The organism is Acetobacterium sp. MES1, from assembly GCF_002237635.1.
Lineage (GTDB): Bacteria > Bacillota > Clostridia > Eubacteriales > Eubacteriaceae > Acetobacterium > Acetobacterium wieringae.
In genome coordinates, this window is record NZ_MJUY01000025.1 from 1 (window position 1) to 230686 (window position 230686).

The 230686-nt window shown below is 44.6% G+C and carries 208 protein-coding genes, 2 tRNA genes, 1 other RNA gene, 2 pseudogenes and 3 riboswitches (1 of these 216 cut by a window edge); of the genes and pseudogenes, 66 read left to right on the top strand and 147 right to left on the bottom strand.

The genetic code is table 11. The features are described 5' to 3' along the window. The 3 genes from BI182_RS08425 to BI182_RS08435 form a co-directional block, all read right to left on the bottom strand. Positions 1-490: hypothetical protein (locus BI182_RS08425; RefSeq protein WP_286806831.1), on the bottom strand; the 490-nt coding region annotated here is incomplete at its 3' end. Positions 491-1512: 1022 nt separating this feature from the next. Continuing rightward, positions 1513-1589, bottom strand: a tRNA-Arg gene (locus BI182_RS08430). A 99-nt stretch (positions 1590-1688) separates the two neighbouring features. Then, positions 1689-2555, bottom strand: a complete 867-nt coding sequence (locus tag BI182_RS08435; protein ID WP_228883012.1) for a DUF2238 domain-containing protein — start codon at positions 2553-2555, stop codon at positions 1689-1691. Between the two features lie 123 nt (positions 2556-2678). Between BI182_RS08435 and BI182_RS08440 the strand changes: the two genes are divergently transcribed. From BI182_RS08440 to BI182_RS08465, 6 genes are read left to right on the top strand one after another with little or no spacing between them, the layout of a single operon-like run. Then, positions 2679-3431, top strand: a complete 753-nt coding sequence (locus BI182_RS08440; protein WP_286806834.1) for a hypothetical protein — start codon at positions 2679-2681, stop codon at positions 3429-3431. Next, positions 3424-3615 carry a hypothetical protein gene (locus tag BI182_RS08445; RefSeq protein WP_148636290.1) on the top strand — a complete coding sequence of 64 codons (192 nt, stop codon included), beginning with the start codon at positions 3424-3426 and terminating at the stop codon, positions 3613-3615. The genes BI182_RS08440 and BI182_RS08445 overlap by 8 nt, the downstream gene beginning before the upstream one ends. A 9-nt stretch (positions 3616-3624) precedes the next feature. Next, the gene (locus BI182_RS08450; protein ID WP_286806836.1) at positions 3625-4308 is read left to right on the top strand and encodes an Ig-like domain-containing domain; all 684 of its coding nucleotides are present in this window, start codon (positions 3625-3627) and stop codon (positions 4306-4308) included. Beyond that, positions 4309-5322 carry a FecCD family ABC transporter permease gene (locus BI182_RS08455; protein WP_286806839.1) on the top strand — a complete coding sequence of 338 codons (1014 nt, stop codon included), beginning with the start codon at positions 4309-4311 and terminating at the stop codon, positions 5320-5322. Between the two features lie 5 nt (positions 5323-5327). Then, positions 5328-6131: an ABC transporter ATP-binding protein gene (locus BI182_RS08460; RefSeq protein WP_207648663.1), complete on the top strand. Its 804-nt coding sequence runs from the start codon at positions 5328-5330 to the stop codon at positions 6129-6131. Between the two features lie 35 nt (positions 6132-6166). Next, complete coding sequence (locus BI182_RS08465; RefSeq protein WP_148636287.1) at positions 6167-7249, top strand: ABC transporter substrate-binding protein; 1083 nt, start codon at positions 6167-6169, stop codon at positions 7247-7249. A 62-nt stretch (positions 7250-7311) separates the two neighbouring features. Here BI182_RS08465 and BI182_RS08470 read toward each other — a convergent pair whose 3' ends face one another. Continuing rightward, positions 7312-8034 carry a gamma-glutamyl-gamma-aminobutyrate hydrolase family protein gene (locus BI182_RS08470; protein ID WP_286806847.1) on the bottom strand — a complete coding sequence of 241 codons (723 nt, stop codon included), beginning with the start codon at positions 8032-8034 and terminating at the stop codon, positions 7312-7314. Positions 8035-8248: 214 nt separating this feature from the next. On the opposite strand from BI182_RS08470, the gene BI182_RS08475 reads away from it, so the two are divergent. After that, on the top strand, positions 8249-8962 hold the full coding sequence (locus BI182_RS08475) for a hypothetical protein (RefSeq protein WP_286806849.1): 714 nt from the start codon (positions 8249-8251) through the stop codon (positions 8960-8962). 51 nt (positions 8963-9013) lie between these two features. On the opposite strand, the gene BI182_RS08480 is transcribed toward BI182_RS08475, so the two are convergent. Then, a complete protein-coding gene (locus tag BI182_RS08480; protein ID WP_070372739.1) occupies positions 9014-9631 on the bottom strand; it encodes an NUDIX hydrolase in 618 nt (205 codons plus the stop codon). A 165-nt stretch (positions 9632-9796) separates the two neighbouring features. On the opposite strand from BI182_RS08480, the gene BI182_RS08485 reads away from it, so the two are divergent. Continuing rightward, positions 9797-10183: a desulfoferrodoxin family protein gene (locus BI182_RS08485; RefSeq protein WP_070372740.1), complete on the top strand. Its 387-nt coding sequence runs from the start codon at positions 9797-9799 to the stop codon at positions 10181-10183. A 69-nt stretch (positions 10184-10252) separates the two neighbouring features. On the opposite strand, the gene BI182_RS08490 is transcribed toward BI182_RS08485, so the two are convergent. Beyond that, a complete protein-coding gene (locus tag BI182_RS08490) occupies positions 10253-10987 on the bottom strand; it encodes a glycoside hydrolase family 25 protein (RefSeq protein ID WP_286806854.1) in 735 nt (244 codons plus the stop codon). A gap of 233 nt (positions 10988-11220) precedes the next feature. Between BI182_RS08490 and larE the strand changes: the two genes are divergently transcribed. Beyond that, a complete protein-coding gene (gene larE / locus BI182_RS08495; RefSeq protein WP_263992535.1) occupies positions 11221-12036 on the top strand; it encodes an ATP-dependent sacrificial sulfur transferase LarE in 816 nt (271 codons plus the stop codon). Here larE and BI182_RS08500 read toward each other — a convergent pair. From BI182_RS08500 to BI182_RS08510, 3 genes are all read right to left on the bottom strand, one after another. Then, entirely contained in the window at positions 12033-13796 is a 1764-nt protein-coding gene (locus BI182_RS08500) for an ABC transporter ATP-binding protein (RefSeq protein ID WP_263993172.1), read from the bottom strand. The two genes, larE and BI182_RS08500, sit on opposite strands and share 4 nt — an antisense overlap. A gap of 108 nt (positions 13797-13904) precedes the next feature. Continuing rightward, entirely contained in the window at positions 13905-14846 is a 942-nt protein-coding gene (locus tag BI182_RS08505) for an SPFH domain-containing protein (RefSeq protein WP_263992536.1), read from the bottom strand. Between the two features lie 14 nt (positions 14847-14860). Then, positions 14861-15316, bottom strand: a complete 456-nt coding sequence (locus tag BI182_RS08510) for an NfeD family protein (protein WP_263992537.1) — start codon at positions 15314-15316, stop codon at positions 14861-14863. A 133-nt stretch (positions 15317-15449) separates the two neighbouring features. Next, positions 15450-15629, top strand: a riboswitch (cobalamin riboswitch). A 94-nt stretch (positions 15630-15723) separates the two neighbouring features. Between BI182_RS08510 and thiC the strand changes: the two genes are divergently transcribed. The 6 genes from thiC to BI182_RS08540 all read left to right on the top strand — a co-directional run bounded on the left by thiC (position 15724) and on the right by BI182_RS08540 (position 23479). Further along, on the top strand, positions 15724-17031 hold the full coding sequence (thiC, locus tag BI182_RS08515; protein ID WP_286806861.1) for a phosphomethylpyrimidine synthase ThiC: 1308 nt from the start codon (positions 15724-15726) through the stop codon (positions 17029-17031). After that, complete coding sequence (gene bzaB / locus BI182_RS08520) at positions 17028-18311, top strand: B12 lower ligand biosynthesis ThiC-like protein BzaB (protein WP_286806865.1); 1284 nt, start codon at positions 17028-17030, stop codon at positions 18309-18311. Before thiC ends, bzaB begins: the two co-directional genes overlap by 4 nt. A gap of 199 nt (positions 18312-18510) precedes the next feature. Further along, complete coding sequence (cobT, locus tag BI182_RS08525; protein WP_286806867.1) at positions 18511-19599, top strand: nicotinate-nucleotide--dimethylbenzimidazole phosphoribosyltransferase; 1089 nt, start codon at positions 18511-18513, stop codon at positions 19597-19599. Beyond that, positions 19580-20644 carry a class I SAM-dependent methyltransferase gene (locus tag BI182_RS08530; protein WP_286806870.1) on the top strand — a complete coding sequence of 355 codons (1065 nt, stop codon included), beginning with the start codon at positions 19580-19582 and terminating at the stop codon, positions 20642-20644. The genes cobT and BI182_RS08530 overlap by 20 nt, the downstream gene beginning before the upstream one ends. Before the next feature lie 25 nt (positions 20645-20669). Then, positions 20670-21998 carry a B12 lower ligand biosynthesis radical SAM protein BzaD gene (gene bzaD, locus BI182_RS08535; RefSeq protein WP_286806873.1) on the top strand — a complete coding sequence of 443 codons (1329 nt, stop codon included), beginning with the start codon at positions 20670-20672 and terminating at the stop codon, positions 21996-21998. Then, positions 21995-23479 (top strand): B12-binding domain-containing radical SAM protein, encoded by a 1485-nt coding sequence (locus BI182_RS08540; RefSeq protein ID WP_286806876.1) that lies wholly within the window; start codon positions 21995-21997, stop codon positions 23477-23479. Before bzaD ends, BI182_RS08540 begins: the two co-directional genes overlap by 4 nt. 62 nt (positions 23480-23541) lie before the next feature. Here the strand turns inward: BI182_RS08540 and BI182_RS08545 are convergent, their stop codons facing one another. The 25 genes and pseudogenes from BI182_RS08545 to mtpB form a co-directional block, all read right to left on the bottom strand. Continuing rightward, on the bottom strand, positions 23542-24798 hold the full coding sequence (locus BI182_RS08545; RefSeq protein WP_228882981.1) for an HlyC/CorC family transporter: 1257 nt from the start codon (positions 24796-24798) through the stop codon (positions 23542-23544). Positions 24799-25007: 209 nt separating this feature from the next. Continuing rightward, positions 25008-26189, bottom strand: coding sequence for a CdaR family transcriptional regulator (locus tag BI182_RS08550; RefSeq protein WP_286806879.1), 1182 nt, complete (start codon positions 26187-26189; stop codon positions 25008-25010). Further along, positions 26190-27359, bottom strand: coding sequence for a glycerate kinase (locus BI182_RS08555; protein ID WP_228882977.1), 1170 nt, complete (start codon positions 27357-27359; stop codon positions 26190-26192). 89 nt (positions 27360-27448) lie between these two features. Continuing rightward, positions 27449-28258, bottom strand: a complete 810-nt coding sequence (locus BI182_RS08560; RefSeq protein ID WP_286806884.1) for an alpha/beta fold hydrolase — start codon at positions 28256-28258, stop codon at positions 27449-27451. 369 nt (positions 28259-28627) lie between these two features. Further along, positions 28628-29779: a toxic anion resistance protein gene (locus BI182_RS08565; RefSeq protein ID WP_148636275.1), complete on the bottom strand. Its 1152-nt coding sequence runs from the start codon at positions 29777-29779 to the stop codon at positions 28628-28630. 82 nt (positions 29780-29861) lie between these two features. Further along, positions 29862-31142, bottom strand: coding sequence for a 5-bromo-4-chloroindolyl phosphate hydrolysis family protein (locus tag BI182_RS08570; RefSeq protein WP_187389143.1), 1281 nt, complete (start codon positions 31140-31142; stop codon positions 29862-29864). 172 nt (positions 31143-31314) lie between these two features. After that, positions 31315-32046 (bottom strand): energy-coupling factor ABC transporter ATP-binding protein, encoded by a 732-nt coding sequence (locus BI182_RS08575; RefSeq protein WP_070372756.1) that lies wholly within the window; start codon positions 32044-32046, stop codon positions 31315-31317. 12 nt (positions 32047-32058) lie between these two features. Further along, positions 32059-32856 carry a cobalt ECF transporter T component CbiQ gene (gene cbiQ, locus BI182_RS08580; RefSeq protein ID WP_286806891.1) on the bottom strand — a complete coding sequence of 266 codons (798 nt, stop codon included), beginning with the start codon at positions 32854-32856 and terminating at the stop codon, positions 32059-32061. 116 nt (positions 32857-32972) lie between these two features. Continuing rightward, positions 32973-33986 (bottom strand): energy-coupling factor ABC transporter permease, encoded by a 1014-nt coding sequence (locus BI182_RS08585; RefSeq protein WP_070372758.1) that lies wholly within the window; start codon positions 33984-33986, stop codon positions 32973-32975. 232 nt (positions 33987-34218) lie between these two features. Beyond that, on the bottom strand, positions 34219-35634 hold the full coding sequence (locus tag BI182_RS08590) for a D-alanyl-D-alanine carboxypeptidase family protein (protein ID WP_286806893.1): 1416 nt from the start codon (positions 35632-35634) through the stop codon (positions 34219-34221). A 22-nt stretch (positions 35635-35656) separates the two neighbouring features. Continuing rightward, on the bottom strand, positions 35657-38611 hold the full coding sequence (locus BI182_RS08595; protein WP_286806898.1) for an insulinase family protein: 2955 nt from the start codon (positions 38609-38611) through the stop codon (positions 35657-35659). A 25-nt stretch (positions 38612-38636) separates the two neighbouring features. Beyond that, the gene (locus tag BI182_RS08600) at positions 38637-39965 is read right to left on the bottom strand and encodes a replication-associated recombination protein A (RefSeq protein WP_286806909.1); all 1329 of its coding nucleotides are present in this window, start codon (positions 39963-39965) and stop codon (positions 38637-38639) included. Positions 39966-40024: 59 nt separating this feature from the next. After that, positions 40025-42088 (bottom strand): Eco57I restriction-modification methylase domain-containing protein, encoded by a 2064-nt coding sequence (locus tag BI182_RS08605; protein WP_286806914.1) that lies wholly within the window; start codon positions 42086-42088, stop codon positions 40025-40027. A gap of 165 nt (positions 42089-42253) precedes the next feature. Continuing rightward, entirely contained in the window at positions 42254-43627 is a 1374-nt protein-coding gene (locus tag BI182_RS08610) for an NADase-type glycan-binding domain-containing protein (RefSeq protein WP_286806916.1), read from the bottom strand. A 206-nt stretch (positions 43628-43833) separates the two neighbouring features. Beyond that, a tRNA-Leu gene (locus BI182_RS08615) sits at positions 43834-43918 on the bottom strand. An 86-nt stretch (positions 43919-44004) separates the two neighbouring features. Further along, positions 44005-44286 carry a DUF1294 domain-containing protein gene (locus BI182_RS08620; protein ID WP_286806918.1) on the bottom strand — a complete coding sequence of 94 codons (282 nt, stop codon included), beginning with the start codon at positions 44284-44286 and terminating at the stop codon, positions 44005-44007. 13 nt (positions 44287-44299) lie between these two features. Next, a complete protein-coding gene (locus BI182_RS08625; RefSeq protein ID WP_286806920.1) occupies positions 44300-44989 on the bottom strand; it encodes a GntR family transcriptional regulator in 690 nt (229 codons plus the stop codon). 14 nt (positions 44990-45003) lie between these two features. Then, on the bottom strand, positions 45004-45420 hold the full coding sequence (locus tag BI182_RS08630; protein ID WP_148636265.1) for a UTRA domain-containing protein: 417 nt from the start codon (positions 45418-45420) through the stop codon (positions 45004-45006). Positions 45421-45513: 93 nt separating this feature from the next. Continuing rightward, a pseudogene (locus BI182_RS17265) lies at positions 45514-45702 on the bottom strand (GntR family transcriptional regulator); the annotation flags it as partial. Beyond that, the gene (locus BI182_RS08635; protein ID WP_286806925.1) at positions 45698-46378 is read right to left on the bottom strand and encodes a cobalamin B12-binding domain-containing protein; all 681 of its coding nucleotides are present in this window, start codon (positions 46376-46378) and stop codon (positions 45698-45700) included. The pseudogene BI182_RS17265 and the gene BI182_RS08635, both read right to left, overlap by 5 nt. Then, positions 46362-47735, bottom strand: coding sequence for a trimethylamine methyltransferase family protein (locus tag BI182_RS08640; RefSeq protein ID WP_187389142.1), 1374 nt, complete (start codon positions 47733-47735; stop codon positions 46362-46364). Before BI182_RS08640 ends, BI182_RS08635 begins: the two co-directional genes overlap by 17 nt. A 92-nt stretch (positions 47736-47827) precedes the next feature. Beyond that, positions 47828-49288 carry a glycine betaine uptake BCCT transporter gene (locus BI182_RS08645; protein ID WP_286806928.1) on the bottom strand — a complete coding sequence of 487 codons (1461 nt, stop codon included), beginning with the start codon at positions 49286-49288 and terminating at the stop codon, positions 47828-47830. A 184-nt stretch (positions 49289-49472) separates the two neighbouring features. Then, positions 49473-50276, bottom strand: coding sequence for a methyltetrahydrofolate cobalamin methyltransferase (locus BI182_RS08650; RefSeq protein WP_286806933.1), 804 nt, complete (start codon positions 50274-50276; stop codon positions 49473-49475). A gap of 112 nt (positions 50277-50388) precedes the next feature. Continuing rightward, positions 50389-51021 carry a cobalamin B12-binding domain-containing protein gene (locus BI182_RS08655; protein ID WP_286806941.1) on the bottom strand — a complete coding sequence of 211 codons (633 nt, stop codon included), beginning with the start codon at positions 51019-51021 and terminating at the stop codon, positions 50389-50391. A gap of 87 nt (positions 51022-51108) precedes the next feature. Further along, complete coding sequence (gene mtpB, locus BI182_RS08660) at positions 51109-52566, bottom strand: proline betaine:corrinoid methyltransferase (RefSeq protein ID WP_070372772.1); 1458 nt, start codon at positions 52564-52566, stop codon at positions 51109-51111. Between the two features lie 291 nt (positions 52567-52857). Between mtpB and BI182_RS08665 the strand changes: the two genes are divergently transcribed. Then, positions 52858-54150: an MFS transporter gene (locus BI182_RS08665; protein WP_187389141.1), complete on the top strand. Its 1293-nt coding sequence runs from the start codon at positions 52858-52860 to the stop codon at positions 54148-54150. Between the two features lie 139 nt (positions 54151-54289). Here the strand turns inward: BI182_RS08665 and glyA are convergent, their stop codons facing one another. The 7 genes from glyA to BI182_RS08700 form a co-directional block, all read right to left on the bottom strand. Then, a complete protein-coding gene (gene glyA, locus BI182_RS08670) occupies positions 54290-55531 on the bottom strand; it encodes a serine hydroxymethyltransferase (protein WP_070372774.1) in 1242 nt (413 codons plus the stop codon). A 22-nt stretch (positions 55532-55553) separates the two neighbouring features. Continuing rightward, positions 55554-55742 carry a hypothetical protein gene (locus tag BI182_RS08675; protein ID WP_148636259.1) on the bottom strand — a complete coding sequence of 63 codons (189 nt, stop codon included), beginning with the start codon at positions 55740-55742 and terminating at the stop codon, positions 55554-55556. 222 nt (positions 55743-55964) lie between these two features. Then, on the bottom strand, positions 55965-56402 hold the full coding sequence (locus tag BI182_RS08680; protein WP_070372776.1) for an MOSC domain-containing protein: 438 nt from the start codon (positions 56400-56402) through the stop codon (positions 55965-55967). Positions 56403-56422: 20 nt separating this feature from the next. Next, complete coding sequence (moaC, locus tag BI182_RS08685; protein WP_139142412.1) at positions 56423-56920, bottom strand: cyclic pyranopterin monophosphate synthase MoaC; 498 nt, start codon at positions 56918-56920, stop codon at positions 56423-56425. 10 nt (positions 56921-56930) lie between these two features. Then, positions 56931-57890: a GTP 3',8-cyclase MoaA gene (gene moaA / locus BI182_RS08690; RefSeq protein ID WP_148636258.1), complete on the bottom strand. Its 960-nt coding sequence runs from the start codon at positions 57888-57890 to the stop codon at positions 56931-56933. A gap of 26 nt (positions 57891-57916) precedes the next feature. Continuing rightward, positions 57917-59857: a molybdopterin biosynthesis protein gene (locus tag BI182_RS08695; protein ID WP_286806976.1), complete on the bottom strand. Its 1941-nt coding sequence runs from the start codon at positions 59855-59857 to the stop codon at positions 57917-57919. 43 nt (positions 59858-59900) lie between these two features. Beyond that, on the bottom strand, positions 59901-61124 hold the full coding sequence (locus tag BI182_RS08700; protein ID WP_286806986.1) for a molybdopterin molybdotransferase MoeA: 1224 nt from the start codon (positions 61122-61124) through the stop codon (positions 59901-59903). A 157-nt stretch (positions 61125-61281) separates the two neighbouring features. Here BI182_RS08700 and BI182_RS08705 point away from each other — a divergent pair, with 157 nt between their 5' ends. Both BI182_RS08705 and BI182_RS08710 read left to right on the top strand, forming a co-directional pair. After that, positions 61282-61956, top strand: coding sequence for a HesA/MoeB/ThiF family protein (locus BI182_RS08705; RefSeq protein ID WP_286806990.1), 675 nt, complete (start codon positions 61282-61284; stop codon positions 61954-61956). Positions 61957-61965: 9 nt separating this feature from the next. Then, the gene (locus BI182_RS08710) at positions 61966-62469 is read left to right on the top strand and encodes a MogA/MoaB family molybdenum cofactor biosynthesis protein (protein ID WP_286806994.1); all 504 of its coding nucleotides are present in this window, start codon (positions 61966-61968) and stop codon (positions 62467-62469) included. Positions 62470-62525: 56 nt separating this feature from the next. Here BI182_RS08710 and BI182_RS08715 read toward each other — a convergent pair whose 3' ends face one another. Then, positions 62526-62747, bottom strand: coding sequence for a YdbC family protein (locus tag BI182_RS08715; RefSeq protein WP_070372782.1), 222 nt, complete (start codon positions 62745-62747; stop codon positions 62526-62528). A gap of 12 nt (positions 62748-62759) precedes the next feature. Beyond that, positions 62760-63008 (bottom strand): glutaredoxin domain-containing protein, encoded by a 249-nt coding sequence (locus tag BI182_RS08720; RefSeq protein ID WP_286806998.1) that lies wholly within the window; start codon positions 63006-63008, stop codon positions 62760-62762. 168 nt (positions 63009-63176) lie between these two features. On the opposite strand from BI182_RS08720, the gene upp reads away from it, so the two are divergent. Both upp and BI182_RS08730 read left to right on the top strand, forming a co-directional pair. Next, positions 63177-63806, top strand: coding sequence for a uracil phosphoribosyltransferase (upp, locus tag BI182_RS08725; RefSeq protein ID WP_070372784.1), 630 nt, complete (start codon positions 63177-63179; stop codon positions 63804-63806). Positions 63807-63888: 82 nt separating this feature from the next. Continuing rightward, the gene (locus BI182_RS08730) at positions 63889-65229 is read left to right on the top strand and encodes an APC family permease (protein ID WP_250933148.1); all 1341 of its coding nucleotides are present in this window, start codon (positions 63889-63891) and stop codon (positions 65227-65229) included. A gap of 165 nt (positions 65230-65394) precedes the next feature. On the opposite strand, the gene BI182_RS08735 is transcribed toward BI182_RS08730, so the two are convergent. Genes BI182_RS08735 through BI182_RS08745 form a run of 3 tightly spaced genes read right to left on the bottom strand, consistent with a single transcriptional unit; the run spans position 65395 to position 68501 of the window. Beyond that, on the bottom strand, positions 65395-66558 hold the full coding sequence (locus BI182_RS08735; protein ID WP_070372786.1) for a SpoIIE family protein phosphatase: 1164 nt from the start codon (positions 66556-66558) through the stop codon (positions 65395-65397). Further along, a complete protein-coding gene (locus BI182_RS08740) occupies positions 66558-68261 on the bottom strand; it encodes a [Fe-Fe] hydrogenase large subunit C-terminal domain-containing protein (RefSeq protein WP_148636252.1) in 1704 nt (567 codons plus the stop codon). The genes BI182_RS08735 and BI182_RS08740 overlap by 1 nt, the downstream gene beginning before the upstream one ends. Further along, on the bottom strand, positions 68262-68501 hold the full coding sequence (locus BI182_RS08745; protein ID WP_148636251.1) for a (2Fe-2S) ferredoxin domain-containing protein: 240 nt from the start codon (positions 68499-68501) through the stop codon (positions 68262-68264). Positions 68502-68829: 328 nt separating this feature from the next. Then, a riboswitch (molybdenum cofactor riboswitch) is annotated at positions 68830-68946 on the top strand. A gap of 104 nt (positions 68947-69050) precedes the next feature. On the opposite strand from BI182_RS08745, the gene BI182_RS08750 reads away from it, so the two are divergent. From BI182_RS08750 to BI182_RS08785, 8 genes are all read left to right on the top strand, one after another. Beyond that, on the top strand, positions 69051-69908 hold the full coding sequence (locus BI182_RS08750; RefSeq protein ID WP_228882935.1) for an ABC transporter substrate-binding protein: 858 nt from the start codon (positions 69051-69053) through the stop codon (positions 69906-69908). Between the two features lie 57 nt (positions 69909-69965). Beyond that, positions 69966-70673, top strand: a complete 708-nt coding sequence (locus tag BI182_RS08755; RefSeq protein WP_148636249.1) for an ABC transporter permease — start codon at positions 69966-69968, stop codon at positions 70671-70673. Beyond that, positions 70657-71373: an ABC transporter ATP-binding protein gene (locus BI182_RS08760; RefSeq protein WP_286807018.1), complete on the top strand. Its 717-nt coding sequence runs from the start codon at positions 70657-70659 to the stop codon at positions 71371-71373. The genes BI182_RS08755 and BI182_RS08760 overlap by 17 nt, the downstream gene beginning before the upstream one ends. Before the next feature lie 165 nt (positions 71374-71538). Continuing rightward, complete coding sequence (locus BI182_RS08765; RefSeq protein WP_148636247.1) at positions 71539-72606, top strand: HD-GYP domain-containing protein; 1068 nt, start codon at positions 71539-71541, stop codon at positions 72604-72606. 245 nt (positions 72607-72851) lie between these two features. Then, positions 72852-73916, top strand: a complete 1065-nt coding sequence (locus BI182_RS08770) for an ABC transporter ATP-binding protein (protein WP_353744760.1) — start codon at positions 72852-72854, stop codon at positions 73914-73916. Then, positions 73903-74748 (top strand): ABC transporter permease, encoded by an 846-nt coding sequence (locus BI182_RS08775; RefSeq protein ID WP_286807036.1) that lies wholly within the window; start codon positions 73903-73905, stop codon positions 74746-74748. Before BI182_RS08770 ends, BI182_RS08775 begins: the two co-directional genes overlap by 14 nt. Beyond that, complete coding sequence (locus tag BI182_RS08780; protein ID WP_070372795.1) at positions 74745-75524, top strand: ABC transporter permease; 780 nt, start codon at positions 74745-74747, stop codon at positions 75522-75524. Before BI182_RS08775 ends, BI182_RS08780 begins: the two co-directional genes overlap by 4 nt. A gap of 19 nt (positions 75525-75543) precedes the next feature. Next, entirely contained in the window at positions 75544-76584 is a 1041-nt protein-coding gene (locus BI182_RS08785) for an ABC transporter substrate-binding protein (RefSeq protein ID WP_286807040.1), read from the top strand. Positions 76585-76674: 90 nt separating this feature from the next. Here the strand turns inward: BI182_RS08785 and BI182_RS08790 are convergent, their stop codons facing one another. The 3 genes from BI182_RS08790 to BI182_RS08800 are packed head-to-tail and all read right to left on the bottom strand — an operon-like array spanning position 76675 to position 78707. Beyond that, complete coding sequence (locus BI182_RS08790; RefSeq protein ID WP_286807042.1) at positions 76675-77970, bottom strand: cation:proton antiporter; 1296 nt, start codon at positions 77968-77970, stop codon at positions 76675-76677. Between the two features lie 14 nt (positions 77971-77984). Then, the gene (locus BI182_RS08795) at positions 77985-78287 is read right to left on the bottom strand and encodes an SHOCT domain-containing protein (protein ID WP_286807047.1); all 303 of its coding nucleotides are present in this window, start codon (positions 78285-78287) and stop codon (positions 77985-77987) included. Then, positions 78288-78707 (bottom strand): DUF6325 family protein, encoded by a 420-nt coding sequence (locus tag BI182_RS08800; protein ID WP_070372799.1) that lies wholly within the window; start codon positions 78705-78707, stop codon positions 78288-78290. A 201-nt stretch (positions 78708-78908) separates the two neighbouring features. On the opposite strand from BI182_RS08800, the gene BI182_RS08805 reads away from it, so the two are divergent. Next, on the top strand, positions 78909-79454 hold the full coding sequence (locus BI182_RS08805; RefSeq protein ID WP_286807052.1) for an HdeD family acid-resistance protein: 546 nt from the start codon (positions 78909-78911) through the stop codon (positions 79452-79454). Between the two features lie 75 nt (positions 79455-79529). Here BI182_RS08805 and BI182_RS08810 read toward each other — a convergent pair whose 3' ends face one another. The 14 genes and pseudogenes from BI182_RS08810 to BI182_RS08880 form a co-directional block, all read right to left on the bottom strand. Further along, positions 79530-80762, bottom strand: coding sequence for a chloride channel protein (locus tag BI182_RS08810; RefSeq protein WP_286807055.1), 1233 nt, complete (start codon positions 80760-80762; stop codon positions 79530-79532). A gap of 138 nt (positions 80763-80900) precedes the next feature. Continuing rightward, complete coding sequence (locus BI182_RS08815; RefSeq protein WP_286807058.1) at positions 80901-81947, bottom strand: GGDEF domain-containing protein; 1047 nt, start codon at positions 81945-81947, stop codon at positions 80901-80903. A gap of 7 nt (positions 81948-81954) precedes the next feature. Continuing rightward, positions 81955-82632: an L-fuculose-phosphate aldolase gene (locus tag BI182_RS08820; RefSeq protein ID WP_070372802.1), complete on the bottom strand. Its 678-nt coding sequence runs from the start codon at positions 82630-82632 to the stop codon at positions 81955-81957. Between the two features lie 307 nt (positions 82633-82939). Continuing rightward, a pseudogene (locus tag BI182_RS08825) lies at positions 82940-85672 on the bottom strand (methyl-accepting chemotaxis protein). Positions 85673-86041: 369 nt separating this feature from the next. Next, complete coding sequence (ilvB, locus tag BI182_RS08835; RefSeq protein WP_148638687.1) at positions 86042-87703, bottom strand: biosynthetic-type acetolactate synthase large subunit; 1662 nt, start codon at positions 87701-87703, stop codon at positions 86042-86044. 140 nt (positions 87704-87843) lie between these two features. Next, the gene (gene ilvD, locus BI182_RS08840; protein WP_286807077.1) at positions 87844-89508 is read right to left on the bottom strand and encodes a dihydroxy-acid dehydratase; all 1665 of its coding nucleotides are present in this window, start codon (positions 89506-89508) and stop codon (positions 87844-87846) included. A gap of 188 nt (positions 89509-89696) precedes the next feature. Further along, complete coding sequence (gene leuB / locus BI182_RS08845) at positions 89697-90758, bottom strand: 3-isopropylmalate dehydrogenase (RefSeq protein ID WP_286807082.1); 1062 nt, start codon at positions 90756-90758, stop codon at positions 89697-89699. A 51-nt stretch (positions 90759-90809) separates the two neighbouring features. After that, entirely contained in the window at positions 90810-92393 is a 1584-nt protein-coding gene (gene cimA / locus BI182_RS08850) for a citramalate synthase (protein ID WP_228882892.1), read from the bottom strand. Positions 92394-92408: 15 nt separating this feature from the next. Further along, positions 92409-93953 (bottom strand): 2-isopropylmalate synthase, encoded by a 1545-nt coding sequence (locus BI182_RS08855; protein ID WP_228882889.1) that lies wholly within the window; start codon positions 93951-93953, stop codon positions 92409-92411. 203 nt (positions 93954-94156) lie between these two features. Then, positions 94157-95149 (bottom strand): ketol-acid reductoisomerase, encoded by a 993-nt coding sequence (gene ilvC, locus BI182_RS08860; RefSeq protein WP_070370560.1) that lies wholly within the window; start codon positions 95147-95149, stop codon positions 94157-94159. A gap of 530 nt (positions 95150-95679) precedes the next feature. Continuing rightward, positions 95680-96816, bottom strand: coding sequence for a DUF362 domain-containing protein (locus tag BI182_RS08865; RefSeq protein ID WP_148638692.1), 1137 nt, complete (start codon positions 96814-96816; stop codon positions 95680-95682). Then, positions 96809-97288, bottom strand: a complete 480-nt coding sequence (locus tag BI182_RS08870; RefSeq protein WP_286807095.1) for a nucleoside deaminase — start codon at positions 97286-97288, stop codon at positions 96809-96811. The genes BI182_RS08865 and BI182_RS08870 overlap by 8 nt, the downstream gene beginning before the upstream one ends. A gap of 70 nt (positions 97289-97358) precedes the next feature. Beyond that, complete coding sequence (locus BI182_RS08875) at positions 97359-99452, bottom strand: bifunctional metallophosphatase/5'-nucleotidase (protein ID WP_286807096.1); 2094 nt, start codon at positions 99450-99452, stop codon at positions 97359-97361. 156 nt (positions 99453-99608) lie between these two features. Next, positions 99609-100238, bottom strand: coding sequence for an ECF transporter S component (locus BI182_RS08880; protein WP_070370557.1), 630 nt, complete (start codon positions 100236-100238; stop codon positions 99609-99611). Between the two features lie 171 nt (positions 100239-100409). On the opposite strand from BI182_RS08880, the gene coaBC reads away from it, so the two are divergent. The 5 genes from coaBC to wecB are packed head-to-tail and all read left to right on the top strand — an operon-like array spanning position 100410 to position 105158. Beyond that, positions 100410-101609, top strand: a complete 1200-nt coding sequence (coaBC, locus tag BI182_RS08885; RefSeq protein WP_286807099.1) for a bifunctional phosphopantothenoylcysteine decarboxylase/phosphopantothenate--cysteine ligase CoaBC — start codon at positions 100410-100412, stop codon at positions 101607-101609. Next, the gene (locus BI182_RS08890; RefSeq protein WP_286807103.1) at positions 101609-102373 is read left to right on the top strand and encodes a threonine/serine exporter family protein; all 765 of its coding nucleotides are present in this window, start codon (positions 101609-101611) and stop codon (positions 102371-102373) included. Before coaBC ends, BI182_RS08890 begins: the two co-directional genes overlap by 1 nt. 2 nt (positions 102374-102375) lie before the next feature. Beyond that, positions 102376-102855, top strand: a complete 480-nt coding sequence (locus BI182_RS08895) for a threonine/serine exporter family protein (protein WP_286807107.1) — start codon at positions 102376-102378, stop codon at positions 102853-102855. Then, positions 102839-103996 carry a hypothetical protein gene (locus BI182_RS08900; protein ID WP_286807109.1) on the top strand — a complete coding sequence of 386 codons (1158 nt, stop codon included), beginning with the start codon at positions 102839-102841 and terminating at the stop codon, positions 103994-103996. The genes BI182_RS08895 and BI182_RS08900 overlap by 17 nt, the downstream gene beginning before the upstream one ends. A 40-nt stretch (positions 103997-104036) precedes the next feature. Then, a complete protein-coding gene (gene wecB, locus BI182_RS08905) occupies positions 104037-105158 on the top strand; it encodes a non-hydrolyzing UDP-N-acetylglucosamine 2-epimerase (protein ID WP_286807111.1) in 1122 nt (373 codons plus the stop codon). 59 nt (positions 105159-105217) lie between these two features. On the opposite strand, the gene BI182_RS08910 is transcribed toward wecB, so the two are convergent. The 7 genes from BI182_RS08910 to BI182_RS08940 all read right to left on the bottom strand — a co-directional run bounded on the left by BI182_RS08910 (position 105218) and on the right by BI182_RS08940 (position 114772). Then, positions 105218-106081, bottom strand: a complete 864-nt coding sequence (locus BI182_RS08910; RefSeq protein WP_250933190.1) for a GGDEF domain-containing protein — start codon at positions 106079-106081, stop codon at positions 105218-105220. After that, positions 106078-108189 (bottom strand): cellulose biosynthesis cyclic di-GMP-binding regulatory protein BcsB, encoded by a 2112-nt coding sequence (locus tag BI182_RS08915; protein ID WP_286807115.1) that lies wholly within the window; start codon positions 108187-108189, stop codon positions 106078-106080. The genes BI182_RS08910 and BI182_RS08915 overlap by 4 nt, the downstream gene beginning before the upstream one ends. A 212-nt stretch (positions 108190-108401) precedes the next feature. Then, complete coding sequence (locus tag BI182_RS08920) at positions 108402-109658, bottom strand: glycosyltransferase family 2 protein (protein WP_286807120.1); 1257 nt, start codon at positions 109656-109658, stop codon at positions 108402-108404. Next, on the bottom strand, positions 109655-111262 hold the full coding sequence (locus BI182_RS08925; RefSeq protein WP_286807123.1) for a DUF2334 domain-containing protein: 1608 nt from the start codon (positions 111260-111262) through the stop codon (positions 109655-109657). Before BI182_RS08925 ends, BI182_RS08920 begins: the two co-directional genes overlap by 4 nt. Continuing rightward, positions 111259-112857: a YfdI family membrane protein gene (locus tag BI182_RS08930; protein ID WP_228882865.1), complete on the bottom strand. Its 1599-nt coding sequence runs from the start codon at positions 112855-112857 to the stop codon at positions 111259-111261. Before BI182_RS08930 ends, BI182_RS08925 begins: the two co-directional genes overlap by 4 nt. 262 nt (positions 112858-113119) lie before the next feature. Further along, the gene (locus tag BI182_RS08935; RefSeq protein WP_286807131.1) at positions 113120-114040 is read right to left on the bottom strand and encodes a SufB/SufD family protein; all 921 of its coding nucleotides are present in this window, start codon (positions 114038-114040) and stop codon (positions 113120-113122) included. 3 nt (positions 114041-114043) lie between these two features. Then, positions 114044-114772: an ABC transporter ATP-binding protein gene (locus BI182_RS08940; RefSeq protein WP_070370546.1), complete on the bottom strand. Its 729-nt coding sequence runs from the start codon at positions 114770-114772 to the stop codon at positions 114044-114046. Between the two features lie 348 nt (positions 114773-115120). Here BI182_RS08940 and BI182_RS08945 point away from each other — a divergent pair, with 348 nt between their 5' ends. Continuing rightward, the gene (locus tag BI182_RS08945; protein WP_242871582.1) at positions 115121-116497 is read left to right on the top strand and encodes an FAD-dependent oxidoreductase; all 1377 of its coding nucleotides are present in this window, start codon (positions 115121-115123) and stop codon (positions 116495-116497) included. A gap of 35 nt (positions 116498-116532) precedes the next feature. Further along, a complete protein-coding gene (locus BI182_RS08950) occupies positions 116533-116760 on the top strand; it encodes a rhodanese-like domain-containing protein (RefSeq protein ID WP_243134867.1) in 228 nt (75 codons plus the stop codon). Positions 116761-116795: 35 nt separating this feature from the next. On the opposite strand, the gene galE is transcribed toward BI182_RS08950, so the two are convergent. The 19 genes from galE to BI182_RS09045 all read right to left on the bottom strand — a co-directional run bounded on the left by galE (position 116796) and on the right by BI182_RS09045 (position 136350). Continuing rightward, the gene (galE, locus tag BI182_RS08955) at positions 116796-117785 is read right to left on the bottom strand and encodes a UDP-glucose 4-epimerase GalE (protein ID WP_286807140.1); all 990 of its coding nucleotides are present in this window, start codon (positions 117783-117785) and stop codon (positions 116796-116798) included. A gap of 263 nt (positions 117786-118048) precedes the next feature. Beyond that, on the bottom strand, positions 118049-120694 hold the full coding sequence (gene ppdK, locus BI182_RS08960; protein ID WP_148638706.1) for a pyruvate, phosphate dikinase: 2646 nt from the start codon (positions 120692-120694) through the stop codon (positions 118049-118051). Between the two features lie 5 nt (positions 120695-120699). Beyond that, positions 120700-121503 (bottom strand): pyruvate, water dikinase regulatory protein, encoded by an 804-nt coding sequence (locus BI182_RS08965; RefSeq protein WP_243134864.1) that lies wholly within the window; start codon positions 121501-121503, stop codon positions 120700-120702. 9 nt (positions 121504-121512) lie between these two features. Further along, complete coding sequence (locus BI182_RS08970; RefSeq protein ID WP_084633531.1) at positions 121513-122154, bottom strand: helix-turn-helix transcriptional regulator; 642 nt, start codon at positions 122152-122154, stop codon at positions 121513-121515. Between the two features lie 119 nt (positions 122155-122273). Then, positions 122274-122852 (bottom strand): helix-hairpin-helix domain-containing protein, encoded by a 579-nt coding sequence (locus tag BI182_RS08975; RefSeq protein ID WP_286807146.1) that lies wholly within the window; start codon positions 122850-122852, stop codon positions 122274-122276. Position 122853: 1 nt separating this feature from the next. After that, a complete protein-coding gene (gene hisJ, locus BI182_RS08980) occupies positions 122854-123705 on the bottom strand; it encodes a histidinol-phosphatase HisJ (protein ID WP_286807149.1) in 852 nt (283 codons plus the stop codon). A gap of 98 nt (positions 123706-123803) precedes the next feature. Continuing rightward, entirely contained in the window at positions 123804-124562 is a 759-nt protein-coding gene (locus tag BI182_RS08985) for an amino acid ABC transporter ATP-binding protein (protein WP_070370539.1), read from the bottom strand. Positions 124563-124572: 10 nt separating this feature from the next. After that, entirely contained in the window at positions 124573-125235 is a 663-nt protein-coding gene (locus tag BI182_RS08990) for an amino acid ABC transporter permease (RefSeq protein WP_070370538.1), read from the bottom strand. Positions 125236-125530: 295 nt separating this feature from the next. Next, positions 125531-126361: a transporter substrate-binding domain-containing protein gene (locus tag BI182_RS08995; RefSeq protein WP_148638711.1), complete on the bottom strand. Its 831-nt coding sequence runs from the start codon at positions 126359-126361 to the stop codon at positions 125531-125533. A gap of 117 nt (positions 126362-126478) precedes the next feature. Continuing rightward, positions 126479-127645, bottom strand: coding sequence for a TraB/GumN family protein (locus BI182_RS09000; RefSeq protein ID WP_250933213.1), 1167 nt, complete (start codon positions 127643-127645; stop codon positions 126479-126481). A 99-nt stretch (positions 127646-127744) separates the two neighbouring features. Continuing rightward, positions 127745-128731 (bottom strand): lipoate--protein ligase, encoded by a 987-nt coding sequence (gene lplA, locus BI182_RS09005; protein ID WP_148638713.1) that lies wholly within the window; start codon positions 128729-128731, stop codon positions 127745-127747. 14 nt (positions 128732-128745) lie between these two features. Beyond that, positions 128746-129756 carry a LacI family DNA-binding transcriptional regulator gene (locus BI182_RS09010; protein WP_070370535.1) on the bottom strand — a complete coding sequence of 337 codons (1011 nt, stop codon included), beginning with the start codon at positions 129754-129756 and terminating at the stop codon, positions 128746-128748. An 85-nt stretch (positions 129757-129841) separates the two neighbouring features. Then, the gene (locus BI182_RS09015) at positions 129842-131098 is read right to left on the bottom strand and encodes a pyridoxal phosphate-dependent aminotransferase (RefSeq protein ID WP_070370534.1); all 1257 of its coding nucleotides are present in this window, start codon (positions 131096-131098) and stop codon (positions 129842-129844) included. A gap of 11 nt (positions 131099-131109) precedes the next feature. Next, positions 131110-131673: a Fe-S-containing hydro-lyase gene (locus tag BI182_RS09020; RefSeq protein ID WP_286807180.1), complete on the bottom strand. Its 564-nt coding sequence runs from the start codon at positions 131671-131673 to the stop codon at positions 131110-131112. A gap of 1 nt (position 131674) precedes the next feature. After that, the gene (locus BI182_RS09025; RefSeq protein ID WP_286807184.1) at positions 131675-132517 is read right to left on the bottom strand and encodes a fumarate hydratase; all 843 of its coding nucleotides are present in this window, start codon (positions 132515-132517) and stop codon (positions 131675-131677) included. A gap of 27 nt (positions 132518-132544) precedes the next feature. After that, complete coding sequence (locus tag BI182_RS09030; RefSeq protein ID WP_286807188.1) at positions 132545-133645, bottom strand: lysylphosphatidylglycerol synthase transmembrane domain-containing protein; 1101 nt, start codon at positions 133643-133645, stop codon at positions 132545-132547. Positions 133646-133747: 102 nt separating this feature from the next. Continuing rightward, complete coding sequence (gene trmL / locus BI182_RS09035; protein ID WP_070370530.1) at positions 133748-134212, bottom strand: tRNA (uridine(34)/cytosine(34)/5-carboxymethylaminomethyluridine(34)-2'-O)-methyltransferase TrmL; 465 nt, start codon at positions 134210-134212, stop codon at positions 133748-133750. 155 nt (positions 134213-134367) lie between these two features. Further along, a complete protein-coding gene (locus BI182_RS09040) occupies positions 134368-135663 on the bottom strand; it encodes a sensor histidine kinase (protein ID WP_070370529.1) in 1296 nt (431 codons plus the stop codon). A gap of 18 nt (positions 135664-135681) precedes the next feature. After that, the gene (locus BI182_RS09045) at positions 135682-136350 is read right to left on the bottom strand and encodes a response regulator transcription factor (RefSeq protein WP_014355748.1); all 669 of its coding nucleotides are present in this window, start codon (positions 136348-136350) and stop codon (positions 135682-135684) included. Between the two features lie 225 nt (positions 136351-136575). Here BI182_RS09045 and BI182_RS09050 point away from each other — a divergent pair, with 225 nt between their 5' ends. After that, on the top strand, positions 136576-137253 hold the full coding sequence (locus tag BI182_RS09050; RefSeq protein ID WP_286807199.1) for a response regulator transcription factor: 678 nt from the start codon (positions 136576-136578) through the stop codon (positions 137251-137253). After that, on the top strand, positions 137240-138718 hold the full coding sequence (locus tag BI182_RS09055) for a sensor histidine kinase (protein WP_070370527.1): 1479 nt from the start codon (positions 137240-137242) through the stop codon (positions 138716-138718). The genes BI182_RS09050 and BI182_RS09055 overlap by 14 nt, the downstream gene beginning before the upstream one ends. A 304-nt stretch (positions 138719-139022) precedes the next feature. Here BI182_RS09055 and BI182_RS09060 read toward each other — a convergent pair whose 3' ends face one another. The 4 genes from BI182_RS09060 to argC all read right to left on the bottom strand — a co-directional run bounded on the left by BI182_RS09060 (position 139023) and on the right by argC (position 143502). Continuing rightward, positions 139023-140195 carry an acetylornithine transaminase gene (locus BI182_RS09060; RefSeq protein WP_286807201.1) on the bottom strand — a complete coding sequence of 391 codons (1173 nt, stop codon included), beginning with the start codon at positions 140193-140195 and terminating at the stop codon, positions 139023-139025. A 10-nt stretch (positions 140196-140205) separates the two neighbouring features. Continuing rightward, on the bottom strand, positions 140206-141075 hold the full coding sequence (argB, locus tag BI182_RS09065) for an acetylglutamate kinase (protein WP_070370525.1): 870 nt from the start codon (positions 141073-141075) through the stop codon (positions 140206-140208). A gap of 17 nt (positions 141076-141092) precedes the next feature. Continuing rightward, on the bottom strand, positions 141093-142316 hold the full coding sequence (argJ, locus tag BI182_RS09070; RefSeq protein WP_286807207.1) for a bifunctional glutamate N-acetyltransferase/amino-acid acetyltransferase ArgJ: 1224 nt from the start codon (positions 142314-142316) through the stop codon (positions 141093-141095). Positions 142317-142461: 145 nt separating this feature from the next. After that, positions 142462-143502 carry an N-acetyl-gamma-glutamyl-phosphate reductase gene (gene argC, locus BI182_RS09075; RefSeq protein ID WP_286807208.1) on the bottom strand — a complete coding sequence of 347 codons (1041 nt, stop codon included), beginning with the start codon at positions 143500-143502 and terminating at the stop codon, positions 142462-142464. 380 nt (positions 143503-143882) lie between these two features. Here argC and BI182_RS09080 point away from each other — a divergent pair, with 380 nt between their 5' ends. The 4 genes from BI182_RS09080 to BI182_RS09095 all read left to right on the top strand — a co-directional run bounded on the left by BI182_RS09080 (position 143883) and on the right by BI182_RS09095 (position 149106). Continuing rightward, a complete protein-coding gene (locus BI182_RS09080) occupies positions 143883-145100 on the top strand; it encodes an argininosuccinate synthase (protein ID WP_070370522.1) in 1218 nt (405 codons plus the stop codon). 6 nt (positions 145101-145106) lie between these two features. After that, positions 145107-146486 (top strand): argininosuccinate lyase, encoded by a 1380-nt coding sequence (gene argH, locus BI182_RS09085; protein ID WP_286807211.1) that lies wholly within the window; start codon positions 145107-145109, stop codon positions 146484-146486. 150 nt (positions 146487-146636) lie between these two features. Next, positions 146637-147299 carry a TetR/AcrR family transcriptional regulator gene (locus BI182_RS09090; protein WP_250933239.1) on the top strand — a complete coding sequence of 221 codons (663 nt, stop codon included), beginning with the start codon at positions 146637-146639 and terminating at the stop codon, positions 147297-147299. A gap of 628 nt (positions 147300-147927) precedes the next feature. After that, positions 147928-149106 carry an MFS transporter gene (locus tag BI182_RS09095; RefSeq protein WP_286807218.1) on the top strand — a complete coding sequence of 393 codons (1179 nt, stop codon included), beginning with the start codon at positions 147928-147930 and terminating at the stop codon, positions 149104-149106. 73 nt (positions 149107-149179) lie between these two features. Here the strand turns inward: BI182_RS09095 and BI182_RS09100 are convergent, their stop codons facing one another. Then, the gene (locus tag BI182_RS09100; protein ID WP_148638728.1) at positions 149180-150028 is read right to left on the bottom strand and encodes a DMT family transporter; all 849 of its coding nucleotides are present in this window, start codon (positions 150026-150028) and stop codon (positions 149180-149182) included. Between the two features lie 122 nt (positions 150029-150150). Between BI182_RS09100 and BI182_RS09105 the strand changes: the two genes are divergently transcribed. Further along, positions 150151-151677, top strand: a complete 1527-nt coding sequence (locus BI182_RS09105; RefSeq protein ID WP_250933246.1) for a YifB family Mg chelatase-like AAA ATPase — start codon at positions 150151-150153, stop codon at positions 151675-151677. 89 nt (positions 151678-151766) lie between these two features. On the opposite strand, the gene lgt is transcribed toward BI182_RS09105, so the two are convergent. The 34 genes from lgt to BI182_RS09275 form a co-directional block, all read right to left on the bottom strand. Further along, positions 151767-152552 carry a prolipoprotein diacylglyceryl transferase gene (lgt, locus tag BI182_RS09110; RefSeq protein ID WP_070370516.1) on the bottom strand — a complete coding sequence of 262 codons (786 nt, stop codon included), beginning with the start codon at positions 152550-152552 and terminating at the stop codon, positions 151767-151769. 2 nt (positions 152553-152554) lie between these two features. Further along, a complete protein-coding gene (gene pduL / locus BI182_RS09115) occupies positions 152555-153124 on the bottom strand; it encodes a phosphate propanoyltransferase (RefSeq protein WP_070370515.1) in 570 nt (189 codons plus the stop codon). Between the two features lie 64 nt (positions 153125-153188). Beyond that, a complete protein-coding gene (gene recN / locus BI182_RS09120) occupies positions 153189-154928 on the bottom strand; it encodes a DNA repair protein RecN (RefSeq protein ID WP_286807231.1) in 1740 nt (579 codons plus the stop codon). Positions 154929-154938: 10 nt separating this feature from the next. Continuing rightward, entirely contained in the window at positions 154939-155388 is a 450-nt protein-coding gene (locus tag BI182_RS09125) for an arginine repressor (RefSeq protein ID WP_070370513.1), read from the bottom strand. A gap of 76 nt (positions 155389-155464) precedes the next feature. Continuing rightward, complete coding sequence (locus BI182_RS09130; RefSeq protein WP_084633528.1) at positions 155465-156337, bottom strand: NAD(+)/NADH kinase; 873 nt, start codon at positions 156335-156337, stop codon at positions 155465-155467. 13 nt (positions 156338-156350) lie between these two features. Beyond that, on the bottom strand, positions 156351-157178 hold the full coding sequence (locus BI182_RS09135; protein WP_070370512.1) for a TlyA family RNA methyltransferase: 828 nt from the start codon (positions 157176-157178) through the stop codon (positions 156351-156353). A gap of 90 nt (positions 157179-157268) precedes the next feature. Next, complete coding sequence (locus tag BI182_RS09140) at positions 157269-158165, bottom strand: polyprenyl synthetase family protein (RefSeq protein WP_070370511.1); 897 nt, start codon at positions 158163-158165, stop codon at positions 157269-157271. Beyond that, entirely contained in the window at positions 158162-158380 is a 219-nt protein-coding gene (gene xseB / locus BI182_RS09145; protein ID WP_070370510.1) for an exodeoxyribonuclease VII small subunit, read from the bottom strand. Before xseB ends, BI182_RS09140 begins: the two co-directional genes overlap by 4 nt. Then, entirely contained in the window at positions 158380-159588 is a 1209-nt protein-coding gene (xseA, locus tag BI182_RS09150; protein WP_070370509.1) for an exodeoxyribonuclease VII large subunit, read from the bottom strand. The genes xseB and xseA overlap by 1 nt, the downstream gene beginning before the upstream one ends. Beyond that, positions 159588-160559 carry a Kae1-like domain-containing protein gene (locus tag BI182_RS09155; protein WP_070370508.1) on the bottom strand — a complete coding sequence of 324 codons (972 nt, stop codon included), beginning with the start codon at positions 160557-160559 and terminating at the stop codon, positions 159588-159590. The genes xseA and BI182_RS09155 overlap by 1 nt, the downstream gene beginning before the upstream one ends. Next, positions 160546-160962 carry a transcription antitermination factor NusB gene (nusB, locus tag BI182_RS09160; protein WP_070370507.1) on the bottom strand — a complete coding sequence of 139 codons (417 nt, stop codon included), beginning with the start codon at positions 160960-160962 and terminating at the stop codon, positions 160546-160548. The genes BI182_RS09155 and nusB overlap by 14 nt, the downstream gene beginning before the upstream one ends. A 47-nt stretch (positions 160963-161009) precedes the next feature. Beyond that, positions 161010-161354 (bottom strand): Asp23/Gls24 family envelope stress response protein, encoded by a 345-nt coding sequence (locus BI182_RS09165; protein WP_084633527.1) that lies wholly within the window; start codon positions 161352-161354, stop codon positions 161010-161012. A gap of 18 nt (positions 161355-161372) precedes the next feature. After that, a complete protein-coding gene (locus BI182_RS09170) occupies positions 161373-161804 on the bottom strand; it encodes a CD1247 N-terminal domain-containing protein (RefSeq protein ID WP_070370506.1) in 432 nt (143 codons plus the stop codon). A gap of 1 nt (position 161805) precedes the next feature. Then, positions 161806-162363: an elongation factor P gene (efp, locus tag BI182_RS09175; protein ID WP_286807249.1), complete on the bottom strand. Its 558-nt coding sequence runs from the start codon at positions 162361-162363 to the stop codon at positions 161806-161808. 108 nt (positions 162364-162471) lie between these two features. After that, complete coding sequence (prmC, locus tag BI182_RS09180; protein ID WP_286807253.1) at positions 162472-163326, bottom strand: peptide chain release factor N(5)-glutamine methyltransferase; 855 nt, start codon at positions 163324-163326, stop codon at positions 162472-162474. 79 nt (positions 163327-163405) lie between these two features. Then, positions 163406-163621 (bottom strand): 50S ribosomal protein L31, encoded by a 216-nt coding sequence (gene rpmE, locus BI182_RS09185; RefSeq protein WP_070370503.1) that lies wholly within the window; start codon positions 163619-163621, stop codon positions 163406-163408. 83 nt (positions 163622-163704) lie between these two features. Further along, on the bottom strand, positions 163705-165453 hold the full coding sequence (gene rho / locus BI182_RS09190) for a transcription termination factor Rho (protein ID WP_286807261.1): 1749 nt from the start codon (positions 165451-165453) through the stop codon (positions 163705-163707). 360 nt (positions 165454-165813) lie between these two features. Beyond that, positions 165814-167163, bottom strand: a complete 1350-nt coding sequence (gene scfB, locus BI182_RS09195) for a thioether cross-link-forming SCIFF peptide maturase (RefSeq protein ID WP_070370595.1) — start codon at positions 167161-167163, stop codon at positions 165814-165816. 63 nt (positions 167164-167226) lie between these two features. Then, on the bottom strand, positions 167227-167373 hold the full coding sequence (scfA, locus tag BI182_RS09200; protein WP_083837856.1) for a six-cysteine ranthipeptide SCIFF: 147 nt from the start codon (positions 167371-167373) through the stop codon (positions 167227-167229). 88 nt (positions 167374-167461) lie between these two features. Continuing rightward, positions 167462-167842: a preprotein translocase subunit YajC gene (gene yajC, locus BI182_RS09205; protein ID WP_228882821.1), complete on the bottom strand. Its 381-nt coding sequence runs from the start codon at positions 167840-167842 to the stop codon at positions 167462-167464. 18 nt (positions 167843-167860) lie between these two features. Next, positions 167861-168982, bottom strand: a complete 1122-nt coding sequence (gene tgt / locus BI182_RS09210) for a tRNA guanosine(34) transglycosylase Tgt (RefSeq protein ID WP_070370501.1) — start codon at positions 168980-168982, stop codon at positions 167861-167863. 16 nt (positions 168983-168998) lie between these two features. After that, positions 168999-170024, bottom strand: coding sequence for a tRNA preQ1(34) S-adenosylmethionine ribosyltransferase-isomerase QueA (gene queA / locus BI182_RS09215; protein ID WP_070370500.1), 1026 nt, complete (start codon positions 170022-170024; stop codon positions 168999-169001). Beyond that, positions 170017-171081: a Holliday junction branch migration DNA helicase RuvB gene (ruvB, locus tag BI182_RS09220; RefSeq protein WP_070370499.1), complete on the bottom strand. Its 1065-nt coding sequence runs from the start codon at positions 171079-171081 to the stop codon at positions 170017-170019. The genes queA and ruvB overlap by 8 nt, the downstream gene beginning before the upstream one ends. A gap of 3 nt (positions 171082-171084) precedes the next feature. Further along, positions 171085-171687: a Holliday junction branch migration protein RuvA gene (gene ruvA, locus BI182_RS09225; RefSeq protein ID WP_070370498.1), complete on the bottom strand. Its 603-nt coding sequence runs from the start codon at positions 171685-171687 to the stop codon at positions 171085-171087. Between the two features lie 83 nt (positions 171688-171770). After that, a non-coding RNA gene (gene ssrS, locus BI182_RS09230) (6S RNA) lies at positions 171771-171952 on the bottom strand. A 91-nt stretch (positions 171953-172043) separates the two neighbouring features. Beyond that, on the bottom strand, positions 172044-173405 hold the full coding sequence (gene radA, locus BI182_RS09235; RefSeq protein WP_286807285.1) for a DNA repair protein RadA: 1362 nt from the start codon (positions 173403-173405) through the stop codon (positions 172044-172046). A gap of 16 nt (positions 173406-173421) precedes the next feature. Beyond that, the gene (locus BI182_RS09240; RefSeq protein ID WP_070370496.1) at positions 173422-173910 is read right to left on the bottom strand and encodes a VanZ family protein; all 489 of its coding nucleotides are present in this window, start codon (positions 173908-173910) and stop codon (positions 173422-173424) included. Between the two features lie 334 nt (positions 173911-174244). Next, the gene (locus BI182_RS09245) at positions 174245-174880 is read right to left on the bottom strand and encodes a YigZ family protein (RefSeq protein WP_286807290.1); all 636 of its coding nucleotides are present in this window, start codon (positions 174878-174880) and stop codon (positions 174245-174247) included. Positions 174881-174882: 2 nt separating this feature from the next. Then, positions 174883-176697 (bottom strand): GTPase HflX, encoded by a 1815-nt coding sequence (gene hflX / locus BI182_RS09250; protein WP_286807302.1) that lies wholly within the window; start codon positions 176695-176697, stop codon positions 174883-174885. Between the two features lie 83 nt (positions 176698-176780). Continuing rightward, on the bottom strand, positions 176781-177941 hold the full coding sequence (gene thiI / locus BI182_RS09255; protein ID WP_070370068.1) for a tRNA uracil 4-sulfurtransferase ThiI: 1161 nt from the start codon (positions 177939-177941) through the stop codon (positions 176781-176783). Positions 177942-177958: 17 nt separating this feature from the next. After that, positions 177959-179125 (bottom strand): cysteine desulfurase family protein, encoded by a 1167-nt coding sequence (locus BI182_RS09260; RefSeq protein WP_286807308.1) that lies wholly within the window; start codon positions 179123-179125, stop codon positions 177959-177961. A gap of 45 nt (positions 179126-179170) precedes the next feature. Continuing rightward, positions 179171-179704, bottom strand: a complete 534-nt coding sequence (gene dcd, locus BI182_RS09265) for a dCTP deaminase (RefSeq protein ID WP_070370070.1) — start codon at positions 179702-179704, stop codon at positions 179171-179173. Positions 179705-179842: 138 nt separating this feature from the next. After that, the gene (locus tag BI182_RS09270; protein ID WP_286807315.1) at positions 179843-182212 is read right to left on the bottom strand and encodes an endonuclease MutS2; all 2370 of its coding nucleotides are present in this window, start codon (positions 182210-182212) and stop codon (positions 179843-179845) included. 16 nt (positions 182213-182228) lie between these two features. Continuing rightward, entirely contained in the window at positions 182229-184718 is a 2490-nt protein-coding gene (locus BI182_RS09275) for a U32 family peptidase (protein WP_286807319.1), read from the bottom strand. A 234-nt stretch (positions 184719-184952) separates the two neighbouring features. Between BI182_RS09275 and BI182_RS09280 the strand changes: the two genes are divergently transcribed. Further along, entirely contained in the window at positions 184953-186227 is a 1275-nt protein-coding gene (locus tag BI182_RS09280; RefSeq protein ID WP_286807323.1) for a glycosyltransferase, read from the top strand. A gap of 86 nt (positions 186228-186313) precedes the next feature. Here BI182_RS09280 and BI182_RS09285 read toward each other — a convergent pair whose 3' ends face one another. The 5 genes from BI182_RS09285 to BI182_RS09305 form a co-directional block, all read right to left on the bottom strand. Further along, a complete protein-coding gene (locus BI182_RS09285) occupies positions 186314-186928 on the bottom strand; it encodes a DUF308 domain-containing protein (RefSeq protein ID WP_228882780.1) in 615 nt (204 codons plus the stop codon). 41 nt (positions 186929-186969) lie between these two features. Then, positions 186970-187404, bottom strand: coding sequence for a C-GCAxxG-C-C family protein (locus BI182_RS09290; protein WP_286807327.1), 435 nt, complete (start codon positions 187402-187404; stop codon positions 186970-186972). A 129-nt stretch (positions 187405-187533) separates the two neighbouring features. Then, a complete protein-coding gene (metK, locus tag BI182_RS09295) occupies positions 187534-188712 on the bottom strand; it encodes a methionine adenosyltransferase (RefSeq protein WP_228882777.1) in 1179 nt (392 codons plus the stop codon). A 94-nt stretch (positions 188713-188806) separates the two neighbouring features. Further along, positions 188807-188902: riboswitch (SAM riboswitch) on the bottom strand. Positions 188903-189025: 123 nt separating this feature from the next. Further along, entirely contained in the window at positions 189026-190207 is a 1182-nt protein-coding gene (locus BI182_RS09300) for an aminopeptidase P N-terminal domain-containing protein (RefSeq protein WP_286807337.1), read from the bottom strand. A gap of 15 nt (positions 190208-190222) precedes the next feature. Further along, positions 190223-190708 (bottom strand): COG2426 family protein, encoded by a 486-nt coding sequence (locus BI182_RS09305; RefSeq protein ID WP_070370078.1) that lies wholly within the window; start codon positions 190706-190708, stop codon positions 190223-190225. Positions 190709-190858: 150 nt separating this feature from the next. Here BI182_RS09305 and BI182_RS09310 point away from each other — a divergent pair, with 150 nt between their 5' ends. From BI182_RS09310 to BI182_RS09325, 4 genes are read left to right on the top strand one after another with little or no spacing between them, the layout of a single operon-like run. Continuing rightward, complete coding sequence (locus tag BI182_RS09310) at positions 190859-191569, top strand: tRNA 2-thiocytidine biosynthesis TtcA family protein (RefSeq protein WP_148638755.1); 711 nt, start codon at positions 190859-190861, stop codon at positions 191567-191569. A gap of 51 nt (positions 191570-191620) precedes the next feature. Then, complete coding sequence (locus tag BI182_RS09315; protein WP_070370080.1) at positions 191621-192307, top strand: response regulator; 687 nt, start codon at positions 191621-191623, stop codon at positions 192305-192307. Then, positions 192307-194115 carry a HAMP domain-containing sensor histidine kinase gene (locus BI182_RS09320; RefSeq protein ID WP_228882773.1) on the top strand — a complete coding sequence of 603 codons (1809 nt, stop codon included), beginning with the start codon at positions 192307-192309 and terminating at the stop codon, positions 194113-194115. Before BI182_RS09315 ends, BI182_RS09320 begins: the two co-directional genes overlap by 1 nt. Beyond that, positions 194096-195226 (top strand): TolB-like translocation protein, encoded by a 1131-nt coding sequence (locus BI182_RS09325; protein ID WP_286807350.1) that lies wholly within the window; start codon positions 194096-194098, stop codon positions 195224-195226. Before BI182_RS09320 ends, BI182_RS09325 begins: the two co-directional genes overlap by 20 nt. 71 nt (positions 195227-195297) lie before the next feature. On the opposite strand, the gene pyk is transcribed toward BI182_RS09325, so the two are convergent. The 3 genes from pyk to BI182_RS09340 form a co-directional block, all read right to left on the bottom strand. Further along, positions 195298-197040: a pyruvate kinase gene (pyk, locus tag BI182_RS09330; RefSeq protein WP_228882771.1), complete on the bottom strand. Its 1743-nt coding sequence runs from the start codon at positions 197038-197040 to the stop codon at positions 195298-195300. 175 nt (positions 197041-197215) lie between these two features. After that, the gene (locus BI182_RS09335) at positions 197216-198172 is read right to left on the bottom strand and encodes an ATP-dependent 6-phosphofructokinase (protein ID WP_070370084.1); all 957 of its coding nucleotides are present in this window, start codon (positions 198170-198172) and stop codon (positions 197216-197218) included. A 1-nt stretch (position 198173) separates the two neighbouring features. Further along, entirely contained in the window at positions 198174-201722 is a 3549-nt protein-coding gene (locus tag BI182_RS09340) for a DNA polymerase III subunit alpha (protein WP_286807358.1), read from the bottom strand. Between the two features lie 512 nt (positions 201723-202234). Between BI182_RS09340 and glpK the strand changes: the two genes are divergently transcribed. The 9 genes from glpK (at position 202235) to BI182_RS09385 (ending at position 211750) form a co-directional block, all read left to right on the top strand. Then, positions 202235-203725 (top strand): glycerol kinase GlpK, encoded by a 1491-nt coding sequence (gene glpK / locus BI182_RS09345; RefSeq protein ID WP_286807366.1) that lies wholly within the window; start codon positions 202235-202237, stop codon positions 203723-203725. Positions 203726-203865: 140 nt separating this feature from the next. Next, positions 203866-204477, top strand: coding sequence for a glycerol-3-phosphate responsive antiterminator (locus BI182_RS09350; protein WP_148638760.1), 612 nt, complete (start codon positions 203866-203868; stop codon positions 204475-204477). Between the two features lie 111 nt (positions 204478-204588). Beyond that, positions 204589-206061: an NAD(P)/FAD-dependent oxidoreductase gene (locus BI182_RS09355; protein ID WP_070370088.1), complete on the top strand. Its 1473-nt coding sequence runs from the start codon at positions 204589-204591 to the stop codon at positions 206059-206061. A gap of 2 nt (positions 206062-206063) precedes the next feature. After that, positions 206064-207329, top strand: a complete 1266-nt coding sequence (locus tag BI182_RS09360) for an NAD(P)/FAD-dependent oxidoreductase (protein WP_207648642.1) — start codon at positions 206064-206066, stop codon at positions 207327-207329. Further along, on the top strand, positions 207329-207691 hold the full coding sequence (locus tag BI182_RS09365) for a DUF1667 domain-containing protein (protein ID WP_148638761.1): 363 nt from the start codon (positions 207329-207331) through the stop codon (positions 207689-207691). Before BI182_RS09360 ends, BI182_RS09365 begins: the two co-directional genes overlap by 1 nt. A gap of 203 nt (positions 207692-207894) precedes the next feature. After that, positions 207895-208659 (top strand): GDSL-type esterase/lipase family protein, encoded by a 765-nt coding sequence (locus BI182_RS09370; protein ID WP_286807374.1) that lies wholly within the window; start codon positions 207895-207897, stop codon positions 208657-208659. Positions 208660-208671: 12 nt separating this feature from the next. Then, complete coding sequence (locus BI182_RS09375; RefSeq protein ID WP_070370092.1) at positions 208672-209142, top strand: DUF4358 domain-containing protein; 471 nt, start codon at positions 208672-208674, stop codon at positions 209140-209142. Between the two features lie 9 nt (positions 209143-209151). Next, positions 209152-210552, top strand: a complete 1401-nt coding sequence (locus tag BI182_RS09380) for an MBOAT family O-acyltransferase (protein WP_070370093.1) — start codon at positions 209152-209154, stop codon at positions 210550-210552. Between the two features lie 10 nt (positions 210553-210562). After that, positions 210563-211750: a DHHW family protein gene (locus tag BI182_RS09385; protein WP_286807378.1), complete on the top strand. Its 1188-nt coding sequence runs from the start codon at positions 210563-210565 to the stop codon at positions 211748-211750. 43 nt (positions 211751-211793) lie between these two features. On the opposite strand, the gene BI182_RS09390 is transcribed toward BI182_RS09385, so the two are convergent. From BI182_RS09390 to BI182_RS09410, 5 genes are all read right to left on the bottom strand, one after another. Beyond that, entirely contained in the window at positions 211794-212525 is a 732-nt protein-coding gene (locus BI182_RS09390; RefSeq protein WP_243134865.1) for a GntR family transcriptional regulator, read from the bottom strand. 117 nt (positions 212526-212642) lie between these two features. Beyond that, positions 212643-214184 carry an FGGY-family carbohydrate kinase gene (locus tag BI182_RS09395; protein ID WP_286807395.1) on the bottom strand — a complete coding sequence of 514 codons (1542 nt, stop codon included), beginning with the start codon at positions 214182-214184 and terminating at the stop codon, positions 212643-212645. Positions 214185-214298: 114 nt separating this feature from the next. Continuing rightward, on the bottom strand, positions 214299-215018 hold the full coding sequence (gene deoC / locus BI182_RS09400; protein WP_250933285.1) for a deoxyribose-phosphate aldolase: 720 nt from the start codon (positions 215016-215018) through the stop codon (positions 214299-214301). Positions 215019-215042: 24 nt separating this feature from the next. Beyond that, on the bottom strand, positions 215043-215717 hold the full coding sequence (locus BI182_RS09405) for an HAD family hydrolase (protein WP_070370097.1): 675 nt from the start codon (positions 215715-215717) through the stop codon (positions 215043-215045). A gap of 37 nt (positions 215718-215754) precedes the next feature. Further along, positions 215755-216696: a PHP domain-containing protein gene (locus BI182_RS09410; RefSeq protein WP_084633476.1), complete on the bottom strand. Its 942-nt coding sequence runs from the start codon at positions 216694-216696 to the stop codon at positions 215755-215757. Between the two features lie 477 nt (positions 216697-217173). Between BI182_RS09410 and BI182_RS09415 the strand changes: the two genes are divergently transcribed. The 3 genes from BI182_RS09415 (at position 217174) to BI182_RS09425 (ending at position 219654) form a co-directional block, all read left to right on the top strand. Then, on the top strand, positions 217174-217710 hold the full coding sequence (locus tag BI182_RS09415; RefSeq protein WP_286807404.1) for a transposase: 537 nt from the start codon (positions 217174-217176) through the stop codon (positions 217708-217710). A gap of 146 nt (positions 217711-217856) precedes the next feature. Then, on the top strand, positions 217857-218861 hold the full coding sequence (locus BI182_RS09420; RefSeq protein ID WP_286807406.1) for a helix-turn-helix domain-containing protein: 1005 nt from the start codon (positions 217857-217859) through the stop codon (positions 218859-218861). After that, complete coding sequence (locus tag BI182_RS09425) at positions 218854-219654, top strand: ExeA family protein (RefSeq protein WP_286807411.1); 801 nt, start codon at positions 218854-218856, stop codon at positions 219652-219654. The genes BI182_RS09420 and BI182_RS09425 overlap by 8 nt, the downstream gene beginning before the upstream one ends. A 328-nt stretch (positions 219655-219982) precedes the next feature. On the opposite strand, the gene BI182_RS09430 is transcribed toward BI182_RS09425, so the two are convergent. The 4 genes from BI182_RS09430 to BI182_RS09445 form a co-directional block, all read right to left on the bottom strand. Then, a complete protein-coding gene (locus tag BI182_RS09430) occupies positions 219983-220831 on the bottom strand; it encodes a class II fructose-bisphosphate aldolase (protein ID WP_286807415.1) in 849 nt (282 codons plus the stop codon). A gap of 120 nt (positions 220832-220951) precedes the next feature. Continuing rightward, positions 220952-222268, bottom strand: a complete 1317-nt coding sequence (locus BI182_RS09435) for a transaldolase family protein (protein ID WP_286807425.1) — start codon at positions 222266-222268, stop codon at positions 220952-220954. Between the two features lie 21 nt (positions 222269-222289). After that, positions 222290-223237 (bottom strand): transketolase family protein, encoded by a 948-nt coding sequence (locus BI182_RS09440; protein WP_286807430.1) that lies wholly within the window; start codon positions 223235-223237, stop codon positions 222290-222292. Continuing rightward, a complete protein-coding gene (locus BI182_RS09445; RefSeq protein ID WP_286807432.1) occupies positions 223234-224079 on the bottom strand; it encodes a transketolase in 846 nt (281 codons plus the stop codon). The genes BI182_RS09440 and BI182_RS09445 overlap by 4 nt, the downstream gene beginning before the upstream one ends. 334 nt (positions 224080-224413) lie before the next feature. Here BI182_RS09445 and BI182_RS09450 point away from each other — a divergent pair, with 334 nt between their 5' ends. The 4 genes from BI182_RS09450 (at position 224414) to BI182_RS09465 (ending at position 225782) form a co-directional block, all read left to right on the top strand. Further along, entirely contained in the window at positions 224414-224665 is a 252-nt protein-coding gene (locus BI182_RS09450; protein WP_070370111.1) for a hypothetical protein, read from the top strand. A gap of 102 nt (positions 224666-224767) precedes the next feature. Beyond that, positions 224768-225016 (top strand): CPF_0552 family protein, encoded by a 249-nt coding sequence (locus tag BI182_RS09455; protein WP_228882736.1) that lies wholly within the window; start codon positions 224768-224770, stop codon positions 225014-225016. 72 nt (positions 225017-225088) lie between these two features. Continuing rightward, complete coding sequence (locus BI182_RS09460; RefSeq protein ID WP_070370113.1) at positions 225089-225469, top strand: hypothetical protein; 381 nt, start codon at positions 225089-225091, stop codon at positions 225467-225469. Positions 225470-225554: 85 nt separating this feature from the next. Continuing rightward, complete coding sequence (locus BI182_RS09465) at positions 225555-225782, top strand: hypothetical protein (protein ID WP_286807439.1); 228 nt, start codon at positions 225555-225557, stop codon at positions 225780-225782. A 218-nt stretch (positions 225783-226000) separates the two neighbouring features. Here the strand turns inward: BI182_RS09465 and BI182_RS09470 are convergent, their stop codons facing one another. Next, a complete protein-coding gene (locus tag BI182_RS09470) occupies positions 226001-227308 on the bottom strand; it encodes an ATP-binding protein (protein ID WP_148637621.1) in 1308 nt (435 codons plus the stop codon). A 382-nt stretch (positions 227309-227690) separates the two neighbouring features. Next, positions 227691-228578, bottom strand: coding sequence for a LysR family transcriptional regulator (locus tag BI182_RS09475; protein ID WP_286807445.1), 888 nt, complete (start codon positions 228576-228578; stop codon positions 227691-227693). A 136-nt stretch (positions 228579-228714) separates the two neighbouring features. Here BI182_RS09475 and BI182_RS09480 point away from each other — a divergent pair, with 136 nt between their 5' ends. Continuing rightward, the gene (locus BI182_RS09480) at positions 228715-229920 is read left to right on the top strand and encodes an MFS transporter (RefSeq protein ID WP_286807455.1); all 1206 of its coding nucleotides are present in this window, start codon (positions 228715-228717) and stop codon (positions 229918-229920) included. Positions 229921-230440: 520 nt separating this feature from the next. Further along, positions 230441-230686, top strand: partial view of an ATP-binding protein gene (locus BI182_RS09485; RefSeq protein ID WP_286807457.1) — the start only. The gene runs 939 nt beyond the window's last position; the window shows 246 of its 1185 coding nt (coding positions 1-246); the start codon lies at positions 230441-230443; the stop codon falls past the right edge of the window.

A 230686-nucleotide genomic window follows, 5' to 3' on the forward strand; every position in this document is an offset into this window, starting at 1 on the left:
CAAAATCGATCTCTGCTTCACTGCTATCAGCTAAAATAACAGTGGATCGATCTGCTTCTATTAACTCAGTAATGACATAATAATCTTTTTTCCAGATATCTTTATTATAGAGTTCAATGATTTTGTTTTTCAATTCTTGATAATTATCGGTTAATGTAGTCCGACAATTGTTAAATGAAAAAAATACTTTAGATGAATCACCAAACGCAATTTTCAAACTTGCTTCAAACATATCTGGTACCGTGACGCTGGGAGCTAATGACACATTGAAATCAACACCTTTGCTAAAATCAATTTTATTATCAGATGTTTCTCCCTTTAATTTCTTTGCTGTGATGCCAAAATCTTTTACATTACCTTTTCGAGTGAATATCCCATCATCAACCGATCCAAAATCACCCAGTGATAGTGGATATCCCGGAGGAAATACCGGATAATAACCCCACTCATTTTTAACAACATTGGCATAACTTTCAAATACAGAATTCATTTGTAGTTCACCTCTCAAATTCTTGTTTTATCATCCTAAACCCGATTCGTGACTATATCCAAATGTCGAAACATATCATTTTCATCACTTTTCTTACTGATATACCTCCTTTGTGACTGTTATTCTTACTAATAACCCCTTTTTGACACGTCTAAACACAGCGATTCATTTTTCTTATCAATAACCTCCTTGATTGTTTTCTGTTTCCCGAGGAAACAGATTTACCATATCTACCCATGTTGAAAAGTTTGTGATTGCGATCAAAATACTTTTATTTTCTTTTTCAATCACTAAAAAAGGGCGTAGAAATCCTGAATGCAAAAAAGCATAAAGCTTGTCATTTCTACATCATTTATTAAAAAAGTCTGCTGGATAGGTTGTTTTTTCATGACCACTGGATTCTCATCATCCTTCGTCCAAACTACAAAGGTGATAAACACCTTAACGAATCCAAAATCTCTCCCGAAGTTTTCCCCGAACCGTGATTATTTTACTTGGGTTTACATTCTCATCCCCAATGACGACATTTTAATGCAGCAGCACATTAAAAAGCCGAATAGATTTATTATTTAGGCTCTACCACACCACGCTTCTGTTTTCGGTGCTCTAACGTTGTCCCCACCCTCATTATTTAGCTGTCTGATCCTTCTTAAATCAAATTTTAAGCACAACAAAAAGGGTGTGCAGCAATCACACGACTACTACACACCCCTTTGTTATTGAAAAGAAATATTCAGCTTGCGAAAAATTTCAATGATTCAACGCTCTTTAATACCGCCCTAGATACTGGAATGCGACAGGGCGAATTATTTGCTTTAACCTGGGCTTAACCATCCGGATCAATAAAAATCACAGCTGTGTAAAAGATATTATTTCTAAGAAAAACGAAAACAGCATCACTCATTGATGCGCTTTATAAAAAGGAGGAAAGAACAAGTGTCATCTCTATTGGTTAATTTTTGGTTAATTATGAAAAAATCCCATCCACAAGAAACTTGCGAATGGGATTAAAATGCGTTTTATGGCGTGCCCTGAGGGATTCGAACCCCCGACCTTCCGGTTCGTAGCCGAACGCTCTATCCAGCTGAGCCAAGGGCACGCATATCGTGACCTAGGATACTTCCGTTGGCCACGAAAGTTATTATAGCATATTCAAATCAAGAATAAAAGTCTTTTTTTATAAAATTGTATATTTTTTTCACGAATCGTGGTGATGCTTATTTTCGTAGTGTTCCCGTTCTTCTAAAATCTCCGCTTCAGTTTTTCGGCGAGGCATAAACCGCTTGGCAAACTTCCCTTTGCTGCGGTTTTTAATATAAAAATACCCGATGATTGAAAAGGTCATCGCTCCGATAAAATTGACAAACAAGTCGTTCATGGTATCATACAAGCCAATATCGATATAGCCTCCATAATGCCAAGGTATCCCATTGACAACCATGCTCTCGATCGGCATCACCACTGCCACATTCTTTCCTTCAGGATTAAAAAACACTGAACTGATCACCGTCAAGACCTTATCCTTCTGCATGTCAGTTTGAAAAAACAGATCCATTCCAAATTCAAAAAACTCCCAGACTACACCCACTGTCATCGAAAAACAAAAGGCTACCAGGGCCACAAAAGCCGGTGATAGCGAAAAAGTTACTTTTTCGTTACGGTTAAGGATGTCAATCATTGAAAAACCGATGGCTGCACAAAGAAAGCCGTTGATTGTGTGAAGCATATCGTCCCAGCGATCAAAGATCAAATAATACTCATTGATTTCCCCAAGAATCTCGGCCCCAAAAATAAATAACAGTACAATAATCTCCAAGGTTCCGGGCAGCACAATATTGAGTCGCTTGTTGAGAAAGTTGGGAATCATAAAGAGAATCAGCGTCAGTACACAAAGAAAGACATTGTTATAATTGCGATTGAAAATCTCAGCGATTAAGACCATAACCACCAAAATCCGCAGCGAAATATAAACAAAAGCCTTGATTTTATTTTCTCTGGCTTCTTCCCAAAAATCCTGGAGATGCTCAAGTAACCACGTTATTTTATCAATTTTCGTTTTTGTCATCGCATTTTCTTCCAGTTTCATAATGATTGTATTATTATACCATCATTATCAGGCGGTTTACAATTATAATCACTTCACTTATAATGACTATATTCAGCAAATTAAACCAAGGAGTTTTCCGCCATGAAATTTTACCTTTGTATTGACGACACCGACAACCTCGATTCCATCGGTACCGGAACCATCGCCGAGCAGATTCAGGAAAAAATTATCCGCCAGGGCTATGGGCCCTGTTCCCTGGTGACCCGACACCAGCTTTATATACATGAGGATATACCCTACACCTCCCATAACAGCTCGATGTGTTTTTACGGCGAAGCCCCAGATGACGCTCTAGCCACCATCATCGATCTGGCTGCCAAACATCTCGATACCGTTGCTGCAGTGGGTTCCGACCCTGGTCTATGCGTGCTAGCTTATGACGACAGCTGTCATTATGACGAATTGATGGAGTTTGGTATCCAGGCCAAGCAGACAATTCTGACTAAAGATGACGCAATGGCCTGTGCCCGTAACCACCAGCTCCATCTGTCCGAACACGGCGGTACCGGCCAGGGTATTATCGGCGCCCTGGCCGGAGTTGGATTGCGATTATTCGGCTGTGACGGAGAAATCAAAGGAGCTCTCAAAAATGCCGTAATCAACCAAAGCTACACAGTTGCGGATCTCAAAAACCTCCCCGAAGTCGAACAGGTTCTCGATCTGACCAGTAAGGAACCACTGGCCGATACGACCCTAATCCGCCTGGGCAATCGCTCCAAAACAGTACTTTACCGCCACCATTATGTACTTTTTGTCCGTCAGGACAAAAATAATCAGTACGTTACAATACCCAAAGCCGAAATCCGCCAACTGGGAGAGCACTTCTATGTCTGATCAACATCAACTTCCGATGGAAGCCTGGAAACAGGCACAAACCTTGGCAATAAACTGCCCTGAATTTAAGCCCGATGTGGAAGAAGAATGGTTGGCCGAGGAAACCATTTCCTGTTATAATTGCCGCTATCGGCGCTTTGTCGGAGCGGGAATCCGTTGTATGAAATCTTTATTTTATTTTTAGGAGGAAAACATGAAACCAAAAAACTTTACAAAAACAGTCCTATCCTTATTGTTAATCGGCCTGTTGGCCTTTGGATGCTGCGGCAGCGTTATGGCAGCTGGCGGTAATGGCTCCGGTGGTGGCAGTGGCGATGGTTCCGGTGGTGGCAGCGGGTCTGCAAGTGAAACCACCACGGCACCAGGCAGCGGCGACGGCACTGGCGGTGGTAGTACCGAACCGCTGACTATCGTCACTGTCACCCCGGCTGACAAATCCACCGAAATTGCTATTGATACACCGATCAAACTGGAATTCAGTAAAAACGTCGCCTATGCCACCGTCCGGGATGCCAACCTCAAAGCTGTCAGCCTCTGGGCCGGAGATCAGCCGGTGGCAGCCGAAATCACCATGGCCGATGACCAATTGGAACCGGATCTTAGAAACTTCATCAACATCGTTCCCAGCAAACCGCTTAAAGAGGGCACCGTTTATACTATCAAGGTTGACACCACCCTAAGTTCCAAAAGCGGCGATGTTCTGACAGCTCCCATCACTTTAACCTTTACCACCGCCGGAACAAACGAAGCTGCCAACCAAGCTACTTCTGAAACAGCAAATAGCGGTTCCGGTCTAAATACCACCGGGATCATCATTGGTCTGATGGCGATTGCAATTGTCGTGGGAATCGTCATCGTCCGACGTAAAAAAGCCTAAATGTCACCGCAAAAAAAAACACTTGTCACCATCATCCTGATTCTCCTACCACTGTTCTTTTTCTTTGGCACCCTTTGCATCGGCCGTTACTATGTATCTTTAAACGATGTCCTGACAACCCTGTGGCAGGGGCTCACCGGCACCCGTCGTGGTGTCAGCGCTGAAACTGCTACGGTGATTCTACAGATTCGTTTTCCTCGGGCCTTTCAGGGTGCCATGGTGGGGGCGGCTCTGGGCGCCAGCGGGGCCGCCTTTCAGAGCCTCTTTCGCAATCCTCTGGTTTCCAGTGGTATTCTCGGGGTTTCGGCCGGGGCTGGCTTCGGAGCTGCTTTGGCGATTGTGCTGTTCAACTCGATTTTTTTAACACCCTTGTTTGCCTTCGGCTTTGGAATTCTGGCGGTAATTCTCAGCTACTTTGCCGGGAAAATCGACAACACTTCCACTACCATCACCCTAGTACTGGGTGGCACCATTATTCAATCGATTTTTTCGGCGCTGATCTCACTGCTCAAATACCTGGCCGATACCGCTACCCAACTGCCAGCGATCACCTTCTGGTTGATGGGCAGTCTGGCCTCCACTAAAACTGCCGATGTCTTCCTGGCCCTCTTCCCAATGGCTCTGGGGATGGCTGGCATGCTGATCTTACGCTACCGCCTCAATGTCCTGTCAATGGGTGATCGTGAAGCTCGTACCCTGGGGATCAATGTGCCAGCCAATAAAGCTGCTATTATCGCCTTTGCCACCCTGGCCACCGCCGGAGCCGTCTGCGTCAGCGGCATCGTCGGCTGGATCGGGCTAATTATTCCCCATATAGGTCGGATGCTGGTGGGCAATGACAACAAGTGGCTTGTACCGGCTAGCATGTCGCTGGGAGCCTGTTTTGTTATTTTCTGCGACACTCTCTGCCGCAGCTTAACCGGCGGCGAAATCCCGCTGGGAATTGTCACCGCTCTGATTGGCGGTCCCTTTTTTATTTATCTGCTAAAAAAAACCAAAGGAAGGAGCTGGTAAGAATCGTGTTGCGTTTAAACAACCTGAGTTTTGGCTACACCCCCAAACGGCTGATTTTTGAGAATATCAGCTTTGTGGTTCAGCCCGGAGAAGTCTTCTGTGTGATCGGCCCTAATGGCTGTGGCAAAACCACTCTGATTGACAGTATCCTAGGGATCAATCAGCCGCAACAAGGAACCATTGAAGTCGGTGGCACCCGTCTTACCCAGTTGAAACCTCGGGAATTTGCCCAGAATATTGCTTATGTCCCCCAGAGTCACACCAAAACCTTTCCTTATACAGTGCTGGACATTGTGGTAATGGGCCGCACCGCCGCCACCCGAGGCTTTGGTGCACCGGACAGTAACCAGCGGCAACGAGCTCGAGAAAGCCTTGACCAAGTGGGTCTCAAAGGTTTTGAGGAACGGCTTTACACCGAACTCAGCGGCGGCGAACTGCAACTGGTGCTGATTGCCCGGGCCCTGACCCAGGACGCCCGCATCATGGTGCTGGACGAACCCACTGCTCACCTCGATTTTCGTCATGAGCTGATGGTAATGGAAATCATTACCTGGCTGGTCAAGGAACGGGGTCTAACTATTATCATGGCTACCCACTTTCTCAACCAGGCCTTTTATCTGGAAAATGCATCGGTCCCCACCCGGGTGGCGTTGATGAACGAGGGTAGAATCGAAGCCATTGGCCCCCCATCGACTGTGATTACCAGCGATAATCTCAAAGACGTCTTTAAAATCATTGCCACCACTGGTACCACCGATGAGGCCGGAATTCATCGGAAATTTATTGTGCCACTAAAAAATATCCGCTGACTGACTTAACTGATTTATCTAGAAAGGATCATTCCATGCTCAAAAGAAATTACTTTCTGTTTGGCACCCTGCTACTCGTCGGATTACTGCTAAGCACCCTGACCGGCTGCCAGATCCAGAACCAAGCCACAACGGTACCAACCAAAACAATTGTCGATTGTCTAAATCGGGAAGTAGAAATTCCGGCAGATCCCCAGCGGGTTGCCTGTCTCTACGCCTCCACCGCTCACATCATGACGATGCTGGGCCAGGAAGCTAAGATCGTCGGCATTCCCAACGGCATCAAGCGGGATGTACTGATGTCCTATAAACGGCCGGATATTGGTTCGGTATCGGTTCCCTTTAACGACGGTGCCATTAATATTGAAGAACTCCTGGCCACCAACACCGACCTGGTACTGCTGCGCAAAAGCACCGCCGAAAATGCCGGGGAAATCGAAAAACTCGATAAGGCCGGAATTCCCTGGGTTGTCATTGACTATGCCAGCCTGGATGATCTCCAAAAGGCCATCGCCGTAACCGGCACCGTTTTTAATCAGGAACAGCGGGCCACCGATTACAATGCCGCCCTCCAGCAAACTCTGACGCTGATTTCCGAGCGGGTCAGCAGTCTGCCGGAATCTGCCCGCCCCCGGGTTTACCATGCTGTCAACGAGGCCGCCCGAACCGACCTGGCTGGCGATCTCTGTAGCCAGATCACTGATGCCGCCGGGATTATCAATGTTTCAACTCAGGGCGGTAGTCTGATCACTGATGCCGAAAAAACGATGACTACTCTGGAACAGATCTACAGTTGGGATCCCGATGCTATCATTGCCAATGACATCATTGCCAGCAACTATATGCTAAGCGATCCCAAATGGTCGGGCTTAAGAGCCGTGGCCGAGCAACGAGTCACCACCCTGCCGGTCGGTGTCACCCGCTGGGGCCACCCTGGTTCGATGGAACCCCATATGGCTGCGTTATTTATCGCTATGACCTTTTATCCGGAGCTGTTTGCCGATGTCGATCTGACCCAGACCGTCAAAGACCACTATCAGCAATGGTTTGAACTTACGCTGACTGATGCCGATGTGGCCACGATCTTATCCGGTGAAGGGATGCGACTGGCAAAATAGCTAAGTCATGCCAATATCAAAAAAGGAATCCCGGCTGCATCAAAGCAGCTGGGATTCCTTTTTTAGTTTCGGCAGGCAGCAACAAAAGCCTGCAGTATTCTCAACGTATTTTCATCATCCCGCCATAAAAACTCAGGGTGCCATTGTACTGCCAGACCGAAAGCGAGACCCTCGATTTCCACCGCTTCCACCAGGCCATCCCTGCTAAACGCCGCGGCGGTCAGTTGGGGTGCTAAGCGGGCAATCGCCTGATGATGCATACTATTGACCCGGATCATTTCCATTCCTATGATTTCATACAGCCGGGATTTTTTATTGACCATAACCTCATGAACTGGAAATTCATAATTGTTTTGTTGAAAATGCTGAATCGGCAATTCCCGGTTGACCTGCTTATTGATATCCTGGTAGAGTGTTCCTCCTAATGCAACGTTAAATAATTGAAGTCCCCGACAGACCCCGAAAACCGGCTTATCCCGATCCATCACTGCCCGTAACAGTCGTAATTCCAAATGATCACGGGGTGGATAGATTTCATTGCAGTATTTTAGCAAAACTTCGCCATAGTGCTGCGGATCCACATCCTGGCCTCCGCTGAAAACAAAGCCATCCAATCGCTCGGCAATCGCTTCAATGTCCTCGTCGTGATTCAAAACTGACAAAATCACCGGGATTCCACCGGCGGCAATTATCCCCTCGGGATATCCCGGGTACATCCAGATGCTCTTTTTATTGCTGTCATATAAGGGTAAAATCCCAATTAAAGGTTTTTTTTGTGCACACATTTTCGTTTCCTCGTTTCTTACGCCTGGTTAAAGCTAGGGTAAAATGAAAATTATAACCCGTACCGATAACCTCAACCATTGATATTATTTTAAACGAAAAGCATCATAATCACAAGGAAAGTTTGATTCTTAGACATAATTGTGACCAAAGTGTGATTGCTATTGTACCAAAAGTGTTATAAAATATACTTAACTTTGAAACAGGAGCGACGGCATGTCAAAAAAAAGATTCTTATTTATCATACTAATTTCCCTGATTGTTTTACTCTTTGCCGGTTGTGACAAAGATGACGGTACCACCGCCTATCTCACCTTGATGACGGTTCCCACATCAGCAACCATCCCCAATGGACTGCATCTTGACTCGATTTTAAGCATCACTAATCCCATCCCGGATGATCCCAATGGCGCTACGACCACTGTTCAGTTTGGTGTTTTTGGTTATACCAATACCGCCGGAGAACCGGTTTACTATGTTTACGGCAAAAAAGAATCTATCTCTGACGACCAGTCTCATTTGCTGGAGCAAGGTTTTTATCAAATGGATTATCGGGTCGACGAACAAAACGTTTATCTGGCCTTGAAAAACGGCAGTTCTCCCCTGACCAAGGTTGACAAGGGTAACGGAATTCCCACCGTTTACGATGGTGAACTCCCCTTTGGATTCTATACCCCAGTGGAAGACAAGGATGGGTTTTACACCTTTGTCGATGCCAACGGAGTAACCCAATACCGGGTATATGCCACCTTCCTGAACAAGAACGGAAATTTTTTCCCGGCCTCGGAAGAAGGCCAAATGATTGCTGGTGCCTTGCCCATTAACAAGTCAGTGGAAGAAACCTTGCAATCCCAGGGACAAAGTGCTGTTTCCAAAATGATTACGACTCCAATTACCTGTACCAACATACCAACCACATATGTTGTATGAGCAAACCCACAAAAACAGCCACTCAGCAGTTTTTGTGGGTTTTATTGAGCTTTAGTCATACACCGGATGATATTCTGGATTTTGGTGGGCTTTAAAAAATAGGGTCAACTGTGCTTCGGTGGTTCGCCCCAGTGACAACGGTGGCAGCTGATCCATGGCAAAGAAACCACTCTCGATGGTTTCAGCGTTACATTTAAAGTCCCCCTCCAGTAATTCACACAGCATCAGGATCTTATAAATAGTATACGGACAGGTATCCTGGACCCATTTACTGCGATCCAGCAGCCCCACCAGTCGGGTTGGCTTAACCAGCACTCCAGCTTCTTCAAAGGCTTCTTTAATGACATTTTCCTGGGGTGTCCGGTTGACATCAGCCCACCCCCCCGGCAGAGACCAACGGCCATCAATCTTTTCCCGCACCAGCAGGATCTTATTGTCGACAATCACACCACCCCGAACATCGACCTTGGGCGTTAAATAGCCTTCTTCCCTGATATAGTAATCTTTAATCACCTCATGGGAAATCTCTGTATGTTTTTCGATGATTTCTCGGGACAGCTTTTCAATTTCACGATAGCGGACCAAATCATAGTCATTTTTGCAGTAGGTTAACCCCGACTGTGAGATTGATTGTAATTCTCTTGCCCATAAAAGCCATTGTTTTTCCATCTTTCTTCTCGAAGCAACGCTTCGCTCCTTTCAAAATTAACAATTTGTGTCTTCACTTTCTTGAATCTTATGTTATAATATAGATAAGAATTAATCTAATCTGTTTATTTCTTTATTTTTGGGGAATATAACAAAAGAGATTAACATTGACTTAGGAGGTCTATTATGTGTAAAGAACCAAAATTTTTCGTCTGTAAACATTGTGGGAATTTCGTAGGAATGATTCACGAATCAGGTGCTCAAATGATCTGCTGTGGCGATCCCATGACAGAAGTTGTTCCCAATACGACTGATGCCGCTCAGGAAAAACACGTTCCTGTCATCACCGTAAATGGCAATACCGTCACCGTTGATATTGGTAGTGTTCCCCATCCAATGACGCCTGAACACCATATCGCCTGGGTCTATCTTGAAACCACCGAAGGTGGCCAACGAAAATGTCTGGCCGAAACCGGGGCACCGAAAGCCGAATTTGCTCTAACCCCTGGGGATAAAGTCATTGCAGCCTATGAATATTGTAACCTTCATGGTTTATGGAAAGCAAGTTTATAATTAAACACATGCTGTGAAAAATAATCCAGTAACTATAAAAGCTGCCGTCTTGGCAGCTTTTTCAGATTGTCAGAAGAATTCTTCAATAAATTCAGCGTAAGTGCCGTTGTAAAGGTTCATATCAATAAACGTTTCATCACCATCATAGCCGTCCATCATACCCCGGTGACTATATTGCCAGAAGGTAAAGGTTTCACCGTTTGGCAACGTTTCAGGCCAGGCATTATCCAGATCGACGATCCAGATTTGATAATCTTTATAGTCGGTTCCAATATACATTTTAAAAATGCGCTGGGTGGTATAAATTATTGGTTTTACCCCATAATGATTTTCCAGTTCCTTTAGAAATTCATCAAGGATAACCTTAACCTGTTCCTTCGGTAAGGCATTGTCTTCATAAATTCCATACAATTCCAGATCGACGACCGGTGGGAGGTTCTGATCTGAAACCGGTACATTGGCAATAAAGTTCTGCGCTTGCGCTTTACCCGTCGTGTCATAATTTAAAAAGTGATATGCACCGACCTTAAGGGCTGTTTTCTGACTCGCTTCCCAGTTCGTTTTAAATTTCGTGTCCACATAATCATCACCCTCTGTAGCTTTGATGAAGGCGAAATCAATATTCTGATCAGCCAATAGTTCCCAATCAATATCGCCCTGGTAAGCAGACAGATCCACCCCTTTGACCAGATGATCCTCCCTTTTGGTCTGATTAAATGTATGGGTTACCCCATATATAATCAGCACAATGATAAACAAAACTCCAATTCCCACCCCCAGTGAGATAGCTTTTTTTACGGACATTCCATATTCCCCCTACTTTTTAATGTAAACCTGGTAATAGCAATTTGCTTCGCTGGCGGTTTGCGAAAGCCGACATCAAAGTAAATCTTTTTCAATGTTTATAAATTACGCAATTACTTATTTAATGTAAACATTATAACAAAATATTTACTGGCGGGGAACCCTCTTAAGGAGTTATAATATAGCCACCATCCCAATCAAAGAATTCAAATTGATACATACAAGGAGATGCCATGGAAATAAATACCATCCTAACCCCGGTTCTTGCCGAAAAACTGGTTGTTTTGAAAGATAATATCAAACGTTTCCCCAAAGTCAGTATTGCCTTTTCCGGCGGTGTCGACAGTACCCTGTTGCTGCAGGTAGCAGTTTCTGTGCTAGGAGATGCTGTATTGCCCATTACCGTTAACGGTGCGATGCTGCCCAAATCGGAATTTGCCGAAGCCCAAGCGCTGGCCAAAGCCATCGGAGCAATCCCCTTAGTGCTTGAAGCCGATGTCTTTGCATTGGAAAATTTTGTAAAAAACCCAACTGATCGCTGTTATCATTGCAAAAAATTTATTTTTACCCAGATCAAAGATGCTGCTCTGGCCAATGGCTACGAGGTAATTCTGGACGGCTCCAATCTTGATGATATGAAGGACTACCGACCCGGGATTAAAGCTCTCGGTGAGTTGGGGGTTTTTAGCCCATTAAAAGAGTCTGGACTAACCAAGCAGGATATTCGGGATCTCTCGGCCTATTACGGCTTACCAACAGCCACCAAACCGGCGATGGCCTGCCTGGCCACCCGGATTCCTACCAACACGCCGATTACTCCGGCCGCTCTGGCGGCTATAGAAGCCGGGGAGGATTTTCTCAAATCCCTGGGCTTAAGCCAATACCGGCTGCGACTGCTGGGCGATACCGCTAAAATCGAATGCGACCCTGACGATTTTACCACTATCATCGACAACCGCCTGGCCCTGATCGACACCCTGAAAAACCTCGGCATCAAATCCATCACCCTGGACCTGGCTGGCTACAACTGCGGCAATATGAACGGCTAAAACTCTTCGTTTAATTCATCCAGCTCCCGGTACATCTGGTAGAGATCGTAGTAGACCCCTTCTTCCCGGAGCAGTTCCTCATGAGAGCCTTTTTCGACAATCCCGTCTTCGGTAAGAACCAAGATCGAGTCGGCATTTTTGATGGTGGTCAGCCGATGAGCAATGGTAAAGGTGGTTCGACCCCGAGTCAGCTCTTTTAGGGATTCCTGAACAATCCGTTCGCTTTCATTATCCAGGGCCGAGGTCGCCTCATCAAGAATCAGAATCGGTGGATTTTTTAAAAATACCCGGGCAATACTGATTCGCTGCTTCTGACCGCCTGAAAGTTTGATCCCCCGTTCGCCGATATGGGTATCATAACCCTGAGGCAGCTTTTCAATAAATTCATGGGCCCCGGCGTGTTTGGCCGCCTGAATGACGCTGTCCCGGCCAGCATCATTCCGACCATAGCTGATGTTCTCATAGACCGTCCCCGAAAAAAGATAAACGTCCTGCTGAACAACCCCCACCTGGGTTCGCAGCGAATGGAGGGTCAAACCCTGAATATCCTGACCATCAATCAGAATCCGGCCGGAGCTCACATTGTAGAAGCGCGGAATCAGATGACACATGGTCGTTTTTCCGCTGCCGGACGGTCCGACTATGGCAATATTTTGCCCTGCCTTCACCTCAACATCGATATGAGACAGCACCGCATCACCACCATCGTTGTACTGAAAGCTGACATCTTCAAAACGGATATCACCAACCACATCGGTGAGTTCCACCTCATTCGCCTGATTTTCATATTCGGTCGGTTCATCAAGAATTTCGATAAAGCGCTCAAATCCGGTCATCCCCCGTTGAAACTGCTCGGCAAACTCGACAATCCGGCGGATCGAGGTAAGCAACGTCGTGACATACATCAGGTAGGCCACATAATCCCCGGGATTAATGGCGCCGTAAATCATAAAAATCCCTCCACAAACCATCACCAGCAGATACATCAGGCCGTCAAAGAGCCGGGTCGTAGTCTGAAATCCCGCAAAATAGCGATAAGTTTTCTTCTTTATTTCCAAAAACTGACTGTTTCCCGCTTCAAACTTCAGCTCTTCAATCGTTTCATTGGCAAAGGACTTAACCACCCGAATCCCCAGCAGATTGTCTTCCACTTGGGCATTGATCTCCCCGGTCTGCACCCGGGAGCGCTTCATCTCCCGGCGCATCCGCTTGCGGAAAAAAGTAGTGGTTAAAAACATCACCGGTAGGGCCATAAAAATAATTACTGTCAGCCAGAGATTGACGGAACTCAGAATCGCAAATGAAATCCCAATTTTTAGCGCGGCAATAAAAAACTCCTCCGGACAATGATGGGCAAATTCGGTGACGTCAAAAAGATCCGAGGTCATTCGGGACATCAGCTGGCCGATTTTCGTATCACTGTAAAACGAAAAAGATAACTTCTGCAGATGGGAAAAAAGATCCCGACGCATATCAGTTTCGATCCTTGCCCCCATCACATGACCGATATCGGCCATAAAATAATTGGCTACCGCATCGATGAGCCGCAACGCCAGATATAATAGTCCCAGTTTCAAGATAATCTCCACGGTCAGACTGGCCAGATCATTGATGGCGGTGTTGGTAATGAACCGAACAATTAACGGCAATACCAGATCGCAAACGGTCGTTAGGGTCGCGCAAAATAAATCCAACAACAGAATCCACTTGTATTTTTGATAATAGGGTATAAAACGTTTGATGAGTTGCGTATTTGTGATTTCCAAAAATATTCCTTCTTTCTTAATTGATGTATTTAAAAACTTAGGGCAATTGAGAAACGACTAGCCATTTCCCAATTGCCCATTCATGGTTGTTTATAAATTACTCTATTGACTGACTTTAGCCTGATCCTTCATAATTTCACTGAGGGATGTGGCCAGACCGGCCAAGCTCTGAATTTCAGATGGTATAATGATCTTGGTGGCTTTGCCATCAGCTACCTTTTCAAAGGTTGATAAGCTCTTCAGCGCAATCACCGACTGGATTGGATCAGCAGCGTTTAACATTTTAACCCCATTGGCAACAGCTTCCTGAACCGTGATAATCGCTTCGGCTTCCCCTTCTGCCCGTCTGATCTGGGCTTCCCGGTCTGCTTCAGCGCTTAAAATAGCGGCCGCTTTCAAACCTTCTGCCTGCAAAATTGCCGCAGATTTTTCACCTTCTGCCACCAGAATGGCGCTGGCTTTTTCCCCTTCGGCCTGAAGAATTTTTTCACGTCGTTCCCGCTCGGCCTTCATCTGCCGTTCCATCGCATTTTGGATCGCTTCTGGTGGCATAATATTTTTAAGCTCCACCCGATTGATTTTAATCCCCCAGGGATCGGTGGCTTCATCGAGAATCACCCGCATCTTGGTATTAATGACATCTCGGGAGGTGAGCGTTGCATCAAGCTCCATATCCCCGATGATATTACGAAGGGTCGTAGCCGTTAAGTTTTCAATCGCCTTCATGGGATTATCCACCCCATACATATAAAATTTGGGATCGGTTACCTGCAAATATATAACCGTGTCAATTTGCATTGTGACGTTATCTTTGGTGATAACCGGTTGTGGTGGAAAATCGGCTACCCGCTCTTTTAAACTGATTCGTTTGGAGATCCGGTCAATAATTGGTATCGCAATATGAAAACCGGTTTCCCAGGTAGAATGATAAGCTCCCAGCCGTTCGACTACATAGGCATTGGCCTGAGGAACAATCTTGGCATTGACAATAATCACAACAATAAAAATGATAAAGATGACACCTAAAATAATGAGCCCATACATGTTTTTTCCTCCTTTTATTTTGAAATAGTTTCTTTCTCAGCCGCCCGAACCATGGCCTTAACGCCTTCGATTCCCACAACAGTCACTTCAGCACCAATCGGAATAACAGCCTCACCATCGACATTCCGGGCTGACCAGGACTTCCCGTCTATTTTGACCGCCCCCTGACCTTTGAGGTTATTGATTTCTTCTTCAACAATGCCCCGGTTTTTAAGGATCCGATCGGCATTGGTCGCCATTTTTTTGGGATCCAGATGTTTCTTTAAAAACGGCTTTGTACCCAATAATAAACCAATGGAAACGACAAAAAAAACGATCATCTGCACCCAGAAAGCCGCGCCAAAATAGGCAGCAACTAAAGCCACCAAAGAGCCCACACAAAACCAGATTGAAACCAACGCCCCAGCTGTAACCAGTTCAGCTACCAGAAAAACGATAAACAAAATCAACCAGATAAAAACAAGATTCATCCTCTCACCTCCCTCATTCATTTGATTTATTATAACATAGTTTGATTCTTTTTTTATCTCAACTGTCCAAATCATTTTTTTAATTTTTTTCTTGCACATTTATTTTTTAGGTTGTATAATCAAAAACAAGTAAATCGAAAAGCGAGCATATGGTGCCTTAGCAATAAGGAGAATAGGGAATCAGGTGAGAGTCCTGAACGAACCCATCACTGTAAGGGCGGAGCAAACCACAAAGACCACTGTTTTTTAATGGGAAGGTGTGGCGTAGCGCTAAAACCCCAAGTCAGGAGACCTGCCTATGATCGATCCTGAATGAACGAAGGTAAAGTTCATGGCGGTTATTTTTTTTATAAATGCTGTGGGCTTTTTTTTTTTCTAAAATACCAACAATCATTCAGGAGGAAACAATGACAATTCTGGAAAAAGCACGGGCGGGTGAAATCACCGCCGAAATGATTTATGTGGCCGAAAAAGAAGGACTCGATCCCGAGCTGATTCGCCAGGGAGTGGCCGCTGGCGAAATCGTTATTCTTAAAAGCGCCCGCCCCAATATCAACCCGGTGGCAGTCGGTAAAGGACTGTTTACCAAGGTCTCAGCCAGCGTCGGGATGTATGAAGTTGACGACACCATCGCCAGTGAAATGGCTAAAATTGACCAGGCCGTTAAGGCCAAGGCCGATACCCTGATGGACTTAAGTGTCCGGGGCCCAATCGATGCAATGCGTGAAAAAGTCTTAGCTACAGTGGATCGGCCAGTCGGTACCCTGCCCCTGTATCAAACCTTGGCCATGGCTCAGGAAAAATATGGTACCGCTTTAGATATGACCGCCGACGACATGTTTGCGATGATGGAAAAACAGGCTGCTGATGGTGTCAGCTTTTTAGCCCTGCACTGCGGCACCACCATGGACGTGATCAACCGCGCCAAAGAAGAAGGCCGGATTGATCCCCTGGTAAGTTATGGAGGCTCCCATCTGATCGGCTGGATGATTCACAACCACTGTGAAAATCCTTTCTTTACCCAATATGACCGGGTCCTGGAAATCTGTAAAAAATATGATGTCGTCCTGAGTTTTGCCGACGGCATGCGTCCCGGCTGTATCGCTGATTCACTGGATGGCGCTCAGGTTCATGAATTGGTGATCCTCGGCGGCCTGGTTAAAAAGGCCCGGGCGGCTGGCGTTCAGGTGATGGTTAAAGGTCCTGGCCACGTGCCGCTGGATCAGATTCAAACGACTGTCCAATTACAAAAACAATTATGCGGTGGTGCACCCTACTTTGTCTTTGGTTGTCTGCCCACTGATTCCGGGGCCGGGATGGATCATGTCACTGGTGCCATTGGCGGAGCGATTGCCGCCTATTATGGCGCGGACTTTCTCTGCTATGTGACCCCGGCCGAACACATCGGTATGCCCAGTGCCGAAGATGTCTATCTGGGCGTGATGGCCAGCCGCATTGCCGCCCATGCCGGTGATGTCGGCAAAGGTCATCCGGCGGCGATTGCCTGGGATCTGGAAATGTCCCACGCCCGGCGGGAACTCAACTGGGGCCGACAGATGGAACTGGCCATCGATACCGAAACTGCCACAAAAGTCTGGAAAGATCGCAGCACCAACTTCGCCTCCGAGTGCAGCATGTGCGGCGACTTCTGTGCCATGAAAATTATCGGCAAGTATTTACGAGACGAAAACCAGGAAGTGAGGAACGAACGATGACCCAAATGTTAAAAGCCCGGGCGGGTAAAATTACCGAAGAAATGGAAATGGTGGCGATTAGCGAAGGCTTCACCCCGGAATTTATCCGGGCGGGAGTAGCCGCTGGCCGGATTGTCATTCCTAAAAATAAATTGCGCAACCGTTCTAAAATCTGCGGCATCGGCGGCGGACTGGACGTCAAAGTTAACGGTCTGATGGGCACCTCCGGTGACCGCGATGACATGGAAATGGAAGTCAAAAAGCTAAAAATCATTGAAGCCGCCGGTGCCCATGGCTTTATGGATTTAAGTATGGGTGCCGATATCGATACGATGCGGACCTTGAGTTTAAGTAATTCCAATATCGCCGCTGGCTGTGTGCCGGTGTATCAGGCGGCCAAAGAAGCGGCTGATAAACGGGGCTTGATGGTCAATATGACGGCCGATGATCTTTTTTCCGTGGTCGAAAAGCAGTGTCAAGCCGGTATGGATTTTATGGCTGTCCACTCGGCTCTAAATATGGATCTTCTCAAAATATTAAAGAAAACTGGCCGGGTGGCCGATATCTGCAGTCGGGGCGGCTCGCTGCTGACCGGCTGGATGTTCCATAATGATAAAGAAAACCCCCTCTATGAACAGTTTGACCGGTTGCTGGAAATTCTTAAAGCCACCGATACAGTTTTAAGCATCGGCGATGCCATCCGACCCGGCGCCAACGCCGACTCCCTCGATCAAGCCCACCTACGTGGCTTGATGGTTGCTGGCGAACTAACCAAACGGGCCCTGGCAGCTGGCGTTCAGGTGATGGTGGAAGGCCCCGGCCATGTGCCCCTAAACCATATACCCTCAGCCATGTTGCTGCAAAAACGACTTTGCTTTGAGGTGCCCTATTATATTTTGGGCTTCCTGGCCACCGATGTTGCTCCCGGTTATGATAATATATCCGGTGCCATCGGTGGGGCCTTTGCTGGTATGCATGGGGCCGACTTCCTTTGTTATCTGACTCCAGCCGAACATCTGGGTCTGCCCAATGAAGACGATGTCCGTATCGGTGTCGAAACCACCCGGATCGCTGCTAATGCCGCTAATGTCTTAAAGCGTGGCGGCGCGGCCTGGAACCGCGATCTGGCAATGTCCCGGTCCCGGGTTGCCCGCAATCAGGAAGAACAGGTCAAAAACGCCATTAACCAGGCCAATCTGATTGCTGCCCTGGCGGCCCAGACGCCCTCCCATGGCTGTGCCGTCTGCGGAGACAGTAAATGTCCGGCCGATGTGGCCGCGGAGTTTTTCGGACTGGCTTAAATTATTGATTAAATGATGCGGGCGAACACGGTTCGCCCCTACGAACTGCCAAATCACTACGTTTCTAAAATAGATGTTTCATTATTTTTTATCGGACTAAAAACAGCACCCGATCTAAATCATCAGACCGTAGGGGAGGTCCGTGACCTCCCGAAACGCTGTGCATTATAATTAATACCATAGAGAAGGGATAAGTACCATGATCGAAACCAAATATACCTTAAAACACGTCATCGATAACACCGAACCAGCCGATCCCAAGTGGCGGCAGGCGGCCCGGGATCATATTGAACAATTGGCCATTCCACCCTGGAGTCTCGGTCAGCTGCTGGTCGTCGCTGAACAACTGGCTGGCATCCAACGCACCATCCGCCCCAACGTCGATAAAAAAATGGTCATCACCATGGCCGGGGACCACGGCGTCGTGGCTGAAGGCGTTTCCGCCTTTCCCCAGGAAGTCACCCCTCAGATGGTAGAAAACTTTGTCAAAGGCGGCGCTGGCATTAATGTTCTGGCCAAAGCCGCCGGGGCTGAAGTGATTGTTGTCGATATGGGCGTCGCCGTGGATATGCCCGAGCTGGTTAAGCAAGGCGCCATCATCGACTGCAAAATCGCCCATGGCACCAGGAACTTTTACTGCGAACCGGCAATGACCCGGGAACAGGCCATTGCTGCTCTGGAAGCCGGAATCAACGTGGCTACTCAGGTCATTGAAGAGCAGGGGATTAACCTTTTGGCCACCGGCGATATGGGGATTGGCAACACCACACCCAGCGCTGCAATCCTGGCCGTCATGGCCGAGTATCCGGTTTCATCCGTCACCGGCCGGGGAACTGGAATTGATAACGCCGCTCTGATTAATAAGATCAAAGTAATCCGGGAATCGATTAACCGCCATCAACCCGACAAAACCGACCCCATCGATGTCCTCGCCAAGGTCGGCGGCTTCGAGATCGCCGGGATTGCCGGCGTAATTCTGGGCGCCGCCTTCAAACAGGTACCAGTCCTGGTGGACGGCTTTATTTCCACTGCCGGCGCGTTGATTGCCAAGGCCCTCTGTCCCCAGGCGCTGGATTACATGATCCCCTCCCATCAGAGTGAAGAACCGGGACATCAGCTGATGTGGCAGGCCCTTGGGCTCAGACCGCTGCTTAACCTTAATTTCCGCCTGGGAGAAGGCACCGGAGCAGCGGTCGCCATGCATCTGGTGGAATCTTCCGCCCGGGTGATTAGTGATGTCTTAACCTTTGCCGATGCCGGAGTAACCAATGGTCATGAAGGGCTATGATCCTAAAACCAACGGCGGTCAGTATCTGGAAGACCTGGCCACGGCCTACTGGGTTTCCGATTCCCTGTTCACGGCGCTGGAGATGGATCTTTTTGAGACCATCGATGACTTCGGAATCCGGGGTGCCAGTCTCGCTGAGCTCGCCTCAGCGCTGGGCGCCAACGAAAGCGCCCTGGAACGGTACCTGGCTCTTTTAATAAGCCTTGGCTTGCTGGGACAACACCAGAACATTTACTATAACCAATTGATAACCAAAGAATATCTACTAAAAGAGAGTCCGCTTTATCAGGGCGACTCAATCCTGTGGCGAAAAAACCTGCGCGATGACTGGAATACCCTCAAAGCCTCGCTGTCTGCTGGCGGCCGGGTTAATTTTTTACCGGAAGATATCAGCGAGACGGAATTGAACCGACGCCGGGCCAACTATATCCGGGCCATGGACAATGTCGCCAAGCTTAAAGCCCGTGACTGCACTGCCTTTTTTAGAGAACTTAGTGGTGCTATTCTCGATGTCGGGACCGGCTCCGGGGCCATGGCGCTGGCCTTTTTAAAAGCTTTCCCGGACACCAACGCAACCCTGTTAGATATCAAACAGATGCTGCCCCAGACCCAAAAAATTGTTGAGGTCACCACTTTCTCTGACCGGGTCTGCTATCATCCCGCCAATATTCTGGAGCCGGAATGGGGGCTAACTCAAAAATATCAGCTGATCATTCTTTCAAATATTGTTCATGCCTACGCTGAAGCGGAAAATGAACGGGTCTTAAAAACTGCAGCCAGCCATTTAAGCGATGACGGCATCATCCTGATCCATGATTTTTTTAATGAACATCACCCCGTCAAAGCTCATCTGAGCGATATCAATATGTTTTTAAACACCTACAATGGCAAGGTTTTTTCCGGAGCCTGGGTGACTATTGAACTGGAAAAGCACGATTTGGTCACCTCGCCGCTGATGCCCCTGACCACCGACACCGCCCTGATCTTTGCCGCCCGATCTCAGTCGGCACTGGATCGCCTTTGCTTTCAACAGGATACCAATTAACTGCTAATCAAACCAAGGAGAAATCATGAAAATACTTTTCATCCAGGCCCTTTCAATGGAGGGCATCGATATCGAGCGGGTTTATCCGATTGGAATCGTCGTTTTAGCCTCCCAGGTTGAACGCTGCACCGATCACACGCTAGCGCTTTTTGACATGAATATGGCCCTCGATCCCTATGGGGATCTGCGGCAGCAGCTGGATCTCGTACAGCCGGATGTGATCTGTCTTTCGCTGCGTAACATCGATCCTCTGGGTAATAAAACCTCATCGCTGATTCCCAGCTTTGCCGTAACTCTGGCGGTGATTAAACGCTACGCCCCAAAGACCAGAATCTTAGTTGGCGGTACTGGCTTTTCGTTGTTCCCGGATCGGCTGATGAACGAATATCCGGAAATAGATTTCGGCGTCACCGGCGAGGCCGAGAACATCATCGTCCCATTACTTAATAACCTTAACGATCCGCCCCGGCTACCAGGACTTTGCTATCGAGAAAAAGAAGCGGTGATCATTGTCCCACCAGTCGGCGATTATGATATGCGTGACTATATCATGCCTAACCGCGATCTGCTGGATCCCCGACCCTACCTCACTGTCAATAAATATGTCGAAAGCATCGGCGTGGAAACCAAACGGGGCTGCTGTTTTTGCTGCGGCTATTGTTCCTATCCGCTGCTGCAAGGAACAAAAATGCGCTGCCGCACCCCGGAAGCGGTGGTTGACGAAATTCAATTTCTTTATGAAACCTACGGTGTCACCCGAATTCACTTCACCGATTCGGTGGTTAATATTCCTGTTGATCATCTCGATTCGATCTGTGCCGAAATTATCCGGCGGGGTCTCCCGATCAACTGGAGCGGCTTTTTCCGGGAGAACCTGTTAACCGAGGAAAACGTTGCGCTCTATACCCAATCCGGCTGTGAATGTTTTTCACTGTCCCCCGATGGCCTCAGCCAGACTGCACTGGATGCGCTGGATAAAAATATGAAGGTCCAGGATATCCTCGACACCGCTCAGGTTCTGGCGGCCAGCGGCGTGGTTACCGTTTATCACTTTCTGGTCAATACGCCCGGGGATACCGCCGCCACCCAGCAAGAAGCCAAGGAACTTATTGATGCGATTTATAAAATCCATCACGCTTCCAAAACCCTGGGCACGATCGTCCTTAATAATATCCGGATTTTACCGGGCACCAGGGTCGAACAACAGGCGCTGGAGCATGGCGTGATCACCCCTGAAACCGATCTGCTCTACCCGACTTATTATAACCCGGCGCCCTACGACCGGGCTCGGTATGAACTGGAAATCTATCACACTAAAAAAAATATCTTTATGTGGCAGGAGGTCACCTCATGAACGTCATTCTACTCGAGCATCCCCGTTCCATCAGCGCTGATCGCTGTAACGATATCGCCAATGCCCCCCTGTCCGCCTGTCTTAACACCGGCTACATCGGTGGCATGCTGGCTGCCAACAACATTCCAATAACCATTGTGGACGCTTATCTGGAACAGCTGGATTATCCGGCCATTGAAGCACAAATTGCGGCCCAACCGCCGACGATTTTAGGGATTCATCTGGTGTATCACTGGAAGGACAATCAGACCCTGTATCAATTTATCGAACACGTCAAACAAAGCTACGGGATTGCCTATGTCTGTGTTTATGGATTTTACCCCACCTTTGCCTATGAGGAAATCTTGAACCGCTGCCCCGCCATTGATGCCGCTCTGTTGGGCGAGACCGAGCTGACTTTTTTAAAACTTGTTGAAGAATTTCCGACCGTCCCTGATGCGGGAATTGCCAAGCGCACTGATAACAGCATTGTCGCGACCCGCGGTGAGGTCGTTATGGATGTGGATTCATTGCCCTTTCCGCTGCGCAGCAAGGGTTCCTATTCGTTTGGTGAGGTCAATATCTCCGGTAGTCGCGGCTGTTACGGCGGCTGTACATTCTGTTACATCAACCCCTACTATGGTGATATTAAAAGGAAATGGCGGGGACGAAGCCCGGAAAATATCATTGCCGAAATTGATGCGGTGATGAAAGAAACGGATATCCGCTACTTCTACTTTATGGATCCCAACTTTTACGGCCCCGGTCATGCCGGTAAAGAGCGGGTCCTGAAACTGGCCCGTCTCTTAAAAGAACGCCAGATCCACTTTGGCATTGAAGCCCGAGCCGACGATATCGAAGAGGAAACCATCGAATCTTTGGTGGACGCCGGTCTTAAGCACATCCTCATCGGATTAGAAAGTGGTCGGGATGAAGCTCTTAAACGACTTAATAAGCTGACCACAGTGGCCGATAATGAAAACGCCCTGCGGATTCTCAGGAAATACGGGATCGAACCCAGCGTCGGTTTTATTATGTTTGAGCCTGATTCGACCCTGGAAGATCTGAAAGTCAATTACGACTTTTTAAAACGGAACGCTCTTTTAGATAAACTGGAAATTAGCGTCAATGTCCTCTATCATCACATGATTATTCTGCAGGGTAGCGCATCCTATAAAGCCCTGCAAGAGCAGGGGCGACTCAATATTTCACCGCACTCCACATATGAGGCAGATACCGATTATCAAAACCCCCAGGTCGCAATGCTGGCCGGGATGATGCGGGACATGACCAATCATATCTTTTCTTATATGAAGGATACCTGGGAATTGAGCGTTAAAAAAGACCCGGTGATCCTCGAAAAATACCGACTGGTCAATCAACTGCTGATCCAAACCTTTGACGATTATCTTTGCCTGCTGAAGCATCAACAAATCAGCACTGATCAGCGCAACACCTATGTGGACACCTTTATTGGTACGGTTGACGGTATTATGGCCTGACATGAAAATACGCCTGACAGCTTTTAGTCTGTCAGACGTATTTCTCTTATTTTTGTACAAGGTTATTTTTCTTCAGCATCAACAATCTCATGTTTGACTGCAACAATTTCGATCACATGCCGTTCGTCCGCCTGGGTGATGGTAAAGCCCAAATTTTCAAACTCAAAACTTTCACCAACCTCCGGAACCCGATCGAGAAATTCAACAATCCACCCCCCAACAGTAATCACATCAAAATCGTCATCCATATCAAACAGATCGAACATTTTTCCCAGATTGGCTTTACCTAGAATCCGGTACTCATGATCTGAAATTTTTACAAATTCATCAATGACCTCATCGTGTTCGTCCCAGATTTCCCCCACCAGTTCCTCAATGACATCTTCCAGGGTAACAATCCCGGCGGTTCCGCCGTATTCATCGGACACCACTGCAATATGGCATTTTTTCTGTTGAAGCAGGGTTAATAGCTTGGAAATCTTCATGTTTGGGGTAATAAAAACCACCGGATTGATAATTTCCTCCAAACTGCTTTTGCCATTGGCTACGTAATGGGTAAAGTCTTTATAACTGATAAAACCGATTATCTGATCAATGGTGCCCTGATAAACCGGCAACCGGGAGAAGCCGGTATCAAAAAAGATTTTGGCAATATCTTCCTTGGGGTTATCCATATCAATCGCTACGACATCGACCCGATGGGTCAGGATGTCATCCACATCCAGGTCATTAAATTCGATGGCACTACGGATCAGTTCCCCATCCTGGAGATCGATGCCACCATCATTTTCAGCTTCCTCGACAATTGTCAGCAGTTCTTCTTCAGTCATACTGCGTTCACTGCTGACCTTAAACAATCGATCCAGCATCCTCTTCCACTGCGAAAAAAGAAAATTGACCGGTGTTAAAAGAAACATCAGCAATCGGATAAAGGGGACTGAAAACATTGCAAATTTTTCCGGTGAATCTTTGGCCAGACTTTTGGGCGAAATTTCGCCGAAAATCAGCACCAGCACCGTCATCACTGCAGTAGAAATGGTTACGCCAGCATTGCCAAAATACTGAACAAACACCACTGTGGCAATCGAAGCCGAGGCGATATTAACGATGTTATTACCAATCAGAATCGTTGATAATAACGCATCATAGCGATCAGAAAGCGCCAGTACTTGTGCTGCGCGCTTATTACCATCCTTTGCCAGATTCTTAATGCGAATACGATTAAGGGAAGTAAATGCCGTTTCTGTCGCCGAAAAATATGCCGACATCAGCAACATCACCCCCAGAACAATTATAAAACCTATCACACTGTTATCCATTGACTAAGATTCCTCCCAGTAAACAGATCCATCAGCCATCACTATCAATGGTCTGGTCAATTGAGTTGTTGTTTTCGTTTTTGTTTTCGTTTTTGTTTTCGTTTTTGTCTCATATAACGGTACGTCGTCCAATTCTATTCCTCTTTCAAATATTATTTGTCACTATAATATCATATTTTTAGTTACAATTCCATAATATCTGCAAAATTTTACCTGATTGGCTGATCTTTAATTTTTTTTAATTTTTCATAATGATTAAGAATTATCATAAATAAAAGATTGTCATCACTGCCACATTTGATCGGAAATCCCAGACACTCCTCCATTTTCTTTTTTCTAAAAATAACCGTATTTTTATGGATAAACAAATCCCCAGCCACTAAATCAAAATGAAAGTGATGTTCAATTATTTTGCGCATGGTCAACATCGCTTCATCTGTACCTTTTCCGAAATATTTCTGTATTTTTTTTATATAAGGTTCCACCGCCAACGCGTAAGTTTCCTTGTCCAATTGATTATAGAGCCGCCAGAAATAGTGCTGATGTGAAAAATAAACATGCTGATCTCTTTTATAGACACCACTGCGATACATTCCATAGGCATCGGCATAAGATTTCACATAACCCTCAATCCCCAAGTAATAGCTCCCCACAAAACACTGCATATTTTTGGCATCTTCGCTACTGATTGAAGCATCCAAATATTTTTTGATGGTTTTTTCGATTTCCCATGGTTCGGTTTTTTTAAGGCATTTAAACACTAAAATAAAACCACCGGACATCACTGATGAGATGTCATTTTTTAGATGACTGTCTGACTGCTTAATCTGGTTAAGGATTTTTTCAAGCATACTTTCTTCCGAATTTTGATAATCCGCAGTAAAACTCAGAATGACCGCCACCCGATTGCTTTCCATATTATAACCGATGCGCTCGCCCCAATCCCTTATTTCTTCTTCACTGATGGTTCGCTGCTCGCTGATTAAGGTATTTAAAAATATTTCCTTGTCGTTACGGTGAGTATAGAAGCGGTTCATCGTTTCCTGCTGTTCAATGATCAGTTCGGCGGTCATTTTCACCAGTTTGCCAATGTTGCGTACTTCATCCGGATCGCCGGTTATTCCCACTACCCCGATGACATCACCAGCTTTATCCACAATCGGCATATTGATCCCTGGCTTTACACCCTGAAGTTTTTTGGCCTCCTCTTCGGTGACTTCACAAGTAACGGAATGACGGATGGCAAACATCGCAGTTTCGTGAAAGGTGCCCAGTCGCTCCGGTAAACCGCTCCCAATAATAATGGCATTCTTATTCATAACATTGATGTTATAACCCAAGGTGTTCATCACCTCATCGGCTATTTTTTGCGCTATTTTTTTATCCAGCATCTATCCACTCCTTTTTTTCTGACTTGAATTTTGTGGGATCATACAGATAATCGCCAGAAAACGAAAAAGGTCGCAAATGCGTTGCTCCAATAATTCAGCCGCATTTTCCATGTGCCATGCCAGCCCCCGATCATTGCTAAAGAGGGCAAAAGCCGCCACCACGCCACACTGATAGATGGTTTCATAGCCCACATCCAAGGCGCCGGAGATCACCACAACTGGGATATTCTGGTTTTTTCCGTGTTTTCCGACCCCAGAAATTACCTTGCCCATCACACTCTGCGCATCGGTTTTCCCTTCACCGGTAATAATCATATCTGCCCCGCAAATTGCAGAATCAAAACCAATTTCATCCAATACAATCTCGAGACCAGATTTTAGCTGCGCATTGAAGAAAGCCACCAAAGGTAAGGCCATCCCACCGGCCGCACCGATCCCTTTTAATTGGATCAGCTTCATCCCCGTTTTCATCTCCAGCAACTGACCAAAAGCTTCGAGTCCCCGATCCAGAAAAGTCACCATATCCGGGTTGGCACCTTTTTGGGGTCCATAAACTGCTGCTGCTCCCAGATGGCCGCAAAGGACATTTTCTACATCGCAGGCAACGGTAATCTCCACTCCCTTTAATAAGATCTCGGCCTTACTGGTATCGACTGTTTTCACCCGACATAAATTTTCACCAATTGGTTCTAGCCGTTCCATCTCCTGATCATAAAAACATACCCCCAGAGCATTGGCAACACCCAATCCGCCGTCGTTAGTGGCACTGCCCCCTAAACCCAGAATGATCTTGCGACAGCCCCGCTTAATGGCATCGGCAATCATTTCTCCGGTGCCATAGGTACTTGTTTTCAACGGATTACGCTCGTCATCAGTAAGTAGTGGCAAACCAGAAGCGGCCGACATTTCAATTACTGCCACCCCGCCGCGGAGAATCCCGTAGGCCGCGGTTATTTCTCTGGCTAAGGGGTCTTTTGCTTTTATTGTGATCCTTTCACCGGATTGGTGCCTGACCAGTACCTCCACCAGCCCCTCTCCCCCATCAGAAATGGGTATCTTCACAATCTCAGCGGTTGGCATAATTTTTAGAATCGCACCTTCGACAATGTCACAAACTGCAGTAGCTGATAAAGATCCTTTGAAGGAGTCCGGAGCAATCACGATTTTCATTTGGGTTCTCCTTTCAATTCGTTTTCTTGAGTCTTAAAAACAATAGCATGGGTAAAGCAACAACCCATGCTATTGTTGACACTATTTTTTTAGGCTTTGATAAAATTGGCAACGACTTGATTGAATTTTTCGGCTTCTTCCCAGAAAAGCATATGACCGGAATCTTCAAAAAACACCAGTTGTGCTTCGGGAATCTGCTCAGCAACATAGGCACTGCCCTGCCAGTCAAAGACTGCACTGTGTCGGGCTACACACACCAGAGTGGGGAGATTGATCAATGGCAACAAATCCCGCCAGTCTAAGTTGGTATGATCCCGCATAATCTCAATTCGCACCTTCGGTGGGCATTTTGATATTTCGTCGGCTATAAATTTTACTTCTTCTGGTGTCGGTTGATGGTAGAGACAGCCAAAAGCCAAGCCTTCTGCACTTTCGCGCGGTGCATATTCGATGGCACAGCAGGTTCGGATAAACATTTCCACATCATAACAACCATTCTGTCCCCAAACCCAATCTGGCCCGGTATACTGAAGTGGTGCCTGGTCAACACAAATCAGTTTGCTCACCCGATGGTTACCAAATAATTCCAGATAGCTCCACAGCACTGCAACCCCCATGGACCACCCCAACACGGTGACATCCTTTACATCGAGTTGATCCAGCAATTCCTTGACATCCATGGCATAGCGGGAGATCCGGTGACTGTGTAAGACCTTTTCCGATTCGCCATGTCCCCGGAAATCCAGCAGAATAACCTGAAAATCTTTGGCCAGAACATCGCTGTTCTTTTTAAAAAACTGGGTTGTACACGTCCATCCGGGAATCATCAGTAAGGGGCTTCCTGTACCCTTTACCTCATAATACAATGCAACATGATCATTGGTAAAAAAAGTTGCCATAGCTTTCCTCCTATAATTGATAAATACCTTGCCCGCTACGCCAGTTTGTTAAACCTTGTTGATTTACGCCATTTCAGAAAATATCGGCTCAACCAAGATCGAGCTACGAAGATTCCCGCTTGATGCGCTTAGCAAAATACTATTGATTATAATTATACCCAATCTCTAACAGTTATCAATGGTATTAAAGCCAACTAATTACCTATCCATTGGACAATTATACAATTATTAATTTTTTAATCGAATATAGTGTCATCTTCTTAAGCCTCTGGCCGATTAGCAATCAGTAAGCAATGATCAGCTGAATGATGCTTACTAAAAAAAACAACCAGTCTTTAGCACTGATTGTCTTTTTAATATATTTCTTATTTATTTTCTAATTTCCAGCATTTTAACTTTTAAATCATTTTCCAGTTTTTCCAGCTCAGCTTCCACTTCTTTTCGTTTCTGGCGTCCCTCAGTCTGGATACGTAACACCTCGTCAAAGGTTGAAATCAACGACTCGTTAGAAATACGCAGGGTTTCGATATCAACAATGCCCCGTTCCGATTCTTTGGCAGTGGCAATGGATTCCATCTTTAAAGTTTCCGCATTCTTTCTCAATAATTCATTGGTCATATTGGTGACTTCCCGCTGGGCTTTAGCTGCCTGGCCGGAATGGACCACCCCCAGGGCCAGCACCATCTGGCTTTTCCAGAGTGGAATGGTGTTCACAATGGACGATTGAATTTTTTCAGCCATCAGGGTATCATTATGCTGTACCAGTCGGATCTGCGGAGCCATTTGAATCGAGATCATCCGCGTCAGTTCCAGATCATGAATTTTTTTCTCAAAGCGGTTGCACATCGCTGACAAATCATTCACCGCCTGTGCATCTTCCGGCAGTCCGCTGATCTGAGACCGCTTAATCAGCTCCGGTAATTCTTTGGTTTCGACTTCCTGAAGTTTCTTTTTCCCGGCCAAAATATACATTGATAACTCTTTGAAATAGGTTTTGTTGACATCATAAAGCTTATCCAGCATCGCCACGTCTTTTAACAGTTGCACCTGATGTTTTTCGAGGGCTTCACAGATCCGGTTAACGTTACTTTCAGCGGAGGCATACCGGGTCTGCATGGAGCTGAGCTTATTGCTGCTTTTTTTGAAAAAGCCTAAAAAGCCTTTGTCTTCCTCCTCGATATCAAAGTTTCGTAATTCCATGACCATATCGCCGAGCATTTTGCCCACTTCACCCATGTCTTTGGTGCGGACATTATTCAGGGCCGTTTCGGAGAAATCAGCGATTTTTTTCTGGGCCCCAACCCCAAACTGCATCACTAGACTGGAATTGGTGAGGTCGATTTTACTGGCAAAATCGTCGACCATTTTTCGCTCTTCCGGGGTCAGTCGGCTTTCGTCAAATACTTCCCGTTCCCCCTTTAGTTCCTGATCGATATTGGTCGTTACGGCTTTTTCTTCCTCAAATGGGTCAAAGGTCAGGGTCGGGGTTACCTGGGAATAATCGTTCATACTATCTTCCATTGCAATACTCCTCGTTATAATTTTGGGTTAGTCATCTTTAATAGTTACTTTATCGAAACTCATCATTTCTTAACTGATGCGATTATTTTTTGAATTCTCTGTTTGTCAGCCCTTCCTGGGCCAGCATGGTGTTGAGTACCGAGATATCAGTAGAGACATCCATGGCGGTATCCTCATAAAAACTGTCGAGCAGGTTTTCAAAGGCATGACTGATGGTATCCAGGGTATCTTCGATTTCTTTTTTGGTGGCCTGAATATTGGCCCCTTGAATCGGTTCCGCATCCAGATCTCGATAAACCGAAACCAGCTTTAGGGTAGTTGGCAGATAATAGCCCATAAACTTGCGAATTTCCGGCAAACCATCGGGGTTTTCTTCTATAAATTCAAAAATCTTGGTGATCACTTTTTCCAACCGATCCAGTTTCTGAGAAATGATTTCGCCTTCAATGGCTATATTTGCCTCATTGATCTGCCGGATGGTATCCTGCCCCTCGGCAATTACCTCGTGAACCGCCTTCATTTCCGGATTTTCCGTTTCCAGTTTTCTTTTCTGATCCAGCGCTACCTGTTCCATGCGCGCTTTTTCTTCCTGAAGTTTTTTTCCTTCTTTAAGCTTTAAATGGTTCTGATAGGCTTCATCGCTGATCAGCAGATATTCTTCATTTTCATCAAATCGTCCCTGGGGAAACATTCCCAGACTGATCATTTTGCGCAGATCCTTGACCACATATTTCTTACTGCGACCAATCGGATCAGACAAATCACTGATCTTACAGAATTCGCGACCTCTGAGGCGGCTGGCATACTGGCGAAAGCGCTTCACCCGCCCCCGCAGGTTTGAGCCCTTGGCCGACATCAGCGCACTGACCGTAAAAATTGGCAACAAAATACCAGCACTGATTCCCAGAAGCGGCATACTGGTAAAGGTAAAGCCAAATACTGATGAAAATATCAGTAGCAATAACAGTGACACCCCAATGCCGATATTTCCAAAGACCATCAGTAACATGCCGGAAACCCGACCGTGCGGTGATTTTGAAATCAAATTATTGGGCTGTTTTTTAACCGGACTGTAGGCATTCTGAACAGCGTTTCTGGCAACCATTTCCGGTGGCTGCGGCTTGTTTATTTTTTCCCGGGTTCTTCTGCCATTAGCTGCCTGCCGTTTGGCTTTCTGATTATTTTCCCGCTGCTGACGTTGCTGCTCCTGCCAATACTCACCACTGCGTTTGACCTCATCCATGGCCCGGGCGACAGTTGCAGTAATGTTTTTATTCAGTTCTTTGAACTCCTCTGAATTCAAGGCATCCTGAACAATATCTTTAATATCATTACCAATATTCGAATAATCTTTTTTTGCCATCCTTGACCTCCCAAACATTGCATTAATTATATCGTATAAAATTTAAAAATTCAATTAAGAAACCATTTCCCGGTGCTATTCTTTAGTAAATTCGTAATCTTTTTGGTCCCTTGCTCTGAAATCTAAAAAAAGCCTGACGACATCAAGCTTTTACTTTCCCGGAATCATCCATTTATCGAATCCGGGGTTTTTGCATACACAGGGGCAGCTCCAGATGACATTGGGATAAGAGCGCCTCATCCAGCAAGATGTCTTTGACACGGCCATCGGCAAACACACTGCCATGGTGTAAGATAATCACCCGGTCACAAATATCCAGGGCCATATCCAGATCATGGGTGGCAATAATTTTTGTCATCTTCAGAGAGTCCAGGGTATTAATAACGTTTCGTCTGGCCTGGGGATCGAGAAACGAGGTCGGTTCGTCAAATAAAATCACCCGGGGATCCATAGCCAGCACAGAGGCAATGGCAATGACCCGTTTTTCACCGCCAGATAAGCGATGAGGCATCCGATCCCGGAGGTGGATGATGCCCAGTTGTTCCATGGCATTGACCACCCGCTCTTCGACCACATGCTCATCCAGTAATTCATTGCGTGGGCCAAAGGCAATGTCATCATAAACCTTGGTCATAAACAGTTGATCATCAGGATTTTGAAAAACCATCCCAACCCGGCGACGAATATCCTTCAGGGTCTTTTTTCCAACGGCGAGTTCATCAACCATTATTGATCCCTCTTTAATCTCGGAAACACCGACAATCAGTTTGAACAAGCTGGATTTACCAGCACCGTTGGCTCCCACCAAGGCGATGCTCTCACCCTCTTCAATTGTAAGATTAATATCCCGGATCGCCTGATGACCATCGGGATAGGCATAGTTTAATTTATCAATTTTCAGCATTGGAACTCCTCATTATAAAAAACTGCCGATAAACAGGCTCAAATCAAAAAATCGCATCAAACACAAAATCCCCGAAGCTAAAACCAGAAACAGCCAATCGCCCTTTTGAATCGGGCTGGGTTTGGCATACAGATAATTGCCATCGTAGCCTCGACATTTCATGGCAACATAGATGCTCTCGGCCCGATCAAAACTCTTTAGCAACAATTGCCCGACAAAGACACCCATGTCCTTCATTTTAATCCCCTTGGCAGCCGGAGCTCGTAAAATATAGGCCGTATACATGTTGGAAACTTGTTCCAGCAACACCGATATATAACGGTAGGTCAGCATGATCTGCTCCACAATAATTTTGGGCACCTTAATGGATAAGAGTTGATAGGATATTTTAGGTAGTGAGGTCGTGGCAATCAGGATCATCACCGCCATGACCGTAAAAATCGTTTTAACCATAATCGAAATAAAGGAGAGGACCCCGTAACTGATTGGCATCGGCCCAATCATCAGAGCCAGTTGCTGATTAAAAATGATGTTGGATAAACCTGCAAAAAAAGAAAAGGGCAGTGCTACTAAAAGCCGTTTCAGCAAGGGTTTATAGGGAATTTCAGCCAGTGCCATTAAAATCACCGGATAGAATGCAAAAACCATCAGTCCAGTAATATTATAGGGGTTAAATGAAATCACCAGCACCAGATAAAGCATCGTAATGATCAGTTTGACCATTGGATGGAGGCGATGAATGATGGTGTTGCCATCGGCCATTTCTTCAAGGGAACTGATTGTATTCATGGAATCGGTAATTGTTGACATTGGGACTACCTTTCACTTAAATATTAAATAACCTCTGTTACTAAACAGAGGTTATTAAGCAAACTATTGTTAATATTACCATATAAAGATTTTCATTTCAATTAGTATTAAAACAACTATACTGTTTTTTCTTTTCGGCGTTTGACAGCGTAAATCAGATAACCCGTTCCACCTGCCAGGATCAGGGTAATCCCAGCGCCAATTATGCCAGAAACACTGGTACCAGCGGCTGAGCCTTCACCATCCGTTGATTTAAATCCATAATCCGGCAAGAAAGCCGTGCTTTCCTGAATCCCAGCAGCACTGTCATAGGCATTGCCCGAGGCTTCCAGCTCGGCGGTACCCGCTACATTTTCCATTGACCATTCCAAACCATCCGGATTGGATGATGCCAACAGCGACAAACCGCCACCAACAACAACGGCAAACACCAGCAAAACGCCCAGTACTTTTTGAATTGACAAATTTTTGGGCAATTTTTTATTATCCATGGACGATTCCAGCAGTTCTGGTCTCATCTTGTAGATGAAGACTAAAATTCCGCCGGTAACAACCCCTTCAACCAGACCAATCGCCAGATGAATTGGAATCATCATCCCCATGAAGGTTGCCATCGGCAATTCAGTAATGCCAGAAGCCAGAGTCTGGATCACCACCGAAATAGCTCCCAGGGTTAAGGCTAAAATAACCGATACCACCGATGCCACCGATATCCGAGTTGGTGTCAGCCCTTTTTTTACGATCGGTTTAAAGACAAAGGGGTAAACCAGTAAACAGGCATAGAAACCAAGATTCCAGATATTTGCCCCCAAGGCCAACAGTCCTCCATCAGCAAAGAATAAAGCCTGAATAAGTAATACTGCCGTCAGGGTCAAAAAGGCCGGAAAAGGCCCCAATAAGGCTGCCAGCAAAATCCCCCCACCAATGTGTCCACTGGAACCAGTTCCCGGAATGGTGAAATTAATCATCTGTCCGGCAAAAATTACGGCCCCCATAACCCCCATTAACGGGATCTTCTTTTCATCTAAATCGTCTTTACATTTATACGCCGAATAGGCGATTGCTCCGGCGCTCGCCGCAAGCATGATTCCTCCGACTGCCGGAGAAACTAAAGCATCTGCCATGTGCATAATAAAACCTCCTCAAAATTTAACTTAACACAAAAAACACGAAGAACACCTCCCAAGTTTCAACTCTGGAAATACCTTCATGGCATCATTTTCGTATCTTAAAATTGATTCGTATTCTGCACTTCAATGCTTTAAATACTATCTAAATTATAAACCACTTGTCTATACATGTCAAGTAAAAATAGCTGGAGTCTGTTGTTTTACTGACAGACTCCATTATTTTTTTCATAGACTACCGTCTTCGCTTCGGTGACTGACCAGAAGATCTGCTCCCGGAAGAATTTTGTTTTCCCTTGATTTTGATTTTTTTATATTTAATATTGTTTTTGCGCATAAACTGAACAAACATAATTCGCATTATCGCCAGCAGCATCAAGATCACAATGATGGTTACATACCAGTAAAGGATCGGATAATCAGTCCAGTTACGGGCCTTCATATCATTCACCGCATATACCGGGGTAGCCTCTACAAAGGTTTCGCCATTATAAACCTGTAATTCCCCAATCTGTTCTCCCGCTTTCACATCGGCTTCGAGGTTTGCCAGGGTTTCGTCACCAATGACTTTGGTTTCATCCCATTTCACCTTGGACGTGTAGCTATCCTGATTGGCCTGAGGAACCGCCGTAATCAGCGGGTCGTTGGTCTTGTACTTTAGCTTATTGCCATCAAAGACATGATAATTAACCACCTGAACGACCCGTTCTTCATCTTCCGGATCGGACCATTCCAACAACTCATATTCTTTGACTACAGCATTAATGGTATCGCTGGCTTCTTTAAAAAGCACCGTCTCATCCGCATATAAAATAATGCCGATCATATTCTTATCATTGCCTTCACCCTCAAAAACCAGGCATTTATTTGCTTCTTCGGTGAAACCCGTTTTTCCGCTGGTGGCATAGCCATTAAAGACCGGATTCGTTCCCGAGAGATTATTAGCCACCCGATATTCCTCGGACAGTTCATTGAAGTTGGAATATAATAAAAGGTTGGAGTTATTCCACTTGTGCTTCGTCTTATTGGTCTGAACCTCATGAACCTTGGCCCGGGTAATCGCTTTAATGGTGGTCTCCTCAAAGGCCGCTTTAGCAAGGATCAGCATATCTGCCGGGGTGGTATAGTGATTGCTGCTATGGAGTCCATGGGGGTTAGTGAAATTGCTGCCGGTCATCCCCATATCCTTAGCTTTTTTATTCATCGCTGCCACAAAAGTTTCATAGGCTTTATCCGAACTGATCGAGCTGTCGCCAGCAATTTTTCGGCCAATGTTCACCGCAATGGTTTCCGCTGCATCGTTTCCTGACGGCAACAACAGGGCATAGAGCAATTCGTTGAGTGATAACACCTCTTCGGCTTCAAGACCAGCCGTGCTGCTGTCGGCATCCAGACTTGCAATTTCATCGCCCACCGTAAAGTTCTCATTGAGATCACCGTGTTCGATGGCTACCAGTGCCGTCATCAATTTGGTGGTACTGGCCGAATAGAATTTTTCATTCTGCTTTTGGGCAAAAAGAACATCACCGCTATTCACTTCATAAATGATCACACCTTCATCAGCACCATAGGCTGGCAAGCCCGCCGCCAACACTCCAGACGTGCCAAAGACCAGGCTAAGTATCAACAATAGTCCTATTTTTCTTTTCATTTCCCCTCTCCCCTCAGAGCAGCTATTTGATATAGCGGGTTACTTTGAACAATTCTTTTTCTTCATTGATGGCTTCTTCACTACCTAAAACACAAATGGCATTTTTAGCAAGCACTTCCGCAATCATGTCCCCATGACTTTTTAGTTGTGCCACGGTGGTTTCTAAAATTTCATCCCGCTCTTTTTGCAGATCTGCGGCAGTAACGCCACTAAAATAAAAATTATCCGCAATCTCGCCTTTCACCGAAGCGCTGAGCGGAACATCTTTGCTGCTGATCGTGCCGATGATGTACTTTTCCAGTTCACGCTGGGACAGCTCGAGATTATTTATATAATCAACCACCCCTTGATAGGCTTCAAAGGTTTTCTTGAGTTTAGGATCACGATAAGAACCAAAGTACAGGTCGCCACCACGACCAATACTCATAAAAGCACCATAGGCGCCACCCTGAACCCGAACCCGGTTCCAGAGATAGTCCATTGACAGTAACCCCTTTAAAACCAGTTGGGAACCGGCGTACTCGTAGCCTAAAGCACGAATATTATAACCCTGGGAAACGTATTGAATCTTTGCCGCCGTTAAGAAACCTTCATTTGCAATATCAGTTTCAAAAGCAAAGGCATTTTTAGCCGCTTTATTTGGCGCCAACCCCATGATGTAAGGACTCAAGGCAGTCACAGTCCGATCCCGGATTTCTTCGGTACCGGTAATACTGATAATTGGTTTTCTGTTGGTAAACACCAAGCTGGCGATGCGGGTGAGCTTTTCGGTTAAGACTTCAAACTGCTCATCAAAGTTGGCTTCCAGATCGGCAATAAAGCGATAAAACTCAATTCCACCAAATTCTTCGAACAGCCGGGCTGACTGAGAATAATAAGACTGCAGCCGTTGTACCCCGACGACATGGCCAGCGGTTAAAAACTGGGTCTCCTTATGGGTCTTAATTTCCCGGATCATATCGTGAATCAGGTTCTTTTCCGTAAAAAGTGTCTTAGTAATTACGTCGGTCATGATTTTGACTAAAGTCGGGATATTCTCCATCACCGCTTTTCCCTTAACGTAACAGTGGGAGGTGAAATCCCCAAAATGGTGGACGTCGTCATAGGACTCAATCCCAAAGGACAGGCCACCGGTGTGAATTTCAATTTCCTGACTCAATCGTCTAAAATCCATGCTTTCGGTACTGAGACTACCCAGCAGCTTGCACATCAACGATAAATATTTCAAATCTTCCTGCGGCAGATCACTGTAATCAAAATAGAGTTTTAAATAGGAAATTCCGCCAGTAAATCCAGGATGGAACAGCAGCCTGGTTTCCAGCGCCTCCTGAACTTCCAGGGGATAACTCCGACCCGTACGATTGATATCGGCCAGCGACAGTTTGGGAATTTTTTCGAGATCCTCCGGCTTATCCTCTTCATTTTGCTTTTCGATGAGAGTCTGGGTTTCATCAATCAGATCCTGGAGTTCTTCCGGGGTCAAAGCCGCTTTAAAAGATGCCAGTTTTTCCGCTAATGCCTGGTCGGCTTTTTCCTGCAAGGTATTGTCCGGCACAATCGTCACCAGGGTTTGATGGCTATTGTCGATCAACATCCGTTTAAGAAGTTTTTCAAAGTAGCCGTCTTTCCAACAGTCCTTGAATTTTTTAAAGGCGGCTTTGTATTTAAGGTAGGCAATCGGATCGTCACCATAGAGCCAGTCATCCATCATCTCAATCCCATAAATCAGACCTTTGGGATAAGAACCGTACTCGCCTTCGATATGGGAAAATTCATGGATATTAATGCCCGCTTCAACGCTACGGGGATCGAGGCCATCAGCAGCCAGCTTGTTGAGCACTGATTCCACCGTATTAACAAACAGATCCTTATGTTTCTCCTCTGTGTTTTTGAGGACAATTGAAAAATAGGGCTGTCTTAAGGAACTGCTGTAATGATAGCTGACATCTTCAGCAATTTTAAGATCCAGCAGAGCCTCTTTGAGCGGTGATGAATTATTATTTAATAAGATATGGGCAAGAATATCAAAAGCCAGGGCCTCCTCATAGGATAATTTATCACCCAGCACCACAGAAAGAGCCAGATAGTCTTTATTTTCCAGCGTTTCTTCCTTGGACACCCCGTAGGACGCCCGCATTTCCGTCCGCTGCGTGAGCATCGGCTGGGCCGCTATTTCACTGTCAACTGGCTGTTTATCAAAGGCACTGAGATATTCGTCATTTAAATATTTCAAGTGCGCCCGGACATCCCCATCGCCATAAAGATAAATATAGCTGTTTGAGGGATGATAGTATTTTTTATGGAAGCCCAGAAAATCCGCATAGGTCAGTTCCGGGATCACATCCGGATCCCCGCCGGATTCAAACCGGTAGCAGGACTGGGGATAAAGGGATTCAAAAATTTTATTTTGCAGCAATTCCTCGGGATTGGAGAAGGCACCCTTCATTTCATTATAGACCACCCCATTGTAGATGATCGGATCATCAGCATTTTCAATATGATAATGCCAGCCCTCCTGCAAGAAGGTGTAGGGATTTTGATAGATATTGGGATAAAAAACCGCATCCAGATATACATCCATCAGATTCATAAAATCTTTGGCATTGGTGCTGGCAATCGGGTACATTGTTTTATCCGGATAGGTCATCGCATTGAGGAAGGTGTTTAGCGATCCTTTGGCCAATTCCACAAAGGGTTCCTTGACCGGGTATTTTTTTGAACCGCATAATACCGAATGCTCAAGAATGTGGGGCACCCCGGTGCTGTTGGTGGATGGGGTGCGGAAGCTGATTGAAAAAACCTTATTGTCATCATCAGCCGATATATACACTAACTGGGCCCCGGTTTTTTGATGTACAAAGGTTCGGGCAAAGCCATCTATTTCATCCACAAATTCTTCTTTTTTCAAGATAAACCCATGAATATTTTCTTCCAGTTTAAACATTTTTTCTTGTTGTTCTTGCAATTCTTTTTTCAAATGTCTCTCCTTTTCTGTTCGTAATTTATTCGATTATTCCCTTTTTCTGAAGATATTCTTTCATTTTTTGTTCATGACCCATTTCAGTCGGTTGATAAAAATGCGTGCCGATCAAATCATCCGGTAAGTATTGCTGTTTAACATAGTGGCCGGGATAATTGTGGGGATACTGATACGTCATGCCTCGACCCAGATTTTTACTGCCAGAATAATGGGTATCCTGCAAGTGCGCCGGAACATTGCTGTTTGAAACATGCTTGACCGCCTCTATGGCAGCATCCACCGCCAGATAGGAGGCATTGCTTTTGGGTGCACAGGCCAGAAAAACCACTGCCTGGGCCAGATTAATTCGGGCTTCCGGCATCCCGATAAACTGGACCGCATCGGCGGCGGCCATCGCTACCGGTAAGGCCAGCGGTTCGGCATTGCCAATATCTTCAGACGCCGAAATGACAATCCGCCGGGCAATAAACTTGGGGTCTTCCCCGGCGGTAATCATTTTAGCCATCCAGTAAAGCGCCGCATCGGGATCGGAACCCCGGATACTCTTGATAAAGGCTGAAATGGTGTCATAATGGTTATCGCCATTTTTATCATATTGAACCGCCCGCTTTTGGATACACTCCTGGGCCGTTTCCAGATCGATATGAATAATCCCGTCGGCATTTTTATCCACCGTCAGAATCCCCAGCTCCAGGGCATTCAAGGCCCGACGGACATCACCGTTAGCGACCTCGGCAAAATGATCGAGGGCCTGCTGATCACAGTTTATTTTCATTACACCATAGCCCCGATCCCGATCAGTAATGGCCCGTTTGATCACCTGACGAATATCGTCTGGGGTCAGGTTGTAAAACTCAAAAATAGTCGAGCGGGACAGCAGTGGCGAGTTGATTTCAAAATAGGGGTTTTCGGTGGTGGCGCCAATCAGGGTTACTAACCCTTTTTCGACACTGGGTAACAGAGCATCCTGTTGCGCCTTATTAAAACGATGGATCTCGTCAATAAAGAGGATGGATTTTTTATTATAAACCCCCAGGTTATTCTTAGCCTTCTCCAGCACCTCAGTAATTTCTTTTTTTCCCGAGGTCACTGCATTGAGCTCGTAAAACGCCGCATTGGTGCGGTTGGCAATAATTTTTGCCAATGAGGTCTTGCCGGTACCCGGTGGCCCATAAAACACCACTGATGACAGTTTATCCGCTTCAATCAGCCGATACAAAAGCTTCCCCCGACCAATGATATGCTGCTGGCCAACAAATTCTGCCAGAGTTTGGGGCCGCATTCTTACCGCAAGGGGAGCATTATCGGTAATTTGGCCTTCATAATTCTGGTTAAAAAAACTTTCCTGCATAATGTCCTTTCACGATAGCACTTTATTCGGATTCTGCAAAGCCAATGATCGCTTCACAATCACCGGTTTGTTTCAATTGCTGCTATTTCGATCTGATTCAACTCAAAAAAAACATAAAACCACTGGTCTATTTCAGCAAGAATCTTGCCCAATCCCACATTGTCGCCACTTTTCTTTAATTCTAGGATTCTATCATAAGAATCTTTAAATACCTTAATTGTTTCATCTTTAATGTCCGGTATTCCCAACCGCAACAGGGTGTTGGGATAGTACTCATAAAGCTTATCACCCAGTTTTTTCCCGTAGGACTTAAAGTAGTAATTATAGAGCTTGCTGTTTAGCAGCAACACCAGAAATTCCTCGGTGATCTGATGATAAAGCCGTGGTTTGAGAATCAAACCATAAACATCAGCGCTGAAATAAGCGTGCGCTTCATCAATGGCAAAGCGGTTTTGAGTTGCCTTATAGGGAAAAACGATCTTTCGCCTCTCAAAATGATCCGGATCCCGTCCCCATTGCAGTTTATACCAGGCCAGTTTGCCGTTTTTGCATTCCCGGCGGTTTTTGAGTTTCTCCCGGTATGCTTCAAGATGTGCAACTAGCTCAGGGTGCTCGTCAATCGCACTGATCTGGTTGGTATAGAGGATTTGCTTTTGCGGTTTGGCGACTTCAAACGCTTTCACATCCTTATTCTTGATCCACGGTTTTAACCAACACGATTCAAAGCCCGGACGAACCGGATCTGTCGCTTCAAAGATAAAAGCCTTGTCGTTTCCAGTGATAATGCCTTGAAAACTGTGGACAACATTATCCAGGGTAAAGGGGGTTTTGGCCTCAATCTTCTCGATGATTCTCCGGGTCAGCGGTGAATAGAGCCGCCAGGAATCGTCATTCAGCTGAATCTGCGAAAGTTCAAAGGACTCATAAAAATCGCTTGGCTGATCGGTTTGAACGAGCGATTCGATCAGTTTGGAATAGCTTTCCGGTTTGTGGTTTTTAATAAAGAACCGTTTAACCTGAATCCTTTGAGCATCATCAATCCGATTCGTTTTAAGCAGTCGGATAATGGCCGGATCAACCCCAACCCCCTCAATCACCCGGAGTCCGTTGAAATCAACGATTTCCTGAATTGCAAATGCTTTTCGGATAAAGGCCCGTAACGGTTTTCCATACAAAGCTTCGATAAAATAGCGGGAGGTGATATGGATAAGCTGCCCCCCCGGTTTTAGCAGTTCCCAGCCCCGATAGATAAAGCAATAGGAAAGATCCCCCTTATCCCGATACACCTCACCGTAGCGGTTTTTTAACTGCTTCATATAATCCGTCTGGATTTCTTTATGACCAACATAAGGCGGGTTCCCGATGACTACATCGACCGACTGCACGGCAACTAATTCTTCGGTCAGAATATCGCCGCAAAAAATTCCCAGCGGCTTAACGTATTCTTTTCCTTTTAAGGTCAGGATCAGCCGGGTTACCAGACAGGCCATCGGATCCCGGTCAACTCCCAGCAGGCCGGTTTCCAGCAACTGGCGATGCTGCGTGGCTTGCTGCTCCGGAGTCAGGTCACCACTTCGAACCATAATCGCATCGTATATTGCACTAAGCAGGGATCCGCTTCCGCAAGCCGGATCGAGAACCCGAAAGTCCTGCTGTTGGTTACCCGGTGAAAATGCTTCAAGTACATCCGCCGCCATATACCTGGCGATGTTTTCCGGAGTATAAAAGACCCCATGGTTTTTCTTGTGATTAAGCAGCAAACTGGCTTCGTAAAGGTTGCCGATCAAGCCGGGATTTTCTCCCGCCAGTGCGGGGGATGACTGAATCAAATCAGAGACCCACGCCCATATCTCATCCCCAATAGGCTGAGGCTCTGTCTGCTCCTGCCCCCAGAATGGTGTCTCAAGGGGGCGGCCCTGCCAGATTGCCAGGACATAATCCAGCGTAAAATTCTTTTTGATGGCCTTCTGGTGGGCTTCAAAGTCAAGCTGCTGATTATCTGCCAGGTATTTTAAAACAATGCACTTTAATAAAAAAAGCACATTGGCACTACGCTCCTCAGCCAAATAGTTATATTTATGAATAAATCGTGTCAGCTTATCTGAAATCTCCTGAAACTTCATTAAAACCTCTTTCGTTAATTGATGTTAGCGTTACCTGGTTATTATACCATTATTTGCCTGAAAAAGATAAAGAAAAGGCTGAAATAAACGTTTCGCACAAAAAAAATCCAGAGAGTCTGATCTCCGGATTTTATTATGAAGTTATTTTCAAACTAATAGCTGATTCTAAAATAGTCTGATCTCGGTGATGGCCGTGTCATGCTCACCGTCCGCAGGTCCCGCCACCACTGAATCGATGACGAAAACCACCGAATCACCGGGATTAATGGTGACCGGGCTGATTGAGATCACCTGTTCATCCCGGATCCGTTCAAGAATCATGTTGGCCACTGGGCTGGTATTAACATACATCACCAGTCCCCGAACACTACCATTTTCAGCAAAGGATGTAGTAGTCTTGACGTAACCGTTTTTAATGGCCACTCCATGAATGGTCAGTGCGGAGGTTCCGTTATAGACACATTGAACATACTCACCAATCCCATCGCCAGACACCCCTTCAACCCAGGCTGTGTTATCACTGCCATCCATCACGTTGCCGACATAATAACTGATCCCAGCCATATCCGGTAGGGTCGAAGACGCATAGAGACTGAAATTCGCATAGTCCCAACCGCTGGCGGTGCCGCCTCCCGAGTCGGACCCTTCTGACTCAGATCCACCAGATGTGGTTGGAATATCATTGATAACGTATTTGCCTTCGATTATTTTGCTGGCAAAACCAGCCACATTGACTTCAATGGCTTTAATGGTTTTGTCGCCTTTTGTTAAGGTAATTGGCTCTGTGTATTCGACAGAACTGGCCGTCGGCTGAGATCCATCCGTCGTGTAAAAAACCTTGTCATTGGCATCAGCTTTAACGATCTCCAGTTTTTGCTCACCCTGATAGGTTCCCGGATTCAGATTGAAGGACGGCGCCTTAACCGTATAGCTACTTTTCTGATCGGCATATTTACTGTCCCCGGTAACTTCTGTGGCCCGATCCAGAAGGGCGAAAAGATCCGTTTCTGAGACTCCGGCCTGAATTTCCGAAGCAATGTAGGCGTCAAAGATCACTTTTAATTTTTCCGAGTTTTTTTCTTTTCGGATTGCTTCTTCGAAGAAGGTATTGGCCATTTTGTAATTGCCCGCCCCTGCGTAGGCTTTGGCTTTTCCTAACATTGCCTCGGCATTATTAGGGTCCAGCTTCAAGACACCATCAAAGGCCACCTGCGCTTCGGTATAATTTTCAGCGGCCAGCAAATCTTCGCCGTATTCGAGACCGCTGTTGATGGCATTGATTTTCTGAAAATTCAGAAATCCAAAAGCGCCTCCCGCAATCAACAAGACTCCGACTACTGCTGAAATTGCAATAATGATCCCCTTGTTCCTGCCTTGCTGCCCAGTTCTACTTTCTGAAATCAGACCTTCTGTTTTTTCCCGGTTCGTAACCTCCGCCGCCTGGGACTCCCACTTTTCAAGGCTTCTGATCGAATTTCCGCAGTTCTGACAAAACAGGCTTGACGCTTCGTTCTCGTGGCCACATTTTTCGCATTTCATCTTAATCTCACCCCTTCAAAACAGAATTGGCAGTTTTTTTAATCACTTATTTGTTTCTGACGCTTCCAACTTGATTACTGATTGAGCATACAAATTGTTTACCCATTTATAGTTCAATTAATCTCAGCGTAAAATTAATTCAAATCAACTTCTGATTTTGGGCATAAAAAAAACGACCATCTCATGCCGTTTTTGTAAATTCTAAATGGTGCGAGAGACGGGAGTCGAACCCGTACGCCTTGCGACACACGCCTCTGAAACGTGCTTGTCTGCCAGTTCCAACACTCTCGCATAAATCATTTTGAACACCACTATAGAATACACGCTTTTATACAAATTGTCAAGTCATATCCAAAACTTTTTTTGGCGTTTTTATTTTACAACGGCCAATTGAGTCCTTTAACATAGAATAACAGCACCAACCCGATCTGAAGCGCAATAATTATCGGAATTCCCCAGACAAACAAAGCGTGCCTGGTTTTATGGTGAAAAACCCGCATCCCCAGCAGTCCGCCAATAGAGCCGCCAATCACACATAAGCCCATCAGGGTTTTCTCCGGAATCCGCCAGACCGCTTTTTTTGAACGCCGTTTGTCCTGCCAAAACAGTCCAAAAGTAAGTAGATTAACAAGAATCAGATAGAGTATTATATAGTTCATTTCTTATTTTTCCTTATTCGTAAAATGATTTTCCATTCAACTCAATATTTTCACCTAACACATACAAGGTTCTTTTACCAATCGGATGATCGGTTATGGTTGAGAAAAATATATTTATGCAAAACATTGGCATGTTTTCATCAATTAACAGTCGGTTTGAGATGTATTTATTGGGATAATCCATGGTCACTTCAATGCTTTTTTTCACCTCGAAGCTATTAAAGATCCGATGCATGATGGCAATGTTTTTCTCGGCTTTTTTTTCAATCCCTGCAGTCAGATAACGACCAGTAAGAAACAGCGAATCGATGCTGTAGCCCACCGGCATTGCATCCGAAAAATACATCCGTCTGATTTCAAGCGTCTTTAATTCCCGTCGCTCGCCTTTTAATTTTGTCATCGAAATCAGGATATCTTCAGTCTGGATGTCTGTTATTTCTTCATTGATGTTTCCCTCCAGGGAAAAATTGACTAAAAAAAGATCCTTCTCTCGCTCTTTGACAAACGTCCCGACGCGTTCAATCGAGACCAGATAGCCCTTGTTTACCAGCGTGGCCAGGCTTTTTCGGACCGTCACCCCACTGGTATTATATTTTTCAGCCAGCTCCTGATTGGTCGGTAATTTTTCATTGGGTTTAAGTGAACCACTTCTGATCTCAGACAGAATATCGTTGACAATTCGTTCGTATATTTTTACTTTCATTTAAGTCCTTCAATCTATTCCTGATAAGACGTTCCACGGACGCAGCACCATTCACGCTTAATAAACAGCTGACGAAAACCCATGGGTTCATTATCGTCTAATATTTTTTGGGTAATTTGCATCACTGGCGTTTCATCCGGGATTTTTAGAATTTCTGCCACTTCCCGATCACAATTCATCGCCGTTACATTCATCCTGCCCTGCATTTGAAACAATTTGTTTTTCTGCGACAATATTTCACTGAAACTGGTATATTCAAAATTATCGTTCCAAACAGTAATTCCCGGAAAATAGGGAATGTACTGAATATCATAGGCAATCGGCTTTTCCTCATAAAGCAGTACCCAGCGGACATAAACAACCCGGGCGTTGGGGGCTACCCGCAGATGGTAAACCAAATCAATGGTCGGTTTGATAATTTCCGATCCCAACAGTTCGACCCGTTGGTAGGGTTTTTTTAAGAGCTGTTCGGTTTTTAATGAAATCAGGTATTTATCGTTACTTTTTTCAAGTACATAATTCCCTTTTCCCGGTATCGAATAAATATAGCCTTCATCAATTAACTTCGAAATGGCATTACGGATGGTGATGCGACTGACACCATATTCATCAGCCAGGGTATTTTCCGGCGGGATGGCGGAATTGATGGCATAAAAATTCTTCTGGATCTTGTATTTAATGCTATCGGCAATTTCTTCATATTTGTGATTAATGCGCTTCGCCCCCCTCCGTTATCCAAGTTTTGCATTGCTTGACCCCTTCATAGACATCATGAGCAAAGGCGTCCACTCCAGTGTATTCAATTGCCTGGCGATGGGTCGAGAGTCCCCCGACAATAATTTTAACCTGATCCCTGATTCCAGCAGCCACCAGAGCGTCATTCACGGCTTTGATATACCGGACCCCTTCGGCGAGAATTGAGCTGATGGCAATCACATCGGGCTTTAATTTGATGGTTTCTGCCAAAATTTTCTGGGCGGTAATGTTAATCCCCAGATCAATGACCTCAAAATTTGACATCAACGCAGCACTCTTAAAAATTGACTTGCCAATATCATGCAGATCCCGCTCGATGGTGCACAGTAGAATCCGACCAATCGGTTCACCCGATCCTTCGTTGATCAGCTTCAGACTCGGCAATTTTAACACTTCTTCAAAAATGATGCCCGCCATCATTAAATCGGTCACACCATACCGCCCCTCTTCAAAATAATGACCGATGTGATCCAGACCAAGCTGGATCGCTTCGACAATCTGGGCCTGGGATGCGCCCTCTCGAATCGCATAATTGACAAGTTTAAGCACTTTTTTTTCTTCAATTTTTTTCATGGCCTCGACAATACTCTCAAAAGTAGTTGTATTCATGGCATGATTAGTCGATATATTCATCTGGCAGGTAACCCCTTATTATTTTAATCTGTTCTTTAGTTTGTGCGGTAAATTGATAACTATCTAAACGCCTGATAATCTCATCGTCGGTCTCTTTTAGTACCGCTGCCTTTGTTTTCCCTTCCCCAAAACCATGGGGCCGATATTGCTTTCTGATTAATTTAAGGTTTCGTGAAGAGATGTAATTTCCGGTTGATCCCACCTTCAGGATTTCATCCATCATCGTTGTGACATCATTAATTTCCATTCCCTGGACAAAGTCTTTTAAACTTAAGAAAGCATATTCATCCAGAATATATTTATTATAATTAATTGTTTTTAAAGCATCTTCCATCCCAAAGCTATGCATCAGACAATCGACCTCTGCCAGCAGAGTTGAGAGCAGATTGATCCCGCTTTCAAAACCACTTTGATAATCGAGGTATTTTGAGTCGGTAAATGTACCGCCGGCCCGAAATGGAATTTTGTAATATTCTGCCATCCCCTTTGCCGCCAGTGTAAACAATGCCGTTGCAGGACTCCCAACTAATGTTTCGGCCTTGAACGGATCCACTCCAAATAGCGGCAAACCATAAATAATTGGCAGACCGGGGCTTTGAATCTGAGCAAAGACAATTCCAGCAATAATTCCGGCGTTGGCCAGCAGAAAATTACCGCCGGGAGTGGGCGGCGCTGTTAAACCGCTTAATCCACTGCCGCAGGCAATCATCAGTGGTTGATTTTCCAGACAATGAACGGTAATCACTTCCGTTGTTGAATGCCCCATAATCATCGGCGCCGATACATTGACATTACCAAGCACGACCGGTTTATGGTCAATGCCACGGTAGCGTTTAACCATTGCAATGCAAGCGCAGGACTCTTCCTGACTACCGACAATTGAAAGGCAAGGTTTATCAGAGTATTTTAAAAGCATCGCCATCCGATAGGCGCTTCGCAAGTCCAGAGGAATATCGAAAGGTTCAATGGTATAGGGACTCGCCATTTTAATTAGCTGATTCTGCTGATTGAGTTTGGTAAAATTCACATAATCCCTTCGGGTTCCCAAAGCAATCACTTCATTTCGTGACACATAGGTTCCACCATAAGCTGGCAGCGTGCAAATTTCACCCTTTCCGACTACCACACGGCCGCTATTTGAATAGACAGGAAAGGCAGAAGGAACCAATTTGAGACTTTCTTCAACCAGCGGCGCATCAAGAAAAACCTGTTTACCATCAACTCTGGCCCCGGCTTTTCTGAAAATCTCCTGTGCTTCATTCGAAAAAACAGTAATCCCCATGGTTTTTAAAAGTTTCAGTGACTGTTCATGGATAAGATCACATTCTTTTTTCGAAATGCTAAGCGTTAATTTCATGATCACTGCCCCCTGCAATCCCATCAATTTTGATACATTTTAAGATTATATCACAATAACCCCGGTTTGTTTACCGTTTCATCATGATAATTTCAGGTCTCATTCTTAAACGCCTTAAAAATTGAAACACACATCATAATCAGAATAAAAACAAAGGGCAGGGCCATAATAATCGCCACATTGCGGATTGCCACCAGACCGCCACTTAACAGCAGCACAATGGCCATCGATGAAAGCACGATCCCCCAGACAACCTTGATTTTACGATCTGGATTTAAATCACCGTTTCGCGAGAACATCGCCACCACAAAATTGGCCGAATCGGCTGATGTCACGAAGAATGTTACAATTAACAAGGTTGCCAAAAACGAAATCGCCTGGCCGAACGGTAAATGTGATAAGGTGACAAATAATCCAACCGCCACATCGCCGGTAATGGCCTCGGCAATACTTAGCTTATCGATGATTTCAAAATGCAGGGCAGTTCCGCCAAATACCGCAAACCAGAGACAGCAAAAAAGCGCCGGGATGATAATCACACCCATGATAAACTCTTTGACCGTTCGACCCTTTGAGATCCGGGCGATAAAAGTTCCCACAAACGGGCCCCAAGACATCCACCAGGCCCAATAAAAAATGGTCCAGTTACCCAGCCAGGGATCATCGCTAAATGGTGTTAAGGCCAGACTCATTGGCAGAATATTATGAAGATAGGCACTTAAACTGACAAAAAAAGTATCGATGATAAAAACCGTCGGACCGGTAAAAAGCACAAAAATCATGATTAACAGCGCAATCACGATGTTGGTGTTACTGAGTATTTTTATTCCTTTATCCAGTCCCGTTATCGAAGAAATCAAAAACAGCACTGTAATGATGACAATAATGATAATCTGGACGGTGATCGTATTGGGGATGCCAAAAAGTGTTTTGAGACCGCCATTGACCTGCAATGCCCCCAACCCCAATGACGTTGCCACACCGATCACGGTTAAGACCAGCGCCAGCACATCAATCAGCTTGCCAGCAATTCCTTTGGTCTTTTCACCCAGCAGCGGCTCAAGGGTCGAGCTGATCAGACACGGCTGTTTTTTCTTGAAGGTGACATAAGCCAAAGCCAGACCAACCATGGCGTATATCGCCCAAGGGTGAAAACCCCAATGCAAAAAGGCATACTGAAATGCCTTGCTGGCCGACTCACTGGAGGCCGCCTCAATCCCCAGCGGTGGCTGTAAGTAATGATAAACCGGTTCGGCCACGCCCCAAAATACCAGGCCAATGCCCATCCCGGCACTAAAAAGCATGGCAAACCAGGAAAAATTTGAATACTCCGGTCGGTCGTCTTCATCCCCCAACCGCAGTTTTCCGTATTTACTGAAAGCCAGCCCCAGACAAAAAATCAGAATCCCCAGCACCGAGACCAGATAGAACCACCCCAGATTATGAGTAATCACACCAAACAGGACATTTGTCACATTCAGTAATTCATCGGTAAAAACAAATCCAAAAAACAAAAAAACAACTAACAAAACAAGTGAAATATAAAGTACCATAGTGTCTTCCTCTTTCTTATTCATGCACCAGTAATGCCATCTATAAAGTATCAACCGATCAGGTACAATTTGCAACCAAAACTTTCTGTTGCGATTTACCACCCGCTTAAGCTAAAAACTTTCTCCATTGCAATGATCCGTGAGAAAGTTTTTAACCCGGGTTTAAAGAAACATGCTTAAAAAATTATTTGACTGGTCCGATTTGCCCTTGTCGGTAGGCTTTACTGTACTTACGACAGTGTTTATCCTGGCCGAGCAGGGCGTAGGTAGCAAAGATAGTACCCATCATATCACGGTTAAGCGGATCAATGACCGCCGAATCCATTCCGGCTTCCATGGCAAAGGCCATGCAGGTTTTGTTCAGCAGTGAACGCACCGGTAAACCAAATGACATATTGCTGATCGCTCCGGTTACATGAATAGTTGGATACAATGCTTTGATTTGGCGGATTTCCTCTGCGAAATTAAGCATCGAGTTGTTTTCAGTTGACAAAGCCATTACACAGGGGTCAATATAGATCCGATCGGGCGTAATCCCATATTTCGCCGCTTTTTCAACCATAATTTTGGTGATCGCTACCTTTGTTTCGACATCGCTGGGAATGCCCTTGTTATCACAAGTTAAACCAACCACCTGCCAGCTGTTTCCTTCCAGCAGCGGCAGTAACACCTCGCATTTATCGCCTTCTTCTGAAATCGAATTGATCAGGCCGGGCTTGTTGGCATATTTAAAAACTGCTTCGATCACCCGGGGGTTCGGGCTGTCAAGACACAGTGGCGTATCGGTTGCATTCTGAACAATATCCATCAGCCATTTCAATGTTTCAATTTCAAATTCCGGTGCGGTGCTGGCACAGACATCAATATAAGTCGCTCCCGCCTCGGTTTGTTTGACCGCCAGAGCGGCGATGTAATCAGCATCTTTTCTTTCGATCGCTGCTTTGACGGATGGAATCGTGCCGTTTATTTTTTCTCCAATTATTATCATCTTTTATCTCCTTGAAATACACATAGAAGACGGCTTTAGCACTGTCTTCTATGTGTTTGATTATACTATAATTTTAATTTGCCTGAACATTTTCGCTTAATTAAACTTGTTATTAAGCAACCCATTCCTGACAGATTTTAACACCTTCAGCGGCATTAGTTGTATATTGATCGGCCCCAACATACTGGCAGGCTTCTTTGGTAACCGGATTTCCACCAATAATGATTTTGGCATCAATACCAGCTGCTTTCACCATTTCCACGGTTTCCTTCATAGCATCGATAGCCAGGGTCAAAACACCGCTCATTCCGATGATGCAGCCCTGATTTTCTTTGGCGGTCTTAACAAACAGTTCCGGCGCAACATCGATTCCCAAATCAACCACTTCAAAACCCGCTGCTTCTGACATGCTTTTGAAAATATTCTTACCGATATCATGTAAATCACCATGAACCGTACCAAGTATAATGGTCCCGGCAACTGTATCAGCGCCACTGCCCAGCACTGGTTTTAACAGATTGATAGACTCGGTTAATAGTTCACCGGCAAAAATCAGATCGCCAACAAAATAGTCGCCCTTTTCAAACAGTTCACCAACAATTGCCATACCTGCCTGACAGGCGGCAATGGCTTCCTGGGCTTCTGGTTCTGACGGACTCGCTTTAACAAACTCGTTGAGTAAATCCATTACCAGTTCTTCTTCCAAATCTCCTACTGCTTGTGTTAATTCTTTTAAATCTAACATTTTTTTACCATTCCTTTTTTATTTTTTATTGACATGATGGTTGCAACCATCATGCCCTGGCCTGATTCTTTATCAATTATATTTGTTTTAGAATTTTTCGCTTTCCGGCAGATAACGGTTTAACAGTTCCTGTTGTTTTTTGGTCAGGTCTGGCGCCTGATAGCTTTCCAATCGTTCTTCGATAATTTTTGAAGCCCGCTGTCTGATATCGCCCACTTCTTCAAAAATAACGGCTGGATCACCAGCGGTTTTATTAAAAATCTGTGATAAGTGATGCTGATCGCGGTATTCTTTCGGGGTTCTTCCTGATAAATAATTACCCAGTGGGCCAGCCTTCTTGATTTCGTCAAAAACCTTACCGGCTTGTGTATCCGAGATTTTAATCCCTTTGTTTAGTCGCATCAAGATGCGATTGACCTCTTCATCGAGAACAAATTTTTCATAACTGCCGACGGCGTAGGATTGAAGAATCCCGGCATTATTCAGCGCAAAGTCTGATTTTCCCAGGTAAGTGGTCATCAATGTCGTCATTGATTCAACCCCAGCCTGATAATCGGGTTTGAGTGAATCCGAACCACTGACACCGGTTCTGACTGGCAGACCATAGTAACGTCCCAAGGCCAATGTTGCCATTTGAATCAGCTGTGCTTCTGGTGCCCCAATGGCAATGGCTGTTTTACGCATATCCGTTGGTGAAGACACGGTTCCGTAAATAACCCCGACTCCCGGGTTAATCAATTGCGTTAAGACGATCCCGGCCAGAATCGTTGCATTGTCCTGAATTACCGAACCCATCAGTGCCGCTGGAGCGGTCAGATTGGTCATCGAACAGGTGATAATGGTAACCGGCTGACCTTCTTCAACCAGACCCATGATGTTATCTAGCACCTCATATGAGTAGCCGAGCGGTGAGAGCGCACAACAATTGGTTAACAATACCGGTCGATCCCAGATATCATAGAATTCCTTGTACAGGTTGGCAATTTCTTTGGCTGCATCCTTCAAACTCTGTTTTTTGACATTTAAACTGTTGGCAACATTGCCATAAGTTGGTCGGTCTGAATATTTAAGACATAATGCCACCTGCGGGATATAGAAATTATCCTGAGACTTGTCTAAATCCGGGGTATCATAGGCAGAATTATTGACAAAATCGGTCACATCACTGGTATGCATCAGTTTTAAAAACTTAACCACATCCGGCAGTAATGCCGCTCTGTAGGTATCATCTTCAAACAAGAATTTTGAAGGACCGTAACAGCCCACTGTTTTTGGTTTGAAACGCTCACCAATGTGTGTTTCACCAGCACTGGTGGTCACCGCAAATGATTTCGGTGCTGTCGCCAGGGCTTTGTTTAAAAGTTCTTCACTTATTTTGACAATATTCCCTTCGACGGTTGCACCATGTTTCTTAAAGATCGCCAAGGCCTCTTCACTGGCAAAGGAAACACCGACTTCTTTTAAAACTTTTAAAGAATACTCGTGCAGCAGTTCCACATCGCTGGTGGAAACGTATTTTTCATAAAAGCGTCTGTTCATATACATTTGAAATAACCTCCGAATTTTTTTAATAAATACATGTATTTCGCAATTAAACTATAGCACGGCTCCCAAATTGTTGTCAATACTTATTTTGTAATCGAAACCAGACTTCCTGGTGATCTACATTATAAGGATTTAGCATAAATATTTCTGAACCACCTCAATCTTCTGGCATTTTATTAAGATATTTGGTTGTTTTCCTTTCTTAAAAATAATTGTTGACCGTTTACATTTATCGTGTTATACTCCATTGCATTAGACATGTATTTCGCAATTATGTTTCAGGAGGATGAAATGAAAAATTTTGGATTTAAGAATGCAATGGTATTTTTAATACTCAGTGCTACGGTTGCCCTTGCCTATCAATTACCCTTTTTACGCTTTACCTTTTACGATCAATTTGCTGCTGCCTATCAGCTTAGCAATACACAAATTGGTATTCTGGCCTCGGCACTGAATTTAACCTATACCTTCTGCTATCCGATCGGCGGTTGGATGGCTGATCGTTTCTCAATGCGCTCAATGATTTCCACCACCCTGGCGGCTTATGCTGTGCTAACTTTCGCCTTTGCGATGACCACTAACTTTACGGCGCTGCTGATTATTCATTTTCTTTACGGATTTTTCGGTATTGCCACCCTGTGGTCAGCCTATCTCAAGGGGATCAGAAATTTGGCTAACGAAGACAATCAGAGTAAAATGTTCGGTGGCAGTGAAGCCTTGCGGGGTGTTATTCAAACCCTGATGGGATTCGCCTTTCTGGCGATTGTCGGTTTGGCCGCTACCCCCGCTGCTGGCATGAAGGTTCTTTTTATATTTGGCGCCGCTGTTTGTGCTCTGTTTTTTGTTCTGGCTTTGTTCTTTCTTCCCAAAACAGATATCAAACACGAATCGCAGGCGGTCGTTAACGAAACGAAATACAGCGTTATCGATGTTCTAAAAAACAAAGGCGTCTGGATTACGATCCTGGTGATTATGTTTGCCTATCTTACCTGGGCCATTGGAAATGCCTACATGACGACCTATACGGTGCAGGTGCTTAACATCTCAACAACAACAGCCAGCGCGATTGGTATCGTCCGCAGTTACATCATTGTCTTGTTAGCCGGGGTAATCGGCGGCTTTTTCATGGATAAGTTCACTTACAAAGGCAAAGGCTTTATGATCGCTTTTGGCGCCATCGCCGCTGCTTTGGTTGCTCTGCTCTTCTCTGCCAAGGTAATTGCCATCAGCATTATTCTGACCCTGGTGATCGCATTCATCGCAAACATCATGAAATCCACCTACTGGTCGATCATGGATCAGGCTGGTATCCCCGTTGGAATGACCGGAATGGCTACAGGTATTATCTCATTTATCGCTTTTATCCCGGATGTCTTCTACGGCCTGATTTGCGGTAAGTGGTTGGATGATGCCAAAGCTGCCGGTGATATTGCCACTGGCTTCAACCAGATTTTTATCTTACTGATTATTTGTGCGATCCTCGGAATTGGCTCCTCGCTGTTGCTGGTAAAACGCACCAATGATTTAAAAAACATGGAATCTGCATCATCGGATTTAAAACCTGAAACGACACCCGTCTCCTAAAAAATCAGGCTCCAACTGGATATCATTCCGGTTGGAGCTTTTTCTTTTCCTAAAAAGTTTTCTGTCTTTTTAAATTATTTCGAATCAAAAAAAGCGCCTGACCAAACAATATTGGTCAGACGCTCTGCTATTAAAATTTTTAATCCATCAAGTCGGGATATAAGGGATATTTTTCAGTTAAAAAGGCGACCTTTTCCAGGGCCAGTTCCATGTCTTTTTTAATCAGTGCCGCTTCAATGGCATCGGCAACCACTTCCATGTCCGCTTCCACCAATCCCCGGGTGGTTACGGCAGGTGTTCCGACCCGGATGCCGCTGGTCACAAAAGGACTTTCCTTATCATAAGGAATGGCGTTTTTATTGGCAGTGATGTTGACTTTTCCCAAGGTTTCATCGGCCTCTTTCCCGGTCAGGCCGACCTTGCTGACGTCTAACAGCATCAGGTGATTGTCGGTGCCACCGGAAACGATTCGAAAGCCCCGTTTTTCCAGCGCCGCCGCCAATACTTTGGCATTCTTGACCACCTGTTCCTGATAGGCCTTAAACTCAGGTGTTGCGGCCTCTTTGAAAGCAATGGCCTTAGCGGCGATCATATGCTCCAGGGGACCGCCCTGGGTACCGGGAAAGACACCCTTATCGATCAGCTTGGCATATTCTTTTTTGCAGAGGATAATCCCCCCACGAGGACCCCGCAAGGTTTTATGGGTAGTGGTGGTAACAAAATCGGCATAAGGCACCGGACTTTGATGTTGTCCAGCCGCCACCAGACCGGCAATGTGAGCCATATCCACCATCAGATAACACCCAGCGGCCTTGGTCAGCTTTGAAATCCGTTCAAAGTCGATGGCGCGAGGGTATGAGCTGGCGCCAACTACTACCAATTTGGGCTGGTGTTCGTTGATCAGCTTCTCGATCTCATCATAATCGATGGTTTCGGTTTCCTGATTCACCCCATAAGAAATGAAATTGTAATATATTCCAGAAAGATTGGCCGGACTACCATGGGTTAAATGACCGCCCTGATCCAGGCGCATCCCCAGAACTGTATCACCCGGTTGCAGAACTCCCATGTAAACCGCGGTATTGGCCTGGGCTCCGGAATGAGGTTGGACGTTGGCGTGTTCGGCACCAAATAAGGCCTTGGCCCGATCAATAGCGATCTGTTCAATGGTATCCACATGAACACAGCCACCGTAGAAACGGTGTCCCGGCGTACCTTCGGCGTATTTATTGGTTAAATGACTCCCCATGGCTAACATCACTGCGTCTGACACAAAGTTCTCAGAGGCGATCAGCTCTAAATGACTTTGCTGTCGATGCAATTCCTTTTTCATGAGTTCATAAATCTCAGGATCAGCAACTTTTACTTTTTCAAAATACATAATTTCCTCCATAAAACTCTTTCTAATAGTCATTTCGCCGATTTGAAAGCCTTTCAAGGGAAGCCGCAATACTTTTTAAATAGATCGATATTTCTTCAATTTTCACTTTGAAATAAAATACAAACATGATGCCTGACATCAAAAAAAAGATCAGTAATATCGGGATGATACTCCAGGCCACACCGGCCATACTATTTATAAATTGATTCATATCGTCCTCCACTAGGCCGCTGTCTTTCTATGAAAGACAGTTGTACGGCAATAACATTTACTATTGTAACATTAAATTCTGATAATGCAATACACATTCCATCATTTTTTGTGATTTGTTTTATGGTTTGGAAAATAAGGACCGCTTAGCAATCGTGGCCAATCCCGAATGTCTTAACCATGATTCCAAAAGCTAACACTATATGTGCAGATGTTTTTCTGACTATTCTACCACTTCAATGGTATCCCCTGCTTTGATAACGCCACCTTCGAGGATAATGGTAAAGATACCTTCTCTTGGCATTACGCAATCGCCGACCTGTTGGGCGATTTCACATCCGGCATGGCATTCTTTGCCAATCTGGGTCACTTCCTGCAGGGTTTCGCCGATTCTTAGCTTTGTTCCCACCGGCAGTTCATAGACGCAGATGCCTTCAGTCGTAATGTTTTCAGCAAAATTACCGGCACATAGTCCCGCTGCGCCCATGGCGATCATCTTATCAATACTCTCCTGTCCCAACAAACTGACCTGACGATGCCATTTTCCGGCGTGGGCATCACCCTCCAGTCCAAAATCCTTTATAAAATTCCCGACCGAAATCGGTTTTTTCATGACACCTTTTGTTTCGCTAATATTAATTGCTATTACTTTTCCACTCATGTTTTTTCTCCTATTAAATTTTATTGATGGTTGGGATTTATAAACTCACCGGATTTGCCACCGGTTTTTTTAGCCAGATAAATCGCTTCAATGGTCATTTCTTTGTCGACTGCTTTGCACATGTCATAAATGGTCAGGGCAGCCACTGAAACCGCTGTTAGGGCTTCCATTTCCACCCCGGTCTGACCGGTATTTTTAACCACGGCTTCGATTAGAATCCGGGAATTTGCCTCATCAATTTGAAAATTAATGTCACTGCCGGAAATAAATATATTATGACACATCGGGATCAGATCAGCCGTTCGTTTAACACCCATAATTCCAGCAACCTGAGCCACTCCCAGAACATCGCCTTTTTTCATCTGGCCGTCGATGATTTTTTTAAGAGTCGCTTTTTTCATACTGATGGCTCCTCTGGCAACGGCCATTCGTTCAGAGCTTTTTTTCTCGCTGACATCCACCATTTTACTGCGGCCCGCCTCATTAAAATGAGTGAACTCGACGATCTCTTTATCCATTTCGTCCATATCATCCTCCAATTTCGTTCATATTTCTTAGTAACTGCTTTTCATGTTCATTAATATGATGCTTTTCCGGTTTTTTATTAATCGCCTGTAAGAGAATTTCTTTATAGGTCATTCCGGCTTGATGCAGCGCCACCAGGTCAATTTCGAAGTCTGAATGGAGGCAGGGTTTGATTTTACCATCGGTGGTCACCCTAATCCGGTTACATTCGCTGCAAAAATGCTTACTGATGGGATTAATCAGACCGACTCTCCCCTTGGCTCCAGGCAGCTGGTAATACTCTGCCGGTCCGGTTTTGTCCGGGATCAGTAGTGGTGTTAACGCTGGCACGCGCTTTAGCACCTCATCATTGGACAGGTATTTATTTTCTGCAAAACCGCTGGATTCACCCAGCGGCATCAGTTCAATAAACCGCACATAAACAGCTTCGTCCCGGGTATAATTGACAAAGCTTTCAATTTCATCATCATTAAACCCCTTGATCAGCACCGTGTTGATTTTAATGGGATGCATTCCCGCTGCCTTGGCGGCGGCAATCCCGGCAAAAACATCTTCCAGGTGCCCCCACCGGGTAATCTCATGAAATTTGACCGGATCAAAGGTGTCCAGACTGATATTCACCCGGTTTAAGCCTGCCGCTTTTAAATCTTTGGCGTATTTCGGCAAGAGAATCCCATTGGTGGTCATAGTGAGATCCTCAATCCCGGGAATCTCGCCAATTCTTCTGACCAAATCAACAATCCCATGGCGCACCAGCGGTTCTCCGCCAGTTAAGCGAATCTTATTAACCCCCAGGGACACCCCAGCTTTAATCAGATCCAGAATTTCTTCAAAGGACAAATTCTTCTGATGCGGATGTTTCTCAATTCCCTCCTCCGGCATGCAGTAAACACATCTTAAATTGCATAAATCGGTGATGGAAATACGCATGTAATTTATTTTTCTTCCATAATGATCCTTCATCTGTTTCCTGCTTTCTCCCCTGATGTCTAGGGTTTAACGATTTCTCCCGGCTGCTCCAGTTCATATCCCCCCAGCCGTTTTAGTGCTTCTTTAAATTGTTCTGATTTAAGTACCTTGATAAATATCTGCACCCGGGGATCGTCCAGATTTTCTTTTAAAATAACAAAATCATAGGCTTCATCACCAATCGGGATAAAATCCAGATCCATCATATTGGCGGCCGATAAAACCCCGATCCCGACATCGCAGGAACCGGACGCAACCGCCGAAGCCACCATCATATGGGTGTTCATTTCCCGGCTATAGCCCAAAATCTGATTGGCATCGAGCTGCTTTTGTTTTAATAAGTAATCCAACAATACCCGGGTACCTGAGCCCCGTTGCCGATTGACGAAACTGATATCTGGTCGGATCAGGTCGGTAATTCCCTGAATATTTTTGGGATTGCCTTTGGGTATAATCATCCCCTGGGTTCGTTTAACCCCTTTAATCAACACGACCCCCTCGTCAGCCAGATAACGCTTTAAATAGCAGAGATTATATATCCCGGTTTGTTCATCCAGCAAATGGATCGGGGCAATATGACACTCGCCTTTTTTGATTGCCATAATCCCACCCAGACTACCCACATGGGCCGAAGACAAGTTTACCAGTTCTTTGTTTTGATGAATGATATTGGCAACGATATCCATCAATACATCGTGACTGCCAATCGAAACCAGGGTATTTTCAATTTCTTCCCGGGGCCGCATCAGAATCAGCTCGACCTCTTCCCCGGCTTCATACCCTTCGACATTTTTGGGAATCTTCAAAATACCGTCAGCATTAACCAATGACATGGTCACCCCTGCGCCCCGATCCAGCGGCGTAGCCACAAAGCGCTGATTGACCCGACCACATTTCATCCGGACAAACTCCAGATACTTAAGCGATGACATCAGACGTTTTGAAAGCACTGCTTTGATGGTGACTCCCTCCGTCAGGATCTGATGGTTAAAGGCCAGAATTACCGGTTTAACAAAGCTTTCAAAGACAAAATAGGCAGAGACCGGATAGCCGGGAATCCCGATCACCGGTTTTCCCTGAATCATTCCCAAAACCACGGGTTTTCCCGGTTTAATGGCGACGCCGTGAACCACTACTTCACCCAGTTCTGCAATCAGCTTGCGGGTGTAGTCTTCGGTTCCGGCTGAGGAACCAGCGGAAATCAGCACCACATCATTTTCATCAACAGCTTTAATGATCGCCTTTTTGATCACCTCGTAGTCATCCTGTACTGTCGGGTAACGTCGGGCTTTGCCGCCATATTCTTTGACCAGCCCCGCAAACATATGGGTATTGGAATCAATTATTTTTCCTACCGCCATCGCTTCCCCGGCTTCCACCAGTTCGGTACCGGTGGGAATAATCCCCACCCGGGGTTTGTCCATCACTTCAATCTCCGTAATGCCGCCAGCTAGCAGGGCCCCCAGATCGATTGGGCGAACCCGGTGAAAAGCCGGGATAATCAACTCTCCGGCAACGATATCTTCACCAATTGGCCGGACATTCTGCCACAACGAAACCGGATTGTTGATGCTGACTTCATTATCACTTTTTATGATCACATCCTCAATCATCACCACCGCATTGTAGGGATCAGCAATTACATCTCCAGTATCGACAAAATTAAAATCGCTTCCTTTTATCAACGTCCGGGGATGACGTTCGTCCACGCCAATCATCGCCATGGCTTCCACGCAGATGCCATCCATGGCCGAGGCATTATAATAGGGCGATGAAATTTTCGCAAAAACAGGCTCTTTCGTCACCCAGCCCTGGGCTTCGATGACGGGTAGAACACGGCCTTTTTGATGCGCTTCGGCAAAGGATAATAAGGCCAGATACTTGGACACTGCCAGATTGAGATCTTCATTTTTTAAATATAAATTCCGTTCGTCTTTTTTTCCGGTATTTTCAGTATTCATTATTCCCTCCAGTTCAAATGTGAATAGTACGTCTGCGAGCTTTTTAAAACAGGGTTACCGAAACCTGATCGCCAATATTTTTTCCTTCTTCGTTTTCGGTAATTTCAATATAACCATCGGAATAGGATAACAGCGTAATCATACCCGATTTACCGTGAGTAGGCCGGACTTCGATGCCATTTTCAGTCTTTTTGATGGCCACGGTCTGGAAAGTTCGTCGGCCCGGGGCAGCATGAACATTTTCCGTCAGCACCCCCTGGACGGTCAGATCGTTTACACTATCCTGTCCATAATACAAGCGCATAAATTCCTGTAGTACGATCATCATCACCATAATAGCGGCGGCTGGCTGGCCCGGTAAACCGATTACCGGTTTTTGCGAAACGGTTCCCAAAATCGTCGGTTTTCCCGGTTTAACTGCCAGACCATGGAGCAGCACCTGTCCCAGCCCATCAATGACCTGAACGGTATAATCCTTTTCGCCCATCGAACTTCCACCAGAAAGGATCACCATCTCGCCGTTTTCGATGCCCTTTTGCACGGCTAAGCGAATCTCCTCACGGTCATCTCTGGCGTAGGCGGTTGAGATGACCTCGGCGCCCAAACGTGTTGCCACCGCTGCCAGCGCCGGGGTGTTAATGTCAATCACTTCCCCAGGTTTAGGTGTTTCACCAGGCCGAATGATTTCATCACCAGTGGAAATAATGCTGATCCGGGGACGCTTAAAAACCTCGATCTGCAAATAACCCAAAGCCGATAAAACGCCGATGTCCTGAGGTCTTAACTGATGGCCCCGGGAAAAAACCAGTTCCCCCTTTTTGATGTCATCACCAATTTGCATCATGTTTTCATTGGCACCGGCATTGGTGTAAATGGCCAGGTCTTTTTCTCCCAGTTTTTCAGTATACTCAATCATAATCATGGCTTCAGTACCGGCTGGTACCATCCCCCCAGTTGGAACATAGAAGGTTTCACCCTGGTTAAGGCGCTCGGCGGTTTCTTTGCCCATCTGGACTTCTCCGGCGATTCTTAAAAAGCCCGGTATGGCCTGGGACGCTCCTTGAACGTCGGTTAGTTTCACCGCATACCCATCAACCACGGACCGATCAAAGTGCGGAACATCGATAGTCGATACAAGATCAGCCGCCAGTATCCGCCCTAATCCATGGCTTAAATCAATGGTTTCATTCTCTAGCGCGATATCTATAAATGACTCATTGATAATTTTTTTCATCTCATCAATGGTTTTTACTTTTAATAACTCCATTTTTTTCTCCTTACCGACCATTTTTTTCATTCGGTGTCTGCTTTCTATTCTAACGGTTATTGTCAGAAAAAACAATATCAATTCAAGACTTTAATTTTTCGTTAAAAATTGTTATACTAAAATGAATAGTTTTTATTGGACTTAAGGAGGTGGCGCAATGTCACGTTATGAACGCAATTTTCCAGCTTTTTCCGAACAGGACTTTGAGCGCATTCAACGTGCCACAATTTGTATCGTCGGCTGTGGCGGTTTGGGGGGCTATATCATTGAGATGCTGGCCCGAGTCGGGATCGGTTCACTGATTTTGATTGATGGTGATGTCTTTGAAGATTCCAACCAGAACCGCCAGATTTTCTCAACCGAGAAAAATATTGGCACCCCCAAAGCTAAAGCGGCAGCAGCCCGGGTCAAGTTGATCAATAAAGAAGTGACGACCACCTATTATCACGATTTTCTCGACGAGGAAAACGGTTTTTCCTTGATTGGCGATGCCGATCTGGTGATGGATGCTCTGGATAATGTACCAGCCCGGCTGACCCTCCAGACCTTGTGTAAGGAAAAGAACATCCCCCTGATCCACGGTGCCATCGGCGGCTGGTTTGCCCAGATCACCACCGTTTTTCCGGAAGATGATACCCTGTCCCGACTCTATGACGGTGAAAAAGAATACGACTCCAAGGCTCTGGGCAACCCATCCTTTACTCCGGCTCTGGCAGCATCGCTACAGGTATCTGAAGCCTTGAAAGTCCTAACCGGCAAAGAAGAAATTTTGCGAAACAAACTGTTATATATCGATTTATTGGCCAATGACTTTTTTACATTTAATATTTAGGAGGAAAACATGTATCGAACTGGAATAATGACCTTAAGTGATCTGGGCTCGAAGGGCCAACGGGAAGACAAAAGCGGTCCGATGATTGAAACGATGCTGGCCGAAACCAAACTTTATGAGGTAGTCAAAACCATCATTCTTCCGGATGATCTGGACACCATTAAAGTTGCCCTGATAACCTGGGCCGATGAAGACCATCTGGATCTGATTCTGACTACCGGAGGCACCGGCTTTTCCGGACGGGACTGGACCCCGGAGGCCACCATTGCCGTCTGTGACCGGATGACTCCCGGCATCCCCGAAGCGATGCGTTATCACAGCCTGCAGATCACCCCCAAAGCAATGCTCAGCCGCAGTGCCGCCGGTATCCGCAAGCAAACCCTGATCATCAACCTCCCCGGCAGCCCCAAAGCCGTCAAAGAAAACCTTGAAGCCATTCTGCCAGCCCTGGATCACGGCCTGGAGATGCTCCAGAGCAGTGGCTCCGCCAATTGCGCCGAACCCATCAAGTAACCTAAAAAAAAGCGTATCTCCCCATCTGGTGAGATACGCTTTTTACTGTTTATTTCCTAAAGTTCCATACCGTTTAAGATATCACGCAATTGAACCAGCTCATCAGCAGTCAACGTGATGCCCTTACGCATTTTTTCGTGATCTGCATTCCAATCCCGGATATCATACTTGGGGTCCCGTTCATTCCAGCTAACCAAATTCAGCTCTTTCTGCCAACCACTGGGCAACTCGCTGAGAACACCGATTTCTTCTACAACTTTGAATGTTATTGCTGCCATCTTAACCTCACCTTATAATAATTCATCAAGTTTACCGCTAAACTCAATTTCTTTAAGCTCTGAAAAACCACCAACAAATGTCTCCCCTATAAAGACAAAAGGCACCGTATAATGATTGGTCTGATCCTGTAATTGGCGCCGGGTCTGCACATCATTGTAAATATCAATTTCGGTGTACTTCAAACCCTTATCATCCAGAAGTTGTTTGGCGGCTCGACAATAGGGACAGTGGGCCCAAGTATATAATTTAATTTCTTTCATTTTTCAGGTCACCTTCCTTTTTAAAAATTTCTATTCCTCTTGAATTTTATCATATTATTTCATTTTAACCCTTATTTCCCAAGTGTCAACAAATAATTCTTAAATAATTGTAGAATTATTCAGTCAATTATCGTATTATTAATCTATTAACAATAAAAGGAGATTATCATGCAAAATGTAACGATCGTGGATCATCCACTTGTCATGCACAAATTAACCCACCTGAGAAAGATGGAAACACCGTCCCGGGAGTTTCGGGAACTGGTGAAAGAACTATCCAGCCTGATGGCCTGGGAGGTTACCAAGAATTTTCCGCTTAAAGAAATCGAGATTGAAACACCCATCTGCAAAACAACCCAAAAAGTACTGGCCGAAAAAGATGTGGTCATTGTCCCTATTCTACGGGCAGGTTTGGGCATGGTGGAAGGTTTTACCAACATCATCCCCAAGGCCAAAATCGGTCACATTGGTCTGTACCGTGATCCCGAAACGCTCCAGGCGGTGGAATACTACAAGAAACTGCCTTCTGATATTGCCGAACGAGAAGCCATAATTGTCGACCCGATGCTGGCCACCGGGGTTTCGGTCATCCATACCATTCGCCTATTAAAAGAAGCCAACTGCCCCAATATCAAGGTGGTTCATATTCTGGCCTGCCCGGAAGGGATCAAAGCCGTCACCACCGCTTATCCTGATATCCCGATTTTTTGCGCTGCCATCGATGATCACTTAAACGACCACGCTTACATTGTACCTGGTTTAGGTGATGCCGGTGACCGCCTTTTCGGTACCAAGTAAATTTTAAAATCATTTTTCAGGCAATAAGAAATCACACCAAGGCTTTTACTAATTGTCAGGAATCCAAACCCTGGAGGTTACCATGCAACAGTCACGATACAACTTATTTACCGCCATCGCGCTGATTGTTGGCGTCGTTATCGGTTCTGGTATATTTTTTCGAAGCGATAATATTCTGGTCGCCACCGGCGGCAATGTGTTTTTAGGTATTCTGGTCTTCGTCATTGCAGCCATCAGCATTGTCTTTGGTTGTTTAACCATTGCTGAACTGGCAGCCCGAACCGATCGTCCCGGCGGCGTTCTTTCCTACGCCAAGGAATTTATCAGCCCCAGCATGGGTTCTGCCTATGGCTGGTTCCAGACCTTTATATATTTACCCACCATCACCGCTATTCTGGCCTGGGTTTCCGGCATTTATTTCTGCATTCTCTTTAATGTCGAACAGACTCTGGAAGTTCAGATTCTGGTGGGGATCTGCTGTTTTTTGGTGCTTTATGCCACCAATATTCTGTCAGCCAAAATTGGCGGTCATTTTCAAAGTGCCGCCATGGTCATCAAACTGATTCCGTTGGTTATCATCGGCTTTGCCGGTCTGATCTTTGGCGGTACCGCAGACCATTTCACCAGTACAGCCATCTCTGAAATCGGCTCTACCAGTTGGATTGCGGCTATTGCCCCGATTGCCTTTTCATTTGACGGCTGGATTATATCCACTTCAGTGGCCTATGAAATAAAAAACAGCAAACGAAATCTGCCCCTGGCCCTGGTCATCAGTCCGATGATTATTCTGGTGCTTTACATTATTTATTTTGTGGGCATTTCAAATCTGGTGGGGCCGACCGAAATAATGAACAGTGGCGATGCCCATCTGGACTATGCTGCCAATATGATTTTGGGTCCCAGTGGCGCCAAAATCCTGATGCTCTTTGTGTTCATCTCGGTACTGGGAACCCTCAATGGCTTGGTCATGGCAATGATCCGGATGCCTTATGCCTTGGGTCTGGATCAAATGATCCCTAAAGCCAAAGCAATGACGAAGATTTCGTCTCACTTTGATTTTCCGGTCAATTCAGCTTTTTTTGCCCTAATCATTGTTGGATTCTGGTTGATGGTTCATTATTTTGCTCAGAAATATAAGCTGTTTCCGAATTCCGATATTTCCGAAATCGCCGTTGTCGCCAGCTATCTGTTGTACCTGGGCCTCTACTATAAAGTTTTTTCACTGTGGCGAAAAAAAGAAATCAAAAGCCTGTTCCGGGGCCTGATCTGTCCTCTTCTGGCTGCCATTGGCTCGTTGATCATTTTCTCCGGAGGCATTCAGAATCCGTTGTTTGGCCTTTATTTTGCCATTTGCGCCATTGTTTTTGGGGCTGGATACAGCTATTACCATTTTGCCGTCTTAAAAAAACAACTAAAAAAATAATGTTTTTTTGATTATTTGTGTTAATTAAAAAAATTTGGGTAAATAAAGAATATAGCTTTTCTCCTCAAAGCATATTATATTAGAAGCGGAACACCCTCACCGGGGTGTTCCGCTTCTCTTTTTGATAAAATTTCGATTTTTTTATGCTGCCATGATTTGTCCTGATCAAACGTAGATGATATTCACTTCTTTATTGATGCTCCGCAGCATATCTATCAGTTTTTGGGTCACCCGCCATTTTGTCGTCAGTTCCTCCGGAAAATCCGGGTTCTGATGGGCCGGATTAATCGAATTCCCCATGATTAAATCAATGGTGGTACATTCGTTCATTAAAATATTTGCCAGCATCGATGCGCCGTTTTTTTCCTGAAATATTTCCCGACCACAACGATTATTCATATAATCTTCACAGATCCGCAAGGTTTCCTGAAGGGTCAATACCCCCTCTGTTACCAGATCGATCCCTTTAATGGTAGCGATCGGCGGCACCCGATCCGACATGGTCGAAAAATCAACCTTGACCTCTTCGCCGAATTCCCGGGCCACAATATTGGCAGCGGTTCCGCCACAGACAATCTTCTTGCCCCGGGCCCGCTCCAGCAGCCGTTTAATCTCGGCATCCTTCTCCTGATCCAGCGGTGGCCCCGAAAAAATGGTGATATATTTTCGTTCTTCCACCTTAATAACGGCCACCGTGGTATCATCTCCCGGTTCTTCGCCATAAAGGTTGTAGCAAGTATCCACCAGTGCCATCGAAATGTCCTTGGCCTTTTTGTTTTCATAGGAGCGTGCCAGAACGTAATCCGCCGCTTCTTCCCATTGCCAACCAAAGTTTAACAAATGGCCAATCCCGGCATGAATCACACCATCACTGAAAAAGGCCATAATATCGCCTTTTTCGATTTCCATTGAGGTTTCATAAACCGATTTTCCCTGGAATTCAATTTCTTTTCGTTCCAGTTCGATAATCTCCCCATCCCGGATAAACACCAGTGGCGGGTTATCAAATTCCAGAATATAAGCCATCCGGTTTCTAAATACCTGCACAATCGTAAAGGTCGAGTAAGCCATATGGCGAACGCTGCATTTGGGTAGGGTTGCTTCCAGGGTTTCGAGCACATCCATAATCCCCATTTTTTCTTCCAGCATGGTGGCCGCAATGGTAGAGGTCAGGGTTGCCAGAATATTGGCTTTGACGCCGCTGCCCATGCCATCAGCCAGCACCACTATGACACTTTCATCATTGATCCGAACTTCCACATTATCGCCGCAAAGCTCTTCATGAACCTTGTTGACACTATCGCTGGCAATATCCATAAATAACGCCATTAAACTTCAACCTCCCGACTGGTTACCACTTTCTGGAGCTTGGTCAGGGTCACCTTGGTTTCAGCCGTGGTTTCACCCAGTAAGCCAGCAATTTCGTGGGCAACCCGCATTTGTTTGTCGATAACCCGTTGGGCCATTTTCAGGGTTTCTTCCTGAATTTTTTGCATGTCCTGCTCCTGCTTTTCCTGGCGGGTGATGTCAATAAATATTCCCATATACAGCTCCTGCTCGGGAATATAGGTCAAGATTTCCATAAAGGTGCGGTTTTCTCTTTCGTAGTGACCTTTGCCGGTATAGGTATTGCCCCGGTCATGATTGAGTTTTCTAAAGGGATTGTAATCCAGAGCGTCGACAAAATTGTAACGCATCACATCTTCCTTTTTCATATTAAAGAGGCGTTCCGCCGCAGCATTGAACTCGATAATCCGAAATTTTTTATCCAGCACCGCAATGGCGTTGGGGGTGGTGGTGATAATCAAATTCGAAATGGCTTCGGTCTTACTGGTGATCAGTGGCAGACACATATCCAATTCCGCCATATTCCAATAAACCGCCCGGGCCTTATCCCGACAGGTTTCATAACCACAGGTTCCGCAATTCAGTTCGTCCCGTTCCGTAAATTTGGACATCTGGTTGAGGATTTTTTCCAGCTCTTCGGTCGGTACCTCGCCCAGATGATGAACGGGCCGTTTATGAAATGAACGCCTGGTATCAACCGCTGGAATATCGGTGGAGGGTTCCTTTTTACTGTTTAAATCAATATAGGTCTGCAGCATCTCCACCTTTTCATATTTAGACAGCGGACTGTGAATATTACCCGGGCCATTGACACAGCCCTCCTCACAGGCGTTCATTTCGATCCAGTATTTTTTATCCAGCTGGTGAATCTCATCGAGAAACTCCATACAGTCCTTGACTCCATCAATACGCAAAATTTTCCGGCTGCCATCAAGGTTTTCGACACTGTTTTTAGCCAATCCGCCAGTAATCGGATAAAGCCGTCCGGTGTTGGTACCAATGGCATTAAATTCTTCCATCGGCATTTTATTGGGGATGATGTTTTCTTTTTTAATCCAGCTGTCAATTTCATCAAAGGTTAAAACCCCATCAATGATGCCCCGGACATCCTTGTCGTGTACCTCCATTTTCTTAGCCAGGCAGGAGCCAGCATAGACAATTTTGGCATTGGGGTATTTTTCACGAAGAATCTTGCCATGGGCAATCATCGGCGAGACTTGACGACTCAGCGATGAGAGATACTGAGGATAGTAAATCTCAATAAGGTTTTTGATCGCCGCACAGGATGACGAAATAATAAATTTCTTATCACTGCGATACTCATCGGCATAGGCTTTAGCCACCACCTCAGCGCCAATCGAGGTCTCCTCGATAATCGTGAAGCCCAGCTCCCGAAGAATTCCCAGATACTGGCGGGGATGATCCAGATAATAAGCCGTCGGAAATACCGCCGACAGACTTAGTACCACCTGCTCGGTTTTTAGCCATTGCTTGATGGTATCGACATCACTATGAATTTCCTTGGCGTTATGGGGACAGGTAGCAATACAGACCCCACAGCCAATACACATGGACTGAATAATCTGGGCATGTTTGTCCTTAAGCTTGATGGCTTTTACCGGGCACTTGCGAATACATTTATAACAATTACGGCATTTATTTTTTGAAAAATTGATAATACTCAATTATTTTCCCCCCATAATTTTCTCGAAGACTTCTTCCACATTGTCAACAGACACAGCATAGATGATCTCATCACATTCCACAGCCACACCCTCGGTGCATTTTCCCATACAAAACGATCCCACCAGTTCAACCTCATCCCCCAGCCCCCGCTGATCAATGATCTGGTTCATCGCTTTCACCACCTTATACGATCCATTTACATGACAGGCACTGCCAACACATACTCTTATTGTCTTCATCACATTTTCCTTTATCAAAATTTCTAGCTCAATCTGATTGATTCATGGTATCATCAGATTTTTTGTCTGTCAACGGCTGGGCAAAAATGTCATGGTAAAAGACATTTTACAAAATGAGATCAAAATAAGGATAAAAAAACGTACAGTTTTTGATCAATTTTTCGCTACACGCAGCACTTTTGTGCGCTTTTTTTAAGGGTCATTCCCGTTGCTGTGAATAAATGATCGGTTCCTGGGTATTTACTAACGCAAAGACACAATTCCACTGCAGGCTTGACTCAAACTATCTGATTTGATATAATAAAATCAATTAAATACGGTTTCATAGTGAAAACAAACAATCCGAATTGATGAACCTACGGTTTTCTATGGTTTATCAATCGTTAGAGTCTCGTTAGAAATGACGATGCTTTCCAGTGTGTAGAGGATGGTTAACGCAGAATTTTCGATTGTTTTTTGAGCAATCGATTATTTTTTTTGGATTCACTTCTCTTTATTGTCGTCTTTAGAGTATCTGCTCTTTTGATAAAATATTTTAGGAGGAAAAAAATGAAAAAGAAATTGTCACTATTGGTTATTGTTTTGTTTGTTTGCACCATTGCCCTCAGTACGCTGGGCTGTACTCCGGCAAAAAAAGACTTAGAGCCCGGCTCCAATGGAGAAATCATTCTGGCCACCACCACCAGCACCCAGGACAGCGGTTTGCTGGAAGAAATTCTGCCCGATTTTGAGGCCCAAACCGGAATTGCCGTCAAGGTTGTCGCCGTGGGCACCGGTAAAGCCATGGAAATGGGGAAAGCTGGTGAGGCTGATGTCCTTTTAGTACATGCCATCACCCAGGAGGAACAATTTATCAAAGACGGTTATGGGGTTGAACGTTTTGCCGTTATGCATAATGACTTTGTGGTGCTGGGACCAAAAGAAGACCCGGCCAAGGTCAAAACGACAGCTGCTGATAATGCAGTTAAAGCCTTTACCGCCATTGCCGCCGTGCCCGCAACCTTTGTCTCCCGGGATGATAAATCCGGCACCAATACCAAAGAACTGGAAATCTGGAAAGCTGCCAATATTACTCCAGCTGGTGACTGGTACATAAAAACCGGCACCGGGATGGGCGAAACCCTGACCGTCACCAATGAAAAACTGGGCTACACTCTGGCAGACCGGGCCACTTACGCCAACATGAAAGACACCATGGCTAATCTGGAAATCGTCTGCGAAGGTGATGAAATGCTTAATAACCCATATGGGGTTATTGCCGTCTCGCCAAGTATTAATGACCAGATCAATGCCGAAGGTGCCCAGGCGTTTGTGGATTGGATCGTATCTCCTGAAACTCAGGAACTGATCGCATCCTATAAAGTCAATGGCGATCAACTATTTGTTCCGGACGCTGTTAAAAAATAACAATCAATTGAGATCCTGGGAGATGTCATCTTCCAGGATCTCATTATGGAGAAATCAATGGACTACATACTCAATGGTTTTGTTGAAGCCTTTCGGCTGATTTTTTCCTTTGACCCTGAAATCATTCAAATTGTTCTCTTATCGCTTTTCGTCTCTTTTTCATCGACCCTTTACGGAACCTTGATTGGGGTGCCCCTTGGCATCATTCTGGGAATCAATAATTTTCGAGGCAAAAAAGTGGTATCCCGGTTGCTGTATACCTTTATGTCGTTTCCACCGGTTATCATCGGTTTGTTTACCGCCCTCTTTTTGGCCCGTTCGGGACCCTTCGGCCAGTTTCAGCTGATGTACACCCCTACCGCCATGATCATTGCCCAAACCATTCTGGTGACGCCGGTTATTATGGGCATCGTCTTTAACCATGCCAGCACCAGCGGCTACGAGGTGGTGCAAACCGGTAAAACATTGGGAGCCCAGGGACTTAATATCCTGATATTGCTGGTTCTGGAGCTAAAAGGGGTCATTATGATTGCCCTGGTAACCGGTTTTGGTCGGGCCATTTCGGAAGTTGGTGCCGTTATGATTGTTGGCGGCAATATCCGGGGCTTCACCCGGGTGATGACCACCTTTATCGCCATGAATAACAACATGGGCCAATACAGTGTTTCCATTGCCATGGGTCTGATTCTGATGACCATCTCGTTTATCACCAATTCTGTTTTATATCACTTTATCATGGGAGATCAGAATGAATATCAAGACTAGCCATATTGTTAAGACCTATAAACAAAAAAAAGTGCTTCATCTGGATGGCCAATATGGTGAGCTGTTTTTTGAGTCCGGCCAAATTCATGGTATTATTGGCCCCAACGGTTCCGGAAAAACGACCCTGATGAAAATAATGGCTGGCCTGATCACCCCCTCCTCTGGTACGGTGCGCTATAATGATCATCCCTTATGTCAGGATATTTTTTCCCAAATGACCTACTCCACCCATACCCCTACGCTTTTTTCGCGATCCGTCTATGAAAATATTGCCTACCCGTTAAAAATCCGCAACTATGAAAAAGACCGGCTCCATCAGACCGTGTCGCAATTGCTGGAAGAATTTGATATCAGTGAAATCAAAAATCAGAATGCCCGCCGCCTTTCCGGTGGCGAATCCCAAAAAACCGCATTGGCCCGGGCCCTGTCTTTTTCACCGCAGGTACTTTTTTTAGACGAACCGACTGCCAATATCGATCCCAAAAGCATCCAGCTCATTGAAGCCGCCCTTAAAAAACGAAATCGAGACCAGGGCCTGACCATTATCATCATCACCCATAATCTCAGCCAGGCCTTCCGGATCTGTACCCATTTGACTTTTCTCGATCAGGGCGCCTGTCTGTTTTCCGACACCCCGGAAAAAATCATGGCTTCCACCCACCCAACCATCGATGAATTTATCTCATTCAATCGATTTTAAGGTTTTATTTTCATAACTAAAGGCATATTAAACTTAAATTTCTTTTTATTCCTGTTTTTTATCTGAGCTGACGTGAAATTTTGATTGCAAAAACAGGGATCTTATAGTTATAATTATTATCTAAGTCCTGACTTTATACCAGGCCATTATATTGGGAGGAAAGCCATGAGATATGTACCAACATTTTGCCTGCGTGAAGGAATGATGTTAGGAAATAATCTTTGGGGTGAACGGGGTGAGCTGATACTTGCCAAAGATACGGTTCTGACTGAAGATTATATCGAACGAATAAAAAAACTGAATTATAATGGCATCTATGTTGAAGACGATCTGACCAAAGACATTCAAATCATCAATATCATCAATGACCGGGTTCGCGCTGAAACCGTAAAATGTGTAAAAGACGTCTTTATTACCACCGAAAGTAAAGGTTCTTTGAAAAAGAATACCTTTAATGATATGCAAAAGCAGATTGAGTCCATTGTTGATGAGATTCTTCAAAACAGCCACATGGTTATCAACATGGTGGATTTGAAGGTTTTTGATGACTATACTTATTTCCATTCAGTGAATGTCGCTGTCCTTTCCATCGTTCTGGGAACCGCCCTGGGCTTACGCCGGGAACAATTATGCGATCTGGGTATCGGTGCAATTCTGCACGATATCGGCAAGGTTTTTGTCAAGAAAGATATTCTCTGTAAAGCCGGGGTACTTTCTGATGACGAATCCTGTGAAATGCAAAACCATTCCACCCTGGGTTATGATTATATCAAAAAAGTATCAAATATCAATTTGTCCGCCCGAATCGGGATTCTCGACCACCATGAAAAATTCGGTGGCGGTGGCTATCCCAATGACTTAAAAGAAGAGAAAATTTCGCTCTTTGGAAGGATCATCGCCATTGCCGATGTCTATGATGCCATGACCTCCGACCGCCCCTACCGTAAGGCCATCATTCCCTCGGAAGTCATCGAATACATTATGGGTGCCTCCCATACCCTTTTCGATCCGGATCTGGTTGATGTCTTTATCCGCAAGATTGCCCCCTATCCCATTGGCACCTGTGTGGAACTGAGTAACCGGTTGACTGGAATTATCATTGAGAATTATGAGAACTTTTCGATGCGACCCAAGGTTCGGATCTTTAAGAAAGACGGCGAAGATGTGACCCCTTTCGAACTCGATCTCAGTAACCGGGCCTTCCTGAATATTACCATTACCAGCATTCTATAGCTGTACCCAAACTGCACAACACCAACAGAGTCATGTTTCTGGCAACGGAGCATGACTCTGTTTTTTTCATTTAAAAATCCCGGTTGCCAATTCTAATTTCATTGCTATCCGCTTGATTACATGTTAGAATAAATTATTGTAATAGTGCTTATCCATAAGCAATGAATCGCTTAATCAACCCTGGGGAAAGCCTGGGGATTTTTTTGCTTAAATAGATGGTTTCGATACCACGGAGGATTTATGAATTGAAAAAAAATACCGAAAAGATTATACAAGTTAATAACCTGGTTAAACACTATGGGGATAAAACCATCATTGATGAAATTAATTTTTCCATCCGCCCCAATGAATTTCTGACCATCCTCGGCCCCAGCGGCTGTGGTAAAACCACCCTGCTGCGAATGATTGGGGGATTTGAAACCCCGGACTCTGGAGACATTCTTTTTGAGGGACGAACCCTGCTCACTATCCCGGCCAATAAACGGCCGATTAATACGGTTTTTCAGAAATATGCCCTGTTCCCCCATTTAAATGTCTATGACAACGTTGCCTTTGGACTAAAAATTCAAAAGAAATCCAAAGACGAAATCGATCGGCTGGTTCAAGAAATGCTGCGAATGGTTAATCTTCAGGGCCATGAACAACGGGATGTCAATTCCCTAAGTGGTGGTGAGCAACAACGGGTCGCCATTGCCCGGGCGCTGGTCAATCATCCCCAGGTGCTGCTGCTGGACGAGCCCCTGGGAGCCCTGGATCTCAAGCTGCGCAAAAATATGCAACTGGAGCTGAAAAATCTTCAGAAAAAAACCGGGATCACCTTTATTTACGTCACCCACGATCAGGAAGAAGCAATGACCATGTCCGATACCATCATCATTATGAACCGCGGCCGGATTCAGCAGATCGGCTCACCGGTGGACATATACAATGAACCCCGAAACGCCTTCGCCGCTGATTTTATTGGCGAAAGCAATATTCTCGAGGCAGTAATGCTTAAAGACTGTCTGGTTAAACTTCAGGAAGTGGCCATTCCCTGTGTCGATAAAGGCTTTGAGGAAAATGAAGCCGTGCTCACCGTCATCCGTCCGGAAGATATCGAAATTCTCCCCCCTGGCGTTGGCTTTCTTGATGGTTTCATTGAAACGGTGACCTTTTTGGGGATGCACTATGAAATTGTCATGACCTGTCAGGGCATCAACTGGCTGATTCACACCACCCGGGAATTTTTCGCCGGAGACCCAATTAGCATCCAGGTTGACCCCAATAATATTCACATCATGAAAAAGGACAACGACCATGAAATCATTTAAGGAATACATCGCCTATCCCTATGGTCTGTGGATGCTGATTTTTATTGCGGTTCCGCTGTTGGTGGTGATCTGGTTCAGCTTTTTATCCAACCCGGATTTTAAGGCCGGGATCTACACCTTTACTTTGGAAAACTATCAGCAGTTTATGGATCCAGTGTATCTGGAACTATTATACCGCTCGTTTTTATATGCCGTCATTGCTACCCTGATCTGTTTTCTGATTGCCTATCCTCTGGGTAACCTGATCGTTTCCCTACCCGGCCATCGCCAAAATATGATGATTGTGTTGATGATCATTCCCATGTGGGTCAATTTTTTGTTGCGTACCTACGCCTGGATGGTCCTGCTTAGCGGCAGCGGTTTGATCTCCCGATTTTTCGGGCTGCTGGGCTTCCGGGATGTCAGTCTGCTGTACACCCAATCAGCGGTGATTCTAGGCATGGTTTATAACTTTTTTCCCTACATGCTGTTACCCATTTACACGTCCTTAAAAAAAATCGACCCGGATTTATTGCGGGCCGCCACCGATCTGGGGGCTAACCATTTCCAGATGTTTCTAAAAATCAAGGTACCGCTCAGTCTGCCCGGAATTGTTTCCGGCTGTATGATGGTCTTTATGCCAGCAGTCAGCACCTTTGTCATTTCAAACCTTTTGGGCGGCGGCAAATACATGCTGATTGGTAATCTCATTGAACAGCAGTTTTTAACCCTGAACAACTGGAACTTCGGCTCAGCAATATCAATGGTTCTGATGACGATAATCTTTCTGGTTCTCGGTATTGCCCGTTTAATTACCGGGAAAGAACTTGACACTGGAGGGCAGCTGCTATGAGAAAGTTCTTTAAAAACCTGGCCTTTGGTCTGATCCTGCTGTTTTTATACGCCCCGATTCTGGTATTGATTATTTATTCCTTCAATGATTCAAAAATCATGGGGCCCTGGGCTGGCTTTACCCTGAAATGGTATGTGATGCTTTTTCAGGATCGCTACATCCTCCAGGCCTTATATTATACCCTGATCATTGCCGTAGTAGCCACCACTGTTTCCACCCTTGTGGGAACAGTCTCAGCTCTGGGCATTTATCGGATGCGTTCTAAACTGAAACGCCCCTACCTGTTGCTCAATAACATTCCGGTGCTGGTACCGGATATTGTCATGGGGATCACCCTGATGTCGCTGTTTATTTTTATTGGCATGAAAATGGGCCTTACCACCATCATTATTGCCCACATCACCTTTTGTATTCCCTATGTGATCCTGGCGGTGCTGCCCCGGTTTAACCGGCTGCCGGAAAATATTTTCGAGGCCGCCCTGGATCTCGGTGCAACGCCTCGACAGGCTTTCTGGAAGGTACTGTTCCCGGAAATTCTACCCGGTGTGACCTCCGGCGCCCTGATTGCCTTTACCCTATCCATTGATGATTTTGTAATCAGTTTTTTTACGGCTGGCAACGGGGTCAGTAACCTGTCCATCACCATCTACTCCATGGCCAAGGCTGGCATCAACCCCAAAATCAATGCCTTGTCAACCATTATGTTCGGATGTATCATGGTCTTGTTAGTCCTAATCAACATCCGCAGTGAAAAAGGGATTAAAAATATTCAATAAAGCTTATGAGGAGAAAAGAATGAAAAAAATCGTATTAATTTTTGTCTTACTGTGTCTGCCCTTTCTAGCTGGTGGCTGCGGGTCTGATGATCGGGCTGAGCTGACGGTTTATAACTGGGGTGACTATATGGATCCGGAGGTGATCGCTCAGTTTGAAGAAGAATACAATTGCCGGGTCAATTATGAAACCTTTACCTCCAATGAAGACATGTACGTCAAGGTCAAAAACTCATCCGACACCTACGATGTCCTGGTGCCTTCTGATTATATGATTGAACGGTTGATCCAGGAAGAAATGCTCCGACCGATCACAAAAGACAATATCCCTAATCTGGCCAATATCGATGCTTCGGCCCAGAATCTGGCCTTTGACCCCGGCAATCAATACTCAGTACCTTATTTTTACGGGGTTCTGGGAATTGTTTATAACACGGCGCAAGTCACCGACCCGGTGGACAGCTGGAATCTGCTCTGGAACGACAAGTACGCTTCAAAAATATTAATGTATGACAGCATCCGCGACAGTATGGGCGTCTCTCTCAAACGTCTGGGTTTCTCCATGAATGAAACCAGTGAAGCCAATATCAATGCCGCCCGGGATGCCCTGATCGCCCAGAAGCCCCTGGTGATGGCCTATGTCACCGATAACGTTAAGAGTCTGATGGCCAGCGGTGATGCGGCCATGGCAGTGGTTTACTCCGGCGATGCGGCGATTATCATGAATGAGACCGACAGTCTTGATTTTGCAGTTCCCAAGGAAGGTTCCAATGCCTTTTATGATAATTTTGTTATTCCCAAAAATGCCAAAAACCCGGAATTAGCCGAACAATTCATCAATTTTATGCTGACTCCGGAAATTGCCGCCAAAAATATTGAATATGTCGGTTACTCCTCACCCAACGCTCCGGCCCTGGCCCTACTGGATGCCAGCTGGTCTGAAAATGCCGGTTTTAACATCAGCAACGAAGATCTGGCCCGCAGCGAAATCTTTAAAGATCTCCCCAATGATGTGATGGAGATTTACAACCGGGCCTGGACCGAGATAAACGTATCCAAATAATATAAAACAAAAGAACAACCTTTCCGGAGATTATTTTTCCGGAAAAGTTGTTCTTTTTTCTTTTCTTGTGTTATTACGTTTTCACCCTTATTATTTCAATCGCTCATATGCCTTACCCACGGTGAGTCCCTGAAATACCGTGGTAAACAGCACAATGGCATAGGTGGCAATCAGAAAAATGCTGTAGGTATCCGTCGCCAGCGAAGTCCCCGTGCCCATGACCAGTGCCAGACAAAGCCCTCCTTTTAAGCCAGCCCAGGTGAAAAATACCGTAAAACTGAATTTTGACATTTTTAATGGTAGATTTTTTACAAAGACCACATTTCCGAATACACCAGCGGTTCGGGCGATGGTATTGATTAATATTGAACCAATCAGAATGATCAAAATTGCAATATTGGAGAATCCTTCGAGATTGCGGATATCCACAAACAAAAGCCCTACCAGTAAAAACAGAACCCCATTTAACAGGTTATCAATCACTCCCCAGAAATCATAAAACAGGTCATGGATTTCCTGGATTTCCTGATCCATCCCCCGTTTTTGCAAGCGGGCAATTCCGGTAGCATAAAAGAGGCCGCAGATGACGGCCGCGATCGGCCCGGAAAAACCGAGATATTCGCAGATCAAATAGGCCGACATGACTGTTAAAATACTGGTAAAGATTTTAATATATCGGTTTTTGGTCTGTTTAAAGACCACTGACAACAACAGTGCAACGACCAGTCCAACCGCCACCGCCCCTAAAATATCGGCAAACAGCCCCCAGACAAAGCTGACCAGGGTCAGTTCGGTGCCGGTTTGTTCTAGAATGCTCATCAGCGTGGCAAAAATTGCCACCGCTACTCCATCGTTAAACAGTGACTCGCCTTCAATAATCAAAGACAATCGGTGGGGCAGGCCCACCTTGCTGAGAATGCTCATGGCTGAAATGGGGTCCGATGGAGACACAATCGATCCCAGAATCAAGGCCTCAAGAAAACTCATGTTTAACTGGAACAAATAGGCCAGTCCGTAAAATAAACTGCCGTAAACCAGAATCGACACCATTGTTCCGATAATTGCCATCCTGCCGATTAAAAACTTATCCTCGTTAAAGTCATTGAATTTAATCCGGGAAGCGCCGCTGAAAAGCATAAAACATAGAACCCCGTGAATCAGAAAATCATTGAAATTGAACTGCTTAACCAGATCCAGCAATTCTTCCGGCAATGTCAAGGCATGCAGCTGTTGAAGCAGGATCAGGATCAGACAAAAACCGAATCCAAAAACGACCAATCCAATTTCATAGGGCAGTTTGATTGTTTTTTCATTGATAAAGCTAAAGACCACCACCAAAAAAAGCACCACCGTAAATAGAATCAGCAGTTCATTAAAATTATACATCGATCTGGTTTCCGTTAAACGCCTAAAATTTGTCGCTTCTTGGCCTCAAACTCCTGTTGCGTTAAGATCCCCTGATCACGAAGCTGACCCAGCTTGGCTAATTGGGCCAGTTGTTCGTCAAAATCCACTTCCTGCTGATAGCTTTGTTGTTGTGAAACCTGCTGCTGTTGATAGGCTTGTTGCTGTTGCTGAGCATAAGCCTGCTGATCTTTTTGGGCAAACCGCTGGGCCTGGCGACGACTGACATTATTTGATACGGCTGTGGCAGTTCCAGCCACAACAGCGGTTCTGGCTACTCCTCTTAATAATCCGGCCATTTAGTTTTCCTCCTCTTCATCCAATTCAGCGGCGGCATCCGGATGGATTCGCCCTTCTGAAACCAGTTTACCGTTGGCATTAATCAGGGCCCGTTTAAGATCCTTTGCCCATAATTGTTCAATGATCAATAATCCGGCGGCGTTGTTGGGTGCCAGTACCTCACCAACTTCTTCGGTATCTTCCATGGAAATCAACCCCGCTTTTTCCCGGTGCAGAGCAGCAATGGATTGGGCCAGTTCACCATCCAGATTATTCAGTTCCAACGACACCACATTGCCGTTCTCATCTTTGAGAATCACCGCCAGATCAAGCACGTTGATTATTTTCTTGCTGACCGCATCGGTTAGGGCACTCAGCACCTCTCCTTTAAACTGGTTCCCTTCAAACTCCAAAACAATGTAATCAATTGGACCACGCATCTGTTTCTCCCTTCTGTATATCGTGATGATATACGACCCATGTTTAGATTTTGAATTCTTGTGTACTATTCGTTGTTTATTTACCCAAAATATTTTTAATTCAACAATTTAAAATATTTGTTTAGACATTTAAAATTGGGGAATCAATAAAAGAGAACTTATATCAGTTCACAGAAATTATTCTTACTAGGAGGTTTGAAAATGGAAAATGTTGTCGGTAATGTAACGAAAGGCCACAAAGGTCTGGGGATCGCCGCTTCAATTATTATGGTTCTGCTGGGGATTGGGGTCTTTGTTGCACCGCAATTCTTTGTCAACATGATGATCTGGATCTTTGTTATCGGTTTAATGATTTATGGTGTTTTTATGATTTATGACTATGCCAAAAGTGAAATTAAAAATGGCTGGAGCCTGACTTCCGGAATCATGGCCGTCATTCTTGGTTTTCTGCTTATCTTTGCACCAGCTTTGGCCCGGGCTGAGACTTTCGGATTTATGCTGGCCTTTATGACCTTATTCACCGGCATTAATCAGATCACCGCATCTTCGGTAATGAAAAAGCAGGGCGGTTCTGGTACCGGCTGGCTACTGGCAGCTGGGATCATCAACACCATCCTGGGTTTCTTCTTCCTCTTTAATCCCTACGTTATGCTGTTTGCATTCTCAATCATTGCCGGGATGTATTTAATCGTCGGTGGAATTGCCCTGTTCGCCTCCACCATGTCAAGCCATCCTGCAGAGCAATAAGTATTGTATCCAAAACTGTTACTTTTTTTGTATACGCTTTAAAAAAAGATCTGAGCTCAGCGCCCAGATCTTTTTTTATTCTGTTTGATCAAGTCCCAAAAATCCCGGAACCGGAATGGCGCTACCAATCACTGCGCCAATCACCAGTGGAATAATCGCACTCAGGGGAAACATAATCAGCAATAATAAAATTACCGCCAATGGTTTTCGAAGGATTGCTCCGGTGAGACCAGAAGCAACCACAGCCACACAAAAAATGGGATCGATGGGTAGTAAAATCGCAAACGCATAGCCAATTGCTGCCCCGGAAAAAATTACTGGGAAAATATGGCCACCCCGCCAGCCCAGTTCCAGGCAGATATTGGTGATCAGCAGTTTGACAATGGCAGTTACAAAGAGTAGCCCGACACCAATGCTTTCCCAGCCCGTCATCAGTCCCGTCATTTGGTGTTCTCCGGAAAACATGGTGTAGGGTAAAAATATCCCCACCCCGCCGAGAATCACACCGGCTACCACCGCTTTCACCACCACCTTGTCTTTAAGCGGATGAATGGCTTTTTTGACAATGCTCTTAAAGATGAAATAAAGCATCCCCAACAGACTCCCTGCCAGAGCCAGGGGAATCACCAGTGTCCATTCATTGGTTCCCAGGGTTTTTATCTCCGGAAAATTTCCCAGACCCGGTCCGCCACCGATTGCATGGGACAATAACCGATATGCCCCCAGCCCACCAAGAATTCCCACAAAATACAATAAGATCTTGGTATTTTTGGGTATTTTTTTTACACTGCCGTCATCCTCAATCTGATTGACAAACCCAAATAAGGGTGAATTAAAAATGACGCCAATGGTGGCTGCCATCCCAATTTCGGCGATTTTATCCACTTCTGCCAGGGCAAATTTGAGTTTGTCGGAAAACCAGAAACATAAGCCTACGATAACCCCGGAAAGCCCGGCTTCCGGCCCCAGACTGCCACCGAAAACCAACGGCAACAGTGCCGCCATCCCAACAATATGGAGATTATTATAGGGAACCTTTTCTCCGCTTTTTACCTCCGCCATGATTTCCGAAAGTTCTCTGGGATAGGGGCCAAAGCGTTTTTCCCATAAGCCGACCAGCACCCCTCCCAGCGCACAAACCACCAGCGGATAAACAGTTAAATTTATATTTTCCGGGATAACATGCCAGATAATTTCAATGCCGTGATTTAATAAAAAGAGAATCAGCCAGGTGATCCCCCCAATGATCCCGCCTAAAAAACCAACAACCAGAATCATCACCAGGTTCTTTTTCATCTCAAGCCACACGTTTCACCTCCAGATGCGTTCCCGTCACGAAGCGCCCGCTTGTTACCAGTCGCCAATGACACGATTAGAGTCATTATACCCTAAATTTACCCAAACTCGCAATCGCATCCATCAGTTTTAAAATTAGTACCACCACGGCTACAGCTGTTCGGTGCTGAATTGTACTCGATTTTTGCCAAATTCTTTGGCCTTGTACATGGCACTATCCGAATAGTTCAGCAGTTCTGCCGTGGTGATTCCATCCCGGGGGCAAAGTGCTATCCCGAAGCTGGCACTGATATTTAATTCCATGTTTTCAATTTCAAAGGTCTCCAGCAGTGCAGAGCGAATTTTTTCCACATATTCTAAAATTTCTCTTTCAGTGAGATCACGTTGAATAATCAGCGTAAATTCATCGCCCCCCAGACGTCCCAGCATATCCTCCTGATAAATAATCTTCTTCATTTTATCGGCAATGGCTTTTAGTAGCAAGTCCCCAATATAATGGCCTTTATAATCGTTAATTTTTTTAAAATTATCCAGATCGATAAACACCACTGCAAACTGTGCCGCTTCTTCCTGATGGCGGTCAACCAGAGCATCCAGCTTACCAATAATCATCTCACGGTTAGGCAGTCCGGTTAAGACATCGGTAAAGGCCAGATAATTGAGCCGCACCTCCCGCTGTTTCATTTTGCGGTTCAGTTCCTTCAACTTAACATTCTGTTGTAAGAATTCTTTTTCCGAACTGGCCAATTCATCATATAGGGCGCTGAGTTCCTTCTTCTGTTCGGTTATTTCACTTAACTTGGTATTAAAACTATGCTCATAAAAAGAAATAATACTGATTGTAATAATGGTACACAGCGGCACCACCACCCCCGGGAGTGCCTCCAGATTACTCTGACCGATAACCACCCCGAAAAGCACCAGCAATGACGCCAAAATATTTATTGCCACCGCAATCTGATAGCCTTTATCCCGTACCGCAACCACCAGATAGACCGACACGATCACTTGAATTTGTGCAATAACCCCAGCAATATTGCTTAAAGCTGAAAGCCGCACCTGGAGAAAAATAACAGTTATGAAAAGGATTACGCAAATCGCAATTTTAAACCCCGAAACCATTTTATTTTCTGTCGCCGTTTTTTTCTTTTCCAGGTAATTTTTTTTCAGACGTGTCAAATTCTTGCTTTTTTCCATCGATTCCTCACTCATCTTTTTCATCTGGTTCATCACGGGACATTTTCTGACCGTAGAAACTACCAAACTTGACGACCATCCTTGCCATTTCATCCTCATCCAGAATCACCGGGGTGCCAATGGCCCGGGCTTTTACATAAACCTCGGCGCAATGCTCAATTTGTTCGGCAATGTTAAAGGCATTGAGAATATCTTTGCTGCCCGTCAATAAACCATGGTTGGCCATTAACACCGCAAAGCGATCCTGCATCGCCTCAAAAGTTTTTTCTGCCAGTTCCCGGGTGCCAAAGGAGGCATAATCGGCGCAGCGCACATCCAAGCCTGAATAGGCCACCAGATAACTGGATGCCGGTAGCGGCTGGCGCAGGGTTGCCAGGACGGTGGAATAAACCGAATGCGTGTGAACCACTGCTGCAATATCATCCCGCCTGACATAAAAAATCCGGTGCAGTTCATATTCACTGGAGGGCTTTCGCTTGCCATCAACAATATTCCCATCGAGATCCATCACCACCACATCTCCTTCAGTGGTTTCAAAATAATCGATGCCACTGGGGCTGACTGCCATCAGGCCCCTTTCCCGACTTAAAATACTGATGTTGCCACCGGTTCCTTTGGTTAATCCGGCCGTAATCATCTTGCGGCAATACTTCACCACATCTTGCCGTTCTTTTTGTAATAGCACCTTATCACCTTCTTACTTGGCTATCGTTTACTTAGGCTGTAAAACAACAGAATCGTTTTTTTATGCACTATTTTTATATTTTAACACAGCGAATTTGGCTAGACAACCTGTAGCGCATGATGTGTCAAAATTTTTACCACCGGCAACAACTATCATCCTATTTATCAGCTCAATCTATTAAAAATGCCCTGCCGATCAATCCTGTTTGACTGCATCGGCAAGGCTTTGTTGTTAGCTGTTCCTGGTTTTTCTAATAATTCCCTCTGTTTCTTATCAATATCAGGCTGATCACCAATTATTCTGTCTTTTAATATTTGTCGTTGTCATCCAGCACAATTTGGGGTTCAAAGGAAAGATCTGCTTCGATTTTGACCGCCTTTTTTTCCTCCAATCGAGTTTGTATTTTTTGCGTCTGGCCAATACGTTTTAATTCAAAGGCGCCAACCATTTGTTTGAGCATTTCAGCCTGACCTGATAATTCTTCACTGGCTGCAGCACTTTCTTCAGCCGTGGCCGAATTTGTTTGCACCACCTGGGAAACCTGTTCAATGCCCTTGGTAATCTGCGCTATTTCCGATGCCTGATCATTGGATGCCTGGGCAATGTTACCTACAAGACTGGTTACCTGCTCAATTTCATTCAGTATTTCTTTGAGACTTTCAGCTGTTTCATCGGCAATCCGGGTGCCTACTTCCACTTTGTCGATGGAGCCTTCAATCAGACCCGTGGTTTCTTTTGCAGCCTCCGCACTTCTGGCCGCCAGCGTTCTAACTTCTTCTGCCACTACTGCAAAGCCTTTGCCATGCTGTCCTGCCCGGGCTGCTTCCACAGCAGCATTCAAGGCCAGAATATTTGTCTGGAAAGCAATGTCATCAATGACCTTGATGATTTTTGAAATATTATTGGAGGAATCACTGATTTCATCCATGGCGGTAACCATTTTTTCCATCTGATCATTTCCCACTTCGGCATTTTTTCGGACTCTTACGGCCAATTCATTGGCCTGATTGGCATTCATGGCATTTCGCTTAGTTTCTCCGGCGACTTCTTCAATCGATGCCGCTAATTCCTGGATCGCGCTGGCCTGTTCCGTGGTTCCCTGCGACAGATTCTGACCACCATCCGAAATCTGTCTGGCCCCCATTTCCACCTGTCCAGCGGCATCATTGATCTCCTGCATGGTCTGGCTGAGTTTGTCATTAATCGCATTGAGGGAGATCTTGATCGGCAGGAAATCGCCCAGATACTCGCTTGTAATTTCCTGATTTAAGCTACCCTGTCCCATGGCTTCCAGAGTTTCTGAAATTTCGTCGACATAGCGTTTTAAGAAGACGATCGTATTGTTTAAAGCATTCTTGATCTTGGCATGGTCGCCTTTGTATTCACCAGCCATTGTAATTTTCAGATTTCCGGTGGATAACAAATCCAGAATCTCTGCTGCTTCAGTCAGTGGCTGTATGATGGCATCCAATGTCTGATTAAAGCCATCGATGACCTTGGCAAATTCACCCTGGAATTTAGAGGCATCACCCCGATTTGCCAAATCACCTTCAACGGCAATACTGGCCATGCCTTCCGTTTCCTGAACCAGGTTTAAAATGTTTTTAATCATCGCAATCAGGCTGGGGTTTAGCGTATCATTTTCGCTTCGCTTGCCGATCTGCATCAATGTTTCCAGATCACTCATATCTCCGGCCGCAATATGCGTAGCAACATTAACCACCCGAATCAGACGCTCATGCACCGCATTGATGGCTTTTGCAATATCGGCGTAAATTCCCAGATACTGACCGGTCATTTCTTCGGAATAATCATTAACGCTCATCTTTTCAAGAATCCGTTTACCTTCCGATAATGCACTTAAACCCTCAATACAGGTGTTTAAATTGTTTTTTATGATATTAAAATCACCATTGTAGTTATCCGTAATTTTTGGCGGAATAATTCCCCGACTGATCTGCTCCACATAGTCAGCAGCGACATTCAGCGGCCCGACCACCGCATCCAGCGTCGCATTTACGCCTTCAACGATTTCTCTATATCCACCGGTAAAAGCCGATGTATCGCCTCTGGTGTTCAGTCTTCCTTCCACAGCAGCAGCCGACAGCCTATTTGCTTCTTCAATCAGCGCCCGAATGGTTTTAATAATCTGTTTAAGTGCCGGTGCCAATTCATCCTAGTCATCCCGAGGTACAATGTTGGCACTGACATCCCCAGCTGATACATCGTTTAATGTACCGACAATCACTGTTTGAATGCTATCTGAAAAAGTATCCAATGCATCTGCCATTTCGCCGACTTCATCTTTTCGATCCATCTTAAGTCGGATCATAAAATGGCCCTGATTCATCTCTTTTAGACCTTCAGAAACCTTTTGGATGGGTTTTCCGATAATCTTACTTAAAAATATTCCCAGCGCAATGGCAACGATCATCCCTAAAATTGTGATAACCGACATAAGGGTAACTGCCGCAGTGGTGTCGCCCGTATTTTCACTGATTTGGGCTTCTCCGGAATCAACCTTCATTTTGATAAGCTCACCCATTTCTGTGGTCGCAGCTTCAAAAGATGCTGTCAGTGATCCCGTTTCATCAAGCATTGCCAAGGCTTCTGCATCTTTGTTTTCTGCTGCCAGACCGGCTGCCGTATCAATCTGTTTTTCAGCTTCGGCAATGGTTTCTTTTAGCTTGGCAAACTCGACCCGCACTTCTTCTTTTACAATGGTCTATTCAAATTGATCCATTGATGAGCTGATCACTTCTTTATCAGCTGCAATCTCTTCAGCATCTTTTTTAATTTCAGCTGGGTCGGATTCTAAAACCATATCCACTAATTGATATCTCATTTTTTCCAGACTTGAAAGTAAGTTTCCAGTACTCATATGCGCAGTGGTCACATTATTGTAGGAATCAATGTAGGATGCATTAATTTTATTTAGATTAAGCACACCTATTAATCCGACAATCCCTGCCACCAGCGCCACCAATATAAAACTGCTTACCAGTTTCCGGGTGATCTTCATATCATAAATCCATTTCATTTTGCTTCGCTCCTTTGTTGAAGTATTAATAAATATTTGCTGATGCATTCGTGGGTTTTAATTTTAGTCAGTGTTAATTTTTTCGTAGTTGAAACAGATTTTCGCTCCTTTCAAAATAAACTCATTTTTTTGCTTCACTGCACCGCCGTGTCAGTTAATAAAAAACACTATACTTATTATTCAATCATTATTATTCAATCATTATTATACAATTTTTATTATTGAAATACTATTGCAATTTAATAATAACTAATATTTATTATCTGTATTGATTTCTTATTCGCAACTACAAAAAGAAGAAACTTTGCTTAAGAGTCGCTACTCCATCGGCAAAGTTTCTTCTTTTGTTTTTTATTGTTTGCAAGTAATCTATTCGTAATAAATCTCGTCAATGGCACAACCGGCCGGGACAATCGGGTAAACCCCTTCTTCGTTGGAGATCTTGACGTGGACCAGTAAGGGGCCCGGTTGATCTTTGATTGCTTCCAGTGTCTGATTCAGTTCGTCCATGTTGGTGACTTTGTAGCCGGGAATCCCACTGGCAGCGGCCAGCATGATGTAGTCGGTACATTGAACGATGTCGGTTTGGGCATAGCGTTTGTCGCTAAAGAGCTTCTGCCATTGCCGGACCATCCCTAATGATTCGTTGTCAAACAGGAAGATTTTTAAGGGAATCTTATACTTGCTGACGGTGATCAGCTCCTGACAGTTCATCCGGAAACTGCCGTCACCAGCCACCAGCAGTACATCGGCATCGGGATTGGCCAGTTTAACGCCGATGGATGCCCCCAGGCCATAGCCCATGGTGCCTAAACCGCCGGAGGTAATAAACTGAGCCGGACGCTTGACGTTCCAGTATTGGCCCACCCACATCTGATGCTGGCCCACCTCGGTGACCACAAAGGCTTCCGGGTAGGCGGCGTTGATGGTGTTAAGAATATTCTTGGGGTGGTAATCCCCTTTTTCGGCACAGGGGATAACCCATTCTTTAATTCTTTTATACCACTCCGGATAGGTCTTTTCTTCAATGTCTTTGGTCAATAGTGGCAGCACATCTTTGATATTGCCCTGAATCTGAATTTCGGCCGGAATATTTTTGGCAAACTCAGTGGGATCCACATCGATGTGGATGATCGTTTTATTGCGGACAAAGGCATCGCAGTTACCAGTGACCCGATCGCTGAAACGGGCGCCGATGGCGATCAGCAGATCGGAATTGATGACCGCCAGATTGGTTTCCTGAAAGCCGTGCATCCCCACCATACCCATCGACAGCTCGTGATCCCGGGGAATGCCCCCCAGGCCCATCAGCGAGTTGGCCACCGGAATGCCGGATTTTTCGGCAAAGGCCAGCAGTTCGACCTGGGCCTTGGATTTAAGCACCCCGCCACCGGCATAGATCATTGGTCGCTGGGCCTTGTTAATGGCGGTTACCGCTTCTAAGATTTTTGATTCCTTGATGTCCGGATAGATCTGGCGCAGCTTGGGGATAAACATTTTCTGGTATTCGGTTTTAGCCAGGAAGATGTCCTTGGGAATATCGATTACAACCGGGCCGGGCCGTCCCGATTGGGCGATGACAAAGGCCTCCCGGATGGTGTCGGCCAGGTCTTCTACCTTGGTAACCAGATAATTATGCTTGGTAATCTGCATGGTCACGCTGGTGATGTCAATTTCCTGGAAGGAATCCTTGCCCAGCAAAGGCGAAGCCACCTGCCCGGTGATGACAACCAGGGGCACCGAGTCCAGATAGGCATTGGCAATTCCGGTGATGGCATTGGTTGCGCCGGGGCCGGAGGTGGTAATGGCGACCCCCACCGTATCACTGGTTCGGGCATAGCCGTCGGCGGCATGAACCCCATTTTGTTCATGACAGGGGCCAATTTCGGTAATATCATGGTCGAGTCGGTAGAAGGCATCAAATAATGGAATGACCACCCCGCCGGGGAATGAAAAGACATGTTTGATGCCCTGTTCTTCCAGACAGCGGACGGTGATTTCCGACCCTAATAATAATTCTTTGTTATTCAAATCTTCACTTCCTTTCTGTTTTGGTTGAGATTGGTTAGCTTATCAGGTCGTTTGCGGGCGATCACGGATGACCAAGGGGTCAGACCCTCGCCCCTACGAACCAGAATTCAGGTTTGTTTATTATCAGTTTTTGTATTTTTTTATTTTTCAAAGACGGCGCCGGTGGAGGCGGAGGTTACCAGTCGGGCGTAGCGGGACAGATAGCCCGTTTTGATCTTGGGCTCCAGCGGTACCCAGGCGGCTTTACGCTGAGCCAGAACGGCATCGTCGACCTTAACGGCCAGAGAACGATTGACAATATCAATGGCAATGATGTCGCCTTCTTCAATTAAACCGATGGTGCCACCCGCCGCCGCTTCCGGCGAGACATGACCGATGCAGGCGCCCCGGGTGGCACCCGAGAAACGACCATCAGTGATTAAAGCGACATCCTTATCCAGTCCCATCCCGGCAATGGCCGAGGTTGGGAACAGCATTTCCCGCATTCCCGGGCCGCCTTTGGGGCCTTCATAACGGATCACCACCACGTCACCAGCCACAATTTTGCCGGCCTTGATGGCAGCAGTCGCTTCTTCTTCGGAGTTAAACACCCGGGCTGGGCCTTCGTGTTTTAACATTTCCGGAGCCACGGCCCCCTGTTTGACCACGCCACCGTCGGGGGCCAGGTTGCCAAAGAGCACCGCCAGTCCACCGGTGGGGCTGTAAGGCTTGGTCAGTGGACGGATGACTTCCGGGTTTTTATTGTAGACACCGGTCAGGTTTTCAGCAATGGTATTGCCGGTCACCGTCATTAAACTGGTATCGATCAGATCGGCATCGGCCAGCGTTTTCATAACCGCCTGAATCCCACCGGCAAAGTATAGATCTTCCAGATGGTGATTTCCGGCCGGGGCCAGTTTGCACAGGTGGGGGGTTTTGGCGGAAATCTCGTTGACTTCCTGCAGGTCGATACAGACCCCGGCTTCATTGGCAATGGCTGGTAAATGCAAGATACTATTGGTGGAACAGCCCAGGGCCATATCACAGGCCAGAGCATTTCTGAAGTTGGCATCGGTCATGATGTCCCGAGGTTTGATATCCCGTTTCCACATTTCCATGACCTGAATCCCGGCTTTTTTGGCCAGTCGCACCCGTTCCGCAAATACCGCGGGAATGGTGCCGTTGCCAGGCAGACCCATGCCCAACACCTCGGTCAGGCAGTTCATGCTGTTGGCGGTAAACATTCCGGAGCAGGAGCCGCAACCCGGGCAAACCGAATCTTCAAACGATTTAAGCTCAGTTTCATCAATTTTGCCAGCATTAAAAGCGCCCACCGCTTCGAAGGCGGTATTTAAATCGGTGTCTTTCTGACCCACCGCTTTACCGGTGAGCATTGGCCCACCACTGACAAACACGGCGGGAATATTGAGCCGGGCGGCCGCCATCAGCATACCAGGAACCACCTTATCGCAGTTGGGAATCAAAACCAGCGCATCAAGGGAATGAGCGGTGGCCATGATTTCAATGGAATCAGCAATCAGTTCCCGGGACGCCAGCGAATATTTCATTCCGACATGACCCATGGCGATGCCGTCGCAAACACCGATAGCCGGGAATTCAATGGGGGTTCCCCCGGCCATGCGAACACCTTCCTTGACGGCTTTGGTGATGGTATTTAAATGGATATGGCCGGGAATAATTTCATTAAAGGAATTGACCACCCCGATTAAAGGTTGCTCCAGTTCTTCGTCAATATAACCCATAGCTTTGAATAAAGAACGTTGTGGCGTTGTTTCGACGCCTTTTTTTACACGATCACTTTTCATTTGATATCCTTTCTGTTGTGGTTTTGATATTTTCTAATAACTCGAATTGAGGGTGCGGGCGATCACGGATGACCAAGGGGTCAGACCCTCGCCCCTACAAAATAAATATTTTTTGATTTGAATTACCGGGGCGGCAGGCGGTTGACAACCGCCACTACAAACCGAAATTTATGTTCGTTCAGAAATTTCTAAAGGTTTTCGATTATTTTCTGGCCCATTTCAACGGTGCCAACCAGGGTCATGCCTTCACTGAAGATATCACCGGTGCGGTAGCCCTGAGCCAGGGTTTTTTGAACGGCGGCTTCAATGGCATCGGCTTCCGCCGTCAGATCCAGAGAATAGCGCAGCATCATCGCTACCGAGACGATGGTGGCAATCGGATTTGCTTTATTCTGGTTGGCAATATCGGGAGCCGAGCCATGAATCGGTTCAAACATACCAAACTTGCCTTCAGCCATGCTGGCAGATGGCAGCATCCCGATGGACCCGGTGATCATGCTGGCTTCGTCGGATAAAATATCACCAAACAGGTTACCGGTCACAATCACGTCAAACTGTTTGGGGTTAATGACCAGCTGCATGGCGGCGTTATCCACATACAAATGGTTCAGTTCGACCTCCGGGTAGTCTTTGGCCACTTCTTCAACACAACTGCGCCAGAAGCGGGAAACTTCCAGAACGTTGGCTTTATCGACATTGGTCACTTTTTTCCCACGCTTCATAGCAATTTCAAAGGCTTTTTTGGCAATCCGCAGCACTTCTGGCCGACTGTATTTCATAATATCCCAGGCTGCTTCATCACCGTCCCGGCCTTTTTCACCGAAATAGACATCACCGGTCAACTCCCGAACCACCATAATATCCAGGCCGTCACCGATAATTTCCGGTTTCAGCGGACAAGCCGCCTTTAATTCTTCATAAAGAATGGCTGGTCGCAGATTGGCATACAGGCCCAGACTTTTTCGCAGACCCAGCAGACCAGCTTCCGGTCGTTTATCACCCGGCAGATTGTCCCATTTTGGCCCACCCAGGGCACCCAACAGCACGGCGTCACTGGCCAGACAAATGTCCACGGTTTCCTGGGGTAATGGGTTGTCACAAGCATCGATGGCGGCTCCGCCAGCTAATACTTCGGTATAATTAAAGGTATGGTTGAATTTTTCAGCAATTTTATCTAAAACTTTGATGCTGGCTCCGACAATTTCAGGTCCGATTCCGTCTCCGGGAATCACGGCTATTTTATAATTCATTTGTTCTCCTCGTTTTGCAAAATAATTTTGTAATTTAGATGATCGTTTAATTTATTTATTTTCCCGTTCTTCATCGCTAAGTAGCTTATATTCAATGGAATCAATCAGGGCAATGAGGCTGGCTTCGATGATATCGGTGGACACCCCGACATTGGTCCAGATGTCGATGCCATCAGAGCTTTCAATCAGCACCCGAACCTTGGAGGCCGTAGCCGATTTGGAATCAATGACTCGGACCTTAAAGTCGGTCAGGCGCACCTCGCTGATTTTGGGGTAAAAGACTTCCAGCGCTTTTCTCAGCGCCTTATCCAGGGCATTAACCGGGCCATCCCCCTCGGCAGCATTGATCTCTGATTGACCGTCGACGTTGATTTTAACCACGGCGGAGGAACTAAGAGCTTCTTTGGTATGAGTTTGTTCACCAATGGTTTTGAAATCTTCCAGGGTGAAAAATGGCTTGTGCAGACCCAGCTCTTTGCGGATCAGCAGTTTGACGCTGCTTTCGGCCCCTTCAAACTGATAGCCCTGGTATTCCAGCTCTTTGATGCGATCCATCACCCGGGTGGTTTCGTCGGACTTCTTGGTCAGGCTGGGGTCAACCTCGTTGATCAGCTGGATAATGGTGCTACGGCCAGAAACTTCGGACATCAGAATCCGCCGTTCGTTGCCGACTGCTTCTGGCGAAACATGTTCAAAGGAGGCCGGATTTTTCATAACAGCGTCGATGTGCATGCCACCCTTGTGGGCAAAGGCTGACTTTCCGACAAAGGGCTCCCGACCAGTAAGGGCGTAATTGGAAATTTCGGCGATCCGGATGGCCGAGGAGGTCAATTTTTGCAGTTCCGCATCAGCCAGACAATGGAAACCCATTTTTAACTGCAGATTCGGAATAATGGTGGCCAAATTGGCATTGCCGCAGCGTTCACCATAGCCCAGGAAGGTTCCCTGAACCTGACGGGCGCCAGCATGAACGGCCATCAATGAATTGGCCACCGCCAGCCCACTGTCGTTATGGCAATGAATGCCTAAGGGAATCCGCATTTTCTGGCGGACAGTGGTGACGATTTCCTGAATTTCATAAGGCAGGGTGCCGCCGTTAGTATCACAAAGAGCCAAACAATCAGCTCCCCCTTCCTGAGCGGCCAGCAGGGCTTCGATGGCATAAGCCGGATCATTTTTATAACCGTCAAAGAAGTGCTCGGCATCAAACGTCACATCTTTTCCCTGAGCCTTTAAATAGGCCATGGTTTCTTCGATCATTTTGAGGTTTTCAGCCAGGGTGGTTTTGATGATGTCGGTGATGTGGAAGGTCCAACTTTTTCCAAAGATGGCTACCCCCGGGGTTTCAGTTTCCAAAATGGCTTTTAAGTTGGCATCATCTTCAACGGCAATGCCGCCCCGCCGGGTGCTGCCAAAGGCCACCAGTTTGGCATGATTAAGGTGGATCCCCTTGATGCGATTGAAAAACTCAATATCTTTAGGATTGGAGCCAGGATTTCCGGCTTCAATGTAATCAATCCCCATTTTGTCCAGGGTTTCGACGACCCGGATTTTATCTTCCACCGAAAAGGAAATTCCTTCGGCCTGGGCTCCATCTCGCAGCGTTGAATCAAAGACTAATATTTTTTCTGACATGCCAATTCCCCCTTATCACAGTTTTGAACCGAATTCTTCCTGACCTTGACTCTCTTTGATATAAAGCATCTGGTTCACGGCGTCAACATAAGCTTTCAGACTGGCATCGATAATGTCGGTGCTGAGCCCCCGGCCATGGTAGACATGAGTGCCATCGGATATTTTGACCTGGGCTTCACCTTGGGCATCGGTTCCGTCAGTAACCGCCGTCACCCCATAATCAATCAGGGTCAATTCACAGTCAACCAATTCGCTAATGGCTTTAAATCCGGCACTGATTGGCCCATCCGCCAGGGACACACCTTCAATCAGATCACCATTTTTGCGCAAGCGGATGGTGGCGGCAGTGGAAATGGTGTTCCCTGTGCTGATGACAAAACGGTCCAGCGAATAAACCTCGGGTATTGCCAATTGTTTTTGTTCCACCAGGGCCAAAATATCCTTGTCGGAAATGACTTTTTTCTTGTCGGCCAGAACCTTAAACTGATTGAATAAATCCAGGATCTCCTCTTCGCTGAGGCTATAACCCAGTGAGGTCAGCTTATCCACAAAGGCATGCTTGCCAGAATGTTTGCCCAGCACCATTTTGTTTTCTTTTAAACCGATCGATTCCGGTGTCATAATTTCATAGGTTTCTTTATTGGCCATCATCCCGTGCTGGTGAATGCCGGATTCATGAGCAAAAGCATTTTCGCCGACAATCGCTTTATTGGGCTGAACCCGAACCCCAGTTAACTTGGATAACAAGCGACTGGACCGGTAGATCTGGGTGGTGTCAATATTTGTATCGACCTGGTAAACATCATAACGGGTTTTGAGGGCCATGACAATTTCTTCCAAGGCGGCATTACCAGCCCGTTCGCCGATGCCATTAACGGTACATTCCACCTGACCGGCGCCAGCCTGAATGGCCGCCAGCGAATTGGCGACCCCCAGCCCCAAATCGTCATGGACATGAACAGAAATGGTAGCCTTATCAATGTTGGGAACGTTGTTGCGAATGCCTTCGATAAATTTAAAATATTCACCGGGAGTCGTATAACCCACCGTATCCGGGACATTGACAATGGTAACCCCCTGATTGATAACCCCTTCCAGCACCCGGTATAAGAATTCCGGCCGGGTTCGGGAGGCATCTTCAGCCGAGAACTCCACCTCACCACACAGGTTACGGGCAAATTTGGCCATGGCAATGGCCTTTTCCAGCACCGCTTCCGGGGACATCCGCAGCTTGTATTCCATGTGGATATCCGAGGTTGCCAAAAAGTAATGAATCCGGGGATTCACTGCGCCTTTTAAGGCTTCATAGGCGGTACTGATATCTTTTTCGGTACTGCGGGCCAGGCTGGCCACCGTGGCATTTTTAATCTCATTGGCAACCAGTTGAACCGACTCAAAATCACCAGGAGATGCAATGGCAAACCCGGCTTCAATGACGTCAATTCTCAGGCGTTCGAGCTGTTTCGCCATCTCTAATTTTTCTTTCAGGTTCATACTGCAACCCGGTGACTGTTCCCCATCTCGAAGGGTGGTATCAAATATTTTTACTATTCTGCTCATTGCATCTCCTCCTAATTATTTTGTTTTTTTGTTATAAAAAAAGGCAGAAGGACTTCTGCCTTTGAGGTTGTCGATAAACTACCGTACCGACCAATTGTTAATCTGTTGTTCGCTACGGAATCGGACAGGCTACGCCGTGTCCGCTCCGATGCGTACAACATGATGTAACAATTGTCGGTACTGGGTTATCCTTTTTGTGTCTGTTATTTTTTAATCCAGGACATCATGGTTCGTAATTCTGCGCCAACTTTTTCTACCTGAGTTTCTGTTTCAATTCGTCTTACAGCGTTGAAGTATGGGCGGTTGGCCTGGTTTTCAAGGATCCAGTTACGGGCAAAGGTACCATCCTGAATGTCATTAAGAACACCCTTCATGGCTTTTTTAGTTTCTTCAGTGATAATTTTGCTGCCCGTGATGTAATCACCATATTCAGCGGTATCACTGATGGAATAACGCATGTAGCCCAGTCCGCCCTGAACAACTAAATCGATGATCAGTTTCATTTCATGAACACATTCAAAATAGGCGCTTTCTGGTTGGTATCCAGCTTCAACTAAAGTTTCAAAACCAGCTTTCATTAAAGCAGTAACCCCGCCGCAAAGAACAGCTTGTTCACCGAAAAGATCCGTTTCAGTTTCTTCTTTGAAGGTTGTTTCAAGGATACCAGCCCGACCACCGCCGATTCCGGAAGCATAAGCCAGACCCAGATCATGGGTATTGCCGGATGGATCCTGGTAAACAGCAATCAGACAGGGAACCCCACGGCCTTCCTGATATTGACTTCTGACGGTATGTCCTGGTCCTTTGGGAGCAATCATAAAGACATTCACATCCGCTGGGGGAATAATTTGACCATAGTGAATATTGAAACCATGAGCAAATACCAGACTGTTGCCTGCTTCGAGGTTTGGTAAAATACTTTCTTTATAGATGGCAGCCTGTTTTTCATCAGGAAGCAGAATCATGATAATGTCTGCGGCCTTGGTGGCATCAGCGGCAGTCATAACTTTTAAACCGGCTTCTTCAGCAATCGCCCAGGATTTGCTGCCTTCATACAGACCAACAATGACATTGACCCCTGATTCTTTCAGGTTCAGGGCATGAGCATGACCCTGACTTCCGTATCCAATAATTGCAACTGTTTTTCCATCGAGTAACCCCAGATTACAATCCGCATCGTAAAATAATTTTGCCATTTTTTAAATTTCCTCCTTGAAATGCTTTAATAATTTAATTTTCTAATTATATAAATTCACTTGATGTGACCATTATATACTCACGTTAGTTGTGTAAACTAAAAAAATCCGCCTCTGTATAACAACAGAGGCGGATATAAGTATCCACGGTACCACTCTAAATTTAAAATAGCTTTACAACTATTTCCTCTTCTGGTCTGAACGCAAGGCGAACCTAACCATAGTCATTTAACGTTGACATCCCGGACGGGATCACGGCCTTCCCTACTAATTGGGTAAATGTTCAGGTTGGCAGCTCGCAAGTGAGTATTACATACCATTGTACTATTGGAATCACACCATCCTCCAACTCTCTTCAATACAATCCTTGGTATCTTTCTCTTGGTCATAGCAGTTGTTTTATTTGATTATTATTTTACTTACTTTAAGTATTTGAATCATTATATCGATTTATTCTGCCTTTGTCAATCACAAAATATCTGTTAAATCATGATATCGGTTTCTAGTTTGAACCATTGTAAAGCCAACTCTTAAACCTCGGTGATTTCATATTCCTTATTGCCCAGCCCCAGCTTGACAGCGTGATCGACACAGACCTTCCAGTTGGTATCCGGATGAACCAGGGTGAATACATCCATATTGGACAGATCATGCCCTTCATGTTCAACAATTCGTTCTTCGGCGCAGCTGCCCCGGAGAATCCGGGCGTTATTGCAGGCATCCGCACAGGCCATATCCAAAGCCACCGGATCGAGGGAGGCAAAAATGCCGACATCCTGGATAATCGGCAGATCGTTCTCAACGTGGCAATCGCAGTTGGGTGACACGTCAATAACAAAACTGATGTGGAATTGCGGGCGCCCATCCACCACCGCCTTGGTATATTCAGCAATTTTTTTATTGAGGACATCATTGCTTTCATCATATTTGGGCGAAATGGCATCAAAGGGACAGACCCCAATACAGCGGCCGCAGCCAACGCAGAGCTCATCCTTGATCCGGGCTTTGCCATCCTCGACCCGATAGGAAATGGCCCCAAAGGCACAGATTTTGCCACACATCTTGCAACTGCGACATTTCTTTTCTTTAACAAAAGGTTTGCTGTTGGAATGCATTTCCATCTTACCCCGCCTGGAACCGCAGCCCATTCCGATGTTCTTCAGGACCCCGCCGAAGCCGGTGTTTTCATGGCCTTTGAAATGGGTCATTGAGATAAAGACATCGGCGTCCATAATCGCCCGGCCGATTTTGGCACTGGTAACACATTCGCCGCCAGCAAGCGGCACCTCAATATCATCGGTGCCCTTTAAACCATCGCCAATGATTACATGACATCCGGTAACAAAGGGATTATAGCCATTTTCATAAGCAGCATCCATGTGCTCCAGAGCGTCTTTTCGCCGGCCGACGTAAAGGGTGTTGCAGTCGGTGAGAAATGGCTTGCCACCTTTTTCCCTAATCATGTCAACAATTACTTTGGAATAATTGGGACGCAGATAAGCCAGATTTCCCGGTTCACCGAGATGGATCTTTATGGCCGCAAATTTGTTTTCAAAATCAATCTCGGTCATGCCAGCAGCAGTGACCAGTTTTTCCAGCTTTTTTAAAATATTATTAGAACCCGTTGTCCGTAAGGTCGTAAAATACACCTTTGATTTGCTACTCATCTTCATTTCTCCTTTGTTTGAAAAAATCTTTCAGTATTTCTTCACATTCTTGTTCACAGATACCCGGGTAGATTGCCATCTGTTTGGGGAGCATCGGGTGTTGGCCCAGCCGGGCCGTCGATTCGACCCCGCCAAATTTCTTTTCGGCAGCACCATAAACCAGCACCGGAATCCGGGCTTGAATAATGGCCCCCATACACATCACACAGGGTTCGGCGGTAACATAGAGCTGACAGTCGTCCAGCCGCCAGCGCCCCAGTTTTTCGGCCCCGGACCGGATCACCAGCATTTCGGCGTGGGCAGTTGGGTCGGCCAGACTTTCTTTCCGGTTATGGGCCCGGGCCAGGATCCTGCCATCGCAAACCAGCACTGCCCCGATTGGAACCTCGCCTTTTTCGGCCCCGATCCTGGCGGTCTCGATGGCCAGGGCCATCAGCTCCTGAAGGCTGTATTTTTTGTCGATCGATGGCACCTCCCTTCATTGAACATCAAAGCAATTCGGCAATTTACACCGAAAAACTCGATTGCTTTGATGTCTGTTTTCATAAACAATTTTGTAACGTGTGGGCGAACAGACCACAGCCTGTAGGCCGAACAGTGTGAAAATTCTTTGATGTAAACAGGCAGCAAAGCTCCGCACACCTGCCTAAAACAAGTCCCCAGCCCCATTGTCCATAGCCGGTACGGGGATTATTGGCCGACTGCTTTTGGCCCGGTTGCACTGACTGCGGATTGAGTACCGGTTGCGGGGCGGCTCCGGCGGTTACATTAGGTGTGTTAATAGCTGCCATAAAACGGTCGTTACCAGCGTTCTGCAGATAGTTGATAAAGGCTTCGTCACAGGCTGAATACTCATTGATGATGGCTGCCGCCTGTAAGCCCGGGTAGTCTTTGCTGGTGGCCAGATAATTATTGCAGGCAAGGGTGTAGGTGCGATTGGGGTCCAAATCCACTCCACCGACCTTGGCCGAATACACCCGTTGGCCCGCTGGTTTCGTTAAATCATAGGCGGCGGTGATGCCACTCCATTGAAGATAGCTGCCGCTGTTGCCGGGCCAGGAATTGTCATTTTTGTCTTTGGCAATCTGGTTGTTAACACCGATTTCGATGCTGGTTTCCAGCATTTTTTTGATGTCGGCGCCGGTCACCTGTTTGGTCACCAGATAATTACCAAAGGGCAGGACGTCGATCACCTGTCCCTTGTTGATCTCCCCGGCCGGAATCTGAGCCCGGATTCCCCCGGCGTTTTCCACCGCAATTTCGGCGCCGGTAACAAAACGATAACTGTCGGATAGAGCTCGACCCAGGTTTAGCTCGCCCAACCGGACATCCTGCCAGATATTCTCAGTGGCACCGCCCAGTTTAACCGGGGTATTGCCAACCACCTGTTTTTTGATGGGATCTTCCCGAGCTTCAATCGCTGCTGTTAAGGCTGTTACCGTTGGGTCAGCGGGAATCAACTCATCGGTTGCCTGAGCAACGGTCGTCAGGTTTTCGGTTTTACTCACAACCGTATAGGTAACTTCCGTCGCATCAAGTTGAATCTCTGGCGTCGGCGACTCGATACGTTCTTCATCTGAAACTTGGATTCCTTCGACGTCGGTTTCATCACTCTCACTTGCTTCCCATCCAGCTTCCGCTGGGATTTCTTCTGACACTTCCAGTTCAGGTAGTTCTGCCGTGATTTCGTCATCCGCTGCGGTTTCGCTGGCTGCTACTGTTTCGGTTGGTGCTACTTCCCAATTCTCCGCTTCCGGAACTTCGATCCGGCCCGCCAGCGCCACTGCTTTTTTCAGTGTCAATTCAACCTCACCCACGGCACTGGAGTAGCAGCCAGTCTGAACAATCAGGGTGCCGTTGACTTCGCGGTTTTCGACATCATGGGTATGACCATCAACAATCACATCGATTCCCGGGGCGCCCTCGGCGATGGCATCACTGCGCATTAAGGTGCCATTATCCGAATCACCGATATGGGTCAGGGCAACAATCACATCGCAGTTCTGGGCTTCCAGCGCCGCCACCGATTGCTGAGCGGCGACCAGCACCGATTCCCGGGTACCAAAGGTCAACCCCGCCACATTGGCCGGGGCCGTATCGGAGTAAATATCCGGGCTGATCAATCCAAAGACACCAATTCGGATGACTTCACCATCCACAACAATGTCTTTAATTAGATAATCGTCACTAAAAAAGGGCTTGCCGGATTCGCTATAGGTCACATTGTTGCCTAAAATTTTAGTATTGGCCATGGTGCCCAGCTCCAGTAACCGGGCGCTGCCATAATTAAAATCGTGATTGCCGGGTGCAATGGCATCAAAACCCACCGCTGCCATCAGTTCGGCAATCGAACCGCCGGTTTCGATGGTGGCAAAGGACTGGCCATGAAAAATATCCCCGGCATCCACCACCAGATCGGGCTTTTCCTGATTGATGATGGTTTTAAGCTTGGCATAACCGATGGTGTTGTTTTTAACACTGTAACTATAACGGGAATGGGTGTCATTAGTATGAATGATCTTAAGGGTGATGGTCTGATCGTCGTTGACGGTGGCGGCAAAGGCGGTGGTGCCAAAACAGCCAGTAACCATCATTAACACCAATACCCAACCAAGAACTTTGTTAATCTTCTTCATCACAACTCCTTTTTGGCTTTCTGGTATTTTATACCCATTATATATTTTTTCTACGGGATCGCAAAGTAATAAAACCGATTTACTAAATAAAAAAACTGCTCCGGGGAGTAAACCCAAAACAGTTTTTTTGCAAATTTAAAATTTATGTACCAAGACTTATTGCAGCGCCGGTTTTCCGGTATACCGCAACAACGCCTTACAAATGGCGACTGTGAGTATTCCCGCTACAATCGCTTCCGGCAAACCATTGATGGCGATAACCGAAAGGATGACACCGTATAAGGTGGACACGGCCACATTTTTGGCTTCAGCATAGCTCTGTCCGAAAAACAGATAAATAAAATTCATCACCAGCAGGGTGTTGGTCAGCGATCCGGCCACCCCGGCAAAGCCCAGCGCCAAGACATCGTTGTTTTTTATCTTTTTCATGCCTGTGTAGACATAATGAGGAACCACACCAACTAAAATTCTGGGAACAAAACAGATCACCAGACTCCAGAAGTTACCGGAATAGGTTCCCAGCGAATAAAACGGCGTGAACACAAAGGATGTCACCGTCGGGTTAAAGGTATTATTGATCAGGCTGGTCAGTCCAAAAACAAATCCCAGAAAAGCACCATAAAACGGCCCCAGCATAATGCTGCCAATAATGACGGGAATATGAATGATGGTCGCCCGGGTGAATCCCAGCGGGATATAGCCAAGAAATGGGGTAACTGCCAACAAAACGATAATCGCCACAAAAAAGGATAATTTGACCAAATCCTTGGTCTTGATATTTTTCATTTTTACCTCCTGCTATCGTTCCAGTCAAGCCGGATACAATGCATCTATATTTTAACGTCTTTTTTATTTATTTTCAATAAAAATTTACTTTGATCCTGGATTTACTTCTGGCCCCCGGGTTTGGTATAATGATTATGAAAATTAATGAAAACAGTTGGAAAAGGAAAGCCGATGAAAAATCTATTAAAAAATAAAACCGTTGTTCTGGGTATTACCGGAAGCATCGCCGCTTATAAAATGGCCAGTGTGGCCAGCAGTCTGGCTAAAATGGGCTGCGATGTTCAAGTCATCATGACCAAAAACGCCCAGGAATTTATCGCCCCCCTGGTCTTTGAAAGCTTAACCGGCAATAAGTGTATTGTGGACACCTTTGACCGCAATATCCGTTATGATGTGGCCCATATCAGTCTGGCCAAACGGGCCGATCTTTTTATGGTGGCACCCGCTTCAGCCAATGTCATTGGAAAAATCAATGCCGGGATTGCTGACGATATGCTCACCACCACCATCATGGCTTGTCACTGTCCCAAGCTGATTGCCCCAGCTATGAATACCGCCATGTACGAAAACCCGATTGTTCAAAATAATCTGAACAGTCTTAAAAAACTGGGTTATCAGATCATCGATCCGGCGGTCGGGATGCTGGCCTGTAAAGATGTCGGCGCTGGCAAACTCCCCGATGAAGAACTACTGATCAACCACATTCTCCGGGAAATTGCCTTTTTTCATGATCTCAAAGGCAAAAACATCTTAATCACGGCCGGTCCCACCTGTGAAGCCATCGATCCGGTTCGTTACATCACCAATCATTCCAGCGGAAAAATGGGTTATGCCCTGGCCCAAGCGGCGATGCTGCGAGGTGCCAATGTGACCCTGATCACCGGCAAAACCGCCATCACACCTCCGGCCTTTGTCAATGTTGTTCCGGTTGTTTCCGCCAGTGACATGTGTTCCCAGGTGATGGATCATTTTGAAACCACCGATATTGTCATTAAGGCTGCTGCCGTTGCTGATTTCAAACCCAGCGACGTGGCCACGGAAAAGATCAAAAAACGCGATGGAAAGGCAGTCATTCATCTGACGCCGACGATTGATATTTTAAAAACTATTGGTGAAAAGAAACGTCCCGACCAATTTATCTGCGGTTTTTCGATGGAAACTGAAAATATGATTGAAAATACCAAGGAAAAGCTTTATTTCAAAAATGTGAATATGATGGTGGCCAATAATTTAAAGGAAAAAGGTGCCGGGTTTAATACCACCACCAACCGGGTGACGATTATCACCCTGGAAAAAACCGAAGCCCTGCCACTTTTGTCCAAGGATGCGGTTGCCCACCGGATTCTTGATGCCATCCAGGACGAACTGTAATGACCATTACCCAGCTCAGTCATGTGGCCATGGAAATGGGGGTGATCCTTCTTTCCAATGGTGCTGAAACCTACCGGGTGGAGGAATCGATGCATCGGATCAGTATTGCCCTGGGCGCCAAAGAAGCAGAAATTTTTGTTGTGCCCACCACCATCATACTCTCGGTTACCCTGGAGGGGGAGGTTCCCCTGACCCGAACCCGACGAATTCACACCCGTAAAATTGATTTGACCAAGGTCTCTGAAATTAATCATTTATCCCGTCAGATCTGCTATGAACCCACCAACTACAAAGACCTGATCGCAGAAATCCGGCGTATCGATACCATCCCTTCTTATCCTTATTATCTTCATGTCCTGGCTTTCGCCTTTATTTCCCAGATGTTCACGCTCTTTTTTGGCGGCAGCCTGGTCGATAGCGGAATCGGATTTTTGATTGGTATTGGCATTAAACTGCAAATGGACATTATGGGACGCTTTGAAGCCAATGTTTTTTTTACCAATATTGTTGGCGGGCTCATTGCCTCCACGGTTGCGGTTACCGCCACCGGACTGGGTCTGACCACCAATATGAACACCATTATTATCGGTTCGATTATGACCCTGGTACCCGGGCTGGCGATCACCAATTCGATCCGGGACATTATTGCCGGGGACTATCTCTCCGGACTGACCAAAGGCATTGAAGCACTGCTGATCGGCGCCGCCATTGCCGCCGGGGTCGCCGTTCCACTAAGTCTGTTGCGACCATTCTGGGGAGGTTGAAAATGAATTATATCACACCCTGTCTATATGCCTTTGGAGCCTCCCTGGCCTTTGCCATCGTCTTTAATATTCCCCGCAACAAGCTGCTGCTTTCGGCTCTGGGAGGGCTGCTGGGCCAACTGGTTTACGTGGTTTTTCAGCTCTTCATCAGCAATGATGTCATTCTCTATCTGCTGGCCACCATTGCCATCTCCCTTTATGCTGAGGTGCTGGCCCGGTTGACCAAATCGCCGACCACCATTTATCTGGCTGTGGCCCTGATTCCGCTGGTTCCCGGCGGTGGTATTTACTATACGATGCTCTATTTTATCAACGGCGAAATGGATCTTGGCATCACCACCGGGGTCCACACCCTGCTGATTTCGGGTGCCCTGGCCGTGGGGATCATTATGATTTCTTCGACGGTCAACCTGGTTCGAAAGGTGATGCTGCGCGGTTCTTCAAAAATAGGAAAGAAGCGAAAACATGGCAAAAACGCTTAGACGATCGTTTATCTTTGTTGTCCTGACCGGCTTGATTGTTTTGCTTTGGGGAAATTTTCTGCCCCACACCGAGGATAATACTAAATTGGCTAATTACACCACCCTTGTTTCGGAACCGCTGATTCCAGTCGACCCCCTCTCCCGGGAAGCGCTTAATTGTCGGGCCTTTATCGGCGATCACCTGACCTCACCATATGGGGGTATTTACACCAATTATCAGAGCACTGCCCGAACCGGGGATTTATCTGCCGGTCATGAAGTACTATCTGAATCGATGGGACTATTATTGGAATATGCCCGCTTAACTGGCGATCAAAAACTATTTAACGACACCGCCAACTATATTAAAAATTATCTGATGGTTGATGATATCTTATTGTGGCGGATCGTTGAAAACAGTGATCCGATCACCGACGTCTCAGCCACCATTGATGATCTGCGGATTTACCAAACCCTGGCCCTGGCCAAAAACCAATGGCCTCATAATGATGCTGCCGCAGAAATTTTAAAAACTCTGGAAAATCAATTGCCCTCAAAGGGATTTCAGTCCGGCTACCTGGTTAATTATTACAGCAATACCAGCCCCACCCAGGATAAAACCGTGGAGGTGGCCTATATCAACCTCGCAGCCATCCAGACCCTGGCGACTGCCAAGCCTGAAATGGCCTCGACAGTCACCACCAACCAAGAGATTCTACTGGGTAGCTTTATTGGCGAAAGCTTGCCACTTTACCATAAAAGCTATGATCCCTCTAAAAGAATATATACCGATGCTGATGGAAAAATAAACATTCTGGATAGCCTGATGGTGATGCTAAATCTGGCTCATGTCGGGATTTATTCGCAGCAGTCCATCGACTGGCTGGAAGAGCACACCGCTAGCGGAACCCTTTATTCCTATTATGATCCCCAAACCGGGGCCGCACTGGATACTCAGGAGTCATCAGCCGCCTACGGCCTGGCTGCTCAGATCGGGGCTGCCCTGGGGAATGAATTTTTAACCGGCAACGCCCTGACCCAGCTTAAAAAGCATCAGAACAGCGATCCCCTCAGTCTCTTATACGGCGGTTTCGGCTACAACAATAACGCCTATTCCTACGACAACCTCCAGGCTCTGCTGGGTCTGATTTATAACAAGTAATCGCTTCGACGATATGACAAACATGATGAGAGGGAGTAAAATGAAAAAAATTAAAGTCATGCTTCTTTTTGGAACCCGACCGGAGGCTATCAAAATGGCGCCACTGGTGATTGCTTTAAAAAAAGATCCCCGTTTTCAGACCCTGGTCACCCTGACAGCCCAGCACCGGGAAATGCTGGATCAGGTGCTGGCGCTTTTTGCGATCACCGCCGATTATGATTTGAATCTGATGAAGCCCGGTCAAACCCTTTGTTATCTCACGGCCAGTATTCTCGATGAACTGAAACCAATTCTTGAGACTGAATCCCCGGATATGATTCTGGTTCATGGCGATACTACCACGGCCTTTGCTTCAGCCCTGTCGGCTTTTTATGAACAAATCCCGATTGGCCATGTCGAAGCTGGTTTGCGAACCAAAAACAAGTACTCCCCCTACCCGGAGGAAATGAACCGCACCCTGATCAGTCAGCTGGGGGATCTGCATTTTTCGCCGACCCCCGGCAATCGGGATAATCTGATTCGGGAAGACATCCCCGAACGTCAGATCGTCATTACCGGGAATACGGTCATTGATGCCTTATTAATGACGGTAACGGACAACTACCAGTTTGCCAACCCGATCCTTAACGCCATTGACTATGACACACGCCGAGTCATCTTATTGACTTCCCATCGCCGGGAAAATATTGGTGCCCCGATGGTAGAGATTTTTTCTGCCATCCGGGAACTGGTGCTGGCTAATCCGGATGTGGAAGTGGTCTTTCCGATGCACCCCAATCCACAAATTGCCAAAACCGCCCTGCCACTATTGGCTGATCTTGACCGGGTTCATATTCTTACCCCGCTGGACTATGAGGAAATGTCCAACCTGATGGGCCGGGCCTACCTGGTGCTCACCGATTCCGGCGGCATTCAGGAGGAAGCTCCGGCTCTGGGAAAACCAGTGGTGGTACTGCGTAAGGAAACCGAACGCCCGGAAGCCGTCGCCGCCGGAACCGTTGTCATGGGCGGGGTCGAGAAAGCCAATATCATCCGGATCACCCAGCATCTGCTGGATGACCCTCTGGCCTACCAGACCATGGCCCAGGCTGTCAACCCCTATGGCGACGGCAAGGCCGCCTTGCGCATCTGTCAGGCCATTGCGGCTTATTTTAATAAATAATAAAAAGACCAGCTATTGTGACGCAATAACTGGTCTTTTGCAATCTCCGGGTTTTCCCCTTAGCCGACATCGTATTCCATTTCTTTTCGGGCCTTTTCAATAAATTCCAGCGGCGAAACCATCTCGCCATTCTTACAATTGTCACAATGAAAAACCCCGATTTTTAAATCAATTTCCACCTCGTAGGGGGCTGTAATGGTATAAAACTCTTCGGTTTTCATATGATCTCTGATCCGCTTTTCAACAATTTTGGTTCCGGCGGTATCGGTAATCAAAAACAGACCAAAGGTGATATCCTCTTTTTCAATCAGGTACAGGGTATCCTCCGCCCGGAGACTGCGATGCATAACCTCAGTCATCTGGCGGATGAACAACGGCAGCCGTTCTTCACCCAGAATTCGTTTGATCTCTTTATAGTGCCGAAATTTGATCATCATCAGGGATAACTCGATCTGTCCCCGCTTTGACATCCCAATAAAAATTTTGGCATCGCTGACCAGGGTCCGAAAGTTTCGCAGGCCGGTGTCCGGATCCACCGTCGATAAGCTGACATTTTCATCTTCAAGTTCATTAACCCGATTCTGTAGCGCCTGATTTCTGCTGGTCATCAAGCTGACGACATAGGTATACAGGGGCAACAGCACAATCCAGAAATAGGAGGAGGCGGTCAGCGGTTCACCGTTTACCAGCACCAGAAAAATCGTATAGGAGATATAGAAAAAGATCACCACGCCGTTGGTCACCAGACCCAGGGTGATATTGCTGAAATAAGTAATTAAGATCACCAGAAAGGTCACATTCAACATTACCAGGTTTTGAACATAATGGTCAGCATCCTGGGCGGTAAAGGTAATGGTGACGAAGGTCAGTACCAGAAAAAATACAATCCCCAGATCAGATAATACATGATCCCGATTTTTCATTTTCGCCAACCTCCCTTCTTAAGCTCAATGCCGTTCTTCCTTACCACCATAATCAGACCTGCTGCCAGCAGAATGATCACCATGATGCTGACCAGCAGAAAAATCTGAGCTTCCTGGTTTACCGAAATTTGCTGTACCACCGCAATAGTGGGATTTTTCGGCGCTTTAAAGCGATAACTCTGGACATTGCCATTGGTATCGGCTAACGCAGCATCCCCCGATAATCGCCCCAGGTTTTTCATTTCGCCCAGATTATTGCCAATCGCCACCAGACCGGTCTGATTCGGGGCCGCCACCATCAGGCTGGCACGACCGGGTTTGCTGTATAGTGAAGTCAGCAACTGCGCTGACCCCAGGGTTTTACCGTAAGTCGGATCGATGACCAGTTTTTCATTGGAAAGGAAAGTGGTACCATCTTCGCCAAATTGAAAGTACAGCTTGTCATTGTTACTCTTGATAAAACTATTATTCTGGTAGGTTCCCACCGCAATAATATTAGAATAGAGTGCTGTTTCATTCATTTCGTCAGGGTAAAGAACGGTGAGCTCCCCGGTATTTCCCCTGGTATAGCGTCCCATCACCCGGAACATTTTGGCCAGCAGGTTGGCGGTTTCACCATCCAGCTGATCCGGCACCACCAAACTGACCGCATTATAACTGTAATCAGTCACAAAGGGGTCTGGATAGTTTTCAAAAATCAGATCCTGACTGGTCACGGAGTTAATTTTTAACATTGTGTTTGGCGTGAGGTAGGCCCAGGGCATGTCCCCCTGCCGCAAGCTGCACCACAGATCTTTTATTTCCAGATCAAAGGTTACCTTGACCTGGAAGGAACTACCAATATCAATGTCGATGGGAATCGGGATGGTGGCCTCATCGCCGCCCGCCTTACTCTGAGAGAGTTTTCTGCTGCCGACGGGAACATCATTGATAGATACCGTCATCAGCGACCGGTCAAAGTCGAGATTTTCTGAATAGCGGTAATTCAGGTAAAATTCACTGGCATTGGTCAGGCTTCGGTTGGCCGGGTAATTGATGGTAAACTCCTTGACCTGATGAAAGGCTCCATTGTAATAGCTTCCTTCTGAACCGGCAAAACTGATATAGGTTTCCGCTTCATAGACTTCGGTTTTAATATCTTCGGTTTTTCCCAGCAATTTTACCGGCGCCTGCAACTGGTTCATCAAGGCCGGGTTTCCCAACATCCTACCGGCATTGATCAGGGCCACGTCGTTTTTGGCAGTAATGATCAGGGTATTAATTCCTGACCCTTCATTAAGCAAAACCAGCACAGCATTCTCATCATCGATACCGTTCTGGTCAGCCTGGTTCCGGTAGTTTTCCGGTAACTGGTCATACCGGGCAATGATGATACGGTTCCGGGAAAGATTCCCTGCAGGATCACTAAATGTTAAAATCGGAAAATACCCGTCACTATAAATCGTCTGGTTGGAGATCCCGGAAATTCCCAACAAAGCTGCGTTGAGCTCTGCCGGACTGTCTGAATCCGAAATGATAAAGGCCGATTCTCCATAGCGCAAAGCATCCACCTCAAAAAAACGATTATAGAAGGAGGCAATACTGGTGGTAAAAGCGTTTTTATCAAATCGTACCGAAACGGTTGATTCCTTGAATATATCCAACCAGTTAGCTTCGCTGACATCATCCACACAGGGCAGGGCATTCTGGGTTCGCATATAGCCATCAATCCGGATATTATTGTAACCTTGCTGGAGCAACTCCAGCGGTACATAAATATCAATGCCATGCCGGTTGCCGGAATTATCAGCCGGCCGTAATGAATAAAAATATGTCCCATTAATGGCCACCGTCAGACTGGATAGCTGGGTGTCTGCCAATTGGGTGGCCCGGTATTCCAGATGCAAAAGGACGGTTTCCACGTCCCAGTCTTTGGCAATCCAGAAGGTTTGTTCGGCGGTCGAAAACAAACCCTTCATCGATTGATCCGAAAAACTGGTGACAAAGGTCTGGGGTTCGGTCCGTAGATCAGACTGGGGCACCCCACCATAGTTGGCCGCACTGGCCGGCTCAATCAATAGCCCCAACAGCAAAACCAGCAAAACTATTGTAATCGTCGATCGTTTCATTTTCTCCTCCTTTATGTCATGAATTTAGGCATTTGCGAAACTAAAAACATCGAACAAGAATTGCTTTGGGTGCAGTTTCCACAAACAATTTTGTAACGTGTAGACAAACAGCACAAGAAAATGTTGTTCGCCCTAGTGTAAAAATTGTTTCGTGCGAAACTGGATCCAAAGCTCATGCTACCTTCGCAATCACTTATCCATTGATTATTATTTCAGCCCTGGAAGCGCTCGGTTTTATACCATTTGCTGTCCTGCTTTTTAATCCGGTCTTTAAAATACTGATAGACCCCATACACCGTTACGATGATCCACATCTGACAATAGGTAAAATACATCAGGGCGATGATAAAGAAATTGGCGACACTCATCTCGCCTTTCTCCGTTGTCAGGGCAATAAATACCCCCAAAACAAACATCACGAAAGCGGTAAACCAGAGCAGGTTGCTGAATCCCTGGATGGAAGTGGAAACCAACCCGGCCATATTCATAAAAAAGATAATATCCGACACCACCAGCGCCGTTAAAAGCAAAAAGTAAGTGGATAGGAAATAAAAAATATCAAAGCGGATTTTTCTGGCCTCTTTATCAACCAGATAACCAATATTTTTTATCAGCACATAAACATTGCCCTTGACCCAACGGGTTCGCTGTCTAAACCAGACCCCCAGGGTTTGGGGTTCCTGTTCCCAGGTCACCGCCTTGGGCTGGAACTTGATTTTATATCCCATTAAATAGATCCGGAAGCTGATTTCGGTGTCTTCTGCCACCGCCTTTTCGTCCCATCCACCGATCGCCTCAATGATGGTTCGGCGCAGAATGAAATTGGTTCCGGGAATCGTGCACAGCTTCATCAGCTGCCACCGCCCGGCCTGGGCCATCCACTGAAAAGAGAGGGTTTCAATATTGATAAAGCGGGTCAGCAGATTGACCTCCTTATTCCGGGTGCGGAATTTTCCAATCACCGCCCCCAGCGAATCATCGGCCTTAAGTTCAGCGGCAAGATATCTCAGAGCCTTGTGTTCCGGAGTATTGTCGGCATCATAAATGGCGATAAAATCGCCTTTAGCCTGCTGATAACCGATATTCAGGGCATTGGATTTGCCCTTGCCACCGGTAATATTATCGGTATTGATGACAACCAGATTGCGACCGGGGTTATCGTCCTGGATTTCTTTGAGCAGCTCAGCACTGTTATCGGATGAGTTATCATTGATCACAATAATCTCGTAGCGATCCTCGGGATAATCAAAGGCCAACAGTGCTGCCACCGTTTTGACGATCACCACCCCTTCATTATGGGCTGGTACCATAATCGAAACAAAGGGGTACTCCCCGGATATTTCTGGCGGTTTCTGCTGTTCCACCTTGAGATAGTAAACATATCCGGCCACAATCAGGACAATGTTGACAAACAGGAGACTCCAGATTAAAAAGATATTGATCACCATTATATAATCAAATACGTTCATGGGGTGTTGCCCTCCTTTTTATCATTTTGATTAACTGGCTGCTTGTTTTGCTCCTGATCCACCACTTTTCGGAATTTGCTGAGATAGACCCAACGGCTGAAAACCACAATGATGATAAAAACCACAATAATTATTCCCACCACTGTCAGTAAAAAGGCGTTGCCTGCGGTAAAAATTTTTTCCAGGCTGTATTCCGGGGGTTTCTGGTATGCGTAATCATCACTGATGGGTTCCTCGTCATATACCAGCGAAACCGGAAGGCCATTGACCCAAATCCCTGCCGGGCCACTAAGGACGGTATTCTGTCCGATGGTCCACTGATTGTCCAGCTGCTGATAGTTCGTCAGAGAAAGCCATTTTTGATTGATGGTATTCAGCTGTGCAGTCAGCACGTCCTTATTTTCCGGTAGCGCCATGACAATGGTGGTATTGATGGGGTAGTTGCCAAAATTACGATTCTGACTACTGCTATTTATTACGGTTTCAAGTGTCACTGCCATACTGGCTGAATTCAGGGCCCAGCTTGCTTTTGGCCCCGGCGCAGCGATGCTGGTATCCGACATAATTATCCCTGATGAAAATAAATTGAGGGGATTAACCGCATCGACTGCATCAAAAAACAAACTTTCGTCAGTTACCAGTCCCAAGGGATACACCCCATTTTCCACCATCTTCGCAATAACCGTATACATTTTTTCCGATAGCACCGTGCTGCTATCGGACACCGTCGCCGGACTGGGGCGGTGAATCAGGATGGTTCCATTTCTTGACTGTACATAGCGGAGCACCTGATAAAATCGGGCCATCGCCGGATAATCGATATTATCATCTAACGGTGCCACCCCCAGCGTAAATGGGATGCCATTGGCGTAAAAAGCATCAGCTGTTTCAATCACCATGTTCAGATCCGAAAAAGGATAGATATCCGGAATCAACAGGGTCATATGGACTGAGTTAATTCGTCCAAACCAGTCTTTGAGTACTTCTCCCAATCCCAGGGTAAACCCCGGCTGGCCGATAAAGGTCGGAACATAGGTCAGCTGGCCGCTGGTTTTGGCAAACGGATAGCTTGCTGTTCCAACTCCGATGGTGACTTCGCCAGAATCCGGTGTGGCATCAATCACCTGCAACTCATCGATCCAGATACTGTTGATGGCCAAGCCATTGAGGTTCACCGAAACGGTTCGGCCCAGCTGACGATTGACGGGAAAACCCGCCAGCCCGGGAACCAATTCCGGTGCTGCAAAACCAATATAAACCATTGCTCCGGAATAGTTCTGACAATCCGCAATAAGGGCCGGATTATTGATGGTGTTTTGGGTATTTTTCAGGACAATCACTTTTTGATAAGCCAACAGCCGCCCGCCAGGGTAATCGTCCATCGACACGATTTCGGCCGTTTGCGACAGCGAACTCAGCAGGGTTTCCACCTCACTGAGATTATTGCGATAAACCGTGTCCACCGCCAACTGATCATAAATCAACAGCACATCCTGGGGACTGTTGACGATAGCTTCCTGGTTGACAACTTCAGTGGCTGCGATCAGTGACATCGGCAAAATTATTAAAAATACGATGATAAAGCTCATAATGCGCCGTTTCATAATCGATATCCCCGCTGTTCCCGCTGTTTTTGCTTATTCTTGTTGCGATTTAAAAACGCCTGTTTTCGGGCCTCCCAATCCACCTTACGTAATTGTTTTTCAATCCAATGAATGAACTTACCCAAAATAATAAATGAAATCAGATCAAAGGTCAGCGAAAATATGAATAAATGCCCCAGTGTATCGGCATCTCCCGAAGTGATAATCGCCACATATAATTCCCAGAGTCCGATAAACAGCCAGGTCATCAGGCCGACAAAGCGCAGGGTATTGCGCTCATTTTTTTCAATGATGCCTTTCCTAAAAAAGCGGACATAGACACCAATAATCACCCCCATCCAGATGATAATAAAACCGAAATTTCCTGGTAGGTAATTGGCTTTAAGAAAACTCCAGAGGGTAAAAAAACTGGTTTGGGCACCGGGGGCATAACCCTGGGTTATTTCATAATTTCCCAGCCAGGCTGGCCGGATATTAAAACTGCTGTCCACCGAACGATTAAGCATTTCATACAATTGACCGGGATTGGCCAGATAATAAATGGCCACGCCAGTAGGGTTTACCTTACTAAAAAAGGCACTCTCCATTTCCTGGCTGTCCATGGTTTCCGGAGCGATCGCCTGATAATATGAGGTGCCGGTGAGCACTGCATATTGGGGATTGATTGAAAATTCTTTCAGGGCCTGCTCCGGGTTTTCAGCCGTCATCAATACCCCCCGGGTCATACTGTGGTAGGCACTAAGATTTGTCAGTCCATTGGGCATTACAAAAAAAGCTGTCAGTGAACACAGCATCAAAAGGCTGCCACCAACAACACAGATGCGGATATAATATTTATCGGCACTGACATATTTAAGACTGATCCCCAGAATTCCCAGAAACAATCCCAGTAGAGCATATTGCTGATTCAAGAGACAAAGCAGCAATCCACTTAAAAAAAAGCAGCCGATTAAGAGATAATCATTCAGCTTTTCCTGGCCCATCAGAATCAGCGACGTTCCCAGAATCATCACCAGAAAAAAACTGAGGGCCTGGGGGTAAAATGAATTAATCCAGGCGGTGTAGGCAGTATCGCCAAAGATGATTACTCCCAACCCAACAATGACATAGGACCACCTGGCCCGTTTGCCATAAGTGACCGTTTCAAATAAAAAATACATTGCGATCAAATAAAAAATCGCGATCACAGCACCGTAAAAACGCATATCGAACAGCCCATCCCAGGTATAAGCCCGATCCAGATTTCTGGCGGCATTGAGAAAAGGTGTCTGTGAAGTAATCTGGCCATTGTCAGAATCGTTGTAATATTCCATGATGCCCCAATTTTTTTGAAAATAAGCCATCGCTTCTTTCGGGGTCAGTTTTCCCAAATTATAAAGGTCACTGCCTGTTATAATCGCCGCAGTGCTACCATCATCGCCCATTCCAATAACCGGCGGCAAAAATAAAACCACGAAAAGCAACCCACATAAAACAAGCACTCCCAGGGTCGAGGGCTTAGTAAAATACTTAAAAAGCCCTACCCGAATCTTTGGCGTGTTTTGCTTTAGTGGCTCTTCTAAATGAAGGGTATTGACGTCTGGCTCTTTCTTCATGCTACATTTCCCCTTAATCATTAAGCATGCCATTCTTGGCAGGTAGTCCGATCCATGTATCCAGTAAAACCTGGTTTAGCGATAATTTATCGCCAGATTAATTGTGTCATTCTTTTTAGATCACTTTTTTATCCCATCAGATGTAATTCAATAATTACATGATTTATTACCCGATTGCTGCATTGTTATTCAGATTTTTGCTGATCAGCTAAAAAGAGAACCTCTGATGCCATCAATCAGAGGTTCTGCCAGTTTGGTTAAACTAATTTAAAAAACCGTCAATAATTTTCGCTTCTGCTTCCCCTTCGGTTAGGCCTAAAGTCATCAGCTTAATCATCTGATCACCAGCAATTTTGCCAATAGCAGCCTCATGAATCAGAGTGGCATCCAGACTATTGGCGGTAATTTCCGGAATCGCACTGACGACCCCATGATCCATAATAATTGCATCACATTCAGAGTGACCCACACAGCGGGTGTTGCCATTAATTTTGGAAATAAAGGTCTGTCGGGAATAATCCCGGGCGACGGAACGGGAAATCAGATTAACACTAGAATCTTCACCATCCATATCCACTTCAAACTTGGACTCAGCAAATTGCTCGCCATGGGTCATCAGTTTTTCTTTGATTACCAGTTTGGCCCCATCTTTAAGTTTGGCGGTGGTAAAGCGGCGGGTGGAATCAACCCCTTTGATCTGGGTTGTTTCCATTTCCATGTAACTGCCTTCTTCCTGAATCACCTCAGTGACCGGATCAATAACCCGTTTTCCTGTACCGGTTCCTTCGCCAATGTGTTTTTCAACATAGCGAACTTTCGAATTTTTTCCCAGAAAGAACCGATGAATCCCGTTATGCTCCGAGCCATCACAGCTATCCCCAGTGCTGACGCCGCAGCCGGCAATAATGGTGATATCAGCATTTTCGCCAATAAAGAAATCATTATAAACCAGGTCATGAACCCCGCTACAGGATACCAGGGCCGGGATAAAGACGTTTTCGGATTTGGTGTCGGGCTTGACAATAATATCGATACCGGATTTATCTTCTTTGCTGACAATCTCTATGTTTTCGCTGGACTGCCTAGCCACACTTTTGCTGTTTTCCCGGATATTATAAGCACCTTTGGGCATTTCATCCAAGCCGCTGACTTCTTTTAATAATTTTTTTGCGATGTCGTTCATTCTTTATGCCTCCAATATATCATGACAATTTAAACAGTTTTTGGGATCTTCACAATGCAAAAGCTCCGGCAACACACTTTCTTTCGCACCGCGCTTGACAATGGCACCGTCAACCATGGCGATGATTTCATCGGCTACATCTAAAATACGCTCCTGATGGGAGATGATGACAATCGAGTTTTCCTGACTCTGATGCATTTTTAGAAAAATATCTATAAGGTGATTAAAACTCCATAAATCGATACCAGCTTCTGGCTCATCAAAAATTGACAATTTGGTATTGCGGGCAATGATGGTGGCAATTTCAATTCGTTTGATTTCCCCACCGGATAAGCCATCATTGAGCTCCCGATGGATATAATCCTTGGCGCAGAGACCAACCTCTGACAGATAATGGCTGGCATCCATTACCGATAGCTCCTCACCCTTAGCAATGTTGATCAAATCATGAACGGTGATCCCTTTAAAACGCACCGGCTGTTGAAAACCAAAGCTGATCCCTCTTTGGGCCCGTTCTGTGATCGACAAATCGGTTATATCTTCACCGTAAAAAGTAATTTTACCTTTGGTGGGCTTTAATACGCCAGAAATAATTCGAGCCAGCGTTGATTTGCCCCCACCATTTGGTCCAGTGATGGCGATAAACTTACCTTTTTCGATGGTTAAATTAACATCCCTTAAAATTTCTTTTTCATTTTCAACTTCAAATGAAATGTTTTCGAGTTTTAACATGATTTCTCCTCATCTGTTCTTTTCAAAGTTTTATTACTGTTTCCATTATACCAAATTTTTCCCGGATTGTAATCCCGGCCACTTAGGATAATTCCATTTTCTCAGCTTTACTATTTTATCACTTTTCTCATTTCTTGAAACTGATTTCATGGGGTAAATTTTTACTGTCGCCAGGGTAGCTATAATTTACCCATACCTATGGTTTTGTTACTGTTATTTGTCTCTGGAAGCCTCAAATGGTCATTGCTTTTGCATCATTGTTTGATTATAATGAAGATACTACGATTTTTAAACAGGGATTTTTATTACTATTTGGTGAGACACTGATTTAAACTAAAGGAGATAACCATGAAAATAATAGTCATTGGCGCAGTTGCCGGAGGCACCTCGGCGGCAGCCAAAGCCCGACGAAATGATGATTCGGCCGAAATAGTTATCTATGAAAAAGATCAGGACATATCCTATTCCGGATGTGGACTTCCTTATTTTATTGGCGGTAAAGTCGCATCAATCATGGAATTGACCCCTCGAACACCCGAATTTTTTAAGACCAAATACAATATTGATGTCCATATCCACCATGAGGTCTTAAAAATTAATATTTGCGATAAAAATGTTATTATTAAAAACCTGGAAACGGGAGCCATTTTCGAAGATCGCTACGATAAATTGATAATCAGTACCGGCGCCCAGGCTTTTGTCCCTCCGATTAAAGGAATTGAACTGGAAAATGTTTTTTTCCTCCGCAATGTCCAAGATGCCCTGAAAATCAAAACCTTTATGAACAACCATAAGCCCCAAACAGCGGTGGTAGTGGGTACCGGCTTTATTGGTTTTGAGGTGATGGAAAATCTGTTGGCCTGCGGCATTCAGGTAACCCTGGTGGAACGGGCCGGTAAATTGACTCCTAACCTTGACGCGGATATGTCTCAATATCTGGAAAAGCTGCTCAAACAAAAAGCCATTCCCATCCTGAAAAATGCCAATGTGGTTGAAGCCACCGCTCAGGGCGTGGTTCTGGAAGATGGCAGCCTTGTTCCTGGTGAGATGATTATTGTCGCCACCGGAGTTAAGCCCAATGTTAGCCTGGCCCGGGAAGCTGGCTTATTGCTGGGTGTCACCGGAGCCCTACGGGTTGATGAACGGATGATGACCATTGATACTGATATTTATGCCTGTGGCGACTGTATCGAGACCTGGTCATCGGTCACCAAAAAACCTCACTACCGGCCCCTGGGTTCAACTGCCAATAAAACCGGACGGATCTGCGGCGATAATATCACTGGCGGCAATGTGATTTATCCGGGTAACTTAAGCACCGGCATTTTTAAGGTCTTTGATATCAGCATCGGCAGCACCGGCTTATCCGAAGCAGAAGCCCTTAAGGAAGGTTATGATATCGAAATTGTCCATAATATCAAGCCCGACAAACCAGGTTATTATGGTGGTCGGGAAATGCTGATCAAGGCTATCGCTGATCGGGCCACCCAAAAACTCTTAGGCGTACAGATCATCGGCTACGAAGGAGTTGACAAACGCCTGGATGTTTTTGTCACCCTGATTACCTATGGGGCCACCGTGGCTGAATTCTTTGATCTGGATCTCGGCTATGCGCCACCATTTTCCACCACCAAGGATCCGATCCATTATACCGGGATGATTCTGGATAATGCCCTGAACAATGGACGAAAACTGATCACCCCCGCCGACTTAAAAAAAAACTGAATAATGGGGAAACTTATCAAATCGTTGATACTCGAATAACTGAACACTATACTACCGATCATCTGCCAAAAGCGCAGAACATTCCCCATCAGGATCTGCGCCGCAAACTGACGCTGTTTAATCAGAACCGTCCAGTGATCACTTATTGTAATAAGGGTGTCACCGGTAATGCAACCCAGAACATCTTACTTAACCACGGCTTTAAAAATGTATTTAATCTTTCTGGAGGTTTTCAGTTTTATGATGCCACCAATGAAGAGTGATCAATCTTTAAGCATGCTGATTTTTTAACAGCGCTTTATTCGCCATAGCCCTGGGGATGGTTTTGATGCCATTTCCAGGCTGTTTTTATAATCGTGTCCAAATCAGAATGCGCCGGTTTCCAGCCCAACTCCTGGTGGGCTTTTTCTGATGAGGCAATCAGCTCAACTGGATCGCCGGCTCGTCTGTCTGCAATCTCCACTGCAAAGGCTTCTCCGGTGATGGCCCTGGTTCTGGCAATCACTTCTTTGACGGAAAACCCTTTACCATCACCTAAATTATAAATATTACTTTCGCCACCAGCCAGTAGTTTTTCCATCCCTAAAATATGAGCGGCAGCGATATCCATAACATGAATATAATCCCGGATGCAGCTACCATCAGGGGTGGGATAGTCTTCTCCGAAAATGCTGATTTTATCCCGCTGGCCCAGGGCTGTTTTTAAAATCAGCGGCAGCAAATGGGTTTCGGGGTTGTGATCTTCCCCAATCTCCCCGCTGGGATGAGCACCAGCGGCATTAAAATAACGGAAGGTCATCGATTTTAAGCCATGGGCCTGATCCAACCACGGCAGCATTTTTTCGACTGCCAGTTTTGTCTCACCATAGGTATTGGTGGGCTTTTTAGTGCTGTTCTCGGTAATCGGGCTCTGCTCCGGTTCACCATACACAGCCGCAGTTGATGAAAAAACAAACCGTTTGACCTCCTGTTCGACCATGGTTTCCAGCAGACAGAGGGTGCCATAGACATTATTGTGATAATATTTGAGCGGCTCTACCATCGACTCACCCACCAGCGAGTTGGCACAAAAATGCATCACGCAGTCAATCGGATGAGCCTGAAAGACCTGCCCAAGAAAGACCCGATCCCGGATATCGCCTTCTTCAATTACTGCCTCTTTCGGTACCGCTCCCAGATGCCCGGTTGAGAAGTTATCCAGTACCACTACCTGATACCCCTGCTCCACCAGCACCCTGACCACATGTGATCCAATATACCCGGCTCCCCCACAAACTAAAATTTTCATCGTGTTCCTCTATTTCTATTATTTATTGTTGTATTTGTTGATATCTCTTTATTATAGAACTTTTTCTAAAAAAAAGAAACCCCGAAGGGTTTCTGGGACTGTCAAACAAGATAACCTAGTACCGACAATTGTTACATCATGTTGTACGCATCGGAGCGGACACGGCAGAGCCTGTCCGATTCCGTAGCGAACAACAGATTAACAATTGGTCGGTACGGTAGTTTTTCGACAACCTCAGAAACCCCGGAGGGTTTCATAATCGTTTATTTGTCAGTAAAGGCACTTTTATTGTTGCTTAATGCTGCCTGAGCTGCGGCCAGGCGGGCAATTGGCACCCTAAATGGTGAGCAGGAAACATAGCTCAGTCCAACACTGTGGAAGAAGAAAATCGATTTGGGATCGCCGCCATGTTCACCACAAACACCGATTTTCAAGTCAGGCTTGGTTTTACGGCCCAGGGTGACACCCATTTCCACCAGTTTACCAACACCTTCGACGTCAATGCTCTGGAAGGGGTCATTAGGCAGAATCCCTTTGTCTTTATAATCGGTAATAAACTTACCGGCATCATCCCGGGAGAAACCATAGGTCATTTGAGTCAGGTCATTGGTTCCAAATGAGAAGAATTCAGCTGTTTCAGCAATCTGATCAGCAATCAGGGTAGCCCGGGGAATTTCCATCATCGTTCCCACCAGGTATTCGATATCTGATTTTTTTTCGGTTTTAATGAGTTCCGCTGTGTTTCTGACTACCTTTTCCAGGTAGGTTAACTCTTCGTTAATACCAATTAAAGGAATCATGATTTCCGGGATTACATTAAAGCCATCTTTTTCTTTGACTTCAATGGCCGCTTCCATTATCGCCCGGGTTTGCATTTCAGCAATTTCCGGATAGGTAATCGCCAGACGACACCCACGGTGACCGAGCATCGGGTTGAATTCTTCCAAACCCTGAATGATGGTGATCATATCTTCCACGTCAAAGCCCATATCGGCAGCCAAAGCTTCGACGTCTTTGGTTTCTTTGGGTAGGAATTCGTGCAGTGGTGGGTCAAGCAGACGCACGGTCACCGGTCGACCTTCCATGGCTTTGTAGATGCCAATAAAATCTTCTTTTTGCATTGGCAGAATTTCCGCCAGGGCTTTTTCCCGCTGTTCTTTTGATTCGGAGAGAATCATTCGTCGGACGCTAGGTAGCCGATGTTCATCAAAGAACATGTGCTCCGTACGACAGAGGCCAATACCTTCGGCACCAAAACGAACCGCAACAGAGGCATCCTTGGGGGTGTCGGCATTGGTTCGAACTTTCAGGGTTCGGAATTCATCCGACCAGGCCATGATCTGGCCAAAATGTCCTGACAACTCAGGGGTAACGGTTTTGATGCCACCCTTGTAAACACTACCGGTGCTTCCGTTTAATGAGATGTAATCTCCTTCTTTGAAAATCTGATTGCCAACAGTGAATTGTTTGGCGGCTTCATCCACCTTGATGGATTCGCATCCAGCTACACAGCATTTTCCCATCCCCCGGGCAACAACTGCCGCATGAGAGGTCATGCCACCACGAGCGGTTAAAATCCCGTTGGCAGCATACATGCCTTCAATATCTTCTGGGGATGTTTCCTTTCTGACCAGCAGTGTTTCTTCGCCATTGGCAACGGCAGTACAAACCGCTTCGGCCGTAAAATAAATTTTACCGGTGGCGGCACCTGGTGAAGCCGGCAGACCTGTAGCCAGCAATTCGGCTGCTGATAGTGCGGCTGCTTCAAAGGTTGGGTGCAACAGCTGATCCAGGGCAATCGGATCCAGTCGCAAAATGGCTTCTTCTTTGGTGATCAGCCCTTCTTCGACCATTTCCACTGCGGCACATATAGCAGCCGCAGCCGTTCGCTTACCGGTTCGGGTTTGCAGCATAAAGAGTTTGCTTTTTTCAATGGTAAACTCAATATCCTGCATATCTTTATAATGTTTCTCCAATAATTCGGCGGTTTCATGGAATTGTTTGAAAACCTCCGGCATAATATCCTGCAACTCATTAATATCTTTAGGAGTTCGGATTCCTGCCACCACGTCTTCTCCCTGGGCGTTAATCAGGAATTCACCAAATAGTTTTTTCTGTCCGGTTGCAGGATTTCGGGTAAAGGCGACGCCAGTCCCGCAATCATTGCCCATGTTTCCATATACCATCGACTGAACATTAACAGCGGTGCCAATGTCGTGGGGAATATCATTCATGTTTCGGTAGCTGATGGCCCGATTGTTATTCCATGATCTGAATACCGCTTCGATCGCCATTAATAATTGTTCTTTGGGATCTAACGGGAAATCTTCACCAGTTTCATCTTTAACAATTTTTTTATAAGCAACAACGATTTCTTTAAGATCATCAGCAGTCAATTCGGTATCGTCTTTATAACCATTTTTTTCTTTGGCGGCTTCCAGTACGTGGTCAAATTTCTCTTTACCGATTTCCTGGACCACATCACCAAACATTTGAATAAAGCGGCGGTAGCTGTCAAAGGCAAACCGTTCGTTATCCGTTGCTTTGGCAATACCGGCCACGGTTTCGTCATTAAGGCCGAGATTTAAGATGGTATCCATCATACCTGGCATTGAAAACTTGGCACCTGAACGAACGGAAACCAACAGTGGATTATCTGCATTACCAAATTCTTTTTCACATTCTTTTTCCAGAATACTCATGTATTCATTGATCTGACCGACAATTTCGTCAGAAAGTTTTTTGTCCTGATTATAATATTCAGTGCAGGCCTCGGTGGTTACGGTAAAGCCCCCGGGAACTGGTAAACCGATGTTTGTCATTTCTGCAAGGTTAGCACCCTTCCCCCCCAGCAGTTCCTTCATGTTTGCATTACCTTCTTTAAACAAATAAACCCATTTTTTTGACATTTCCTCTACCTCCTGATTATATTTGCAAGTATGATCGCTGCAATTTCTTCAATTGCTTTTGATGTGACGTCAATGACTGTACACTCCAATTTATCGAAAAGCTGTTGTGCTTTCTCTAACTCCAACATTACTCTTTCGTAACTTCCATAATTTGATGTTCCGGTGAGCCCCATGGCCCTGATTCTTTCTGAGCGGATACTGACCAGATGGTTAGGATCCAGAATCAGCCCAAATATTTTATGTTTTGGTATTTCAAATAATTCTTTTGGCGGTTCAACTTCTGGCATTAGCGGAATATTGGCTACCTTGTAATTATTGTTGGCCAAATAAATACTGATTGGTGTCTTAGAAGTTCTTGAAACGCCAATCAAAATAATATCCGCCTGATCCAGACCGGAGGTGTTTTTTCCATCATCATATTTCACCGCAAATTCAATGGCCTCGATTTTTTTCATATAGTGGGCATCCAGCTCCAGGCTGGATTTGAGGTTCCTGACCGGTTCTTCTCCGGTGATGCTTCTCAGCGTCTCCATCAGCGAGCCCATCACATCGTAGATGGGTACCCCCTTTATTTGGGACTCGGTTTCCATATGATGCTTTAATTCGATTGAAGCAAAGCGATACACCACCAACCCATTTTCCTGTTTTGCCAAATCCAACAGGTAGTCAATACTCAGCTTATCATCCACAAAGGGATGAAACCGCACTTCCCGGATGGAGTTTTCAAATACGCTTGTACCTGCTTTTACCAGCAGCTCACCAATTTCGGTAGGCGTATCGGAAACAACGAATATTACTATGCTTTTCAAGATTCAACCTCATTCTTCAACACTTTTCCCCATGTTTACCACATAGCGGGTAATATTTGTTCGTGACACCTTACCAATCAGCACCAACCGCTGTACACCCTTTTCGTCAATTTCTTTGGTGACAATGGGCAGCGATTCCACCTCATAAAACATCGTTTTATAAGCGGCATCATAAACAGATTCCGTTGGTTCCAGATAAATAATATTGGGCATTCGGGTCATGATCATCGGGATGGGCAGCGATTCTACCTCTTTTCTCCCAATCATGGCTTTAATAAAATCCTTACGGGAGACAATCCCGGAAAGGTACTTTCCGTCAACCACATATAAGGTTCCGGCATTTTTTGTAAACATCGTAATAATGCCATCATAGATCGATGAGGTTTCCTCAACCACTGTTGGCTCGGTTTGAATGTCCATGACGTTAATGGTTTTGATGTAGCTTCCCAGGATGTGAAGCAATGATCGCCCCGTATAATAATAGCCGACTTTTCGTTTTGCTTCTAAAATACCCATCATCGTCAGTATTTTAAGATCCGGCCGAATCGTCGCCCGGTTGATATTAAGCAGCTCCGAAATCTCATTGCTTTTAACGGGTTGCTTTTCTTTGACAATCTCGATTATTTCTTTCTGTCGATTTGATAATTCCATTTCCAACCCCTTTAACTGTTTTATTAAGTATAACACATATCTTTATATTGTAAACATATAAAATAATTATTTGATCTTTGTTGATAATTTTTTATCATTATGTTTGTATGTAACCTTTTTCATATCACAATTGATTCGGATAAGCCGTCGTAAACTTTATCACCAATTCGAGTGACATTCTTTAGTTCTTCCAATTGCTTGAATCCACCATTTTTTTCCCGGTAATCAATGATCCCTTGGGCAATCACATCACCGACGCCAGGCAAGCTCTTTAATTCTTCCAGACTGGCAGTATTAATGTTTACTTTATCATTCTCGCTGGACACCGCTGTTGCTGATACCTCGCCCATAGCAGGAATGTGAATCTTCTCTTCATCCTGAATTTTTCTGGCCAGATTCAGCGAATCCACATCAGCCGTCTCTGTTAAACCACCCACCAGCTCAATGGCCTCAATCAACCGGGCTTCGGGTTTTAAAGAAACAACACCCGGCTGTTTCACTGCCCCGGTAATATGAACCATCATTTGCCCCTGATCTGACTGGCTGTTTTCATCTGCGCCATTTTCGAGTACTGTGGCATCGGAAATGCTAATTGCTGCGTCACTACTTTCTTTAAAATGATACCAACCCCAAAAAACGCCCAAAAAAACAAGCACGATGAGAATGTACAGGATTTTATTGCGTTCAAGCTTATCCATACTACACTCCCAGAGGCTGTGCTTCCCATCGGCCTTTTTTCAGTACCCAATATTCACGATAGCCACATTCTGCTAAATATTTTTCTACCTGGTTATATTCATAGACAATTCCCTCAACTGAATGGCTATCGCCACCGACTGTGATTGGAATATTTCGTTTTTTCATCTCCGGTATCATCCAATCAGAAGGGTAACGTCCCACCCCGGGTGTCCGCATATTTGCACCGGTGTTAATTTCCATCCGGGTCGATGTTTCTGCGATACCATCCAGACACACGCATACTGTTTCCTGATACCAGTCCTCATTTTCATCAAAAAAATAATTATTCTGATTATATTTCTTGATTAAATCAATATGTCCCAGAATCTCCGGTTCAAATGTTTTTGCCATGATCTCGATACTTTGGTAGTAATCCTTAATAAATTTCCGGGTGTCACCCCGATAGTATTTTTTTAGGCCTTTTTCAAAGTCCTGCGGGGATTCATCAATATAGGATACCGCATCGCCAGTGGTTATTCCCATGGCATGAATCGACATAATCGTATAATCCAGCTGGGGCCTAACCACTTTAGCCAGATCACTGATATCCTGACGATCGATAAAGAAATCAATTTCCATACCACAGTAAAGTTCAATTTGTGATGCATACCTTGTTTTCAGATCGTTAATATCATTAAGATAAACTTCGACATTTTCTTCCTTCATTGTCCAGTCATTTGCAAAAGGTAAGGGGAAATGGCTGGACAGACCCATACTTATAAGTCCTGCCGCTATTCCGGCCTTCACCATTTCTTCAAGGGTATTTTTACCATCGCAATAATCTGAATGAACATGATAATTTGCTAGTAACATTTTGATCCCTCCAAAAGTTTGCATGTGATGATTGTATCATGACATGTAGTGTAAAGCAAATAAAAAAAAATTGTCGAATCGACAATTTTTTAATTTGTTTATAGAATTTTATTAAGAAAGCTTTTTGTTCGCTCTTCTTTAGGATTAAGCAGTACTTCTTCCGGGGTGCCTTCTTCGCAGATGACCCCTCCATCCATGAAAATAACCCGATCGGCTACTTCCCGGGCGAAACCAATTTCATGGGTAACAATCAGCATTGTCATCCCTTTTTCAGCCAATTGCCGCATGGTTGCCAGAACTTCGCCAACCAGTTCAGGATCCAGCGCTGAGGTTGGTTCGTCAAACATCATAATTTTGGGATCCATGGCCAAAGCTCTGGCAATAGCAACCCGCTGTTGTTGACCACCGGATAAACGGGATGGGTACTCATCTTTCTTTTCAAAGAGACCAACCATACTTAATAAATCCAGGGCTCTGGTTTCAGCTACTTTTTTATCCTCTTTCTTGACAATCAGAGGAGCAATAGTCACATTGTCCAGTACCGTCAAATGAGGAAAGAGATTGAAATTTTGAAAAACCATGCCCAAATCGGTGCACAAGGACTGCACGGTGACCGGATCAATCTTCATCAGGTCTTTATTGTTGGCCCGTTTATCGGACAATACATCTTCAATGTAAATTTCTCCGTCAGAGATCCGTTCCAGATGATTAAGACACCGTAACATGGTACTTTTTCCTGAACCGCTGGCACCGATTATACAGACGACTTCGCCCTGCGAAACCTCGAGATTAACACCCTTGAGCACTTCCAAATCTCCAAAAGACTTTCGTACGTTCACTAATTTTACCATACTCATATTTTTTTCCCTATCTTTCGTAAATTCCCAGTTTCTTTTCCATCATATCAAATACAACCTGAATAATCGTTGTTAAGAACAGATAGATGGCGGCGGCATAAATGTAATAAATCCACGATCCGGTCGCACTCGCCATTGTTTTGGTGGTTCTCAGCAAATCAAATAATGCAATGGTCGATACCAGTGACGTATCTTTTAACAGCATAATCAGCTCGTTACCCAAAGGAGCAACCAGCCGTTTATAGGTTTGGGGGATAATAATTTTTGTCATCGCCTGGCGATAACTCATTCCCAGGGCTTTAGCCGCTTCCATTTGCCCTCCATCGATGGACTCAATGGCCGCCCGGATAATTTCGGCCAGATAGGCTGTGGCATTTAAGGAGAACGCCACAAATGCTGCAATCATTGGATTGACTTCAAATGTGATACCCGTTGCATCCAGATAGATTATCGGGATGGCATAATAAATAATGAATAATTGGAGCAATAAAGGGGTTCCTCTAAAAAACCAGATATAAAACCAGGATAGGCCATTGGCTACCTTATTTTTTGAGAGTCGCCCAAGAGCTACAATTACGCCGAAAATCGCACCAAAAACGATTGCTACTAGTGCAATCTCAATTGTTACAATGGTTCCGTTTAAAATTGCCCATAATTGGATTTCAGTTAACACGTTGATCTTCCCTTCGTCATAAAAAATTTGAACAGCGCTCCATGTCAGACTGCAGACAAAGCCTTTTTCATCTCGGATGACGCTTCTAATACCGCATCACAGAAAAAGACATTAACTCCTTAATTACTTTGTCTACAACCCTCACGAAAATTTGCTCAGGTGTATATTGACACATACAGACTGGCCAAGTTTGAGACATTTACCAGTACGCTGCTGTCTATAAACATATGAACAGGACTTGTCACAGCAACTGTACCAAGTCCTATTCCATTTATTTATTCAATTATTGATAATCCTATTCAATGACTACTAGTTCAGTGTCAATATCTTTTGTCATATCTTGACCAAACCACTTCATTGAAATTTCTGACAATTTGCCACTTTCCTGCAAAGCTTTAATGGCTTCATTATACTTTTCGGTTGTCGCCGTGTCCGCTAAACGGGAAGTAATCCCAATCGGCTCATTGGTTAAAACATCAGAGCTGACAACATAGAGATCAGGATTCTGAGCTACATAGTACATGGCGACCCCGACATCAGTGATGACGTTATCGATTTGTTTACCTTGAAGGGCTGCAAATGCATCCAGCATTCCATCAAATTTTTTAATTTCAACATTGACGCCTTCTTCAACCTTTAATTTTTCGGCTGCGATATCAGCTGTGGTTTCAATCTGAGCACCCAAAGTTTTTCCTTCAAGTTCTTTGAATGTTTTAACCGGGGTTGCATCTTTTCGTGAAACAATTACAATCCCGTTGGCAACGTAAGGATCAGACATACTGAAACCTTCAAGACGTTCAGGTGTTATACTGGTGCTGGAAATGATAGCATCGTATTGCTTTGCATTTAAACCGTTGAAAATACCATCCCAGGCTACTGTCTGGAATTCCGCTTTGACCCCTAATTCTTCAGCTAAAGCGTTGGCAAAGTCAATATCAAAGCCAACCAGTTCGTTTTGATCATCTCTGAATTCCATTGGCAGGTAGGTATCATCCACACCGATACTTAACACGCCATCGGCTAATGCATCTTCTGATGTTTTTGATCCTCCGGAAGAACAACCAGTCAGCATCAATGCTGATAACAATAAAACAACCAGTGATAAACCTAATAATTTTCTTTTCATCGTTTCTCCTTTCTAAATTCCTAATGGTGTTAATTATATATTATTTTGTAAACATTAACAAGTTTTTTTGAAAGCTGATGCATATTTAAACGTCCTGCAGGAAGCATTATTCACTTCTCAGGAAAAGGTATTAATAAAAATCCCAATAATGTTAAGCCCACCCAGCCAGGTGCCAATACTGCTTCCCAGATTGGCAAATACCACGACCATCAGCACCTTAGTCACCTTATTGCGCCAGAGGCCTTTGATACTACCCAAGTCTTTAGGCAAGGATTCAAAATCTTCCACTTTGGGCTTACGGAAATGCGCTTCGGTCATGCCAGCAAACCATCCTGCTGCCAGTAATGGATGCAGGGTCGTAATTGGAGCCGCTACAAAAGCTGTCAATACCGATAGAATATGCCCACCTGCCAGCAGGGTGCCCAACGCTGCCAGCAGACCAGTCCAGAGAATCCAGTTTTTAGCTTGCTCCCATCCCGAGCTGGGACTGGCAATAAAGGTTACCACAATCAGCGCCAGCAAAATAATCGGGATCATCCAACCAATCACCTTGCCAACATTGGATTTCGGTGGGATCACCTCCAGCTCGGCAATATTCTGGTCTTTAAAAATTTCTTCTTTGATCCCCGGCACGTGAGCCGCTCCCAGCACGGCCACAACCTTATGTCCCGGAGCATGCTTGATTTTATAGGCTAAATACTGATCCCGCTCGTCGACCAGATATTTTTTGACGCCTTTAAAAGCCGAACCCATTTCTGACAGTGCGGCCGTCAACATATCATCGGATTTCAGGTTTTCGAGATCTTCTTCAGTAATTTCTTCATCATCCACCACACTGAGAATAATCGAGAACAGCACCTTGACCTTCTCCCATAAACTGCAGCCCCGCCAGATTCGGTTAAAAGTAATCTGGATGCTGCGATCAGCCAGTACCAGCTCCGCTCCGTACTCTTTAGCACAAGCAATTCCTTCCATCATTTCCTGGCCGGATTCAATTCCGAATTGTTCGGCCAGCTTACGCTGGTAGTTGGACAACAGAATATTGACAAACATAAAACCCGCCCGTTTGCTTTTGATGATCTGAACCAAGTCCGTATTGGACCATTTGTCTTTCTGGTTAATGGCCTCGTAGCGCTGCTGATCCAGTTCAATGCAGATGGAATCCGGCTGTTCGTTTTTTATGGTTTCCCGAACCTCATCGACGCTGTTTTTGGAAACATGAGCCGTCCCAATCAAAATCAATTCTTTGCCATGATAACTAAGCCGTGTAATATTTGATTCCAATGAACTTCCTTTCTTCAGGCTCAATAGAAAAAACTGGTCAACGCAGTATGATTTAACTCAATCACGCTGACCAGCTATTCTGATGCCTAATTGCTGCATTTAATATAGTATTAAGTCAAGTAAAGTTTTTACATCCAATCCATTAATATAATCAGACAGCGCGATGTCTTTGAGAACCTTTGACAGCGCTTCCTCGGTTGGTTTTACCCCAATCAGCAGCGTTTCCAGTTCCTGAATGTCCCCATTGCCAAAATAATCGCCATAAAAGTGAAGCTCTTTGATTTCACCCTTTTCAACCTGAAGCAAAACTGTAATCAGACCAAAGTCGCATTTTCTTTCTTTTCGCAAATTATATCGAGGCGATTTTCCATAATTCCAATCCCATGTTGCATATTTTTCTGTTTTCAACTGTTCAATCGCCTGGATTTCTTCCTCTAAAAGGGTGATCATTTCCAAATTGTCATTTTCAAACATCGCTTTTAGCAACGCTGCTTTAAAATCTTCCAGGGTATAGTCTTCATCCAGGTAGTCGACAATGTTGGTGACCCGACTTTTAACTGATTTGATCCCCTTGGATTCAATTTTATCCTGCTTTACTTTCAAAGCACTCTGAATGGTAGCCAGATTTGAATTGAATAGGATCGTACCGTGGTGGAGAATCCGCCCCCGTTTAGCATATTGGGAGTTGCCGGAAAATTTCTTTCCATCGATGGCAAGATCATTCCGGCTGTTGAATTCTGCATTGACCCCCAGCGTTTTAAGCGCTTCCACCAGAGGGCGGGTAAAGGTCTGAAAGTCAAACTGTTCCTGACCCGCTTCATTAACAATAAAGGTGAAGTTGAGATTTCCTAAATCATGGTAAACTGCCCCACCACCAGAAAGGCGACGAACAACCTTGATATCATTTTCTTTGATATATTCCTGATTAATTTCCTCAATGGTGTTCTGGTGTTTTCCGACAATTACGGCATTATCGTTCTGCCACAACAGAAAATAACTCTCGTCTTTATCCATTTGATTAAAGACATATTCTTCAAAGGCCAGATTCTTTTGTGGGTCGGTTTCTTTCCAATCAATGTATTTCATAAAAGCTCCGGCTATTATTTAATCTCAGTAACCGAACCACGAATATGAACCTCATGCGGTACATAAACATTTTTAACGGTCCGATCGCCATCTTTTTCGCACAGCTTGATCAGCATCCGCATGGCAATCGCGCCGATATCGTACATCGGCTGAGCTACTGTGGTAATCTGCGGTCTGGTCCATTCCGCAATCCAGAAATTGTTAAAGCCACAGATGCTGATGTCTTCAGGAATTTTCTTGCCCATTTCTTCAGCACAGCGAATCGCCCCCAGTGCCGTCTGGTCATTAAAACAGAAAACGCAGGTGAAATCGATCCCGGAATTAATGGCTTCCTGCATCATCGTGTAACCACCGGAGAGACTCAGTTTTTCTCTTAAGATGCGGCTGTCATCAAATTCGATGTTATTTTCTTCAAAGGCTTTAATAAAACCTTTTTTTCGTTCCTGATAAATATAGCCTTCTTCCAACTCATCAAAGAACAACATGAATTTTTTGTGGCCCATTTTTATCAGCTCAGTCGCCAACTCATAGGCTGCTGTTTCATTATTAATCAAAACGCCACTGAGCACGCCACTGTCATCAGGAATACAACCTAAAACAACTTCGCTGGGCGCATCAATCAACTCAGCCTGCATTTCGTCACTGAGATCTTTACCCACATAGATAATTCCATCGCATTGTTTTTCAACCAGCACGTTCAGCGATTTTTTTTCTTTTTCAGGATCAAAGTCGGTATTACTTAAAATGATATTATAATGATAGATGCCACAAACATCTTCGGCGCCCCGGACGATTTCGGTATAATAAGGATTAGTAATATCCGGGATCATGATTCCCATGGTATTGGTTTTCTGAATTTTCAGACTTCTGGCAATGGCATTGGGTTTGTATCCGGTTTTTTTGATGGCTTCCAATACCCGTTCCTTGGTTTCTTCGTTTACTAACGGAATATTATTAACAACTCGGGATACTGTTGCAACGGAAACATTTGCCTCTCTGGCAACATCAACGATTTTTACTCTCATCTCTTTTCCTTTCAAAATTCACAACAACAGATGCCTGCGAAGCACTTATTTGCTTCGCAGCCACCTATATTATTAATGCCAATAGTTAACGGCCTTCCACCTCTTTGATGGCATCCAGAATCAGCTGAGGTGATCGGCGACATTTTTCTTCTGAAACGGCGCAGGGTGCAAAACGGAGACCTTTTCCCAATGCCACAACAAAGGTGTTATTTTCCATTAAACGACTGCTGACTTCCTGGGGTTTATCACAGGGGATACTGATAAAAAAGCCATCGCAATAGGTAACCATTTTCAGGCCGATTTTATTGGCTTCCTCCACGAAAGCAGCGGCCCGACGTCTTAAAATGCTTTTATAGAAGCTCTGCTCAGCCATGGCCTGATTATATAATTCGTCATTGCCGAAGATTTTGGTGATGGTTTCCATCGCTCCCCGGGTGCCGTTTGACCAGTTACCGCGGTTGGAATAGGTGCAGGCATTGGCAAATTCATCGGCAATTTCTGCGGTGGGCGCCACACAGAGAATGGCGCCGTTTCGCAGTCCATACATGGTATAACCCTTGGAACAACTAAAGGCATAAAGGGTCAAAACATTATGCGGCATCCCCGTCAGCATTTTCATAAACTGACGAGCCTCATCCCCTTCGCCAGCAAAATCGATATAGGCCAGATCCACCAGCAGGATAATTTTAGATGTCGGCTGGGCGGTGGCGGTTTCGGTGACAAAGGTCTTGATCGCTTGCCATTCCTCCAGGGAAATGGTATAGCCAGTGGGATTATGGGCTGGGGTATTAAGAACCGTTAATACCCGCTGCTGTTTTTCCAGCAGCTTCAGGATGCTTTTTTTCCAGCCTTCTAAATTGAATCCACCCGCTTCATTATAAAGTGGGAAGGTTGTGACTTTGCGATGATTTTCATCGGCAATGGTCGCATAAGCGGCCCAATACCAGTCTGTCAGTAAGATTGTATCTCCCAGTTCGGTATAATTACAGAACGAATGGCGGACTGCTCCGGTTCCCCCCGGGGTTGCCACCGCCCGAATATAACCTTCTGGTTTACAGTTTTTAAAACAGGCTTCCGTGATCTTTTCTAAAAAATCCGGTTGCCCGGCTAACCCAGAATAATCGGCAATCAGGTGATTCGGCAGGCCTTTTAAGGTGTCATACACTGACTTGAATGTTACCAATTCGCCATCATCGTCCATCAGTGCTCCGATGGTTGAATTAATAACGGCTTCCGGTCCCAATTCTTTGGTACGGTTTGCCGCTTCTCCGGCGATTCGAAAGATCGGATCAGTACCACCTGCTCTTAATGATGTTTCAATAACCATTTGTGCTTTTTTCATGTTTCCTCCCACTAAATCCATAGCTTATTTGCGAATTTTTTTCTTTCAGTTTCGTATAAATTGGTTCCTTTGGTGTCAATCACGACAATCGCCGGAAAATCTTTAACTTCAATTTTTCGAATTGCTTCCGTTCCCAGATCCTCATAGGCAATGATTTCGACTGATTTGATGCAATCCTGCAATAAGGCCCCGGCACCGCCGACACAGGCAAAATAAACGGCATCATTACTTACCATACTATTGATGACCCGTTCACTTCGATTTCCTTTGCCGATCATACCAGCCAATCCACGATCCAGCAGTTCCGGGGTATACGTATCCATCCGACCACTGGTGGTTGGTCCGGCTGAGCCAATGATCTCTCCGGGTTTCGCAGGACAGGGCCCGACATAATATATAATTTCATCAGTAAAATCCATCGGCAAAGGCAAACCTTTTTCCAGCGCTTCAGTCATCCGCTTGTGAGCTGCATCCCGGGCTGTATATATGATCCCGGAAATCCGCACATGGTCACCGGCTTTTAGTTTTTTTCGATCCTTTTTAGTTAAAGGTGTTCTGATCTCTACAACAGCCATTTTATAATTCCCTTTCCACATGTCGATTAACGTAACAGGTGATATTAACCGCCACCGGCAGACCGGCGATATGGGTCGGAAAGACTTCCACGTTAACCCCAAGTACCGTGTTGATTCCCCCAAGTCCCATTGGGCCAATTCCCAAAGCGTTGCTGGCTTCAAGCAGATATTCTTCCAGCGCTTCGATATGTTCCAGTGGATTGTGTTCACCCAAGGGTCGGCTCAAGGCTTCTTTGGCCATGATCGCCGCTTTTTCCATGGTACCACCAACGCCCACCCCAACCACAATTGGTGCACAGGCATTAGGACCGCCAGTCTCCACGGTCTGGAGCACAAATTCTTTAACCCCGGCCATCCCATCTGCCGGTTTAAGCATCTTCAGAGCACTGGTGTTTTCGCTGCCAAAGCCCTTGGGTAAAATCTTTATTTTTAAGCCATCACCAGGTACGACCTGATAATGGATCACCGCCGGGGTATTATTGCCGGTATTGGTTCGGATAAACGGGTCGGCAACCACGGATTTTCGCAGATAGCCTTCTTCATAACCTTTGGCGACGCCAGCCTGGAGGGCTTCTTCAAGACTACCACCCTCGATGATCAGATCCTGACCGAACGTGACAAACATTACCACCATGCCAGTGTCCTGGCAAATGGGGATATTTTTATTTTTTGCAACTTCAAAATTACTGAGCATGGTTTCCAGAATCTCTCTGCCATTTTCAGATTCTTCTGATTGCCTAGCCCGACGCAGCCCCTCTATCATATCATCTGATAAAAATGTATTGGCTTCAATACACATTTCAGCTACATGATCGATAATCTGCAAAACTCCAATTTTTCTCACTGAAATCTCCTTGTTGTTTAATATTTTCTATAGATTATCAACTTGATCATCACACTCTTCTTCAATTTGCTTTGCCTTCTCTTTGCCAACTCTGATGGAATGAATCGAAAGATAGATCCCACCAAAGAGAATAACGAAATAAAAAGTAATCAGACGCCAGAGAATCATCGCGACTGCAGTATTGCCGGGTCCGTAAATGGGCCCAAACAATAATAAAAAACCTGCTTCTGCCCCGCCAGCGGCTCCTGGGGTCGGCACAAAGGCCACTGCCACATAAAGAATCGCTTGCAGGGAAATAATCGTCAGCGCATTAGTTTCATTCAAACCCAATGACCGATACACCCAATAGTTGACTGAATAGAAAACCAGGATCTGCACGATTGAAACAACAAATAGTTTTAAGGTCTGCAGTTTATGGCTTTTTAAGGCATCAATGGCGATCTGGTATTCCTTAATAAAGTGATTGACTTTTTCAAAATATTTTTCGGCATTTTTTATGATGTGAAGCGTCAGTAAAAGACGCACACAGCCAAGCATAATCGCTTTGGCAGCATTGGCATTAAAGGCCAGAATAAAGATCAGTACCACTCCGGCGATGTTTACGATTAAGCCTATGGCAATCAGCCATTTGGCAGCATCCAGGCTCTGGTGCAAGGCTGTAATGCTAAAAATAGTGGCAATGATGGCCAAAAAGGTAACCGTTACCTGATACAGTGCGTATTTTTGCACCAACACCGCTGTTCCGGAACCGATTCCATAATTTTTTTTTGACATTTCATAGAGCTGCAGGGGTTGACCCCCGGTGGCACTGGGGGTAATTAAATTATAATACTGACCAACCATGGTCACAGTCCAGGCAAAATGAAAGCTCTCATCGGGATTATCCCGCCGCATCAATTTTAGCAGCATATAAGCTTCCAAGATCCAATAGATGAAAACACAACCAATCCCCAAAATGAGACAATAAACATTGGCTTGTTTAATTGTTCTTAAAAAGGTTTCCGGATCAACTTGTGTTAAGATAACAATTGCTGTTGCACTGATTAGAAAAACAAAGAACAAATAGTTCGAGTATTTTTTCCAAAACTTTGATTTCCAGAATTTTTCTTTTCTTCCTGTTTGATCCATTGTGTACCATCCTGATCTCGATTGAATTAATTATAACATACTGTTATGGTAAAGTAATGTAATTTTCAGCTATTTTCATGAAATTTTCATGAAAATAGCATCCTAAATCAAACCCACAAAGCCATGCTGTCGTAACGCCTCATATAAAACGATATTGACTGCATTTGACAAGTTCAGTGATCGGGCCTTTTCATGATTTCTCATCGGGATACGAAAGCGATTATCGGGATGGGCTTCATGAATTTCGGTGGGAATCCCGGCAGTTTCCTTTCCGAACATCAAAAAAGCATTTTGATCATACTCAATTTGATGGTAAAACTTAGTGGCTTTAGTGGTCAGAATATACAGTTTGGCATCAGGATTCTTTTCCTGAAACTGATCAAAGGAGTCATAGACGCTGACATTGACAAGCTCCCAATAATCCAGGCCGGCCCGCTTTAAATGTTTTTCGTCCAATGAAAAACCCAGGGGTTTGATCAGATGCAGATTGGTCTCTGTCAATGCACAGGTTCTGGCAATATTTCCGGTATTTTGGGGGATTTCTGGTTGATAAAGTAAAATATTCATATTCTTCCTTCTCATTATAAGTTATTTGTTGATTTTATTATAATCGAAAAAAGTCCAATTTCTTTCTTTTTTTTAAGTTCATCCTGGAAGACCGGGATGATCTTAATACCAACAAAGAAATTGAACTTCTGTTACAGGTTGTTTTTTCAAATCATTTATTGCAGAGTATCCCCTTTAATATTGTTTTTCTTTGAATCCGGCTTTTGATTACTTTTTGGCAAAACAATTGAAAAGGTACTTCCTTTGTTGGGGATGGAGTCAATTTTTATTTTGCCATTATGTTTTTTGACAATATAATCAGCGATATTCAAACCCAGCCCAACACCACCGGTTTCACGGTTTCGGGCATCGTCAACCCGATAAAAACGGCTGAAGACTTTAGCCTTCTCTTCGTCCGTAAGCCCAATTCCAGTATCCTTAACCTCAATCACCAGGTGGCGCTTTCCCTGAACCAGACATAATTGAACCTTTCCACCGACTGGTGTGTATTTAATGGCATTATCCACTAAAATCCGGACCGCCTGTTTGAGTCGTTCTTCATCGCCCCGGTATTGGATCCCAGGCGAAATATTCTCACTGAGTTCAATTTCCTTTTCGTTGGCCAGTTCGGTCATCAGCTCAACCATTTGCTGACACATCGAGGATATGTCAAATACTTCCTTGTCGATAGCCAGGCGCTGATTTTCAGCCTGGGCCAACAGCAATAACTCAGAAATGAGTTTGGCCATCGTTTCCCCTTCACTGGCAATATTGTTTAACCACTTCATGTTGTCCTTGATCTGTTCATCCTCTTTGAGTTTCAGCACCTCAACATTGGTTTGAATAACCGTCAGCGGGGTTCGCAGTTCATGAGATGCATTGGCAATAAATTTCTTCTGATCCTCAAAGGTGTCTTTAATCGGCTGCAGGGATTTGCCAGCTAAAAAATAAGATATCGGAATCAACACCGCAATCGATCCTAAGCCAATTAAAAACAAAAATGAAATGACATAGGCAATAATCGATCGCTCCGTCGAAATTTGCTGAAAAACCTGAAGCACATAGTCGTTGGAATTATTGGAGTAAGGCAAGGTATAAACCCGATACTCAACATTGTCTGAGATTAGCAGATTGAACTGCGGAGCATCCTTTTTTTCAATCGCCAACTCGTACCCCAGCATAATCAGATTACGGTCTTCGACCTTCATCGATTTTACAACATGGCTGCTGTCCCACATAATAAATTGATAACCAAATTTATCATGAACCGAATCCCCGGAATTGATCGGTTGAGCGGTTGTTTGTCCATTGTTTGAAATGATTTCCTTGGCCACCGTAGTCAAATACATTTCTCCGGAAAGCGTAAGACTCCAGTTTACTAAAAAACCCAGCAGAAAGATAAACATGAACATGAAGATAACCAGAATCAAGGTATTAAACATGGTGATCTTGCGTTTGATTTCTTTAAACATGGGACTTAACTCTCCAACCTATTTTTTCCCAAGCGTGTATCCTACCCCTCGGATGGTATCAATTTTAACCTGAGTATCGACAATTTTTTTTCGCAGATTATGAACATAAATTTCAATATTATTTTCATTGACCTCTTTATCAAAGCCCCACACCCGATCCAGAATTTGTTCCCGGGTAAACACCTGATTGGGGCGCTTTAACAACATTTCCAGAATCTTCGCTTCCTTAACTGACAGCTTGAATTCTTTGCTTTCAGTTTGCAGAATATTCTTTTTGGTATTAAAGCTGACATCTTCAAAAACAATCGTCTCGCCCTTGATCCCGTGATCAGGACGACGGCCCAGGGCCCGAATCCGGGCAAACAGTTCTTTGGCAGAAAATGGTTTGATCAGATAATCATCAGCACCCAAATCCAGACCTTTGACCTTGTCATCAATAGTCCCTTTGGCCGTCAGCATCAAAACCGGGGTGTTAATGCCCTGGTCGCGGATCTGCTGCAAAATTTCAATGCCGCTTTTGATCGGCAACATAATATCTAAAACAATGACATCATAAATAGGGTTTAGAGCAAATAACAGACCTTCCTCCCCATCGTTGGCAATGTCACAATCGATGTTTTGTATTTTACATAATTCCTGGAGTGCATCGGTTATTTTTTTTTCGTCTTCTACAAATAATATACGCATAAAGCGACTCCTTCCACCTTTTGAATTTTGATTATAAGTTAACAGATTAATTATAGAGCCAAAATCTTAAAGCTATATAAAACAAGGAAAATATGATATTATTCTAAGATAATCGAAACCAACCGTACCGACCTGACACTTATCGATGATCACTCTATCTGACTCCAGGGTCATTGTCGGTACTACTTTTATCTTTTTATTTATCGATTGGTTATGGAGGTTCCCATGAAAGAGATACTGATTATTGAAGATGATAAGAAAATATCCCGGATCATTGAACTGCAGCTTAAGCATGCCGGTTTTGAGACGGTTAAGGCGTTTACTGGCCGGGAAGGGATCGAAGCCTATCATCAACATCCCGGCTTTGATCTGGTTTTACTTGACATTATGCTACCGGAGGTCTCTGGTTATGATGTCCTTAAATATATCAAGAGCCAAAATCATCACCTGCCAATTATTTTGTTGACCGCCAAAGACGATACCAATGATGTGGTAACCGGTTTTGACCTTGGCGCCGATGATTATGTGACAAAACCCTTTAATTTTGACGAGCTGTTGGCCCGAGTTAAAGCCAATATTCGAAAAAATGCTCCTGAATCCGCACCAAATAGCCATTTGATTTTTAAAGATATTGAGATCGATCTGGATGCTTTCAGCGTTAAGCGCCAATCCCAGGAAATCAGTTTATCCCGAACCGAATTTGACCTGTTTTATTATCTCGTCCTGAACCACGATCTGGTTCAGTCCCGGGAACAGATCCTCACCAAGGTCTGGGGCTTTGATTATGACGGTGGTGATAATATTGTTGATGTTTATATTAAATATCTGCGGGACAAAATCGACCGGGATTTTGATGAAAAACTGATCCAGACCGTTCGGGGGCGGGGCTATGTGGTTCGATAAGCTAAATATTCCCGGTCGTAAAAAGCCGTTAAAAATATATCATCGCATTGTGTTCTTTTTTATTCTGGCTTTGACGGCTGTATTAACGCTTTCGTTTTTGATGGTTTTCTTTTTCTCCCAGCAACTTATTTTAAACGAAAGCAAAGCGACGATGATCCGCTTTAATAATTACGTCATCAATACCCTGGACGAGAACATGCCCGCCCTACTCAGCTTACCAGCTGACCAACGACTGGAATTCATTTCAGAAAAACTTTATCCCTATGTCAAGGATAATTCGCTCATTGCCTATCAACTCAAGGATAACCAAGGCAATATCTATCAATCATCCGAAATCCTGACTGATCTGCTGGTTGCTGAAAACCTCGATAAGTATAATTTTCATTTATTCGAGTTCAGCTTTAATGACGACAACGATCAAACCATTACCGTAAACTCGTTGCGCTACAACCAGATCGAATACTATTATCTGGGGTCCTACTATGTGCTGGAAGACGGCGACATTATCTATCTCCAGATTATCAAAAACCTCAATGATAGTTATGTATTCATGACTACCCTGTTTATTCTGATGATCGCCATCAGCATTCTCGGACTGATTGCCATAATTCTAATCGGCATTTATGGTACCAAGCAAACCCTGAAACCGCTGATTGAAATCTCCGAAACCGCTAAAAATATCACCGAAAACAATTTAAATGTGCGGATCGAAGAAACCGGCAACAAGGATGAGCTGGATCAGCTGATCATGTCTTTAAACCAGATGATCAAAAAACTGGAATCCGCTTTTAATAACCAGAAGCGTTTTGTTTCGGATGCCTCCCATGAACTGCGGATTCCTCTAACGGTGATTCAGGGCTATATTGATATTTTATCCGATTGGGGCAAAAATGATCCGCAACTCCGGGATGAATCAATTGAAGCGATTCGGGATGAAATTCAGGGGATGAATAAGATGGTCGAAGATTTATTATTGATTACGCGAATTGAAAACAATTATTTTGATGAAGATTTTATTATTCTGGATATTTCGACGCTTTTGGAAAAGATTTTTTATCAGTGTCAGATGATTGATCCCGATCACCAATACATCATGGAATCCTGTGACCACGCCTTTGTCCGGGGTAATGAAGGCCTGCTGATCCAGGCGATTCGCGGTCTGCTGGATAATAGCCGCAAGTACACTCCGACTGGTGGAACCATCACCCTGAGCTGTCGCGTCCATAGTAAAACCACTAATGAAATCATTGTCAGCGATACCGGTTGTGGAATCCCCGCCGCCGAGCTTGACAAAATCAAGGAACGTTTTTACCGCATCAGCAGTGACCGTTCCCGGGCCACTGGCGGTTCGGGCCTGGGATTATCGATCATTGACAGCATCGTCAGCATTCATCGCGGCAAACTGATCATCACCAGCGAAATCAATCAGGGCACCAAAGCGACTATCTTGCTAAAAAAACAGTAAAAAAACGGGGCGGATTGCCCCGTTTGAGGTTGTCGATAAACTACCGTACCGACCAATTGTTAATCTGTTGTTCGCTGCACCATGCGAAATCCGCTACGCTCCTTTCGCATTGGTCGCGGGCAGTCGCCAACTATAAGCAAGCTTATGATTGGCTCGTTGCCTGCGCGCAGAATCGGACAGGCGATGCCGTGTCCGCTCCGATGCGTAGGGTCTGACCCCTAGGTCACAACATGATGTAACAATTGTCGGTACTAGGTTATCTTTTTTGACAGTCTGAAACGGGGCGGATCGCCCCGTTTTATTTCTATAAACATTCAGCAAAAATCTGCACCGCCTGATCAATTTCGGCTTTGGCAACCACCAGCGGTGGCACAAAACGAATGGCATTGCTGCCAGCAGTAATCAACAACAAGCCTTTTTCCATCGCTTTGGCAACGATGGCCCCCAAATCGGCATCAATCTGAACCCCCACAATTAGTCCCATACCACGCACCTCTTTAATAGCCGGATGCTCTTTTTTTAAGGCTTCTAGTTGGGCTTTAAGATAATCCCCTTTTTCCGTGACCGCTTCAAAAAATCCCGGTGCGGTCAGGGTTTCAATCACATATTTGGCGGTGGCCGTTACAAAAGGATTGCCCCCAAAAGTGGATGCATGGGTTCCCGGGGTAAAGACTTCGGCCACATGGTCTTTGGCAATGATGCCACCAATGGGAACCCCGCCCCCTAAGCCTTTTGCCATCGTCACCACATCCGGTACAACACCATATTGCTGGTAAGCAAACAATTTTCCTGAACGACCAATCCCCGTTTGCACCTCGTCAAAAATCAGCACGATGTTTTGTTCATCACAGATCTTTCGAACCTCTTTTAAATAGTCCGGATCGGCGGGATAGATTCCCCCTTCGCCCTGAATCGGTTCTAAAATAATCCCACAGGTTTTGGGGCTGATCAGCGCCTTTAGTGCCTCGATATCATTATAAGGCACATGATAAATCTCCGGCATCAAAGGCTCCAGATTTTGCTGGTATTTGGGTTGACCCGTGGCAGTGATGGCCGCATAGGTTCGGCCATGAAAAGACTGATTCATGGCAATGATTTCCACCGCTTCCTCATCTTTTTTAAGTTTACCATAAACCCGACACAGTTTTAAAGCCGCTTCACAGGCTTCTGCCCCGCTGTTACAATAGAAAACCTTATCCAGGCCACTGGCCTTGGTCAGCATTTCGGCCAGTTCAATACCCGGTTCGGACCAGTAAAGATTGGAAATATGAACCAGTTTTTCCATCTGCGCCTGCATTGCTGCCAGCAGACCCGGATGGGAATGACCCAAGGCATCAACTGCGATCCCAGCTACAAAGTCCAGATACTCTTTGCCATTATTATCGGTTAAAATACAACCCTGCCCCTTATCAAAAACCAATGGAAAACGCTTATAGGTTTCCATGATCACATTGCTTCCTCGTGTTATTAAATCCATATTGTCCTCCTTATATAATAGAACGACGAATCATCGTCCCGACTCCAGCGGCTGTGAACAATTCCAGTAGCATTGAATGTTCCACCTTCCCATCTAAAATATGTACCGAATTGACCCCCTGATTCAGAGCATCGACACTGTTTTCCACCTTGGGAATCATCCCGCCGGAAATAATCCCCTCTTCAATCAGTTTGGGCACATTTTCAGCAAACAACCGTCTGATAATCGAATCCGGATTGTCCGGATCCATATAGACCCCATCGGTATCGGTTAGATAAATCAGCTTTTCAGCTTTAACTGCTTTGGCAATGGCATACGCTACATGATCAGCATTGATGTTGTAGCTCTGGCCGGTTTTATCCGTGCCAATCGGCGCAATCACCGGCAGATAATCGTCTTTTAACAGAGTATTCAAGAGCCGGTTATCAACCCGGATAATGTCCCCAACAAAACCGATGTCCAGATTATTAACAAATTTCTTCTTCACCTTGATCATCCCGCCATCTTTTCCTGAAAGGCCGACAGCATTCATTTCACGGTTCTGAAGCAGCTGGACAATTTCCTTGTTGATTTTTCCGGATAAGACCATTTCGGCAATTTCGACCACCTTTTCATTGGTAATCCGCAACCCTTCGACAAATTCGGTCTGGATTTCCAAGTCACTCAGCATTCCGGAAATATCTTTGCCGCCGCCATGAACAATGATCAAACGGATGCCCACCAGACGCATCAGCGAAATATCATCCATCACCGACTGCTTTCTGGCCTCATCATACATAAAACTGCCACCATATTTAATGACCATGGTTTTCTTTTTAAACTGTTGGATATAGGGCAAAGCTTCGATCAGAATCTTGGCCTTTTCAATATATTTTTCCATTATTTACTCTTTTCTATTTAACTTCGGTAATCGCCATTGATTTTGACATAATCGTAGGACAAATCACATCCCCAGGCCACAGCTTTTTCATCGCCTTCTTCCATTTCAACCACAATATAAATATCTGTTTCGGACAGCACTTTCTTCGCTTCATCTTCATCAAAGGCAATCGGGGCACCATCGTTTAAGAGGGTAATCATCCCAGCCTGACTGGAAAAAACCAGGGAAACCTTCAAGGGATCAAATTCAGCCCCGGAATAGCCCAAGGCACAGAGCACCCGACCCCAATTGGCATCTTCCCCAAATAAGGCGGTTTTGACCAGACTGGACGTGATTACCGATTTAGCCAGCTTGCGGGCATCATCTTTGGTTTTTGTCCCACGAACTTCCACTTCCACAAACTTGGAAGCGCCTTCGCCATCGCGAATGATTTTTTTTGCCAGGGTTTTATGTACATATATAAAAGCTTCTCTAAAGATCTCATAATCCGGGGTATTTTCCTGCAAGGGCAGATTTCCAGCCATCCCGTTGGCAATCACCGCTACCATGTCATTGGTACTGGTGTCGCCATCCACAGAGATCATATTGTAAGTATCAACAGTGGTTTCTTTTAGCAACTGATCAAGCAGGGCTGGTTCAATATTTGCATCAGTCGTCACAAAGGACAGCATCGTCGCCATATTGGGATGAATCATCCCGGAGCCCTTGGCCATGCCGCCGATCTTTACGGACTTACCGCCGATTTCCACCTCGACGGCAATGGTCTTTTTTACTGTATCAGTGGTCAAAATCGTATTTGCAGCAATGTCGCCGTCTGCTGGGCTGTTTCCCAATTTTGCTCCCAGGAGTTCAATCCCAGACAGAATTTTTTCCACCGGTAAAATCACCCCAATCACCCCAGTTGAAGCAATCAGCACATCCTCCGGTTGCACCCCTAAAACCGCTGCCGCTTTGTTGGCTGTAGCTGCTACAGCTTCCTCGCCTTTTTGTCCTGTGCAGGCATTGGCGTTGCCACTGTTGACCACCACTGCCTGCTTGTAGGGATTATTCATGGCTTTGTTACACCAGAGAATCGGCGCAGCCTTGACAACATTGGTAGTTGTCATGATGCTGGTTGCCCCGGGTACCTCTGAAAAAATCATTGCCAGATCATTTTTTTCATTCTTTTTAATGCCGCAATTGATTCCCCCGGTTTTAAAACCCAGAGGTGTTGTCACTCCACCTGTCTTTATTAGTTTCATGTCTTTACTCCTTGTATTTTAATGAATCGTCTCTGATCCGTCAGGTTTTCACCAAACTGTCATACCGACCAACTGCTAATCTGTTGTCGGTGCGGACTCTATATTCTTATATCACACCATTATTAACTGATTTGTCAATGCTTATTTAAATGGGAAAATCGGCAATAAAGTCGATACCGGTTTTTTCAGCCAGTCCAAAACAGATATTCATATTTTGTACCGCCTGCCCGGCGGCTCCTTTAATCAGATTATCAATGGCTCCTACGACAATGACGTGGTTGGTTCTAGGATCGATGGACAACCCGATATCACAAAAATTAGTTCCTTTCACCCAGCGGGTTTCCGGCATCCGATTTTCCAGAATTCTGACAAAATATTCGTCGTTGTAGAATTCACGGTAAATCGCCTTGATCGCTTCCAGACTCAGGTCAGCGGTTAATTTAGCATAGGATAAGGCCAGAATGCCCCGATTCATTGGAACCAGATGGGGGGTGAACAGAATATTAAAATCCTGACCATTTAATAGCCGCAATTCCTGCTCAATTTCCGGCGTATGTCGATGGGTACCGATTTTATAAGCCTTGATGGTTTCATTGCACTCGGAGTACATCAAATCGGTGACTGTTCCCCGGCCAGCTCCAGTTACCCCTGATTTGGCATCAACGATAATGCTGCCCGTATCAATCAGATTATTTTTGATTAATGGCGCCAGGCTTAAAATGCTGCAGGTTGTATAACAGCCGGGATTTGAAATAAGCTGGGCCTTTTTTATCTCTTCCCGATGCAATTCACATAATCCATAAACCGCATCATTCAGTAATGAATGGTTAAAATGCTCGGTTTGGTACCAATCCTCATATACATCGATATCTTTAATCCGGAAATCAGCCCCCAGATCGATGACCTTTGTTTTTGTGAGTACCTCTGCCGTAACGGTTTTGGATGCAATTCCATGGGGTAACGCCAAAAATACCACATCCGACTTCTCTGCCAATTCTTTGATGTCGGTTGCTTCACAAACGAGATCGGTAATACCTTGAAAGTTTCCATAGATATCACTGAATTTTTGTCCGGAAAAGCTTCTGGTTCCGATTGTCACCACTTCTACTTCAGGATGCCGCATTAAAATACGGATCAGTTCCTGTCCGGCATAACCAGTTCCTCCGATAACAGATGCTTTAATCATTTTATTTTACTTCCTTTCTTAAATGTCTTTGTTTAAGAATAGTAAGAGTTTAGGCAAACCGGGTCACACAATCCCACAAAAAATCGAGATGCGGTTTATCTACAATCTTAGTATTCTATTTTTATACTATCCAAGTAAACTCTTTAAATATTTATTTTACCAAAATATGTGAAGTCTGTCTGTTAGTTTCTTAAATATATAATATATTATTTTTGTATTATACTAGTTTTTATATGCATAATCAAGCGTTTTTATGTATATTTATAAATTTATGCGAATTATTTTCTTTTTATACTTGCTTTTCTCTTGAAATGATTGTATAATCATTCATGTGATTAAGTTGATTATACCAACGAGATAATTATCAGGAGGATATAAAATTGAAGAAAAAAGTAATTCTTGCCTATTCCGGGGGATTGGATACCACAACCATTATCCCATGGCTTAAAAATACCTATGACTATGATGTTATTGCTGTGTGTGTCGATGTGGGACAGGGTACTGAACTTGACGGTCTCGAGGAAAGAGCTCTGGCTTCAGGTGCCAGCAAATTATATATTGAAGACGTAACCGACGAATTCGTCGAAGATTATGTGTGGCCCGCGCTTCAAGCTGATGCCATTTATGAGAAAAAATACTTGTTGGGTACCTCCCTGGCCCGTCCTTTGATTGCCAAGGTGCTGGTAAAATATGCTGAACTGGAAGGCGCTGAAGCCATCTGTCACGGTGCCACCGGCAAGGGAAATGACCAGGTTCGTTTTGAATTGACCATTGGTGCTTTAGCACCACAGTTAAAAATCATTGCCCCCTGGCGAATTTGGGATATCAAGTCCCGGGAAGATGCCATGGACTATTGTGTCATGCATGATATCAAGGTACCGATGTCGATCAGCAACAGCTACAGCCGGGATAAAAATATTCTGCATATGAGCCATGAAGGTCTGGAACTGGAAGATCCCTCCCTGGAACCACAGTATAAAAAATTACTGCAAATGACCACCCCATTGGAAGAAGCGCCGGATGAAGCTGAAATTGTCAGTCTTGACTTTGAACAGGGAATTCCCGTCCGACTAAACGGTGTAGAAATGACGGGCCGGGAACTGCTTGAACAACTCAATATTATTGGTGGCCGTCACAGCATTGGTGTCGTTGATCTCATTGAAAACCGGGTGGTAGGGATGAAATCCCGGGGAATTTATGAAACTCCCGGCGGTTCAATCCTTTACAAAGCCCATGAAGAATTGGAACATATGTGTCTTGATCGTCAAACCTTTGGCTTTAAACAACAGGCAGCCGTTAAATTTGCTGAACTGGCCTACAACGGCGAGTGGTTTACACCGCTGCGGGAAGCTTTAACAGCCTTTGTCGATGAAACCCAAAAAACGGTTACCGGAAATGTTCGTTTAAAGTTATATAAGGGCAATATTATTCTCATTGGCGTGACCTCACCTTACTCACTCTACAATGCCGAAATTGCCAGCTTTACTACTGGTGATCTTTATGATCATAAGGACGCTGAAGGATTTATCCATTTATTTGGCTTACCGCTTAAGGTTCGTGCTTTAATGCGACTCAGCCGCGAAGAAAAAGGGGAATAGAATATAATGAAAAAAATGTGGGGAGGTCGGTTTTCTAAAAAAACCGACCTTTTAACTGATGATTTCAACTCGTCCATATCCTTTGATCAACGCCTGTACAAACAGGACATCACTGGAAGTATTGCCCATGCCCGAATGCTTGGAAAACAAAATATTATTGATCCCAACGAGGCTGAACTGATCATCAAAACGTTAGAAACCATTCTTATCGATATCGAAGCCGGAAACGTTGAGTTTTCGGTATCAATGGAAGATATTCATATGAATGTCGAAGCCATTTTGACTGAACGAATTGGTGACGTCGGCAAAAAACTCCATACCGGCCGAAGCCGCAACGATCAGGTGGCGACCGATATGCGCCTCTATGTCAAGGAGATTGCCGATGACTGCAAGTCTCTAATTCGCAACCTGATTCTGACCCTGCTCGATCTGGCTGATGACCATACCAACACTATCATGCCCGGCTATACGCATCTGCAACGGGCCCAACCCATTACTTTTGCCCATCATCTGATGGCTTATGTGGAAATGTTCAAGCGGGATATGATCCGAATGACCCAGGTTAAAGCGATGGCAGATACCTTACCGCTGGGTTCCGGTGCTTTGGCAACCACTACCTATCCACTGGATCGATCTGCAGTTGCCGCAGAATTGGACTTTGCCTTTGTTTCCCTGAACAGTCTGGATGGCGTTTCGGATCGGGATTTCTGTCTTGATTTCCTTGAAGCAGCCTCCGTCTTAATGATGCACCTCAGCCGTTTTTCGGAAGAGATCATCCTCTGGTGCAGCAGCGAGTTTAATTTCATCACCCTCGATGATGCCTTCAGTACTGGCAGTAGCATCATGCCTCAGAAAAAAAATCCGGACATCGCTGAACTGGTGCGGGGTAAAACTGGCCGGGTATATGGCAACCTGATGGGCCTGCTGACCACCATGAAGGGGATTCCCCTGGCCTATAATAAGGACATGCAGGAGGATAAGGAACCAGTATTCGATACCTATGATACCATTAAGATCTGTCTGATCACTTTTGCCAAAATGATCAAAACCCTGACCGTTAATAAGGAAACGATGAAAAAGGCAGCCGCCGGCGGATTTTCCAACGCCACCGATGCCGCTGATTGGCTCGTTAAGCACGGGATCGCCTTTCGTGATGCCCACGAAATCATTGGCAAATTAGTTTTTTTTGCGCTGGAACAGCAAAAAAGCCTCGATGAACTAACCCTGGAAGAATACCAGAGTGTCTCACCGGTTTTTGATGAATCCATTTTTTCTGCCATCGATCTGAATGTCTGTGTCAACCAACGAAATATTATTGGCGGACCAGCCGAAGAGCAGGTTCGCAAAGCCATCGCATTGAACCACCAATGGTTAGTTCAGAATTAAACGCTAAATGCCCTGTCTTAACAACGCAATTAAATCAAGAAAGTTTTTTTAGCTTCCTTTGTCTTGTTTTTCACAAAGAAATATGGTATGCTTTAGCTATATCTTACGCATTTTTACACAGAATTAAAATATAGAAATAGAGAGTATAAAATGGGAAAATACAAGGTTGGTAAAGAAACCAAGGAAAAGATTTATGAGGCATCTAAAGCCTTATTTTATGAATATGGCTATACCAGTACCACCTGCCTGAAGATTGCCAAAGAATCCGGGGCGAATGTTGGTCTGATCAATTATTATTATGGTTCAAAAGGCGGCCTTGGAATTGAATTATATAACGAACTCATGTCGACTATCAAAGCGAAGGTTACCGAAAATCTTTACAAATTAGGGCTCGAAACAACCCTTTTACTTCAAACCGCCGTTGAGTGGCGGGTATTGAACAACAATATGCGATTCAATAAAAATTTCAGTCGATTTTACTACGATTTACTGGGAGAAAATGTTCTTTACAAGGAACAAAGTGTGGTCACCGATTTTTACCGCAATCTGGCTGAAAGCTGCGACCTTCACTACAGCGACTTTGAGATTGCCTTTATTGCGTTCGCCAGCGCCGGTGCTACACAAGGTATTAATCTTGCTTATGATGCCGGGCTTATTGATTGTTCTTCTCAAGATTTCATTAACTCCAGTATTCATCTATTGCTGAACAATATGGGTCTTGATCCCAATCTTATCAAACAGATAATTAGCGAATCCTACGAAATCGAAAAAATGTTTACCGTGCGAATCGAAAAAAATTTTAACATTGTCTGATCGTATCATTTTTTCTGGCTTCTCCGGTATCCTTACAGCGTCATGCTTAACATGGCGCTGTTTTTTTATACTCTTTCTCCCGCTTTTTTTAACTTCAATTAATATTTGAACTACATAACGTCAACACACTATTTTAACGCTCCACTCATCACTGTAAAATTTTTATAATTCATGTTTTAAACGTTTATAAATGTGTAAAATTCTATATATTTTCGTAATTATTCACTTTTAATGTAAATAATGCTGGACATTCCCGATTTTGCATGCTATTATCATCATACGCTTAAACGTAACTAATATTGTACTTGTATAACTTATTGATCACTGAACCACTATCTTAGCTATATCGAACTATTTTTCGGTTCAGTGATTGAAAATAGTGCTTTTGGGGGTGATTCGCACACCAATTTAAGAAGGAGGATTTAAAAAACGCATGTTATAACCCCCTTGCTATTATCCGTTGTGAACCAAGCCAAACAGCAAACGTTTAAATGACATTTGAATCCTAACTAATCATGTTATTTTTCGCGGCTGACTGGCTACATACCCATCTCGAAAATCGGGGCTGGGTAAACTTTAAACATCCTGGTCTGATTCCAGGGAGATATCTTTTAGAAGAGGTGAAATTATGAAAAATAATACGTTCCTAAAAATTGCAGTATTATCGGTTTTCTTTGTCCAAATGGGGGTTGGTACCATCACACCGGCTATCGCCAGTATCGCTGCGGCCTTCCCGGATGTTCCATTTACATCCCTGTTGCTTGTTTCTACTCTGGCGGTATTAATGTCCGTTCCGGCCACCCTGATCTCTGGTCGTCTTGCTGGTGGTGTTGTCAAATACAAAACGCTGTTAATCATTGGTATGATTCTCTTTATCGGTGGTGGTATAGCCCCCTATTTTATGACCGCCTCCAGCTTTACAGCGATTCTGATCGTTCGTGCCATCTTCGGTATTGGACTCGGGATTGTTACGCCTTTGGGAGCCGCACTGATTATCGCTTTCTTTGATGGTGAGGTACGGGCTCAAATGATGGGCCTTAGCGGTGTCGTTGGTAACGTAGGAGGAATCCTTTTCCAATTACTCGGTGGTTTTGCGGCGACAATTTCCTGGGAATATGCGTTTTTAGTTCACGGATTAGGGATTATAACCTTAGTGATTATTCTGTTCCTGCCTGAGCCAGCAAAAGCTCCCGTTCAAGCAGTTGGCGAAGCAAAGCCCAAATTACCCGGGGCCGTGTTTGCTTTTGCCGGTTTAATTTTCTTCTTGATGGTTCTGATTTACCCGATGCTGGTTAACATGTCTTCAATTATCGCTGCCGGTGGTATGGGAACTGCTGGAGATGCTGCTCTTGTCTTGACAATGTTCACAGTCGGCGGAATGCTGGGAGGTTTAATTTTTGCGAAAGTCTTCGGGATTTTCAAAAGCAATACCATGCCAGTAGGCGTTGCTTTAATAGCTGTCGCCATGGTCAGTATTGGTCTAGGAAATTCCATTGCCTTTATGTACATTGGTACAACGATTGCCGGTATTGGTTTAAGTTTTATCATGCCAAGCATCTTCATGAATTTGGGCGCAGCCGTCCATCCCAGCCAGATGCCCACCGCCTCGGGAATTGTCATGGCATCCATGAATGTCGGTGGATTCTGTTCAGCTTATTTCTTCGCTCTTTTAGCCGGAGTTATGGGCGTTGACATGATGGTTAATATTAAATTTCCTTTCTATGTTTCAATGATCACTTTTGCAGCCATTGCGATCGCTCTTCTCTTTATTAAACCCAAGCCGCAAAGTGCAGCTCAACCGGAATAATCAATCTGAATTTCAACCTAAAAAACCACAACTGCAAAATGCGTTGTGGTTTTTTAATCTTTGATATTTTGAGTTACTCATTAATCTCGCTTAGATGCGTCTTAGGGGGTACCATTGTCAGACCAATCCCCATCAGAATGATCGCAAAACCGATTAACGAAAGAAATGATGGCGTTTCTCCCACAAAAAAGAACACAAAAATCGGATTGAGTATGGGTTCGGCCAATGATAGAATCGAGGCTTTCAGTGGTGAAATCAGGCGCACCCCCCCTGATAAAAAGAGATAAGCAATACCAATCTGAAAAACACCCAGAAAAATCAAGCCCAACCAACCATAAACTGAGATGCCGGTGAAGTCCAGCTGACTGGACATGGTTAACAGAATGATCAAACTCAACCATAGGTTGTTTAACCCCACAATTGAAGCATCCGATATGGGATAGTCTTTGTCCAGTAAATACTGAACTGCCGCATAGGCAATCCCATTGGTTAAAGCCAGCAGATCACCCCAGGGGTTTCCACCATCAGCCGCACTTAGTATTAGAATGATCCCCAGTAAGATAAACAGTCGTGGAATCAAATCACGCTTTGTTATTTTTTTCCCTTTGACCACGTAAAACAAGTAAAGCCATAGTGGTGCCGTACATTGAAGAATAATGGCATTAGCTGCCGTTGTAATCTTTGTTGTTAGTACAAACATCATGCATAAATAACAGTAGGAGACCACCAAACCAACATAATATTTCGAAAATTTGATTTTCTTCCATTGAATCATGGGCAAAAAAATAAGACCCGCTATGATTGCCCGTCCAAATGTAATCGTAAAAGCATTCGCATTGATCAGCTTGATAAACAACCCACCGGTGCTGAATAACATCATGGCAATGAGCACATATAAGGTTCCCTTTGTCGTTTTTTCCATGGGCACCTCCTTTTTATTTTTCAACTTGTTTTATCATAATACCATAACCATCTAATTATTTCTCTATATTTTTACGTTTATTTCCGGTATAATGTCCATAATAAGTTGGAGGTAAACTTTGTATGTTATCACAGATAAAAAGTAGCGGATTACTGGGTGTTAATGGCGTTATTGTCACAGTCGAAATTGATATTTCCCGGGGTCTGCCCGCATATTCACTGGTCGGTCTACCGGATGCAGGCATCAAAGAATCCAAGGATCGGGTTTTTTCGGCCATCAAAAACAATGGTTTCAAATATCCGATGGAACGAATCACCGTTAACCTCGCTCCAGCCGATCTGAAAAAAGAAGGTCCAGCCTTTGATCTGGCCATTGCTCTGGGCATCCTGACTGCTTCAGAGCAACTGACTTGGGATCATCCCGAGAGCTTTTTGGTTATCGGAGAATTATCCCTCAGCGGCGAAATTAGAAGCGTTAATGGGGTGCTACCGATGGTATTGGCGGCTAAAGAAGCTGGCATTGCCAACATTCTGGTGCCATTTGATAACCGTCATGAAGCAGCGGTGGTTCAGAATGTGAACGTTTATCCCGTAAAAGATTTTCACGAAGCAGTTTCCTTTTTAAAACAGGAACTCGTCATCGACCCCTTTATGATCAATCGCAAGACGCTCCTGAATGTGGAAAACAGCTGTCATAGCATCGATTTTTCTGACATCCGGGGTCAGGATCTGGCCAAACGGGGGTTAGAAATTGCCGCCGCCGGGGCTCACAACTGTCTGATGAGCGGACCTCCAGGGTCGGGAAAAACCATGTTGGCTAAAGGTTTTCCTTCCATCCTGCCGGATCTCACCTTGGACGAAGCGCTTGAGATCACCAAGATTCACAGCATTTCCGGACTCCTGAAAAATAATGCCATCATCAGTCAACGTCCTTTTCGCTCTCCCCACCATACCATTTCTAAAGTTTCACTGGTTGGTGGTGGCCGAATCCCCAAGCCTGGTGAGGTTTCACTGGCCCACCTGGGGGTGCTTTTTCTCGATGAGCTGCCAGAATTCCAAAAATCGGCTCTGGAGGTGTTGCGTCAGCCGATTGAAGATCAGGAGGTGACGATTTCCCGGGTCAACGCCTCGCTGACTTTTCCGGCCAGTTTTACCCTGATCACTTCAATGAACCCCTGTCCCTGCGGTTATCTCACAGACCCAGCCCATGAATGTATTTGCACGCCCCAGCAGATTAAAAACTATCAAGGCAAAATATCCGGACCATTGCTGGATCGACTGGATATTTTTGTGGAGATTCCCAGCACCACCTACGATGAGCTTCAGACCAAACCCAAGGGTGAAAGTTCTTCTGTTATCAAAAAACGGGTCGATGCTGCCCGTGAACGACAAAATCAACGCTATCAGAATTTGGATATTTTTTATAATGCCCAGCTTACGCCAAAACTTATGGAGATTTACTGTAAACTTGGCCCAGCTGAAGAAAACCTGATGAAAAATGTCTATACCAAGATGAAACTCAGTGCCCGTGGCTACCATCGGATTTTAAAGTTAGCCCGTACCATTGCCGACTTAGATGGATCCAAAACCATTCAAGTCAACCATTTATCCGAAGCGATTCAGTATCGGGGGATGAACCGATTGTCCTGATGTCGGCAATCGATGTTGCGTCTCGCTGTGCAAAAAAGACAAAAGACTATCCGTTTATCGCTGATAGTCTTTTTATCTTAGTACTAAAATTATTTTTTTCTAATCATCGAATTCACAAAGCGATCTTCATTTTTGCGCAAATACCAAAGCCCGCCGATGCCTATTGCCACCAATGCCAAACTGATCAGTTGAGCAGTTCTCAGCCCCATAAACATCAAGCTGTCGGTTCTCAGGCCTTCAATGAAAAAACGCCCGATGGAATACAGGCCAAGATAGACAAAAAGTAATTCGCCGTCGACCTTTTTAATTTTGTCTTCATAGAAAAAGATAAAACCAAAAACCAGCAGATTCCAGACCGATTCATACAGAAAAGTCGGGTGCACCCTGATGATTCCCAGAGCAGCATCATTGACCGTAATGGCCCAGGGCAAATCGGTTTGCGAACCATAGGCTTCCTGATTGAAATAATTCCCCCAGCGCCCAATCGCCTGACCTAAGGGCAGCGCCGGTATCAAAACATCGGCCAGCGCAAAAAAACTGATCTTTTTAACCCGACACAAGATAATAGCCACAATGATGCCAGCAATAATGCCGCCATGAATAGCCAACCCACCATGCCAGGTCGCAATGATTTCTTCCGGATGGGCCAGATAATAGTCATAACTGAAGATGACATAATAAAGCCGGGCTCCGATGATCACCGCTGGGGTCATATACAAAAAGAAATCCATAATGATCTCAGGATCAAGCCCATATTTGGGTGCCCGTTTTATCCCGATGAACAATCCGATCAGTAATGCCGAGGCAATTAAAACCCCATACCACCTGACATCAAAGCCAAATGCAGTAAATGCGATTGGGTTTGGTGCAATCATAATTAAAGAATTGTTGCCAATTGACCGTTTTTAGCTCCGGCAGCATTTCCTTCTTCAACATCAAGATGCATGTCTAATTTAAATTCTGGGTGAACCCGTACCAGGACATTGTCAAAAATCAAACCTCGAGGTCCATCTAATTTTACCGAAACAATATCTTTGTCTTTCAAGCCAAATGCTGCGCCTTCTTCTGGACTCATATGAATGTGTCGGGCTGCAACGATGGCACCTTTAGCAATTTCGACTTCGCCAGCTGGTCCGACAATTTTAACGCCAGGCGTATCTGCAATATCGCCGGAATTACGAAGTGGTGCTTGAATACCTAAACAGAAACCATCGCCAACAGAAACTTCCAATTGGGTTTCTGGTCGAACGGGTCCCAAAATACGAATTCCTTTTAAAGTTCCTTTTGGTCCAACCACATCTACTTTTTCTTCGGCGGCATATTGACCTGGTTGTGATAAATCTTTCATTGGTGTTAATTGGTAGCCTTTACCAAATAATACCTCTAAATCTGCCTGTGATACATGAATGTGTTTGTTAGACAACCCGATGGGTACTTTTCTTTCCAATTTATATCTCCTTAAATAAATATATTTTTAACAATCTTTATTCTATCTAATAACCAATCAAATGTTAAGATAATATTTTGTCTTCTTTACTTTTTTTCGTTTTTTTTATTTTTTGGCTTAATTCCAGCATTTCCTGGGCATGTTCCCAGGTTTTTCGGGTTACTTCTGCGCCACCCAGCATTCGGGAAAGCTCCTCTTTTTTACCCTTTTCATCCAAGGGTAAAAATCGTACCTCTACCCCCTCATTCTGCGCAAGCTTTTGCACCATAAAATGCTGGTCGGACATCGCCGCAATCTGGGGCAGATGGGTAATGCAAATAATCTGTCGGCCTCTGGGTGGCGTAACACTGAGGGCCTGAATTTTTTCGGCTACCACCTGGGCAGTTCGACCACTGATCCCGGTATCAATTTCGTCAAACACCATCGTTTCAATGGCATCCAGATTTCCGAAAATACTTTTTAAACTCAGCATAATTCGGGATATTTCCCCTCCTGAGGCCACCTTCCCGAGTGGTTTGGGTGCCTGACCCGGGTTGACAGATATTAAAAACTCCACCAGATCCTGACCATGGACACTGACCCGCTCCGGATCATGTTCCACTGAAATCTCAACCTGAGTCTTTTCCATAGCTAACTCCGCCAACTCATTCTCAAGGGCCTTTTTCAGCGCACTGGCTGTTTTTAAACGCAATTGATAGAGATTATTACTGATCTTATTATAATTATCTTGAAGACCGCTTAATTCCTGATAATATTTCTGCAGATTTTCATCCCGATTCAACAGGTTTTTTAAACGAATGCTGCTCTCTCTGGCGTAGCAAAGAATTTCGGTAATATCATGACCATACTTCCGCTTCAACTTGGCAATGATGCTTAGTCGGGTTTCAATCTCATCCAAATCACCCAAGCTGTACTCCATATCTTCGAGATATGAACGGATTTCAAACGAAAGATTTTCTGTTTCACTTAAAATGCCATTAACCGTCTCCAGACGTTCCTCAAAACTTGTGTCTATTTTGGCAATTTCAGTCATACTTGCCGCCAGTAGACTAAGGGCATCAAGAATCGGGGGCTGCTCGGCGTTTTCTCCTCTTAGCAATTCATAGGCTCTGCTGGTGTGTGTAAAAAGACGTTCCCGGTTTTCCAGAATCCGTTTTTCCCCTTCCAGTTCTTCATCTTCACCAACAACAAGAGCCGCCGCTTCAATTTCATTGATTTCAAACTGCAAGGCTTCTTTTTCTCGCTCCAACTCACGTTCATTTGTTTCCAATTCTGCAATCAACTCGTGAATCCGTTTAATCTCGCCTGCCGCAGCAGCTATCTGATCCCGATATTTTCGGCTTTTTTCGCCGCCGAAGGCATCCAGTAGCTGGCGATGATTCTCCCTTTTGAACAAGGATTGATGTTCATGCTGGCCGTGGATATCAATGAGCTCATCACCGATTGCTTTTAATTGGGTGACGGTGATAATCAGACCATTGGCGCGGCAAATATTACGACCCCGATCATCGATTTCACGGATTAAAATCAACTGACCATCCTCCATGGGGATACCATATGCTTCGCATTTTTGAATCAGAGCTGGCTGGTCACTGACATCAAAAAGTCCCTGTACCGTCATCTTGCCCTTGCCCTGACGGATGTTGGTCTTATTACCGCGGTTACCCAGAACCAATGTCAAAGCGTCAATGACAATGGATTTTCCGGCTCCGGTTTCTCCGGTGATCACATTGAGACCTGGATGAAAATCCACCACCAGATGATCAATCAGCGCATAGTCGTTAACAACAAGATTTCTCAGCATCAGTCCCTCCCTATTTCATCAACTTTTTAAATTTACCGACAATTTCTCCAACCATATCCCGATTGCGAACCAACACAAAAATGGTATCATCTCCGGCAATGGTTCCAACAATCTCACTCCAATCCATTGAGTCAATGGCCAGAGCCGCTGCCTGGGCCATGGCTGGCAGGGTTCTCAGGACAATGGTGTTTTCCACATAGTCAATCGTAAGCACCGACTCCTTAAAAACTGCCGTAACCCGTTCATTATAAATAGTACCAATGTCCTTTAATGGGGCATAGTGCTGAATACCATCGTGACTGCTCACTTTGATCAGCTTCAATTCTTTAATATCCCGGGAGATGGTGGCCTGGGTTACCGGAAACCCGGCATCTTTCAATGCCTGGGCCAACTCTTCCTGAGTTTCGATGAGATTATTTTCAATGATTTCAATAATTTTTAATTGTCTCGATACTTTCATGTCTTTCCCTTCTTTCTCCAAAGTTTGTCAAGATCGCCACCTGTTGTCGTGTTAGTTATTTTTGCCTTTTGATTTTTTAATACTCACTGGAAAGCTTGATTCGTAGCCGGTCATAACTGCTCATCTGGTTGAGCCGAATCAACCGGGTGCAATAGGTGGCCTTTTTGACCTTAACCGCATCTTGTGGTGAAATCGAAACGGTGGTCTGTCCATCAAAGGTAACCATAATGTCTTTTTCACGATCTCCGAATTCCAGTTTGATGACCTCATCCTCCGGCAAAATATAAGATCGGTCATGAAGTCGATGGGGACAGATCGGGTTAAGAATCATCACTCTCGCCTGGGGTGACACCACTGGCCCTCCAGCAGCCAAAGAATAACCGGTGGATCCGGTGGGAGTGGCGATAATCAACCCATCAGCCCGAAATTTGTCAATAGTTGAGCCGTTAGCCCGGGCTTCAATATCCATCATTCGAAAGCCCCGACTCTTAACTAGAACATCGTTTAATGCCATATAAAAGCAGGCGCTTTCATTTTCTTTTTTGATGCTGCAACTTAACATCATCCGTTCTTCGATGTAATAATCTCCAGAAGTTAAATTCTTAAGCGCCTCTTCATAATTACCCGCCTCGCCTTCGGTAAGAAAACCCAATTTACCCAGATTAATGCCAAAAATTGGTATCGAATAAAAACAAACTTTCCGTGCTACAAATAAAAGCGTGCCATCCCCGCCCAGCACCAGAATACAATCCGGCTTTCGGTAAAAAAGGTTTTTAGGATAATAAATAACACATTCATGGGGATATTTTATCTGGCCTTCCAGTAGGGCTATTTTAAAGCCGTGCTGGATTAGATAACCGATGCATTTTTCTGCCAAAGCAGGGCTGTCCGGCTTATCCATGTTGAGATAAATACCGATTTCCTTAAAGTTTTTAAATTCAGCTTCCAATCGTACTCACATCCTATTCGTCCTGGGGTTCTTTCTTTTTTTTGCAACTTTCATGGGCGATGGTTACCACTTGATGAATCAGTGATGCCCAGTTTCCCTCAATCTCGGGTTCGGTATTTTCAACAAAAACTAAAAACTCAATATTGCCTTTAGGCCCCTGTATCGGAGAAAAGTCCAGACCTTTGATCAAAAATCCCTGCTTTTCGATGGCAGTCATCACTTCAAGCAAAATCGATTCATGCACCTTTTTATCCCGGATAACACCGTTTTTACCAATTCTTTCCCGTCCTGCTTCGAATTGCGGCTTAATCAACCAGATCCCCCGAGCTCCAGGTTTCATAAACAATTTGATCGCCGGAATCAATTTGGTTATTGAAATAAATGAGACATCCATCACGGTACCATCGACCAGTTCTGAAATATTCTCGGTTGTCAAATAGCGAAAATTGGTTCGTTCCATGGAAACAACCCGGGAATCGGTGCGCAACTTCCAGTCCAGCTGTCCATAACCGACATCGACTGCGTACACCTTTGTAGCACCATTTTGTAGCAAGCAATCGGTAAAACCTCCGGTGGATGAGCCAATATCGATAAAGGCTTTTCCTGCCACCTCCAGATCAAAGACTGCCAGTCCCTTTTCCAGTTTTAAACCGCCCCGACTGACATAAGGCAGATCGCTACCCTTGACCTGAATCATCGCCTCAGTGTCCACCAGATCGCCAGCCTTGTCCCTGACCTGGTCATTGACCTGAACTAACCCGGCCATAATGGCTTTTTTAGCCCGCTCCCGGGTATCAAAATAATTCAGGCTCACCAATAATTTATCTAAACGTTCTTTCAATTTTTCCTCTTTTCATGGGTCTTTTTCCTTTTTCCAATTATCTTTTAACCAACTTAAACATCTTTTGGAGTGATTCTAAAAACTTGGATTTCATTTTCGGCGATGGCAGATATAGCTGGCTAATTCCTGAAGAAAAACAGTCCGTTCGCCAATTGGTCTAAGCAGTTCGATGGCTTCCGCTTCCAACTCGTCAACCCTGATTTTTGAAGCCTCCAACCCGTAGAGTGACACAAAGGTGGATTTATGATTTTTCTCGTCACTACCGATGGGTTTGCCCAGATCGGCCTCATTACCTTCAATATCCAGAATGTCATCAACAATCTGAAAAGCCAACCCAATTCGGTGACTATAGCTGATCAGTCGTCCCTGGGTGGCTGGTTCAGCTTCGGCGATAATACAGCCACTTTGGACACAGGCTTCCAGCAAGGCCGCCGTCTTGTGCAAATGGATATAGTCCATTTCATCGAGCCCGATAACCTTGTCTTCACTGAGGATATCGGCCACCTGACCGCCAATCATTCCCAGAATACCGGAAGCCCCCATGATACATTTCATGGCACAAAGATAATTTGTCAACGCTCTTCCCGTAAGTCCCTGGGTGCCCTGTAGCATGATTTCAACTGCATAATTCAACAGCCCGTCTCCAGCCAGAATGGCCATGGCATCGCCATACACCTTATGATTAGTCGGCTTGCCCCGTCTCAGATCATCATTGTCCATGGCTGGCAAATCATCATGGATCAACGAATAGGTATGGATCATCTCAATCCCCATGGCCAGCGGCTTGATTACCTCTACATCCCCTTCAAGAGCCTGGCAGGTTTCCATCATTAACATCGGACGCAGTCTTTTTCCTCCGGCAAACAGGCTATATTTCATGGCTTCGATAATTACTTCTGGTGTATCCAGATTCTGTTGAAAAACTTTTCCAAGCTCCTCATTGATTCTTGCTACCCGATCCCTTAGCTGAATTTTGAACCCACTCATACCTCCAAACTCCCCTCGAATTCTTTTTCTTCGCCATCAATCATGATGGTTATTTTTCCTTCCAGGGTGTCCAAATCTGCGTTACACTCATTAATGAGCTTCATTCCTTCTTCAAAAAGCTTCATGGATGCTTCGATTTCCAGCTCATCACCTTCCAATAATTCGGCAATGGCCTCCAAACGATTCATTTTTGTTTTCAGTTTTTTAACTGCCATTATCTAGTCTCCTTCGTGGATTGAATCCTTGCTTTGGCCTGACCGTCCACAAAGTGGAGCGTCACCGGCTGATCAACCTGTAAACCGGCGACCGAAACAACGGACTTGTCATAGTTATCCGTCACCCGAACATAGCCTTTTTTAAGTACATTTACCGGACTCATGGCTTCAATCCGGGTTTTAATATTGATTAATTGCTGTCGCTCACTTTTAAGTTGCCCCATTAACGCCCGAACCAACCGTTCGTTAATGATATCCAAAAAAAGACGTCTCTCTTCGATGCGTTCCTGCGGTCGATAACGCAATAGCTCTTTTCTGATCTGCAACAACAGTCGGCGGTTTCTGTCGATAGTCGCTGCCATGCTCTGACTCAGCCTTTTTTTTTGAGCAACCAGGTTCTGAATCATACTCAGAGTTTCTTCCGCTACCAATTCTGCTGCTCCAGAAGGGGTCGGTGCTCGTAAATCAGCCACAAAATCGGCAATCGTATAGTCAATTTCATGCCCCACCGCCGAAACAATCGGTAACTCCGATTCAAAAATAGCTTTGGCCAGACGTTCATCATTAAATGCCCAGAGGTCTTCGATGGAACCGCCACCCCGGCCGATAATAATCACGTCCACAGACCGGGCCGTATTGAAGGCTTGAATCCCTTTAATTATCGTTCCGGCCGCTTCGTCACCCTGAACCAGACTGGGATAAATGACAATATCCATCAGCGGATTTCGGCGTTTAATAATTGAAATTATATCTTTGATGGCCGCCCCTGTCGGTGACGTCACCAGACCTACCCGGCTGATTATTTCTGGCAGCTTTTTTTTATGATCCCGATCAAAATAACCTTTGGATGCCAGTTCATCTTTTAATACCAGGTATGCCTGGAACAAGTCCCCCAATCCCTGGGGTTCCATGGAACGTACCGTAATCTGGTATTGACCACTGGGCAGATACACGCCCAGACTCCCCCGAAGCGTGACCTTCAGACCTTCTTTGGGCAGAAATTTAAGACCCGTAACGACATTTTTAAACATCACGCAATCAATTTTACTACCTGCATCCTTTAGTGAAAAATACAAATGTCCCGAAGCCGCCCGCTTGACATTGGAAAGTTCACCCTGGATTATCAGATTTTTTAGCAGACTATTGGACTCCAAAAGCGTTTTAACATATTGATTAACCTCAGACACGCTGAGAATTTTTGCCTTCATCACTGACTGTACCTCGCATGTTTATAATAATCCATACCCATCAGAGCATTGCCAGCGGCGTTATCCCGGGAATATTCCCCAGGCGAAAAATAAAGCTTCAGTCCGGTCGCTTGCAGTTCGTTAATCACTATTTTTTTGATAATCTGATTGGACATCACACCACCAGAAAAAAGTACCGACTGAAACGGATATTTTTTTGCCAAACCGCCAATGGCTTTAGAGAGCGTTTTGGCAATGGCTTTAAGCACCAGATAAGCGACTACCGGCGGTTCCACACCAGTCTCCAAAAGGCGGCGGGCCTGATTTTCCTGTCCGGAAAAGTGAAAATCCAGATCCTTCATGGTTGAAGAAATAAAAACATTACTGTTAAAGGATGCCGGATTCACCTGGTTTGCCAGTACTTCCAGCGCCTTACCTGCCGGAAAATCACATCCCATCAGAACCCCAACCCGATCAACCAATTGCCCGGCATTGAGATCCCGGGTCGTTGCAATAATGTCGCACTTATAACCAATCGTCTTTTTTTCAACCAGCAATATTTCCGATGTGCCACCAGAAAAATGAACCGCACAAAAGATCGCTTCCAAATCTGGGGATCCGCTCCCATAAATGGCCGCCCGAATATGATTCTCCTGATGGCTCACCGCCAGCCGTTCTATCCCCAATACCCCGGCCAGCGAACACGCAAGTGATTCTCCCGAACGGAAAACTGGCATATAGGAATCAGACAGTGGTCGGGGACGCTCAGAATAACAGATAATCTCGATTTCCCGGCCCCGGGGCAACTCCTGAAGGAGTATCGGCAAATGGTGGACATGCTGAAAAAGGGCATCCGATTGACGAAGCCCTCTTTCTCCTGACTTCACTTCCAATAGGATGCCCTTGTTATAAATCATGTTTTCATTTTCGTCTACCAAGGCAACCGAAGTTGTATAATTACTGGTATCGATACCAAGGCTAAGGGCACTCATTGAGTTCATCCTTAACGATTTTATTCAAGATACCATTAACGTAATTTTTTCCATCCTCATCTCCAAATTTTTTTGTGAGCTCTATTGCCTCGTTAATGACAACTTCAAATGGTACTTTTTCGTCCATATATTTCAGCTCACAAATGGCCAGACGCAGAATTGATTTTTCCACCTTTGGAATGCGATCAATTTTCCAGGTGCTTTTGAGATAGTCATCGAGAATATCATCGATTTCTGGAAGATGAGTTTCGGTCGTATCGATCAGAGTCTTTCCATAAGTCAGATCGAGCTCATTATCCTCTAAAAAATATGCAATACTTTCAGTGAAATCTCCTGGTTCCGGATGAAAATCTAATTGAAATACCCCTTTTAACGCATATTCCCGTTCTTTTTTTCGACTCATGCGCTTCTCCTTCTGATTCTAATATTCTAAAAAAGGGGCTTTCGCCCCTAGATGCCTGAACCTTCTATTCGGACATTAATTGCAGCTACCTGAAAACCGGCCATGGATTCCACGGCAACCTTTACTTTTTTTTGAATTGCTTTAGAAACCTTGATAATGTCGACACCTGGTTCGGTAATCACGTAAACCCAAATCAGCAAACCCTCCGGATCCCTGGCTATTTTGACCCCTTTAATTGTTGAGGCAAGATAGAGTTTATCCATGATTTCATCGGTGATTCTTAATGAAATACGTGCTACACCATTAACGCCAGTAGCCGCCAAGCTGACAATCGAAGCGATCATTTCGTCATTGATATTCGGTGCCTGATTGTTTTTCATTTCTAGTTTCATCTTAGTTACCTATGTTCTTTAGATTTCCTGATGACAGTCGCAACCATCCTCGCCACAGCATGAAATTTCTTCATTCAGGATAAATGGGGCGCCACAGTCCGGGCACGCTACGGTGTTATTTTCAAACGACTCAAATTCGGTAATATAAACATTGCCACACTCGGGACAAATGATCTCGTAATATTCCTCTTCGTCAAATTCGTAATCATCATCGTCACCGAAGTCTTCATCGAGAATGAATTCTTCCAGCTCGGAAAGATCATCATCAACCATTTCCACATATTCTTCTAATTCTTCCTGAGCTTCGGTAATGCCATCCAGGGCATCAACAATATCTTCGAGAATATCCAATACCTGAACCAGAACCTTGCCTTCGTTAGAAGCCTGATCTAACTCCAGACCGTCAACCAGTCCTTTGGTATAAGCGACTTTTTCATTAATATATTTCATTTTATACCCTTTCCATATAATCACCCGTCCGGGTGTCAATACGAATCTTATCACCTTGTTCCACGAAAAGCGGTACGGTGATAATTGCTCCAGTCTCAACCGTTGCTGGTTTATTGGCGCCAGTTGCGGTGTCGCCCTTAAAGCCAGGATCGGTTTTGACAACTTCCAATTCGACAAAATTGGGGGCTGCTACCGAAAATGCCACGCCTTTTAACGACTTTACTGTCGCAATATCGTTTTCTTTCAAATATTTTAGAGCTTCCTCAACTTGATTAAAGTTTAATGGGATCTGCTCATAGGATTCCAGATCCATGAAATAATAGAGACCACCATCTTCATATAAATATTCCATCTCACGGGTTTCAACCTGTGCTTTCGGATAGCGTTCGGTCGGGCTGAATGATTTTTCAACCACTGCTCCTGTAATAACATTTCGAATCTTTGTTCGAACAAAGGCGGCGCCTTTACCTGGTTTAACGTGTTGGAATTCAATGATTGTAAATGTATTCCCATCCATTTCAAACGTTACACCTTTTTTAAAATCTCCTGCTGATACCATGTTAACCTCCGATATGCATATGTTAATTTTTACTTTTTAAATTTAGTACTATTATTCTATCACAATTTTTATGAACCGTCATCCCAATTTATTATTATCGCTTCATTATCAAATGGATAATTTTCCAGTCAGACACCGGATCCGGCCGCTGAGATCCATTATGGTTTGAATCTCCCGATATCCATTATTTTTTAGTAAATCAGTTACATCATCAGCCTGATGATCCCCTATTTCCAGTGCCAGAAGACCATCTTTTTCTAAAAACAAATGGGCCTCACCAATGATCCGCCGATAAAAATCCAAGCCGGATTCGCCGCCATCCAAGGCCATATGAGGTTCATAGTCAAGAATGCCCCGTTCCAGGTGATTCATCTCTGTCCGACTGATGTAGGGCGGATTCGAAACAATTATCTGAAAGGTTTCTCCGTGCGGGATTGCCGCAAAGAGATCCCCATGATACAAGGTCAGCTCCCCATCTGCCAATTGATCGGCATTCGTCTTTGCCACTGCCAGTGCCGCCGCCGAAAAATCACTAAGACTGACGTCGGCCTGTTTAAAATGTCTTTTGATCGAAATGCCAATCGCCCCACTGCCTGTACACAGATCCAGAATTTTAGCACCCTTTGGATAGTTTAGTTGTAAATATTCAAGCAGGTACTCCACCATCGGTTCGGTGTCGGGTCTGGGAATTAAAACATCCCGATTGACGAAAAATTCCATACCCATAAATTCCTTTTTTTCCTGGATATAGGCGACCGGTTCCAATTGACTACGTCTTTTTATTACATCACGATAAGTTGCTTCTCGTTTTAAATCCACCGCTTCGTGTGAGTGGGTATAAAAATAAACCCGATCCGTGTCCAGAATTCTGCTCAGTAGAATTTCTGCCTCAAAACCGGGATGCTCGATTCCAGCCTGAGCCAGCGCCTGCCGTCCAAAATCCAAAATCTCTCTGATGGTCATTTTTCTACCTCAACATAAAACAAAAAAACCGTGCATAACTGAACAAGAAAAAAGCCGGTTACAAGAACCGACTTCTTTTTTATTCTGCTGACTCGTTTTTAATGCCGTATTTTTTATTAAATCGATCAACACGTCCGCCAGCATCAACTAGTTTTTGTTTTCCAGTGAAAAATGGGTGACAAACTGAACAGATTTCCACTTTTAATTCTGGTTTGATAGAACCTGTTTCAAATGTATTTCCACACGCACACTTAACTATTGATTTGCCGTAATTTGGATGAATGCCTTCTTTCATCGAATCCACCTCGTTTCTTATTTATTTAATTGCTTATTGTTATTTTATCAACCGTGATATTATATCAGACTTTTCTTAAAAGATCAAATATTTTGTGCCTTATATTTATCAATAATTTTTTTCATAAATGCTTCATTGTCTTTGGTGCGTTCCAGAATCGAAATAATCTTATCGGTGAGATCATAAACCGTAGTGCCCTTGTAAAGCTTGCGAATATCGAAGCTGACTTTCAGTTCTTCGTTGGATAAGAGTTTCTCCTCCCGACGGGTACCAGACCGGTTCAGGTTGATGGCCGGGTAGATCCTTCGCTCCGCCAGTTCCCGCTCTAAATGTAATTCCATATTGCCAGTCCCTTTAAATTCTTCAAAGATGATATCATCCATCCGGCTGCCGGTATCCACCAGGGCGGTGGCCAGAATCGTCAGACTGCCCCCTTCTTCCACATTCCGGGCCGAACCAAAAAACTTTTTGGGAAAGAATAAGGCTTCCGGATCGAGCCCCCCCGACAAGGTTCTCCCGGATGGCGACACCACCAGATTGTTTCCCCGGGTTAACCGGGTTAAACTGTCAACCAGGATCACCACGTCTTTGCCCTGTTCAACCAGGCGTTTGCCCCGTTCCAAAACGATTTCGGCCACCTTGATGTGATTTTCCGGGGGCTGATCAAAGGTCGAATAGACAATATCGGCATCGATCGATCGTTTCATATCGGTGACTTCTTCCGGCCGTTCATCAACTAACAGAATAATCAGCTCGATTTCTGGATGATTGGTGGTGATGCCATTGGCAATTTCCTTTAAAAGAATCGTCTTGCCCGCCTTTGGCGGGGCCACAATTAGTCCCCGCTGACCTTTACCCATCGGCGAAAAGAGATCAATCATCCGGGTTGACACAACATCCTGGGTGGTTTCCAGGGTGATCCGCTGTTCCGGAAAAATTGGTGTCAGTCGTTCAAATCGAGGCCGATTGGCAATTTTTTCGGGAATAGCGCCGTTGACCGTTTCGACATAAAGCAACGCATCAAACTTTTCATTCTCACTGGACATCTTAATCTTACCGACAACTTTATCGCCAGTCCGCAGATTAAATCGTCGGATCTGATTGGCTGGAACATATATATCATGGTCGCCAGATAGATAATGGTTGGTTCGCAGAAATCCAAAACCATCGGGGTTGACATCCAGTATTCCTTCCTGAGAATTTTTAAAGCGATCCCGATCTTTTTTGTCATCAACATAAAGCATACTGTTGATTTTCTGGATAATATCTGCCGTTTTGGTGCCGTTGACCTTTTCCAGAAACAGCATCGCTGAATATTTTTCGCCAGTTTTGGGTGGCCGTACCTTGCCGCTTAAGACGTCCCCGGTTTCCAGTTTGAATTTCTGGATTTGCGAACCGGAAATATAGACGAATTCCTCATTGGATTTCATCTCTTTGTTTTTAACAAAACCAAAACCTTCCGGTAGAATTTCCAGATTCCCTTCCACTACCACCACATTATCCATGGAATCTTTAATCTTATAATAGGGTGATCGGGTGCCGTTTGACCCATTCGTGATCCGCGAATGGGTTTGGGCCAGCTGTTTTTCTGGATTATTTTTTTCAGCTGCTTTTTTTTCCGATATTTCGTTAGTGTCTGTCAATACTTCTTTTTCCTTTATCTCATGCTGATGATGTTGATGCGCCAATTGCTCTGCCGAGGACTCCAATTTTTCTTCAATGGCCTCGATCAGTTCAATTTTTTTAAGGCGGCTGGTTTTTTCGATACCCAGACTTTCCGCCTGTTTACGCAATTCAACAACCGTTAAATCGTCCAGTGATTTCTTTTCCAATATGTGCCTCCATGGGTTGTAGATGGTTTTAGAATGAATGTTATGATTTTTCTCGATTTTGCTGTGCTGATATGATGCTTCAAGTCGCAGAATAATCTGAAGGTTTGTTTAATGTAGATACCTTAATCTACCACAAATATCCATTCTTGTCAAAAAATCCAGGTGACACATTACTATTTGGTGTTTTCTAACTGGCCTAGTACCGACAATTGTTACATCATGTTGTGACCTAGGGGTCAGACCCTACGCATCGGAGCGGACACGGCATCGCCTGTCCGATTCCGCAGCGAACAACAGATTAACAAGGGTCTGACCCCTTGGTCATTGATCGGTACGGTAGTCCAAGCAAACCTTAACCGCTTATTCCTGTTCGCCTTCAATAATTGAAATCATAATGGCATTTTCCACCCGCCGCCGCTCAATTTCGCAGCTGACGAAATGAGGTTTCATAATCGTACCGTTAAAGTTATAGGCATTGGCATGACAGCCCCCACCGCAAAAATATTTGGCCCAGCAGCTTTGACAGTCTTCTTTTTCCAGCAGGTTGCCAGCATCGAAGATTTTTTTGATCTCGCCATTGGTGATGCCATTACTCACATCCCCCATCTTAAATGCTTCATTGCCGACAAACTGATGACAGGGATAAATGTCCCCCTCCGGCGTTACGGCCACATAATCCTTACCGGCCCCACATCCGGACAGCCGTTTGTAAACGCAGGGGCCATGATCGAGATCCACATTAAAATGGAAAAAGTTATAGTGCAGTCCTGCTTCATGACGCGTGAGGTAAGACAAGGCCAGCGCATCATATTCTGCCATGATAGTGGGGAGATCGGACTCGGTCAGGGCGTAATCGTGAGTTGCCTCGGCCACCACCGGTTCCACCGAAATGCTTTTAAAACCCTTTGCCGCCAAAAACTCAACATCCTTGGCAAAATCAAGATTATGATGTGTATAGGTGCCCCGGACATAATGATCTTTATCACCCCGCATTTTAGCCATCGCTTTGATGTTGTCGATAATCACATCAAAAGAGCCCTGATCATTGACCGTTTGCCGCATCTGATCATTGACTTCTTTACGACCATCCAGACTAAGCACGATATTATCCATCGTTTCGTTTAGATATTCCCGGGTTTCGGCATTTAACAGCACCCCATTTGTGGTCATTGTGAATTTGAACTGCTTATCGTTTTTAGCGGCCATCTCTTTGCCATATACCACTAATTGCTTAACCACATCCAGATTCATCAGCGGTTCACCACCGAAGAAATCAACTTCCAGGTTTTTTCGGTTTTTGGACTGAGCGATGATAAAATCGATGGCTTTTTTGCCAACTTCCAGCGGCATCAGCAGTTTTTCACCATCAAAGTCACCTTGCGCAGCAAAGCAATAAGCGCATTTCAGATTACAGTCATGGGCGACATGCAGGCATAGCGCCTTGATCAAATCTTCATTGGCATAGTTCTCCCGTTGATAGTTCATTTCCCGGAACAATAGCCCGGCCGCTTTGACACCATCCAATTCATCCAGACATTCATTGAGTTCGGTCACTGAATATTTTTCTTGAAAGCTGGCAATGATTTCGGCTCTGGTTTTACCTTCATAGTGATCCAGCACTTCAAAGGTCAGTTCGTCAACCGTCAGTACTGTGCTGGTATCCACGTCCAAAACAATATTGAGACCATTCTTTTTATATTTATGTATCATTTTTTCTCCCATCATGAAAAAAGGGACTATCTCTTACGAGACAGCCCCTTTCAGGCTTGTTTATTATTTTTCAGTCGTTTGTTTGCATTTTTGATTTCCTACGGTGCAGGATGTTTTACAGGCAGATTGACAGGAAGTTTGACATTCCCCGCATCCTCTGTTCTTCACGTCAGTGAGTTTACCTTCTTTAATGATTTTAATGTGCTTCAAATTATTCACTCCCTTCAAAAATAATTTTTCCCGACAATTACCGGCAGACCCGCTAAAATCCGGGTCGCCGAGTGCTGGTCCGTTCTCTTTATTTTTTGTCTTCGTCGATTTCTTCAAATTCAGCATCGACAACGATTTCTTCATTATCCAGATCTTCCAATTCTTCAAAATTGTCATCTTCTGTTGCAACAACAGCGTCCCCAACATTGACAATTCGGGCAATGGCCGATTTGGTAATCAACGCCTTATGATAATCTGGCAATAACTCGATGGTAACATTTTCTTCACCAATCGCATAGACGATTCCATAAAATCCGCCAATTGTAATAATCTCGTCCCCTGGTTTCATACTGGATCGCATTTCTTTAATCTCTTTTTGCTGTTTTTGCTGTGGTCGTAAAACAAAGAAATAAAAAAACACCAGTACTAAAATCAGCGGGAGAATTAATGTAAAATCAATTCCAAACATTCACATTCTCCTTCATCTTTATTCAGTTATACCGAATTTCTCAAAGAAAGCTTCCTTATAGGCTAATAAATTGTCATCCATTATGGCCTGTCGAATTTTCTTCATCGTTACAAGTGTAAAGTATAAATTATGATATGTCAATAACCTGGCCCCTAAAATTTCATTGGTTTTAATGAGATGACGGATGTAGGCCCGGGTGTAGTTTCGGCAAACGAAACAATCACATTCAGGATCAACCGGTGTAAAATCTTCCTTATAAGTAGCATTCCGAACCACCACCTTACCATGACTGGTAAAAGCGGTGCCGTTTCTGGCAATCCGACTCTGGAGCACACAATCAAACATGTCAATGCCCCGAATCGTGCCTTCAAACAGCGCATCCAGGGAACCAACCCCCATTAAATAGCGGGGTTTATCTTTGGGTAAAAGCGGGGTGGTGGCATCCAGCATCTTATACATCACATCTTTGGGTTCCCCCACACTGAGTCCGCCAATGGAATAACCCGGAAAGCCGATGTCAGTGAGCTGTTCTACACTTTGCGCCCGCAGATCAGCAAACATCCCCCCCTGAACAATCCCAAACAAAGCCTGATCCTCGGGGCGTTTGTGGGCCTCTTTACAGCGCCGCGCCCAGCGGGTGGTCATTTCCATGGATTTCTTGGTATACTCATAATCGGCACCAGCCGGGGCACACTCGTCAAAACACATGATGATATCGGCCCCGATGGAATTTTGCATATCAATGGCCTTTTCCGGGGTCATAAAATGTCGGGAGCCATCCAGGTGTGAAATAAATTCAACGCCATCTTCGGTGATCTTTCTTAAGTCATTTAAAGAAAATACCTGAAAGCCGCCGCTGTCAGTGAGCACCGGCCGGTTCCAGTTCATAAACTTATGGATCCCGCCAGCCTTATCCATAATCTCCTGGCCGGGTCTCAAATAAAGATGGTAGGTATTGCCCAGAATTATATTGGCATCCATCTCTACTAAATCTTCGGATGATAGGGACTTCACCGTCGCCTGGGTTCCCACTGGCATAAAAATCGGGGTATTGATAACCCCCCGCTTGGTATGGATCTTTCCCAGTCTGGCTCCGGTGTCCTTACACTCCTTAATCAATTCATAACGAAATTCGCTCATTCTTTTCTCCTATTTTTCACTCAATAAACAAGGCGTCCCCAAAGCTGAAAAAACGATATTTCCAGTCAATGGCTGTTTGGTAGGCTTTCATAATCGCTTCCCGGTTATAAAAGGCTGAGACCAGCATCAGCAGGGTCGATTCTGGCAGATGAAAATTCGTGATCAAAGCATCCACCACCTCCCATTCATAGCCCGGGTAAATAAAAATATCCGTTACCCCGGTGTAAGGAGTAACCACCCCATCATGTAGCTTGGCATTACTTTCCAGGGTCCGCACCGAGGTGGTCCCCACAGCGATAACCCGGCCACCCCGTTCTCTGGTTCGTTTAACAGCCCTGGCTGTTTCTTCCGGCACCTCATAATATTCTTCATGCATATGATGTTCTTCAATCACATCACATTTAACTGGACGAAAGGTGCCAATGCCCACATGGAGGGTCACCTCGGCAATTTCCACCCCCATGGCTTCAATTTTCGAAAGCAGATCCGGGGTGAAATGAAGCCCAGCGGTAGGAGCTGCCGACGAGCCTTCCCGCTTGGCATAAACGGTCTGATAGCGGTTATTGTCTGTCAAGGTTTCATGAATATAGGGCGGCACCGGCATTAGGCCGATCTCGTCAATGATTTCCTCAAACACACCGGAATATTCAAAACTGATTATTCGGAGTCCCCCCTGGGTGGTTCCCGTGATTTCACCCTTTAGCTCGGGACCAAAAACAATCCGGGCCCCAACCCGGGCCCGTTTTCCTGGCTTGACCATGATTTCCCAGTCTTTCTGGGACAGATGCCGCAGCAACAGGATCTCCACCTTTCCACCGGTATCTTCCCTGGTCCCGAATAACCGTCCCGGTAATACCTTGGTGTTATTCATCACCAGCAAATCTCCAGGTCGTAAATAATTAGTAATCTCAAAAAATTTATGATCTTCAATGGTATTCTTCTCCCGGTTAATCACCATCAGCCGGGAGTTGTCCCTTTTTTCCAGGGGACACTGGGCAATCAGTTCATCCGGGAGATCATAATAAAAGTCCGTTTTATTCATCAATACCTTCCTCATTGTCATAGAAATTTATTTTTAGCTGCTGCGGACTTTGTGCCTCATTCACATAGTCCTCCAGTCCCAAATGGGCATAACCACGGCTGGTGATCATCCGACCACGAGGTGTTTTTGAAAGAAAACCCAGTTGAATCAGATAGGGTTCATACACCTCTTCGATGGTGTTTTTTTCTTCACCGATGGCAGCAGCAAGGGTGTCAATCCCGACCGGTCCACCGTCAAATTTTTCCACGATGGTTTTTAACATAATCCGGTCGATCTCATCCAGCCCGACATCATCCACTTCAAAAAGATCCAGGGCTTCCCGGGTGGTCTTGAGGTCGATAATACCCCGGCCTTCGATTTCACAATAATCCCGAACCCGTTTTAACAAGCGGTTGGCAATACGCGGTGTTCCCCGGGAGCGGATGGCCAGTTCGATCGCCCCTTCGTCATCCATTTCGATGCCGATAATGCCGGAAGAACGGCGGATAATGGTGGCCAGTTCCTCCGGATTATACAATTCCAGTCGCTGAATCACTCCAAAACGATCCCGTAATGGTGAGGTTAACAGGCCTACCCGGGTGGTGGCACCAATCAGAGTAAAGGGTGGCAGCTCCAGCCGGATCGAACGGGCACCCGGGCCTTTGCCGATGATGATATCCAGAGCATAGTCTTCCATGGCTGGATAAAGCACCTCTTCGACCGAGCGCTGCAGCCGGTGGATTTCATCAATAAAGAGGATATCGCCCTCTTTTAAACTGGTCAGAATGGCTGCCAGATCGCCAGCCTTTTCAATTGCTGGGCCAGAGGTGGTTTTGATTCCGACCCCCATTTCCCGGGCGATGATATTGGCCAGGGTGGTTTTTCCCAGCCCCGGTGGTCCATAAAGAAGCACATGATCCAGGCTTTCTTTCCGCTTCTGAGCAGCTTTGATAAAAATACCCATCTGTTTTTTTACTTTTTCCTGCCCGATATACTCATCCAGACCCTGGGGTCGCAAATTTTTTTCTATTTCAACATCCAATTCCGTAAAATCAGAGGTGATGATTCGTTCTTTCATGTGTTATCGTCCCTTCAATGGATTAGCCGAGCGAAGCGCCCCGGTGATCAGCGCTTCAATGCTACTCTCGGGGGTAAATGCCCGGGCTACCATTTCGGAAGCTTCTGAAATACTATAACCCAATCCCACCAGTCCGTTAATCGCCTGGGTAACCGTATCATCTTTAGCCTGTAAGGAAACAGACTTCAGATCTCCGACTGAAACATCCTTATAGCGATCCTTCAGCTCCAGGATAATCCGACTGGCCGTTTTTATGCCAATTCCCGGGGCCTTGGCAATGCTTTTGGGATCATCGTTGACAATATGGCCAATCAGCTCGTTGCGGCTAAACTGCGACAAAAGTCCCATAGCTGCTTTGGGTCCGATCCCGGAAATCCCGATCATGGTTCTAAAAATCTCCCGTTCATCGGTGGTGGCAAACCCATACAGCGAAACTTCGTCTTCTTTGATCACCTGATGAAGGTGCAGCTTGACCTCCGAATGCAGACTCGGCAGCTCATTTAATGTATTGGTCGACACCTTTACCTTATATCCCATGCGGTTTTGATCAATGACCACATAATCCATGGCTTGTTCTTCCAAGCTCCCGATCATATATTCGTACATAAGCCCTCCTTCAAAATTCAAACATGCTTTACCCATTGTACCAAAACAAAAAAATATTACAACACAAAAAAAGCACCCTTAGGTGCTATCCCAACGTGTCGTACTCCATTTTTGACGCCCTAGCGAAAGCTAGGTGGGTGTCTTGTCTCTAGTTTCTGTTTTCCACTGATATAATGAGGCCTAACATCTGCCAGCGAACAATCAGACTCCCTGAGTATTGATGTAGGTTCAAAAATAAAGTAAAAAACGAACACTTTGGGATAACTTAATTATACACGGTTTTCTACGGAAATCAAAGGATAAATTTTTGCCGCAAACCAGCAGTCAAATTCACTTATTTCAACCCACCGGATGGTCTACAGTAAAATGTCCAGGGCCGAACGAATACTATCTACCGGGAGAATCGTCATTCCGGCAATTTTCAAGCCTTTCTGGTTGCCTTTGGGGATAATGCAACGCTTAAAGCCCAGTTTTTTTCCTTCGATCAGGCGTTTTTCGATGTGCTGGATGTTACGGACTTCACCCGTTAATCCCACCTCGCCCAGAATCATCAAATCGCCGGGGATCTGAAAATCCCGGAGGCTGGAGTAAAGTACAGCAATTACTCCCAGATCGAGTGCGGGTTCATCCACCTTGATGCCACCCACCACATTGATGTACGCATCCACCGACTGCATCTGAATTCCCAGCCGCTTCTCCATAATTGCCAGCAATAATACCATCCGGTTATAATCCATGCCAGTGGCCATTCGTCGGGGATTTCCAAAGCCAGTGGGCGAAACCAGCCCCTGCAGCTCAATCAGCAACGGCCGGGACCCCTCAATACAGGGCACCACCACCGATCCACAGGTATTTTCGGGACGGCTGTCGAGCATCATCTCCGATGGATTGGCTACCGACTGCAAGCCATTTTCAGTCATTTCAAAAATCCCGATTTCATTGGTGGAGCCAAAACGATTTTTGACACCCCTTAGAATCCGATAAGCGTGATATTTTTCGCCCTCAAAATAAAGCACCGTATCAACCATATGCTCCAGCACCCGGGGACCGGCAATGGCCCCATCTTTGGTGACATGCCCCACCAACACCATTGCGATATTATCTTTTTTGGCCAATTGCATCAGTGCGCCGGTGTTTTCACGGATCTGGCTGACACTGCCTGGAGCTGAGCTGATGTCCGGGCTGTACATGGTCTGAATCGAATCGATAATGACAATATCCGGCCGCTCTTCCAGAATAATCGTCAGCAGATAGGGAATATTAATCTCCGATAAGAAAGAAATCTTTTCAGATTTTACCTGCATTCGCTCTGCCCGCATTTTTAATTGCTGTTCCGACTCTTCGCCGGAAATATATAAAATCTTATAGCCCTGATTTCCCAGGGCTTCAGTGGTCTGCAGAAGCAACGTCGATTTCCCGATCCCCGGGTCACCGCCCAGCAAAATCATCCCCCCGGGGACAATCCCACCACCCAGAACCCGGTCAAACTCTTCATTGCAGGTCGGGTAGCGGGTGTCCCCAGTATAGGTAATCTCCGCCAGGGACTTCGGTTTAGAATAAACACCCCGTTCCCGGATGTTTTCCTTGCTTCCCTGCTTAGAAAAATCCAACTCTTCCACCATGCTATTCCACTGCCCACACTCCGGACATTTACCCATCCATTTGGGCGATTCATAACCACAGCTCTGACAGACAAAAATACTTTTTTTCTTTGCCATCTTTTCCCCTTATTCACTACTCAATCCATTTATAAACCAGATAACCGATCAAACCGCCAATCAGATTTAAAATAATATCATCGACATCCGCCCGACGACTGGCTAAAAACAAGTATTGGATCAGCTCGATAGCACAGGTGGTTCCCAGTATCACCACAAAGACATGGAAGAAGCCGACCTTGTTTTTTCGTGCTAACGGATATAGGAACCCCAGCGGTAAAAACAAAATGATGTTTCCGGCCAGGTTTTTGAACGAATCGGTAAAGGTGTATAAAAGAATTTCTGTTGGATTCGTTGGTTTGGTTGCCAAAAACTCCCAATCAATAAAGCCATTAACCATAATGTCATAAAAAAAGTTATCAATCGTAGTCAGCGGTATCAAGTTTACGGTGGTCTCATAGGTAATATTAGAAGCATCGGGTAATAGCGTCAATATAACTAGAAATCCCAAATAAGCCAGCAACAGCAGCTTAAAGAGAAATGCGACACGGTTGTTTTTACTCATATCCTGGTCCTTCCTGGTTGATTGCTCGTGTAAGCCTTGCTATTATAACGAATAAACCTTTAGAGTGCCACAGAAATTTTCCTGACCGGAAATTTTTGCAAAAAAAAGAAAAAATATCGAAAGTAAGCCCTCGATATTTTTATTCTTTGTTTTAAATTAAAATACATTATTGTATCCATGCTAATTCAAAACTCAGCATTAATTTTATACTATGGCAATTATATCCAACTTTTTGGCATTTGTAAAGGGTTTCGCTCGTTAGTTATTTATCTAACGATGCATCTTTTTCAAAACCATTTACTTTATAACAACAACGGTTTTAGAATCATTGTTGTTATAAAGTAAAAACAACATCCACAAAAGCTGGTTCACTGCGAATAATCTGGGCCGTGCCATTGGTTTTATCCTCGATCCAGGCTAAAAATCCGTTTGTTTCCGCCACCGGGATCTGAAAAAACAGGGTGACATTTTCGCCAAAATCTTCATTTACCGGAATCACCTCCCGTTCCATTAGACCGTTGCTCAGTCCCCCATAACTTGCGTAACTGACCACCACTTGCAATTGATCCGAAAACTGCTTCTTGATCACAGTACAATGATTCAGAACATTACTGGCGCCGCCGCCATAGGCCCGGATCAAACCGCCGGTACCCAGCTTCACGCCGCCAAAATAGCGAATGACCACCACCAGTACATCTTTGAGCTCCCGATGATCAATGACCTCCAGAATCGGTTTACCGGCGGTACCGGAAGGTTCGCCATCATCACTGGCTTTTTGGCGCCGGGGATTGGTGTTAAGCACATAGGCCCAGCAGACATGGGTGGCTTTATAATGCTTTTTTCGGATTTCAGCCAGAATCGCATCCGCTTCTTCCTCGGTTTCAATGTGAAAAACCATATTGATAAAGCGGGACTTCTTGATTTCAATCTCCGTTTCATCAGGAATTAATACCGTTTTATAATCTTCCACAATTATACCTCTGTCACCTGATACTTTTCAAACAGATGAGTTGGAAAGTCATCTGTCATTTCGATGGTCACCAGATTGCCGTCAGCCTGATAGTCGATCGCCAAAACCACTTTCATCTCATGCAGAAGTGCCAGTGATTTATTGTCATCATAGGGAATCAGCAGCTGCATTTCCCGTTTTTCTCCTACCAGCACCCGATTGATGATGTCAAAGAGGCTCTCGATTGCCATCCCTTCTTTTGCGGAAATATACAAAGCCAGTTCCTCAACCGCCACCTGATTCTTTAGCAACAAAGCATCCTGTTCTTCCGGGGTCAGCTTATCGATTTTATTATAAATCATTATAACTTTTTTATTGCCGGAACCAATATCCGAAAGCACCTGATTGACCACCTCGATCTGGGCTTCATAGTTATGATTGGACACATCCACCACATGCAGCAATAGATCAGCGGTTTCGACTTCCATCAAGGTGGTTTTAAACGCTTTGATCAGATCATGGGGTAGTTTGTCAATAAAGCCAACGGTGTCTGAGACCAAATACTCACCATGTTCCGGATCGACCTTTCGCAGGGTCGAATCGAGGGTAATGAAAAGGCCGTCTTTGGTCACCACTTCACTTTGAGTCAGCCGATTAAAGAGGGTACTCTTGCCAGAATTGGTATAACCAATTAAGCTGACTGTTTTAATTTTATTTTTACTGCGCTGGACGGCGTTGAGCTGATTGCTCTTGTTGATCCGTTCAATCCGGGCTTCCAGCTCTTCTAACTGTTTGCGGATATGGCGGCGATCGGTTTCCAGTTTCTTTTCACCAGGGCCTCGGGTGCCAATGCCACCGCCAGTCCGGGACATTACAATCCCCAGACCTTTTAGATGACTCATCCGGTATTTCTGCTGGGCCAGTTCCACCTGAAGCTTGCCTTCTTTGGTTTTAGCGTGGCGGGCAAAAATATCCAGAATAATAGTGGTACGATCAACCGTTTTGGTACCGGTGGCGGCTTCAATGTTGGCTATTTGCCGGGAATTGAGTTCATCATTGGCGACAATCAGGTTAATGTCATGATTCTGAATCACCTTGATCAGTTCCTGGAGCTTCCCCTTACCGACATAAAAGGTTGGATCGATCTGATTTTTTGACTGACAAACCTCTTCCTCCACAATACCACCAGCCGTCTTAACCAGTTGACGTAATTCTTCCATCGAGTCCACCAGTTCAATGCCCTTATTTCCCGGCAGATCCAATCCGATCAGTAATGCCCGTTCCTCTTCATCCTCGGCATCGAAGCGATTATTGGGGTCATCTTTAATAAACCGGTCAGCCAACAGGATATAGTGTTCCAGCGGAAACTTGTTTAGTTCTTTCAGGGTTTTGAACAGTCCCTGACCATACTCCATGGTTCCTTCTTCTACCACCGGTACTCCAATGCTAAAGCTGGTCGGTATTTTTTCGTCGACACCAATGGCAATAATACACTGGAGGCTCTGTTTTTTAGCCGCCGAAAAATCCTCAGCCGACAGCCGCGGATTGCCACCGGGATGAGTGTGAATGACCCGGTATTTATTGAGAGCCTTGACATGATAGAGCATCTCCGCATTGCCGATATTGACAGTGGATGCATCACCAATATTTACCCATTGAACCCGATTTTTGTCATTGGTGCAGATCAACACCTCCCGTTTTGTAATCAGGGTCAGTCGTTTTAAAATTTCCAGTACGTATTCATCCAGCAGGACCTGATTTTCCATTTGATAACCAATCAAGTCATTCAGTTCATTGATATAGCTTTGGCGAATGCCACTTTTATTATTATCTGCCATTATTTTTTTCCTTTGATTTATTAGAGTGTCTTATTATAGCACAAAAACCAGGCAAAATAGTTGCCTGGTCAGGTTTATAAAGACTAGAGTTTGACCACTTCGGATTCGGCCACGGCGGTTTCCATCATCGCACCCATCATTTCCGCAATTTTTTCTTCGGAGCGGAGCATCTCCGAAACCTTGGGTTTGGTTTCCGGATGTTTGGGCACAAAAATGGTACAGCAATCTTCGTAGGGCAAAATCGAAGTTTCAAAGGTGCCGATGGTTTCGGCAATTTTGACAATTTCGGTTTTATCAAAGCCAATCAGTGGTCGAAAAACCGGTAGCTCGGCTACCGCATTGGTAGCTCCCAGTCCTTCCATTGTCTGGCTGGCCACCTGCCCCAGACTTTCTCCGGTAATCAGCGCCTTGGCACCTTCGTTGTGAGCAATCATCTCAGCAATCCGCATCATGTAACGACGCATGATGATGGTGGTTTGCCGTTCCGGGCACATCTCCACAATTTTGGTCTGGATCTCAGTAAAAGGCACTACAAAAAGTTTGATCTTGCCACAATACTGGCTCATGATTTTAGCCAGATCAATAACCTTTTCCTTGGTCCGATCACTGGTGAAAGGGAAGCTGTGGAAATAGACCCCGATGACTTCCACCCCCCGCTTGGCCATCAGATAGCCAGCCACCGGACTGTCAATCCCGCCGGACAAAAGCAGTGCTGCTTTACCGCTGCAGCCTACTGGCAAGCCGCCGTTACAGGGGATAAACTGGTGATACATATAGGTTTGTTCGCGAACCTCCACCCACAGATTCAGGTCTGGGTTATGAAGATCCACCGTAATCCCTTCAATGTTGTCCAGAACTACTTCGCCCAGACGGCAACACAGATCCGGTGATTTAATCGGGAAGGTTTTATCCCCCCGCTTAGCGGTAATCTTAAAGGTTTTTATTCCTTCGGTGGACCGCACCTGTTCAATGGCATTTTCTTCAATTGTCTTAATTTCACTGTCAATAACAATGGCCGGACTGATGGACACAATCCCAAATACTTTTTGCACCCGTTCCATCGCCCGATCCAGATCTTCATCACTCACATTGACAATCAGACGTCCCTGAATTTTTTTAACTTTCGCCGATGGTACACTTCTCAGGGTATTTCGAATATTTTTTGCCAATAATTCGATAAAATAATTTCGGTTCAACCCTTTCAGGGCAATCTCCCCATAGCGAACCAGAATAACATGTTCCATTAATTTTTTTGCTCCTGTCATCTATTTTTGTTTGGCTTAATCAACAGCCGCAAGCTGCTGACTGCCTGGGCAATGGCGGCCACTGCTGTTTTAACATCATCGTTGGTAATGTCTTTTGAAAAGCTAATGCGAATGGTTCCTTCTTTGTATTCTTCGGCCAGCCCGATGGCTTTAAGGACATACTGTTTCTCCTTTTTATGCGACGAACAGGCTGAGCCGGTGGAAACAAATATTCCCTTGGATTCAAGGCTGTGCAGCAGTACTTCGCCCCGAACCCGGTTAAATGAAACATTAAGTACATAGGGACTGCCGTTAGGATCACCGTTGATTTTGATGTCATCAATTTTTGTCTCTAATTCATTGATAAAGTCGTTACGCACGTTTCGGATCGCTTCAAACTCATCCATAAATGAGTCGCTTCGTAAACGAACGGCTTCACCAAAGCCAACAATCCCCGGAACATTTTCCGTACCTGAACGAAGGTTATTTTCTTGGCCACCGCCCCGCAGCAGGGGTTTAATGTCGGTACCCTTTTTGAGATAAACGGCGCCCACGCCTTTCGGCCCGAAAATCTTGTGTCCGGACAGGGTCAGGGCATCGAGCATGCTGGCCTGCACATCGATGGGAATTTTCATAAAGCCCTGAACAAAGTCAGCATGAAAAACACACTTGGCATTAACCGCCTTAACGATTTTGCCAATCGCTTTGAGATCCTGAATGGTTCCCAGCTCATTGTTTACCCCCATAATACTGACCAGAATGGTATCCTCGTTCATAGCCGCTTGCAGCTCCGTCAAATCAATATGTCCTTGAGCGTCAACCCCCAGAACCACCACCTCAATCTGATGATTCTGATAGAAGGTAAACACATCCAGTACCGAGGGATGCTCGATGGCTGAGGTGATAATCCGCATCCGCTCCCGTTTTTTATTCTCCACCACCCCTTGGATAATCATATTATTGCCTTCTGTCCCACCGGATGTAAAATAGATCTCCTGGGTTTGACAGTTCAGGTTTTTTGCGATTAATCCCCGGACTTCCTTAATCGCCTGTTCACTGCGAATCCCCAGGCGATGAAGGGATGAGGGATTCCCGTAATTGTTAACTAGGGTATCCATCATCTTTCGCGCCACCTGGGGATGAACCCTGGTGGTTGCCGCATTATCTAAATATATTTCGTTCATTGTTTCGATCCTTTTCCCATACGGCCCAATTTCTTACGATTTGAATTAGCATTCCTCATCCAAAAAAATCCGGCTTCCCACTGCTGAACGCTGGCCCTGATATTTCCCCTGATAAGGATTCAATGCCATATCATCCATTTGAGCAAAAACCAGCTGACAAATCCGTCGGCCTTTTTCCAGTTTAATTGGTAAGCGATTGGCGTTATAAAGCTCCAGGGTAATCTCGCCTTCAAAACCCGGGTCTACCCAGCCTGCATTCTGAATAAATAAACCCATTCGACCGATCGAACTACGCCCTTCAACAAAGGCAGTCAGATTGCAGGGCAGCTTGATGTATTCCATGGTGGTTGCCAAAAGAAAGGAATTGGACGGGATAATGATTTCATCCGCTTCCATGGAAATATACTTAATTTCATCCGTCAAGGACATGGCCTCAAAATTATTTTCATCCAGCTTTAAAAAACTGGTTCCCAAACGAATGTCCACCGAGGCTGGCTGTACCTGCCCCTGTTCCAATGGATCAATGACCAGCTCCCCACTTTCCAGATATTTATAAATGGTTTTATCCGATAAAATCATATTTCCTCCAAATTTCAATAGGTCTGCAAAATTTTCCCATTAATTGTATTATTAATCGATGTTTCTGTCAATTTTTTGCATAACGAGTCCTCTGCGTCTCGGCCATTAACGCTCCGACTATCCCATTTTGCCGCATGCCTAGAGATTGACAATGGTTACCCCAGAGCCTCCTTCGTTCATGGCCCCTAGGCGAAAATCTTCAATCAGCGGGTTTGTTTTCAGGTATTCATGAATAATCTCCCGAAGCCTGCCGGTACCCTTGCCGTGCACAATTACCAGCTGCTTGTGTCCTGAAAGCATGGCATCCCCAATCATCTTATCCACCAGAAACAGAGATTCTTCACCATTTTTGCCGCGGAGATCAAGTTTGGTCTCCATCACATGACGCTCGACCTTTTTAAAGGTCACCTTTTTTTCTTCCGGCTTGGCCAGGGCCGTTGACATGCTCAAATCCCCTACATCAACCTTTAGCTTGATCATCTCTGACTGAACCATGGCTTTGTTCTCGTTGGGCAGCAGATTTAACACCTCTCCCTCCCGACGCAGGCTGTTGATATAAACCTTCATCCCAACACTCAGGTCATCCATTTCCAAAGCTGCCCCCTGATAATCTTTGGGTCGGCTGCCAAACTGATAGAGATTTTTCTCTTTTTCTTTGATCCGCTTGCGAATCGCTTCCAATTCTTTATTGTCCTTGATTGATGTGGTCGTCGTTTCCTGAATGGTTCGGATTTCCCGGTAAATCTCTTCAGTCTCGGCCCGGGTTTTCTTAACAATTTCCATTGCTTCTTCCTGGGCTTTTTGCAGCAGCGCTTTTTGTTCATTTTCAAATTTCTGCTTTTCCCGATCCATTTGGCGTTTCAGCGCTTCGGTTTCCTGCTTCAGGCGAATAATGGCGTCATGTTCCGCTTCAGTGCGACGCCGCTTTTCATCAATTTTAATCAGCGTTTCTTCAAAGCGAATGGCTTCATTCTTAATCAGGTCGCGGGCATTTTCAATAATTTCCTCACCCAGTCCCAGGCGAATGGCGATTTCAAATGCATTGGATTTTCCCGGTACGCCAATTAACAGGCGATAGGTGGGCCGCAGGGTTTTGACATCAAACTCGACGCTAGCATTAACCACCCCCGGAGTGACCAAGGCGTATTCCTTCAGTTCGCTGTAATGGGTGGTGGAGACACTGGTAACCCGACGCAGATGCAGTGCATTTAGAATCGAAATGGCCAGAGCGGCCCCTTCGGTCGGGTCTGTGCCAGCGCCCAGTTCATCAAATAATACCAGTGAGTTATTGTCAGCCTTATTCATAATTGTCACGATATTGGTCATATGCGATGAAAAGGTGCTCAGACTTTGCTCAATGCTTTGTTCATCCCCGATATCGGCAAAGATATCTCCAAAAATCCGGGTTTTACTGCCCTCCCGAACCGGGATAAACAATCCGGACTGCACCATCAAATTCAATAGTCCGATGGTTTTTAAAGAGACCGTTTTTCCCCCGGTATTGGGCCCAGTGATCACCATGGTATCAATGCCTACTTCAAAATATATATCCGAGGCGACAACCTGGTCTTCCGGAATCAAGGGATGCTTGGCCCTAAGCAGCTCAATGGAACCAGTTTCTGAGACACTGGTACGAACTCCATTGATGGTTAGACCATACTTGCCCTTACCAAACTGAAAATCCAGATCCACCAGCACCTCATAATTGCAGATAATTTCATCCCGCAAATCAGCTACCTTCTGGGTCAGATCTTTGAGAATCCGGGTGATTTCGTGTTCTTCTTCGGTAACCAGAATTTTAATATCATTGTTCAGTTCCACCACCGCCATCGGCTCAATAAACAGGGTTGCCCCACTGGCCGATTTGTCCAGTACAATCCCCGGCACCTGGCTGCGGTATTCCTGTTTAACCGGAATAACATAGCGGTTGTTCCGGATCGTCACAATTTTTTCCTGAAGGATTTTTTCATAAGCAGTAGAACTAATCATTTGATTCAGTTTTTCGGTGATCCGCTTGTATTTAAACTGCATCTCCCGGCGAATCCGGGACAGCTCCCGTGAGGCGTTGTCGGCCATTTCTTCCGGTCCCAGGATTTTGCGGCTGATTTCTTTTTCCAACTCTTCACAGGGTTCCAGTGAGGTAAACTGATCCTTGAGCAAAACAAGGGTATCCATCTGGGTGTCCCCCTGATAATAATTATCCATATCCCGGGCAATCCGCAGGAGCGTGGCGATCGACAACAGCTCTTTCATTGACAGCATCGAACCAATGGCTGCACGCTTGACATAATCACTCGTGTTTGGTACATCTGCCAGGGGTGGCCGACCGTTGCGGAGGATCATCCCCAGACTTTCATTGGTTAAATCAAGCGCTCGATTAACTGCTGCCAGACTTTCTTGCGGCAACAGATTCTTTGCCTGATCCTTCCCACCCTGAGTGACGCAATGTTCACCCAGGCTTTTTAATATTTTATGATATTCCAAGACCTTTAAGCTTCTTTGATCCATGTATTATTTCACTCCTCTATTTTACGCCTCGTCTAAAACTCCCCCGGGTGGTTCCTTCAGTTCCCAGCCCTTCGGGAAGACCCCAATGCTTGTCATAAATTCCCTGTCGGTAATAACTGATGATGGTTCTTAACTTTTCGATATTTTCGTTATGGTAGTAGATTCGCCAGGTGTCAACGGCCTTCAATTCAAGGATTTCTTCTCTCAAAAATAGCGTGTCGCCATTATAGATATGAATCAAGCCCTGATCATCCCGCTCCACCGGGAAACTGAAACCCCGCTCATCGAGCAGTTTACCGGACATCTCCCGATGACACAAACCAGTTGTTCCTTTTTTCTTTTCCAGACAATTTTTGCAGCCAAACAGGCATTTTTTACTGACCATCAGCTCCTGAACACCATAAACAGGTAACACCATATCAATCTCAGAATGCCCGGTAATTTCTTGTAACTCGGTTTCAATAAGTTCCGGCGATAACACGGCACCACCAACACCCCACTCTTTTAATGCCCGAGTTGCCAGGGTATTAAACACGTTAAACGACAAATCGGCCTCCACATAAGATGATGTTTTATTCAGCAGTTGCAACGCTTCATAATTACCAATTAAAAAGCCATCCTGATTCAACTCTTTTTTTAGTAATTGCCGCACTTTTTTAGTCATCTGGTCATCCATAATTTTAGGCGTCTTCAATAAAACTGTGATTCCCCGATCCTTCAAGAGGGCGGTCTTTTCTGCTACGCCCTCCCCCAATAAAGGCAACACAACCTGATCCAGTCCATCCAATTGCATTAAAAAGTCGATCATTGGCATTTTTTCAAATGATAGTGAAACCTGTTTCTTTTCACCATCTGATTGCCGTTTTTTTAATCGCTCCGGTTTGGCCAAAAGTTCTTTTTCCAACGGCACAATTGTAATGGTTGAATGTAACAAATCGGGACTGACCTCTTTTTTTTCAGTGTCAGCCAGCTTCTGTGTCAGTTTAATCAGCACTTCTTTACGCAAGGTGTTTAACTGACTACGGGATAGAAAAACTTGATCATCCAATTCCATGGAAATGATACCCAGTTCGAAGCCAGTGCCACCGATCCGGGAAATTTGCTCCCGCACCATCGCCTCATCAATGGGATTTTTTAGTGGTGCTTCGGGATAAAAATCAGCACGATAGGTGACTGCGCACCCCTGTGCAGAAGCGACTATTTCTGCCGGTTTATCGAGCTTCAGGAACAGTTTGAAATTGATTGTCGAGGCTGGCTGATCAAGCGAACGGGAGCCCCGTTTTGTAAGGCTGTCCATCAAGTTTTTATCGAAATTTTTGTATAGCAGTGTTCCCGGCGAAACCCCATAGCGACAGGGAATGACCACAGTTTCGCCACCAGAACCCTGTTCACACCGGCGACCCGACGGAGTGAAAATCGCATCGACTCTGGTTCCTGTTTTGCCGTCCTCGCCAAAGGATAACCCATCCCCAACATTGAGTTGCACATCCTCATAAAGACGAATCCCCAGCGGTTGATAGGTGCTTTTATGATTTGTATTTTTGGCAGTTTTAGCAAGACTGACAACCTGACCAATTAAAACACCCCGGTTCTTACCCACCTGAGCATTGAGAATATCTGCTTCATTAAAAAGATGGCCCCGGGTGAAATCCCGGTTAAACACCTGCATGACGGCCCGATTATCGATGGTTTGATCAACCTCATCTCCGGCAGCAGCATCGATGCCTTCCCGATAAGCCCGGGTGATTCCATAAACATATTCCGGTGTTTTCATCCGTCCTTCTATTTTTAAAGAATCCACGCCAGAAGCGCTAACGACCGGAAGCGCATCCAAAATATTTAAGTCCTTGGGACTGATAAGATAGCCTTCCTTTACCAGACGAGCGTTCTCATCGAAGAGTTGGTAATGCTTCCGGCAGGGTTGGGCACAGAGCCCCCGGTTCCCACTACGGCCGCCAATCATACTGCTCATCAGGCACTGACCGGAATAGGCGTAGCACAAGGCTCCATGGGCGAATATTTTTAATTCAATCCGGGTTTTCTTTTTAATATCAGCCACCTGGGTTAGTGACATTTCCCGAGGCAACACCACCCGGGAAAAACCAAGTTTCTGAAAAAACAGCACCCCTTCCAACCCATAAACGGAAGCCTGGGTGCTGGTTTGCAGTTTGAATTCCGGAAAATAATGTCGGAGCAGATAAATCAACCCGATATCCTGAACAATCAAGCCATCCAGGTTAAGGGTTTTTAAAAAATTAAGCGTATTGACCACTTCTGCCATTTCACTGTTTTTGATCAAAATATTCAAGGTGACATAAACTTTCACCCCATGCTGATGACATCGGGTGACCGCTTCCTTAATCTCATCGTCCGTCATGTTTTCGGCATTACGACGGGCATTAAAGGATTTGCCACCAAAATAGACTGCATCTGCACCACCGTTGATGGCCGCTATCACAGCTGCCGTGGTTCCGGCCGGAGCCAGCAGTTCTGGTTTTTTATTCATTTTTACCTCATGTTCCTATTAATCGCTGTTTCACGTAACATCTATGCAATTGATTATTATAACATATCGAGATAAAATAAAGAAGATTTGATATTCTTTTAATTATTTACAGGAAAGAGACTAATCTTCTTGATAAATCAGGGTAGAAAAAGTATGATAAGAAAAATGTTGTATTCTGGTATGATTTAGACGTGAATTGATTTGCAAACTGAAAAGCAGAGAAAGGAACCATTCATGAAAATTGCGATCTTAACCTTGGGAACCCGCGGTGATGTCCAACCTTTTGTCGCCCTGGGACAAAAAGCCCTGGAAAAAGGGCATCAGGCCGTCATCTGTACCGGAAAAACATTCAAGCCATTTATTGAAGCAGCCGGAATCGAATTTAAAGAAGCTGCTAGTGATCTGATGGCGATGCTGGAGACCACTGAAGGACAGATGGTTTTTAAACATGCCCTGCGCCATCCATTCCGAACAAAAAAATATCTCGATGAAGTGGTCAACCCGAATTTTCGAAAGTCTTTGGATCAATTTTATGAAGCCGCCCAGGGGACAGATGTGATCCTCTATCACCCCAAAGCCTTCGGTGCTCCCGATATTGCTGAAGCTCTCGACATTCCCTGTATCAGCATTCCCCCGGTACCGATCACCTTGCCAATTGATGAATTCCCCAACCTGGCCATCTCTCCGACCAAAAATCTGGGAAAACATTTCAATCGCTGGACTTATTCAGTAATGGCTCAGGCCGAACGCTCAAGTATCAATGAAGTCAATGATTTCAGAGAAAAAAACCTGCATCTGCCCAAACGCAAAAGCGGACTCTATACCTTTTCTCTGAACGATCAAGCAATCCCGATCATTTATCCCATCAGTAAGGCCTTATTTCCGGAAGTAACCAGCTGGGAGGGCCGGGTTCTGACGCCGGGGTTTTTTTATCTTGATTCCGCAGCCGAGCAACTTGACTCCAGCATCACATCGTTTTTAAGTGCCGGATCAGCTCCTATTATCGTCTCATTTAGCAGTATGCCTCTTAAAGCGCCTGAACAATTCAAAAACTGTCTTCAGGAAGCGCTTCTTGCCACCCATCAGCGGGGTATCCTATTAACTGGCAACAGTGGCATTCGCTTTGAAGATGACGCCGATCTGCTGACCATCGATGCAGCGCCCCATTCGCTGTTGTTTCCCCATGGAAAAGGAATCGTCCATCATGGTGGTGTGGGAACCATGGCCGCCGCCATCAAAAGCGGCAAACCGCAGCTGATTATACCCTTTTCGGTGGATCAACCCTTCTGGGCCAACCGCCTCTATCAACAGGGGTATGCCCTCAAACCGCTCAAGGAAACCCAGATCACGACACGATCGCTGATTCAACGCTTCATTGCCTTTGAAGAAGAGGCGGTTCAGTCAAAAGCCCAGGCCCTGAAGTCCCTCATCGATCAGGAAAACGGAACTGAAACGGCCCTTGCATTTATTGAGAAGCATTGTCGAAGCAACGTAAAGAGGAATCGATAAAACCACTCTGATTTGCTCCACAACTAAAAAAAGCAGCTCCGGTTGTTTACCCGAGCTGCTCAATAATTCGCTATTATTTCGCCATTTCATTCAACATGATAATCCTCAAACCCTCTTTTGACCTTTTTTATTTGGGAAAAGGTTCGTTTCATGCCAATTGACTGTATCACTAAAAATAAACCAAGGATGCCAAACGCAATCCCAACGATTATCACAATCAGATTGGCCGGACCCATCGGATTAATAAAGGCGTAAATCCCAAAGGCAATAAATCCTACCCCAAGCACGATTTTTGCAATTCTGCCGGCAGTCCCAGAATTTGCAGAAATAATCAATAGAAAAATCCCGGTAATAATTGCCCAGATGCCGATTATGATAATAAAAAATGAGACAATCACATTGGGTACCAGTAAAAAAATAGCGCAGATAATCAAACTAAAGATACCTCTGCCCAGGCTAAAGCCGACCTCAGCGCCGTATTTGCTACGCAACACCAGGGCTGAGACAATATAGATAATTCCCATAATCCCACGATAGACACCAAAAACAAAGACCAACAGGGTAATGGCCTGATTGCTAAAAAAGATGGCAAAGATGCTCAATGCAATAAAACAAAGCCCATCCAGCAGCATCAGCCACCATCTGCCATATGACCGTTCCAACATATCAATACCCAGGGATCTCGCTTCACTTTGATTCATCTGACAACCTCCATCTTTCTCTTTTACGGCTATTTTTGTCTTTATTCTTTTTCCAATGCTGCAACGACCCGATCAAAAACCTGTCCTGCCCGGAGTTTAACCGGGTTGCAGGCTTCCACCTCATCACGATGGTGTTTTTTGATATAATCACAATCCAGACTGCCAAATTCTTTCTCAAATTCTTCAACTAAAAGCTTAGCTACTCGCGTCATTTTAGCCTGGTCTGATGGTCTTTCCTCAGTATATAAAGCGCCCAGGGCTGCCAGTGAACCAGAAAAGGCGCCACAGGTTCTTTCAGAATAAAATCCGGCCCCAAAACCCTGAAGCATCCGAAAACTCTCTTCCGGAATTTTTAACTCATATGTGTCATTGGCCGCCCGTAGCAAAACCTCGGCACAATTCATATGATACTGGGATTGTTCTGCAACCGGTTTGTCTTTTCCAAAGGCATTATAACTCTCAATCGATTTTTTCATTTTTTCCTCCGCTTTTGCTTTTTGGGTGATTCGGGGTACATTCTAATCTTAATGTGCCTTTTTGATATACCCCGAATTAATGACATAACACACGAATCAATAAAATTCTATTTTTGATCGGCGGTTTTCTTATCGATCGTTTTTCAGTTTTTCAACCATATCCAGTCGTTCCCAGGGCAGATCCAGATCTGGGCGACCAAAATGACCATAGGCGGCGGTTTGTTTATAGATTGGCGCTCGCAAACCTAGGTTTTTAATAATCGCTGCCGGTCTTAAATCAAAATGTTTTTGAATCAAGGCAATAATTCGGTCGTCTTCAATTTTTCCGGTACCGAAGGTATCAACATATATTGACACCGGTTTTGCCACCCCAATGGCATAAGCCAATTCCACTTCACATTTGTCGGCCAGACCAGCAGCGACAATATTTTTAGCCACGTGTCGGGCGGCATAGGCTCCGGAACGATCCACCTTGGTGGGATCTTTCCCGGAAAACGCCCCGCCACCATGGCGACCATAACCACCATAGGTATCGACAATGATCTTCCGACCGGTTAATCCACAGTCTCCCTGAGGTCCGCCGATAACAAAACGGCCCGTGGGATTAATGAAATATTTGGTTTCGGCATCCAATAATTGAGGATCAATGACCGCTTTAATCACTTTTTCAATCATATCTTTTTCAATGGTTTCAGACGAAACATCAGCACTGTGCTGGGTCGAAATAACCACCGTATCAATTCGGGTCGGGACGCCGTCATTGTATTCCACGGTTACCTGGGTTTTCCCATCTGGGCGGAGGTAATCCACAAGATTCTCTTTGCGGATATCGGTGAGTCGTTTGGCCAGCTGATGCGCCAAAGAGATTGGCAACGGCATCAGTTCCGGGGTTTCATTGCAGGCAAAGCCAAACATCATCCCCTGATCTCCAGCACCAGTAGCCAAATCAACCTCACTGGCTTCACCTTTTCGGGATTCCAATCCCTCGTCCACACCCATGGCAATATCCGCCGATTGTTCATCGATGGCTGTGATAACTGAACAGGTGTCGCAGTCAAAACCATATTTTGCACGGTCGTAACCAATTTCGCGGACGGTATTTCTGACCAGTTTAGGAATATCCACATAGCAAGAAGTGGTGATCTCACCGGCAACCAGTACCAAGCCAGTTGTCACCAACGTTTCACACGCCACCCGAGCCATCGGATCCTGCTCGAAAATCGCATCCAGAACGGCATCAGAAATCTGATCACAAATCTTATCGGGATGTCCCTCTGTTACCGATTCTGAGGTAAATAATTTTTTCATTTTGTTCTCCTTTTTTATTCTGTAATGTCTATTTACCTGATACTTAAATCACGAAAAAAGCCTCGTCTGATGACGAGGCTAATGTTCACATTAAATCCCATCATTGCGAAAATATCGCAGGTATTGGCACCATGCACATGCTGGTTGCCGGGTTTCATCGGGCCTGTCCCTCCACCTCTCTGGATAGGTAAATATTCAATTACTTTTTTTTAAATCATACACATCATTATTTTCTTTGTCAAGCATTTTATTACTGACTAAAGTTTTGGCAAGGATAACCTCAGCTTAATTTGATGAGCAAATTAAGCTATCGCTACAAGACTTCACAGCCACAATCAGTGATCACCACATCATCCTCAATCCGAATCCCAAGACCCCGTTTTTCCAGATAAAGCCCCGGCTCCACGGTCATGACCATGCCTGGTGCCAGGATCAGATCTCCGGCTGGTCGAACATCGTGGGTGTCCAAACCCAACGGATGACCGATTCCGTGATAATAAAACTCCGTGATATCATTGTTTTCAGGAACAAAACCGGCGCGGCAACATTTTTCCAGGAACAGCTCTTTGGTCAGATTCTGCAGTTCTTTAAGCACAGCCCCCGGTCGATAGGCTGTGAACATTTCCTGTTGAACCGCATTGACAATTCCGTAGAGTTTTTCCTGATCCATTGTCATTTCTCCATTCACTGCAAAGGTACGGCTGATGTCACCACAGTAGCCGTCGACCCGGGCCCCCAGATCCAGAAGCACCAGCTCACCGGCTTTTAAGGCACAGCGATTGGACACATAATGCAAAACGGTGGCATTCTTTCCTGTCGCAACGATGGTTTCAAAGGCCAATCCCTCGGTTCCAGCTTTTTTGACAAAATACTCAAAAAAAGCTGCCAATTCATATTCGTAGGTGCCCGGTTTAATCAAAGCCTGCATCTCTGTGATGGCCGCTTTGGTAACCGCATTGGCTCTGCCAATCGCACTGATTTCTTCCGGCGTTTTAATCAGTCGCATTGCTGCCAAAATCGGATGCAAATCCCTTATTTCACACTGCTTCAACGTTTTTTTGAGCTCTTCGTCTTCGGTTTTAAAGCTTTGATGTTGGGGTGATTTAAAATCAAAATACAAAATCTGACTGGATGATGTCAGACCAATCACCCGGGGTAGCTCTTTGATATAAAAGACTTCATTAATACCCGAAACCGCTTTTGCTGCTTCACAAGTAATCTTCTTACCCACCCACTTTTCTTTCAGTGGATCCGCTTCTTCAATAAAGAGCTTCCAGGACAAATCACCGTGATGATCTTTGATCGCTACCAGAACCACCTCCGGCTCACGAATCCCAGTTAAATAATAAAAATTATTATTGGCAAAAAAAGGATAGCTGGCGTCCTCGGTCATTGCGATTTCCCGACCAGAAAATAGGATTGCCAAGCTATTATTTTCCAGCTGTTCTGCCATCTTTCTTCTGTTTTCTAGATAAAAATTCTGCGATAGTGCCATTACTACTCCTGTTTTCTAAAATAAAGACAGCCCACCGGCAACCAATGCCGTAACAATAATTCCTGCCGTTGCCGATCCCAAAGTAACTGAAATCATACTATGTTTAAAATCCAGTCCGATTAGCGAAGCTGCCAGACACCCTGTCCAAACCCCGGTTCCCGGTAAGGGAATGGCAACAAAAATAAACAAACCCCAAAACTCATACTGCGTCAGTTTATCTGATTTTTTCATTCCTTTGGCAATAATCCAACTGGCCATCTTCCCGAATATTTTAGTACCTGACATCCATTTAAGGATAGCTGGGATAAACATCAAAATAAATGGCGCCGGGATAATGCTCCCCAGAACCCCCAATAGATAGGCCTGTAGATACGACATATCATAAGCTAAAATTGCCAGGGGAATGGCCCCGCGCAGTTCAACAACCGGAATGGCTGAAATAACGATGATCTCCAGCCAATCCGGCAAAAATGCCAAAAAATTAATAATTGCCTGTTGCATATAAACAAATCTCCTTTTAATCTCTCCGGTTAAGTGTTAGAATGACTATAGAATGCCATTAAGTCTATATTGTACCTTTTATGAATGATTTTGACAAGCTTCGGTTAAGGAACACTTACTTCGGCATCATGATAAACACAGGAGCACTCAATGAAAAAAATTCTTGGCCCCCTACGTCGGGGGGTTGAAAAATATCAAATGATTAAGCCCGGTGACCGCGTTGCTGTCGGTTTGTCCGGTGGTAAAGATAGTACCGCACTATTGGTCGCCATGAAGCGCTTTCAGTACTTTTCGCCAGTCCCTTTTGAACTGGAAGGAATTACCCTCGACATGGGCTTTGGGGGCATGGATCTGACTCCATTGATTGATTTATGTGCCCGCCTGGATATCCCTTATACCATCAAAAAAACTTCCATTGGACCAATCGTTTTTGAAGAACGACAGGAAAAAAATCCCTGTTCACTCTGCGCCCGGATGAAACGAGGTGCCCTCCACGATCTGGCGATTGAGCGGGGTTGTCGTACCATTGCCCTGGGTCACCATGCCGACGATGCGATTGAGACTTTTTTTCTTAGTCTGTTTTATGAAGGACGAATTAACACCTTCTCACCGGTAACCTATCTGGATCGAAAAGACATCACCCTGATCCGACCCTTAATTTTTGTTAAGGAACGAGATATTATCGGCGATCCGGAAATCAAAACTCTACCGGTCATCCCGAGCACCTGTCCTGCCGATGGCCATACGAAACGGGAAGACATCAAAATGATGATTAAAAATCTCCGCAAAACCATTCCGGATCTGGATGACCGGGTGTTAGGCGCCATCCAAAATAAGGAACAGTTGAACTTGTGGTTTTAATCTCTAATTAATAATATTTTATTATAGTAACAAAAGAAAGTAGGTATAAAAATGAATGAAAAAATTCTCGTTGTCGATGATGAAGCATCGATTGTTGATTTAATAAAATTGGAACTGGAATTTGAAGGTTATCAGGTGGAAACTGCCAGCGACGGTGTGGAAGCCGTCGAAAAAGCACTGGCGATTCACCCCGATCTGATTGTACTGGATATCATGCTGCCCAAGAAAAACGGTTATGATGTCTGTCGGGAACTCTCCCCCCAGCTCGGTGTTCCGATTATCCTTTTAACCGCTAAAACTGATATTATTGATAAGGTTTTGGGACTGGAACTGGGTGCAGATGATTATCTGACCAAACCTTTTGACAATCGAGAGCTGTTAGCCCGGATCAAAGCCCATCTGCGTCGTTCAAATATTACCATTGAGCCCCAAAAACAAGAATCACTCCTTAAAAATGGTGATTTGAGCATTTATGCCGATGAGCGAATGGTCATGCTGGATGGCAAAGAAATTCATCTTACTCCCAAAGAGTTTGAGTTACTCTTTTTGCTGGCCTCCAATCTGGAACAGGTTTTCCCCCGAGATACCCTACTGGAAAAAATATGGGGATATGATTATTATGGCGATACCCGAACCGTTGATATGCACGTTCAGCGCATCCGCCGTAAAATTGACACCCAGGGCAATAAATACATCCAAACTGTTTTTGGAATTGGATATAAAATGAGGAAACTTTAATGCAACTAAGCTATCGGGTTCGAATGATCTTATACAACATTCTGCTTTTTGCTTTTGCATTTTTAATTGTTGTATTTTGCGTTTTTCAGGGAACCTCCTATTACTACATCAATCAAACAAAAGATGACTTACAAAAAACAGCCCAGGACTCCACCTTGTTTATCAGCCAGGAATTAAAAAACATTCAAAGCTCTGACCCTCTAAAAAACCGGTTTATCGGCAATAGTCTGTATCTCTCTAAAAGCATTTCTGAAAAAGAAAACCATCGGGTTCTGCTGTTTGACACAGAGGGCAATCGCATTGCGGACTCCGTCGATGAGACGACCATCAATAATATCCTTAACACCGAACTTGAGCTGTCGTTGGCTGAGAATGCCCCGGTATTTACCCTCAAATCGATTAATGATGCCAGTATGGCTTATTTTACCGCCCCAATTACCATTGATAATAGCATTGTGGGATACATTGGTTTTGTATATTCGATGCATGAAATGGATACTTTTTTGCATGTTGCCGGGATCCTTTTTGCGATCGGCGGACTGATTGGTCTGTTGGTTCTAATTTTTGTCACCATGTCATTCTCGAAACACTTTTTTCAACCGATCAAAGATCTGACGAAGATCTCCAAAGAAATCAATCATGGCAATTATAATTTGACGATTTATTATAAGCACACCGATGAAATCGGCGATCTGACCCAGGCCTTTAATGACATGGTTACCAATATCAACAATGTCATCCTGCAGCTGGAATCGGAGCGAAAACGTCTGGCCGGAGTTTTGGCATCGATTGATGACGGGCTCTTGGCCATCGATAAGAATGGCAATATAATCACCTCAAACAGTTACATTAAAACGTATTTCAATGTCAGCAATCCCAAAACGATTTATGACTTTCAATATCAGTCATTTTTGCGGGATATCTTTGACAGCCTTAAGAACGGCAAGGATCATATTTCTGAAGAAATTGACTGCAACAACCGGAATCTTTTGCTCATTGGCAGTCCCATCCGGGAAAAAGGTTTTGAAGAAAACTATATGATTATTATCCGTAACATGACCGCTGCCCGGCATATTCAGGAAGAACAGCGAAAATTCATCAGCAGTGTTTCCCATGAGTTACGCACCCCACTAACGACGATTATTGGCTATACGGATATGCTTACCCGTCGACAGGTGGCAGATCCGGAAATTATCAACCGCTCGCTGAATACCATCAACCGTGAAGGGCACCGATTGTTGCGCTTGGTTGATAATTTATTAAATGTGAATAAATTTGATAAAGCCGAGTTTGATTTTAAGAAAACGAATCTAAACATCGTTTTGCTGCTTTCCGATGTCGTCGAACAAATGCAGATTAAAGCCAGCCAGTCCGACGTTGAAATTAACTATGTGTCTGACGAACTTCCAGAAATTTTGGGAGATTATGACCGGCTTCAGCAGGTCTTTATCAATATTATTCATAACGCCATCAAGTACTCAAACCGTGGTGATATCATTGATGTTGTATCTGCCATCGAAGATAATCACATCGTGGTGTCCATCCGGGATTATGGTCCGGGGATTTCAGAAATCGAACAAAAGCGCATTTTCAATGCTTTTTATCGGGTTGAAGAAGATCGCTCCCGAGGTACTGATGAAGGCGGTTCCGGATTGGGCCTCTATATTGTCAAGCAGATTGTCGAAAAACACGAGGGGAAAATCGACATCGTCAGTCAGGTTGGCGAAGGTACCAATATTATTGTCACCCTTCCCATTCTATCGGTTTTAATTTATGGAGGTGATCAAGATGAAAAAAACGCAAAATAAACTATGCTTTTTTGCTCTCATCCTCTTAATTCTGATCACCAGCAGCGGCTGCCAGAACCTCTTTATTCCCACTAACGTTCCGGTTGTTTTGCGCAATGATCCGGTCTCCAGTAAGCCATCCCCCCAGCAAATCAGCATTCAATCCTATACGATGGCGTCTCCCGGAGTGGTTCAGGACATCACCAATAGTGGCAACAATCTGGTTCTTTTCACCTTTGGTACGACCTATAACATCAACACCTATAACACCGAAACCATGCAGTTGTCGGCTTTTGTCAATTCTGATAAAAAAGCCTTGAGTGCCCTTTATGATACCTTTGATACTGGTATCTATTATGCCGAAAAGCTGATTGATCCGCTTACTGGCAATGTTGGCAGCCAGATTATCTGGTCAGATGTCAATCAAAATACTACCCGGGTTATTTCCCTTCCCGAAGAAAACGTCATTCAACACTTCGGCATTGGCGATTCCGGCCAGGTAGTCTATGCCAACAACAACAACCAAATTGTTCTGGCCGATAGCGAGGGAAATCGTCAGGTTTACAGTGTCCTTAATAACTATACTATTTTGGCTGTTGACTTCATCAGTCAGGAGAAAGGTTTTATCTTTATTGCCACCGATCCTCAAAACGAAGAGCGAACCAATTTATATTACGCCAAAATGAAAGATGGGTCGAACGAACTGGCTTCAACGATGATTGCCGAGAATGTGAGCAGTTTTGATATAAACGATTTAACCAATCAGGTTGTCTTTATTAAAAACAGCGGAGATGCCCAAAGTATTCGCACCTGGAACACCAGTGCCAGTACCACAAACAGCCTCGCTACTGGTAGTTACAAGTCAGCCCGGTTTACACCCAATGGGGAACGGATTGTCTTTACCCAAACAACGCCAAATTCCGATTCTCAGCTAAAATCAATCTGGATTATGGATGCCAATGGCAAAAATCCGCTCCAACTTACAGCCCCACTGAATATCAATTCTGAGATTATCTGTCATCCATACAAGTCGGTGCTTTTTTTCTCAGTCGAAAAAAGCTCTGACAGTATCAGTTCTGCTGATGAACATACCCTATCCCAAACCTATCAGCTCACTTACAAAATTGACTGAAGCGAATTTGTTCCACAAAAAAGCGACCGTATTGAAAAACAACGGTCGCTTTTTTGAATATTTATGGCTAATTACATCATTTGAACCCGCCCCTGATAGACAACCCCACGTTTGGGGTCAACTGAGATCAGCTTACCATGTTCCAGAATCTCCAGCGCTTTAACAACATTTACAATAACCGGAATATCATAATGAAGTCCAGCAATTGCACCTTCCGAACTGAGTCCACCTTCTTCCGTAATTATTGCAGAAGCCAGTGGCAAGACCTGGCTGACCTCCGGTGTCAGGGTTTTTACCACTAAAATATCGCCTTCCCGGAAATCATCCAGGTTAGCCGCAGTAATAAGCTTGGCATGGCCAGTCACAGGTTTTTTGCCAATACCCACCCCATTGATAATCGCATTTCCAACGGTATGAACTTTGATCATATTGGTATTTCCCTGAACGCCCAGCGGGACACCGGCGGCGACTACTGCCAGATCACCAAATTTGACATAACCCTGTTCGACAGCTTTTTTGACCACGTCCATAATCATTGTATCCGTGTCGCCAAACTCTGGCGTATAAATACAATTGACTCCCCAAACCAGGGCTAACCGACGGACGGTTGTTACCTTATCGGTTACCGCCAGAATGCCGCAATCCGGGCGGTATTTAGAAATCATCCGGGCGGTGTGTCCTGACGATGTTGCCGCAATAATGGTTTGAGCATCCAACTGTTCAGCAATCTGGCAGGCCCCTTCGCTAACGGCATTGGTAATGGTCAGCTCGCCATGATCAGGTTTTTTCCGACGGGCATACTCCTCTGAATCTTCGCTTTTTACGACAATATTATACATCGTCTTGACAGACTCAACCGGATAGGAGCCAGCTGCGGTTTCACCAGATAACATCACAGCATCGGTTCCATCAAATACCGCATTGGCTACGTCGCCAACTTCAGCCCGGGTTGGTCTGGGGTTACGCATCATTGAATCCAGCATCTGCGTGGCCGTAATAACCGGTTTGCCCAGTAAATTACATTTTCTGATAATCGTTTTTTGAACCAAAGGAACATCTTCCGCAGGAATTTCTACCCCTAAATCCCCTCTGGCGACCATGATCCCATCTGAAACATTTAGTATCCGGTCAATGTTCTCAACACCTTCCTGATTTTCAATTTTAGAAATAATGTCAATACGGTCGCCGCCATTACGTTCCAGAACTTTTCTAATTTCCAGTACATCATGAGGCTTTCTGACAAAGGATGCCGCCACGTAATCAACCTTCTGCTGGATGCCAAAAATAATATCACTGCGGTCTTTTTCAGTCAGTGCTGGCAATTCAATGCTCATCCCTGGCAGGTTAATACTCTTTTTACTGCCCAGGGTTCCACCGTTTAAGACGCTGCAAACCATCTCCGTGTCAAAAACGTCTTCCACTTCCAGCTGAATTAAACCATCGTCAATCAGAATTCGACATCCTGGTGATACTTCATTGGGAAGATTTTCATGGGAAATGCTGAATCGCTTTGCATCGCCCGAAATTATTTCAGTCGTTAACGTTACCTTTTCTCCAGCCACCAATTCCACTTTTCCAGCACTTAGTTCTCCGGTTCGGATTTCCGGGCCTTTGGTATCCAACATAATCGCCACCGGGATTCCCAGCTCTTTTCGCACTTCTTTAATCCGCGAAATTCTGGCAGCATGTTCTTCATGGCTACCATGAGAAAAATTCAACCGTGCCACGTTCATTCCATTGAGAATAAGTTCTCGTAGTATTTCCTTTGTATCTGCTGCTGGTCCTAACGTGCAGACAATCTTAGTTTTTTTCATTTTCTACCTCTTTTCATATTTAATCTGTATTATAAAATAACGGATGAGGCCGTTAAGTCTCTACCAACATCGTTATTGGTTTTTGTTGCGATCTTTGATTTACCTATTTTAAACTAATTTCAACGGAGATGAGCCGGTCACCATATACAGTGGTGCCGATTTTTCCTGATTCATTTTAAATGGATAATACCGAGGCCATATCGTAAATATCCTGACGGAAGATTTTTGGCATTTGCAGTGCTTCCTCAATGGGAATGCCCAGATACGACCCACAGCGCTGCGCCATCACCGTTCCAGTTTCTTTTTTGACAATACTTAACACCGCATTATATCCCATAAAGCTGGCCAGATTCCGATCCATATTGGAGGGTGAGCCACCTCTCTGGATATAACCCAAATTGGTGCCCTTGGTTGTGACCTGGGTTTTCTCTTCGATCTTGACGCAATAATCCCGGTAATTACCGCACCCCTCTGCAAGCATCACAATACTATGAAGTTTGCCCCGGTCTTTACCCTGGAGCAGACGCAGGCAGATAGCATCCAGATCGGTTTCAACCTCCGGCAAGATCAAGGCTTCTGCCCCTCCTGATAATCCAGCAAACAGGGCGATATCGCCACATTTTCGCCCCATTACCTGAACCACATTAATGCGGTTGTGCGAATAGGTGGTATCTCTGATCTTACTGATGGCATCAAGAGCGGTTGTCACTGCAGTATCAAATCCAATGGTATAATCAGTAAAGCCCAGATCATTATCAATGGTACCGGGAATTCCCACCACACTCGCCCCCAGTTTCTGAAGCGCCAAAGCACCATTCATACTGCCATCACCACCGATAACAATCAGGTGCTCAATCCCATACTCCTCGAGCACGTTGGCGCTTTGCCGCACCCCGGCATCCGTTGCAAAAAACTCACTTCGGGATGTTCGTAATACAGTTCCACCCCGCTGCAGAATATCAGCCACCGAGTAAACACTAAGGGGTGTAATGTCCCCTTCGAGTAATCCTGAATAGCCCCGATTAATTCCGTACACTTCTATTTTATTATAAATTGCTGTCCGCACAATGGCTCGAATACAGGCATTCATTCCGGGTGCATCGCCTCCACTGGTTAAAACTCCAATTCTCATTTTACTTTACCTCCACATTTTTTATTCCTAAAATTTGGCCTAATTCTGTGATCAGTTTTTCTTCAGGAGTAACCCATAAATCTTTATTGGCTCCAAAATGTTTATTTTCGTTTTTCAGATATAACACCACCGGCACCGGCCCCGGATACCTAATTAGAATCGATTTAACTGAATTTATCAAGGTCTTTTCTGTTAAATCCCCTAAACTCAAAATCAGTTTTTGTCGGTTCTGCACGCCGCCATTAGTGGTATAGGTAGCGGTTTTTTCTTTTACTTCAAGGTTCTCTCTGTTTTTAGGAGGCTCGCCGATGGGATAGATTTGCGCCGCAATCACCGAGGTTCGAGCTTCCTCATTGTAATTGATCCGGCCCTTGATCACGACCGGCTGATCAGGTTTTAAATAGCGACGATATTCATCATAGGTTTTGGGAAAAACCACTACCTCGATCCGTCCATACAAGTCTTCCAGGGTTATAAACGCCATCATCTGACCTTTTTTTGTCATCATGGTTTTTAATTCCACAATTAACCCGCCAATACTGACCTGTTGTCCATCCCTGATCCCAGCATCTTTTAAATCCTGATAACTGTCAACCAGATTGGAAAACAAGCTGACTGTTTTTTTGAGGACATCCTCATATTTCTCCAGTGGATGGCCGGTAACGTAGAGACCTAAAACCTCCTTTTCCATTGCCAGCCGTTCCTCTTTGGAAAACGGCTGTTTTTGCGGGAAGTGGTCTTCTTTCAAGTTCGTCAGTTCTTTTGAACCGCCCAGTCCAGCCAAATCCAACAGAGACATCTGCCCGGAGATCCGGTCTTTCTTTTCCCGCTGTACCTGATCAACAATCAGTTCAGCCGTAGCCAGCATCTGTGCCCGGCTACTGCCGATCGCATCAAATGCACCACCTTTGATAAGACTTTCGATACTCCGCTTATTAAGGGATTTGAGATCCACCCGTTCACAAAAATCCCGGAGATTCTGAAAATCCCCTTTCGCTTTTCGAGCTTCAATGATAGCGGCGATGGCGTTTTTCCCCAGACCTTTAACCGCTCCCAATCCAAAACAGATGGAATTGCTGGAAACACTGAATTTCTCATAGCTGGCATTAATACTGGGTGGTAATACATGAATACCCATTTTTCGGCAATCTTCAATATATTTTGCCACTTTTTTCTCATCATCCATAATGCTGGACATTAACGCCGCCATAAACTCTGTGGGATAATAACACTTCAGCCAGGCCGTCTGGTAGGCAATCACTGCATAGGCCGCAGCATGGGATTTATTAAAGGCGTATTTGGCAAAATCTTTCATCTCTTCAAATATTTTTTTAGCAGCCGTTTCGGAAACGCCACGTCGAATAGCACCATCGATGACAACTTTTCCTGTTTCATCCACCTCACCATGGATAAATACCTGACCCTCAGCCTCCATCACACTGCTCTTTTTCTTGGACATGGCCCGCCTGACCAGATCACTTCGTCCCATTGAAAAGCCGGCCACGTCCCGAAAAATCTGCATGACCTGTTCCTGATAAACCATGCACCCATAGGTTACGTTTAAGATTTTTTCAAGGATGGGATGGTCATAGGTTATCTGCGATGGATTTTTTTTATTCTCAATGTAGCGGGGAATCTGATCCATGGGGCCAGGTCGATACAGTGAAATTCCGGCGATAATATCTTCAAAGCTACCGGGCTGAAGATCCTTGATAAACTGCTGCATGCCCCGGCTCTCCAGCTGAAAAACACCCAGGGTATCCCCTTTTGAGAGCATTTCATAGACCTTGGCATCATCCATTTCCAGACTGTCCAGATCCAGCCGCTTGCTGATGCTATGTTCAATATTTTCCAGGGCATCCCGGATCACCGTCAAGGTGCGCAAACCCAGGAAATCCATTTTCAACAGGCCCAGGTCTTCCAAAAGACCCATCGGAAACTGGGTTGTGATCACATCATTGTTGCGAAACAGCGGAATGTACTCCACCAGTGGCAAATCAGAGATGACCACTCCGGCTGCATGGGTGGAGGCATGTCGGGATAAGCCTTCTATGGATTGAGCCGTTTTTACCAGTTTGGCAATATCCGCATCGCCCTCTTCCATCTTTTTAAGTTCAGGATTTTCCATCAACGCTTCTGCAATGGTAATATTCACCCCGGGATGAATGGGTATTTCTTTAGCCACCCGATCGACCAGATTATAGGGCATATCCAATGCTCGACCAACATCCCGAAGAGCCCCCCGGGCTGCCATGGTTCCAAAGGTTATAATCTGTGCGACCCGATCTTCGCCGTACTTGTTGACGACATAATCGATGACTTCCTGTCGTCGTTCATAACAAAAATCCACATCAATATCTGGCATCGTTACCCGCTCCGGGTTTAAAAAACGTTCAAACAGCAATTGGTATTTAATCGGATCGATGGTCGTTATCCCCAGGCTGTAGGCAACCAGACTACCGGCGGCACTTCCCCGTCCCGGTCCAACCATAATCTGGTTATCTTTGGCATACTTGATAAAATCCCAAACGATTAAAAAATAATCATCAAAGCCCATATTATGAATGGTTTTTAATTCAAAAACCAGACGATCCAGTAACTCGTCAGTCAGCTCTGCGTATTTCTTTGACAGCCCTGTCATGCAGAGTTCTTTTAAATAGTTTTCTGCGGTTTTTCCGGGAGGTAATTCAAATTGGGGTAGATGGGTTTTTTCCAAATCAAAACTGACCTGACAACGTCTGGCAATCCGGTTGGAATTTTCAATAGCTTCCGGCATGTCCGAAAAGAGCTTGCTCATTTCTTCCGGACTCTTTAAATAGAACTCGTTGTTGGGAAAACGCATTCTTTTTTCTTCGGAAACAGTCGCAGCAGTTTGAATACATAGAAGAATGTCATGGTTTTCACTGTCTTCTTTACGAACATAATGGACATCATTGGTGGCAACCAGAGGAATGCTCAATTTTTTCGACAATTGAATCAACCGTTCATTAATTAGCGCTTCTTCCCGGAGCCGATGATCCTGAACCTCTAGAAAGAAATGATCCTTACCAAAAATATTCTGGTAAAGCAGACAGCGCGCTTCAGCGCCGGCCAAATCATTGTTTAAAAGCATTTGAGGGATTTCACCGGCAATACAGGCGGACAGGCAAATAATCCCCTCGCTGTGATCCCGCAAACACTCATGATCCACTCGGGGTTTATAATAAAATCCATCAACGAATCCTTTTGAGACAATCTTCATGAGATTTTTATACCCCAGATTGTTCTCTGCTAACAAGATAAGATGGGCTCGTTCCTTGTCATAGGCCGGATCTTTTTTTTCAAGACCTCTGGGCGCTACGTATACTTCACACCCGATTACCGGGTGGATTTTTTCAGCAAGGCAGGCTTTGTAAAAATCAATGGCTCCAAAAAGCACCCCGTGATCGGTTAGTGCAATACTGTCCATCCCGCTTTGTGCTACCGCTTTAACCAGCTCATCGATTCGGCCGAAGCCGTCGAGTAAACTATACTCACTATGTACATGAAGATGTGTAAATTGTTTTTCCATCTTTTTTTCCACTCTACTGTTAAAATTTAGTTTCATAATTTTTTAACTATTTCCGATTTCTTTAATTTTTATTATAGCATAGATTCTTAAAAATGAATAGACATTTTGTCCCGGTCGGATGATATTGATCCCGGTTCGCTTTATCTTATATCTTTCCTACATTATATACTATTTTTAAGTGATTATTAAATTTCATTTGAAATGATTAGCGATAATCATCGTTTTATTTGTTATTTTTTTAACGTTGTTTTTTTACCGGTAATCCTTTACATTATTTCTGAGTTATGTTATTATGTGTTCGTAAATAATTTTACGATTGTTTGCGAAATGATTTAATAATTTCATATATTGGCAGGAGTTATGGAGGGCCGTACTTTCGTTTTTACATTAAGAGAATATGTAAATCTGTTAGTATGTGCTTTTTTTGTTTGCTTCTGTTCCTTTCCTTATGGTTTCATTATGTTTCTCAAACATAATTAAATAAATAATTAAATAAATAGGGGGTTATACTTATGAAAAAGTATATCTTATCACTGGATGCAGGAACCACGAGTTCAAGAGCGATTTTATTTAACCATGACAGCGAAATCGTTAGTGTTGCACAAAAAGAATTTACTCAAATCTATCCAAAAGCCGGTTGGGTTGAACATGACGCCATGGAAATTTGGGCTACCCAAAGTGGTGTTGTTACTGAAGCAATGTCAAAAATTGGCGCAACCGCTGAAGAGATTGCTGCTATCGGTATCACAAACCAACGTGAAACAACTGTCGTTTGGGACAGAAAAACTGGCGAACCTATTTATAATGCCATTGTTTGGCAATGCCGTCGTACTGCATCTTTCTGTGATGAATTAAAAGCCCGTGGTCTGGAAGACTACGTTCGTGAAAACACCGGTCTTGTAATCGATGCATACTTCTCCGGAACAAAAATCAACTGGATTTTAAATAACGTTCCTGGTGCTCGTGAAAGAGCAGAAAAAGGCGAACTGGCTTTCGGTACTATTGATACCTGGTTAATCTGGAAATTAACTGATGGTAAGGTACATGTAACTGATTATTCAAATGCTTCCCGTACCATGGCATTTAATATTAAAACCCTCAAATGGGATGAAAAAATGTTAAAAGAACTGGATATCCCTGCTTCTATGTTACCAGAAGTTCGTCCATCCTCTGATGTTTATGGCACAACTTCTCTTTATGGCACTGAAATCCCAATTGCCGGTGCTGCTGGTGACCAACAGGCTGCCCTCTTCGGACAAGCTTGTTTCGAACCTGGAATGGCTAAAAATACTTATGGAACCGGTTGCTTTATGCTGATGAACACAGGTGACAAACCGGTTAAATCTAACAGTGGTTTGGTTACTACCATTGCCTGGGGCCTGGATGGTGAAGTCGATTACGCCTTAGAAGGTTCAATCTTCGTTGCTGGTGCGGCCATCCAATGGTTAAGAGATGAAGTCAAATTAGTTGACTCTGCTCCAGACAGCGAATTCTATTGTAATAAAGTTGCTGATACTAATGGCGTTTACATGGTTCCTGCATTCGTAGGACTAGGCGCTCCACATTGGGATATGTATGCCCGTGGTGCAATTCTGGGATTAACCCGTGGTGCCAATAAATCACATTTAATCCGAGCAACGGTTGAATCTTTAGCTTATCAGACAAAAGATGTTCTGGATGCTATGGAAAAAGACTCTAATATTAAATTGGCGGCATTAAAAGTAGATGGTGGCGCTTGCGCTAACGATTTCTTAATGCAATTCCAGGCTGATATCTTAGGCGTTCCTGTTGATCGTCCTTCGATCGTAGAAACAACCGCTATGGGTGCTGCTTACCTGGCTGGTCTGGCTGTTAAATTCTGGGATGGTAAAGCTGATGTAACCAACGCCTGGAAACTTGACCGTTCATTCAAACCTGCGATGGATGCCGATGTTCGTGCAAAATTATATGCTGGCTGGTTAAAAGCTGTAGAATGCTCTAAAGGCTGGGAAGACGCAGAATAATCTGTTGTCCCTAAAGAAATATTTGTAACATCAATTGTTGGGGTGTTTTTGACACCCCAACAATTCAGATTTTTCTCTTTCCTATTTTTGTGATTGTGTTATAATGAATTTACAAATACAATCCGACCGGGAGGAGTTTTATGTCGACGAGAAAGTGTCTTCTCATGTTTCAGAACAACCCCATCATTGTCGCCGTTCGTAATCCTAAAGATATTTACGATGCCATCCATTCAAAATCACAAATCATCTTTCTGCTGACTGGCAACGTATATAATTTGAAAAAGATGGTGGAACTTTGTATCAAAGCCGATAAATATGTGTTTACCCATCTGGATCTGATTAAAGGTTATTCACAGGATAATTATTTTATTAAATATCTAAAAGATGAGATCAAGCCAACAGGGATTATTACCACTAAAAACAATATTATCACTCGGGCCAAACAGGAAGGTCTGATGACGGTTCAGCGTCTATTTCTATTGGATTCTTCAGCCATGGATATTTCAATCAATTCGGCCAAGAAAATTAAGCCCGATGCCATCGAAATTCTGCCTGGCCTGGTTCCAAAGCTGATCACAGCCGTTAAGAAAGAGGTCGATATTCCAATAGTTACCGGGGGATTCATCGAGACAGAGGAAGAAGTTCGTTCTTGTCTAGCTGCTGGTGCATTATCTGCCAGCACATCTCACAAGCCATTGTGGGATAAAATAGAGCTTATTCGGGAAGAGCAACGATTGCTACACAAGGAATAAGTAAAAATAAAATACAAGGCAACGGAGAGCCATACTGTTTTCTTAAATGAATCCTTATTTAAGAAAATTGTATGGCTTTTAATTTTTTATAGTTCTTAGGAGGAATATATTATGTATGATATCGCCATTATTGGAGCTGGTATTGCCGGTTCCTACATTGCTCGGGAATTAACCCGATACAAACTGGACATCGTTTTACTGGACGGAGAAAATGATGTTGGAAATCAGATTACCATGGCCAATTCTGCCATTGTCCATGCAGGCTTTGATGCACCTGCTTCAAAATTAAAGGGAAAATTCAATGCTCCCGGAAACATCATGTATGAAAAAGTCTGCGAAGATCTGGATGTTCCCTTTAAACGTTGCGGCTCCCTGGTTGTTGCCCACAATGAATATGAGATGGCAACCATTCAGGAACTGTATCAGAATGGTCTGAAGAATGGTGTTCCCGGACTCCAGATTTTATTCAAAGATGAAGTCCATGCCATGGAACCCAATCTGAATGAAGATATTTGCGGTGCCTTATATGCACCCACCGCAGGCATTGTCTCACCGTTTGAACTGTGTATTCACGCTGCTGAAAACGCTGTCGACAATGGTGTGACCCTGAAAATGAACCATATGGTCAGTGATATTAAAAACCACCACGGCTATTTCGAAATCATTACCAATGCCGGTAATGTGGAAGCTAAATACGTCATCAATGCAGCCGGATTATTTGCTGACAATATTTACGCAATGGTTGGTGAACCCTATTTTAAACTGCTGGCCCGAAAAGGACATTACTTTATTTTTGATAAAGAAGCCGGTTCTCTGGTTAACAGTGTGATCTTCCCATGTCCATCTAAAAAAGGCAAAGGGATTCTGGTTGCTCCAACTGTTCATGGAAATCTTTTGATTGGCCCGGATGCCGAACCAGTTTCTTATAAGGGTGACATTGCCACCACCGGTGAACGCCTTGATTATATCAAAGAAAATGCTCTGAAAAATTGTCCAGATCTGCCTTTTAATAAGATTATCCGCTCCTATGCCGGTCTGCGAAACACCCCGGTAAGAGACACCTATACCACAACAGATGGTGACTTCATCATTGAAGAATCACCAGTACGTGGCTTTATCAATGTGGCTGGCTATGAATCACCAGGGCTCACTTCCATTCCGGCTGTAGCTCACCATGTTGTTGAAAATATTGTCAAACCAATGATTCCCCATCTTGAAGAGAATCCTGACTATAACCCTAAAGTCCGCAAACATCTGCGTTTTGATGAAATGACCGAAGATGAAAAAGTCGAAATTATCAAAGAAGATCCGAAATATGGTAAGGTCATCTGTCGCTGCGAAACCATTACCGAAGGTGAAATCATTGATGTTATTCACCGTAGCGCTGGTGCTAGAAGTGTTAAAGCGGTAAAAAAACGGACCCGCGCCGGAATGGGCCGCTGTCAGGGCGGTTTCTGTTCACCCCGGGTTGTTGAAATTCTGGCCAGAGAGCTTAATGTTCCATTGGATGATGTAATGTATGATCAACAGGATTCTGCCTATATCCTTTCCGGTCACACAAAATCTGTTAAGGAGGAAGCATAATCATGATTTATGATGTTGTAATTTTAGGTGGCGGCCCTGCTGGGCTAGCCGCAGCTGTTGAAGCTAAAAATGGTGGAGCAGAAAATGTTCTGATCCTCGAGAGAGACCGGGAACTGGGCGGTATCCTTAACCAATGTATCCATAACGGTTTCGGTTTACATACCTTTAATGAAGAATTAACAGGGCCAGAATACGCTGAACGTTATATTCAGAAAGTCAAAGATCTTAATATCCCCTATATGCTGGATACCATGGTACTTGATATGCACGACAATGGTGATCTTAAGTCCATCCACGTCATCAATGAAGAAAACGGGTACATGATTATTGAAGCCAAGGCTGTCATCTTAACCATGGGCTGTCGGGAACGAACATCTGGAGCCATTGGAATTCCTGGGTACCGTCCTTCTGGCGTCTTCACTGCCGGTACGGCCCAGCGGTTTATAAACATGGAAGGCTTTATGCCCGGTAAAGAAGTGGTTATCCTCGGATCTGGTGATATCGGACTGATTATGGCCCGCCGAATGACCCTGGAAGGTGCCCATGTTCAGGCAGTCTGTGAGCTGATGCCCTACTCCAATGGTTTGGTTCGTAATATTGTTCAGTGTCTGGATGACTATGATATTCCATTAAAATTAAGCCATACCATTACCTTTATCCACGGTAAAGATCGCTTAGAAGGGGTTACCGTTGCCAAGGTTGATGAAAAGCTCAAAGTCATTCCCGGCACCGAAGAGTATATTCCCTGTGATACCCTGTTGCTTTCTGTTGGATTAATCCCCGAGAATGAAATTACCCGTAATGCCGGGGTTGTCATGGATAATCGCACGAATGGTGCCATTGTTGGCGAACTGCGTCAAACCTCTATGCCGGGTGTGTTTGCCTGCGGCAATGTTGTTCATGTTCATGACCTGGTGGATTTTGTCAGCGAAGAAGCGGTTCTTGCCGGTAAGGGTGCCGCAAAATTCATCAAAGGCGAGCTTGATAATGAGATTACCTTCACCACCACCAACGGCGACGGCATCGGCTATGTTGTTCCCCAACAAGTTGCCATGAAAAATGTTGAAGACAAGGTTACCTTCTATATGCGGGTTCGTCAGGTCTTTAAAGATAAGGTCGTTAACGCCTATATCGGTGATCAGTTAATCGCCACCAAAAAAGAAAAGAAATTACTACCCGCTGAAATGGTAAACTTTAAAATTGCCAAAGATGTTTTAGCTCAATATCCTGCCGGAGAAATCCGATTTGTCGTAGAGGAGGCCAAATAATGAAAAAAGAAATGACCTGTATTGTTTGCCCCATCGGGTGCCAAATGACGATTGAAGAAAAAGCTGATGGTACCTACGAGGTCACCGGTAACACCTGTAAACGTGGCCCTAAATATGCCATTAATGAAATGACCAACCCCACCCGGGTAATTCCGACCACCGTGGTCATCAAAAACGCCATGCTGCCCCGTCTGCCGGTTAAGACGGCAGAACCAATCCCTAAAGGCCAGATTTTTGATGCCATGGCTGTCATTAACCAGGTGGTTGTCGAAGCACCTGTTAAAACCGGCGATGTTGTCATCAAGGATCTTTTAGGTCTTGGCATTGATGTGGTCGCCACCAGAACAATGGACAAATGTTAATCCCATTGATTTAAACAGTTAAAAAAGAGTCTGAAGATAATCTCACCCATTATTTTCAGCTCTTTTTTATTTTTTACTCTTGTTTTTCACTCTTTATATTCGTAACAACAAAATATTAATTTGTTACAAAACAGACATTGAATTACAACCATCTTTTATGATAAGTTTAACTATACAAATTCTCTTATCAAAGGTGCCCTTTCATGTACAGAAAACAAACACCCCCTTTTAATAAAAGCCTGGCAGTTTTCATTCTCATTCCTTGTATCATTATTATCGTCGTCCTGCTTATTCATTATCAAAGCGTCGCCCGAGAAAACGCTAAGGTAACTGAAGGAATTCAGGCCCTAACCACCTTAGAAACCCGTGATCTTTATACCATGGAAGAAAAAATTGATTATATGAAGCGCAAAGCCATCGATTCCGGAGATTATTCCACTTTGTTTGGTAATGCGGTTGTTTTTGGTGATTCGATTGCTGAAGGTCTTGGTTTATACGGTTTTTTAAGCCCAACTTCGTTGGTAGCGGTGATGGGCAAATCCACCGAAAACAGTCTTGAAGATGTACCAAGTCTGGTTAATCTGGCTCCCCGTAATGTTTTTTTTGAGTTGGGGCTTAATGATATCAGCCATCCCGACAGTACGCTTGATTCCTATCTCAGTCATTATGAAAAAATCATCGACGCAGTGCGTCTGCAATTACCCAACACCCAAATTTATCTTTGCAGCATCTTTCCGGTTACCGATGAAGCCTTGAAAGAGAAGCCAGAATTCAGTCAAATCGAGACCTACAATACTGCCCTGGCGGAAATGGCCAAACGCAAAAATATCCATTATATTGATACCTACACCTTTTTAAAAAATAATCCTCAGTATCACGAGCAGGATGGCATCCATGTCATTCGGGAATTTTACCCTATCTGGATGGATACCCTGGTCAATAACAGTGATCTGAAAAATTTGCTGTAGAATTGGAAGCTTATGAAAAAATTTGCTGTACTGCTTGTTATTTTAATACTGATTCTTCCCTGTTTTGGCTGTCAGACTGCTGACCAGGCGGCCTTATCGCAAGTTGAAGCTGATCTGCTGGCTACATCCCAAAACCTCAACGGAATGACAAAAGGCGATGGAAAAGCCTTAAAACGGTATTATGGTCTCAATATCAACGACTTTCAAGAAGTGTTGATTTACGTTCCGGCAAATTATATGGACGTTTCCGAAATTTTGGTGGTAAAAGTTGCGGACTCGGCCCAGTTGGATCTGGTTGAGACTGCTGTGGATACCCGAAATGCCATCCAACAGGAAAGCTTTGGCGGCTACGGACCTGATCAGGTTGCTCTGCTTGATAATTATGAGCTTAAAATTGTTGGAAACACACTTTTTTATTGCGTGTCACCGGATGCAGCCGCACTAAAAGACACCTTTGTCAAAAGCATAAAGAATAGTCAGTAAGGAGCAACCATGGTTTTTAGCAGTATCTTATTTATATTTGCCTTTTTACCCATTGCCTTGGGTCTCTATACCCTTGTCCCCAAACAGGGAAAAAACCTGATCTTGCTTCTGGTCAGTTTGTTTTTTTACGCCTGGGGCGAACCGGTTTATGTATTCTTAATGCTATTCACCATCGTCTTCGACTTTGGGATGGGGATCTTCATGGAAAAAAAGCCCCATCTCGTTCGCAAGCGAATTTTTATTTTTACCGTCATTGTAAATCTGAGTTTTCTGTTCTTTTTTAAATACTGGGGTTTTCTACTTGATACCATTAACCAACTCTTTAGTTTGAGTATCCCCTATACACCGTTGCCCTTGCCGATTGGAATTTCATTTTATACCTTTCAGATACTATCTTATGTGGTCGATATTTATCTGGGTAAGGTTCCGGTTCAAAAAAACATTGTTTCCTTTGGTTTATATGTCACCATGTTTCCCCAGCTGATCGCCGGACCCATCGTCCGCTATAAGGACATTGATGACCAGCTCTCCGATCGGGTGATGAATCAGGAAAAATTTGGAATTGGGGTAGAACGTTTTATCCAGGGACTTGGAAAAAAAGTCCTGTTGGCCAATAACATTGGTTATGTCTGGACACTTATTTCGGCCATGGATGTGGGGGAAATGTCGGTACTCACGGCCTGGATTGGAATTATTGCATTTACCTTTCAAATCTATTTCGACTTCAGCGGCTATTCGGATATGGCCATTGGTCTGGGGAAAATGTTCGGTTTTGAATTTCTGGAAAATTTCAATTACCCCTATATTTCCAGAAACGTGTCTGAATTCTGGCGACGTTGGCATATTTCACTGGGCACCTGGTTTCGCGAATACCTTTATATTCCACTCGGTGGAAATCGTGTTGCCATCCCCCGGTTATTTTTAAACCTTTGTATTGTCTGGTTATTAACTGGGCTCTGGCATGGTGCCAGCTGGAATTTTGTTATCTGGGGCGGCTATTACGGGCTGATTCTTTTTACTGAAAAAGTATTTTTAAACCGTTTACTCGAAAAACTGCCCACATTCATCCAACACACTTACACCCTGCTATTGGTCGTGATTGGCTGGGTCTTATTTGCCAGTCCGGATATGGGATTTGCCCTGTCTTATCTCCAGGTGATGTTTTTTACCGCTGGTGCATCCCCAATTGATACAACCGGCCTTTATTACCTGTATACCAGTCTTATTCTATTTTTAATTTGCGGGATCTGTTCAACCCCCATCGTCCATCAGCGTTATACTAAACTGATTCGTAGTGAGAAAAACTGGGTCATACCATTTGGTCTGGGACTGAACAGCCTGATCATGTTTTTATCCATTGCTTATTTAGTTACCGAAACATACAATCCCTTTTTGTATTTCAGATTTTAGGTGAGGCCTTATGCGAAAACAAGATAACCACCGGGAGCACGATCAATACTCCCATTCACTCTTCTATAAAAAATATATCAACTTGTTGGGTCTGCTTTTTATCGGCAGTCTTGTCTTTTTTCCCCTGGCTTCGCTGATTTTACCGGATACTAAACTATCTGCAAATGAAAACCGGATATTAACCCAATTTCCCCGTTTTTCGGCAGATAGCGTAGTCGATGGACGCTATATGAAAAAAATGCAGAAATATACGGCTGATCAGCTAATCGGCCGGAATTTTTGGATTTACACCAAAACCAGCACCGACCGCATCATTGGAAAGAATAGCTCGAATGGGGTATTTTATGGCAAAAATTCTACGCTGATTGAAAACTTCGATCCCTTACCGGCTGATCAAACGGAAGAAACAAAAACTGCACTTAACACCTTCGTCGAAAAACATTCCGATCTGAATCACTTTTTCATGCTGGTTCCCAATGCGATTAGTGTCACTGATGAAAAATTACCGGCTTACGCTCCGGTTTTGAACCAAAACACCTATATAGACAGCTTTACTGCCAGTTTAAGTGACCAGCTAACCATCCTTGATCCCCGACCAATTCTTAAGCAGAATAAGGATCAAGCGTTATATTATAAGACGGATCATCATTGGACTACTCTGGGGGCCTGGCTGTCGTTTCAAGGTGTTGCCAACGCATTGGGAATAAAACCGGACACCGATGCATACACCATCTATCCAGTCAGCCATTCATTTTCTGGAGCGCTTGCATCCAAAAGCGGCTACTTGACCTTTGTTACGGATACCATTGATGTCTACATCCCCAAAAATGAAGATGATTATTCAGTCGTGAATTTTATCGAAGAACAAAAAAAATCGGCATCTCTTTTTGACAGTGAACAACTCAAAGGAAAAGACAAATATGCCGTTTTTCTATCCGGTAACCATCCCCTGATAAAAATCAAAAATCCGGTAGCCAACGGCAAAAATCTGCTTGTCATCAAGGATTCTTATGCCAATGCCTTTATCCCCTTCCTAACACCATTTTATAGCGAGATCACCGTTATTGATCCCCGTTATTACTATGATAGCATCGAAGCGTTGATTGCTGACGCTCAGATTACCGATATTCTATACCTCTTTAATGCCAACACTTTTTTCCGGGACACCACCTTGGAACCGGTACTGAATGATGACTAACGTTAAAAGGGTTCCCACCAGTCTGGCGGAAACCCTTTTAACGTTAGTTGCGGTATTCATATTTTAATTTGATTTTGTCACCTCGAAAGACCACTTTTGAATATTCAAAAGGTTTATCTTCCTTATCAAAAAGAATATCTTCCAAAACAAGCAAAGGATAGCCTTGCGGCACTTTTAGCAGTTTGCTTTCTTTTTCAGATGCCGTCACCGATTCGAACGTTTCGATGACACGGCTGGGTTTTAAATTATATTCTTTTTCCAGAAGAATACAAAGTTGTTCTTTTTCAAGCGCCTGATCACTGAGATTCTTACCCAAATCAAAAGGAATCCGGGAATAATGAAGGCTGATCGGCTCGCCTTTTAGAAAACGCAACCGCTCAATTTCGAGTATTGGTGCGCCTTGAGGACATTGCAAACGCTTTGCAACCGAAAAAGAAGCTTCCTTTTCGGTAACATTTAACAACTCGGTGGTGATTTCGTACCCCATTCGTTCCAATTGTTCTCTAAATCCCATATAAGCCAGCGACTCTGTCATGATCTTGGGTTCTGCAACAAAGGTACCTTTACCAGGGACTCGATAGAGAACACCATCCTGTACCAACTGTGAACATGCTGAACGTATTGTCATTCGACTGACACCGTAAATACGGTTCATCTCACTCTCCGATGGTATCGCTGTGTTTGGCTTCCAAATGCCTTCTTCGATGTTATTGCGGATTAACTCTTCCAATTGTATGTACAGTGGTTTTGGGTTTTCTCGCTTTATTTTGTACATATCAATACTTCCTTCCATAAAACTCCTTTGTGCAGCTTATTTAGCAAAATATCTTTTATTTTATCATAGACGCAATCGAATTGAAAGAGTGATCCACTAAAATCGTTTTTTTTCTGTTTATTTTAATTTTGCAAACTGTGAATAGATGCAATTATCATTTAATGCGCTATACAAATTTTTGTAAATGTCATAAATGTCGTTATACTTCTTGACATTTTCAGGTACGGGCTCAATGGTCTCCAGATAACGAACCATTGAATTGACACCTTCGGTAACATTGTTAAACCACCCGGCACCAACCCCTGCTATCACTGCCGCTCCTACAATGGTGGCATCGGGTATCTCCAGCTTACGAATTGGAACTCCAAACATATCTGCAATAATCTGGCGCCATGCTGCAGATTTTGTCGCACCGCCCGTGATCGCAAGTTGCTTTAAAAGCAATCCGGATTTCTTCATGGTTTCATACATGTCCTTACTTTCCAAGGCAATCCCTTCCATAACCGAACGAATCATATCACTCTTAGAATGTGCGAACGTCAGTCCCGCAAAAATCCCTTTCGCTTCAGGATTCCAATACGGATAACCCGATCCGGTCAGGAATGGCATGAAGACAATTCCCTTTGATCCGACTGGACTTTTTTGAATATGATAATCCATTACTTCATATGGATCAAGCCCCGTTTTTTTGCCGAATGCAACTTCAATTTCAGCCAACTCATCCCTTGCCCATCGATAACTGCTGGCAGCACCCAGTTGGATTCCCTCAAGATTGTATAATCCCAATGATGCCGATGAAGTTGCCATGACCCCCGGAACATCTTCCAAGACCAGATTTTTTGTCCCAACCACCAAAAGTCCGGCGGTACCCAGTGTTAACGATGCATAGCCATCCTCAATTACGCCTGCGCCGATTGCTGCGCATTGTTGATCTCCACTTCCGGCAACAAGTAGTGTACCGACTGCCAGACCCGTTTTTTCCGCCGTGGCAGGTGTCACTTTTCCGACAATATCACCGGGTTTCACTAATTTAGGGAATTTTGTTTTATCAAAACCAAAAGCATCAATAATGTTGTCCGCCCAATCCATTGTATTCGGATTAAGATAGCCGGATGTACAGGCATTGGTCACTTCGCAATAAAAATCATCTGCTCCAAAACAATATTGGATATACTCCGGCATCATCGCCACATACTTGGCTTTTTCATATAATTCGGGTCGTTTCTTTATTAACCATAACAATTTGATAAACGTAAAGGTAGGTGCCATTGGCATACCAGTGCTTCTAAAAAAAGTATCGGGATCCACCAGTGCCATGGCTTCTTCTAAAATCTCAGCACCACGATTATCCTGCCAGCCATAAAAAATGTTATCGATGGCCTGATTATTATTATCGACCAGTGTAAACGTTGCCCGTTGGCAAGAAAATCCAACTGCCTCAATTTCCTTTGGATCAAGGCCTGATGATGTGACTGCTTGTTTACAGGCTTTAAAGGTTTCCTCCACCAGTAAATCCACATCCTGTTCAACCCAGTTGGGACTTGGATAGTTGCAGGGATACTCACCATATCCTTTGCCATAGATTTGGCCTTTTTTGTCAAGAATCATCGCCTTTGTACCAGTTGTTCCCACATCAATACCGATTAAATACTTACCCATATTCAAATTCTCCTTTAATAATAAAAATTAACTTCTAAACCATGAATTAATTTAATATTATGCTTAGTAAAAGGGAATTTTGCTCAGCAATGTGATGAAAATGATCGCTTTGGCTTAGCCATTATACTGGGGTACTAGTCCAATCTCACGCATTTGATCAAAGGCGTCGATTATCGCAACCGCAGCTCGTGTACCGATCAGATCAGCTCCTGCCAAGATAAATACATAGGCATTTTGAGGCCGTGGGAATTTAACCCCGGCAACCTTGAGTTTAACATCCGTTTCCGCCAACGTCTTTTTCATAATCAGAAACTGTTCCATACTGGGTCCTTCAAATTGACCGGTTGAGGTTTTGGCATAATCAATGCCAACTTCTGCAATCAGTTTGCAGGCTGCTGCTATTTCCTCGTCACTTAAAAAACAGGTTTCAATAATGCATTTGGTGATATGACCCTGCGCTGCGGTTTTGAAATCCATCAATTCGCCTTTTATCACATCGTATCGTTTGTCTTTTAACGCCCCAACGTTCATGACCAGATCTAAAACGGTGCAACCCGCTTTTACTGCCTGTTCGGTTTCAAAGGCTTTAACAATCGATGCCGATGCACCAAAGGGAAAATCAAGACCGGTCCCGATATGAATGTCTGTTTCTTTTAGTTCATCCACCACCACAGGCGTCCAATAAGGTGTCGCAGAATAAAATGCGGCACAATTATAGGCTACTGCCTCACGACAACCGGACCGGATATCAGCTTCAGTGGTGTTTTTAGGCAACACCGAGTGATCGAAACACTTTCCCAGGGCTTTTTTATCCATTTTTGATAAATCAACCATAACTACATACCTCCTAGTTTTATTTTATAGAACAACTTCTTTCAGTTCTTCTATACGATCAATAACATAGGTTGGATTTAATGATCTGACGACCTCCGGGGCACCATATCCGAACGTGACCCCACAAACGTCAATACCTGCATTTGTACCAGTGAGATAGTCAGTTTTTGTATCGCCGATCAGAATCGCCTCATTTTTCCGGCAACGATAATAATCGAGAATTGAATGAATACAATCCGGATGCGGCTTTGGATTTTTTACATCATCTGCTGTCACCAGAATATCAAAATAATCATATAATTTTAGCGTTTTTAAAATCTTTTCGGTGGCACTTCTTATCTTAAACGTAGCCACAGATAATGCTTTCCCCTGACTTTTATAGTATGCCAGCACCTCTTCCACACCACTGTAAGCAACGGTTTTTTTATCACAGTTCTCGGTGTAATACTCTACAAATAAGGGTAGTATTTCCTGATCGATCAGATCTTCTTTATCCTCTCCCAGGGATTTAATGAGCACATTTCTTGCTCCCCCACCAATACAGCTCCGAATAAACGCATCTTCTTTTTGTTCAAACTGATAACGATCAATAATGTATTTTATCGTTTCGATGATATCTGGACACGTATCTACCAAGGTTCCATCCAAATCAAAAATAACATACTGATACGCACGCGGTTCCTTGTTTTTAATTATCATGACCAGCCTCCATTTAAGTTTTAACTTCAAAAACCAATCACAGATTTCTTAAATAGTCATTGCTGTTAAAATATTCCAGAGTAACGCCGCACTCACCGATAGTTCTGACATTTTTATCAGTCTTTTTATAGTCAGCATGATAATCTGAACCTCCAGAAATAATCTTGACCCGGTCTGTGTATGCGGCCCGTACCCTGGCGATGATCTCTTCCTTGGTGAACGGTCCATTATAAGTCGTCTTATCATATGTATAACACGCTTCAATGCCATCCAATCCGGCATCAATTAATTTGTCTATGTATTCCTCCCGGGTCATGCTACCATCACGGGTCATTACGGTTTCGTCAATCAGGTATGGGTGCGCCAGAATCGCAATACCGCCACTTTCATGGGCGATTTGAATAATTTCAACCGGGTCTGGTTTTTCGCGTTTCACACTGAATACCGGATTATTTCGGATTAATAATTTCGCTTCGCTCCAGGTTTTGGTGTATCCCTTCTCAGCCATCAGATTAAAAATGACTTTTTTCTGAACATCTTCAGGGTTTCGGGGAATGTCGTTATAATTTAAAACCTCCTCCCAACTGATGTCAATGCCATTATCCGCCAGCACATCCAAAAGCTTCTGGTAGGAGTAGATTTTGCTTTTGACAATCTGCTCATTGATTTCCAGTATTTTCGGATTGGTATAATCACAACCCAGTACCACAATGTGCACATCCTCAACCAGGGTCTCGCAAGAGAATTCAATTCCTGGCAACAGTTTCATCCCTTTTTTCTTTGCATAAAGAACTGGATCAACCATTACACCATTGACCTCGATACGATCTGGGGGAAGAATATCATGATCGGTGATCACAATCACCTTCATTCCCAAAGCTGCTGCATTGCATATAAATTCCTGGGGGGTATCAGCCCCATCAGATCGTGTGGTATGACTGTGTAGGTCTACAATATAGTTGGGTTTTGTCGTCATCATCTTACCTCCTAATATTTCTATGAAAATCAGGTGCGTTTTGTTACATTCCTTTTTCAATTTTTGATAAACTAGCCTAATTAACGTATCTTTCTACTGTCTCAACCGTTATAATTCTTGACGTTTGGTTACCCGGTATGGCAATCACCCCACAAGTCCAATTCCTACAACTCATCTTCACGATTGACAGCAATGGTTTATCACCAAGAATACCTTCACCTTGGTACTTTTTCACAAATCAGAATTCATTTGATACCATTCCTTCTGGCTTTATATGTAGCCGCAGACAAGCCAAACCGTCATTGCACCATTAATCCCAGTAGCATCGAGCATCCCAATACTTATTTCACTGATATACTGTTAATTGTCAAATTATAAGTGTCAAAACAGTCTTGATTTAATCAAATTATTTCGGCTAAACCGAGCTTTTCAACTATGGTATAATGATTAATCATTAAGCACTTTAAGGAAGCATCAACCATGGTTCATCTGGAACACTTTTCTGACCACCCGCTGGATTATATCACTGAATTCTACACCGCAGAAAAAGTTCGCATTGACAGCTGTCCTCATTGTCATTCGTGCAGGCGGCTTCATCTTCATGGTATCTATCACCGACATGTGATCTGGTATGAGGATGTCTTCTCCATTCCGGTACAACGCCATTACTGTATTCATTGCGGTAAGACCGTGAGTATCCTGCCTTCTTTCTGCCATTCCGGGTTTCAGCTGGCCCTTCCATTTCTGCTGGAACTGCTTTGGGCCTTCTTTAACAGGATTCCTTCAGATTGCGCTTTAGCGCATCAGCATCGGCACTTTATTACCCGGCGTTTTCTTTTTTGTATAAACCGGCTGATTGAGTATTTTCGCATCTGCCATGATCCTTTAATCGTCTTTCCTGATTTTGGGCATAAAAAAGCCATAAAGCTTCTTGAAATGGTCTACTCGGTGGGGAAGCCCCACATCTTCGGCAAAAGATATCACGATCATTTTAAGAAAGGATTTATGGCACTTTAATTGTACCATCCTTCCCTATTTTTTTGAAGAACTATTTGTCCCACAGAGCTTTTGCTTTGCCTTTTATCGATTGATCCGTTATGCTCTGATTACCGGTTTTCTGGATCCTTAAAACCTCAACTCATTAAAATCGGAGGTTTTTTACAATGACTGAAAAAGACAAAGAATTGATTGCTTTATTTCGCTATGGCCTGATTGCGCCGTTACTTACAGATACCGTCACATCCCACACGGCTTATCTGGATAAGATCAGTGCCCAAACTCATGATGTCCCGCATTATGGCATCCGCACCTACAACCGTAAAACCCTGCTGGAATGGCACCGGCTGTACCGGCGCCATGGTTTTGATGCGCTCAAGCCCAAGGTTCGGACGGACAAAGGTTCATCCCGGGCGCTACCGGCAGAATCGGCCAAACTGCTCCTTACGCTGCGAACAGAAAACATCCATTTATCGGTGAAGTTGTTCCATGAGTGGCTCATTCATGAAGGCCACTTCACCAGCTCCGACTGTTCCTATTCTACGGTGTATCGACTGCTTAAAAAACATCAGCTGTTAAAGCCATCAGTGGCGGATACGTCGGATCGCCGCCGTTTCGCCCATGTTGATATCAACACCCTGTGGCAGACGGATGTTTCCCACGGCCCCTATCTGACTCTTAAGGGAAAAATCGAGCGCTTTTTCAAAACCGTCCGCAGCCGTTTCTATCCGCTTTTGACGGATGCTGATCTTCTGGATCTTGAGGTCCTCAATCAACGCTTTGAGGCCTGGTTGGCCCGGGATTATCATCATAAGGTTCATTCGAGTCTCAATGAAGCGCCGATGGTCTTTTATATGCGGGGGAGTGACCGGATCAGGCATTTCTCTGATCCCCGGGTCATTGATGAAGCCTTTCTGATCCGGGTTACCAGAAAGGTCAAGTCGGATGCCACCATTTCGCTGCACAACGCTCTTTTCGAAGCGTCGCCGATGTTTATTGGTAAGAGCGTCGATATCCGTTATCCCAATGAATGCCCGGATGAGATCTATCTTTATGAAAACAGTGTCCGGATTTTCACCTGCAGGAAAGTCATCATGACGGACAATGCCATTGCCAAACGCAATAACAATGCTATCAGCTACAGCGCGTTAGGCGGTGTACCTCATGTATAAATCATTTTTCGGGTTCCAGCAGGCGCCCTTTGACAAGGGCATTGATTCCTCGATGCTCTTTCAATCGGAAGCTTATAAGGAAGTTCTGGCCCGACTGGATTATCTCAAAACCACCAGAGGTTTCGGTCTGATTACCGGGGATCCCGGGGTTGGTAAAACATCGACCCTGCGGGTCTTTGCCGACAGTCTGAACCCGTCATTATACAAGGTCATGTATTTTCCCATGTCTTCCGGAACAACCATGGATTTTTACCGGGGTCTGGCCTTTTCCCTTGGGGAACAGCCGAAATTTCGCAAAGTGGAGCTGTTCTTTCAGATTCAGAACGCCATTACTGATCTTTATGATAAGCGCCGCATCACGCCGGTCTTTATCCTCGATGAGATGCAATCGGCGAGCGCCCAGTTTCTTCACGATCTGAGCATCATTTTTAACTTTGACATGGATAAACGCAACCCTTTTATTCTGATTCTCACCGGTTTACCAACGCTGGCCAACCGCCTGGCCTTAAACCAGAATCGCTCCCTTGATCAGCGACTGGTGACCCGGTTTCATTTCTCGCCATTGACCCCGGATGAGGTCCGGGACTATATCAAACACCGGTTCAAACATGCCGGTGTTTCACGGAACCTGATCAACGAGAACGCTTATGAAGCCATTTCGTCTTCAACTGGCGGTTATCCGCGATTAGTGGGTAACCTGGTTACTCAGTGTCTGATTCTTACCTTTCAAAAGCAAACCGATCTTATCGATGAAGAGATTGTTTTTGCCGCTTCTGCGGAAGCTGGGATTTAACGCCTATGGCGTTACTTCCCTTTTTTTCCGGAGAAATGAAGCGTGATTATGTGATTAAAAACTGGCATTATATTTTCAACTCACCATATTTTTCACACTCTTTCGCACATTTCGATCCGTTTTATTGTGATTAAACCAGTCCGAAATAATGTGAAAATTTACAATATACATCGAACCAGTCTAGCTGATATTCTAACCTTCCTATTTTTAAATAGCACAACCATCATTTTATTGATGTCGTTACTTATAACAACCAGATGGTCATGACCACAAAATGGCGAATCGACTTTTTGGAATTTTATTTGACTTTCTTGAAACCCGCGCTTCTTTAATCCAGCAAGGCAAAGAAACGGATATGCTCTGTGACAACTTTTTTCACCTGATCTTTGGTGAAGGCGTCCAGTTTCAGCGGGTCATTCTGATCCGGATAGTTCCTGGTATAATCAACCATACCCTGACAATAAGCAATTTTTATAGCTGTTGAGATATTGACCTTTGAGGCACCTAAAGCAATCAGTCGGTGGAACATCTCATCGGTTAGTCCAGTTCCGCCATGAAGTACCAGCGGACATGGTGAAAACTGATTGATTGTTTCAAAAAGATTGTAGTCGATATTGATTGCCCCTTTATATACCCCGTGAGCAGTTCCGACTGCTGGAGCAAAGGCATCAATCCCGGTTTCCTTCAGATAAAGGTGACAATCCTCCGGATTGGCGTGGGCGTGGTTTCCCTCCATCACGACAATATCATCTTCAACTCCGACAATCGCCCCCAGCTCACCTTCAACGGTCACGTTTCTGGCTTGGGCGTATGCCACAATTTCACTGGTATTTTTGATGTTCTCCATAAGGGATAACTGCGAACCATCATACATGACCGACGACCAACCGCCATCAATGCATGCTTTGGTAAAATCAACATCAGTGGAGTGATCAAGATGGATGGCCACATTAACCCTGGCATTTTCGGCAATGGGTTTTAAATAATCCATCATCTCACTAACGCCAAAAGCTTTGACCGTTTTAACCGAAGTTTGCAGAATAATTGGTTGTTCCAACTCTTCCGCCGCTTCAACTGCTGCTTTTGCTGTCAGATAGTTAACAATATTGAATGCACCCACCGCATAGCGGTTCTTTCTTGCTTCTTCAAGTATTGTTTTCATGTTAACATAACTCATGATCATCATCTCTTTTCTTAAAATTTTCATGACATCATACATAAATATGATAGGTCATGACCACCTAGAACCAGTATATCACAACTCGATAAAAAAATAAATGATCTCTTAAATCTTTTCTTATTTTTGCCCGTTAGCTGCGTTCATAAAGCGGCGTTGATACGACACAACCTGGTTGCAGGAAGTAAATCGTGCTAGATACTTCGGTTCAGCCGTAACAACCACCCGGTGAACCAGATCCTCAAATTCTTGTTCCACCAGCAGCTTGTCAATGTCCGGATAATTCAGCTCGCCTTCCATACTGCAAATAATTAGTCTCGCATCATCCAGATTGGTATTTTTGAATAGTCTTAAATTATGACGTACACTGTCCAGTCCGTCGGAACCTTCCGCATCATTGAAATGACGATATCGAAGCATCGCTTCAGCAATATTTTTCACTAAAAGCAGATCCATATCGGCCTGATCCTTGGTAAGATAGTCCTTTTCCAAAAACATGTTGCGAATCGCCTCCATACACTTAATACTCCCAGTAGCATTAAATTGTTTTAAATTCTGATCCATTAATTCCGACTGCATCAAACGATGTCGAACAAAACTATTGATAAAATATGGTTTGGCCTGTAATGCCAGGGCAGTCTGGTAAGGTTCAAACATGAGTGTAAAGTTCACCCTAAAGCCATGCTCTTTGAGCATCAATGCCAGATTATGTCCCCGGAAGGCACTTTCAGTGGTAACATCAGTACATGAACGGCTCAGTTTTTTATCCCCTGAAAGTAATTCTGAAACGTTTTCTTTTGTGACCGGACCAGTATGTGGCACTTTAATGACAACCCGATAATCTGTCAGCATTTCCCTGAATTTTTCTGCTTCTTCCAGTAATTCAGAATCCGATTTGCCAAAAGGATCGTTCAGCTCCACACTGATGTCTGATCCTGATCCAAGAATCCGCCCAATTTCTCCCATTACTTCATCCCGGGTTTTAAAATGATTACCGACATTGGCTTGGGGATTATTAATAAACAAATCATAGATGATGCCAGGGTTACAAGTCAGGTTTGCAATCATTTTACTGATCGGGGCAACTTCGTATGGGTTAGCTGAATCAGCGGAAAAAAGCACATTGGTTGGCCGTTTTTTACCATTTTTATCATACGAAATATCCCGGATTAAATCTGCCCGGAGAATCCCGTTGGCTTCCAGGCGACATGCGATACGAAAGCCCTCCGGCGTCTCGTTGTCAGGCGTATTAAAGGTTTTAATAACCTTTTCAAATGCAGCGGTTACACCAATTTTTTTTACATGTTTCTTGAGAAACGCATAGTCTTCCAAAGGCAAATCGAAATCCAGAACCCGGGCCACATCTTTCTTTTGATTCTCAATCACCGATACGTCATCATTTAATAAGGTGTTTAATGTACAACTGACCGTTTTCATTTCTTTCCCTCCATCTATATCTTAATTCTTTACCACATATAAGATTTGATCAACAATTTTTTCCCAGGTAAGGCCGTAGGCTTCCAGTAATTCCCGATAGGGGCCGGTATTAATGGAGCCATCGGCGATACCTACAATATGAATCGGAGCTTTACCCTTAATTGTCGCCAGAGCTTCAACGACTGCACTGCCAAAGCCACCAATTACCGAATGTTCTTCCAAGGTGAACAGATACTTGGCATTCTGATAGGCCTCGTTAAGAATCCCCGTGTCAAGAGGCTTTACAGTTGTAAAGTTAATCACTTTTACTCCAAACCCCATTTCATCCAGAATTTTTGCCGCCATCAGACCATCTATTGTTAATGTACCGGTCACTGCAATGACAATATCATCGCCAGTGTTCATCAGGTATTCGCCCTTGCCAATTTCAAGGTTGCGTTTAGCGGCTTCAACCGGTTCAGCCATTTCATGACGTGGCATTCTGATGTAGACTGGACCTTGATGTTTAACTGCCTCACGCAGGCACATTTCCACTTCATAAACGTCGCCCGGATTCAAAACAACCATATTGGGAATCGCCCGCATTAATGTCAAATCCTCGATGGCCTGGTGGGTTGAACCCAAAGCAGAATGGGATAAACCACTGCTTGAACCGATTACTTTAACATTCATATTGGCATAACCCAGATCATTTCGAACCTGTTCAAACGCACGCATGGAAATGAAGGGCGCAATTGCAGAGACTACCGGAATAAATCCACCTTCTGCCAATCCGGCACTAACACCGATGGCATTCTGTTCACTGATGCCGACTTCCAAATACTGCTGGGGTAATTCCTTTTTAAACGGATTCATACCCGATCCTGCCCCGGAATCACAAGACACTGCTATAACACCGGGATTTTCTCTACCTAATTCTAATAATGTTTCACCAAATACATCCCGTGGATTTCGTTTTTTAGCCGTCATATTGCCCATCCTTTTTCTTTTGCATAATGCTCCAATGCTTCTTGTGCCTCTTTTGACTCACAGGAATCTTTACCGGGATTCCAGTGATGATATTTAACATTTCCTTCAGCAAATGGCATCCCTTTACTCTTGATGGTATTGGTAATGACCATGCTGGGTTTCCCTTTTTGAAACGGTATTGATTGAAACGTATTCAAAAGCTCTTCGATATTATGTCCATCCACCACTTTTACAGACCATCCAAAAGACGCATATTTTTCTCGTAAATCACGGGTATCCAAAACCTCCCGGGTGCTACCATTGATTTGAAGTCCATTTCTATCAATGATGCCAACCAGATTGTCTAAACAGTGATGACTTGCAAACATGGCTGCTTCCCAATTTGATCCTTCACCCTGTTCGCCATCCCCCATGAGCACAAAAACCCGTTGCTTTTCACCTTTTAGTTTTGCACTCAATGCCATCCCGGAACCGATCGGTAAACCGTGACCTAATGCTCCCGAACTAAAATCGACGCCGCCAAATTTCTTCATATCAGGATGGCCTGGCACCTTTGACCCCAGTTTATTGTAGGTATCCATGACATCTGCCACTTCAAATCCCATTTCAATAAGGGTTCCATATAGAGCCAGACATTTGTGTCCGGCACTGAGAACAAAGCGATCACGGTTGGGACATTTTGGTTCATCAACTTTAATATCCATGATTCCAAAATATAAGGTAGCCAAAATATCGGTACATGATAACGATGGACCAGCATGGCCGTCACCATTATTAATTACCGTCTGGACAATGTGTTTGCGAATATTAAATGCTTTCTTTTCGATGGATTCTACTTGCATTGAAGCTCTCCTTAAAATATTTTTTCGATACCTAATTTTTCAACGGATATGCACAACGTTTACAAGACGATTCAATAAAATAACGATATTGATTGCGCAAAATTGCTCGTACTAGCCAAAACCTATGTTTCCCCTTACAACTCAATTAATAAAAAAATTACGTCTCAAATCTAATCTCACTTATGACAGATCATAGGTGGTCATGACCAGTTCTTATATGTAGTATAGCACGAATTGTTTTTTTGTCAATTTATTTTTAAATAATTATGTAAAGTATTGCCAAATCGCGATATAATGACTATAGCAACTTTCAGCATACAAGGAGGGTAAAAGTATGGGCTTACGCTATTCAAGTAAAGTAATCGACGGAAAACTTAATATTAGAAATGATTATATTCAAACCGAGGGCGGTGATTTCCAGAAGTTGACAAAAAACTGGATTATTAAAGCATATGAAAAAGCCAAAGAATTAAATGATACCGAATCCATGGAAAAACTGGAAAATCTGAAAATTGACATTTGGGTTTCAGGCGAAAACAATGAGTTAGGAAAAAATATGACTTGGTGTTTAAAAGACGAATTATAATAAGCTGCGGCGTAACCGCCGCTTATTTTTTTGAAGAATCGTTTATTGTTGTATAAATTGGGTATTTAGTCAAAGTATAAATACTTTAAGGAGGATTTTTTTATGAGACAAATTATGGGGATTCAGGTTGGCAACCGCGAAAGCGAAGCATTGAAGGTTCAGGAATTGTTAACTAAAAATGGTTGTATTATTAAGACACGCCTAGGTTTACATGAGTCTTCTGAAGAAATGTGCAGCATCACCGGTTTGATAATTTTAGAGTTTTTACCCAACAAAGAAGCAGATATCGCCGAACTGGAAAAAGAATTAGCCACGCTTGATACAATTGTGGTCCAAAAAATGGTTTTCTAAAATTCAAAATAAAGAGAGTTACTCAATCAGTCTGGAACTATTGAGTAACTCTCTTTTTCCAAGGAGTAAAAAATGATCGACTTTAAAGATTCCCGATTTATTATTACGGATAAAAAAAATACATCCAAGGTTCATAAGAGTATTCAGGGTATGTTGAATGATGAGGAACGGGTCGTTGAATTTTATGTGGCTGATCGCTTTCCTGTTCCATCCGATATACTATTCACCTCAAAACGGATTATTATTTGTACCTATGAAGAGCCTGAATTTCCAATTTTTACTTTCTTACCCTATTCAAAGTTTATTGCTTTCTCAGTAAAGAATTCAAATGACTCCAGTCTTGAAAATGAATTAGAATTGTACAATTATTATGTCAATAAAATTGCCTTTGAGTTCCCCGGAAAATTTGATTTAAGCCTGGTCATTAAATTAATTGGCGGCGCCGTTAACTAGGCATATAGTTATTTCGCCAAAAACAGGTGACAAATCAGTTTTCTGACTATCAGAAGCGTATAGTGTAAATCGAAAGGAGCCGACAATGCAAACCGAATTAACAATCACGATCATAAAAAACGACGATCATCTTGAAATCCTTCAAGATGGCTTGATGGTGGCAAAAAGAGAAGCCATTCAAAACATTCTAATTAATGGTGAAGTTGAAGATTTCTATGACAATTGGGTATACCCCCTGGATCCTGGCGCTCCAGAAAAAATAGGAAAAATTATTCTTGGTTTAATGAATGGTGATTTTGGCAAGGTTGAATAGAACACCACCAATTTTTCGCTTCTTAATACACAGAATCCGCCAGCCACATACGTGATCGGCGGATTTCTAGTAGTAATTTAAAGATTCAGACAAACAGTCTCTGGTCTAAAAAATTTGTTCGTCTGGTTAATAAATGATTACTGTGTAGTCGTAAAGGGTGTCACATTCACCAGGACATACAAGTGGCTTATTCTGGATGATGTCTGTAATTATTTAATTTAATCAACAGTCAATAAGTGATTAATAAATTGTTGCGCCGTTCGACCTGAAATACCACCATGCATCATTTCCCACTGATTTGCGGCCATTCGCAGTTCTTCTTCCGGTAAATTCAACCCTTCTTTCCGGGCAAGTTCTTCAACAATTGTAAAAAATTGCTTCTGACTGGGTCGCTCGAAAAATATTGTTACTCCAAAGCGATTTACCAATGACATTTTTTCCTGCATTGTATCTGAACGGTGAATCTCACCATTTTTTTGCATATCATCCCGATCATTCCAGGTTTCCCTGATCAAATGACGTCGATTCGAAGTCGCGTAAATTAAAATATTATCTGGCTTCGTTTCAACGCCGCCTTCGATGACAGCCTTCAAAAATTTATATTCGATTTCGAATTCTTCAAAAGACAGATCATCCATGTATATGATGAAACGGTAATTCCGATTTTTTATTTTGGCAATTACCGCTGATAAATCCCGAAACTGATGCTTGTAGATTTCAATCATCCGTAATCCCTGATCATAAAACTCGTTGATGATTGCTTTAATACTTGTCGATTTTCCGGTTCCACTATCCCCAAACAGCAAGACGTTGTTGGCCTTTTTTCCCTGAACAAAGGCCCGGGTATTATCAAGCAATTTCTGTTTCTGTAATTCATAGCCTACCAGATCCGTCAGCATCACCTTATCCATATTGTTAATAGGCTGAAAGAACAACGTTTTATCCGATTCACCGGCTGAAACCCGGAACGCCTTATTCAAGCCAAACATTCCAACACCATAGCTGGCATAAAAACAGGTTAGCGCTTCAAAAAAATCGTCACCGTTTTTTGCCTGTTCCAGAGTTTGGCATAATTCCCCAACTTTTTGACTGACATTCTGGTTGTACATAAATTCTGGTTTTCGGATCGCCTGGTAATTCGAAATGCGACTAAAGCAATCAATACCCAATGCCGCTTCCAGTGGGGAAAAATCAAAATCAAACAATTCTTTAAAGATTGTACAATCATTTCTGGCAAAAACATTCACACTGCCCGCTTTCTTTCCCATCTTTTCACAAGTCAGCGTGAACGGATTTTCGTTAGTGATCATCTCAAAGGTCAAATATGCATGCCAGAGATTTTGATCAAAACCATAGTCCGTCGCTATTACCAATAGCTTTTTTATCCAACGATAACTTTGTTCGATCAGACAATCTGTGGATTCATTCCCGCTATTAAAGCTCGAATACAATTGTCCTATCTGATTCAGTAAATTGTCTCCATCATTATCCCGAAAAAGAATGAGTTGGGAAATAAGTCGTTTCATTGTTTTCTCCTGTCAATTTTAATTCTTAGGCTGTTTTTTGCTTGTTCTGGATGTTTTTAATTCTCAGTTATAACCATAACATGTTTGGATTGTCAAAACAATCCTAATACATATGATTGTGCAAAAATTCGGTTAGTAGATCATGTAAGTACACTACCCAGGTAAGCAACAAGATCGTAGTGTCAATAATTTTCACCCGATATAGCACTAAATAATCCCCCAGATCGTGGGTTTTTCGCTTTCTCCCCGCCTTCAGATAAAAAAGAGAACCCCAACGGCTCTCTCATACGATTTTTAAAAGAACCTCATCTTGATGAGTAGCCAACAACAAGCAGGGCTTTAACAATGACAATCGGCTTCTTAGGATATCAATATTTAGAAATCACTCATGTTCCTGATTCAGCGTGCTTTCCACGAACGACTTAAACTGGGCAAACACCGGAGATATGTATCCGTCGGTTTGATATACCATTTGATTGCTGACTGAACAATTGGGTTTACCCACCGGAATTTGGGATATTTTTTTCTTGTCCAGACCAGGGAAAAAGGGAATCAGAGCAACCCCTAAATTCGCCCCCACCAATCCAGCTACCGTCCGTTCGTCATAGACTTCAAAAGACATCATCGGGCGAAAGCCGGCATCCTGAAAAAGTTTGGCGATCACATCGTGCAGCGACGACTCCGGTTTAAAGAGGATAAAGGAATCTCCGGCTAGCTCATGCAAATCAATCTGGGTTCGATCCGATAACGGGTGACTTTTGGGGACAACCAGAAACAATTCCTGATCCATGATGTGCAAGGTCGTGAGCCCTTCTCGTTCTTCTGGCGGCGAACAAAAGCCGACATCTATTTCTCCTGATTCAATCCCAGCTAGAATATTCCTGGTGTTGTCTTGATTGAGTTGAAATTTTATTCCCGGATTCTCTTTCTGAAATGCGCTGATCAAGTCTGGAATATAACTTGAACCGAGAGGCTGAATAAATCCCAGGCTGATGGAACCTTGGGTGGGATCAACCAGATTGGTAATTTCCCTTTTTGCTTCATCAATTCCCATAATTGCTTGATTCACTGATTTTAAAAAAATTCTTCCATAACGATTTAATACCACACCCCGGCTTTTTCGCAGAAATAGTGGCACCCCAATCTCCTCTTCCAGTCTCAGAATTGAACGACTCAATGCCGATTGGGAAAGATTCAATTCATCGGCTGCTTTTGTATAATTGCCAATATCTGCAAGCTTCTGAAAATATTTTAATTGATGATACTCCATCGTTTACATCTCCTTGAAATCAGTGTTATTACAATTATGCATCAAATTAATGCAAAACGCAATTAGTTATGAATGGTTTATTGTGCTAAACTATAGTTGTTGCAACAACTAAATAATTATAAAAGGAGTTGATCGTTTGAAGAGCGATAAATTATGGACAAACGATTTTGTTATGATCACAATTATCAGTTTTCTGACTTTTTTAGTATTTTATGTGTTACTTGCCGGTCTACCGCTTTATCTAACCGCTCGACTTAATATCGGTATTGATAAAATCGGACTGGTGATTGCCCTGTTTTTAGTAGCCGCCATTCTCATTCGCCCTTTTGCCGGATTATGGGTGCGCAACTTTTCACAGAAAAAAATCCTGGTTTTGGCCTCAATTGCGTTTTTTATTTGCACCTGTCTGTATCCTTTAGATACCAATCTCACCGTATTGCTGACTTTGCGAATTATTCACGGCCTCGTCTTTGGTATTCTGACAACGGTAAATGGGACAATCTGTGCCGAAAACATTCCGGCCTCGCATCGGGGCGAAGGTTTAAGTTATTTCTCCCTGGCCATGTGTCTGGCCATGGTATTCGGGCCTTATCTCGGGTTGACGCTTGCGAATGCCGATGCATTTCAACTGGCTTTTATCCTCTGTATGCTGATTGCCGGAGCGGTTATTGTATTTTCATTGCGGATTAAAATCTCACAACAATTCATCACGAAACAAAAATTGTCGCCGCCAACTAGTACCCTTTCACTCAAAGATCTCTTTGATAAAAACGCCGCGCCATACGCTGTGACCATCTTTATCCTGGCCTGTGCCTATTCAGGCATTTCATCTTATCTGGCATTATATGCAAATAATCTCGGCTTGCCGGAGACCGGCAGCTATTTTTTCCTTGTTTACGCCGTGGCGATGCTGGTTTTTCGCCCCTTCGCCGGACGCTGGTCGGATAAATTTGGAATCAGTGTTATTATTTATCCCTGCCTTATCCTCTTTGCTTTTGGCATGCTTTTATTAAGCTGGGCTCATACCACTGTCATCATCCTCATCGCTGGAGCCATTATCGGGATTGGTTACGGTTCGATCACACCACTTTTTCAAACCCAGATAATTAATTCACTGGAATCGGATCGTGTCGGCACTGCCAATTCAATCTATTTCAACTTTACGGACATTGGTTGGGCCGCCGGGGCCACCTTCTGGGGAATCGTGGCCGAACATACCGGATTTCGGAGTATTTTTCTGATTGGCATCGCCTTGATTATTTCTGCCGGTTTGGCCTATCTGATCCTCGCCCATCGGAAGAAATTACTGTATATTCAATCTGATTTTAATATCAATTCGTAAATGCTAACTGGCCGCACCATCCGAGTATCAATGATTGGGCGGCCAGACTATTTTTTTAGAAACGGAGGCCAAATTTACGCCAGAAAATACCTGTAATTCATTTAGACAAAGCATCGTTAGAAACAGTTATAAAACCGATTCCACACTTCCATTTTGCTACTCCAATGTTTTCTAAATGGCTCTTCTACCAGTATTGCATAAATCACTGGTTCTAAAAACATTTTTCTAATTTTTTCTATCAATAGCACTTTGACATCTCTGCTAAACAAGACTTTTTTATTCTACGAGCGGTCTTATTAGTAATACATTTAGAAAAAACAATTGATGCCAAACGCAAATAGTTATGAAGTTGAAGCCCTAAGTTTACGGCGTCCGAGTTTTTATTTAATTTAACAAAGCGAATTCATCATTTTTCATAGCAAAACATCCAATTTTTTAATATTTTTTATATTGAAAGATGAAAACTTATTTACTTCATTGTTTTTTCATGTTATGGTATAATTAATAGGAGGTGTTCGTCATGGTACAAAGAAAACAATATATGGAAAAGTTGAAAAGAATGAAAGACAAAAAAATCATCAAGGTTATTACGGGTATTCGCCGCTGCGGAAAATCTACCTTGCTTTTAATGTTCAGAGCTTATTTGAAAGAATGTGGCATTGAGGACAATCAAATTATTTCGATCAACTTTGAGGATGTAGCCAATGAGCATTTACTTGACTATCGGAAGCTCCATGACTATGTCACAAAGCAACTTATTCCTAAC

What these genes read in the sequence shown, in the direction of transcription:
- BI182_RS09030 (WP_286807188.1), bottom strand. Translation starts at nt 133,645, where the DNA reads ATGGATCAAACAGGAAGAAAAGAAAAATTCTGGAAATCAAAGTTTTGG.
- BI182_RS08680 (WP_070372776.1), bottom strand. Translation starts at nt 56,402, where the DNA reads ATGAGTGGAAAAGTAATAGCAATTAATATTAGCGAAACAAAAGGTGTC.
- ilvC (WP_070370560.1), bottom strand. Translation starts at nt 95,149, where the DNA reads ATGGCAAAATTATTTTACGATGCGGATTGTAATCTGGGGTTACTCGAT.
- BI182_RS08865 (WP_148638692.1), bottom strand. Translation starts at nt 96,816, where the DNA reads ATGAGTAGCAAATCAAAGGTGTATTTTACGACCTTACGGACAACGGGT.
- BI182_RS08570 (WP_187389143.1), bottom strand. Translation starts at nt 31,142, where the DNA reads ATGGCAAAAAAAGATTATTCGAATATTGGTAATGATATTAAAGATATT.
- BI182_RS08795 (WP_286807047.1), bottom strand. Translation starts at nt 78,287, where the DNA reads ATGGCCGGATTATTAAGAGGAGTAGCCAGAACCGCTGTTGTGGCTGGA.
- BI182_RS09465 (WP_286807439.1), top strand. Translation starts at nt 225,555, where the DNA reads ATGCAAACCGAATTAACAATCACGATCATAAAAAACGACGATCATCTT.
- BI182_RS08555 (WP_228882977.1), bottom strand. Translation starts at nt 27,359, where the DNA reads ATGAAAATCGTGATTGCTCCGGACTCCTTCAAAGGATCTTTATCAGCT.
- BI182_RS09385 (WP_286807378.1), top strand. Translation starts at nt 210,563, where the DNA reads ATGCGAAAACAAGATAACCACCGGGAGCACGATCAATACTCCCATTCA.
- BI182_RS08510 (WP_263992537.1), bottom strand. Translation starts at nt 15,316, where the DNA reads ATGAATCTTGTTTTTATCTGGTTGATTTTGTTTATCGTTTTTCTGGTA.
- prmC (WP_286807253.1), bottom strand. Translation starts at nt 163,326, where the DNA reads ATGACCATCAGAGAGATTTTGGATTTTGGACGGCAGGCGCTGGCTCAG.
- BI182_RS08720 (WP_286806998.1), bottom strand. Translation starts at nt 63,008, where the DNA reads ATGAAAGAAATTAAATTATATACTTGGGCCCACTGTCCCTATTGTCGA.
- BI182_RS08700 (WP_286806986.1), bottom strand. Translation starts at nt 61,124, where the DNA reads ATGGAGTTATTAAAAGTAAAAACCATTGATGAGATGAAAAAAATTATC.
- BI182_RS09320 (WP_228882773.1), top strand. Translation starts at nt 192,307, where the DNA reads ATGCAACTAAGCTATCGGGTTCGAATGATCTTATACAACATTCTGCTT.
- xseB (WP_070370510.1), bottom strand. Translation starts at nt 158,380, where the DNA reads ATGGCAGTTAAAAAACTGAAAACAAAAATGAATCGTTTGGAGGCCATT.
- BI182_RS09010 (WP_070370535.1), bottom strand. Translation starts at nt 129,756, where the DNA reads ATGAGAGTAAAAATCGTTGATGTTGCCAGAGAGGCAAATGTTTCCGTT.
- coaBC (WP_286807099.1), top strand. Translation starts at nt 100,410, where the DNA reads ATGAAAAATCTATTAAAAAATAAAACCGTTGTTCTGGGTATTACCGGA.
- BI182_RS09050 (WP_286807199.1), top strand. Translation starts at nt 136,576, where the DNA reads ATGAAAGAGATACTGATTATTGAAGATGATAAGAAAATATCCCGGATC.
- BI182_RS09310 (WP_148638755.1), top strand. Translation starts at nt 190,859, where the DNA reads ATGAAAAAAATTCTTGGCCCCCTACGTCGGGGGGTTGAAAAATATCAA.
- BI182_RS08735 (WP_070372786.1), bottom strand. Translation starts at nt 66,558, where the DNA reads ATGGCGTTATTTATGGATATTGCCAGCGATAGTGTCAACAAGGTTCAT.
- galE (WP_286807140.1), bottom strand. Translation starts at nt 117,785, where the DNA reads ATGAAAATTTTAGTTTGTGGGGGAGCCGGGTATATTGGATCACATGTG.
- cbiQ (WP_286806891.1), bottom strand. Translation starts at nt 32,856, where the DNA reads ATGTCAACAATTACCGATTCCATGAATACAATCAGTTCCCTTGAAGAA.
- BI182_RS09040 (WP_070370529.1), bottom strand. Translation starts at nt 135,663, where the DNA reads ATGTTTAAAGAAATCAAACGCAAGATCACCATGTTTAATACCTTGATT.
- bzaB (WP_286806865.1), top strand. Translation starts at nt 17,028, where the DNA reads ATGACCCAAATGTTAAAAGCCCGGGCGGGTAAAATTACCGAAGAAATG.
- efp (WP_286807249.1), bottom strand. Translation starts at nt 162,363, where the DNA reads ATGGTATCAGCAGGAGATTTTAAAAAAGGTGTAACGTTTGAAATGGAT.
- trmL (WP_070370530.1), bottom strand. Translation starts at nt 134,212, where the DNA reads ATGAATATTTTACTTTATCAACCAGAAATCCCCCAAAATACCGGAAAT.
- cobT (WP_286806867.1), top strand. Translation starts at nt 18,511, where the DNA reads ATGATCGAAACCAAATATACCTTAAAACACGTCATCGATAACACCGAA.
- BI182_RS09045 (WP_014355748.1), bottom strand. Translation starts at nt 136,350, where the DNA reads ATGCGTATATTATTTGTAGAAGACGAAAAAAAAATAACCGATGCACTC.
- BI182_RS09280 (WP_286807323.1), top strand. Translation starts at nt 184,953, where the DNA reads ATGAAAATTGCGATCTTAACCTTGGGAACCCGCGGTGATGTCCAACCT.
- hisJ (WP_286807149.1), bottom strand. Translation starts at nt 123,705, where the DNA reads ATGTTACTAGCAAATTATCATGTTCATTCAGATTATTGCGATGGTAAA.
- glyA (WP_070372774.1), bottom strand. Translation starts at nt 55,531, where the DNA reads ATGTATTTTGAAAAAGTAAAAGTTGCTGATCCTGAGATTTATGAACTC.
- pyk (WP_228882771.1), bottom strand. Translation starts at nt 197,040, where the DNA reads ATGAAAAAAACTAAGATTGTCTGCACGTTAGGACCAGCAGCAGATACA.
- BI182_RS08655 (WP_286806941.1), bottom strand. Translation starts at nt 51,021, where the DNA reads ATGTTAGATTTAAAAGAATTAACACAAGCAGTAGGAGATTTGGAAGAA.
- thiI (WP_070370068.1), bottom strand. Translation starts at nt 177,941, where the DNA reads ATGGAACATGTTATTCTGGTTCGCTATGGGGAGATTGCCCTGAAAGGG.
- lgt (WP_070370516.1), bottom strand. Translation starts at nt 152,552, where the DNA reads ATGATTGCACCAAACCCAATCGCATTTACTGCATTTGGCTTTGATGTC.
- dcd (WP_070370070.1), bottom strand. Translation starts at nt 179,704, where the DNA reads ATGATTTTATCGGATAAAACCATTTATAAATATCTGGAAAGTGGGGAG.
- BI182_RS09140 (WP_070370511.1), bottom strand. Translation starts at nt 158,165, where the DNA reads ATGAGTGGGTTCAAAATTCAGCTAAGGGATCGGGTAGCAAGAATCAAT.
- BI182_RS09340 (WP_286807358.1), bottom strand. Translation starts at nt 201,722, where the DNA reads ATGGAAAAACAATTTACACATCTTCATGTACATAGTGAGTATAGTTTA.
- BI182_RS08745 (WP_148636251.1), bottom strand. Translation starts at nt 68,501, where the DNA reads ATGAAGACAATAAGAGTATGTGTTGGCAGTGCCTGTCATGTAAATGGA.
- BI182_RS09440 (WP_286807430.1), bottom strand. Translation starts at nt 223,237, where the DNA reads ATGACGGCTAAAAAACGAAATCCACGGGATGTATTTGGTGAAACATTA.
- BI182_RS09020 (WP_286807180.1), bottom strand. Translation starts at nt 131,673, where the DNA reads ATGGCTGTTGTAGAGATCAGAACACCTTTAACTAAAAAGGATCGAAAA.
- BI182_RS08935 (WP_286807131.1), bottom strand. Translation starts at nt 114,040, where the DNA reads ATGAACGACATCGCAAAAAAATTATTAAAAGAAGTCAGCGGCTTGGAT.
- BI182_RS08445 (WP_148636290.1), top strand. Translation starts at nt 3,424, where the DNA reads ATGTCTGATCAACATCAACTTCCGATGGAAGCCTGGAAACAGGCACAA.
- BI182_RS09360 (WP_207648642.1), top strand. Translation starts at nt 206,064, where the DNA reads ATGATTTATGATGTTGTAATTTTAGGTGGCGGCCCTGCTGGGCTAGCC.
- wecB (WP_286807111.1), top strand. Translation starts at nt 104,037, where the DNA reads ATGAAAAAAATTAAAGTCATGCTTCTTTTTGGAACCCGACCGGAGGCT.
- BI182_RS08675 (WP_148636259.1), bottom strand. Translation starts at nt 55,742, where the DNA reads ATGAATCAATTTATAAATAGTATGGCCGGTGTGGCCTGGAGTATCATC.
- BI182_RS08440 (WP_286806834.1), top strand. Translation starts at nt 2,679, where the DNA reads ATGAAATTTTACCTTTGTATTGACGACACCGACAACCTCGATTCCATC.
- BI182_RS08640 (WP_187389142.1), bottom strand. Translation starts at nt 47,735, where the DNA reads ATGAAATTAACGCTTAGCATTTCGAAAAAAGAATGTGATCTTATCCAT.
- BI182_RS08930 (WP_228882865.1), bottom strand. Translation starts at nt 112,857, where the DNA reads ATGAAGAAAGAGCCAGACGTCAATACCCTTCATTTAGAAGAGCCACTA.
- BI182_RS09335 (WP_070370084.1), bottom strand. Translation starts at nt 198,172, where the DNA reads ATGAGAATTGGAGTTTTAACCAGTGGAGGCGATGCACCCGGAATGAAT.
- BI182_RS09315 (WP_070370080.1), top strand. Translation starts at nt 191,621, where the DNA reads ATGAATGAAAAAATTCTCGTTGTCGATGATGAAGCATCGATTGTTGAT.
- xseA (WP_070370509.1), bottom strand. Translation starts at nt 159,588, where the DNA reads ATGAAGGCAAAAATTCTCAGCGTGTCTGAGGTTAATCAATATGTTAAA.
- BI182_RS09370 (WP_286807374.1), top strand. Translation starts at nt 207,895, where the DNA reads ATGTACAGAAAACAAACACCCCCTTTTAATAAAAGCCTGGCAGTTTTC.
- BI182_RS09355 (WP_070370088.1), top strand. Translation starts at nt 204,589, where the DNA reads ATGTATGATATCGCCATTATTGGAGCTGGTATTGCCGGTTCCTACATT.
- BI182_RS09470 (WP_148637621.1), bottom strand. Translation starts at nt 227,308, where the DNA reads ATGAAACGACTTATTTCCCAACTCATTCTTTTTCGGGATAATGATGGA.
- BI182_RS08790 (WP_286807042.1), bottom strand. Translation starts at nt 77,970, where the DNA reads ATGTATAATTTTAATGAACTGCTGATTCTATTTACGGTGGTGCTTTTT.
- BI182_RS09270 (WP_286807315.1), bottom strand. Translation starts at nt 182,212, where the DNA reads ATGGATCAAAGAAGCTTAAAGGTCTTGGAATATCATAAAATATTAAAA.
- BI182_RS08505 (WP_263992536.1), bottom strand. Translation starts at nt 14,846, where the DNA reads ATGTATGGGCTCATTATTTTAGGTGTCATCTTTATCATTTTTATTGTT.
- BI182_RS08940 (WP_070370546.1), bottom strand. Translation starts at nt 114,772, where the DNA reads ATGTTAAAACTCGAAAACATTTCATTTGAAGTTGAAAATGAAAAAGAA.
- BI182_RS08635 (WP_286806925.1), bottom strand. Translation starts at nt 46,378, where the DNA reads ATGAATATATCGACTAATCATGCCATGAATACAACTACTTTTGAGAGT.
- BI182_RS09460 (WP_070370113.1), top strand. Translation starts at nt 225,089, where the DNA reads ATGATCGACTTTAAAGATTCCCGATTTATTATTACGGATAAAAAAAAT.
- BI182_RS09325 (WP_286807350.1), top strand. Translation starts at nt 194,096, where the DNA reads ATGAAAAAAACGCAAAATAAACTATGCTTTTTTGCTCTCATCCTCTTA.
- BI182_RS09445 (WP_286807432.1), bottom strand. Translation starts at nt 224,079, where the DNA reads ATGCAAGTAGAATCCATCGAAAAGAAAGCATTTAATATTCGCAAACAC.
- upp (WP_070372784.1), top strand. Translation starts at nt 63,177, where the DNA reads ATGCAAAATGTAACGATCGTGGATCATCCACTTGTCATGCACAAATTA.
- BI182_RS08600 (WP_286806909.1), bottom strand. Translation starts at nt 39,965, where the DNA reads ATGCAGGAAAGTTTTTTTAACCAGAATTATGAAGGCCAAATTACCGAT.
- BI182_RS08915 (WP_286807115.1), bottom strand. Translation starts at nt 108,189, where the DNA reads ATGAAACGATCGACGATTACAATAGTTTTGCTGGTTTTGCTGTTGGGG.
- BI182_RS08435 (WP_228883012.1), bottom strand. Translation starts at nt 2,555, where the DNA reads ATGACAAAAACGAAAATTGATAAAATAACGTGGTTACTTGAGCATCTC.
- nusB (WP_070370507.1), bottom strand. Translation starts at nt 160,962, where the DNA reads ATGAGTCGAAAAAAAGAACGGGAATATGCGTTAAAAGGGGTATTTCAA.
- BI182_RS09375 (WP_070370092.1), top strand. Translation starts at nt 208,672, where the DNA reads ATGAAAAAATTTGCTGTACTGCTTGTTATTTTAATACTGATTCTTCCC.
- BI182_RS08585 (WP_070372758.1), bottom strand. Translation starts at nt 33,986, where the DNA reads ATGCACATGGCAGATGCTTTAGTTTCTCCGGCAGTCGGAGGAATCATG.
- BI182_RS08910 (WP_250933190.1), bottom strand. Translation starts at nt 106,081, where the DNA reads ATGAAAAATCGGGATCATGTATTATCTGATCTGGGGATTGTATTTTTT.
- BI182_RS08560 (WP_286806884.1), bottom strand. Translation starts at nt 28,258, where the DNA reads ATGGCAACTTTTTTTACCAATGATCATGTTGCATTGTATTATGAGGTA.
- BI182_RS08775 (WP_286807036.1), top strand. Translation starts at nt 73,903, where the DNA reads ATGAAATCATTTAAGGAATACATCGCCTATCCCTATGGTCTGTGGATG.
- BI182_RS09430 (WP_286807415.1), bottom strand. Translation starts at nt 220,831, where the DNA reads ATGAGTTATGTTAACATGAAAACAATACTTGAAGAAGCAAGAAAGAAC.
- BI182_RS08920 (WP_286807120.1), bottom strand. Translation starts at nt 109,658, where the DNA reads ATGAACGTATTTGATTATATAATGGTGATCAATATCTTTTTAATCTGG.
- deoC (WP_250933285.1), bottom strand. Translation starts at nt 215,018, where the DNA reads ATGGTTGATTTATCAAAAATGGATAAAAAAGCCCTGGGAAAGTGTTTC.
- BI182_RS09285 (WP_228882780.1), bottom strand. Translation starts at nt 186,928, where the DNA reads ATGAATCAAAGTGAAGCGAGATCCCTGGGTATTGATATGTTGGAACGG.
- BI182_RS08665 (WP_187389141.1), top strand. Translation starts at nt 52,858, where the DNA reads ATGAAAAATTTTGGATTTAAGAATGCAATGGTATTTTTAATACTCAGT.
- BI182_RS08985 (WP_070370539.1), bottom strand. Translation starts at nt 124,562, where the DNA reads ATGAGTATGGTAAAATTAGTGAACGTACGAAAGTCTTTTGGAGATTTG.
- BI182_RS09475 (WP_286807445.1), bottom strand. Translation starts at nt 228,578, where the DNA reads ATGGAGTATCATCAATTAAAATATTTTCAGAAGCTTGCAGATATTGGC.
- ppdK (WP_148638706.1), bottom strand. Translation starts at nt 120,694, where the DNA reads ATGTCAAAAAAATGGGTTTATTTGTTTAAAGAAGGTAATGCAAACATG.
- BI182_RS08875 (WP_286807096.1), bottom strand. Translation starts at nt 99,452, where the DNA reads ATGAAGAAGATTAACAAAGTTCTTGGTTGGGTATTGGTGTTAATGATG.
- BI182_RS08895 (WP_286807107.1), top strand. Translation starts at nt 102,376, where the DNA reads ATGAATTATATCACACCCTGTCTATATGCCTTTGGAGCCTCCCTGGCC.
- BI182_RS09395 (WP_286807395.1), bottom strand. Translation starts at nt 214,184, where the DNA reads ATGGGTAAGTATTTAATCGGTATTGATGTGGGAACAACTGGTACAAAG.
- BI182_RS08855 (WP_228882889.1), bottom strand. Translation starts at nt 93,953, where the DNA reads ATGAGCAGAATAGTAAAAATATTTGATACCACCCTTCGAGATGGGGAA.
- metK (WP_228882777.1), bottom strand. Translation starts at nt 188,712, where the DNA reads ATGAAAAAATTATTTACCTCAGAATCGGTAACAGAGGGACATCCCGAT.
- BI182_RS08715 (WP_070372782.1), bottom strand. Translation starts at nt 62,747, where the DNA reads ATGGCAGCAATAACATTCAAAGTTGTAGAAGAAATCGGTGTTCTCAGC.
- BI182_RS08900 (WP_286807109.1), top strand. Translation starts at nt 102,839, where the DNA reads ATGGCAAAAACGCTTAGACGATCGTTTATCTTTGTTGTCCTGACCGGC.
- leuB (WP_286807082.1), bottom strand. Translation starts at nt 90,758, where the DNA reads ATGAATTATAAAATAGCCGTGATTCCCGGAGACGGAATCGGACCTGAA.
- BI182_RS08800 (WP_070372799.1), bottom strand. Translation starts at nt 78,707, where the DNA reads ATGCGTGGTCCAATTGATTACATTGTTTTGGAGTTTGAAGGGAACCAG.
- thiC (WP_286806861.1), top strand. Translation starts at nt 15,724, where the DNA reads ATGACAATTCTGGAAAAAGCACGGGCGGGTGAAATCACCGCCGAAATG.
- BI182_RS08705 (WP_286806990.1), top strand. Translation starts at nt 61,282, where the DNA reads ATGTCACGTTATGAACGCAATTTTCCAGCTTTTTCCGAACAGGACTTT.
- BI182_RS09090 (WP_250933239.1), top strand. Translation starts at nt 146,637, where the DNA reads ATGGGAAAATACAAGGTTGGTAAAGAAACCAAGGAAAAGATTTATGAG.
- BI182_RS08605 (WP_286806914.1), bottom strand. Translation starts at nt 42,088, where the DNA reads ATGAAGTTTCAGGAGATTTCAGATAAGCTGACACGATTTATTCATAAA.
- moaC (WP_139142412.1), bottom strand. Translation starts at nt 56,920, where the DNA reads ATGGATAAAGAGATCGTCGAGTTCACTCATTTTAATGAGGCGGGCCGC.
- BI182_RS09060 (WP_286807201.1), bottom strand. Translation starts at nt 140,195, where the DNA reads ATGGATTTAATAACACGAGGAAGCAATGTGATCATGGAAACCTATAAG.
- BI182_RS08590 (WP_286806893.1), bottom strand. Translation starts at nt 35,634, where the DNA reads ATGAAAAGAAAAATAGGACTATTGTTGATACTTAGCCTGGTCTTTGGC.
- BI182_RS08575 (WP_070372756.1), bottom strand. Translation starts at nt 32,046, where the DNA reads ATGCTGAAAATTGATAAATTAAACTATGCCTATCCCGATGGTCATCAG.
- BI182_RS09410 (WP_084633476.1), bottom strand. Translation starts at nt 216,696, where the DNA reads ATGATGACGACAAAACCCAACTATATTGTAGACCTACACAGTCATACC.
- radA (WP_286807285.1), bottom strand. Translation starts at nt 173,405, where the DNA reads ATGGCAAAGAAAAAAAGTATTTTTGTCTGTCAGAGCTGTGGTTATGAA.
- BI182_RS09455 (WP_228882736.1), top strand. Translation starts at nt 224,768, where the DNA reads ATGAGACAAATTATGGGGATTCAGGTTGGCAACCGCGAAAGCGAAGCA.
- argB (WP_070370525.1), bottom strand. Translation starts at nt 141,075, where the DNA reads ATGGAAAAATATATTGAAAAGGCCAAGATTCTGATCGAAGCTTTGCCC.
- tgt (WP_070370501.1), bottom strand. Translation starts at nt 168,982, where the DNA reads ATGAGCGAATTTCGTTATGAATTGATTAAGGAGTGTAAGGACACCGGA.
- BI182_RS09390 (WP_243134865.1), bottom strand. Translation starts at nt 212,525, where the DNA reads ATGTACAAAATAAAGCGAGAAAACCCAAAACCACTGTACATACAATTG.
- argH (WP_286807211.1), top strand. Translation starts at nt 145,107, where the DNA reads ATGAAAAAAATGTGGGGAGGTCGGTTTTCTAAAAAAACCGACCTTTTA.
- BI182_RS09260 (WP_286807308.1), bottom strand. Translation starts at nt 179,125, where the DNA reads ATGAACGAAATATATTTAGATAATGCGGCAACCACCAGGGTTCATCCC.
- BI182_RS08545 (WP_228882981.1), bottom strand. Translation starts at nt 24,798, where the DNA reads ATGGATAACAGTGTGATAGGTTTTATAATTGTTCTGGGGGTGATGTTG.
- BI182_RS09300 (WP_286807337.1), bottom strand. Translation starts at nt 190,207, where the DNA reads ATGGCACTATCGCAGAATTTTTATCTAGAAAACAGAAGAAAGATGGCA.
- scfB (WP_070370595.1), bottom strand. Translation starts at nt 167,163, where the DNA reads ATGATACATAAATATAAAAAGAATGGTCTCAATATTGTTTTGGACGTG.
- argJ (WP_286807207.1), bottom strand. Translation starts at nt 142,316, where the DNA reads ATGAAACTAATAAAGACAGGTGGAGTGACAACACCTCTGGGTTTTAAA.
- BI182_RS08760 (WP_286807018.1), top strand. Translation starts at nt 70,657, where the DNA reads ATGAATATCAAGACTAGCCATATTGTTAAGACCTATAAACAAAAAAAA.
- BI182_RS09240 (WP_070370496.1), bottom strand. Translation starts at nt 173,910, where the DNA reads ATGAGTAAAAACAACCGTGTCGCATTTCTCTTTAAGCTGCTGTTGCTG.
- BI182_RS09095 (WP_286807218.1), top strand. Translation starts at nt 147,928, where the DNA reads ATGAAAAATAATACGTTCCTAAAAATTGCAGTATTATCGGTTTTCTTT.
- BI182_RS08890 (WP_286807103.1), top strand. Translation starts at nt 101,609, where the DNA reads ATGACCATTACCCAGCTCAGTCATGTGGCCATGGAAATGGGGGTGATC.
- argC (WP_286807208.1), bottom strand. Translation starts at nt 143,502, where the DNA reads ATGATTAAAGCATCTGTTATCGGAGGAACTGGTTATGCCGGACAGGAA.
- BI182_RS08650 (WP_286806933.1), bottom strand. Translation starts at nt 50,276, where the DNA reads ATGATAATAATTGGAGAAAAAATAAACGGCACGATTCCATCCGTCAAA.
- BI182_RS08645 (WP_286806928.1), bottom strand. Translation starts at nt 49,288, where the DNA reads ATGGTACTTTATATTTCACTTGTTTTGTTAGTTGTTTTTTTGTTTTTT.
- BI182_RS08970 (WP_084633531.1), bottom strand. Translation starts at nt 122,154, where the DNA reads ATGGAATTATCAAATCGACAGAAAGAAATAATCGAGATTGTCAAAGAA.
- BI182_RS08625 (WP_286806920.1), bottom strand. Translation starts at nt 44,989, where the DNA reads ATGAAAGTAAAAATATACGAACGAATTGTCAACGATATTCTGTCTGAG.
- BI182_RS08565 (WP_148636275.1), bottom strand. Translation starts at nt 29,779, where the DNA reads ATGGAAGATAGTATGAACGATTATTCCCAGGTAACCCCGACCCTGACC.
- BI182_RS08470 (WP_286806847.1), bottom strand. Translation starts at nt 8,034, where the DNA reads ATGTGTGCACAAAAAAAACCTTTAATTGGGATTTTACCCTTATATGAC.
- BI182_RS08490 (WP_286806854.1), bottom strand. Translation starts at nt 10,987, where the DNA reads ATGTCCGTAAAAAAAGCTATCTCACTGGGGGTGGGAATTGGAGTTTTG.
- BI182_RS08755 (WP_148636249.1), top strand. Translation starts at nt 69,966, where the DNA reads ATGGACTACATACTCAATGGTTTTGTTGAAGCCTTTCGGCTGATTTTT.
- BI182_RS09305 (WP_070370078.1), bottom strand. Translation starts at nt 190,708, where the DNA reads ATGCAACAGGCAATTATTAATTTTTTGGCATTTTTGCCGGATTGGCTG.
- BI182_RS08610 (WP_286806916.1), bottom strand. Translation starts at nt 43,627, where the DNA reads ATGAAATGCGAAAAATGTGGCCACGAGAACGAAGCGTCAAGCCTGTTT.
- BI182_RS08485 (WP_070372740.1), top strand. Translation starts at nt 9,797, where the DNA reads ATGTGTAAAGAACCAAAATTTTTCGTCTGTAAACATTGTGGGAATTTC.
- yajC (WP_228882821.1), bottom strand. Translation starts at nt 167,842, where the DNA reads ATGTTTGGAATTGATTTTACATTAATTCTCCCGCTGATTTTAGTACTG.
- BI182_RS09055 (WP_070370527.1), top strand. Translation starts at nt 137,240, where the DNA reads ATGTGGTTCGATAAGCTAAATATTCCCGGTCGTAAAAAGCCGTTAAAA.
- BI182_RS08540 (WP_286806876.1), top strand. Translation starts at nt 21,995, where the DNA reads ATGAACGTCATTCTACTCGAGCATCCCCGTTCCATCAGCGCTGATCGC.
- BI182_RS09155 (WP_070370508.1), bottom strand. Translation starts at nt 160,559, where the DNA reads ATGAGTGCCCTTAGCCTTGGTATCGATACCAGTAATTATACAACTTCG.
- BI182_RS09425 (WP_286807411.1), top strand. Translation starts at nt 218,854, where the DNA reads ATGTATAAATCATTTTTCGGGTTCCAGCAGGCGCCCTTTGACAAGGGC.
- moaA (WP_148636258.1), bottom strand. Translation starts at nt 57,890, where the DNA reads ATGAAGGATCATTATGGAAGAAAAATAAATTACATGCGTATTTCCATC.
- rpmE (WP_070370503.1), bottom strand. Translation starts at nt 163,621, where the DNA reads ATGAAAGAAGGCATTCATCCAAATTACGGCAAATCAATAGTTAAGTGT.
- BI182_RS08730 (WP_250933148.1), top strand. Translation starts at nt 63,889, where the DNA reads ATGCAACAGTCACGATACAACTTATTTACCGCCATCGCGCTGATTGTT.
- BI182_RS09275 (WP_286807319.1), bottom strand. Translation starts at nt 184,718, where the DNA reads ATGAATAAAAAACCAGAACTGCTGGCTCCGGCCGGAACCACGGCAGCT.
- BI182_RS08945 (WP_242871582.1), top strand. Translation starts at nt 115,121, where the DNA reads ATGAAAATAATAGTCATTGGCGCAGTTGCCGGAGGCACCTCGGCGGCA.
- BI182_RS08995 (WP_148638711.1), bottom strand. Translation starts at nt 126,361, where the DNA reads ATGAAAAGAAAATTATTAGGTTTATCACTGGTTGTTTTATTGTTATCA.
- BI182_RS08780 (WP_070372795.1), top strand. Translation starts at nt 74,745, where the DNA reads ATGAGAAAGTTCTTTAAAAACCTGGCCTTTGGTCTGATCCTGCTGTTT.
- BI182_RS09415 (WP_286807404.1), top strand. Translation starts at nt 217,174, where the DNA reads ATGGTTCATCTGGAACACTTTTCTGACCACCCGCTGGATTATATCACT.
- BI182_RS08475 (WP_286806849.1), top strand. Translation starts at nt 8,249, where the DNA reads ATGTCAAAAAAAAGATTCTTATTTATCATACTAATTTCCCTGATTGTT.
- BI182_RS08975 (WP_286807146.1), bottom strand. Translation starts at nt 122,852, where the DNA reads ATGGATAAGCTTGAACGCAATAAAATCCTGTACATTCTCATCGTGCTT.
- BI182_RS09420 (WP_286807406.1), top strand. Translation starts at nt 217,857, where the DNA reads ATGACTGAAAAAGACAAAGAATTGATTGCTTTATTTCGCTATGGCCTG.
- BI182_RS08785 (WP_286807040.1), top strand. Translation starts at nt 75,544, where the DNA reads ATGAAAAAAATCGTATTAATTTTTGTCTTACTGTGTCTGCCCTTTCTA.
- BI182_RS08695 (WP_286806976.1), bottom strand. Translation starts at nt 59,857, where the DNA reads ATGAATACTGAAAATACCGGAAAAAAAGACGAACGGAATTTATATTTA.
- BI182_RS08750 (WP_228882935.1), top strand. Translation starts at nt 69,051, where the DNA reads ATGAAAAAGAAATTGTCACTATTGGTTATTGTTTTGTTTGTTTGCACC.
- larE (WP_263992535.1), top strand. Translation starts at nt 11,221, where the DNA reads ATGGAAATAAATACCATCCTAACCCCGGTTCTTGCCGAAAAACTGGTT.
- BI182_RS08465 (WP_148636287.1), top strand. Translation starts at nt 6,167, where the DNA reads ATGCTCAAAAGAAATTACTTTCTGTTTGGCACCCTGCTACTCGTCGGA.
- BI182_RS09435 (WP_286807425.1), bottom strand. Translation starts at nt 222,268, where the DNA reads ATGAAAACGGTCAGTTGTACATTAAACACCTTATTAAATGATGACGTA.
- BI182_RS08805 (WP_286807052.1), top strand. Translation starts at nt 78,909, where the DNA reads ATGGAAAATGTTGTCGGTAATGTAACGAAAGGCCACAAAGGTCTGGGG.
- BI182_RS08480 (WP_070372739.1), bottom strand. Translation starts at nt 9,631, where the DNA reads ATGGAAAAACAATGGCTTTTATGGGCAAGAGAATTACAATCAATCTCA.
- hflX (WP_286807302.1), bottom strand. Translation starts at nt 176,697, where the DNA reads ATGGCAGATAATAATAAAAGTGGCATTCGCCAAAGCTATATCAATGAA.
- BI182_RS09450 (WP_070370111.1), top strand. Translation starts at nt 224,414, where the DNA reads ATGGGCTTACGCTATTCAAGTAAAGTAATCGACGGAAAACTTAATATT.
- queA (WP_070370500.1), bottom strand. Translation starts at nt 170,024, where the DNA reads ATGAATAAAACGGACTTTTATTATGATCTCCCGGATGAACTGATTGCC.
- BI182_RS09015 (WP_070370534.1), bottom strand. Translation starts at nt 131,098, where the DNA reads ATGAAAAAAGCACAAATGGTTATTGAAACATCATTAAGAGCAGGTGGT.
- BI182_RS08880 (WP_070370557.1), bottom strand. Translation starts at nt 100,238, where the DNA reads ATGAAAAATATCAAGACCAAGGATTTGGTCAAATTATCCTTTTTTGTG.
- BI182_RS08450 (WP_286806836.1), top strand. Translation starts at nt 3,625, where the DNA reads ATGAAACCAAAAAACTTTACAAAAACAGTCCTATCCTTATTGTTAATC.
- BI182_RS08815 (WP_286807058.1), bottom strand. Translation starts at nt 81,947, where the DNA reads ATGGAAAAAAGCAAGAATTTGACACGTCTGAAAAAAAATTACCTGGAA.
- ruvA (WP_070370498.1), bottom strand. Translation starts at nt 171,687, where the DNA reads ATGTACGAATATATGATCGGGAGCTTGGAAGAACAAGCCATGGATTAT.
- BI182_RS08550 (WP_286806879.1), bottom strand. Translation starts at nt 26,189, where the DNA reads ATGCTGGATAAAAAAATAGCGCAAAAAATAGCCGATGAGGTGATGAAC.
- BI182_RS09170 (WP_070370506.1), bottom strand. Translation starts at nt 161,804, where the DNA reads ATGAAATATATTAATGAAAAAGTCGCTTATACCAAAGGACTGGTTGAC.
- BI182_RS08530 (WP_286806870.1), top strand. Translation starts at nt 19,580, where the DNA reads ATGGTCATGAAGGGCTATGATCCTAAAACCAACGGCGGTCAGTATCTG.
- mtpB (WP_070372772.1), bottom strand. Translation starts at nt 52,566, where the DNA reads ATGTATATGAACAGACGCTTTTATGAAAAATACGTTTCCACCAGCGAT.
- BI182_RS09125 (WP_070370513.1), bottom strand. Translation starts at nt 155,388, where the DNA reads ATGAAAGTATCGAGACAATTAAAAATTATTGAAATCATTGAAAATAAT.
- BI182_RS08620 (WP_286806918.1), bottom strand. Translation starts at nt 44,286, where the DNA reads ATGAACTATATAATACTCTATCTGATTCTTGTTAATCTACTTACTTTT.
- BI182_RS08925 (WP_286807123.1), bottom strand. Translation starts at nt 111,262, where the DNA reads ATGAAACGGCGCATTATGAGCTTTATCATCGTATTTTTAATAATTTTG.
- glpK (WP_286807366.1), top strand. Translation starts at nt 202,235, where the DNA reads ATGAAAAAGTATATCTTATCACTGGATGCAGGAACCACGAGTTCAAGA.
- BI182_RS09105 (WP_250933246.1), top strand. Translation starts at nt 150,151, where the DNA reads ATGTTATCACAGATAAAAAGTAGCGGATTACTGGGTGTTAATGGCGTT.
- recN (WP_286807231.1), bottom strand. Translation starts at nt 154,928, where the DNA reads ATGCTGAGAAATCTTGTTGTTAACGACTATGCGCTGATTGATCATCTG.
- ilvD (WP_286807077.1), bottom strand. Translation starts at nt 89,508, where the DNA reads ATGAAAAGTGATCGTGTAAAAAAAGGCGTCGAAACAACGCCACAACGT.
- BI182_RS08710 (WP_286806994.1), top strand. Translation starts at nt 61,966, where the DNA reads ATGTATCGAACTGGAATAATGACCTTAAGTGATCTGGGCTCGAAGGGC.
- cimA (WP_228882892.1), bottom strand. Translation starts at nt 92,393, where the DNA reads ATGTCAGAAAAAATATTAGTCTTTGATTCAACGCTGCGAGATGGAGCC.
- BI182_RS09380 (WP_070370093.1), top strand. Translation starts at nt 209,152, where the DNA reads ATGGTTTTTAGCAGTATCTTATTTATATTTGCCTTTTTACCCATTGCC.
- ruvB (WP_070370499.1), bottom strand. Translation starts at nt 171,081, where the DNA reads ATGAAAGAACGAATCATCACCTCTGATTTTACGGAATTGGATGTTGAA.
- BI182_RS08765 (WP_148636247.1), top strand. Translation starts at nt 71,539, where the DNA reads ATGAGATATGTACCAACATTTTGCCTGCGTGAAGGAATGATGTTAGGA.
- BI182_RS09365 (WP_148638761.1), top strand. Translation starts at nt 207,329, where the DNA reads ATGAAAAAAGAAATGACCTGTATTGTTTGCCCCATCGGGTGCCAAATG.
- lplA (WP_148638713.1), bottom strand. Translation starts at nt 128,731, where the DNA reads ATGAAATACATTGATTGGAAAGAAACCGACCCACAAAAGAATCTGGCC.
- BI182_RS09290 (WP_286807327.1), bottom strand. Translation starts at nt 187,404, where the DNA reads ATGAAAAAATCGATTGAGAGTTATAATGCCTTTGGAAAAGACAAACCG.
- BI182_RS09165 (WP_084633527.1), bottom strand. Translation starts at nt 161,354, where the DNA reads ATGAAACTAGAAATGAAAAACAATCAGGCACCGAATATCAATGACGAA.
- BI182_RS09100 (WP_148638728.1), bottom strand. Translation starts at nt 150,028, where the DNA reads ATGGAAAAAACGACAAAGGGAACCTTATATGTGCTCATTGCCATGATG.
- BI182_RS09350 (WP_148638760.1), top strand. Translation starts at nt 203,866, where the DNA reads ATGTCGACGAGAAAGTGTCTTCTCATGTTTCAGAACAACCCCATCATT.
- BI182_RS09405 (WP_070370097.1), bottom strand. Translation starts at nt 215,717, where the DNA reads ATGATAATTAAAAACAAGGAACCGCGTGCGTATCAGTATGTTATTTTT.
- BI182_RS08455 (WP_286806839.1), top strand. Translation starts at nt 4,309, where the DNA reads ATGTCACCGCAAAAAAAAACACTTGTCACCATCATCCTGATTCTCCTA.
- bzaD (WP_286806873.1), top strand. Translation starts at nt 20,670, where the DNA reads ATGAAAATACTTTTCATCCAGGCCCTTTCAATGGAGGGCATCGATATC.